The organism is Natronoarchaeum sp. GCM10025703 (genome assembly GCF_042661985.1).
GTDB lineage: Archaea > Halobacteriota > Halobacteria > Halobacteriales > Natronoarchaeaceae > Natranaeroarchaeum.
Map to the genome: position 1 here is coordinate 2,427,225 of NZ_JBHSZF010000001.1, position 223,428 is coordinate 2,650,652.

General features: G+C 63.2%; 204 protein-coding genes, 2 tRNA genes and 58 pseudogenes (2 of these 264 running past the window's edge). 122 read left to right on the forward strand and 142 right to left on the reverse strand.

Translation table 11 applies throughout. From position 1 onward, the window contains the following. From ACFQH2_RS13545 to ACFQH2_RS13565, 5 genes and pseudogenes are all read left to right on the forward strand, one after another. Window positions 1-420, forward strand: partial view of an ABC transporter substrate-binding protein gene (locus ACFQH2_RS13545; protein ID WP_377054433.1) — the final stretch only. The gene continues 468 nt to the left of window position 1, outside the view; the window shows 420 of its 888 coding nt (coding positions 469-888); the start codon falls outside the window, past its left edge; its stop codon occupies window positions 418-420. A gap of 109 nt (window positions 421-529) precedes the next feature. Next, window positions 530-1,437: pseudogene (locus ACFQH2_RS13550) on the forward strand (substrate-binding domain-containing protein). A gap of 1 nt (window position 1,438) precedes the next feature. Further along, a pseudogene (locus ACFQH2_RS13555) lies at window positions 1,439-2,160 on the forward strand (ABC transporter permease). Next, window positions 2,157-2,984, forward strand: a complete 828-nt coding sequence (locus ACFQH2_RS13560; protein WP_377054439.1) for an ABC transporter ATP-binding protein — start codon at window positions 2,157-2,159, stop codon at window positions 2,982-2,984. Before ACFQH2_RS13555 ends, ACFQH2_RS13560 begins: the two are co-directional and overlap by 4 nt. Then, window positions 2,977-3,674, forward strand: a pseudogene (locus ACFQH2_RS13565) (TOBE domain-containing protein). The gene ACFQH2_RS13560 and the pseudogene ACFQH2_RS13565 overlap by 8 nt, the downstream one beginning before the upstream one ends. Window positions 3,675-3,683: 9 nt before the next feature. Here ACFQH2_RS13565 and ACFQH2_RS13570 read toward each other — a convergent pair. From ACFQH2_RS13570 to ACFQH2_RS13600, 7 genes and pseudogenes are all read right to left on the reverse strand, one after another. Then, entirely contained in the window at window positions 3,684-4,436 is a 753-nt protein-coding gene (locus ACFQH2_RS13570; RefSeq protein ID WP_377054443.1) for an adenosylcobinamide amidohydrolase, read from the reverse strand. Next, on the reverse strand, window positions 4,429-5,436 hold the full coding sequence (cobD, locus tag ACFQH2_RS13575) for a threonine-phosphate decarboxylase CobD (RefSeq protein ID WP_377057088.1): 1,008 nt from the start codon (window positions 5,434-5,436) through the stop codon (window positions 4,429-4,431). Before cobD ends, ACFQH2_RS13570 begins: the two co-directional genes overlap by 8 nt. 67 nt (window positions 5,437-5,503) lie before the next feature. Continuing rightward, window positions 5,504-6,459, reverse strand: a pseudogene (locus tag ACFQH2_RS13580) (nicotinate-nucleotide--dimethylbenzimidazole phosphoribosyltransferase). Beyond that, on the reverse strand, window positions 6,456-7,097 hold the full coding sequence (locus ACFQH2_RS13585) for an NTP transferase domain-containing protein (protein WP_377057090.1): 642 nt from the start codon (window positions 7,095-7,097) through the stop codon (window positions 6,456-6,458). The pseudogene ACFQH2_RS13580 and the gene ACFQH2_RS13585 overlap by 4 nt, the downstream one beginning before the upstream one ends. Beyond that, the gene (gene cobS, locus ACFQH2_RS13590; RefSeq protein ID WP_377054447.1) at window positions 7,097-7,891 is read right to left on the reverse strand and encodes an adenosylcobinamide-GDP ribazoletransferase; all 795 of its coding nucleotides are present in this window, start codon (window positions 7,889-7,891) and stop codon (window positions 7,097-7,099) included. Before cobS ends, ACFQH2_RS13585 begins: the two co-directional genes overlap by 1 nt. Next, window positions 7,879-8,793 (reverse strand): CobD/CbiB family cobalamin biosynthesis protein, encoded by a 915-nt coding sequence (locus ACFQH2_RS13595; protein WP_377054449.1) that lies wholly within the window; start codon window positions 8,791-8,793, stop codon window positions 7,879-7,881. The genes cobS and ACFQH2_RS13595 overlap by 13 nt, the downstream gene beginning before the upstream one ends. Before the next feature lie 2 nt (window positions 8,794-8,795). After that, window positions 8,796-9,437, reverse strand: a complete 642-nt coding sequence (locus tag ACFQH2_RS13600; RefSeq protein ID WP_377054451.1) for an HAD family hydrolase — start codon at window positions 9,435-9,437, stop codon at window positions 8,796-8,798. Window positions 9,438-9,549: 112 nt separating this feature from the next. Between ACFQH2_RS13600 and ACFQH2_RS13605 the strand changes: the two genes are divergently transcribed. The 6 genes and pseudogenes from ACFQH2_RS13605 to ACFQH2_RS13630 all read left to right on the forward strand — a co-directional run. Continuing rightward, the gene (locus tag ACFQH2_RS13605; protein ID WP_377054453.1) at window positions 9,550-10,323 is read left to right on the forward strand and encodes an AAA family ATPase; all 774 of its coding nucleotides are present in this window, start codon (window positions 9,550-9,552) and stop codon (window positions 10,321-10,323) included. Next, window positions 10,320-10,889, forward strand: a complete 570-nt coding sequence (locus ACFQH2_RS13610; RefSeq protein WP_377054455.1) for a hypothetical protein — start codon at window positions 10,320-10,322, stop codon at window positions 10,887-10,889. Before ACFQH2_RS13605 ends, ACFQH2_RS13610 begins: the two co-directional genes overlap by 4 nt. A gap of 83 nt (window positions 10,890-10,972) precedes the next feature. After that, window positions 10,973-11,974, forward strand: a complete 1,002-nt coding sequence (gene dhaK / locus ACFQH2_RS13615; RefSeq protein WP_377054457.1) for a dihydroxyacetone kinase subunit DhaK — start codon at window positions 10,973-10,975, stop codon at window positions 11,972-11,974. A gap of 43 nt (window positions 11,975-12,017) precedes the next feature. After that, window positions 12,018-12,746, forward strand: a complete 729-nt coding sequence (gene dhaL / locus ACFQH2_RS13620; RefSeq protein ID WP_377054459.1) for a dihydroxyacetone kinase subunit DhaL — start codon at window positions 12,018-12,020, stop codon at window positions 12,744-12,746. Further along, window positions 12,743-13,123, forward strand: a complete 381-nt coding sequence (dhaM, locus tag ACFQH2_RS13625) for a dihydroxyacetone kinase phosphoryl donor subunit DhaM (RefSeq protein ID WP_377054462.1) — start codon at window positions 12,743-12,745, stop codon at window positions 13,121-13,123. The genes dhaL and dhaM overlap by 4 nt, the downstream gene beginning before the upstream one ends. A gap of 100 nt (window positions 13,124-13,223) precedes the next feature. Next, window positions 13,224-14,378, forward strand: a pseudogene (locus ACFQH2_RS13630) (GNAT family N-acetyltransferase); the annotation flags it as partial. Window positions 14,379-14,420: 42 nt separating this feature from the next. Here ACFQH2_RS13630 and ACFQH2_RS13635 read toward each other — a convergent pair. Next, window positions 14,421-15,460 (reverse strand): annotated as a pseudogene (locus tag ACFQH2_RS13635) (zinc-dependent alcohol dehydrogenase family protein). Window positions 15,461-15,536: 76 nt separating this feature from the next. Between ACFQH2_RS13635 and ACFQH2_RS13640 the strand changes: the two are divergent. The 5 genes and pseudogenes from ACFQH2_RS13640 (at window position 15,537) to ACFQH2_RS13660 (ending at window position 19,593) form a co-directional block, all read left to right on the forward strand. Then, window positions 15,537-16,133 (forward strand): class I SAM-dependent methyltransferase, encoded by a 597-nt coding sequence (locus tag ACFQH2_RS13640; protein ID WP_377054468.1) that lies wholly within the window; start codon window positions 15,537-15,539, stop codon window positions 16,131-16,133. 53 nt (window positions 16,134-16,186) lie between these two features. Continuing rightward, window positions 16,187-17,609 (forward strand): annotated as a pseudogene (locus tag ACFQH2_RS13645) (DASH family cryptochrome). Between the two features lie 100 nt (window positions 17,610-17,709). Next, a complete protein-coding gene (locus ACFQH2_RS13650; RefSeq protein ID WP_377054472.1) occupies window positions 17,710-18,165 on the forward strand; it encodes a molybdopterin-dependent oxidoreductase in 456 nt (151 codons plus the stop codon). A gap of 42 nt (window positions 18,166-18,207) precedes the next feature. Continuing rightward, window positions 18,208-18,873, forward strand: coding sequence for an NAD-dependent epimerase/dehydratase family protein (locus ACFQH2_RS13655; RefSeq protein ID WP_377054474.1), 666 nt, complete (start codon window positions 18,208-18,210; stop codon window positions 18,871-18,873). A 144-nt stretch (window positions 18,874-19,017) separates the two neighbouring features. Next, on the forward strand, window positions 19,018-19,593 hold the full coding sequence (locus ACFQH2_RS13660; protein ID WP_377054476.1) for a DUF1684 domain-containing protein: 576 nt from the start codon (window positions 19,018-19,020) through the stop codon (window positions 19,591-19,593). Between the two features lie 6 nt (window positions 19,594-19,599). Here the strand turns inward: ACFQH2_RS13660 and ACFQH2_RS13665 are convergent, their stop codons facing one another. The 7 genes from ACFQH2_RS13665 to ACFQH2_RS13695 all read right to left on the reverse strand — a co-directional run bounded on the left by ACFQH2_RS13665 (window position 19,600) and on the right by ACFQH2_RS13695 (window position 24,501). Further along, a complete protein-coding gene (locus ACFQH2_RS13665) occupies window positions 19,600-21,006 on the reverse strand; it encodes a carotenoid oxygenase family protein (RefSeq protein ID WP_377054478.1) in 1,407 nt (468 codons plus the stop codon). 65 nt (window positions 21,007-21,071) lie between these two features. Beyond that, complete coding sequence (locus ACFQH2_RS13670; protein WP_377054480.1) at window positions 21,072-21,845, reverse strand: SDR family oxidoreductase; 774 nt, start codon at window positions 21,843-21,845, stop codon at window positions 21,072-21,074. Between the two features lie 215 nt (window positions 21,846-22,060). Continuing rightward, window positions 22,061-22,600 (reverse strand): DUF7261 family protein, encoded by a 540-nt coding sequence (locus ACFQH2_RS13675; RefSeq protein WP_377076836.1) that lies wholly within the window; start codon window positions 22,598-22,600, stop codon window positions 22,061-22,063. After that, entirely contained in the window at window positions 22,588-22,998 is a 411-nt protein-coding gene (locus ACFQH2_RS13680) for a DUF7262 family protein (RefSeq protein ID WP_377076837.1), read from the reverse strand. Before ACFQH2_RS13680 ends, ACFQH2_RS13675 begins: the two co-directional genes overlap by 13 nt. Then, window positions 22,991-23,668 carry a DUF7263 family protein gene (locus ACFQH2_RS13685; RefSeq protein ID WP_377054486.1) on the reverse strand — a complete coding sequence of 226 codons (678 nt, stop codon included), beginning with the start codon at window positions 23,666-23,668 and terminating at the stop codon, window positions 22,991-22,993. The genes ACFQH2_RS13680 and ACFQH2_RS13685 overlap by 8 nt, the downstream gene beginning before the upstream one ends. A 55-nt stretch (window positions 23,669-23,723) precedes the next feature. Beyond that, entirely contained in the window at window positions 23,724-24,116 is a 393-nt protein-coding gene (locus ACFQH2_RS13690) for a DUF7266 family protein (protein ID WP_377076838.1), read from the reverse strand. Next, a complete protein-coding gene (locus tag ACFQH2_RS13695; protein WP_377076839.1) occupies window positions 24,109-24,501 on the reverse strand; it encodes a DUF7289 family protein in 393 nt (130 codons plus the stop codon). Before ACFQH2_RS13695 ends, ACFQH2_RS13690 begins: the two co-directional genes overlap by 8 nt. 4 nt (window positions 24,502-24,505) lie before the next feature. Between ACFQH2_RS13695 and ACFQH2_RS13700 the strand changes: the two genes are divergently transcribed. Further along, entirely contained in the window at window positions 24,506-24,931 is a 426-nt protein-coding gene (locus ACFQH2_RS13700; protein WP_377076840.1) for a hypothetical protein, read from the forward strand. Here the strand turns inward: ACFQH2_RS13700 and ACFQH2_RS13705 are convergent. After that, a pseudogene (locus ACFQH2_RS13705) lies at window positions 24,856-26,702 on the reverse strand (type II secretion system F family protein). The gene ACFQH2_RS13700 and the pseudogene ACFQH2_RS13705 sit on opposite strands and share 76 nt — an antisense overlap. A 45-nt stretch (window positions 26,703-26,747) precedes the next feature. Then, window positions 26,748-29,111, reverse strand: a complete 2,364-nt coding sequence (locus tag ACFQH2_RS13710; RefSeq protein WP_377054494.1) for a type II/IV secretion system ATPase subunit — start codon at window positions 29,109-29,111, stop codon at window positions 26,748-26,750. Between the two features lie 381 nt (window positions 29,112-29,492). Between ACFQH2_RS13710 and ACFQH2_RS13715 the strand changes: the two genes are divergently transcribed. From ACFQH2_RS13715 to ACFQH2_RS13725, 3 genes and pseudogenes are all read left to right on the forward strand, one after another. Beyond that, window positions 29,493-29,720 (forward strand): hypothetical protein, encoded by a 228-nt coding sequence (locus ACFQH2_RS13715; protein WP_377076841.1) that lies wholly within the window; start codon window positions 29,493-29,495, stop codon window positions 29,718-29,720. Between the two features lie 315 nt (window positions 29,721-30,035). Further along, window positions 30,036-30,215, forward strand: coding sequence for a high-potential iron-sulfur protein (locus ACFQH2_RS13720; protein WP_377076842.1), 180 nt, complete (start codon window positions 30,036-30,038; stop codon window positions 30,213-30,215). A gap of 198 nt (window positions 30,216-30,413) precedes the next feature. Beyond that, window positions 30,414-30,655: pseudogene (locus ACFQH2_RS13725) on the forward strand (hypothetical protein); the annotation flags it as partial. A 95-nt stretch (window positions 30,656-30,750) separates the two neighbouring features. On the opposite strand, the pseudogene ACFQH2_RS13730 reads toward ACFQH2_RS13725, so the two are convergent. Further along, a pseudogene (locus tag ACFQH2_RS13730) lies at window positions 30,751-30,912 on the reverse strand (RDD family protein); the annotation flags it as partial. Continuing rightward, window positions 30,912-31,073: a hypothetical protein gene (locus ACFQH2_RS13735; protein WP_377076843.1), complete on the reverse strand. Its 162-nt coding sequence runs from the start codon at window positions 31,071-31,073 to the stop codon at window positions 30,912-30,914. The gene ACFQH2_RS13735 and the pseudogene ACFQH2_RS13730, both read right to left, overlap by 1 nt. An 82-nt stretch (window positions 31,074-31,155) precedes the next feature. Here ACFQH2_RS13735 and ACFQH2_RS13740 point away from each other — a divergent pair, with 82 nt between their 5' ends. The 3 genes from ACFQH2_RS13740 (at window position 31,156) to ACFQH2_RS13750 (ending at window position 32,761) form a co-directional block, all read left to right on the forward strand. Beyond that, entirely contained in the window at window positions 31,156-31,722 is a 567-nt protein-coding gene (locus ACFQH2_RS13740) for a SprT-like domain-containing protein (protein WP_377054502.1), read from the forward strand. Between the two features lie 219 nt (window positions 31,723-31,941). Continuing rightward, window positions 31,942-32,286, forward strand: coding sequence for a thioredoxin family protein (locus ACFQH2_RS13745; protein ID WP_377054504.1), 345 nt, complete (start codon window positions 31,942-31,944; stop codon window positions 32,284-32,286). 76 nt (window positions 32,287-32,362) lie between these two features. Beyond that, window positions 32,363-32,761, forward strand: a complete 399-nt coding sequence (locus ACFQH2_RS13750) for a hypothetical protein (protein ID WP_377054506.1) — start codon at window positions 32,363-32,365, stop codon at window positions 32,759-32,761. Window positions 32,762-32,781: 20 nt separating this feature from the next. Here the strand turns inward: ACFQH2_RS13750 and ACFQH2_RS13755 are convergent, their stop codons facing one another. Next, window positions 32,782-33,051: a hypothetical protein gene (locus tag ACFQH2_RS13755; RefSeq protein ID WP_377054508.1), complete on the reverse strand. Its 270-nt coding sequence runs from the start codon at window positions 33,049-33,051 to the stop codon at window positions 32,782-32,784. Window positions 33,052-33,406: 355 nt separating this feature from the next. After that, the gene (locus ACFQH2_RS13760; protein ID WP_377076844.1) at window positions 33,407-33,664 is read right to left on the reverse strand and encodes a redoxin domain-containing protein; all 258 of its coding nucleotides are present in this window, start codon (window positions 33,662-33,664) and stop codon (window positions 33,407-33,409) included. 373 nt (window positions 33,665-34,037) lie between these two features. Between ACFQH2_RS13760 and ACFQH2_RS13765 the strand changes: the two genes are divergently transcribed. Next, window positions 34,038-34,397 carry a winged helix-turn-helix transcriptional regulator gene (locus tag ACFQH2_RS13765; RefSeq protein ID WP_377054512.1) on the forward strand — a complete coding sequence of 120 codons (360 nt, stop codon included), beginning with the start codon at window positions 34,038-34,040 and terminating at the stop codon, window positions 34,395-34,397. 25 nt (window positions 34,398-34,422) lie between these two features. Here the strand turns inward: ACFQH2_RS13765 and ACFQH2_RS13770 are convergent, their stop codons facing one another. Continuing rightward, window positions 34,423-35,382: an AAA family ATPase gene (locus tag ACFQH2_RS13770; RefSeq protein WP_377054514.1), complete on the reverse strand. Its 960-nt coding sequence runs from the start codon at window positions 35,380-35,382 to the stop codon at window positions 34,423-34,425. A 96-nt stretch (window positions 35,383-35,478) separates the two neighbouring features. Between ACFQH2_RS13770 and ACFQH2_RS13775 the strand changes: the two genes are divergently transcribed. After that, window positions 35,479-35,564: transfer RNA gene (locus tag ACFQH2_RS13775), tRNA-Ser, on the forward strand. Between the two features lie 289 nt (window positions 35,565-35,853). Continuing rightward, entirely contained in the window at window positions 35,854-36,078 is a 225-nt protein-coding gene (locus tag ACFQH2_RS13780) for a hypothetical protein (RefSeq protein ID WP_377076845.1), read from the forward strand. A 196-nt stretch (window positions 36,079-36,274) separates the two neighbouring features. Here the strand turns inward: ACFQH2_RS13780 and ACFQH2_RS13785 are convergent, their stop codons facing one another. Further along, window positions 36,275-37,171: a polysaccharide deacetylase family protein gene (locus ACFQH2_RS13785; RefSeq protein WP_377076846.1), complete on the reverse strand. Its 897-nt coding sequence runs from the start codon at window positions 37,169-37,171 to the stop codon at window positions 36,275-36,277. A 36-nt stretch (window positions 37,172-37,207) separates the two neighbouring features. Between ACFQH2_RS13785 and ACFQH2_RS13790 the strand changes: the two genes are divergently transcribed. Further along, a complete protein-coding gene (locus ACFQH2_RS13790; protein ID WP_377076847.1) occupies window positions 37,208-38,386 on the forward strand; it encodes a GNAT family N-acetyltransferase in 1,179 nt (392 codons plus the stop codon). 16 nt (window positions 38,387-38,402) lie between these two features. Here ACFQH2_RS13790 and ACFQH2_RS13795 read toward each other — a convergent pair whose 3' ends face one another. From ACFQH2_RS13795 to ACFQH2_RS13810, 4 genes are all read right to left on the reverse strand, one after another. Next, window positions 38,403-39,911 (reverse strand): (R)-citramalate synthase, encoded by a 1,509-nt coding sequence (locus tag ACFQH2_RS13795; RefSeq protein WP_377057092.1) that lies wholly within the window; start codon window positions 39,909-39,911, stop codon window positions 38,403-38,405. A gap of 308 nt (window positions 39,912-40,219) precedes the next feature. After that, a complete protein-coding gene (locus tag ACFQH2_RS13800; protein ID WP_377054522.1) occupies window positions 40,220-40,561 on the reverse strand; it encodes a DUF192 domain-containing protein in 342 nt (113 codons plus the stop codon). Window positions 40,562-40,564: 3 nt separating this feature from the next. After that, entirely contained in the window at window positions 40,565-40,900 is a 336-nt protein-coding gene (locus ACFQH2_RS13805) for a 2Fe-2S iron-sulfur cluster-binding protein (protein ID WP_377054524.1), read from the reverse strand. Window positions 40,901-40,969: 69 nt separating this feature from the next. After that, on the reverse strand, window positions 40,970-41,368 hold the full coding sequence (locus ACFQH2_RS13810) for an acyl-CoA thioesterase (protein WP_377054526.1): 399 nt from the start codon (window positions 41,366-41,368) through the stop codon (window positions 40,970-40,972). A 102-nt stretch (window positions 41,369-41,470) separates the two neighbouring features. Between ACFQH2_RS13810 and ACFQH2_RS13815 the strand changes: the two genes are divergently transcribed. Together ACFQH2_RS13815 and ACFQH2_RS13820 are read left to right on the forward strand one after the other, a co-directional pair. Further along, complete coding sequence (locus ACFQH2_RS13815) at window positions 41,471-42,841, forward strand: geranylgeranyl reductase family protein (RefSeq protein WP_377054528.1); 1,371 nt, start codon at window positions 41,471-41,473, stop codon at window positions 42,839-42,841. Between the two features lie 13 nt (window positions 42,842-42,854). After that, the gene (locus ACFQH2_RS13820; protein WP_377054530.1) at window positions 42,855-43,361 is read left to right on the forward strand and encodes a cupredoxin domain-containing protein; all 507 of its coding nucleotides are present in this window, start codon (window positions 42,855-42,857) and stop codon (window positions 43,359-43,361) included. Window positions 43,362-43,420: 59 nt separating this feature from the next. Here the strand turns inward: ACFQH2_RS13820 and ACFQH2_RS13825 are convergent, their stop codons facing one another. After that, window positions 43,421-44,722, reverse strand: a complete 1,302-nt coding sequence (locus tag ACFQH2_RS13825) for an amidohydrolase (RefSeq protein ID WP_377054532.1) — start codon at window positions 44,720-44,722, stop codon at window positions 43,421-43,423. A 51-nt stretch (window positions 44,723-44,773) separates the two neighbouring features. Next, window positions 44,774-45,102 (reverse strand): annotated as a pseudogene (locus ACFQH2_RS13830) (30S ribosomal protein S10). A 166-nt stretch (window positions 45,103-45,268) separates the two neighbouring features. On the opposite strand from ACFQH2_RS13830, the gene ACFQH2_RS13835 reads away from it, so the two are divergent. Further along, on the forward strand, window positions 45,269-45,706 hold the full coding sequence (locus ACFQH2_RS13835; RefSeq protein ID WP_377054535.1) for a bis(5'-nucleosyl)-tetraphosphatase: 438 nt from the start codon (window positions 45,269-45,271) through the stop codon (window positions 45,704-45,706). 62 nt (window positions 45,707-45,768) lie between these two features. Here the strand turns inward: ACFQH2_RS13835 and msrB are convergent, their stop codons facing one another. The 7 genes and pseudogenes from msrB to ACFQH2_RS13870 all read right to left on the reverse strand — a co-directional run bounded on the left by msrB (window position 45,769) and on the right by ACFQH2_RS13870 (window position 52,033). Then, entirely contained in the window at window positions 45,769-46,185 is a 417-nt protein-coding gene (gene msrB / locus ACFQH2_RS13840; RefSeq protein ID WP_377054537.1) for a peptide-methionine (R)-S-oxide reductase MsrB, read from the reverse strand. A gap of 4 nt (window positions 46,186-46,189) precedes the next feature. After that, window positions 46,190-46,846, reverse strand: coding sequence for a VIT1/CCC1 transporter family protein (locus tag ACFQH2_RS13845; protein ID WP_377076848.1), 657 nt, complete (start codon window positions 46,844-46,846; stop codon window positions 46,190-46,192). Window positions 46,847-46,859: 13 nt separating this feature from the next. Further along, complete coding sequence (locus ACFQH2_RS13850) at window positions 46,860-47,153, reverse strand: DUF211 domain-containing protein (RefSeq protein WP_377054541.1); 294 nt, start codon at window positions 47,151-47,153, stop codon at window positions 46,860-46,862. 107 nt (window positions 47,154-47,260) lie between these two features. After that, window positions 47,261-49,827, reverse strand: a pseudogene (locus tag ACFQH2_RS13855) (calcium-translocating P-type ATPase, PMCA-type). A 132-nt stretch (window positions 49,828-49,959) separates the two neighbouring features. Further along, window positions 49,960-50,934 (reverse strand): phosphoadenosine phosphosulfate reductase family protein, encoded by a 975-nt coding sequence (locus ACFQH2_RS13860; RefSeq protein ID WP_377054545.1) that lies wholly within the window; start codon window positions 50,932-50,934, stop codon window positions 49,960-49,962. Window positions 50,935-51,029: 95 nt separating this feature from the next. After that, the gene (locus ACFQH2_RS13865; protein ID WP_377054547.1) at window positions 51,030-51,365 is read right to left on the reverse strand and encodes a DUF7577 domain-containing protein; all 336 of its coding nucleotides are present in this window, start codon (window positions 51,363-51,365) and stop codon (window positions 51,030-51,032) included. Between the two features lie 80 nt (window positions 51,366-51,445). Then, window positions 51,446-52,033, reverse strand: coding sequence for a DUF7110 family protein (locus ACFQH2_RS13870; RefSeq protein WP_377054549.1), 588 nt, complete (start codon window positions 52,031-52,033; stop codon window positions 51,446-51,448). Window positions 52,034-52,199: 166 nt separating this feature from the next. On the opposite strand from ACFQH2_RS13870, the pseudogene ACFQH2_RS13875 reads away from it, so the two are divergent. Next, window positions 52,200-52,840: pseudogene (locus ACFQH2_RS13875) on the forward strand (bifunctional 4-hydroxy-2-oxoglutarate aldolase/2-dehydro-3-deoxy-phosphogluconate aldolase). Between the two features lie 21 nt (window positions 52,841-52,861). On the opposite strand, the pseudogene gfcR reads toward ACFQH2_RS13875, so the two are convergent. From gfcR to ACFQH2_RS13890, 3 genes and pseudogenes are all read right to left on the reverse strand, one after another. Further along, window positions 52,862-53,619, reverse strand: a pseudogene (gene gfcR, locus ACFQH2_RS13880) (transcriptional regulator GfcR). 41 nt (window positions 53,620-53,660) lie between these two features. Then, window positions 53,661-54,719 (reverse strand): glucose 1-dehydrogenase, encoded by a 1,059-nt coding sequence (locus tag ACFQH2_RS13885; RefSeq protein ID WP_377054553.1) that lies wholly within the window; start codon window positions 54,717-54,719, stop codon window positions 53,661-53,663. A gap of 171 nt (window positions 54,720-54,890) precedes the next feature. Next, entirely contained in the window at window positions 54,891-55,442 is a 552-nt protein-coding gene (locus ACFQH2_RS13890; protein ID WP_377054555.1) for a DUF6663 family protein, read from the reverse strand. A 235-nt stretch (window positions 55,443-55,677) separates the two neighbouring features. Between ACFQH2_RS13890 and ACFQH2_RS13895 the strand changes: the two are divergent. The 5 genes and pseudogenes from ACFQH2_RS13895 to ACFQH2_RS13915 all read left to right on the forward strand — a co-directional run. Continuing rightward, a pseudogene (locus tag ACFQH2_RS13895) lies at window positions 55,678-56,678 on the forward strand (BMP family lipoprotein); the annotation flags it as partial. A gap of 33 nt (window positions 56,679-56,711) precedes the next feature. Beyond that, a pseudogene (locus ACFQH2_RS13900) lies at window positions 56,712-58,291 on the forward strand (ABC transporter ATP-binding protein). Next, window positions 58,288-59,420, forward strand: a pseudogene (locus tag ACFQH2_RS13905) (ABC transporter permease). Before ACFQH2_RS13900 ends, ACFQH2_RS13905 begins: the two co-directional pseudogenes overlap by 4 nt. 82 nt (window positions 59,421-59,502) lie before the next feature. Next, on the forward strand, window positions 59,503-60,471 hold the full coding sequence (locus ACFQH2_RS13910; protein WP_377077002.1) for an ABC transporter permease: 969 nt from the start codon (window positions 59,503-59,505) through the stop codon (window positions 60,469-60,471). 44 nt (window positions 60,472-60,515) lie between these two features. Further along, complete coding sequence (locus tag ACFQH2_RS13915; protein ID WP_377076849.1) at window positions 60,516-61,733, forward strand: Gfo/Idh/MocA family protein; 1,218 nt, start codon at window positions 60,516-60,518, stop codon at window positions 61,731-61,733. A gap of 107 nt (window positions 61,734-61,840) precedes the next feature. Here the strand turns inward: ACFQH2_RS13915 and ACFQH2_RS13920 are convergent, their stop codons facing one another. Beyond that, window positions 61,841-62,875: a Gfo/Idh/MocA family protein gene (locus ACFQH2_RS13920; protein ID WP_377054567.1), complete on the reverse strand. Its 1,035-nt coding sequence runs from the start codon at window positions 62,873-62,875 to the stop codon at window positions 61,841-61,843. Window positions 62,876-63,038: 163 nt separating this feature from the next. On the opposite strand from ACFQH2_RS13920, the pseudogene ACFQH2_RS13925 reads away from it, so the two are divergent. Continuing rightward, a pseudogene (locus ACFQH2_RS13925) lies at window positions 63,039-63,559 on the forward strand (HAD family hydrolase); the annotation flags it as partial. Between the two features lie 83 nt (window positions 63,560-63,642). Next, window positions 63,643-64,608 carry a phosphotransferase family protein gene (locus ACFQH2_RS13930; RefSeq protein WP_377054571.1) on the forward strand — a complete coding sequence of 322 codons (966 nt, stop codon included), beginning with the start codon at window positions 63,643-63,645 and terminating at the stop codon, window positions 64,606-64,608. Window positions 64,609-64,845: 237 nt separating this feature from the next. On the opposite strand, the gene ACFQH2_RS13935 is transcribed toward ACFQH2_RS13930, so the two are convergent. The 4 genes from ACFQH2_RS13935 to ACFQH2_RS13950 are packed head-to-tail and all read right to left on the reverse strand — an operon-like array spanning window position 64,846 to window position 66,609. Then, window positions 64,846-65,892 (reverse strand): site-specific integrase, encoded by a 1,047-nt coding sequence (locus ACFQH2_RS13935; RefSeq protein ID WP_377054573.1) that lies wholly within the window; start codon window positions 65,890-65,892, stop codon window positions 64,846-64,848. Beyond that, a complete protein-coding gene (locus ACFQH2_RS13940) occupies window positions 65,889-66,119 on the reverse strand; it encodes a hypothetical protein (protein ID WP_377054575.1) in 231 nt (76 codons plus the stop codon). Before ACFQH2_RS13940 ends, ACFQH2_RS13935 begins: the two co-directional genes overlap by 4 nt. Continuing rightward, a complete protein-coding gene (locus ACFQH2_RS13945) occupies window positions 66,116-66,322 on the reverse strand; it encodes a hypothetical protein (protein ID WP_377054577.1) in 207 nt (68 codons plus the stop codon). Before ACFQH2_RS13945 ends, ACFQH2_RS13940 begins: the two co-directional genes overlap by 4 nt. Beyond that, window positions 66,319-66,609 carry a hypothetical protein gene (locus ACFQH2_RS13950; protein ID WP_377054579.1) on the reverse strand — a complete coding sequence of 97 codons (291 nt, stop codon included), beginning with the start codon at window positions 66,607-66,609 and terminating at the stop codon, window positions 66,319-66,321. Before ACFQH2_RS13950 ends, ACFQH2_RS13945 begins: the two co-directional genes overlap by 4 nt. A 216-nt stretch (window positions 66,610-66,825) precedes the next feature. Here ACFQH2_RS13950 and ACFQH2_RS13955 point away from each other — a divergent pair, with 216 nt between their 5' ends. Both ACFQH2_RS13955 and ACFQH2_RS13960 read left to right on the forward strand, forming a co-directional pair. Next, entirely contained in the window at window positions 66,826-67,140 is a 315-nt protein-coding gene (locus ACFQH2_RS13955) for an ArsR family transcriptional regulator (protein ID WP_377054581.1), read from the forward strand. 1 nt (window position 67,141) lies between these two features. After that, window positions 67,142-67,414: a hypothetical protein gene (locus tag ACFQH2_RS13960; protein ID WP_377054583.1), complete on the forward strand. Its 273-nt coding sequence runs from the start codon at window positions 67,142-67,144 to the stop codon at window positions 67,412-67,414. A 40-nt stretch (window positions 67,415-67,454) separates the two neighbouring features. Here the strand turns inward: ACFQH2_RS13960 and ACFQH2_RS13965 are convergent, their stop codons facing one another. From ACFQH2_RS13965 to ACFQH2_RS13975, 3 genes are read right to left on the reverse strand one after another with little or no spacing between them, the layout of a single operon-like run. After that, entirely contained in the window at window positions 67,455-67,946 is a 492-nt protein-coding gene (locus ACFQH2_RS13965; RefSeq protein WP_377054585.1) for a type IV pilin, read from the reverse strand. 30 nt (window positions 67,947-67,976) lie between these two features. Further along, entirely contained in the window at window positions 67,977-68,567 is a 591-nt protein-coding gene (locus tag ACFQH2_RS13970) for a type IV pilin (protein WP_377076850.1), read from the reverse strand. Further along, window positions 68,551-69,006, reverse strand: coding sequence for a type IV pilin (locus tag ACFQH2_RS13975; protein ID WP_377054589.1), 456 nt, complete (start codon window positions 69,004-69,006; stop codon window positions 68,551-68,553). Before ACFQH2_RS13975 ends, ACFQH2_RS13970 begins: the two co-directional genes overlap by 17 nt. 233 nt (window positions 69,007-69,239) lie before the next feature. Here ACFQH2_RS13975 and ACFQH2_RS13980 point away from each other — a divergent pair, with 233 nt between their 5' ends. The 3 genes from ACFQH2_RS13980 to ACFQH2_RS13990 all read left to right on the forward strand — a co-directional run bounded on the left by ACFQH2_RS13980 (window position 69,240) and on the right by ACFQH2_RS13990 (window position 71,732). Beyond that, entirely contained in the window at window positions 69,240-69,617 is a 378-nt protein-coding gene (locus tag ACFQH2_RS13980) for a hypothetical protein (protein WP_377076851.1), read from the forward strand. Further along, window positions 69,536-70,036, forward strand: a complete 501-nt coding sequence (locus ACFQH2_RS13985) for a hypothetical protein (protein WP_377076852.1) — start codon at window positions 69,536-69,538, stop codon at window positions 70,034-70,036. The genes ACFQH2_RS13980 and ACFQH2_RS13985 overlap by 82 nt, the downstream gene beginning before the upstream one ends. A gap of 1,108 nt (window positions 70,037-71,144) precedes the next feature. Then, window positions 71,145-71,732 carry a tyrosine-type recombinase/integrase gene (locus tag ACFQH2_RS13990; protein WP_377057096.1) on the forward strand — a complete coding sequence of 196 codons (588 nt, stop codon included), beginning with the start codon at window positions 71,145-71,147 and terminating at the stop codon, window positions 71,730-71,732. Between the two features lie 273 nt (window positions 71,733-72,005). Here ACFQH2_RS13990 and ACFQH2_RS13995 read toward each other — a convergent pair whose 3' ends face one another. The 3 genes from ACFQH2_RS13995 to ACFQH2_RS14005 form a co-directional block, all read right to left on the reverse strand. Beyond that, window positions 72,006-72,797 carry a hypothetical protein gene (locus tag ACFQH2_RS13995; protein WP_377054593.1) on the reverse strand — a complete coding sequence of 264 codons (792 nt, stop codon included), beginning with the start codon at window positions 72,795-72,797 and terminating at the stop codon, window positions 72,006-72,008. A 50-nt stretch (window positions 72,798-72,847) separates the two neighbouring features. Next, window positions 72,848-73,360: a hypothetical protein gene (locus ACFQH2_RS14000; RefSeq protein ID WP_377054595.1), complete on the reverse strand. Its 513-nt coding sequence runs from the start codon at window positions 73,358-73,360 to the stop codon at window positions 72,848-72,850. 206 nt (window positions 73,361-73,566) lie between these two features. Next, window positions 73,567-73,782: a hypothetical protein gene (locus ACFQH2_RS14005; RefSeq protein ID WP_377054597.1), complete on the reverse strand. Its 216-nt coding sequence runs from the start codon at window positions 73,780-73,782 to the stop codon at window positions 73,567-73,569. Window positions 73,783-73,895: 113 nt separating this feature from the next. Here ACFQH2_RS14005 and ACFQH2_RS14010 point away from each other — a divergent pair, with 113 nt between their 5' ends. The 6 genes from ACFQH2_RS14010 (at window position 73,896) to ACFQH2_RS14035 (ending at window position 79,379) form a co-directional block, all read left to right on the forward strand. After that, complete coding sequence (locus ACFQH2_RS14010; protein WP_377054599.1) at window positions 73,896-74,321, forward strand: hypothetical protein; 426 nt, start codon at window positions 73,896-73,898, stop codon at window positions 74,319-74,321. A gap of 11 nt (window positions 74,322-74,332) precedes the next feature. Beyond that, a complete protein-coding gene (locus ACFQH2_RS14015; protein WP_377076853.1) occupies window positions 74,333-75,712 on the forward strand; it encodes a hypothetical protein in 1,380 nt (459 codons plus the stop codon). 29 nt (window positions 75,713-75,741) lie between these two features. Further along, window positions 75,742-76,320, forward strand: a complete 579-nt coding sequence (locus tag ACFQH2_RS14020) for a hypothetical protein (RefSeq protein WP_377076854.1) — start codon at window positions 75,742-75,744, stop codon at window positions 76,318-76,320. A 20-nt stretch (window positions 76,321-76,340) separates the two neighbouring features. Beyond that, on the forward strand, window positions 76,341-76,895 hold the full coding sequence (locus ACFQH2_RS14025; RefSeq protein WP_377076855.1) for a hypothetical protein: 555 nt from the start codon (window positions 76,341-76,343) through the stop codon (window positions 76,893-76,895). Window positions 76,896-77,686: 791 nt separating this feature from the next. Next, complete coding sequence (locus tag ACFQH2_RS14030; protein WP_377054607.1) at window positions 77,687-78,853, forward strand: hypothetical protein; 1,167 nt, start codon at window positions 77,687-77,689, stop codon at window positions 78,851-78,853. A gap of 142 nt (window positions 78,854-78,995) precedes the next feature. Continuing rightward, window positions 78,996-79,379 carry a hypothetical protein gene (locus ACFQH2_RS14035; RefSeq protein ID WP_377054609.1) on the forward strand — a complete coding sequence of 128 codons (384 nt, stop codon included), beginning with the start codon at window positions 78,996-78,998 and terminating at the stop codon, window positions 79,377-79,379. Window positions 79,380-79,438: 59 nt separating this feature from the next. Here the strand turns inward: ACFQH2_RS14035 and ACFQH2_RS14040 are convergent, their stop codons facing one another. The 4 genes from ACFQH2_RS14040 to ACFQH2_RS14055 all read right to left on the reverse strand — a co-directional run bounded on the left by ACFQH2_RS14040 (window position 79,439) and on the right by ACFQH2_RS14055 (window position 82,274). Beyond that, window positions 79,439-80,230, reverse strand: a complete 792-nt coding sequence (locus ACFQH2_RS14040; RefSeq protein WP_377054611.1) for a hypothetical protein — start codon at window positions 80,228-80,230, stop codon at window positions 79,439-79,441. Further along, window positions 80,220-81,290 carry a S8 family serine peptidase gene (locus tag ACFQH2_RS14045; protein WP_377054613.1) on the reverse strand — a complete coding sequence of 357 codons (1,071 nt, stop codon included), beginning with the start codon at window positions 81,288-81,290 and terminating at the stop codon, window positions 80,220-80,222. The genes ACFQH2_RS14040 and ACFQH2_RS14045 overlap by 11 nt, the downstream gene beginning before the upstream one ends. Window positions 81,291-81,349: 59 nt before the next feature. Continuing rightward, a complete protein-coding gene (locus tag ACFQH2_RS14050) occupies window positions 81,350-81,631 on the reverse strand; it encodes a hypothetical protein (protein ID WP_377054615.1) in 282 nt (93 codons plus the stop codon). A 316-nt stretch (window positions 81,632-81,947) separates the two neighbouring features. Next, window positions 81,948-82,274, reverse strand: coding sequence for a hypothetical protein (locus tag ACFQH2_RS14055; protein WP_377054617.1), 327 nt, complete (start codon window positions 82,272-82,274; stop codon window positions 81,948-81,950). A 78-nt stretch (window positions 82,275-82,352) separates the two neighbouring features. Here ACFQH2_RS14055 and ACFQH2_RS14060 point away from each other — a divergent pair. Further along, window positions 82,353-82,988, forward strand: a pseudogene (locus ACFQH2_RS14060) (tyrosine-type recombinase/integrase). A gap of 39 nt (window positions 82,989-83,027) precedes the next feature. On the opposite strand, the gene ACFQH2_RS14065 reads toward ACFQH2_RS14060, so the two are convergent. The 8 genes from ACFQH2_RS14065 to ACFQH2_RS14100 form a co-directional block, all read right to left on the reverse strand. After that, entirely contained in the window at window positions 83,028-84,281 is a 1,254-nt protein-coding gene (locus ACFQH2_RS14065; RefSeq protein ID WP_377054619.1) for an McrC family protein, read from the reverse strand. A gap of 6 nt (window positions 84,282-84,287) precedes the next feature. Further along, window positions 84,288-86,246 (reverse strand): MrcB family domain-containing protein, encoded by a 1,959-nt coding sequence (locus ACFQH2_RS14070; protein WP_377076856.1) that lies wholly within the window; start codon window positions 86,244-86,246, stop codon window positions 84,288-84,290. A gap of 84 nt (window positions 86,247-86,330) precedes the next feature. Next, complete coding sequence (locus tag ACFQH2_RS14075) at window positions 86,331-86,612, reverse strand: hypothetical protein (protein ID WP_377076857.1); 282 nt, start codon at window positions 86,610-86,612, stop codon at window positions 86,331-86,333. Between the two features lie 879 nt (window positions 86,613-87,491). Beyond that, window positions 87,492-89,123: a hypothetical protein gene (locus ACFQH2_RS14080; protein ID WP_377076858.1), complete on the reverse strand. Its 1,632-nt coding sequence runs from the start codon at window positions 89,121-89,123 to the stop codon at window positions 87,492-87,494. After that, window positions 89,111-89,422 carry a hypothetical protein gene (locus ACFQH2_RS14085; RefSeq protein ID WP_377054627.1) on the reverse strand — a complete coding sequence of 104 codons (312 nt, stop codon included), beginning with the start codon at window positions 89,420-89,422 and terminating at the stop codon, window positions 89,111-89,113. Before ACFQH2_RS14085 ends, ACFQH2_RS14080 begins: the two co-directional genes overlap by 13 nt. Then, window positions 89,419-89,625, reverse strand: coding sequence for a sigma factor-like helix-turn-helix DNA-binding protein (locus tag ACFQH2_RS14090; protein ID WP_377054629.1), 207 nt, complete (start codon window positions 89,623-89,625; stop codon window positions 89,419-89,421). The genes ACFQH2_RS14085 and ACFQH2_RS14090 overlap by 4 nt, the downstream gene beginning before the upstream one ends. Further along, window positions 89,622-89,867 carry a DUF7563 family protein gene (locus ACFQH2_RS14095; RefSeq protein ID WP_377076859.1) on the reverse strand — a complete coding sequence of 82 codons (246 nt, stop codon included), beginning with the start codon at window positions 89,865-89,867 and terminating at the stop codon, window positions 89,622-89,624. Before ACFQH2_RS14095 ends, ACFQH2_RS14090 begins: the two co-directional genes overlap by 4 nt. Window positions 89,868-90,035: 168 nt before the next feature. Further along, window positions 90,036-90,109: transfer RNA gene (locus ACFQH2_RS14100), tRNA-Tyr, on the reverse strand. A 146-nt stretch (window positions 90,110-90,255) separates the two neighbouring features. Between ACFQH2_RS14100 and ACFQH2_RS14105 the strand changes: the two are divergent. From ACFQH2_RS14105 to ACFQH2_RS14120, 4 genes and pseudogenes are all read left to right on the forward strand, one after another. Further along, window positions 90,256-90,776 (forward strand): annotated as a pseudogene (locus tag ACFQH2_RS14105) (double zinc ribbon domain-containing protein). Between the two features lie 218 nt (window positions 90,777-90,994). Continuing rightward, entirely contained in the window at window positions 90,995-91,171 is a 177-nt protein-coding gene (locus ACFQH2_RS14110; RefSeq protein WP_377054635.1) for a ribbon-helix-helix domain-containing protein, read from the forward strand. Window positions 91,172-91,174: 3 nt separating this feature from the next. After that, window positions 91,175-92,368 (forward strand): cell division protein FtsZ, encoded by a 1,194-nt coding sequence (gene ftsZ / locus ACFQH2_RS14115; protein WP_377054637.1) that lies wholly within the window; start codon window positions 91,175-91,177, stop codon window positions 92,366-92,368. Between the two features lie 63 nt (window positions 92,369-92,431). Next, window positions 92,432-92,806, forward strand: coding sequence for a hypothetical protein (locus ACFQH2_RS14120; RefSeq protein ID WP_377054639.1), 375 nt, complete (start codon window positions 92,432-92,434; stop codon window positions 92,804-92,806). A gap of 4 nt (window positions 92,807-92,810) precedes the next feature. On the opposite strand, the gene ncsA is transcribed toward ACFQH2_RS14120, so the two are convergent. The 3 genes from ncsA to ACFQH2_RS14135 are packed head-to-tail and all read right to left on the reverse strand — an operon-like array spanning window position 92,811 to window position 94,563. Beyond that, entirely contained in the window at window positions 92,811-93,824 is a 1,014-nt protein-coding gene (gene ncsA / locus ACFQH2_RS14125; RefSeq protein ID WP_377054641.1) for a tRNA 2-thiolation protein NcsA, read from the reverse strand. A 27-nt stretch (window positions 93,825-93,851) separates the two neighbouring features. Beyond that, window positions 93,852-94,097: a hypothetical protein gene (locus ACFQH2_RS14130; RefSeq protein ID WP_377076860.1), complete on the reverse strand. Its 246-nt coding sequence runs from the start codon at window positions 94,095-94,097 to the stop codon at window positions 93,852-93,854. Beyond that, window positions 94,027-94,563, reverse strand: a complete 537-nt coding sequence (locus ACFQH2_RS14135; protein WP_377076861.1) for an alpha/beta fold hydrolase — start codon at window positions 94,561-94,563, stop codon at window positions 94,027-94,029. Before ACFQH2_RS14135 ends, ACFQH2_RS14130 begins: the two co-directional genes overlap by 71 nt. Window positions 94,564-94,993: 430 nt before the next feature. Between ACFQH2_RS14135 and ACFQH2_RS14140 the strand changes: the two genes are divergently transcribed. From ACFQH2_RS14140 to ACFQH2_RS14150, 3 genes and pseudogenes are all read left to right on the forward strand, one after another. Further along, entirely contained in the window at window positions 94,994-97,591 is a 2,598-nt protein-coding gene (locus ACFQH2_RS14140; RefSeq protein ID WP_377054645.1) for a methyl-accepting chemotaxis protein, read from the forward strand. A gap of 48 nt (window positions 97,592-97,639) precedes the next feature. After that, window positions 97,640-99,229 (forward strand): ABC transporter substrate-binding protein, encoded by a 1,590-nt coding sequence (locus ACFQH2_RS14145; RefSeq protein WP_377054647.1) that lies wholly within the window; start codon window positions 97,640-97,642, stop codon window positions 99,227-99,229. Window positions 99,230-99,299: 70 nt separating this feature from the next. After that, window positions 99,300-99,957, forward strand: a pseudogene (locus tag ACFQH2_RS14150) (hypothetical protein). A 1-nt stretch (window position 99,958) separates the two neighbouring features. Here the strand turns inward: ACFQH2_RS14150 and ACFQH2_RS14155 are convergent. The 9 genes and pseudogenes from ACFQH2_RS14155 to ACFQH2_RS14195 all read right to left on the reverse strand — a co-directional run bounded on the left by ACFQH2_RS14155 (window position 99,959) and on the right by ACFQH2_RS14195 (window position 107,888). Next, a complete protein-coding gene (locus ACFQH2_RS14155; RefSeq protein WP_377076862.1) occupies window positions 99,959-100,843 on the reverse strand; it encodes a hypothetical protein in 885 nt (294 codons plus the stop codon). Between the two features lie 271 nt (window positions 100,844-101,114). Continuing rightward, entirely contained in the window at window positions 101,115-101,723 is a 609-nt protein-coding gene (locus tag ACFQH2_RS14160) for a MinD/ParA family ATP-binding protein (RefSeq protein ID WP_377076863.1), read from the reverse strand. Next, a complete protein-coding gene (locus ACFQH2_RS14165; protein WP_377076864.1) occupies window positions 101,720-101,941 on the reverse strand; it encodes a hypothetical protein in 222 nt (73 codons plus the stop codon). Before ACFQH2_RS14165 ends, ACFQH2_RS14160 begins: the two co-directional genes overlap by 4 nt. Before the next feature lie 94 nt (window positions 101,942-102,035). Continuing rightward, a pseudogene (locus tag ACFQH2_RS14170) lies at window positions 102,036-102,841 on the reverse strand (class I SAM-dependent methyltransferase). Between the two features lie 174 nt (window positions 102,842-103,015). Continuing rightward, entirely contained in the window at window positions 103,016-103,309 is a 294-nt protein-coding gene (locus ACFQH2_RS14175; protein ID WP_377076865.1) for a hypothetical protein, read from the reverse strand. Next, the gene (locus tag ACFQH2_RS14180; RefSeq protein WP_377054657.1) at window positions 103,309-104,970 is read right to left on the reverse strand and encodes an FAD-dependent monooxygenase; all 1,662 of its coding nucleotides are present in this window, start codon (window positions 104,968-104,970) and stop codon (window positions 103,309-103,311) included. Before ACFQH2_RS14180 ends, ACFQH2_RS14175 begins: the two co-directional genes overlap by 1 nt. Then, window positions 104,963-106,632: pseudogene (locus tag ACFQH2_RS14185) on the reverse strand (electron transfer flavoprotein subunit alpha/FixB family protein). Before ACFQH2_RS14185 ends, ACFQH2_RS14180 begins: the two are co-directional and overlap by 8 nt. A gap of 2 nt (window positions 106,633-106,634) precedes the next feature. After that, window positions 106,635-107,507, reverse strand: a complete 873-nt coding sequence (locus ACFQH2_RS14190) for an electron transfer flavoprotein subunit beta/FixA family protein (RefSeq protein ID WP_377054661.1) — start codon at window positions 107,505-107,507, stop codon at window positions 106,635-106,637. 51 nt (window positions 107,508-107,558) lie between these two features. Beyond that, complete coding sequence (locus tag ACFQH2_RS14195; RefSeq protein WP_377054663.1) at window positions 107,559-107,888, reverse strand: 4Fe-4S dicluster domain-containing protein; 330 nt, start codon at window positions 107,886-107,888, stop codon at window positions 107,559-107,561. A 132-nt stretch (window positions 107,889-108,020) separates the two neighbouring features. Between ACFQH2_RS14195 and ACFQH2_RS14200 the strand changes: the two genes are divergently transcribed. Then, window positions 108,021-108,194, forward strand: a complete 174-nt coding sequence (locus ACFQH2_RS14200; RefSeq protein WP_377054665.1) for a hypothetical protein — start codon at window positions 108,021-108,023, stop codon at window positions 108,192-108,194. On the opposite strand, the pseudogene ACFQH2_RS14205 reads toward ACFQH2_RS14200, so the two are convergent. Then, a pseudogene (locus tag ACFQH2_RS14205) lies at window positions 108,195-109,048 on the reverse strand (polymer-forming cytoskeletal protein). Between the two features lie 106 nt (window positions 109,049-109,154). On the opposite strand from ACFQH2_RS14205, the gene ACFQH2_RS14210 reads away from it, so the two are divergent. Then, window positions 109,155-109,358 carry a DUF5800 family protein gene (locus ACFQH2_RS14210; protein WP_377054669.1) on the forward strand — a complete coding sequence of 68 codons (204 nt, stop codon included), beginning with the start codon at window positions 109,155-109,157 and terminating at the stop codon, window positions 109,356-109,358. A 247-nt stretch (window positions 109,359-109,605) separates the two neighbouring features. After that, window positions 109,606-110,064: a HalOD1 output domain-containing protein gene (locus ACFQH2_RS14215; protein ID WP_377054671.1), complete on the forward strand. Its 459-nt coding sequence runs from the start codon at window positions 109,606-109,608 to the stop codon at window positions 110,062-110,064. A gap of 18 nt (window positions 110,065-110,082) precedes the next feature. Here the strand turns inward: ACFQH2_RS14215 and ACFQH2_RS14220 are convergent. The 3 genes and pseudogenes from ACFQH2_RS14220 to ACFQH2_RS14230 all read right to left on the reverse strand — a co-directional run. Further along, a pseudogene (locus ACFQH2_RS14220) lies at window positions 110,083-110,598 on the reverse strand (hypothetical protein); the annotation flags it as partial. Between the two features lie 31 nt (window positions 110,599-110,629). Continuing rightward, the gene (locus ACFQH2_RS14225) at window positions 110,630-111,286 is read right to left on the reverse strand and encodes a DUF6517 family protein (protein WP_377054675.1); all 657 of its coding nucleotides are present in this window, start codon (window positions 111,284-111,286) and stop codon (window positions 110,630-110,632) included. A 141-nt stretch (window positions 111,287-111,427) separates the two neighbouring features. Then, window positions 111,428-113,017, reverse strand: a complete 1,590-nt coding sequence (locus tag ACFQH2_RS14230; RefSeq protein ID WP_377076866.1) for a hypothetical protein — start codon at window positions 113,015-113,017, stop codon at window positions 111,428-111,430. A gap of 216 nt (window positions 113,018-113,233) precedes the next feature. Here ACFQH2_RS14230 and ACFQH2_RS14235 point away from each other — a divergent pair. From ACFQH2_RS14235 to ACFQH2_RS14255, 5 genes and pseudogenes are all read left to right on the forward strand, one after another. Next, window positions 113,234-114,058 (forward strand): annotated as a pseudogene (locus ACFQH2_RS14235) (aldo/keto reductase); the annotation flags it as partial. A 49-nt stretch (window positions 114,059-114,107) separates the two neighbouring features. After that, window positions 114,108-114,847, forward strand: a pseudogene (locus ACFQH2_RS14240) (hypothetical protein). 50 nt (window positions 114,848-114,897) lie between these two features. Then, window positions 114,898-115,092, forward strand: a complete 195-nt coding sequence (locus tag ACFQH2_RS14245) for a DUF7333 family protein (protein WP_377054685.1) — start codon at window positions 114,898-114,900, stop codon at window positions 115,090-115,092. Window positions 115,093-115,167: 75 nt separating this feature from the next. Further along, window positions 115,168-115,545: pseudogene (locus ACFQH2_RS14250) on the forward strand (nascent polypeptide-associated complex protein); the annotation flags it as partial. A 1-nt stretch (window position 115,546) separates the two neighbouring features. Beyond that, window positions 115,547-116,272, forward strand: coding sequence for a methyltransferase domain-containing protein (locus ACFQH2_RS14255; RefSeq protein WP_377054689.1), 726 nt, complete (start codon window positions 115,547-115,549; stop codon window positions 116,270-116,272). Between the two features lie 10 nt (window positions 116,273-116,282). Here ACFQH2_RS14255 and ACFQH2_RS14260 read toward each other — a convergent pair whose 3' ends face one another. Both ACFQH2_RS14260 and ACFQH2_RS14265 read right to left on the reverse strand, forming a co-directional pair. Further along, window positions 116,283-116,852, reverse strand: coding sequence for a hypothetical protein (locus ACFQH2_RS14260; RefSeq protein ID WP_377054691.1), 570 nt, complete (start codon window positions 116,850-116,852; stop codon window positions 116,283-116,285). 81 nt (window positions 116,853-116,933) lie between these two features. After that, entirely contained in the window at window positions 116,934-117,245 is a 312-nt protein-coding gene (locus ACFQH2_RS14265; RefSeq protein ID WP_377054693.1) for a transcription factor S, read from the reverse strand. A 239-nt stretch (window positions 117,246-117,484) separates the two neighbouring features. On the opposite strand from ACFQH2_RS14265, the gene ACFQH2_RS14270 reads away from it, so the two are divergent. From ACFQH2_RS14270 to ACFQH2_RS14290, 5 genes and pseudogenes are all read left to right on the forward strand, one after another. Further along, window positions 117,485-118,486 (forward strand): hypothetical protein, encoded by a 1,002-nt coding sequence (locus tag ACFQH2_RS14270; RefSeq protein ID WP_377077003.1) that lies wholly within the window; start codon window positions 117,485-117,487, stop codon window positions 118,484-118,486. Between the two features lie 44 nt (window positions 118,487-118,530). Continuing rightward, entirely contained in the window at window positions 118,531-118,698 is a 168-nt protein-coding gene (locus tag ACFQH2_RS14275; protein WP_377076867.1) for a hypothetical protein, read from the forward strand. Window position 118,699: 1 nt separating this feature from the next. Continuing rightward, the gene (locus tag ACFQH2_RS14280) at window positions 118,700-119,407 is read left to right on the forward strand and encodes an ABC transporter ATP-binding protein (RefSeq protein WP_377054697.1); all 708 of its coding nucleotides are present in this window, start codon (window positions 118,700-118,702) and stop codon (window positions 119,405-119,407) included. A gap of 31 nt (window positions 119,408-119,438) precedes the next feature. Next, window positions 119,439-119,942: pseudogene (locus ACFQH2_RS14285) on the forward strand (ABC transporter permease); the annotation flags it as partial. Between the two features lie 67 nt (window positions 119,943-120,009). Beyond that, the gene (locus ACFQH2_RS14290; protein WP_377076868.1) at window positions 120,010-120,558 is read left to right on the forward strand and encodes an ABC transporter permease; all 549 of its coding nucleotides are present in this window, start codon (window positions 120,010-120,012) and stop codon (window positions 120,556-120,558) included. A gap of 1 nt (window position 120,559) precedes the next feature. Here the strand turns inward: ACFQH2_RS14290 and ACFQH2_RS14295 are convergent, their stop codons facing one another. Beyond that, the gene (locus tag ACFQH2_RS14295; protein WP_377054701.1) at window positions 120,560-120,817 is read right to left on the reverse strand and encodes a hypothetical protein; all 258 of its coding nucleotides are present in this window, start codon (window positions 120,815-120,817) and stop codon (window positions 120,560-120,562) included. A gap of 117 nt (window positions 120,818-120,934) precedes the next feature. Between ACFQH2_RS14295 and ACFQH2_RS14300 the strand changes: the two genes are divergently transcribed. Continuing rightward, the gene (locus ACFQH2_RS14300; RefSeq protein WP_377054703.1) at window positions 120,935-121,432 is read left to right on the forward strand and encodes a DUF5797 family protein; all 498 of its coding nucleotides are present in this window, start codon (window positions 120,935-120,937) and stop codon (window positions 121,430-121,432) included. Between the two features lie 6 nt (window positions 121,433-121,438). On the opposite strand, the gene ACFQH2_RS14305 is transcribed toward ACFQH2_RS14300, so the two are convergent. After that, complete coding sequence (locus ACFQH2_RS14305) at window positions 121,439-121,741, reverse strand: winged helix-turn-helix domain-containing protein (protein WP_377054705.1); 303 nt, start codon at window positions 121,739-121,741, stop codon at window positions 121,439-121,441. A 186-nt stretch (window positions 121,742-121,927) separates the two neighbouring features. On the opposite strand from ACFQH2_RS14305, the gene ACFQH2_RS14310 reads away from it, so the two are divergent. Then, window positions 121,928-122,845: a DUF4397 domain-containing protein gene (locus ACFQH2_RS14310; protein WP_377054707.1), complete on the forward strand. Its 918-nt coding sequence runs from the start codon at window positions 121,928-121,930 to the stop codon at window positions 122,843-122,845. An 82-nt stretch (window positions 122,846-122,927) separates the two neighbouring features. Here ACFQH2_RS14310 and ACFQH2_RS14315 read toward each other — a convergent pair whose 3' ends face one another. Beyond that, window positions 122,928-123,989, reverse strand: a complete 1,062-nt coding sequence (locus tag ACFQH2_RS14315; protein WP_377054709.1) for a DUF5787 family protein — start codon at window positions 123,987-123,989, stop codon at window positions 122,928-122,930. Window positions 123,990-124,075: 86 nt separating this feature from the next. Beyond that, window positions 124,076-124,570 carry a PUA domain-containing protein gene (locus tag ACFQH2_RS14320; protein ID WP_377054711.1) on the reverse strand — a complete coding sequence of 165 codons (495 nt, stop codon included), beginning with the start codon at window positions 124,568-124,570 and terminating at the stop codon, window positions 124,076-124,078. A 144-nt stretch (window positions 124,571-124,714) separates the two neighbouring features. On the opposite strand from ACFQH2_RS14320, the gene ACFQH2_RS14325 reads away from it, so the two are divergent. Continuing rightward, complete coding sequence (locus tag ACFQH2_RS14325) at window positions 124,715-124,891, forward strand: hypothetical protein (RefSeq protein ID WP_377054713.1); 177 nt, start codon at window positions 124,715-124,717, stop codon at window positions 124,889-124,891. Window positions 124,892-124,911: 20 nt separating this feature from the next. Here ACFQH2_RS14325 and ACFQH2_RS14330 read toward each other — a convergent pair whose 3' ends face one another. The 3 genes and pseudogenes from ACFQH2_RS14330 to ACFQH2_RS14340 form a co-directional block, all read right to left on the reverse strand. Next, window positions 124,912-125,409 (reverse strand): NYN domain-containing protein, encoded by a 498-nt coding sequence (locus ACFQH2_RS14330; RefSeq protein ID WP_377054715.1) that lies wholly within the window; start codon window positions 125,407-125,409, stop codon window positions 124,912-124,914. A gap of 8 nt (window positions 125,410-125,417) precedes the next feature. Continuing rightward, the gene (locus tag ACFQH2_RS14335) at window positions 125,418-125,576 is read right to left on the reverse strand and encodes a hypothetical protein (RefSeq protein WP_377076869.1); all 159 of its coding nucleotides are present in this window, start codon (window positions 125,574-125,576) and stop codon (window positions 125,418-125,420) included. Window positions 125,577-125,662: 86 nt separating this feature from the next. Continuing rightward, window positions 125,663-126,394: pseudogene (locus ACFQH2_RS14340) on the reverse strand (M48 family metalloprotease); the annotation flags it as partial. 227 nt (window positions 126,395-126,621) lie between these two features. Between ACFQH2_RS14340 and dapA the strand changes: the two are divergent. From dapA to ACFQH2_RS14370, 6 genes are all read left to right on the forward strand, one after another. After that, entirely contained in the window at window positions 126,622-127,539 is a 918-nt protein-coding gene (gene dapA, locus ACFQH2_RS14345) for a 4-hydroxy-tetrahydrodipicolinate synthase (protein WP_377054719.1), read from the forward strand. Beyond that, a complete protein-coding gene (dapB, locus tag ACFQH2_RS14350; protein ID WP_377054721.1) occupies window positions 127,536-128,309 on the forward strand; it encodes a 4-hydroxy-tetrahydrodipicolinate reductase in 774 nt (257 codons plus the stop codon). The genes dapA and dapB overlap by 4 nt, the downstream gene beginning before the upstream one ends. Beyond that, window positions 128,306-129,136, forward strand: a complete 831-nt coding sequence (locus tag ACFQH2_RS14355; protein ID WP_377054723.1) for a 2,3,4,5-tetrahydropyridine-2,6-dicarboxylate N-succinyltransferase — start codon at window positions 128,306-128,308, stop codon at window positions 129,134-129,136. The genes dapB and ACFQH2_RS14355 overlap by 4 nt, the downstream gene beginning before the upstream one ends. 52 nt (window positions 129,137-129,188) lie before the next feature. Beyond that, window positions 129,189-130,418 (forward strand): diaminopimelate decarboxylase, encoded by a 1,230-nt coding sequence (lysA, locus tag ACFQH2_RS14360; RefSeq protein WP_377054725.1) that lies wholly within the window; start codon window positions 129,189-129,191, stop codon window positions 130,416-130,418. 3 nt (window positions 130,419-130,421) lie between these two features. After that, complete coding sequence (locus tag ACFQH2_RS14365) at window positions 130,422-131,501, forward strand: M20 family metallopeptidase (protein WP_377054727.1); 1,080 nt, start codon at window positions 130,422-130,424, stop codon at window positions 131,499-131,501. Window positions 131,502-131,580: 79 nt separating this feature from the next. Beyond that, window positions 131,581-132,354, forward strand: a complete 774-nt coding sequence (locus tag ACFQH2_RS14370) for an SIMPL domain-containing protein (protein ID WP_377054729.1) — start codon at window positions 131,581-131,583, stop codon at window positions 132,352-132,354. A gap of 18 nt (window positions 132,355-132,372) precedes the next feature. Here ACFQH2_RS14370 and purB read toward each other — a convergent pair whose 3' ends face one another. After that, window positions 132,373-133,755 (reverse strand): adenylosuccinate lyase, encoded by a 1,383-nt coding sequence (purB, locus tag ACFQH2_RS14375; RefSeq protein WP_377054731.1) that lies wholly within the window; start codon window positions 133,753-133,755, stop codon window positions 132,373-132,375. Between the two features lie 168 nt (window positions 133,756-133,923). On the opposite strand from purB, the pseudogene purH reads away from it, so the two are divergent. The 3 genes and pseudogenes from purH to ACFQH2_RS14390 all read left to right on the forward strand — a co-directional run bounded on the left by purH (window position 133,924) and on the right by ACFQH2_RS14390 (window position 137,699). Then, window positions 133,924-135,538 (forward strand): annotated as a pseudogene (purH, locus tag ACFQH2_RS14380) (bifunctional phosphoribosylaminoimidazolecarboxamide formyltransferase/IMP cyclohydrolase). Between the two features lie 276 nt (window positions 135,539-135,814). Then, window positions 135,815-136,891 carry a two-component system sensor histidine kinase NtrB gene (locus ACFQH2_RS14385; RefSeq protein WP_377054735.1) on the forward strand — a complete coding sequence of 359 codons (1,077 nt, stop codon included), beginning with the start codon at window positions 135,815-135,817 and terminating at the stop codon, window positions 136,889-136,891. A 43-nt stretch (window positions 136,892-136,934) separates the two neighbouring features. Then, a complete protein-coding gene (locus ACFQH2_RS14390; RefSeq protein ID WP_377054737.1) occupies window positions 136,935-137,699 on the forward strand; it encodes a hypothetical protein in 765 nt (254 codons plus the stop codon). 6 nt (window positions 137,700-137,705) lie between these two features. Here ACFQH2_RS14390 and ACFQH2_RS14395 read toward each other — a convergent pair. From ACFQH2_RS14395 to ACFQH2_RS14405, 3 genes and pseudogenes are all read right to left on the reverse strand, one after another. Further along, window positions 137,706-138,283: pseudogene (locus tag ACFQH2_RS14395) on the reverse strand (NUDIX hydrolase). Between the two features lie 83 nt (window positions 138,284-138,366). Continuing rightward, the gene (locus tag ACFQH2_RS14400; protein WP_377054741.1) at window positions 138,367-138,843 is read right to left on the reverse strand and encodes a DUF7109 family protein; all 477 of its coding nucleotides are present in this window, start codon (window positions 138,841-138,843) and stop codon (window positions 138,367-138,369) included. Window positions 138,844-138,895: 52 nt separating this feature from the next. Then, window positions 138,896-140,022 (reverse strand): annotated as a pseudogene (locus tag ACFQH2_RS14405) (glycosyl transferase family 2). Between the two features lie 128 nt (window positions 140,023-140,150). Between ACFQH2_RS14405 and ACFQH2_RS14410 the strand changes: the two are divergent. Beyond that, window positions 140,151-140,321, forward strand: coding sequence for an HVO_0758 family zinc finger protein (locus ACFQH2_RS14410; RefSeq protein WP_377054745.1), 171 nt, complete (start codon window positions 140,151-140,153; stop codon window positions 140,319-140,321). A gap of 1 nt (window position 140,322) precedes the next feature. On the opposite strand, the pseudogene ACFQH2_RS14415 reads toward ACFQH2_RS14410, so the two are convergent. From ACFQH2_RS14415 to ACFQH2_RS14450, 8 genes and pseudogenes are all read right to left on the reverse strand, one after another. Then, window positions 140,323-141,407 (reverse strand): annotated as a pseudogene (locus ACFQH2_RS14415) (aldo/keto reductase). Window positions 141,408-141,440: 33 nt separating this feature from the next. Further along, window positions 141,441-142,585: pseudogene (locus ACFQH2_RS14420) on the reverse strand (DHH family phosphoesterase). A gap of 108 nt (window positions 142,586-142,693) precedes the next feature. After that, on the reverse strand, window positions 142,694-143,581 hold the full coding sequence (locus tag ACFQH2_RS14425; RefSeq protein ID WP_377054751.1) for an SDR family oxidoreductase: 888 nt from the start codon (window positions 143,579-143,581) through the stop codon (window positions 142,694-142,696). A 56-nt stretch (window positions 143,582-143,637) separates the two neighbouring features. Further along, window positions 143,638-144,066: a DUF5791 family protein gene (locus ACFQH2_RS14430; protein WP_377054753.1), complete on the reverse strand. Its 429-nt coding sequence runs from the start codon at window positions 144,064-144,066 to the stop codon at window positions 143,638-143,640. A 48-nt stretch (window positions 144,067-144,114) separates the two neighbouring features. Then, entirely contained in the window at window positions 144,115-144,582 is a 468-nt protein-coding gene (locus tag ACFQH2_RS14435; protein ID WP_377076870.1) for a DUF7283 family protein, read from the reverse strand. Between the two features lie 33 nt (window positions 144,583-144,615). After that, window positions 144,616-146,334, reverse strand: coding sequence for a type II secretion system protein (locus ACFQH2_RS14440; protein ID WP_377076871.1), 1,719 nt, complete (start codon window positions 146,332-146,334; stop codon window positions 144,616-144,618). Next, window positions 146,321-148,275 (reverse strand): annotated as a pseudogene (locus tag ACFQH2_RS14445) (ATPase, T2SS/T4P/T4SS family). The gene ACFQH2_RS14440 and the pseudogene ACFQH2_RS14445 overlap by 14 nt, the downstream one beginning before the upstream one ends. Before the next feature lie 2 nt (window positions 148,276-148,277). Next, complete coding sequence (locus ACFQH2_RS14450) at window positions 148,278-149,138, reverse strand: DUF7310 family coiled-coil domain-containing protein (RefSeq protein WP_377054761.1); 861 nt, start codon at window positions 149,136-149,138, stop codon at window positions 148,278-148,280. Between the two features lie 111 nt (window positions 149,139-149,249). Between ACFQH2_RS14450 and ACFQH2_RS14455 the strand changes: the two are divergent. After that, window positions 149,250-150,328 (forward strand): annotated as a pseudogene (locus ACFQH2_RS14455) (tubulin/FtsZ family protein). Window positions 150,329-150,361: 33 nt separating this feature from the next. Here the strand turns inward: ACFQH2_RS14455 and ACFQH2_RS14460 are convergent. From ACFQH2_RS14460 to ACFQH2_RS14470, 3 genes are all read right to left on the reverse strand, one after another. Next, window positions 150,362-151,705, reverse strand: coding sequence for an alkaline phosphatase family protein (locus ACFQH2_RS14460; protein ID WP_377054765.1), 1,344 nt, complete (start codon window positions 151,703-151,705; stop codon window positions 150,362-150,364). A gap of 119 nt (window positions 151,706-151,824) precedes the next feature. Continuing rightward, entirely contained in the window at window positions 151,825-151,980 is a 156-nt protein-coding gene (locus ACFQH2_RS14465) for a hypothetical protein (protein ID WP_377054767.1), read from the reverse strand. 127 nt (window positions 151,981-152,107) lie between these two features. Next, window positions 152,108-152,653: an inorganic diphosphatase gene (locus ACFQH2_RS14470; protein WP_377054769.1), complete on the reverse strand. Its 546-nt coding sequence runs from the start codon at window positions 152,651-152,653 to the stop codon at window positions 152,108-152,110. Window positions 152,654-152,863: 210 nt separating this feature from the next. Here ACFQH2_RS14470 and ACFQH2_RS14475 point away from each other — a divergent pair, with 210 nt between their 5' ends. Beyond that, entirely contained in the window at window positions 152,864-153,220 is a 357-nt protein-coding gene (locus ACFQH2_RS14475) for a PadR family transcriptional regulator (RefSeq protein ID WP_377054771.1), read from the forward strand. Here the strand turns inward: ACFQH2_RS14475 and ACFQH2_RS14480 are convergent. Next, entirely contained in the window at window positions 153,217-153,771 is a 555-nt protein-coding gene (locus ACFQH2_RS14480) for a DUF7108 family protein (RefSeq protein WP_377054775.1), read from the reverse strand. The two genes, ACFQH2_RS14475 and ACFQH2_RS14480, sit on opposite strands and share 4 nt — an antisense overlap. After that, a pseudogene (gene rnhA, locus ACFQH2_RS14485) lies at window positions 153,764-154,356 on the reverse strand (ribonuclease HI). Before rnhA ends, ACFQH2_RS14480 begins: the two are co-directional and overlap by 8 nt. 175 nt (window positions 154,357-154,531) lie before the next feature. Between rnhA and ACFQH2_RS14490 the strand changes: the two are divergent. The 3 genes and pseudogenes from ACFQH2_RS14490 (at window position 154,532) to ACFQH2_RS14500 (ending at window position 157,704) form a co-directional block, all read left to right on the forward strand. Beyond that, window positions 154,532-155,539 carry a transcription initiation factor IIB gene (locus ACFQH2_RS14490; protein WP_377076872.1) on the forward strand — a complete coding sequence of 336 codons (1,008 nt, stop codon included), beginning with the start codon at window positions 154,532-154,534 and terminating at the stop codon, window positions 155,537-155,539. Between the two features lie 121 nt (window positions 155,540-155,660). Beyond that, window positions 155,661-156,999: pseudogene (nreA, locus tag ACFQH2_RS14495) on the forward strand (DNA repair protein NreA). An 87-nt stretch (window positions 157,000-157,086) separates the two neighbouring features. Next, the gene (locus ACFQH2_RS14500; protein ID WP_377076873.1) at window positions 157,087-157,704 is read left to right on the forward strand and encodes a hypothetical protein; all 618 of its coding nucleotides are present in this window, start codon (window positions 157,087-157,089) and stop codon (window positions 157,702-157,704) included. 31 nt (window positions 157,705-157,735) lie between these two features. On the opposite strand, the gene ACFQH2_RS14505 is transcribed toward ACFQH2_RS14500, so the two are convergent. The 3 genes from ACFQH2_RS14505 to ACFQH2_RS14515 are packed head-to-tail and all read right to left on the reverse strand — an operon-like array spanning window position 157,736 to window position 159,213. Then, window positions 157,736-158,188, reverse strand: a complete 453-nt coding sequence (locus ACFQH2_RS14505; protein WP_377054785.1) for a DUF302 domain-containing protein — start codon at window positions 158,186-158,188, stop codon at window positions 157,736-157,738. Between the two features lie 50 nt (window positions 158,189-158,238). Beyond that, window positions 158,239-158,886 (reverse strand): CPBP family intramembrane glutamic endopeptidase, encoded by a 648-nt coding sequence (locus tag ACFQH2_RS14510; protein WP_377054787.1) that lies wholly within the window; start codon window positions 158,884-158,886, stop codon window positions 158,239-158,241. A gap of 42 nt (window positions 158,887-158,928) precedes the next feature. Beyond that, window positions 158,929-159,213 carry a DUF5789 family protein gene (locus ACFQH2_RS14515; RefSeq protein WP_377054789.1) on the reverse strand — a complete coding sequence of 95 codons (285 nt, stop codon included), beginning with the start codon at window positions 159,211-159,213 and terminating at the stop codon, window positions 158,929-158,931. 184 nt (window positions 159,214-159,397) lie between these two features. Between ACFQH2_RS14515 and ACFQH2_RS14520 the strand changes: the two genes are divergently transcribed. Then, on the forward strand, window positions 159,398-160,483 hold the full coding sequence (locus ACFQH2_RS14520) for a hypothetical protein (protein ID WP_417579802.1): 1,086 nt from the start codon (window positions 159,398-159,400) through the stop codon (window positions 160,481-160,483). On the opposite strand, the gene ACFQH2_RS14525 is transcribed toward ACFQH2_RS14520, so the two are convergent. The 3 genes and pseudogenes from ACFQH2_RS14525 to ACFQH2_RS14535 all read right to left on the reverse strand — a co-directional run bounded on the left by ACFQH2_RS14525 (window position 160,376) and on the right by ACFQH2_RS14535 (window position 163,045). Continuing rightward, a complete protein-coding gene (locus tag ACFQH2_RS14525) occupies window positions 160,376-160,837 on the reverse strand; it encodes a Mut7-C RNAse domain-containing protein (protein WP_377054793.1) in 462 nt (153 codons plus the stop codon). The genes ACFQH2_RS14520 and ACFQH2_RS14525 overlap by 108 nt on opposite strands. A gap of 5 nt (window positions 160,838-160,842) precedes the next feature. Continuing rightward, a pseudogene (gene polX / locus ACFQH2_RS14530) lies at window positions 160,843-162,593 on the reverse strand (DNA polymerase/3'-5' exonuclease PolX). Continuing rightward, window positions 162,590-163,045, reverse strand: a complete 456-nt coding sequence (locus ACFQH2_RS14535; RefSeq protein WP_377054797.1) for a DUF5788 family protein — start codon at window positions 163,043-163,045, stop codon at window positions 162,590-162,592. Before ACFQH2_RS14535 ends, polX begins: the two are co-directional and overlap by 4 nt. A 163-nt stretch (window positions 163,046-163,208) precedes the next feature. On the opposite strand from ACFQH2_RS14535, the gene ACFQH2_RS14540 reads away from it, so the two are divergent. From ACFQH2_RS14540 to ACFQH2_RS14550, 3 genes are all read left to right on the forward strand, one after another. Continuing rightward, window positions 163,209-164,150, forward strand: coding sequence for a rhomboid family intramembrane serine protease (locus tag ACFQH2_RS14540; RefSeq protein WP_377054799.1), 942 nt, complete (start codon window positions 163,209-163,211; stop codon window positions 164,148-164,150). A gap of 7 nt (window positions 164,151-164,157) precedes the next feature. Continuing rightward, window positions 164,158-164,940, forward strand: coding sequence for an endonuclease V (locus tag ACFQH2_RS14545; protein ID WP_377054801.1), 783 nt, complete (start codon window positions 164,158-164,160; stop codon window positions 164,938-164,940). 63 nt (window positions 164,941-165,003) lie between these two features. Next, on the forward strand, window positions 165,004-165,882 hold the full coding sequence (locus ACFQH2_RS14550; protein ID WP_377054803.1) for an SDR family oxidoreductase: 879 nt from the start codon (window positions 165,004-165,006) through the stop codon (window positions 165,880-165,882). 13 nt (window positions 165,883-165,895) lie between these two features. Here ACFQH2_RS14550 and ACFQH2_RS14555 read toward each other — a convergent pair whose 3' ends face one another. From ACFQH2_RS14555 to ACFQH2_RS14565, 3 genes and pseudogenes are all read right to left on the reverse strand, one after another. Continuing rightward, entirely contained in the window at window positions 165,896-166,540 is a 645-nt protein-coding gene (locus ACFQH2_RS14555; RefSeq protein WP_377054805.1) for an HAD family hydrolase, read from the reverse strand. Between the two features lie 86 nt (window positions 166,541-166,626). Continuing rightward, window positions 166,627-167,783: pseudogene (locus ACFQH2_RS14560) on the reverse strand (ArsA family ATPase). 105 nt (window positions 167,784-167,888) lie between these two features. Next, window positions 167,889-169,004 (reverse strand): annotated as a pseudogene (locus ACFQH2_RS14565) (pyridoxal phosphate-dependent aminotransferase). 77 nt (window positions 169,005-169,081) lie between these two features. Here ACFQH2_RS14565 and ACFQH2_RS14570 point away from each other — a divergent pair. Together ACFQH2_RS14570 and ACFQH2_RS14575 are read left to right on the forward strand one after the other, a co-directional pair. Beyond that, on the forward strand, window positions 169,082-169,615 hold the full coding sequence (locus ACFQH2_RS14570; protein ID WP_377057098.1) for a CinA family protein: 534 nt from the start codon (window positions 169,082-169,084) through the stop codon (window positions 169,613-169,615). A gap of 78 nt (window positions 169,616-169,693) precedes the next feature. Then, window positions 169,694-170,182, forward strand: coding sequence for a metal-dependent hydrolase (locus ACFQH2_RS14575; RefSeq protein WP_377054811.1), 489 nt, complete (start codon window positions 169,694-169,696; stop codon window positions 170,180-170,182). Here the strand turns inward: ACFQH2_RS14575 and ACFQH2_RS14580 are convergent. The 5 genes and pseudogenes from ACFQH2_RS14580 to ACFQH2_RS14600 all read right to left on the reverse strand — a co-directional run. Beyond that, a complete protein-coding gene (locus tag ACFQH2_RS14580; RefSeq protein ID WP_377054813.1) occupies window positions 170,179-170,943 on the reverse strand; it encodes a PHP-associated domain-containing protein in 765 nt (254 codons plus the stop codon). The two genes, ACFQH2_RS14575 and ACFQH2_RS14580, sit on opposite strands and share 4 nt — an antisense overlap. 51 nt (window positions 170,944-170,994) lie before the next feature. After that, window positions 170,995-172,062 (reverse strand): Brp/Blh family beta-carotene 15,15'-dioxygenase, encoded by a 1,068-nt coding sequence (locus ACFQH2_RS14585; RefSeq protein WP_377054815.1) that lies wholly within the window; start codon window positions 172,060-172,062, stop codon window positions 170,995-170,997. 57 nt (window positions 172,063-172,119) lie between these two features. After that, window positions 172,120-172,980 (reverse strand): bacteriorhodopsin, encoded by an 861-nt coding sequence (locus ACFQH2_RS14590; protein ID WP_377076874.1) that lies wholly within the window; start codon window positions 172,978-172,980, stop codon window positions 172,120-172,122. Between the two features lie 183 nt (window positions 172,981-173,163). Then, window positions 173,164-173,571, reverse strand: a complete 408-nt coding sequence (locus tag ACFQH2_RS14595; protein ID WP_377054818.1) for a zinc ribbon domain-containing protein — start codon at window positions 173,569-173,571, stop codon at window positions 173,164-173,166. Window positions 173,572-173,588: 17 nt separating this feature from the next. Next, window positions 173,589-174,212: pseudogene (locus ACFQH2_RS14600) on the reverse strand (IS200/IS605 family accessory protein TnpB-related protein); the annotation flags it as partial. Window positions 174,213-174,768: 556 nt separating this feature from the next. Here ACFQH2_RS14600 and ACFQH2_RS14605 point away from each other — a divergent pair. Continuing rightward, window positions 174,769-175,962, forward strand: a pseudogene (locus ACFQH2_RS14605) (PAS domain-containing protein); the annotation flags it as partial. On the opposite strand, the gene ACFQH2_RS14610 reads toward ACFQH2_RS14605, so the two are convergent. Next, window positions 175,941-176,066 (reverse strand): hypothetical protein, encoded by a 126-nt coding sequence (locus tag ACFQH2_RS14610; protein ID WP_377076875.1) that lies wholly within the window; start codon window positions 176,064-176,066, stop codon window positions 175,941-175,943. The pseudogene ACFQH2_RS14605 and the gene ACFQH2_RS14610 overlap by 22 nt on opposite strands. A 54-nt stretch (window positions 176,067-176,120) precedes the next feature. On the opposite strand from ACFQH2_RS14610, the gene ACFQH2_RS14615 reads away from it, so the two are divergent. The 3 genes from ACFQH2_RS14615 (at window position 176,121) to ACFQH2_RS14625 (ending at window position 177,993) form a co-directional block, all read left to right on the forward strand. Next, the gene (locus tag ACFQH2_RS14615; protein WP_377076876.1) at window positions 176,121-176,705 is read left to right on the forward strand and encodes a bacterio-opsin activator domain-containing protein; all 585 of its coding nucleotides are present in this window, start codon (window positions 176,121-176,123) and stop codon (window positions 176,703-176,705) included. 157 nt (window positions 176,706-176,862) lie between these two features. Next, entirely contained in the window at window positions 176,863-177,651 is a 789-nt protein-coding gene (locus tag ACFQH2_RS14620; RefSeq protein ID WP_377054822.1) for a lycopene cyclase domain-containing protein, read from the forward strand. 42 nt (window positions 177,652-177,693) lie between these two features. Further along, window positions 177,694-177,993 (forward strand): DUF7565 family protein, encoded by a 300-nt coding sequence (locus tag ACFQH2_RS14625; protein ID WP_377054824.1) that lies wholly within the window; start codon window positions 177,694-177,696, stop codon window positions 177,991-177,993. Window positions 177,994-178,168: 175 nt separating this feature from the next. Here ACFQH2_RS14625 and ACFQH2_RS14630 read toward each other — a convergent pair whose 3' ends face one another. From ACFQH2_RS14630 to ftsZ (ACFQH2_RS14650), 5 genes and pseudogenes are all read right to left on the reverse strand, one after another. Beyond that, window positions 178,169-178,606, reverse strand: a complete 438-nt coding sequence (locus tag ACFQH2_RS14630) for a transcription elongation factor Spt5 (protein WP_377054826.1) — start codon at window positions 178,604-178,606, stop codon at window positions 178,169-178,171. A 6-nt stretch (window positions 178,607-178,612) separates the two neighbouring features. Further along, window positions 178,613-178,825: a protein translocase SEC61 complex subunit gamma gene (locus tag ACFQH2_RS14635; RefSeq protein WP_377054828.1), complete on the reverse strand. Its 213-nt coding sequence runs from the start codon at window positions 178,823-178,825 to the stop codon at window positions 178,613-178,615. A 99-nt stretch (window positions 178,826-178,924) separates the two neighbouring features. Beyond that, window positions 178,925-180,492, reverse strand: a pseudogene (locus ACFQH2_RS14640) (hydantoinase B/oxoprolinase family protein). Beyond that, a pseudogene (locus tag ACFQH2_RS14645) lies at window positions 180,485-182,509 on the reverse strand (hydantoinase/oxoprolinase family protein). Before ACFQH2_RS14645 ends, ACFQH2_RS14640 begins: the two co-directional pseudogenes overlap by 8 nt. Window positions 182,510-182,569: 60 nt before the next feature. Beyond that, window positions 182,570-183,728, reverse strand: a pseudogene (gene ftsZ, locus ACFQH2_RS14650) (cell division protein FtsZ). Between the two features lie 183 nt (window positions 183,729-183,911). Here ftsZ (ACFQH2_RS14650) and ACFQH2_RS14655 point away from each other — a divergent pair. Together ACFQH2_RS14655 and ACFQH2_RS14660 are read left to right on the forward strand one after the other, a co-directional pair. Then, window positions 183,912-185,632 (forward strand): annotated as a pseudogene (locus ACFQH2_RS14655) (radical SAM protein). A gap of 146 nt (window positions 185,633-185,778) precedes the next feature. Continuing rightward, entirely contained in the window at window positions 185,779-186,180 is a 402-nt protein-coding gene (locus ACFQH2_RS14660) for a TRAM domain-containing protein (RefSeq protein ID WP_377054839.1), read from the forward strand. On the opposite strand, the pseudogene ACFQH2_RS14665 reads toward ACFQH2_RS14660, so the two are convergent. The 3 genes and pseudogenes from ACFQH2_RS14665 to ACFQH2_RS14675 all read right to left on the reverse strand — a co-directional run bounded on the left by ACFQH2_RS14665 (window position 186,177) and on the right by ACFQH2_RS14675 (window position 188,247). Continuing rightward, window positions 186,177-186,823 (reverse strand): annotated as a pseudogene (locus tag ACFQH2_RS14665) (YkgJ family cysteine cluster protein). The gene ACFQH2_RS14660 and the pseudogene ACFQH2_RS14665 overlap by 4 nt on opposite strands. A 103-nt stretch (window positions 186,824-186,926) precedes the next feature. Further along, on the reverse strand, window positions 186,927-187,718 hold the full coding sequence (locus ACFQH2_RS14670) for an MBL fold metallo-hydrolase (RefSeq protein WP_377054843.1): 792 nt from the start codon (window positions 187,716-187,718) through the stop codon (window positions 186,927-186,929). A gap of 250 nt (window positions 187,719-187,968) precedes the next feature. Next, the gene (locus ACFQH2_RS14675; protein ID WP_377054845.1) at window positions 187,969-188,247 is read right to left on the reverse strand and encodes a MarR family transcriptional regulator; all 279 of its coding nucleotides are present in this window, start codon (window positions 188,245-188,247) and stop codon (window positions 187,969-187,971) included. A 210-nt stretch (window positions 188,248-188,457) separates the two neighbouring features. On the opposite strand from ACFQH2_RS14675, the gene ACFQH2_RS14680 reads away from it, so the two are divergent. After that, window positions 188,458-189,162 (forward strand): class I SAM-dependent methyltransferase, encoded by a 705-nt coding sequence (locus tag ACFQH2_RS14680; RefSeq protein WP_377054847.1) that lies wholly within the window; start codon window positions 188,458-188,460, stop codon window positions 189,160-189,162. Window positions 189,163-189,216: 54 nt separating this feature from the next. Next, a pseudogene (locus ACFQH2_RS14685) lies at window positions 189,217-190,121 on the forward strand (glycosyltransferase family 2 protein). Between the two features lie 8 nt (window positions 190,122-190,129). Here ACFQH2_RS14685 and ACFQH2_RS14690 read toward each other — a convergent pair. Further along, complete coding sequence (locus ACFQH2_RS14690) at window positions 190,130-190,948, reverse strand: amidohydrolase family protein (RefSeq protein ID WP_377054851.1); 819 nt, start codon at window positions 190,946-190,948, stop codon at window positions 190,130-190,132. A gap of 192 nt (window positions 190,949-191,140) precedes the next feature. Between ACFQH2_RS14690 and thsA the strand changes: the two are divergent. Beyond that, window positions 191,141-192,683, forward strand: a pseudogene (thsA, locus tag ACFQH2_RS14695) (thermosome subunit alpha). Between the two features lie 195 nt (window positions 192,684-192,878). Here the strand turns inward: thsA and ACFQH2_RS14700 are convergent. Continuing rightward, the gene (locus tag ACFQH2_RS14700; protein ID WP_377054855.1) at window positions 192,879-193,349 is read right to left on the reverse strand and encodes a GNAT family N-acetyltransferase; all 471 of its coding nucleotides are present in this window, start codon (window positions 193,347-193,349) and stop codon (window positions 192,879-192,881) included. Window positions 193,350-193,459: 110 nt separating this feature from the next. Here ACFQH2_RS14700 and tenA point away from each other — a divergent pair, with 110 nt between their 5' ends. After that, window positions 193,460-194,119 (forward strand): thiaminase II, encoded by a 660-nt coding sequence (gene tenA / locus ACFQH2_RS14705; protein ID WP_377054857.1) that lies wholly within the window; start codon window positions 193,460-193,462, stop codon window positions 194,117-194,119. Next, entirely contained in the window at window positions 194,119-195,633 is a 1,515-nt protein-coding gene (locus tag ACFQH2_RS14710) for a sodium:solute symporter family transporter (protein ID WP_377054859.1), read from the forward strand. Before tenA ends, ACFQH2_RS14710 begins: the two co-directional genes overlap by 1 nt. A 132-nt stretch (window positions 195,634-195,765) precedes the next feature. Here the strand turns inward: ACFQH2_RS14710 and ACFQH2_RS14715 are convergent, their stop codons facing one another. Together ACFQH2_RS14715 and ACFQH2_RS14720 are read right to left on the reverse strand one after the other, a co-directional pair. Then, window positions 195,766-196,530 carry an SAM hydrolase/SAM-dependent halogenase family protein gene (locus ACFQH2_RS14715; protein ID WP_377054861.1) on the reverse strand — a complete coding sequence of 255 codons (765 nt, stop codon included), beginning with the start codon at window positions 196,528-196,530 and terminating at the stop codon, window positions 195,766-195,768. Next, window positions 196,531-197,048, reverse strand: a pseudogene (locus tag ACFQH2_RS14720) (nicotinamide-nucleotide adenylyltransferase). Window positions 197,049-197,250: 202 nt separating this feature from the next. Between ACFQH2_RS14720 and lonB the strand changes: the two are divergent. The 3 genes and pseudogenes from lonB (at window position 197,251) to ACFQH2_RS14735 (ending at window position 200,921) form a co-directional block, all read left to right on the forward strand. Next, window positions 197,251-199,508: pseudogene (lonB, locus tag ACFQH2_RS14725) on the forward strand (ATP-dependent protease LonB). A gap of 132 nt (window positions 199,509-199,640) precedes the next feature. Continuing rightward, the gene (locus ACFQH2_RS14730; protein WP_377076877.1) at window positions 199,641-200,462 is read left to right on the forward strand and encodes a CPBP family intramembrane glutamic endopeptidase; all 822 of its coding nucleotides are present in this window, start codon (window positions 199,641-199,643) and stop codon (window positions 200,460-200,462) included. A gap of 108 nt (window positions 200,463-200,570) precedes the next feature. Continuing rightward, a complete protein-coding gene (locus tag ACFQH2_RS14735; RefSeq protein WP_377054869.1) occupies window positions 200,571-200,921 on the forward strand; it encodes a hypothetical protein in 351 nt (116 codons plus the stop codon). On the opposite strand, the pseudogene ACFQH2_RS14740 reads toward ACFQH2_RS14735, so the two are convergent. Beyond that, window positions 200,922-201,388, reverse strand: a pseudogene (locus tag ACFQH2_RS14740) (methylated-DNA--[protein]-cysteine S-methyltransferase). Window positions 201,389-201,482: 94 nt separating this feature from the next. Here ACFQH2_RS14740 and trpC point away from each other — a divergent pair. The 5 genes from trpC to ACFQH2_RS14765 all read left to right on the forward strand — a co-directional run bounded on the left by trpC (window position 201,483) and on the right by ACFQH2_RS14765 (window position 206,607). After that, window positions 201,483-202,349 (forward strand): indole-3-glycerol phosphate synthase, encoded by an 867-nt coding sequence (trpC, locus tag ACFQH2_RS14745; RefSeq protein WP_377054873.1) that lies wholly within the window; start codon window positions 201,483-201,485, stop codon window positions 202,347-202,349. Continuing rightward, window positions 202,346-203,596 (forward strand): tryptophan synthase subunit beta, encoded by a 1,251-nt coding sequence (gene trpB / locus ACFQH2_RS14750; RefSeq protein WP_377054875.1) that lies wholly within the window; start codon window positions 202,346-202,348, stop codon window positions 203,594-203,596. The genes trpC and trpB overlap by 4 nt, the downstream gene beginning before the upstream one ends. Beyond that, a complete protein-coding gene (trpA, locus tag ACFQH2_RS14755; RefSeq protein WP_377054877.1) occupies window positions 203,589-204,425 on the forward strand; it encodes a tryptophan synthase subunit alpha in 837 nt (278 codons plus the stop codon). The genes trpB and trpA overlap by 8 nt, the downstream gene beginning before the upstream one ends. Before the next feature lie 52 nt (window positions 204,426-204,477). Continuing rightward, window positions 204,478-205,284, forward strand: coding sequence for a 2-amino-3,7-dideoxy-D-threo-hept-6-ulosonate synthase (locus ACFQH2_RS14760; protein WP_377054879.1), 807 nt, complete (start codon window positions 204,478-204,480; stop codon window positions 205,282-205,284). A 144-nt stretch (window positions 205,285-205,428) separates the two neighbouring features. Continuing rightward, complete coding sequence (locus ACFQH2_RS14765; protein ID WP_377054881.1) at window positions 205,429-206,607, forward strand: 3-dehydroquinate synthase II; 1,179 nt, start codon at window positions 205,429-205,431, stop codon at window positions 206,605-206,607. 12 nt (window positions 206,608-206,619) lie between these two features. Here ACFQH2_RS14765 and ACFQH2_RS14770 read toward each other — a convergent pair whose 3' ends face one another. From ACFQH2_RS14770 to ACFQH2_RS14790, 5 genes and pseudogenes are all read right to left on the reverse strand, one after another. Continuing rightward, the gene (locus ACFQH2_RS14770) at window positions 206,620-207,078 is read right to left on the reverse strand and encodes a DUF6677 family protein (protein ID WP_377054883.1); all 459 of its coding nucleotides are present in this window, start codon (window positions 207,076-207,078) and stop codon (window positions 206,620-206,622) included. 58 nt (window positions 207,079-207,136) lie between these two features. Continuing rightward, window positions 207,137-207,813, reverse strand: a pseudogene (locus tag ACFQH2_RS14775) (type I 3-dehydroquinate dehydratase). Window positions 207,814-207,917: 104 nt separating this feature from the next. Further along, the gene (locus ACFQH2_RS14780; protein ID WP_377054887.1) at window positions 207,918-208,889 is read right to left on the reverse strand and encodes a transcription initiation factor IIB; all 972 of its coding nucleotides are present in this window, start codon (window positions 208,887-208,889) and stop codon (window positions 207,918-207,920) included. A gap of 178 nt (window positions 208,890-209,067) precedes the next feature. After that, window positions 209,068-210,492: a small ribosomal subunit Rsm22 family protein gene (locus ACFQH2_RS14785; RefSeq protein WP_377054889.1), complete on the reverse strand. Its 1,425-nt coding sequence runs from the start codon at window positions 210,490-210,492 to the stop codon at window positions 209,068-209,070. Then, window positions 210,485-211,218, reverse strand: a pseudogene (locus tag ACFQH2_RS14790) (prephenate dehydrogenase). The gene ACFQH2_RS14785 and the pseudogene ACFQH2_RS14790 overlap by 8 nt, the downstream one beginning before the upstream one ends. Before the next feature lie 95 nt (window positions 211,219-211,313). Between ACFQH2_RS14790 and ACFQH2_RS14795 the strand changes: the two are divergent. Further along, a pseudogene (locus tag ACFQH2_RS14795) lies at window positions 211,314-212,014 on the forward strand (phosphoglycerol geranylgeranyltransferase). Window positions 212,015-212,023: 9 nt separating this feature from the next. Here ACFQH2_RS14795 and ACFQH2_RS14800 read toward each other — a convergent pair. Continuing rightward, window positions 212,024-212,419 carry a hypothetical protein gene (locus ACFQH2_RS14800; protein WP_377054895.1) on the reverse strand — a complete coding sequence of 132 codons (396 nt, stop codon included), beginning with the start codon at window positions 212,417-212,419 and terminating at the stop codon, window positions 212,024-212,026. Window positions 212,420-212,549: 130 nt separating this feature from the next. Here ACFQH2_RS14800 and ACFQH2_RS14805 point away from each other — a divergent pair, with 130 nt between their 5' ends. The 3 genes from ACFQH2_RS14805 (at window position 212,550) to mfnA (ending at window position 215,741) form a co-directional block, all read left to right on the forward strand. Beyond that, window positions 212,550-212,960, forward strand: coding sequence for a winged helix-turn-helix transcriptional regulator (locus ACFQH2_RS14805; RefSeq protein WP_377054897.1), 411 nt, complete (start codon window positions 212,550-212,552; stop codon window positions 212,958-212,960). A 246-nt stretch (window positions 212,961-213,206) separates the two neighbouring features. Further along, a complete protein-coding gene (gene aspS / locus ACFQH2_RS14810; protein ID WP_377054899.1) occupies window positions 213,207-214,508 on the forward strand; it encodes an aspartate--tRNA(Asn) ligase in 1,302 nt (433 codons plus the stop codon). Between the two features lie 159 nt (window positions 214,509-214,667). Next, window positions 214,668-215,741: a tyrosine decarboxylase MfnA gene (gene mfnA / locus ACFQH2_RS14815; RefSeq protein WP_377054901.1), complete on the forward strand. Its 1,074-nt coding sequence runs from the start codon at window positions 214,668-214,670 to the stop codon at window positions 215,739-215,741. Window positions 215,742-216,062: 321 nt separating this feature from the next. On the opposite strand, the gene ACFQH2_RS14820 is transcribed toward mfnA, so the two are convergent. Further along, the gene (locus tag ACFQH2_RS14820) at window positions 216,063-216,419 is read right to left on the reverse strand and encodes a DUF7344 domain-containing protein (RefSeq protein WP_377054903.1); all 357 of its coding nucleotides are present in this window, start codon (window positions 216,417-216,419) and stop codon (window positions 216,063-216,065) included. A gap of 298 nt (window positions 216,420-216,717) precedes the next feature. On the opposite strand from ACFQH2_RS14820, the gene metG reads away from it, so the two are divergent. Next, the gene (metG, locus tag ACFQH2_RS14825; RefSeq protein WP_377054905.1) at window positions 216,718-218,871 is read left to right on the forward strand and encodes a methionine--tRNA ligase; all 2,154 of its coding nucleotides are present in this window, start codon (window positions 216,718-216,720) and stop codon (window positions 218,869-218,871) included. A gap of 70 nt (window positions 218,872-218,941) precedes the next feature. Here the strand turns inward: metG and ACFQH2_RS14830 are convergent, their stop codons facing one another. After that, window positions 218,942-219,460, reverse strand: a complete 519-nt coding sequence (locus ACFQH2_RS14830; protein ID WP_377054907.1) for a hypothetical protein — start codon at window positions 219,458-219,460, stop codon at window positions 218,942-218,944. A 158-nt stretch (window positions 219,461-219,618) separates the two neighbouring features. Here ACFQH2_RS14830 and ACFQH2_RS14835 point away from each other — a divergent pair, with 158 nt between their 5' ends. The 3 genes and pseudogenes from ACFQH2_RS14835 to ACFQH2_RS14845 all read left to right on the forward strand — a co-directional run bounded on the left by ACFQH2_RS14835 (window position 219,619) and on the right by ACFQH2_RS14845 (window position 221,226). Beyond that, window positions 219,619-219,993 carry a winged helix-turn-helix transcriptional regulator gene (locus tag ACFQH2_RS14835; protein ID WP_377054909.1) on the forward strand — a complete coding sequence of 125 codons (375 nt, stop codon included), beginning with the start codon at window positions 219,619-219,621 and terminating at the stop codon, window positions 219,991-219,993. A 63-nt stretch (window positions 219,994-220,056) separates the two neighbouring features. Beyond that, window positions 220,057-220,969 (forward strand): annotated as a pseudogene (locus ACFQH2_RS14840) (Vms1/Ankzf1 family peptidyl-tRNA hydrolase). A gap of 101 nt (window positions 220,970-221,070) precedes the next feature. Next, window positions 221,071-221,226 (forward strand): hypothetical protein, encoded by a 156-nt coding sequence (locus ACFQH2_RS14845; RefSeq protein WP_377054913.1) that lies wholly within the window; start codon window positions 221,071-221,073, stop codon window positions 221,224-221,226. Window positions 221,227-221,234: 8 nt separating this feature from the next. Here ACFQH2_RS14845 and ACFQH2_RS14850 read toward each other — a convergent pair whose 3' ends face one another. Beyond that, complete coding sequence (locus tag ACFQH2_RS14850; protein ID WP_377054915.1) at window positions 221,235-221,963, reverse strand: hypothetical protein; 729 nt, start codon at window positions 221,961-221,963, stop codon at window positions 221,235-221,237. Window positions 221,964-222,049: 86 nt separating this feature from the next. Between ACFQH2_RS14850 and radB the strand changes: the two genes are divergently transcribed. Then, the gene (gene radB / locus ACFQH2_RS14855; protein ID WP_377076878.1) at window positions 222,050-222,841 is read left to right on the forward strand and encodes a DNA repair and recombination protein RadB; all 792 of its coding nucleotides are present in this window, start codon (window positions 222,050-222,052) and stop codon (window positions 222,839-222,841) included. Here radB and ACFQH2_RS14860 read toward each other — a convergent pair. After that, window positions 222,755-223,428, reverse strand: partial view of a CBS domain-containing protein gene (locus tag ACFQH2_RS14860; RefSeq protein ID WP_377054919.1) — the 3' portion only. Its footprint extends 484 nt past the window's final position; 674 of the gene's 1,158 nt are visible here — the last part of the coding sequence; its start codon lies off the right edge, out of view — the gene reads right to left on this strand; the stop codon is at window positions 222,755-222,757. The genes radB and ACFQH2_RS14860 overlap by 87 nt on opposite strands.

Consider the following 223,428-nt stretch of genomic DNA (forward strand, 5'->3'; position numbering starts at 1 on the left):
GTCGCCGACCGGGCGGCAACGCCCCGAGTCGCAGTCTTCGAGTGGATGGACCCGCCGCGGCTTGCGGGCAACTGGGTGCCGGAGTTGATACAGAGCGCGGGCGGGCGACCGCTGCTCGTCGACCCTGGCCAGCGGACCACGGAACTCGACTGGCAGACGCTGGTCGACGTGGCGCCCGAGGTGATCGTCGTCGCACCGTGTGGCTTCGGCGTCGAGCGGACCGAGGAACGGATCGACGAACTCGCCGACCGTGAGGGCTGGGAAGCGCTTCCGGCAGTCGAGCAGGGGCGCGTCTACGCGGTCGACGGCGCGGCGTATTTTAACCGCTGGACGCCACGGCTGATCGACTCGTTGGAGCGTCTCGAACGGCTCCTCGCACGCGATGCGTCGCTTCCCGATGACGTTCGACGGCTGGTGTGACGGCCTATCGACTCGGTGATGGCTGTCTACTTGGAATACGTAACCGCTATCAGTTACGCAACAGGGATAATCATTAACTATGTAGCCGATGACCGTTGTATCATATACGATGCATCGGCGCGAGTTCGTCGCTGCGCTAGCGAGTGGGGGAGCGGTCACAGTCGCTGGCTGTAGCGATACCGACGAGAACGCGGAGGCGGGGATAGTCGGCGAAACACTCACGCTTACGACGACGACGAGCACCTACGACACCGGCCTCGTCGACGAAGTAGACGCCGCCTTCCAGGACCGGTACGGCGTCACAGTCGAGGCGGTCAGCCAGGGGACTGGCGCGGCGCTCGAAAGCGCCCGCCGCGGCGACAGCGACGTGGTGCTGGTCCACGCCCGATCGCTCGAAGACGAGTTCCTGCGGGAGGGCTACGGGGTCAACCGGCGCGATCTGATGTTTAACGACTTCGTCATTGTCGGCCCGGAAGAAGACCCGGCCGGAATCGACGGGACGGAGTCGGCAACGGAAGCGTTTCGGGCCATCGCCGAGTCCGGATCAGTCTTCGTTTCCCGCGGCGATTCGTCGGGGACACACACGAAAGAACTCGCCATCTGGGAGGAGACAGAGAGCGACCCCGGCGGGGACTGGTACCGCGAAGCGGGGAGCGGGATGGGGCAGGTGCTCACCCAGGCCGACCAGAGCGGCGGCTACACGCTGGCCGACCGCGGGACGTTTATTTCGATGCGGTCGGAGCTTTCGATCGGTATTCGCGTCGAGGGGCCCCTCGAGGGGGTCCAGAGTTGCTTGCGAACCCGTACGGCATCCTCGCCGTCAACCCCGCCGTCCACGAGAACGTCAACTACGACCTCGCGCTTGCCTACATCGGCTTTCTCACGTCCCGAGAGGGTCAGGAACTCATCGGGTCGTACACCGTCGACGGCGAGCAACTGTTCTTCCCCGAGGCGCTCTCCGACGACCCGAACTTCCAGCAGTACGTCCCGGAGGGCTGGACGCCCGAGGAGGAGTGATATGATAGCCTCTATCGCCGCAGAGACGCTCCAGGCGCTCGATCCGGCGATGATAGAGTTCCCGTTCGAGCGCAACTACGTCGAGAGCATCGTCTACGTCTCGCTCTACGTCAGCCTCACGGCAGTAGCGTTGAGCACGATGGTGAGCCTCCCGATAGCGATGCTCGTCGGCTTCGCCGAGTTCCCCGGCAAGCGGTTCGCCATCGCCCTCGTCAACACCGGGATGGGGCTTCCGAGCGTCGTCGTCGGACTGGTCGTCCTCTTTGCCGTCTCGAACCAGGGCCCGCTGGGTTCGCTCGAACTCGTCTTCACCAAGGAGGCGATGATCATGTCCCAGTTCGTCCTCGCGACCCCGGTGATCACGGGCGTTAGCCTCGCGGCCGTCACCAGCGTCGAGGAGGGGTCCGGGACGCCGCCTACGCGATGGGCGGGACGCGGGTAGATATCGCACTCGTCACGATCAAGGAGGCCCGCTACGGCATCGTGACGGGCGTCCTGGCGGGGCTTGGACGGGCGATCAGCGAGGTCGGATCGGTGCTCATCGTCGGCGGCAACATCGCCGGGGCGGACGGCACCGCCATCACGCGGACGCTGACGACGGCGATCCAGTTGGAAGCCCGACAGGGTCGGTTCGAACTGGCACTGGTGCTGGGCGCGATACTGCTGACGCTCGTGCTGTTGGTAAACGCGGTCGTGCTCCGGTTCGGCGGTGGTCGCATATGAGCGGTCGACTTGCGAGGGCGGACCAGCGGTCTCTGGACGACGGCATCGCCGTCTCGAACCTGAGCCACGGATTCGACGGCGCGGGCGTGCTCGAGGACGTCTCGCTCTCGGTCGAGAGTGGCGAGATCCTCGCGGTGATCGGTCCCTCCGGCACGGGAAAGACGACCCTGCTCGAACTGCTCGCCGCGTTCTATCGGCCCGAGGACGGGACCGTTCGGATCGACGGGACTGACGTGTGGACCCTCTCAGAACGGGAACGGCTCGCGACCCGTCGCCGGCTTGGGATGGTCTTTCAGGAGGCGAATCTCTTCGACGCGACGGTACGTCGGAACGTGAGCTACGGCCTCCACGTCCGCCGTGGCTGGCGCGAGCGGGTGCGGGAGTGGCGCTCCAGACTCTTCGGCGGGGAGACGCGCCAATCGGTGAAAGAGGCGCTAGAGACCGTGGGGCTCGCGGATGCGGAAACGCAGACCGTGGCGGCGCTGTCGGGCGGCGAGGCCCAGCGGGTCGCGTTCGCCCGGGCGCTCGCGTACGACCCCGACTTCCTCCTGCTGGACGAACCGACCTCGGATCTCGACCCGCGGAACACCGCAGTGATCGAGGAGGCGGTCGAAACAGCCCGTTCCCGGGGCCTCGGCGTCGTCGTCGCGACCCACGACATGCACCAGGCCGAACGTCTCGCCGACCGGGTCGCGGTGCTGATCGAGGGGAGACTGATAGAGGTCGGTCCGGCCGAGCGGGTGTTCTCCGATCCCGACGACCCGCGCGCTCAGCGGTTTATCGACGGCGAACTCGTCTACTCGGCGGGTGAGAACGGTGCCTAGGACGGGCGGCTACGGCGAGGCGGCGCTCGTCGAGGAAGCGTCGAGTTCGACGTCCGGGACGCCGCGTTGCTCCGTGCCATCGACCGTACTGGATCGGTCGCACAGGCCTCCTCGGAACTCGGTCGGTCGCGGGCACGAGCGCTGAACCGGATCGAGACGCTCGAAGCCGCGTTCGGATCGCTGGTAGAGCGTCGACGTGGCGGAAGCGACGGCGGCGGGAGTCGGCTAACTGAGAACGCGACGACGCTGCTAAATCGGTACGAGCGGCTACAGGTCGCCCTCGACGCCACGGCCCAGGTGCCCGAGACCGTGCTCGGCGGGACCGTCACGGCGGTCGACGGCGCGCTGGCGAGTGTAGAAACGGCAGTCGGCCCGATCCGGGGGCTCCACGACGGCGTCGAGCAGGGCCAGCAAGTTCAGGTGCGGGTCGGTGCGGACGCGATCACGGTGCTTGACGAGGCGGTAGAGCCGGATCCCGACTCGACGAGCGCCAGAAACCGACTCTCCGGCACGGTCTCCGACGTCGAACGCGGTTCGGCGGTGGTCACTATCGACGTCGACGTGGCCGGACCGACGTTTCAGGCCCTGCTCACGGCCGACAGCGAGCAACGCCTCGAACTCCGAGAGGACTGCGAGGTGACGCTCACGTGGAAGGCAACGGCAACGCGAATCGTTCGGGAGCGGGAGTAACCGCCGTTCTCAGGGTCGAAATACGTTCGGAGAGCCGTCGGCGACCACACCGTGCTCGGCATCGGCGACGGTGTCAGGCATTGTTCCGTCCGCGTATCTCGCCGCGAGACCGGCCAGGAGCGCGTCCCGGACGCAAGCCCGGACCGCCGCACCAGTGGGTGTTCCACTGCCGGTGAACTGTAGCGGATCGGGCGTACGCTCCGAGCGCTCGGTCGCGCCGACGACCACCGCGTCGGTCGTCGTCCCCGGAAAGCCCGTCTCGCGCAACAACGTCGCCGTCTTCGTCTCCGCGACGACCGCGACCAGATTGGCGAGCGCGCCCTCAGTGGCAGGCTGGTCGACGTGAACGAGCAGGTTCACCGTCCCGGTCTCGGAGGGGCTATCCTCCAGGTCCGACGTGCGGTGCGCATCGGAGTCCGGTTCCGCGCCGGGAAACAGCACGGCTGGGTTCGAGACACCCGCAGTAGCGACCGCGAAGACGTCGATAGCGCCCGTCCCGTCCCGCTCAGCAGTCATTCGTGCACAGCGCGCGTTTCGCATCTCGACGCCCGTGAGCAGGGTCGGCCCCTCCCGCTCGAAGCCGGCACCGGAGCGGCGCTCGGCGATGTATCTGTCCAGATCGGTGCGCTCCCAGCCCTCCGGTACCGTGCAGTTATAGGCGGCGTCGGCACGGCTTCGGCCGCCGTTCCAGCCAGTCGAGAGCCACGTCGTCCCGGGGGCGGATAGCTGGAGTACGCCGTCGCGGACCCGGGGCTCAGCCACCGGCGAGCACCTCCAGTAGCCGGTCGTTGGCGGCGGCGTCCTTCACGGCGACGCGGACGTGTGAGTCGAGGCCGCGAAAGCTCCGCGCGTCCCGGAGCACGATGCCGTGCTGTTGGGCGTGTGCGAGCAGTTCGTCGACATCCTCGCCCGCGTCCAGCAGGAGGAAGGGAGCGTCGGAGGAATACACGTCGAACTCCTCGGCAAGCCCGTCACGCAGACGCTCGCGCTCGTGGTCGATCCGCTGACGTGTCTCGGCGATGAACTCCTCGCACTGGAGACAGTGGGCACCGACTGCCGCCGCCGGGGTCCCCAGGTTCCACGCTCGTCGTGCGGTTTTCAGGGCGTCGAGCGTCTCAAGTTTCGCCACCGCAAAGCCCGCCCGGATCCCGGGGAGACCGAACAGTTTCGTTAGCGACCGCGCGACGACGACGCCCTCTACCCCCGCCAGCGATGGCTTGTCGGTGAAGCCGAGAAACGCCTCGTCGACGAGCAGCGTCGTGCCACTGTCGCGACAGCGCCGGGCGAACTCGCGGAGCGCCGCCGGGTCGTAGGCGTCCCCGGTGGGGTTGTTCGGCGTGCAGACGATTGCGAGAGCGTGCTCTGTCGGATCGGTATCCAGAATCCGGTCGTGGTGAACGAACGCCGGTGTCGCGCCCTGCAACTCGACTTCGCGGGCGTACTCGCCGAAACTCGGTCTGGGGACGAGGACGCTGTCGCCGGGCGCGACGTTCGTCTCGATGGCGAGTCTGATCGCCGCGAGGCCACCGGGCGTCGGGACGACCCGCTCCGGATCGCAGTCGACGTACTCCGCGGCGGCATTGCGAAACTCCGGGTAGCCGTCGTTCGGGTACCGCCGCGAGGGCTCGAACGCCTCGCGGTAGACCGCCTCGACGCCCGGCGGGATCTCCGTGTTGGTGTTGGCACTGAAGTCGAGCAGGTCCGGATCGTCACTCCCGCCGTGGGGGACCCGATCGGTCCACTTGACTGCGTCCGGGTCCATCTCAGCGCTCACCCTCGGTATCGTCGCCGGCGACTTTACTCGGGGAGCTGCCGGTCGTGGACCGTCGCTATCTGCGCTCTGACTGCTTCCGGGGAAACGCCCCCTGCGCGGCGAGAGCAAGCGCGCCGCCCATCGCAACGCCCTCCTTGGCTTCGCCGGCGACGTAGCGCGCCATCGCAACGTGTTCGCTCCGCTCGAAGCCGGGGTCAGTCACCGTCACGTCGAGGGAGAGCGTCGCCCGGGCGGCGTCGAGGTCGACCGCGGGATCCGCCGCGACGAACGACGTCGTCGCGAGCGAGAGCGACTTCTCGATACCGAACGCCCGGACGAGCGCGGCCGTCGCAACGAGTTGGGTCCCGCCAGCGAGCGTCACCTCGGTGCCGGATTCGAGCGCCCCGACGGTCAGGCCCGCGACGGTCGCCTGGACCGGATCGCCGACCGCGTCGATTGCGGCAACTGGCGAGTCGGCCATCTCGCCCGGTGCGATGGCGCTCGCATCGAGCGCCGCCGAGACCACCTGCTCTTTCAGCGCCAGGGGTTCTCCGGGAGCGAGGAGGAGACGCCCAGAGCCGTCCCAAGCGCGCGGAGCAGGGCGGCCGCCGTCGTCGTCCCGCCGGGAATCGTCTCGCCGACGAACAGTTCGTCGTCGGGGAGCGAGCGTCCGAACGCACGCGCCCGGTCGAACGTCGCCCGGGCGGACGGGACGCCATGCTCTTTCCGGATGTCCCGACCTGGCTTTGCGCCGACCGCGACGGTCGGCGCGTCGGTTTCGGCAGCGAGTCCGGCGTCGATCACTGTCACGTCGAACCCGACCTGCTCGCGGACGGCGCGGGTGATCACCGCAGGTGTCGGACAGCCAGTCGGACTCACCGGGACCAGATCGCTCGACACTGGCTCGCCGTAGATGAGGATCTCGGCGTCCATTGCGGGCGTATGCGTCATCAGCTCCGGCGAGGCTCCGGCCGCGCTGATTCCGTCGATCGTCGCCGTCTCCGTCGTTCCGGCAGCGAGGACGACCCTCACAGCATCGCCTCCGCAACTCGGGCGTCACGCGCTCGATTCACGTTCACTGCCAGTCGGTTGTCGGCTGTCAGGTACATTCTATCAGTACTCCCTCTCGGATCCCCGACCACGTTGACGCCGGTCGGGGCGATCCGGTCCGGACGTCCTGCAGGGTCGTCTCTCGCGTCGACGAGTTCGCCCTCGATTGCTCCCCGCTCGACGACGGTGTCGCTTGAGACGCCGAGATCCGTTTTGAGCGATTCGGGGACGGCGACCGTCATCGAGCCGTGTTCCCCGTCGATGTCGCCCGCATCCGCGTAGGTTTCGAGCACGTCGTCGACCGTATCGCCGGTGAGCAACGGCAGGTCGGCCGCGACAGTCAGTACTGGCTGCTCGACGGCGTCGAGCGCCACCGAGAGATCAGCGACGTAGCCCTCTCCGGGCGTCTCGATCAGCGAGACCCGTCCGGCGAGGTGTGCGTGTGTTTCGGGACTGGCTGGCGAGACGACGGCGTGGACCTGCTTGATGCGGCTCTCCGTCAGCGCTCCCAGCACACGGTCGATCATCGGCACCCCACCGATCCGGTAGAGCGGCTTTTCCCAGGCGGAGTCCGTGGCCGGTAGCGAGTCGGCGAGTCGCGTTCCCTCGCCGCCACACATCACGAGAGCGTCCATGCGGTCACCTCCGGTACTCTACCGGTGGTGAGCGTCCACGCGAGCAGGCCCGCGTAGAGACCACCAAGCCGACCGAGTTCGGTCGCCGCGCCGAGGACGTCGCCGTTGACGCCGCCCAGCGCTTTGCTGGACCACCGTCGGAGCAAGAGTGCGACTGTGAGCGCGCCGAAGATAGCCATGGCGGCGACGTAGGGCGGGCGAGCCAACAGGACAACAGGCAGCGCGACAAGGACGGGCGCGACGAGGCTCCGCGGCCCGTTGACGCCGGTGAGTTGGCTTCCCAGCCCATCGTGTGGCGCGGTGCCGAGACAGACGAGCGCCGCCGTCCCGAGTTTCGCGCCGACCTCCGCGCTTACGACGACGCTGACCGCGACGAGGAGCGGCGCGTCCGCGAGGGGGATACCTGCGAGCACGAGACCGGCAACCAGACCGATCAGGGCGAGCGTTCCGCCGACGCCAACGCTGCTGTCCTTGAGGACGCTCAGGCGTCGGTCCGGGTCTCCGTGGACGACTGCTGCGTCCCCGATATCGGCGACGCCGTCGGCGTGGTTGATGCCGGTGATGGCGTACAGCGCGAGAACGTACAGAAACGCCGTCACGGTCGGCGGTGCGGGCACGAGAAAGGCGAGTGCGGCGAGCACGCCGACGAGATAGCCGACGAGCGGCACGGTCGCGGGCGTCGCGGCGAACGCCCGCCAGCCACTCTCGTCGTGTCCGACCGGAAACCGGGTCAGGAAGCCGACCGCCCCGCGCAGAGCGGCGACACTTAGAGGAGCCACGGGACCACCCCCAGCAGGGCGGCGAGGGCGTACGCCAGCAGGCCCGCAGTCCCGACGAGTCGCACGCCGCGGCGGGCCTGTTCGACGGTCGGCAGCGACGCGAGTTCGTTGAGGACGTAGGTGTCGGGCTTTTCGAGGCGGACCTGAAGCGCACCGGCGGCGGTCGCCATCGGCCAGCCCGAATTCGGCGACGACGTGGCGGTACGCCACCGCCGCGCGGTCAGGAGCGGGTCGGGCGAGCGGGCGGCCACAGAGAGCAAGAGGGCGCTAAGCCGGGCGGGCACCCACATGGCGAGGTCGTCGAGTCGCGCACTCGCCCAGCCATGGGGTTTCGAGGGGTAGCCCAGCATCGAGTCGAGCGTATTCACGGCCTTGATCCACGCCGCGCCAGCCACACCCGCCGCGAGCGAGACGGGTGCGAGCAAGGAGAAGGCAAGCAGGGGCGCGACCAGGCCGTCCGCGAGGTTCTCGCTCGCGCTCTCGACCGCAGCACTGCGCAGTAGTTCCGGGGAGAGATCGGTTGGATCACGACCAGCCAGCGCCGGAAGCCGCTCCCGGGCGGCCGCCGGATCGGTCGCACTGGCTTCGATGACGCCCGCGGCCTCGTCCAGCAGCATCCGCAGGCTGGTCGTCGTAAAGAGCGCGAGACCGGCGACGACGCCGCCCGCCACCGGATGGGCGAGCGACGCGAGAAACACCACTCCGCCCACTGCAAGCCCTGCGGCGACCGGGAGAACCAGCGCGACGCCGATACCGACGAATCGCGCCATTGGCCACTCCCTGTCGAACCGGCCGACGAGGCTGCCGAACAGGGCGACCGGGTGGATCGCTGATGGAGGCTCGCGGACCGTCCGGTCGAGGGCGGCGGCCAGACAGACCGCGAGCGTAATCGTCAGCGACACCGCTACTCCACCTCGTCGAGTCGTCCGTCCGAATCGAGCAGGGCCGGGATATCCGCGAGCGAGTGCTCGTCGAGCAGGAGCGCCCGGCCGCCGACTGACTCGATACCGCCGTCGGTCGCCGCATCGTCGCCGACGTGTGTCACCGTCTCGACGTCGATGTCGAGGCGGGAGGCGAACGACTCGAACGCACGGGAGTCGGGCTTTCGCCAGCCACAGCCAGTACTCGACACGACCACGTCGAAGGTCGAGCGGTCGACGTCCGAGCGAAGCAAGGATTTCGGGACGAGTTCGGGGACACTACAGTTCGAGAGGATGCCGACCGGCCCGCGTTCGGCGGCGGCCTCGACTGCTTCGACCGCGCCGGAGCGCGTCTCCACCTCCGGATCGAACGCCGCGACGACCGCCCGCCGGACGACGTTGTTCTCGGGGCGGACGCCCAGACTGGCGAGCGCGGCGGCGACGTGGGCCGGGAGCGGAACCTCTGCCCCGTCGGGAGCGTCGATATGGACCTCCCGATAGGCCGCCGGGAAGTCGGCGGGGACGTCGACGCCGCGGCTCGCGAGCGCCGACCCGACGGCGTCTGCCGGCGATTCCGGTCGGTCGACCGAGACGAGCGTTCCGAAGAGATCGAACGAAACTGCCACTATCGACGTATTACTGCAAGCTCACTTGAACACGACGGTCCGACTCCGGGGGATCATATATTCCGAAGTGAATAAACAAAATTTTTCACTGGTGCGAGAGTATGCGCAGCTAATGGTCGAGGCTTTCGCCGTCGCGAGCGGGAAGGGAGGGACCGGCAAGACGACAGCGACGCTCGCCCTCGGGATGGCGCTCGCGGAGGAACACGACGTGACTATCGTCGACGCCGACACCGGCATGGCGAATCTCCTCTTTCACGCGGGGCTTGAGGACGTCGAGACGACGCTCCACGATCTGTTGATCGAAGAACGAGAGGCGTCGGTCGACGCCGCAGTGTACGAGCGACACGGGCTCTCGGTCGTGCCGTGTGGCACGAGCCTGACCGACTTCGAGGCCGCCGAACCGGGACGGCTCCGCGACGTGGTCGCCTCGCTCGCCGCTGATACCGACATCCTCCTGCTCGATTCGCCCGCCGCGCTGGGCTCGAAAACCGCCGTCCTGCCGATTGTCCTCGCCGACCGGGTCATCACCGTACTGTCACCGACGATTCCCGCCCTGAGTGATGGGCTGAAAGTACAGGAGTACGCCAGTTCCTACGGGACTGATACTGCAGGCGTCCTGTTCAACAAGGTCCGCGACGACGCCCGGATGGACACCGTCACCGATCGGACCGAGCGCTACTTCGACGGCCCCGTCATCGGAGCGGTCCCCGAGTGCTCGGCCGCACATCGAGCGAGGGCGGCGGGCGAACCTCTGCTCTCGTACGCGCCGGAGTCGCCGGCGGCGACCGCGTTCGTCGACGCCGCCGCCGAGTTAACGCCCGAACCGCGGGACTCGGCGGCAGTCGCCAACCGATTCAGAAGCGCCGTCGTCCCCGACCGGCCATGAAACTTCCACGCGGTCGATTGCTCCGCTCACGAGTCGTCTCCGCTGCCGGAACGGCGCTCTCGACGGTGCTCGACGGAGCACTCACTGGCTACGTCGTCTTCGAGCCACAGGACGCATTGCTGCTGGACGTCGACGGACGCGGCGTCGTGACCTTCCGCGAGGGCGTCCCGATGCTCGTCTACCATACTGGCACCGACCGGGGCGGCGTCGACGGCCTCGCCGATCTGGCCGTCCCCGGCCCGTACAAGGTCGACGTTTTCTCGCTCCCTGCCGGACGGATCGAGGAACTCCACGAGACGGAGTCGCTTCGCGTTCGGCCGGGCGTCCCGGCCCAGCGGGTCGCCGGGGATTCCGGACTGGCGGACCGGACGCGGTCCCGGGCGCAAGAGCACGGCCTGATGCCTGACGAGGACGCTCTGGCCGGCGAGGAGGATGCAGTCGCCTCGTTTCTCGACGACGAAGAACGGATCGAGGCGATCAAGCGACAGGCACGCGCCGAGGCCGAGCGACAGGCCAGTGAGTGGGGACTCGAAGACGAACTGGTCGACGACGACGGGCGCAAGTAGTGGATGATCGAACAAACGGTGCCAACGCCCCGCAAACGAGCACTCATCTATATGTTCCATCCGGCTAAACACTATCATGAACCATGAAGAAACTCATCAACGAGCCAGAAGATGTCGTCGACGAGATGCTCGACGGAATGGTAGCAGCGTACCCTGACCGACTCCGGCGCCTCGACGATGCGGAGGTGCTCGTACGCGCTGACGCCCCGATAGATGGGAAAGTGGGAATCGTCTCTGGTGGTGGTAGCGGCCACGAACCGACCCACGCCGGGTACCTCGGCGAGGGGATGCTAGACGGCGCGGCGGCCGGCGAGGTGTTCACCTCCCCGACCGCAGATCAACTCGAATCGATGATCCAGGCCTGTGACAGCGGCGAGGGCGTCCTCTGTGTGGTGAAAAACTACGAGGGCGACGTGATGAACTTCGACACCGCCGCGGAGATGGCCGAGATGCAAGACACCGAGGTCTCACAGGTCGTCGTCAACGACGACGTCGCCGTCGAGGACTCGCTGTACACCTCCGGTCGCCGCGGCGTCGCAGGGACCATCCTCGTCCACAAGGCCGCCGGTGCGAAGGCGGCCGAGGGCGCGTCGCTCGACGAAGTGAGCCGCGTCGCCGAGAAGGTCGTCGACAACGTCGGGACGATGGGGATGGCGCTGACCTCCTGTATCACGCCGGACAAGGGCGAACCGACGTTCGATCTGGGCGAGGACGAGATCGAACTCGGCATCGGGATCCACGGCGAACCGGGCACGGAACGGACCGAGATCATGAGCGCCGACGAGATTACCGAACATCTCACCGAACGGGTACTCGACGACCTCGACCTCGACGAGGGACAGGAGGTCGTCACCATCGTCAACGGGATGGGCGGTAGCCCGCTGATGGAGCTGTTCGTCGTCAACAAACGCCTGCAGGAACTGATGGACGACCACGGGCTCGAAACCTGGGACGCGTGGGTCGGCGACTACATGACCTCGCTGGACATGGACGGCGCGTCGATCACCGTCTGTGCGGTCGACGACGAGCTCAAAGAGCTCCTGTCGGCACCGGCTGACACGCCAGGGCTGACAGTGAGGGAGTAAACGCCACAAACGATTTGCGCTTCCCCTGCATCCGCATTTTTACATGAGTAACACAGAGCACCAACGAGAAGCGGTCGAACAGGCACTCGAAAACGTCACCGAGCGACTCGACGAGGAGAAGACTCATCTGACCGATCTGGACTCGGCGATCGGCGACGCCGACCACGGGGCGAACATGACCCGCGGGTTCAGAAAGGCCAACGAGAAAGTCCAGGCGATGGACGAAGACGACCCCGCGGAACTGGTGAAGACCATCGGCGTCACGCTCGTCTCGGAGGTCGGCGGCGCGTCCGGACCGCTCTACGGCGGGTCGATCATGTCCGCGAGCCAGGAGTTCGCCGACGACGGGATCACAGCAGAGACGAGCATCGCCTTTGCCGAGGCATATCTGGAGAAGGTCCAGGACCGCGGCGGCGCGGAGGTCGGGTCGAAGACGATGGTCGACGCCCTGACGCCCGCAGTCCACACCTACAAGAAGTCGATCGAGACGGACGATCTGGAACCGCTGGAGGCGCTGGCGAAGGCGGTTGACGCCGCCGAGCGGGGCGTCGAGTTCACCACGCCGATCCGGGCGAAGAAGGGACGGGCGTCCTATCTCGGCTGGCGCTCGGTGGGCCATCAGGACCCCGGTGCGACGTCGACGCTGTACATCATGGAGGAACTGCTGGCGACCGCCCAGGACATCCTCAACGGCGAGGTGGAGGCGACTGCCGAGGCCGAGGAAGCACCCGAGGAGATGCCCGACGAGGTCGCAGAGGGCGAAGAGAAATGATCGGTCTCGTCGTGGTCTCACACAGCGCCCGCGCCGCCGAGGGGATCTGTGAGGTCGCGGGGGAGATGGCTGGCGACGCACGGATCGAACCTGCCGGGGGCGAGGCCGATGGCCTCGGCACCGACGCGGGTCGGATTCAGGACGCCATCGCGGCCGCCGACGACGGGGACGGCGTGGTCGTCCTCGTTGACCTCGGCAGCGCAGTGATGAACACCGAGTTAGCAATCGAGATGGCAGACGCCGACGCGCGGATCGCCGACGCACCCGTCCTGGAGGGTGCGGTCAACGCCGGTGTCGAGACGACCAACAAGAAGGCAACACTCGACTCGGTCGTCGAACGGGCCGAAGAAGCGCGCGAGTACCGGAAACTGGACTGACGGCGGTGATCCGGGACCCTTCCCGGCCCCCGCAATCGGCGAGGCTGTCGCCGGACGAGATGGCACACACTCATACTGATCCGCACGAAAACGGGGAGCAATGACGGAGTTTCGACCCCTCCCGGAGACGGATCGTCCGCAGTTCCGCTCGATGCTTCGCTACGCATTCACTCCCGAGAGCGGCCCAACCGATGACGAAGACACCGAAGACGACGAGGAACCGACGCTGTTCGACCGATACGGCCTCTACGACGGCAACGACCTCGTCAGCGGGTGCAAACTCTACGCACCCGAGGCACGCGTTCGCGATGAAATCACGACGATCGGTGGCCTGGGAGCGGTTGCGACCCGCCCCGAGTTCCGCGGGCAGGGCTACGGCAAGCAACTGTGTCAGCGGATGCTGGCCGAGTACCGTGAGCGAGAGATCGGTCTCGTCACGCTCTGGCCGTTCTCGACGCCGTTCTACCGTCGGATGGGCTGGGGGACTGCAAACGATGTGACCCGGTACGAACTGCCGCCGCGGGCGTTGCCGACTGTCGAAACCGTCGGGCAGATGCGTCGCATCGACGGCGAGGACTGGCAGGCGCTCGTCCGCGTGGAGCAGGGAGCCAACCGCGACGTTTCCCTGTCACTGCGTCGCTCCGAGGCGTGGTGGCGCGAGCGAACGTTATCGAACTGGAACGGGAACGGCGAGTCGTACTGCTACGGCTACGAACGCGACGGGGACCTGCAGGGCTATCTGGTCTACACCGTCGCCGACGACGACTCGGGGACGCTCTCGGTCAGTGGCTTCGATGCCGCCGACGAGGAGGCCTACCGCGCCCTGCTCGACTTCCTCGCGGGGCACGGCGCACAGATCGAGCGGATCGTCGTCGAGCGCGCACTCGGAACGGACCTGCTCGCCCGGGTCGACGATCCGGCGGCGGTCGACTGTCATGTAGAATCGGGGCCGATGGTACGGCTTACCGACGTCACGGCGCTCGAAGCGGTCGAGTGGCCAGCGGGCGAGGTCGAGTGTACGCTCTCGGTGTCGGATCCGCTGGTCGCTGACAACAATGGAGGGGTCCGACTCTCCGTCGCAGACGGCAGGGCGACCGTCGAACCGATCGCCGAGTCGGCTGACGCTGTCAATGCGACGGTGGGCATCGGGACGCTCTCTCAGTTAGCGGTCGGAACCTACGGAATCGACGATGCCGAGCGGTTTGGCGACCTGCGGATCGCTGACGAATCGGTTCGCGACCCGCTCGCTACGGTCTTCCGACCGCGTACCGTCGGCCTCCGGGAGTTCTTCTGCCGCTCAGGGTTTGACCAGTACCTTGATCGCATCGCGCTCGTCCATCGCGCGATAGCCCTCCGGGACGCCATCGAGGTCGACTGTTTTCGTGAATATCGGCGATGGGTCAAGCGTACCACCCAGCACGTCGGCCATCAACTCGTCAGCGTACGCCCGGACCGGCGCGACGCCGCCCCGGAGCGTGATATTGTCACTGAACAGCGACTGTAGCTCGAGGCCGGCGTCGTCGACGCCGTAGGGGACACCCACGTAGCCGATTGTACCGCCCGGGCGACAGGCTTCGATTGCGGTGTCCATCGACGACGCCGCGCCCACACACTCCATGACGTGGTTCGCGCCGCCGTAGGTCAGTTCCTGGGCGCGTTCGACGGCCCCTCGCCGCGGGCCGCGATGGTTTCGGTCGCGCCGAACTCCTCGGCGAGAGCGAGACGGTCCTCGTGGTGGCCCATCGCGATGATCCGTTCGGCACCGAGACGGCGAGCGGCGAGGACGCCACAGAGGCCGACCGCGCCGTCACCGATTACGACGCAGGTGTCGCCCTCGCCCACGCCGGCGCTTTTTGCGGCGTGGTGGCCCGTGCCCATCACGTCGGTGAGCGGAAGCAGTGATTCGAGGGTGTCCTCATCGTCGGCGTGGCGGTCGGGGACCCGGACGAGCGTCCCGTCGGCCTCGGGAACGCGGATCTGCTCGCCCTGACAGCCGCCGTTCTCGTCGCCCCAGGAGTCCCCGTTCGTACAGGAGGTGTGCAGTCCCTTCCGGCAGAACTCACAGCGACCACAGCTAATGACGAAGGGGGCGAACACGCGGTCCCCAACGTCGACCGATGTGACGTCCTCGCCGACGTCCTCAACGATTCCCATCGGCTCGTGGCCCACGCGGGACCCGTCCTCGCGGTCGCTCTCGCCGCGATAGAACCAGAGATCGGAGCCACAGACCGCGGTGTGTGTCACCCGAACGACGGCGTCGTTCGGCGAGTCGAGTTCGACGTCCGGTACCTCTTCGACCGTGATTTCGCCGGGGCCGCGGTAGATGGCTGCGCGCATAGTCTGTATTAGTGGCCGTCTCACAAAACGGTTCGCTCAGGCGAAGGGTCATGTGGGACAGGCTCTAACACGGTGTATGGACCGTACCGCGATCCGACAAGCGTGGGACGAGATCGCCGAGACGTACGCGAACCGGCGCGATCCGGCCGGTTCCGACGCCGATCTGACCGACGACTTGCTCGATGCCTGTCCGCCCGATCCGCTCGTGCTGGATGTCGGCTGTGGCGACGGGGCGCGGACGCTCGCAAACCTTCCGCCGGACGCTATCGGCCTCGATATCTCTCGTGAGGGGCTCTTGCTGGCGGCCAACAGAGTCGCCGGAGGGCGACTGGTACAGGGGGACATGGAGTCGCTCCCGCTGGCCGATGGCTCCGTGGACGCGATCACCGCCTACCATGCCGTCTTTCATGTCCCGCGAACGGCACAGCCCGCGGTGTACGAGGAGTTCTATCGCGTGCTCGACTCGGGCGGGAAACTACTGATGACCCTGCCTGGCGGGCGCTTCGAGACGGTGCGCCGCGGCTGGATGGGTGGCTCGATGTTCTTCTCAGCGCCCGGCAAAGACCGGACACTCGACCAACTCCGGAGCGCCGGGTTCGAGGACCTCCGAACCGCGACGGTCGACGACCCGCTTGGCAGTTCCAGCGAGTACGTCTTCGCGACCCGGAGCTGACTGTACGAACCTCCCCGGCAGTCGATATTTACCGCTGGGGTCGAAAGGGGAGTATGGATACCGCCGTCGTCTGGTACCGTGACGACCTGCGTGTCGAGGGCAACCCCACCCTCGCCAACGCAGTGGACGAGGCCGAGCACGTCGTCCCGGTCTACGTGTTCGACCCACGCCGTCGCGGCGAGACGAGATACGACACCGAGAAACGAGGCGCACACAGGGCCCGCTTTCGCCGCGAAAGCGTCGCCGACCTGCGGGAATCGGTACGGGAGCGCGGGGGAGAACTGTTCGTCCGCGAGGGCCACGTCGAGGACGTCGTGCCGTCGGTTGCCGACGCGGTCGACGCCGACGCCGTGTTCGCACAGACCAAGCCGGCAACCGAAGAGATCAGCCGCGAACACGCGGTACGCGACGCGCTCGGCGACGATATTCCGTTTCATCGCCGGCTCACGCATACCCTCTACCATATCAACGATCTACCGACACCGTACGATCGGATCGACGATACGTTCACGCCGTGGCGCAAGAACGTCGAGGAGACCACGCCAGTCCGAGAGCCGGTTCCGGCCCCGGAGAGCGTCTCGACGCCCGATGTCGACGCCGGCGAGATACCGACGCTCTCGTCGATGGGGATCGACGAGCCACCGACCGACGACCGGGCAGTCCTCCCCTTCGAGGGGGCGAAACCGCCGGAAAAGCGCGGGTAAACCGCTATCTCTGGGAGGAGGATCGACTCCGGGAGTACAAATCCACGCGGAACGGCCTGCTCGGGTCGGAGTACTCCTCGAAGTTCTCGCCGTGGCTCGCCGCTGGCTGTCTCTCGCCGCGCTGGATCCACGAGCAGGTGAAACAGTACGAGGACGAGCGCGTTTCCAACGAGGACACCTACTGGCTGGTCTTCGAGTTGCTCTGGCGGGATTTCTTCCAGTTCCAGTTTCTCAAACACGGCGACGACTTCTTCACTCAGTCCGGCATTCGCGACGTCGAACCGGACTGGAAGCAGGACCGACAGGCCTTCCGGCAGTGGGCCGCCGGCGAGACGGGGTTCCCTTCGTCGATGCGAACATGCGCGAGTTGAACCGGACGGGGTACATGTCGAACCGTGGCCGGCAGAACGTCGCGTCGTTTCTCGCTGACGCGCTGGGCATCGACTGGCGCTGGGGGCGGCTTACTTTGAGGAGCAACTGATCGACTACGACGTCGCCTCGAACTGGGGGAACTGGGCGTATCAGGCCGGCGTCGGCAACGACTCGCGGGACGGCTTCTTCGACGTCCTCGCACAGGCGGAGCGGTACGACGCCGACGCCGAGTACGTGCAGACGTGGCTGCCGGAACTCGACCCCTCCCCCGGAGTACGCCCATCGCCCGTGGCAGATGAACGCTGACGCCGAGTCCACGTACGACGTCGTGCTCGGTGTCGACTATCCCGAACCGATGATCGACGTGACCGAGCGGTTTTCGGAACTGCGCGATCAGTGAGCACACGGTCAAGAACGAGCAGATGCCGTCAGTCCCGGTCGTTTCTCTCAGCCTACTTTCATAGCGCTTTAACTGCCACTTCCCATTGAATAGAAGCATAGTGGCTGCAGCTGCCGACGACGAGACGAGGCGTGTGCTGGTGACTAGCACCCGCCAACTCGTCCTGCCGTCGAACCCGTCGTATCTCCAGGAGTTCGATCTGCGGACGAAACAGCACGCAGTTACCTGTGCCACCGGCGAGTACGAGGAAGGCCGTTGGCGTGGCGTTCCCATCGAGTCGCTCCTGTCACGTGTCGATGCCGACGAGCGATCGACGCACCTTCTCGTCACCGGAGAGGACGGCTACCGGACCTGCGTAGCGATCAGGAAAGCGTTCGATGCGATGCTGGCAGTCGCTCGGGAGGACGTCGAGACGGACGGTGCCCTGCCCAGATTCATCGGCGACAAGATAGACGGGCAACAGTCCGTTGCCCGCGTCAAGCAGATCGAGACGGTTCGTCTCGACCCCGAGGAGGACGCCAGCGAGTACGCCCACCGTCCCGCGTCCGAGGGCTGAGCCCGGCGACGCAGTTTTCCGCGGCGAACCCGGAATTGAGGTATGCATCTGTTTGTCACCGGCGGGAACGGCTTTATCGGCCGGCGAGTCTGCGCTGCTGCCGTTCGGGACGGCCACGACGTGACGAGCGTCGCCCGAAGCGGCCCGCCACCGGCCGACGAAACCGGTTCGTGGACCAAGCACGTCGAGTGGATCGCTGCGGACGTATTCAGTCCGCACGAATGGCGCTCGGCGCTATCGGGCGTCGACTGCGTCGTCCACTCTATCGGCACCATCTCGGACGCGCCGGACGACGGGGTCACGTTCGAGCGGATCAACGGCGACTCGGCGATTCTCGTCGCGCTGGAGGCCGAACGCGCTGGCGTCGAGCGGTTCGTCTACATCTCCTCCTCGACGAAGCCGCCGCTGGTTCGAGACGCCTATCTGACCGCCCGCCGACGGGCCGAAGACGCGATTTCCGATCTGGAGCTAGATGTCGTCGTCCCCCGCTTCGGGCCGGTGTACGGCCCAGATCAGCCACACTTCCCCACCGTTGCAAACTGGCTGTTCACGGCGGTCGGCAGCGTCGAACCGATCGCACGCCGTCTCGGCGAGGATCGGCCGTTCTCCGTCGAGGCGGCGGGCCGTGCTGTCTATCGGCTGGCAGTCACCGAGGACCTCCCGGAAACCCCGGTGACAGCGGATACCCTGATCGCGCTGTCGGGCTGAGGAGGGTCGTTACCCAGGAGATCATTGACCACGAGCGACAGTCGATTCCGGTGGGCGAGAGCGGGCCGAGCAGAACCCCCATGCCATACACCGACCCGGGATATTACTGTCCCATGCCATCAATACACTAGCGAGTAATCACCAATGACAGACACCAACGAGTGGGCCGAACAGATCGAAAAGGGACGACAGACAAAGATCGAACACTTCCGCGACTCCCCACGCTCCCCGCTTCCGCCCGAACTGCGCGGCGACGACTTCCCGGGACTGGCATACTACGATCCGGACCCCGAGTACCGGTTCGTCCTGGCGCTGCACGAGCACGAGCAGAAGACGGAGGTGACAGTGGAGACGACCGCCGGCGGCGAACAGACCTACCTCCGGTGGGGCGAGTTCCGGTTCGAACTCGACGGCGAGGAGCACACGCTACAGGCCTATCGCCCCGACCACACCACCGAACGGCTCTGGGTCCCGTTCCGGGACGAGACCAACGGCGAGGAGACCTACGGTGCCGGCCGGTATCTCGACCTCGAACACGACACCCATCAGATCGACGGGGAATGGGTGCTCGATTTCAATCAGGCGTACAACCCGACGTGTGCGTACAACGCTGCCTACGAGTGTCCGATGATCCCGACCGAGAACTGGCTCGACGTCCGGATCGAGGCCGGCGAGAAGGAGTTCCCCGGCGAAACTGCGGGCCACTCCCACGATCACTGACTGCCCCTACGTGTGGGGGAAGAACCGTCCGTGGAAGCCAAACGGCTCCGGGTGGGGGAGAAACGCCCGCGCCTCCACGGTGAGCGTCGCCGCGTCGAACACCATCAGCATCGTCTGCTCGCGCTCGACGTCGAGCGCCGTGGCCAGCACGACGCCGTCGTCCTCGCTATCGGCGTCGGGACGCTGTACGGGGAGTGGCTCCTCGACGAACACCGATCGCTCCCACCACTCCTGGGCAGTGCCCGTCTCGCAGTCGACTTTTACCAGGCCGTTCGCGCCGTCCCGATCCGTCGCCTGTCCGTAGGCGTAGCGGTGCTTTCGACCGGTCTTCGATCTGACGATCCGGGGCAGTTCCATCCCGCCGTCGTAGAGCGACGAGCGGTTCACGCTGTTTCGCTCCAGATCGATCCGGTACCGGACCAGTCGCCCATCGGGGACCTCCGGAAAGCCGACACCATCGAGTTCGTCCATCGCCATCGCGTCGACGATATCGCCGTCGGGGAACTCGACGAGATCCAGCACGACGCTCACGTCCTCGACGTAGGCGTTGATGTGGTGGAACGTAAACGTGGCGTCGAGCGTCGGTTCGGCCACGAGGTCGCCGCTCTCCCGGTCGACGACGAGCACGCGCGTCGGCCGATCAGGCTGCCAGTCCAGCATATCGGTCACGCCCTGTGAGAACGGATTGAGCGCCCGCAGCGCGGAGAGCACGAGCGGCGACTCGACGAGGATGACGTGGTCCGCCGTGACGCTGCAGTCGTGGATGTAGGCCGGGCCGTTCGCATCGAGCGAGGCGATCCGCTCCCGACTCCGGGTCCCGTCCGGAACGCGATAGACGTGGTACTGGGGCGTCCGGCCGAACTGCGTCGTGAACCCGATCAGTTCGTCACGATACGGATCGTCGACCAGATGGGCCGCGGTGAGATGTTCTGGCAGGTCGTCCTCGAACCGGAATCCGCCGAGCGTCTCCAGCGTGTCGAGATCGAACGCAACCCGTCGCGGTGCTTCGGTCAGCGCGACGTACTCGCCGTCGACCCGGACCACGTGGACGTTCGTGTTGTCGGTCGGTTCCGGCAGGCCGAGCGAGCGGACCGTATCGAGGATGCGCCGCCAGCCCCGCGTGTCCGTCCCGAACTGGCCCGTAAGCCGGCCGTCCATCGCGTCGGCGTAGGCCTCGGTCCGGAGAAACCGGTTCGAGTAGCTAAGTTCGCCGTCGTCGAACGCGTAGCGGCGCAACATCGCCAGTCCGTCGAACCAGTGGTTGACGCGGCGCTCGCCGGCCTCGAAGCGGCCGGGACCGTTCCGGACGAGCGTTCCCGAGAGCCACTCGGGAATCGATCCCTCGACAGTCGGCCGATGATCGTGGAGTTCCGTCGTCAGCGATCGAAAGCCGGGGCCATAGGAACCTGTCACGCCTTTCTATCGGGACGGACGGCTAATCAATCCAGCGAGTAAAATGCCGGCTCCGCGGTAGCCGGCTACTGAGTGTTGGTCATCCCGCCATCGAGAACGAGCGATTCGCCGCTGACGTAGCTCGCCAGATCGCTGGCAAGGTACAGCGCGGTGTCGGCGACGTCTTCTGGCTGTCCGGCCCGTCCCAGTGGGATGCCCTCGAGGAACTCGTCTTCGCCCTCTCCTCCGATGATCGGGACATCCTCGGTCGTCATCTTCGTCTCAATCAGGCCCGGATGGATCGCGTTGACGCGGATCTCCTCGGGTCCGAGCTTCGCGGCCAGCGAGTACGTCATCAGCCGTACCGCGCCCTTCGACGTACAGTAGGTAATGAAGTCTGCCGATCCCTCCAGCCCGGCGACCGACGAGAGGTTGATGATCGATCCCCCGCCGTTTTCGACCATCCGCTCTGCGGCCACCTGCGATCCGAAGAACACGCCCTTGACGTTGATGTCCATCAGCTGATCGAACGCCGCCTCGTCGACGTCGAGGAACTCCTCGCCGTGGAAGATCCCCGCGTTGTTGACCATGATATCAACGCCGCCGAACTGCTCGGCAGCCTCGACGGCAGCGTCCAGATCGTCTTTGCTCGTCACGTCACAGTCGACGAACGTCGCGCTGGAGTCGCTCTCCGATTCGATCAGTTCGTGTGTCGGCTCCCCGCCCTCCCGAGGCGTCTCCTGGATATCCGCGACGACGATATCCGCCCCCTCCGCGGCAAACGCCCGTCCGATCGCACGCCCGTTTCCGCTCGATCCCCCAGTTACGACCGCCGTCTTGTCTTCGAGCAAGAGTGTCATTGCAGTTGTATATAGAAAACTATGAATAATAAGTCTAGTAGGTGCTACACGAAAGAGGTCCCTCGTCTTCGGTTCGTCACCATCTCTCGATGTTATAGACTGCGTTCAGCAGTCAAGCGCCTCGTCCCCGGCCTCGACAGCCCCAAGATCGCCTCGGTCCCTTGCTCGGTAGGCCCGTTGATCGCCAGCACGCCAGTGTTCGTCTATATGATAGTTCACCCCCGGTCCGTCACCCGAACGGTTGTCTCTCGCTGTGTCCGATCAGTGGTCGTCCGGATCCTGATAGCGACGCCGAGTACGTGGGTCTCGCCGGCGCGCTCCTGCACGACGACGCCGCCGAGCGCCTCGCACTCGCCGAACTGCCGATCCGGGCCACCCGGGCAGTTCTCGTCCGCCCACGTCGCGGCCGCGCTCTCGTCGTAGGAGATGTCGTGGACGACCGAATGCTCGAGTTCCGATACGCGAAGCGTCTCGATGCGGGGCTCCAGACTGTCCTCGATGGCTGCTGCCGCCGCCTCGCGTTCGTCCCAGTCGTAGGCGGCGGGAATCGGACTCGCGGCGTCGTGGACGCTGCGCTCCAGCGCGTTGACGACCCGATCCGGCGAGCCATCGTCGATACGTTGCTCCACGTCGGGATGTGTGCCGACCTGCAGATACGCCAGCGCGCCGGTCGCGAGTGCGAACGCGATCACCGCCGCTGCCAGCAACACCAACTGTCCTCGCGTGCCTGTCGCATCGTCGCTCACGCGTACCACACCCTGACCGTCACGTCGCCGTATTCGGTGGGGACCGTCGCGCTGCCGTAGGAGACGCTGCTCGGGCGCTGCATCCCGACGACCCCGTGCTCGGTCTCGACCTGATACAACAGATTGTCGGGCAGTAATCGATCGAGTCGACGGTCGAGGCGCTCGTGCTCCCGGTCGAACGCCGCCTCGCTTCGAGCGAGTTCGGTGAGACGCGTCGCGTCCTGATGCTGTGGCGACTCACCGGAGAGTACCGTTGCCGTGTCTTCCGCATAGATCCCGAGTTGGGCCTGCTGAGTGTCGGGCCCTGGCACGCCTGGGGCGAACGTCGAGACGACAGCGAAGATCAGGATCACCCCGAGACCAGCCTCGACCACGGGCGTCGAAAGTTGGCCGCGTCGATCACCCATCGACCGACACCTCCAGCACCGCCGACCGCGTCCGCGTCGGGAAGTACACTATCTCGATGTCGCCGTCCGAGAGTTCACCGGACGCCTCAAAGCGTAGTGATTCGGTTTCCAGCGGCGAGACGTCGAGGGCGTGTTCGCCAGTGACTCCGGAGCCGTTCCGTAGTTCGACGCGCCCGTCGATCCGGACGGTCGTGACTGTCGTGGTGTCGTCAGGGTCGAGCGTTACCACGATCCGATCGGTACGTCGCGGGAGCGTCACGGCGTTATCGGCCGTCTCCGACATCGATGGCGTCCAGGTCACTGATTGGCGCTCTTCGACGAGCACGATCCGACGGATGGTCGCACCGGTCGTCGCGTCGCCGGTCGTGGCTACCGGTACGCCGTCGAGTCCCACTGTGGCCTCGTGATCGTCGAGCGACGCGTACTGCGAGTCGAGACTCGCTCCGTCAAATCGCGCTACTGCCGTGGCGTTCAGAACGTTCTTGCGCGTGGTGAGAGGCGAATCGGGATGGGTCAGGCTTTCGGCCAGATTCACTGCTGTCGTCCGTTCTGTCGCGTCGCGCTCGGCGTCGTCAAAGGCCGCCCCGGCGATTCCGAGGCCGACCAGCATGGCGGCCGTGAGGACGACAACGGCCGTCGCCAGTGCGATCAGGTTCGCCTGTCCTCGCATCACGGATCACCTGATTCGAGAACGACTGCGAACCCCTCGTCGGTTCGATCGACCGTCACGACCGTCCGGTCGTCGCTTCGCCACTCCCCATCGACGGACGAGACCGACGCTGGCAGTACGAGGGTACCCGTTCCCCGACGTCCGGATGGGGATGATCGAGTACGAGATCATCGTCCTGCACGCGGATCCAGTAGGTCTCCCCGCGGATCGTCGTGGGGACGTCGACCTGCCGTTCCGTTTCGCCCGTCTCCGCTGTCGACGGAACGGCCGTCCGTAGTTCGCCGCTCGCGTCGGCCAGCGTCCGATCGGCCACTTCGGTCGCCGCTCCAGTCCGATACTCCGGGAGGACGCCGGCGTACAGCGTCGTCGTCAGCAGGCCGATGTAGATGATCACGATGGAGGCCTCCAGCGCCTTTCCGACGACCGCGGAGACGGCCCTGTCAGCCATAGCCCACCTCCAGTCGCAGGTCGTGCGTGACCAGATATGCCGTCCGGTCGCCGTCGATTCGGGCGACGACGCTCGTCTCCCGGTCGCCCGGGAAGGCCCGGTCGGTCGTCTCGACGGTCGCACCGACGTCCTCGAAGTATCGCTTCCACGGCCCCGGCGTGGACGTCTCGACAGCGATGCGATAGCTGTCGGTGCCAAGCGACTGGCGCTCGTGCGTGACGTCTGTCCCTGCTGAATGGGGCGTCCCGAGTTCCCGCCGATACCGACGTGGCTGGCGTTGAGCCGCGGCGCGTTGACGAGAAGCGGGCCGCCGACGTCCCCGTCGACCGTGATCGCCGGGGAGACCTGAACCACGCGCTGCCCGCCGAGCCGCGGACCACCGCATCGCCGTGATACGCAACCCGGCTGTCCCCGGACTCGTAGACCAGTGCGTCGACCGCGACCGTCTCGATTGGTCCGGAGTCGTTCAGCAGACGGAGTCGTCGCGGCTTGATCCAGAGCTGTCCGTCGGTGAACCGGACTTCCCCAGTTCGGTGACCGGTCGTCGCGCTCGGCTGGAGCACGTCGTCGAAGCCGTCCGCGACGCTCGTCGCGTCGGCCGAGGCCGCGTTGCTCTCGATGACGGCGCCGATTCCGGCCGTCATGCCGCCGATGCCGATGACGGTGATTGCGAGCAACAGTGCGACGCCGATGACGTTCGACTGGCCGCGACTACCAGCCGAGTCGGGGGTGGACGGCATCACGCCATCCCCACCACCGAGAACACCGCATACGCGATGAGCACAAGCGCACCGGAGTGCAACAGCGCCTCGTAGCGCCCGCGGCTGGCGACACCGGCGAACCAGCCACACGCGAGCATGGTTGCCTGCGTCACGACGTAGAATCGGAAGCGCTCGCGCTGTGGGTCGACCGTTGAGGCGTCCATCGCAACGCCCGCTGTCGGCTCAGAGACGGCGGAGAGCTGTGCAAACCCGTCGATAACGTAGCCATCGACCGCGAGCATGATGCCGATGATCAACAGCGCAGTCGTCCAGCCGACAGTAACGTAGACCAGCATCGCGTTTCTGAGCGCCTGTTTCTCGTGGTGGAGTCGGCCGACCTCGGTCTGCAGGGTCTCGAAGATGTCTTCGGCGTCGCCGCCGGCCTCCAGCGCCCCGGTCACGAGTCCGATGGTCTGCTCGGCCAGCGGCGTTCCGACCCGTTCGACGAACGCATCGAGCGCGTCAGTCCGGAGGTTTCCGTCCCGCGTCGTCAGGTTTGCGTTGAACGCGAGCGTCTTGACGTCGCTGTCGAGTGCGCCGAGGTCGACATCGCCGGCAACGCGCTCGACCGCCTCCGGAAACGGCCGGCCCAGTTTGACGTGCCCGGAGACCGCATGGACGAAGTCCTTGATCTCCCGGTCTTTCGCCTGGTTGAGTCGGGCGCGGCGAACCGAAACGAGTCCGATGGGGACAGCCCACGCCGCGTAGCTCAACAGCATAACGTCGATGGGCGCGACGCCGGACAGGTGGATCGCGCCGCCGAACAGAACGGCGACGGGGGCGGCGACGACGACGGCGCTGGCGGGGTTTGATCCGGCTGTGACGGCCGTTCCGACGATGCTCGACGGCCGACTGTACTGTGGCTCGGCGTGGTCGTGTGGTCGCACCCGATCGACCAGCACTGCGGCGACGAGGCCCGTTACGAGGACGAACGCGGCGCTCCCGTAGACCAGTAGTTGCTGCGCTGTGACGGTTCCGACCGGGAGTCCGATCGGATCGGAGAGTCCCGGCGAGAGCACACTGAGGACGGTGACAACGATGACGAGCAGCGCGGGCAGCACCAGCAGGACGATGAACAGTTCGGCCAGTAGTTCGAGAAACGACTCGGCCCTGTCACGTGCTCGGGACTGCTGGTGAGAGAGCATCCGACTCTCCATCCGGAGATAGCTCGTCAGTTCGTCGCCACCCTGATCGGCGTGCTCGCGGAACTTCAGGACGAACGGCGCGAGCACGTCACGGGACGGCGTATCCCGCGCGACGATCCGTAATCCCCGATCCAGACTCCCGGTCAACGCCGCCTTGTTCAGCGCTTTTCGGAACGCGACCGAGGTCTGGCCGTACGCCTCGCGGTTTGCGGCGACCTTCCGAAGCATGCCGCGGCGATCGTCGCTCCCCGTCGAGAGGACCCGGAGATATCGCACCGCTCCAGGCAGTGTGTGGTTGATCTCCGCCCGTCGTGTACTGGCGGCCCACTGGAGATACTGCCCCCGGACCGGACAACGAGGTGTTTGGAAAGCCCACCGACGAGGACGGCGACGACGACGGCCAGATACCCTCTCGGGAGTTCCGTGACGGCGTGTGCGCCCGGAGTTAGCTCGGCGATCCGTCCCAACACGGTGCCGGGCGAGATGAATAACACGACCGTCGTCGTGAGGAGAGCTGCGACCGCGAAGACGAGCCAGGAGAGCGCGTACACCCGCGAAATGTAGATGCCGAAACTCGTCTGGACGTCCGTCCCCCGGTAATAGCGCCGGTCAGCCTCGTGTCGTCGGGCGTCCGCGTGTCTGGAGAAAAGCGCGTAGAACCCCCTGTCGAGAGTCGGCAGTGTCCCCGTAGTCGGTCAGGGCGACCATCCGACTCCGTCGACGAGCTATGCATCGTCACCGATCCTGTCGTCGGTGCTTGCCCGTTCGACTGTCGCGGCCTCGTTCGTCTGGAGGTCCGCGAGGAACTCGAACAGTTCGGTGAAGTCGTCGATACCGTCCTCGTGGAGATACCTGACGTACCGGTGTTTGCGGTGGAACTCCGCCTCGACGGCCGCGACCGGGCGGTCGGATCGGCGGGCCATGGAGTGGAAGACGCGGAAACCACACTCCCGCGTGCGTGAGGCGTCCTGATCGGACGTGGACGCCGATCCATCGGTCGATTCCTGTTCGACGTCGAAACTGGAATCGTCGAGCACCTGCTGGTGTCGCCGGCCCCGTCCTGGCCACTCCTCGGGAGTACGCTCCGGCGTCGTCTCCAGTTTCGGATGTGCGTACTCGAACGTGAACCGGCCCGTCTCGTCACGGCCGCCGATACGGTTCCAGTGGATCTGCGTGCCCTCCTTCTCGACGACGCCACAGTCCCCGTCCACGTGTTCGTACTCGGCAGGCGTGAGAAACTCGATGACGTCCCCGACGTAGCGGTCGCCGTTGACGTGTTTGGGGAAGACGACCAGATCGATCTCTCGGAGCAGATACGGGGGTAAGCCCTGCTCGACGACCCGATTAACGAGCTTTTCGACGTCTTCGGCGTGTGTCGTTCCGATGATACCGTGGCCGGTGTTCAGCGACTCGGCAAACGTCTCGAAACTGGCCGCGGTGTTGATCTCGGCGATCACTTCGACGTCCGGATTCAGATAGTTACATTCAGTCATCAGATCGGCCATCGTCACTTCCTTGTACTCGTTTTCGTGCTCGCGGGTGGTCAGCGAGACGCCGGTCTCGTGGGGGAGGCGGACCTCGCGGGAGCCCTCATCGATGCTGATCGGTCGGTCACGAAACGGGACGAACGGCATGTGAGCGTTCATCAGGGTCGTCTTCCCCACGCCCGTCGCTCCGGAGTAAAGCACCACCGAGTGTTGTTCGTACAGCATCCACAGCAGGGCAACGAGTTCGGTCGAGATGCTTCCCTGCTCCAGCAGATCGATCGGTGTCAGCGCCTCGGGTGCCTGTTTACGGATCGAGATGTGTGGACCGTCCTCGCTGATGACGCCGAGTGCAACGGCACAGCGGATCGTCACGCCGTCGGAGACGCCGTCAGGCGAGAGGTTCACCTTCGCGCTCGGGTTCGAGGCGTTCAGATCCGTCCCGTCGGCCGCCGCCAGTTGGGTAACGACGTTGACAAAACTGGTCTCATCCTCGAACTGGAGGTTCGTCGGGATCCGATCCCCGTGACCGACGTCGGCGCGGGGGACCACTTTGATCCGTTCGCCGACGCGGTTGGCCTCGATATCTTCGAGATGGCGGTCCCGGATCGGAATCGTGAGCTTCCCCTCGCCGACGTAATCCCGGAGCACGTAGTAGACGAGATCCGAGAGCCGATCGTCCGAGTAGCGACCGTCGACCGGCGGGACAGCCAGATCGTACTCGGCGAGGGCGTTCCGGGCCCGAAACCGCATGGCGTCGGCCCACGCACGGGTCCGCCGCGCAGTGAGTTGTCGCGAGAGCACTCGTTGCGCTCGGTTCCGGACGAACCGCTCGCGGTCCTCGACGAGGCCGTCGACGTTCGCCTCCCAGATGCGCTCTTTGCACTCCGCGATGAGCGCCTCGTCGTCCGGGAGGAGGTCGGGTTCCTGGACGGCGTATTTCGTCGTAAACGCGTCCCGCCCGAGGAGATGTTCCCGGTAAATCACGACCGGAATATCGAAGCCGTTGAACTCGACGTGATAGCTCGTGAGGCGCTCGCTGACGAAGCGGTCGATATACTCCGGCGTCGATGGGACCGCGGTCCGGGCGGGTGCGTAGTTTTCAGTGTGCACGATCAGCCGGTCCCCGGCCGTATCTGCCACCTCGATCCGCTCGTCTAGCGCGAACGGGGTCAGGTCGGCCAGACAGCGCAGTTCGCAGAGCACTCGATAGGTGATCCGGCGGCGGGCCGCGGTCGAACAGTCCAGTAATCTCCGGAGGACCTCGCTGTACTTCGGATCGAACCCCCGATCCATCCGTTCGATCGTTCCTTCCCGGGTCATTGGCCGCCCGAGGTTGGCGTCCTCGAAGTGTGACCGGACGGTGGCAAGGTTCTCAACGTCATCGTTCGACAGCAGCGGTTCCCGAATCTCGTACTCGAACCCGTCGTCGCGTTCGCTGATCGTAGCGACGACGCCAGGGTGGATCTCGTACTGCTCCCGGACGTCGGGCGCGTACCACGCCTCGGGGTCGTCGGGCGGCAACGGTGGAGGAACGGTTCCGTCAGCGCGTGTCCGTGGCTCGCTGGATTCCGTCGTCAGTTCAAGCGACGCCCCATCGGTCATGAACAAGAATCGCTCCCTCACTTGGTTTAAATTTTTGGTATTAGATTAGAATTAATTGCTCTATGAGCTATCTCAATATTTCATACAACTGCTGGAATTGAAGAAGACTATATCGGGCTATATGAAATTTTTAGCGGTAATAGCTCGTATACGTGTATCTCTTCCGTAATAGAGTGTGGTTTATTAATTAGTGTGTCAAATATTCCTGTTTAATAAATAACACGGTCTTTTCTTATATACTGGGAAATACCCATTCTCAATTTATTTTCGCTGTGTGAATTTCAGGACATGTCCGAAAAGAATCCACGGCGTGACCGACCGTCCACCTACGATCTGTGGAGTCGACGCCATTACGTCGTTGCAACGGCCGGGATCGTGGCATTGAGTGGGTGTACAAGCGACGAGGGTACGGACCCCGGACAGGAGAACGGGGAAGAAAACGGGGAGGAGGAGAACGGGGTGGAGGAAAACGGGGAGGAAGAAGAGGAACTACCTGAGGGGGTATCGGAGGAGGAGTTCAGAAACCGGGCCCGTACCAGACGTGTACATGTCGGCCACGTCGCTCGGGGGCGAGATGCGGAATCCCGACGAACTGCAGACGAAAGTTGACGTCCAGTTTTCCGAGTACGACGAGGCGCTGAAAACGCTGCGCACGAACCGGGGCGGTGCTGTACGAACTGTGCCGACTACATCCCGGACAAGAACGGCGACGAGTTCGGCGCCTGCGCGGAGGTCGAGGGGTACATCGACGGTGCAGACTGGTGTACGATCTACGAAGAACTGCCCGAACCCGAGGTTCCCGAAGGGCTGTCCGAAGAAGAGCTGCCGACGGCCGAAGTCCCAGAGGAGTACCGTACAGCAGCCTCACAGGCTGATGAGGAGCGCAATCCCGACGAACTGCAGACGCAGGCGGACGTCAACCTGATGGAGTCCGTCGAGGCCATCGCGGAGGGCACTGCTCAGCCGGGACAGGCCTGTGGAAACTGTGCGGAGTTCATCCCTGACAAGAACGGCGACACGTGGGGGGCCTGTGCTGCGGTCGAGGGGTACATTGCAGTCGAAGACTGGTGTGTCATCTGGGAATCCATTGGCGAAGAGGTGTAAGCTCGGCCCCTGGACAGGCTGTCGTCGCCACAGAGGCGCTCTACCCTTCTGGATCGTCTCACAGTTGTGCCGCCGGTTGTGACTCTCACTGGACCGGTCGATGCTCGACGATAGCGGACTCCTCTCCGGAGTGTTGTGAGACCCGATGCCCTACCGCTAGACAGCACGCACAAGACGCGGGCGACCATAGCCTCGGCCGTGGCACACGACCGTATTCACTCGAAGCGACCGACACACGACATCGAGCGGTGGTCGGAGGGCATCATCGAGCGGGTCGGCGAGCGGGACGGCCACTGCGTCGTCGATGTCCGTACTGAGGGGGCGAAAGCGTCGAACTCGTCGTCACGTTTGCGATCCGCGATCTGTTCATGAGCCGTCTGGAGATCGACGAGGACGAATCGCCAGTGGGCGAGCGGGTCTGGTATCGGAAACGCGGCAACTGGTCGCTCTGGACGACGAGCGTCCGGCCGACGACGTCGCCGATCCGTTTGCCGTCGCCCCGGAGGAGGATGACGAAGACTGCGACGCTCCAGTAGCCAAGGCCGTCGATCAGCCGGAGCGCGTTCCTGAGAAACGAGCCCCGGAGCCCCAGAGCGCTCCCGTCGTCCGCGAGGACCCGGAGATTGAACAGTTCCTTGCCGAGCGTCCGGCCGGTGAGCCACTCCGCAAGGAAGTGATAGGCAAAGGCGACGGCCATCAGCGCGACGAAGACCAGTTGTCGAGGTTCTCCTGGCGAGACAATGGTCCCGAACTCGACGCCAAGCCCAGCACCGGCGGGACGACGAGACAGGTGACGACGACCTGATCGAGGAGGAACGCGGGCGTCCTGATCGTGAGCGGGGCGGGAACTGGAGTCACGTTCGTACGGAGAGCCGGATTCCCTTCAGCGTACCCCTGAAACTTTTGCTCCCCGAGACCAACCGACCGCTAACGAGGACGAATGCAATCAGACGGCACACCGCCGATACAGTCGGAATCTGCCCTGCTGGACCGTGCTCGGGAGTACGCTTGCTCCGTCACCATCGACGTCGATCTGTCGGCCGTCGAGTGGGAGGTGTCCCATCGCGCAAAGCGCCGCGCCGGATCGTGTCGGTACGACGGCCGAGAACAGACAGTCACGATCCGGCTCGCGTGGAAGGCCTACCAGCGACACGGGTGGGACGAGATTATGGATGTCGTCCGCCACGAACTCGTCCACGCCTGGGAGTTCCAGCAGTTCGGCGAATCGGGTCACAGCGAGCGGTTCTACGAGAAAGCAGCGGCGCTCGACGCCCCGCGGCACTGCACTCCGTTCAGCGAACCGCGAGTGAGACTGCTCTGTACGGCGGGCGACTGCGACTGGTCGGCTGGCCGGTTTCGCGCGTCGAAAACGGTGACCGAACCGAACACACGACGCTGTGGGGTGTGTGGTGCGCGCTACGTCGCCGAGCACGTCGCTACCGGCCGACGCTGGCGGACGAAGGATGGCTACGAACGGGCGCGAGAGGAGATCGGTGAGGAGTGGTGATCCGGGCCGTTCCGTGAGTGTGATGGCGCTGTCAGATGGAGATCGGACTGCTCTCGTCGACGGTCGAGACGGATCGGACTGCTCTCGTCGACGGTCGAGACGGATCGGACTGTTCGCGGGTCGACCGTATGGCATCGTCTCCGACCAGCCTTACTCGACAGTAACCGGATTACCGGTTGGTTCGGGAAGCGCTTTTATCGGCCGTTCGGTACATTTCATATGTCGTTCGACAGAACACCGATCGCCCCCGAGAGGACTGGCGGCCTCATCGATATCGAGACCGAGGACACGTTGCGGACCACGCTGGCCGAACACGACGAAGTGATCGTCGACTTCTTCGCCGACTGGTGTGGGCCGTGCCAGCAGCAGACGCCGATCATGGAGGAACTTGCCGGCAGGGTCGACGCCCCGATCCTGAGCGTCGACACCGACGAGTTTCAGTCGCTCGCCGCACAGGCGGGTGTCCGGTCGATCCCGACGATCGTAGTCTACCGGTCCGGCGAGGAGGTAGAACGGTTCGTCGGCATCACCGCTGGCGATACCATTCGGCACGCGCTGGAATAGCCGGTCCACCTCCGGTGTTGTTTCGACGATGCACGACCGGCTTGGTTACATATGGTAACCGACCGTAGCTTGTCTCATGAGAAATAGTAACACGGACAAACGAGACGAAGACATAGATGGAAACTGTACGACGACGGCGTCGTTTGACGATCATGGCGTCGACGACGGTAGCGACCTGATACGGCAGACGTACGACCGACTCGCAGCAGACGACGATGGGACGTTCGAGCCAACCGACCGGTTCTTCGACCGACTGGCCGACGCGTTCATGCGCTCGTATCTCACGGCTACTGGAGAGTTTTCGCTCCCAGCCGACGTCGCACCGGCCATCGACGACGCCCGGACCTGGACCGCTATCGACTTCGCCGACGAGCAGGATGCCGACCTTCGAACGCAGGTCGTTCCGACGTTTTATCAGTACGCCGCTGGCTTCCACTGTACGTATCGGGAGTTGGAGTCAGTCTCGCAAAAGTAGGACAGCCTCCGATCAGTACATCACGTGGGATGATGTGCGTCGTGTCCAACCCAGAGGACCAGCAGGTGAACCCCGATGGCGACGGGAAACCAGCTCTTTGGGAGTCCTCCGGCCATCTCACCAACTGCGCCGGCGAGGTAGACGGCCGGGAACACGACCGCGGCCCATAACGCCGCGCGACGAACGATCAGTTCGAGTGTACGACGGAATACGGCCCCTGCGGCCGCCGTATACCGATGTACGGGGTGGTCGTCATCGGGATGGTTGATCAAGCGGCTATCCGTCGTCATAGCTCACACCCGTCCGGTGGTAGCGCCAGGGTCGTCGACGAACGCCGCTTGACCTGTCCGACCTGTGCAACCAGCCCGGTTATATTTTTGATTCTTATGTGTATCATTACATGTGGTTGCAATGAGAGGACACGAGGTTTCCCACAGTAACGTAGTGGCCCGCAATGCACATAATCGTAAGCGAACCGTGTATTCACCGGGTTACGAAACGGTTTGTGGAAATCGGCCTGACGGCTGTCCCAGTTCAAAATAGATCAGAGATACGATTTGTCATCTGGAACGGTACATTCGTCCCCATGACAGTGGGCCGCCTTTTCAACAGCGGCCAGATCGGGGTCGTCCTCGGAGTCGTCACTTAGCCAGGTGTACTGGATACGGCGGTCGGGGTCGACGACGAAGAGGGCGGAGCAGGCGACCCCCGATGATCGTCGAACTCGTCCGCGAGGACACCGTATGCCTCGGCGACGCTCCCGTCGCTGTCCGACAGCAGTGGAAAGTCGATCCGCTGTTCGTCGGCGAACTCTCGATGGCAGTACACGCTATCCGTCGAGATTCCCAGTACCACGGTGTTCTCGACCAGTGACAGTGCCTCGCTGTCCCTGAGCGTACACATCCGTGACGTGCAGACGGGATGAAAGTCGAACGGATAAAACACTGGACGACGGCCCATCCGTTGTCCGTGTACTCGGTGAGACGATGTCTGTCTATTCGACCGCCACCCGCGCCGGGGAGGTCGAAGGTGGGTGCGCGCTGTCCAGTTTGAAGCATATTCAGAAGTCGGTGGGGGAGACATATCAGTCGCCCTCGACCGTGTGTCGTGTTTGCACACCGCACTTGGTATGCGAAGACGAACAGGAGGGAAAGACTGGCGCGGAACCGGACAGTGTGCCCTGCAAACGGGGAGAGCCAGAAATGGAACCTACATTACTATTAGTTACTAGCTTACTATACGTAACCCTTATTTGAGAAGTGAACGTACGGTTTGTATGAGCGCTGAGGACGATCGACTGGAAGTCTGGTGTGCGGGGGCGGAATGGTGTCCGATCACGTCGACAGCGACGTTGATCGGCAAGAAGTGGCATCCAGTCGTGATTCATCGATTACTCGAACGCGGCCCGCTCGGATTCAACGCACTGAGAGAGGAAGTCGACGGGATATCCAGTAAAGTCCAGTCCGACGTGCTAGAGGATCTGGAAGAACACGGCTTCGTCGACCGAACAGTAGTTAGCCAGAAACCGTTCCGCGTGGAGTACTCCCTCACCGGTCGTGGGGAATCCCTGGAACCGGTGATCGTCGCCATGCGCGACTGGGGTCGCGAGCACCTGGCTCCACCCACCGACGAGTGAACGGGGTGCGGGAGTCAAACAGCTATCAGGGGACCGACTGGACCGTCGGCACGGCTACTGCATCGAGCACGTCGGTGACGAGCGCGGCCGTCGAGACGCCGTCCACTTTCGCTTCCGGCGTCAGTACGAGGCGATGGGCAAGCACGGGTTCGGCGACCTCGGCCACGTCGTCCGGCGTCACGTAATCGCGGCCGACCATCGCCGCCCGGGCCCGGGCGGCTTCGAGCAGGCTCTGGGTCCCGCGCGGCGAGACGCCGACCGAGACCTGCCGTAGCGAGCGGGTTCGACGGGCAATCTCGGCGAGGTAGGAGACGACGTCATCGGTGACCTGGACGGTTTCGGGGACCTGTCGGAGGTCGATCACCGATTGTTCGGAGATTGCGCGCTCGACGCTCGGAGCCTGTTCGACGCGGCCGAGTCGGCGGTGGAGCAGTTCCTCCTCGCCTGCCTCGTCCGGGTAGCCGATAGAGCTTTTCACCAGGAAGCGGTCGACCTGCGCCTCGGGGAGCGGGAACGTCCCTTCCTGATCGACGGGGTTCTGCGTCGCGATGACGAAGAAAGGATCCGGGAGTTCGTGCGTGTCGCCGTCGACAGTGACCTGTCCCTCGCCCATCGCTTCGAGCAGTGCGGCCTGGGTCTTCGGCGGCGCACGGTTGATCTCGTCGGCCAGCACCACGTTCGCAAAGATCGGCCCTTTGCTGAACTCGAAGCTCCCGTCCTCCTCGTTGAAGATGTGTGTCCCGGTCACGTCAGTCGGCAGCAGATCGGGAGTAAACTGCACACGGGAGAAGGAAAGTCCGAGTGCGGATGCAAAACTGTTCGCGGTGAGCGTCTTCCCGGTCCCCGGTACGTCCTCCAGCAGGACGTGCCCGCGGGAGACGACGCCCAGCAGTACGGTTTCGAGAAACTCTCTATCAGCGATAACGGCACCAGAAATGGAGTCGAGGACGGCTTCACACTCCTCGCTCGCTTCAGCTACGTCCATGACTTGGTACGAACAGTCGCCCCACATATGTGTACCGATGCCACTCGTGTGGTGAACCGAAACGGATAAACTGGTAGCCCCTGAATCGATTAATGAGCCGAGGTAGCCTAGCCTGGCCAAGGCGGTTGCTTCGAGAGCAACTGTCCGCTAAGGACACAGGAGTTCAAATCTCCTCCTCGGCGTTTTTCTCGCGAACAAATCCGCGAGAGACCTCCGTGTCTCTCGTACTCGTGAGCGTGAAAACCTCACGCGGAGATTTGAACGAGAGAAGACGCAGCCCGACCGGAGGGAGCGACCGTCTTCGCGTGGTTCACAATCTCCTCCTTGGCGCTTCTACGCGAGCAACGCTCCCCACTGGCCCGCGCTCTCAGAAACCGAACCACTACAGTTGACCTCCTCCCACGGCTAAAGCCGTGGGCTTTCGCCTGTACCTTCTGTAAGGGTAATTACCATAGCCGTCGAAGATGGCGTATGAACGCCTGGAAACTGTTCACTGCGGTGGGTGCGGGCGTGACGACGGCGTTGCTCGTTGCAGTGGTGATTATCGAACTGCTCCAGATCGAGTTCTCGGCGCTCGTCGGACTTCCGGTCGGAGTGATCACCGGGATCATCGTTACTGTGTGGCTGGGGGATCGTTCGACGAGCTACCGGTCGGCGTTCGTCGAGCGGCAACTGCCTACGCGGCGTTCGGAATGACGATACTCGCGGTGTTCGCAGTGCGGTACGTCAACCTCGGCAGGAACGTCCTGTCGCTCGAGGTTGCGATAGGTCTCGGCCTCGCTGCGGTCGGCGTCGTATATCTGGCACTGTTACGATCCGATCGAGCACTCCCGTGACGGGGCGACGAGTCAGGCCGTGCGACTGACCGGTACTCGCTCGGAAAGTCGCTCCATCACTGCGATATCGACGCGGCCGCGATCCCGCAACCGTTCGAGGGTGCGGAGATAGCCTGCGAGCGGCGCGAGCTGTGCGTGGTTTGCGATGTCGTACAGGTGACACCAGAGGTGGAGATGCGTGTCCCGCTCGATGGCGTGCATCGTCGCCCGCTCGAGATACTGGCGGTGGAACCGCTGTCGGATCCGCGTCGGGACTGCCCGGAACAGTGGCTCTGCTGGGCGCTTTCCGGAGGAAGCGACGCCGCAGCGAGGTTCGGGTACGTGGTGCTCAGCGTCCGACAGACGCCGTCTTCGATGGTCGGATCGCCCATCGGCGGCGGCCCGAGAAGTAGCTCTTTCGCCCGGCCGAGCCGACTGCTCGCGCGCCTGTTAGCGGCCTCCCGAACGACGTCGATCCCGTTCGACCGAAGGACGTGACTCGGTGGCGTCATATGACGCGGCGGGACGAGCGAGCAAGTGCGTTCACCCAGGATATCCTCGTGGACGCGCTGGGCGTGGTCGAGGTCGGCATCGGCCGCGGTAGTGCTCACGGTCCCGTGGGGCGTGTGTGAGAACGTGTGTGTGCAGAGTTCGTGGTCAGTGTCTCGTGTCCGCACGTTCTCGATCATATCCGGCGCGTAAAACAGCGGATCGACTGCGACGTCTGTCCCGGGGTCGGCGTCGAACCAGCCGTCGGGATACGGGCCGTCGTGTGACCCCTCGCAGGAGGCGAGAAACAGGTGGCCGACGGCGTCAAAGGAGATGGGAATCTCCGTCTCGTCACAGACGTCCAGTAACTGCCGGAGGAACTCTCGTTCGGCCCGGCCGTCCTCGCTGAGGTGGCCGTACTCGCCGATATCGTGGACGCCCCAGCCGAGTTCGATTTCGACGCTCAATGTCACGGTTCCGGTCATCGTCTATGTACTGGATCGTAGGCGGAAAGCCCGTTGTTGCCAGTTAGTATCCAGTCAATTACTATCTGGCCACGTACCGTCCCCACGAACGTATTCATACGTCGTCGTCGTAGTTCGTCAGAGGGATGGTACAGACAGCAGAGTACGCAGTCAGGCTATTCAGAATCCGGCGACCTCCAGGGGTTCTTCGATCTGTACGAGACGGTGTTCGGCGACGAGCGGAGCGACGAGTGGTTCGACTGGAAGTATCGCAACAACCCGTACGTCGAAGGGGTGCCGATCCAGGTGGCGACGGACGGGACCGGAACTATCGTCGGCGCACGGCCGGTGTTCGCTCTGCCGCTATCCATCGACGCCGAGCGGGTACTGGCACTACAGCCGTGCGATACGATGGTCCATCCGGACCACCGACGGCAGGGGTTGTTCACGCGGATGACCGAGCGGGTGATCGAGCGGTACGCCGATCACGAGGCGGCGCTGTTTTTCAATTTTCCGAACCGGTACACCAGGGCCGGTAACGAGAAACTGGGGTGGGATGTGCTCGGACAGGTCCCGACGTACTACCGGTTTCAGCACCCCTCGGCGTGGCTCTCGACGGATTCGCTCGTCCGGAACGCCGCCGGCGTGGCGGCGGATGCGATTGCACGTGGATACGCGGGGATCAGGACGTCGCTCACCGACGCGCCCGGGGGAATCACGGTGACGCGAACCGACCGAGTGCCAGCCGACGTGCTCGCGTCGTTGTATACCGAGGCAGTGCCGTCGGGAATCCACACGCCGCGGGACCGGGAGTTCTGTCACTGGCGCTACGAGAACCCGGACTGGTGGTATCGGTACTACGTCGCCCGACGGAACGGCGACCCCGTCGGCGCTGCTATCGTCGGTAGGAGGACCGGTCGGAATGGCGCGGTACGACTCACGGACATCCTGCCGGTCACTCTGCAACCGGACCCCACGGTCGCCCTGCTGCAGGCGATCATCTCGGACACTGCCGATCACAACGCGATCCTTGCCCCGTCGACGCTACCGACATCCGTTCTCTCGGCATTCGGGTTCCATGGGGACACGGCGTTCCCGCTTTCGAGGGTCAGTTCGCCGACGATGCTCGCGGTCAGACCGGCGGCACTGGATCCGGACGCATGGTCGCCCGAGGTCCGGTCGGCGGCGACGCTCTCGAACTGGGAGATCACGTTCGCCGAGCAGGACACCAGCTAAAAAATCGAACGGGCGGTCAGTCGTCGGCCAGGACGACCGGTCCGTCGCCGGACACGGACAGGAGTCGATCCATCGCGTCGACCATCGCACTGACCGACGCGGAGGTGATATCCGTGTCGCTGTTGGCGACCGTCACGGAGTGGTCGCCGCGACTCATCTCGACTTCGACCGTGACGACGGCGTCGGTACCGCCGGTGATCGCATCGACTTCGTACGATTCGAGCGTGACGTTGGCCGCTTTGCCGAGCGCCTCTCGGACCGCACTGACGGCGGCGTCGACCGGGCCACTGCCGGTTCCGGAGGCGACCCGTTCCTCGTCGTCGACGCGCAGGCGGACGCTCGCGGTCGGGATGCCGCCCCCGCTGGCCGCGGTGAGATCGAGCAGTTCGACGCGGCGCTCGCGGTCGGTGCCCTTGACGTCCTCGGCGATAGCCAGCAGATCAGCATCGGTGACTCGCTTGCCGCGGTCACCGATCTCCTTGACCCGCTTGACGACCTCGGTGAGTTCCTCGTCGTCGACCGAGACGCCGTGTTCTTCGAGGGCGGCGCGTGCGCCGGCGCGACCGGTGTGCTTGCCGAGTACGATCCGTCGTTCGCGGCCCACTTTCTCCGGCGGGTATGGCTCGTACATCCGGTCGTCCTTGAGCGTCCCGTCGGTGTGGATGCCGCTCTCGTGGGTGAAGGCGTTCTCGCCGGTCACCGCCTTGTTCGGCGGTAGCTGTACACCTGTGGCCTGTGCGACTGCCTGGCCGAGGCTGTACAGTTGGGTCGTGTCGGCAGTCTCGATTCCGTAGTTGTGATCGAGTGCGATAGCGACCTCTTCGAGTGCGACGTTGCCGGCGCGCTCACCGAGGCCGTTGATCGTCCCGTGGACGAGATCCGCGCCCGCGGCGACGCTCGCCAGCGCGTTCGTCAGCCCCATCCCGAGGTCGTCGTGGGTATGAGTGCTGACAGGGCCGTACTCCGCGAGCGCGGAGACGACCTCGTAGGATCGCTCCGGACCTGCATGGCCGACGGTGTCGGCGTAGCACGCCCGGGTGGCTCCGGCGTCAAAGGCCGTCGCCATCAGCTCCTCTAAGAACGCCAGATCGGCGCGGCTGCCGTCCTCGGCGATCACTTCGGTCCAGAGACCGTGATCGCGGGCGTACTCGACCAGTTCCGCGGTGTCGGCGATCACCTGCTCGCGGGTGGTGTCGACCTTGGTCTCGATGTGGCGGTCGCTCCCCGGCACGACGATGGTGACGCCGTCGACGTCACAGTCGAGCGCGAGGTCGATGTCGTTTTTGACGCCGCGAGCGAAACTCGTGATCGTCGCGTCGAGGTCCAGATCCGTCACTTTCCGGATCGTTCGGCGCTCGCCCTCGCCGGTACAGGCGCTGCCGGCCTCGATCACGTCGACCTGTGCCCGGTCCAGCGCGCGGGCGATGTCGGCCTTCTCGTCGGGCGTCAGCGAGATGCCCGGCGCTTGCTCGCCGTCTCGCAGCGTCGTGTCCAGAAGCGATACCTCTGTCTCGTCGTCGTACAGCGGATTCGTGGCGGGGTCGCCACCGAAGAAGCCCTGCGTGTCTCCCGGTTGCACGCGTGAGTCACTCGTCCCCGAGAATTTCTCGGCCAGCCAGGTTGCCCCGACTTCCTCTATCCTCGGAATCCGACTGAGAGGAATCCTCTCGTGTCATATCCATCGTGGTAAAAGCGCACACGGCAGATAAACTTCACGGTTCCACAGTTTCTGTCCCTGATTCCGGGAGGGGGCAGGGACAGATCCCGGCACGGCAGCCGAGTTCGAGCGGAGACGTTTCGACTCAATGAGCGGTCTCCCGAGAACATAACCGCTCACGGCGCCACGGTCACTCGATCGCCAACCGAGACCGCTTCGGCGGCCCCCGCCGGCAGTTCGATCACCAGATCGGCCTCCCCGCTGGCGAGACCGGTCCACGCCGAGAGGGTCTCGCTTAGTGTCACCTCGCCGTCGGCGATCCAGACGGCATCGAGCGAAAAGGGGACGAAGAGCATGTGGAGACTGCGAGCCCCCACGCCGTCGAACTCGAAGACGAGCGCGTAGTCGTCGGGGATCGAACGCCGGAACATGAGGCCGCGGCCGCGCGAGACGATGCCCGTCGCGCGGTCGACGGTGGCGGCCAGCGTCTCCCCGCTGTCTTCGTGGCGTACCCGCACGGCTTAGTCGTCGGCGGTCGCGTCGCCCGCACCTGCTTCGGCGGCGACATCGTCGCCGATGCTCGGCGGATACTTGCCGCGATCGAGTGTCACGTCCGACTGCGGGCGAGCCATGCATGTCAGCGCGTAGTTCTCGGCTTCTTCCTCGGTGAACCCACGGGCGGCGGGCTGAGTGACCTCCCCCTCGACGATTTCGGCGGTACAGGCCAGACACATCCCGACACGACAGGAGTACTCCTGTGCGATCCCCTCTTCGAGGCAGCGGCTGAGAATCGTCTCCGTGTCCGAAACCGTGATCTCCTCGTCACGGCCGACGAACTCGACGGTGTACTCGGTCATACTCCTCTGCTACGAACGACCTTGATAAAACTCTTTATTCCCTTGGTCCGCCGCGCGCCGGCGACCTGATCAATCCGCGCTCCCCGTCTCGACGCCCAGTCGTTCGGCCCACGCCTCGGGCACTGGCCGCGGCTTCTCGTCCTCGTCGAGGATCACTTGCGTCGTCTGCGCGCTGGCCGCGCGGTCGCCGTTAGCACGGATTTCGTAGTCCAGCGTCACGCTCGTCGTGCCGATATCGGCGACGCGGATCGCAACGGTGACCTCGTGGTCGACGAGAATCGGCGATTCGTAGTCCACCTCGACGTGGGCGATGACCGTCGAGATGTCCCGGTTGCCGATCACGTCGCGGAAGAAGTCGATCCGTGCGGACTCCAGATAGGTGACGTAGACCGCGTTGTTGACGTGCCCGTAGGTGTCGAAGTCGTTGTATCGCTTCTCTATCGTCGTCGTGTAGCCGTACTCGCTCACGTCTACCGTGAGGCTACTTCGGGACAAGTATGTTGTCGTCGCGGGGGCCAGCGGCCGAATCCGAAGTAAAACGTTTTGACCGTGGGGGTACGACCCGTCTTTATGACTACATCGGAGCACGACGTCGTCGTCGTCGGGGCAGGTACATCCGGCTGTTACGCCGCTGCAACGGCGGCAAACGCCGGCCTCGACGCCGTCATCGTCGAGCGCAAGGACGCCGAGGAAGCAGGACATATCGCCTGTGGAGACGCTTTGAAGGGTGCGTCGGAGTTCCCCGAATCCATCCCGCGATCGAAGATCGAGCCCTCCTTTACCAACACCGGGGTCGACCACGGGCGGTTCGAGATCCCGCAGGAGGACACGGTTCTCGAAATTCCCGTCCCCGGCGAACTCGCGGTGATCGACCGGCTGGAGTTCGGGCGACTGCTCATCGAGGGTGCCGAGGAAGCCGGTGCCGATATCCACTACGACACGGTCGTCAAAGACGTCACACAGACCGACGATGGCCGGGTCACGGGTATCGAGGCAGTCCGAAAAGACGAGCCCAGAACGTACGAGGCGGAAGTCGTCGTCGACGCCGCTGGCGCCCTATCGGTGCTTCAGGACTTCGCGGACCTGGGCGATGCGACGTTCGACACGAACGTCACCTACTCGCAGTTCTGTTCGGCGTACCGCGAGATCATCCACGTCGACGAGCCAGTCGAGTGGGACGACGCCCTCGTGTTCAAACCGACCGAACGCGCCGCGGGCTATCTCTGGTACTTCCCGCGGACCGAGACGGAGATCAACGCCGGGCTTGGCTTCCAGATGAACGAGGAGCCGATGAAACTCGTCGACGACCTCAAGCAGGATCTGGAGAAACGCGAGGAGTTCGACGGCGCAGAGGTCGAGGACAAACTCGGCGCGGCGCTCCCGACGCGACGGCCCTACGACTCAGCAGTCGCGCCGGGCTACGTGGCCGTCGGCGACGCCGCTGCTCACGTCAATCCGACGACCGGGGGCGGAATCGCCGGCGCGGCCTACGCCGGCCAGTACGCCGCGGAAGCGGCGGTCGACGCCCTCTCGAACGGCGGCCCGACCGAGGATGCCCTGTGGGAGTACAACGAGCGAGTGATGGACCACTTCGGCGGGCGCTACGCCGCGCTGGACGTCTACAACATCCACATCACGGGCGGCGAACTGGACGAACTGACCAGCCTGCTGGCGGCCCTGCCGGGCGAACAGATCGCCGAGGGGCTTTACTCCGGGTCGGCGTCGATCCCCCTGTCGGTGAAGCTCAAGACCGCCTACAAGAGCTTTGGCCACTGGGGCAGTATCTACACCCTGTATCAGACCAAACAACTCGCCGACGAACTGCTCGAACACTACGACGATTACCCCTCCTCGCCCGAGGGGTTCGATGCCTGGCAATCCCGTCGTGACGAGCTAATGGATCAGATCTACGAGACCACGGGCGCGGATCGCAAGTACTGATCCGCACACGCTCATGGGATCGAACACTCGTCGGCGACTGCTGCAGGGGCTTGGAGCCGGCACCATCGCGCTTGCTGGCTGTTTCGGCGGCGATGGGGACGACCCCCAAAACGGCACCGGAGCGGAAAACGGTGACGAGGGTGAAACCGGCGAACAGGACGAGGGCACCGAAGACGACCCGACGGGCGAGGAGGACGAGTCGGAGGAGTTGGAGATTCCCGCCCCCGTCGACTGGACCGACGAATCCCGCGCGACCATCGAGGTCGGTCAGGGCGGCGAGGACGCCTTCGTGCCGGATGCCGTTCGCGTCGAGACCGGAACGACGCTTCGCTGGGTCTGGATGACGGACGGCCACAGCGTCGTTCCGACCCACCAGCCCTCGGACGCCGGATTCGAGGGAAGCGAGTCGGTCGAAGACGGCGGCTTCGAGTTCGAGTTCGTTCCGGAGACGCCGGGCGAGTACCGCTACGTCCGCGAGGAACACGAGGAGATGGTGGGCTACCTCGTCGTCGAGGAGTGAGTTAGCAACGAATTCTGGGACCCCGGTAGGGGTTCTCGATCCTGTCGTTCTGTGACCAGCTAGCTGGTCGGCTCGCGGTCGCTCAGACGCGTGATCGCTCCGGACAGGACGTCGACACCGATCGGCAGGCTTGCCTCGTCGACGTCGAAGGTCGCGGTGTGGTGGCCGCCGGGGTGGTCGGTGCCGATGCCGACGTAGCAGGCGAGGCCGCCGTTGTCCTGCACTTCCTGCATCAGATACGTGGCGTCCTCGCTCCCGCCGAGAGCGGCGTGTTCGACGACCGACTCCACGCCGTCGACGCTGTCTGCGACGTCCGCGACCGTCTCGGCGATCTCCGGATCGCTGTCGGCGCTCGGTGCGCTCGCTCCTTTCTCGATCGACACCTCACAGCCGTGCATCGTGGCGGCCCCGTCGACCACGTCGTAGGCCCGGTCGAGCATGTAGTCGCGGAGCGCGGTCGTGTCGCCACGGACCTCGCCCTCGATGCGGGCCTGCTCGGCGACGATGTTCGAGGCGGAACCGCCCTCGATGACGCCGGCATTGACTCGCGTCCCACCGTTCTCGTGGCGGGGGATGGCGTAGAGGTTCTGGACGGCCGCGGCGACCGCCTGATTGGCGTTGTTGCCCAGTTGTGGCTGTGCGCCCGCGTGAGCGGAGTCGCCCGTGAACTCGATTTCGAGTTGCGTGACGGCCAGGAACTCGCCGATGCCCGCCACGACTTCACCGGTCGGATGGCTCAGTCCGACGTGGGCCGCGAGCAGGTAATCCACGTCGTCGAGATGGCCGCTCTTTGCCATCGCCCGGCCACCGCCGATGACCTCCTCGGCTGGCTGGAAGAGGAGTTTGAACGTCCCCGAGAAGTCACTGTCAGCGATGGCTTCCAGCACGCCGACGCCGAACGTCGCGTGGGCGTCGTGTCCGCAGGCGTGCATCGCGCCGGTTTCCGAGCGGAATCCTTCCGCGGCGGGGACGTGGCTCTCGTCGTCGGCTTCGGGCCGCGGTAGGCCATCAATGTCGACGCGGAGGCCGACCGTCGGCCCCTCGCCGCGTTCGAGGACTGCGACTGCGCCGGTGTGCCCGCCGGCCATCGGTTCGAGCACGTCCGGGTCGCTTCCCTCACGGTCGGAAAGTAGCTCCTGAGCGCGCTCGAACCAGCTATCGATCTCCCTGTCGTCTGGTACCGCCGCTCTGTCCTCGCTCGAAAGCGCGTCCTCGCCGACGTGTAGTTCGTCGACGCCGATCCGCTCGACTTCTTCGAGGATCCGTGCGGTGGTGTAGAACTCCCGCCACGCGGGTTCTGGCCGTCTGTGCAGGTCGCGCCGGAGTTCGACAAAGTGATCGTACCGACTGGTCTGTGACATACCGATGCCTTGGGAGAGCGGTTACTTAATGGCTCCCGCGAAAAAACTGAGCTACGATCCCGAGCCGACCTGACTGATCTGCTTGACCTCGACCTCGACGTGGAGGAGTTCGGGAACTGCTTTGCCGCGATCTTTCGGGCGATGTCGTCGTGGCCGACGATCTCGATCTCGCGGGTGTAGACGGTGTAATCCCAGGAGGTGAACTCCGCGCCGCCGGTCGTCCGCTTGGCCTGCGGGACTCGAAGCCGCTCGGGGGATTTCGAGTGGGGACCGTTCATTTCGACGCCTTTTCGTTCGGTCGTCGAGCGGATATCCTCGACGACGCTGTCGAGGACCGCCCGATCGCCGCTCTGCAGGATTAGTTTCGTGATGAAGGTCATGCTGGGGGTTGGATAATGTATGCTCGCTCCGGGGGTAAAAAGCCGTCCCTATCGATTTCACATGTGTGTGGCCCTCACGATGGGGCTCGCGAATCGGTGTCGGTGAACACCCCAAGACACCCGTCGTCCGATATTCTCTTAACGGGTGGCCGTTTACTTTAGTTCAATGACGGTTGAAGCGACGAGCGCGGGCGCGATCCTCTTTCGGGATACGCGGGGCCGCCGGGAGTATCTCCTCCTCAAAAGCCGCCCCGGGGACTGGGAGTTCCCCAAAGGCGGCGTCGAGGGGACCGAAGAGCTCCAGCAGACGGCTATCCGTGAGGTCGAAGAGGAAGCAGGTATCGCCGATTTCCGACTACTCGATGGGTTCCGCGAGGACTACGATTACGTCTTCGAGGCCGACGGCAACACGATTCACAAGACTGTCCACTTGTTCATCGCCAGGTCGTTCGAGGCCAGCGCGGAGCTCTCCCACGAGCACCGCGACCTCCAGTGGCGTGATTACGAGCAGGCGATCAACACGATCACTCAGGACGGCCCACGGGAGATTCTCGAACAGGCCCACGAGTTCCTGAACGAACGCGAAGAAGACGACGAAAAGTAACGCCCCCGCTCCACGGCGACAGTATACCCTCGGGGAGCATCCCCACAGCGGCGCGTCTCTCCTCAGTCTTCCGCGTCGGGATCGAACTCCAGTGAGGCCGAGTTGATGCAGTAGCGCTGGCCCGTCGGCTCCGGCCCGTCGTCGAACAGGTGGCCCAGATGGCCTTCACAGCGGGCACAGACGACTTCGGTTCGATTCATACCGTTGCTTCGGTCGACCCGTGTCTCGACGTTCTCCTCGTCGACGGCGTCGTAGAAGCTCGGCCACCCGCTCCCCGAATCGAACTTCGTGTCGGCCTCGAACAGGGTCAGCCCACAGCCGGCACACGCGAACTCGCCGTCCTCTTTGACGTCTAGATACTCGCCGCTGAAACGAGGCTCCGTCCCCGCTTCTCGCAGCATCTCGTACTCCTCGTCGGTGAGGCGGTCACGCCATTCGGCGTCGGTCTCCGGCAGGTCGTCGGTCTGCTGATCGCTCATGTCTCTACGCAGGGTCGCGAGGTGAAAAGGGCTGTCGACGGCGGCGACCGGCGCGGAGACTGGTGCCGCTGGATTCCCCCGACAGATCGCTCCAGCTTGGCACAAACAGGTTGAGTACCGCGACAACGATCCCGGCGAGTCCCATTCGGATGCCGGCGACGATCCAGTTCTGTTTCGAGATCGATCCGAGATAGGCGCCGAACCCGAACAGTACGGTGACGCCGATACCGATCGACACGAGCGTCGCTTCGAGCAGCGAGAAGAGGACGTCGTGTGCGAGAAACGGTAACAACGGCAGGATGATTCCGATGAGTGGCCCGATCCCGCTTGCCACCGCGTTGATCGCACGAGCGCTCCGACGTCGCTGCTCGACCATGGTCCCGTCGAGGTCGGTCAACATGGAGCGTTCGATCCGCAACTGTTCGGCCTGTTTCTCGGCGCGTTCGATCTCCCAGACGCTCCAGACGCCGGAGGTTCCCAGTCCGACGCCCGCCCCGATGCCGATCATGAACACGGTGATGCCGTCTGAGACGCCGGAGAGGTACGCGCCGACGACGACGCCGATACACGTCAGGGTACCGTCGAACCCGTTCGAGATCAGGTAGCGCCGAGAGATCGAGCGAACCTCGTCGTCCTCCAGGAGGCTACGGAGGGAATCCACGAACGACACCGACTCACCGATCCTGTGGCGTCCCGCTCTGTTCGACCAGGCGGTCGCCGCAGACGACCTGATCGATCGAGTGAACCGCGCCGCCGATCCTCTCGACGGTCGCTTCGACGGCGTCAGCGTCGAGGTCGTCGCCCTCGAGAGTCACTTTGACTGTCTGGACGTTCCGGTCGGTCTCGACCAGGACGGTGTTGGCACCAGTGACTCCCGAGCAGTCGGCGATAGTGGCAGTGAACTCCAGGATATCCGGGTCGTACGGCTTCAGGACGTCGAGGACGAGACGCCGTAATGGTGGTGTCATGCTCCAAAGTAACACCATCGGCGGCCTTATCGCTGGGGGAGCGTGATCCATCGAGATACCCGAACAGCGCGAGGAGTGCCTGGGAAAACCCCAGAGCGTCGGCCGCATCACTGCCGCTCCATCCGTTTGACGAGCGCGGCGACGGCGAAATACCCCGGGAGACAGATGCCAAGAACGACTGCGAGAAGCCCCCAGTCCGCCGTGCCAAGCGGCACCGTCCCGAAGTAGCGGTTGAGCGGCGTATACAGGACGGCAAGCTGGAGGATGATCGACGCCGCCACGGCGGTTATCAGCCACGGGTTCGATAGCGTCGGCGTCTCCCGTAGCCAGCGGATGACGTAGAGCCCCGCAAACTCGAGGAAGACGAATCCCGTAAACACCATCGTCATCGTGTACGGCGTGATTGCGGCCGCACCCTCCAGCGTGTAAAACATGAGCGCGAGCAGGGTCACGGTAGTCACGGTACCCATGCCGCCGATCAGTCCGATCATCTGGCGGCCGATGATCCCGCCACTGGGATCGCGCGGTGGCCGCTCCATCACGTCGCCGCTCTCGGGGTCGGCACCGAGGGCGAGCGCCGGGAGTCCATCGGTTAGCAGGTTGATCCATAGCAACTGGACCGCCGGCAGGATGAGGTAGCCGTACAGCGAGGCCACGAAGACGATAGCCACCTCGGCGACGTTCGCGCTAAGCAGGTAGGCGACGAACTTCCAGATGTTGTCGAAGATCGCTCGCCCGCGTTCGACCGCGCGTTCGATCGTCGCGTAGTTGTCGTCTAGCAACACGATGTCGGACGCCTGCCGTGCTACGTCGGTCCCCCGTTCCCCCATCGCGACGCCGACGTCGGCGTTTTTCAGTGCCGGGGCGTCGTTGACGCCGTCGCCCGTCATCGCGACGTCGTGGCCCTCGGCCTGGAGCGCTTGCAGGATCCGAACCTTGTGTTCCGGTGACGTTCGGGCGAAGACGTCGACGGAGTCGACTCGCTCGCGAAGCACGTCGTCGGCCATTCCCTCGATCTCTCTGCCGGCGAGGGCCTGCGTGCCGATCCCGAGGGATTCGGCGATCGCTCGCGCCGTCCTCACGTTATCACCGGTCACCATCTTCACGTCGATGCCGGCGCGCTGGGTCGCCGCGATGGCATCAGCGACCTCCTCCCGTGGCGGATCGATCATCCCTGCCAGCCCTACGAACGTCAAGCCCTCGGCGAGATCCTCGGCGTCCGCAGGCTCCTCGCGGTAGGCCATCGCGAGGACGCGAAGCGCGTCGTCGCCGAACTCCCCGACCATCGACTCGATCCGGTCGCGGGCGTCCGCGGAGAGCGCCACTGGTCCGTCGTCGGTCAGGATCCGATCGCAGTGGTCGACGACGACCTCCGGTGCGCCTTTCACGTAGCCAACGTCGTCGTGGACGGTTCCCATCCACTTCCGTTCGGACGAGAACGGCACCTCGTCGGTCCGGGGTTCTCCTCCCGGAGAGCGTCGATATCGAGGTCGTGACGGTCGGCCGCTTCGAGCAACGCCCGTTCGGTCGGGTCACCGTCGTCGTCGAGCGTCGAGTCGTTACAGAGCGCACTGATCCGTAGCAGCAGGTGCTCGCGCTCGGAGAGTGCTGCCGTCTCCTGGTCGACTTCGAGGACGCTATCGTTCGTCCACAGGGTGCTGACGGTCATCTGCCCTTTCGTGAGCGTTCCCGTCTTGTCGGTACAGACGGCGTCGACGGCACCGAGGGCCTCGACCGCTGGAAGCCGTCGCACGAGCGCGTTCTCCGCCGACATCTGGCGGACGCCCAGCGCCAGCGTCAACGTGACCACTGCCGGCAACCCCTCCGGAATCGCGGCGACCGCAAGCGAGACGGCGGTTAACCCGGCCTGAACCGCTGGCGTGCCCCGGAGTAGCAACAGCGGTGCGACCAGCACCGAGAGGACGAGGACGCCCAGACCGAGCGTCCGGCCCAGTTCGTCGAGTTCGTCCTGTAGCGGCGTTCGCGTCGCTTCGGTCGCCGCGAGTTCCTGTGCGATCTCGCCGACCTCGGTCTCCATCCCCGTTCCGGTGACGACAGCGACGCCCTTTCCGCGGGTGACGTTCGTCCCCTTGTAGACCATCGAGACGCGTTCGGCGAGAGAGGTGTCCCGCTCGACTGCGGACGCCGCTTTCGAGACCGGAACGCTCTCACCGGTCAGCGCCGCCTCGTCGACGTCCAGATCGGTTGCCTCGAGAAGCCGTCCGTCGGCGGGAACGACATCGCCGCCCTGCAGAACGACGATATCGCCGGGGACAAGCGCCGTGGCGTCGACGTCGCGCTCCTCTCCCTCGCGTCGAACGGTCGCCGTCGGCGTGGTCAGTTCACGAAGCGATTCGAGGCTGCGCTCGGCACGGTAATCCTGTACGAAACCGAAGAGCCCGTTGGCCACGACGATGATCGTAATCAGGACCGCGTCGACGGCGTGGCCCGCCCAGATCGACAGTCCGGCCGCGACGAGCAACACCCAGATCAGGACGCTATCGAACTGTGCGAGGAAGATCCCGAACGGCGAGCGGCCGCCGCCCCGAACGATCTCGTTTTCGCCGTACTCCTCGCGACGTTGCTGGACCTCGTCATCGGTCAGCCCCTCCGGTCGCGAATCGCAGTCCGCGAGGACGCGTTCCGGTGGCGTCGCGTGGATTGGATCGGACACAGTTTACACTACTGTACGCGGATCCAAAATCGTATGTGACCAGTTTGAGTTCTGATAGATAGACCCACTGGTCGGGACTGGTGTCGGCCGTCGAAAAGGGGTGGAGTCGCTACCGGAGACCGTCGACCGAATCTACATGTAGCCGAGGTCGCGCAGGCGCTCCATCAGGTCCTCTTTGTCCTGGGCGCGGCCGGCGCGTTCGGTCGTGTCTTCGAGGTCCTGCAGCCATGCAGGCTCCTCTGTCGTCTTCTCGGTCGATACTTCGCTGCCGAGCGAGCGGAACCCGGCGAAGTACTTCGGCGAGATGGGCACGTCGTCAGTCTCGATGCCTTCGGGGAGATCCTCGGCGCTCTCGGGGATGTAGCCCTCCTCGGGGAACCCTTCGACCGTGTCCGGGACGACGTAGTGCCAGAAGGCATCCCACACTGCGCGCTCCTCGAACTGGAGGATGGGCTGGATGCGGTCGTGCGGCGGGTAGATGTCCGGGTCGTGGCGCGGACTGAAGAACGTCTCGTCGGCGCGGGCTTCCTGCTCGTCCCAGCGCACGCCGGAGATGACGCCGTCGATGTCGTGCTCCTCAAGCGCGTCGTTCAGCGCGACGGTCTTGAGCAGGTGATTGCCGACGTAGGTGTCCAGCAGGAACGGGAAGGAGTCCTCCTCGTACTCGAGGATCTCTCGGACGTGGTGCTGGTTGTGCTCGGAGAGGTCGTCGATCGGGATGTCGTCCCCGGGCGAGAGGCCGTGCTCCTCGACGTACTGGCCGACGTCCTCGTTACGCGCGTAGATGACGTCCAGGTCCCACTCCTCGGCCCAGTGGTCGACGAAGTCGTGGAGACCGTCGAAATGCTGGAAGTGGTCGATGAAGACCGCCGGCGGCACCTCGAGGTCGTACCGTTCGGCGACTTCTTTGATGAAATACAGCGTGAGCGTCGAGTCCTTGCCGCCGGTCCACATCACGGCGGGGTTCTCGTACTCTTCGAGTCCGCGTCGAGTGACCTCGATCGCCTTCTCGATTTTGTCCTGCAGGGTGCCGTACTCCTCGGGCGTCTCGTCCGTACCGTCGTCGTAGTCGACGTCGGCGTACTCGGGAACGTCGTTCTGACTCATCGTGTAATTAGATATAATTAGGATCGGTAAAGTGCTTATGGGTCATTGACCGTGTGGTGGTCGTTGACGTAACACTTGGTGGTTGATGGGATCGATCAGTCGACCGGTTCCAGACATTCGCTACAGTAGGTCGCAGTCGTCCCATTCGGCGCGCCACAGTGCTGACAGCGGATGGTCTCGTCGTCTCGCAACCCGTCCATCGACGGCTCGCCGTCGCTGTCGATGGCAGTGTCCTCGGCGAGCACCTCCAGCAGTTCGTCAGTGTCCTCGACGTCGAGAGTATCGCCCTCGACGTACTTGTTGATGAGTTCGTCGTCACGAAGTATCTCCAGGCCTCGCAAAAGCCCCATGAACATGAGCGTCGGCGCGACGATAACGAACACCGTGACCGCGAGCCGCCACAGGACTGTGAGCGTCGACGGCTCCTCCATGCGAACCTGTAACGGTGCGACAAAAATACGTTTATTTTCGAGTGTGTGACAGGACATCGCGCTGTGCGGTAGCGACGCGCTTATTCCGATATGAACTTGTTGTCGCGCCAGTTGACGCCGCCGCCGCTCGAATCGCCCTCGCCCGCGCCTTCGACGACTTCGATCGAACTCGGCCGGGGGTCGCCGTCGACGATTCGGGTGGCTTCGAGATCGCCGTCGTTCTCGGTGATCGCTGTCAGTGTCCCTTTCTCGGACTGTTTTGCGATCTCGCAGAGCACGAGGAACATCTCGTACTGCAGGGTGGTGTTCTGCAGGACGGTCTCGCGGTCGCCTTTGAACGCGGCGAACTCCACGAGTTCGGACTCCGGTTCGTCCTCCTCTTCGTCGCCCCACGACGGGCCGCCCCGCTGGCGGCGGACCTCCTCGGGTTCCTCGTAGACGCGGTTCTCGGTAACGCTGGCTTTCAGTTGTGCTGTCGGTGTATATTTGCTCAGCGACTTGTCGGTCGCGACTGCTTTCAGAATCAACGTATTATTGCGACGAGTGATATCGACGTCCTCGATGCCTTCGGGTAGCGTTGGGTCGTCGAAGAAGTCGTGGACATCTTCGAGTGGCAGTTCCAGTGTCGAGTGGAGCCGATATACGTGGCTGGAATTATCTGTTGACATGGTGGTGTCGAGGGATTACGACGGCCGCTCGGTTACTACTAAGTAGGGCCCCGTCGCTTATATGGCCTTTCGTTTCATTCTTTCGCAAGGTATCCGAAAGGAACAATCCAGTGACTGCCAAAGAAAAGCAGTTATGCGGACGGATCGAGAAGCCCGAGCCATGAGTATGCACGAGGACATGCAACAACTGGTCGATAGTGGAGTAATCGCAGTGCTACGCGGCGTCGAACAGGATGATGTCGCACAGGTCGCAGAGGCCCTGATCGAGGGGGCGTCACGACGCTCGAGGTCACAGCCGACACGCCCGGCGCGATGGAGATGATCGAGGATCTCGCGACGACGTACGCGGACCGCGATGACGTCCTCGTCGGCGCAGGAACGGTGCTAGACGCCGAAACGGCCCGCGCTGCACTGCTTGCAGGTGCGGAGTTCGTCGTCTCCCCGAGCTTTCACGAGGACGTCGTCGAAACCTGTAACCGCTACGGCGCAGTCGTCGCGCCAGGTGTCGCAACACCGACCGAGGCCATCGAGGCCTATCAGACCGGCGCGGATCTCGTCAAACTGTTTCCTGCCTCGGATCTCGGCCCGAGCTATCTCGGAAGCATCAAGGGACCGCTCGGTCAGATTCCGATCGTTCCGACTGGTGGGGTCGGACCGGACAACGCGGGCGAGTTTATCGAGGCCGGTGCCTGCGCCGTCGGCGCGGGCGGGTCGCTGATCGACGACGAAGCAATCGCGGCCGGCGACTACGATGTGCTCACCGACAACGCGGAAGCGCTCGTCGCGGCTGTCGAAGACGCACGGTAACGGAGCGACGGACTGAGCAGACTACTCCTCGCCGACGCTGATGACCTTGAGTAGCGAGTAGACGGGAACGTCCTCTATCTCGTCGATCCCCTGTTTGTCCGCCAGCACGATGCAGGCGACCGGCTCGCCACCCTCTTCGCGGATCGCGGCGACGGTCTCGCGCATCGTCGTCCCGCTGGTGATGGTGTCGTCCACGACGTAGCACTGCCGGTCGCGGATCTGGGCGAAGTTCCGCGAGAAGCTACCGCCGAGGTCCTCGATGTCGCCTTCTTCCCACTGGTGCTTGCGGGGGCGTACGTCCCCAGATCGGTGTCGAGTTCGCCGGCGACCGTCGTCGCGAGCGGCGCGCCTGCTTTCTCGATGCCGATAGTGAGATCGACGTCCTCGCCGTGTTTTTCGAGCATATCGGCCATCGCGGAACCCATGTGGGCAAGCCGGGAGCTATCACGGCCGATCGCGCTCCAGTCGACGTGGATGTCGGCCGGACCGCCGGTCGCCTGTGCCGGCGCAGTGGTGTCGGTCGCCTCCGAGCCGGTACCGCTGCGTTCTACTAACCAGCTCGCGGTCTCCCGTGAGACGTTCAATTCGTCTGCGATCTCTCCTTTCGAGAGACCACGGTCCGCAAGCTCTGCCGCGCTCTCGATGAGATCGTCAACGTTTTTCATATCCGTTCTTCGTGACCGTATTTTATAAATACTGCGAGGGGGTGACCGCCAGGACGTTCTGACGACCGATCCCGACGATAGGACTCGCCGTCGTCGCTGCTGGTCCGTCGGCATCCGGAGAGAGAACCACGGAAGACAGAAAGAGGCGATCGGCCCTAGAACTCGATTGCGGTCTTGATTACGTCGTCCCCGTCCTCGAAGGCGTCTTCGAGTTCCGGGAGGCCGTAGACGCCGGTAACGAGGTCCTCGAACAGCCAGTCGGGGAGCGCTTCGAGCGTCTCGATCGCCGACCGGAACTGGTCGACGTTGGAGTTGACGCTACCGATGAGCGCCTTGTTGTGCAGGACGAACTCCTCGTGGAGCGCGCCGCCGTCGATCTCGAACTCCCACGGATCCGGGACGCCGAGCAGGGCACCGACACCGTTCGGCGCGAGGGCGTCGATCGTCTGGAACGCGTGGGGCGGGTAGCCCGTCGCCTCGCAGACGAAGTCCATTCCCTCGTAGGCGGCCGGCACCTCGTCGACAGGCGTCTCGCGCGAGTCGACGTAGGTCGCGCCCAGTTCGTCGATGATGTCGACGGTCGGGTCAGGCCGGTCGCGCCGACCGAGACAGTACGTGCGATCGAACTCCTCGGTGTGAATCGTCATCGCGAGCGTGAGCAGTCCCAGACTGCCGTTACCGAGTACTAGCGCGCTCTCGGGCGACCACTCGAACGCCGAGCGCGAGGCGTAGGCGTGCTCGAAGGCCTTCTCCGAGACACTGATCGGTTCGACGAGAAAGCCCAGTTCGGCGAGCGACTCGGGAATCTCGATCAGATACTTGCCGGGGGCGGTGAAGAACTCGGACATGAAGCCGTGTGCGCCGACGATTCCACACTCGAAGTACTCGCCGTCGGGTGCCATATCCGGCTGGTCACGCTCGAAATACTCGTTCGTCTCACCCGGCGGTCTGCGGACTGTCGGGACGACGATGTCGCCCACCTCGTGGTCGGTGTCGCCCGACTCCTCGACGACGCCGACGGCCTCGTGTCCCAGAACGAGATGGTCTTCGCCCCGTGGATGGCCGCCATGAGAGCCGCTGATCACTTCGTGGTCCGTACCGTCGACGCCGACGCGGAGAGTACGGACGAGCGCTTCGCCCTCGCCCGGATCAGGTCTGGGTTTCTCGATGATAGTGGGCTGGTCCTCACCGCGTCGGACCGCTATCGCTTGCATGTCTCTGGGGATGGTATCGAGGCGCAAATAATTTCTTTTTTGTCATTGGGGGCAGTTGACGGTGGTCGGGCCCCCGGGGCTTCCTCTTCTTCCCGTATCGCGTACCTGATCGCGGGGCCGAGCGCAACCGGATTCATCCCCACACGGGGGACTCCGCTCGTCATCACGACTCTATAGATAGGTGTCCTGCATCGTCTGTTCGAGCAGGCTGTCCGGGCCGAGAACGATATAGACGAGAACGAACGGCTCTGCCGGGTCGAGCACCCAGACCGAGAAGGGCGGATCGGCCGCCTCGGCGGCACGCGCGACCAGCGGTTCGAGCGGCTTGACGCCGTCCCGAAACTCGCCGAACAGGTCGCGCTCGCCGGACTGCTCGGCGAAGGTGTAGACCACGCCGTTTGGCTGGCTATCCATGTCCCGAGTGATCCGCGAGTTCATGGCCTCTCCTTCCGCGCGGGCGGCGTCGAAACACTCCCGCGCGGCCTCGAAGGCCGTCTCGTGTGTCCGGACGAACCGGAACGTGGTCGGTTCGACGACGCTGTACTCGGTGATCGACGGGGTGTTGTCCTCCCACTCTAAAGTCGCCTCGACGAGGTTGCCGACCGCGAGCGCATCGACCGCCGGAACGTAGCTGGGATCGGCTGATTTGACGTCGAGAAAGAGCAGTTCGTCGTCGCTACGGCCGGGGAGTACGCGAAACCGGCCCTCGGTCGTCTGTCGCATTGGGTAGTACTGGTCGCTCCGCGCTGATTAGTGTTGAGAAAGCGGGCCGGTGAGACGCCTGCCCCGGGTCGACGGACGGTAGTGAGCGATCATTCGGGGAAAGGCCGCTGTTAGGGTTATATACCAGTACGAAAATACATTAACTATGGCTCAAAGGTCAGATAGCCATCACGACTCGGGGGACGAACTACAGGAACTGTCGATCGCCGGGCGTTTCTCGCTGCGAGCGCCACCATTGGGGGCGTCGGGCAGCGGGTTGCCTGGGCGACGACAGCGGGGGGACGAGATTGCGATCATCTCCAGCGACGCAGGGTTCGACGACAAGGCGTTCAACGACATGGCGCTATCGGGCCTGGAGAACGCCCAGGACGACTACGACTTCGAGATCAACCGGATCGAGGAGACGGACACCACCGCGTTCGGGGACGTGCAGGTGGAGGCCGCGGAGACCGACCCCGAACTCATCGTACTGGTCGGATTCCAGCACACCTCGCCGCTGGAGGAGAACGCGCCGGAGTATCCGGATCAGAACTGGATGCTGATCAACGACCCGCTCGACGAGCCAAACGTCGCGTCGTACACGTGGGCAAACCACGAGATGTCGTATCTCGCCGGCGTGCTCGCGGGGACGATGACGACACGTGAACTCGAAAACGGGGGAGCTCGAACGATCCGGAGAACGCCCACGTCGGGTTCGTCGGGGGCCAGGACGGGTCGCTGATCAACGCCTTCGAGGAGTCCTACATCGCCGGTGCGGAGTGGGTCGAGGAGGGCATCGAGATCAGCACCGGCTACATCGGCAACTTCAGCGACACGAGCGTCGCTAACGACATCGCGACCTCACAGTTCCAGGACGGTGCGGACATCGTCTATCACGCCGCAGCGGCGGCGGGTGCTGGCGCGATCGAGGCCGCACAGCAAGAGAGCAGGTTCGCAATCGGTGTCGACGCCGACCAGTCACAGACGCTCCCGGAGTTCCAGGACGTCATTATCGGCTCCGCAGTGAAGTACATCGACCAGGGGACCAACGAGGCCGCTCAGGCCGCCTTCGAGGACGACTTCGACAGTATCGCGAGCGAACACAACCTCCTCGGACTCGAAGAGGAGGCGGTCGACGCCGTGATCGGGCAGGCCTTCGAGGGCAACCTTCCCGATGCGGTCGGCCAGAACCTCGACGAGGCGAAACAGGGGATCGTCGACGGCGATATCGACGTCCCGTGTGAGGCCGACGGCTGCTGGTCGCTGTACACTATCGGCTTTCACACTACAATGAGCAGAAACGATACGAGGACTGTCGTCAGTCTCGACGGCATCACGAAGCGCTTCGGTGACGTAGTCGCCAACGACGAGGTCGATTTCACGCTCGAAGCCGGCACCGTCCACGCGCTGCTGGGCGAGAACGGATCGGGGAAGACGACGCTGATGAGCGTGCTCTATGGGCTGTACGATCAGGACGCCGGACGGATCGTCGTCGAGGGCGAAGGCCGGGAGTTCACCAGCCCTCGGGACGCTATCGACGCCGGTATCGGGATGATCCACCAGCATTTCCAGCTCGTCGAGCCGATGACGGTCCTCCAGAACGTCGTCCTCGGCCACGAACCGGTAGACCGGGGGCTCGTGAACAAAGAGGGGGCCAGAGCGGAGATCAAGGCGCTCTGTGACCGGTACGAGTTCGACGTCGATCAGTATCTCGACACGCCAGTACAGGACCTCGATATCGGCGTCAAACAGCGCGTCGAGATCGTCAAGAGCCTGTATCGCGGCGCGGAGAGCCTCGTCTTCGACGAGCCGACAGCCGTGTTGACACCACAGGAGGTCGAGGGGCTCTTCGACCTGATGGCCGAACTCACCGAACAGGGTCGCTCGGTCGTCTTCATCACGCACAAACTGGACGAGGCGATGGAAATCGCCGACGAGATCACGGTGCTGCGGGACGGAGAGGCCGTCGGCACCGTCGATGCGGACGGAACCTCGAAAGAGGAACTTGCGCGGATGATGGTCGGCAGAGAGGTGCTGTTCGACCGGCAAGCACGCGACGCGACGACCGGAGAGCGCATTCTCGAAGTCGACGGGCTTCACGTCGGCGGTGATCGGGGTCTCGAACAGGTCACGGACGTGGACGCGTGGGTTCGGGAAGGCGAGATCCTGGGCATCGCCGGCGTCCAGGGGAACGGCCAGTCCGAGTTGGTGCAGGCGCTGACCGGCCTCCGTCCCGTCGACTCGGGACGGCTCCGGTTCGCGGGTGAGGATATCACCGAGACGTCCCGCCGCGACCGGATCGAGCGAGGGATCGTCTACGTCCCGGAGGACCGACAGCGCGAGGGACTCGTCCTCGAATACGATCTGGTCCGGAACGCCCTGCTGGGGAATCAGACACTCGCGCCGTTCGTCGACGGCTGGTTCGTCGACTGGACGGCGGTCCACGATCACGCACGCGACATCGTCGAGGAGTACGACGTCGAACCGCCGGAACCGACCGCGCGGTCGGCCTCGCTCTCCGGCGGCAACCAGCAGAAGTTCGTCGTCGGCCGAGAGATCAACCACGAGCCACGCGTGCTGGTCGCATCTCACCCGACCCGCGGCGTCGACATCGGCTCCGTCGAGTTCATCCACAATCGACTGCTGGAACTGCGGGCGAACGGGGTCGCAGTCGTGTTCGTCTCCTCGAAACTCGAAGAGATACAGAAGCTCTCGGATCGGATCGCAGTGCTGTACGAGGGTAGGGTGGTCGACACCGTCGACCCGGAGGATGTGACCGACCAGGAGCAGGACTGCTGATGACCGGCAACACGCTCGACGGATCGGACGAATCGCTGGAACGCCGGTCGGACGTTCGAGGTGATACATGAGCGACGCGGAGTCCGGCCGCGCCCGGGACGCGCTCGATGGGGTCGCCGCGCGGCTACTCAGCGCCACGCCCATCGAACGGGTCGCACTCGCGCTGGCCTCGACCGTCACGGCGCTGCTGATCGGTCTGGTCGTCGTCACCGCGGCGGGCTACGACCCGCTCATGTTCGTCAACGACATGCTCTACGGTGCCTTCGGGACGGAGCGACGGCTTACGATCACGCTGAGAGAGACCTCGTACTTCATCCTCGCCGGCGTGGCGGTCGCTGTCGCGTTCCGCGCCGGCGTGTTCAATATCGGCGTTCAGGGCCAGTTCATCGTCGGCATGCTGGCGACGACGATGACCATTCTCTGGCTGACGCCGTTGCTCCCGGCGAACCGCCTCGGCGGCATCGGCCTATTACTCGTCGGGACGCTTGGCGGCGTCGCCGCGGGCGGTGCCTACGGCGCCCTGCCGGGCGTGTTGAAAGCCTACGCGGACGCCAACGAGATCATCACCACGATCATGCTGAACTTCATCGCCATCGGGGTGGTGTTTTTCCTCGTCGACGGGCCGTTCCGGGGGAGGGCGAGTCGGCGACGCGCACCGCATCCATCCCGGAGTACGCCGAACTCCCGCCAGTTCTGTTGGATGGCTCGGACTTCTCGATGCTCGGCCTCGTGGCGACGCTGGGTATCGCCGTGCTCATCTACGTCCTACTCACGCGCACGAGAGCGGGCTACGACATGGTCACCAGCGGCCATCAGGAGTCTGCGGCCGTCTACTCGGGCGTCGACGCCAAGCGAACCATCGTCCGGACGATGACCATCTCGGGGATGGTCGCGGGCGTCCTCGGCGCGCTCTTCATCGTCATGCACGCGAACGCGACGCCGAACGCAAACGGCATCGACACCTACGGCTTCGACGCGATTGCGGTAAGCTTGCTTGCGGCGAACCACCCGCTCGGCGTGATCCCTGCCGGCGCGCTGTTCGGCGGCCTCGATGCCGGCGGCCAGTACATCAACGTCGCCTCGGACGTCCCACCGCAACTGATCGACGGTGTCATCGGCCTGGTGGTGCTGTTCGTCGCGGCACCCGAACTGTTCCGGATGGCCGCAAAGCGGACCGGCCTCGGAGGTGAGCGCCAGTGAGCGTCGCCGGCTACCTGACCCGCCACCCGGTCCGTATCGCTGGCCTGATCGCGGTAATAGCCGCCGCCGGGGCGGTCGTCGTCTGGCAGGATCTGGGCTGGCACGACTGCTCACGCTCGGCTATCTGGACCGCTCTTTAAGTGCGGCAACCCCGATCGCGCTCGTCGCAATCGGCGGCCTGTTCGCCGAGAAGAGCGGCGTCTTCAACATCGGCGTCGAGGGGTTCATGATCTTCGGCGCGGTCAATGGCCTGGCGGCGGCGTCGCTCGTCTCCGGGAGCGGCGCGGTGACGCAGTTCGATCTCTGGATCGGGCTGGTCGTCGCAGTGCTGATCAGCGCCCTGCTGACGACGCTGTTTGCGGTGCTGATGATCCGGTACGAGGCGGACCAGATCGTCGCCGGCCTCGCGGTCTGGTTCATCGGTCTCGGGTTCGGCCCGTTCACCGCGATCCTGATCTGGGGAAGCCGCAACAGCGGGACGGTCGGTCGGATCGGCAGTCTCGATCTCCCGGTACTCTCCGGGATTCCGGTGCTCGGTCCCGTCCTCTTCAGCGCATCGCCGTTTGTCCTGCTGACCGTCGCCATCGCGCTCGGGGCCTGGGTGTTCCTCTACAGGACCCGGTACGGCTACTGGCTCCAGGCGGCCGGAGAGAACCCCGAAGCACTCGACACGGCGGGGATCGACGTCAACCGCGTTCGCTACGCCGCGGTGATCTTCTCCGGGACGATGGCCGGCCTGGCCGGCGCGGTGTTGACTCTCGGCGTCACGGGCAACTTCATCGGGTCGGGGATGACAATCGTCGACGGACGGGGCTGGATCGGCATCGTCGCGTACCTCTTCGGGAACTACAACCCGATCGGTGCGTTTCTGGCCGCACTCCTGTTCGGGGCTATGGACATGCTACAGATCCAGTTCCAGACGATCGGCGTACCACTGCCGTCCAGTCTGGTGGATCTGTTCCCCTACGTCGTGGTGATCGTCGTGCTGACGTTCTACGGTTCGACGCGGATGCCCTCGCGCGTCGGCGAACCGTACGAGAGCGAGGAGTGACGCGCCCATCCCGGGGACACGTCGTTTCCGTCCCGGGGACACCGATGAACTATGTGTCCCGCAACGGCGTCTCACACATGGGGGAGAGTTTCGGTATTGGCTTTATCAGTTGTGGGTTCATCACCCGCGAGGCACACGTCCCGAGCGTCGAGTACCTGCCGGGCGTCCACGTCGCCGCCATCCAGAACCGGACGCGAGAGAACGCTGAGACCGTCGCAGAGCGCTGCCGGACTGAAGGGCTGGGCGATCCGACGGTCTACGGCGAGGGCGCGGTCAGCGCGCTCGTCGCGGACGAGTCGGTCGACGGGCTATGGGTCACCAGCCCGAACTTCACGCGGGAAGATGTCGTCGACGCCGCCGTTGACGCAGTCGAAGACGGTGCCGAACTGGACGGTATCGCGATGGAGAAGCCCGTCGCCAGAAATCTCCGGGAAGCGCGACGGATCGTCGACCGTATCGAGAGCGTCGGCCTGCCACACGCCTATCTGGAGAACTGGCCACACGAACCGGACATCCGAAAGCTCCGGGCGTTGCTCTGGGAACACGGCCGCGAGGCGGGCCGACCGTACGTCGCCCGGTCGCAGGCAGAACACGCCGGGCCACACTCGGCCTGGTTCTGGGACGGCACCCGACAGGGCGGCGGCGCGCTCACCGATATGCTCTGTCACGCGCTGGCCGGCAACCACGTCCTGCTGTCCGACCCGGAGCGCCCGGACGGCGGCCTCGACGCCGTCTCGGTCTCGGCCGATACGGCGACGCTGAAGTGGGACAAAGAGGAGTACGCCAGGCAACTCCGGGAAGAGCACGGCGTCGACTACGAGACCGATCCGGCGGAGGATTACGCACGGGCAACGGTTCACTACGAGAGTGCAGACGGCGAGCGGGTGCTCTCCGAAGCGACTGGGTCGTGGTGCTACGTCGGCGCGGGCGTTCGCCGGTCGATCGAACTGCTCGGCCCCGAGTACTCGGGCCAGGTCGTCACCGACGAGGAGTCATCCAGCGTCTTCGTTTCGGATGCGATCGGGGGCGAGGACGGCTGGGCCGAGAAACAGACCGCCACCAGCGGGCGGATTCCGATCGCCGCTGCGAGCGTGATCGACGGCGGATACGTCGCCGAGAACCGCGACGCCGTCGACGCGTTCGAGCAGGGGAGAACGCTGCCCTCGACCTGTACGACGGACTGGACGTCTTACGGCTCTGTATGGCGGCGTACCGGGCCGCGGAACTGGGGGAGGACCTCGACCTGCAGACGGCGGAGCTGAGGGGTATACGCCGCCGCCAGCGCGAGAGTAGTAGACTGGTACCCGCGGGCCGGCATGCCTGCGCGGGAGTGGCGGACTGGCGCTCGCGACCCAGCATTCCATCAGCACTACTCGATCAGCGAGAGGGTCTCGCCGGAAGCAGCGCTGCGACGCGCCGTCTCGACGATCCGGTGGGCGGCACGACAGAACCCGGGATCGGCGGGTCCGGCCGGTTCGTCGCCGGTCTCCAGCAGATCGACGACGTAGGTGACGAGGTTCTCGAACCGTTCCGGGAGGGGTGAGGGCTCGACCTCGTAGCCATCGGGGGCTGACTCCGTCGTAACGCGGATCGGCGCGCCACGCTCTCTGGTGCTGATCGCGCCCTCCGTGCCGACGATTTCGTAGCCTTTCGGTGGGTGGGGCTGGATCTCCCACGGATCGGTGAGCATCCGCCAGGACGTCTGGAACGTCGAGAGCCCCTCGTCGAACCGGCAGATGGTCGAGGACTGGACGTCGACGTCCAGTTCCTCGGGGACGTACGTCTCGGCCGTGACCGCACTGGGGAGGTCGCCGCCCCGGAACCACGTCGAGAACGTCGCACCGTAGCCGAGATAATCGAGCATCGAACCGCCGCCCTCCTCCGGGTCGTAGAACCAGCTATCCTCCGGCGGCGCACCCGAGTTCCCGCCGTAGTACTGGACCTCGATGACGTCGCCGATCGTCCCCTCGGCGACAAGCCGTCGAACCTCGTGCATCACGGGCCGCCACATGACCGGCCAGTTGATGACGAACAGTCGGTCCGAGTCGGCCAGCGCATCGAGCATCCGATCCGCACCGTCGAGGGTCGTCGCGATCGGTTTCTCGATCGCGAGGTGAACGTCGTACGGCGCGACGCGCTCGACGAAGGCGGCGTGTTCGGAGTTGCGCGGACAGCCGACGAGCACATCTGGATCGGTCGCCGTCAGACAGGCATCGAGGTCGTCATACACGGCATCGTCCGGGATGCCCAGATCGCCCACGGCTTCGGCCATCGACCCCGTCGACGTGCGCGGCGTATCGTCACAGACGCCGACGAGTTCGGCGTCAGGGTGGTCCGCTACCCACTCGATGTTTCTGTTCATGTGCATCTGATCGAAGTTCGCACAGACGAACGTCCACGACATACGCTACACCTCCGAGCGACGGGACAAGAACGTATCCCCCAACTGTCTCCCCCGACGCGGGGTTTTTGTGCGGCAGGACCAACTACCGAACGTGGCAGAGTTCGATGCGGTACTGTTCGATCTCGACGGCACGCTGTGCCGTCGCACGCAGGACACCCAGGCGATGTACGAGCGGGCGTTCGAACTCGTCGGGGAGACGCCTTTCGGCGAGCCAGCGGCGCTCTGGTCGGCTCTGGAGGGGCCGCCGGACCACGACGACCGGATCGGCTACTTCGGCGCGGGGTTCGCGCGAGTAGCCGCCCAGCACGGGCGAACCGACGTCGATCCGATCGCGCTCGGCCGGAGCCTGGCATCGGTGATCGAGAATCGGGCAGTGACGCTGCTCCCCGGTACGGAGGCGGCCCTGGAGAGCGCCGCGACATGCGGCCCGATGGCCGTCGTCACGAACGGCCCGAAAGACGGGCAGCGGACGAAACTCGACACGCTCGGCATCACGGATCGGTTCGATTCGTTCGTCTACGGCGCGGAACTCCCCGGGCGAAACCCCACTCGTTACCGTTCGACCGTGCCCTCGAGGAACTCGGGGTTCCCGCCGAACGAGCCCTGTACATCGGTAACTCGCTCCCCTACGATGTCGCCGGGGCACAGAACGCAGGGCTGTCCGCCGTATGGCTCCGCGAGAACAGCGGGGACTCGGCCGGGTCCTACGAACCCGAATACGTGGTCGACTCCATCGAGGAACTCCCGTCGATCCTGCGGGGTGAGCGATGAGCGAGACGCTGTTGGCGGATGCCTTCGAGAGCGGGTCGTTGCGCGCCGCAGGGGCCGTTGCGCTCTGTACGCTCGACGAGTCGCCAGTCGACGTCGAGCCGATTCGCCGCGGAAGCCGCAAGCGGACCGCAGTCGCCCGATTCGAGGAGCGCGGGCCGGTCGTGGTGCAGGTCTGTGACGAGCGGACGTGGCTCCGGACCGAGGCGGCCCTCCTGCAGGAGATCAGAGAACGAACCTTCGTGCCAGTCCCGCCCGTACTGGCCGCGGGCACCCACGACGGCGTCGCGTACATGCTCACCGCCTACGTCGCCGGCGACGACCTCCACGAGAAGTTTACGACAGTCGACGGTGAGACGCGACGCGAGATCGCCCGGTGGTTCGGCAAGTCTCTCGGACGGCTTCACGAGGCGTTCGAGTTCGATGCCTACGGGACGCTCGTGCTGACTGAGGGCTCCTTCACCGCGCAGCACGACGACTGGGAGACGTGGTTCCAGGAGTACGGACGCCGGGCCATCGACCGGCTTCCACCGGCGTTCGATCCGCTCCGGAGCGACCTGCGGGACCTGTTCGCGACCCCGCCAGAGGCCGACCCCGCGGCACGCCTGTTCCCCTGGGACTTCCGCCCCGGTAACGCGCTGATCGCCAACGGCTCGATTACCGCTGTGCTGGACTGGGAAGCGCCGCTTGCGGCCGCCCCTGCGCTCTCGGTCGCAAAATCCGAGTATCTCATCGCCGACTGGTACGTCGAGGACCCCGAACCGCTCCGGCAGGCGTTCCGGGACGGATACACCGCTGTCAACGACTACCCGTCGATCCGTCCGGTCCATCGCGCCGCCGCCATCGCCGAGAGCGCCGTCGATTCCTCGGGAAGGGTGACGAACCCGCGCTATCCGCCCGTCGGCAGGGACGAAGCCGTGGCGTTTCACCGGGGGACGCTGGAGGACGTGCTGGCGGGAGTGTGAGGGGGCGTGGCAGGTGTGAACGCGGGTCTGCTCGCTCGGTCTATTTGCAGTTCGAGTGTGAGAAAAGTTCGCCCTCCCCGATGTTGAACTCACTCGTTCCCGTTCGCTCACCTCCCACTCGCTGCTCAAATCGGCTCGGTTGGACGTTTCACTGCTCACGTTATTCGCAAGAAAAGTCCGCCCTCCCCGTATTACGGTACGTCGTCGTCGTTGCATTCGGCTTATCGTGTGTCGATTTCATAGTTCCAAGAAGTCGCGTCGCTGCTCGGCTTTCTTCCGCTCAGTTCGTCGATCGTAGTGCTTATCGAGGATATCCTCGCTCGCGTTCAACCGATCCGAAACGAGCGATCGGTCCTCATTCGCCAGTCGGTGCGCGGTCACCCGGCCACTGCGGACATCGTGGGGCGACCGGGACGACGGACACGTGCTGATCTTCGCGTAGTCCGTCGCCTCGCAGGTCTCCGGATCACGGTCGTGCGGACAGGGTTTCCCCCGATAACACGGCTGGGAAGTCCGATACCCCGCGTCTCGAATCGACGACGGACTCATTCGACCGTGTCTCGTCGTCAGGAGCGGCTGGCGCCCCTCGTCGTCGACAACGTCTTTCCGTGGACTGTCGATAAAGTCCTGTAGCGTCGTCGCGACGTACGCACTGATCGCATTCCAGCGCTCGCCTTTCTCCTTGTTCTTCAGCGGCGTCCCCGTCTCCGGCCGGTGAACGAAATGGACCGCCGGACCACTCGCGCCGGGACGGCTCCCGTCCAGGTCGAGATCTCCAAGATCCAGCCCACGCAATCCACCGGTCCGGCACCCGGTGTGCCAAAGGACCAGCATGATCACGTGCTTCTTGCTCGCGTACTCGTACTGACCAAGCCAGTCAACGATCTCGACCGCTCGGTCCGGGTCGAGCGTGGACTTGCTCACGTCATGGCCGTCCACACTCGGCAGCGGCACCTGCTCGTAGAGCTGCTTCGGGACGGCTTCGATCTCTCCACAGAACCGTAGAAACGCGCGCATCGTCGCCATGTCGCCGTGAAGCGTACTCGGGGCGAGTTCTTCGTCTACATCACTGTAGCCACCCTCTCGACGCCAGATGCGGTAGGCGTACATATCACGTCCCGTGAGGTCGTTGAGGTTCGCAACGCCCTCCTCGTCACACCACGCCAGAAACGCCTGAAGGCGGTAATACTGCGTCTCCATCGTCTTCTCGGACGTGTCATCACGGGCTTCGAGATACAGATCGACCGCCTTGTTCGGGGCAATCGGCTCCAGGTCCTCACTCACGCTGACCCACCTCCGACGCTCGCCGCCGGAAAGTCGTCCTCGGCGATCTGGTCTTTGAACTGGTCGACCAGCCACTCGGCATCAGCACGGCGAGCCGGACTCACCGAGTCGTCGACCTGCGCGACCGCGCTCGCCGGGTCCTCGGCCGCGCCACTGGCGAGCTGGTAGGCCGCCGCGCGGGCGATCGTCTGCACCCGTGTCCAGTGGCGCTTGTCGAGCGGGTTCACTTCTCGACACCTCCGCTGGCGTCGACGTGGGGCGGGATTTCCAGCCCACGCTCACGGCGCTGCTCGGCGATCCGCGCCTCCCGATCGTGACGGCAGCGAGAACAGATCGACGGGCGGGTCTGCCGATCGGCAGGGACGTCCGGCTTGTACCGGAGCTGGGCACCTTCGATACCACAGTCGTCACACTCGCCGATCAGGCTCATGCCGATCCCTCCGGCACGTCGCCACCCTCGAACGGCACCGCGTCGCCGTCACCCTCCAGCACTTCGAGTTTGATCTTCCGGCGGGCGCGTCGGAGTAGCGTCGAGATCGTCCCCGGTTTCCGGTCAGTCTGGCGTGCGAACTCGCGGACGCCGCTGGTCCCGAGTTCGACCGTCTCGTAGGCTTCGAGTTCCGCCTCCGAGAGGATCTCAAGGACAGGATACTTATCAGTCAGCGATTCCTCACTGCTCGTGCGGGCAGTATCGCCCGTGAACGTGGTTTCGCTCATCACACACAGTCGGAACCACCTTCTCCGGGGCGGCGTCCTGCGCCGTCCCGGTATCCCACCTCTTTCAGCTACGGGTGTAGCCTGGGTGGGGGTGATCCCGTGAGACACACAAAGAATGGCCATTACATAAATGCAACGACCATCCTTCGAGCACATTAATTTCTACTAAAGAAACATACCCGTGAATTACGTACGTAGACTACATCTGTATGCACAATGAGACGGTCTGGTGCGTGGATGACGATCTGGGATGATCGGATTCTCGAAATCCTCCGGGACGAGGATTCCGGTACGCCCTCGAAACTCGCCGAACGTGAACAGATTCGAGTACAACCGCCACAGGTCTCGCGACGACTGAAGAAACTAAACGAGCGTGGGCTGGTACAGCATCTCGGCAACGGCGTCTACATCATCACGGAACGGGGAGAGGGATATCTCGACGGCGAGATTTCGACCTACGAGGACGAACCCGACGAGATCAAAGAGAGCGAGGACACTGACGACGGTGTCACGTCACCAGGAGGGGTGTGAGATGAACCGACAGTCCGCCCACTGGATGAAACGCGAGGACGAGCGTATCCTCGAATTTCTCGACTCCGAAGATATGGCTACCGCGGAGCTGATCTCCCGCGAGGTGTTCCGCAAGGTCTCGCCCGATCACGTCGCCGAGCGACTGGCGAAACTGGAGTACGCCGGGTTAGTCCACCGCGTCGGGATGAGTTCGTTCGAGCTAACCGGCGAAGGCCAGCGGTATCTCGCTGGCGACCTCGACGCCGAGCATCAGCCACGTCCCCGGCGAGTATAGCTGTAGCTTGCGGATTTTGAGAGAGTAAAGAGAAGGAGCGCTATCGCTTCTCGACTTCGTACTCGAACAGCGTCGCCGACGAGTCGGTGTCGGCGCTGTTCCAGATCACCGATATCTCGGTGCCTGCGTCAAGGGCTTCCGACCCACTGATCGACGCTTTGTCGTCAGTCAGGTAGCTCCCACTGCCGTCGGCGGCGATGTACAGCGAACTCTGCGAGCGCAAGCCCTCGGCTGAGTCCGACCAGTCCGCGCCGGTGTCGCTCACCGTCTCGCCGTCGATGACGACCGAGATCGTCTCGACCTCCTCAATCGTGTTCCCAGTCATGTGGTACAGGCGGACCTGCTGGTCGCCGTTGCCGTACTGCTCGACGTCGAAGCGCACGTCGGGCGAGGGCTCGGCGTCTCCCGCACCTTGGTACAGGTCGATCGCGAAGATACCGAGTACTGAAGCGAGGATCACCACTATTCCGACGAGTAGGATCGTACCGATGACTGATGATTGGGCGTCGGCATCTGAAAGAAAGTGAGTCATTTGCGTGTGAACGGACTGTGGTGGGTCCGATTAGTTGACGGTATACTCCTGCAGGACGCTGGAGTCGCTGCCATCGTCAGCTGTCCACACTACGCGGATGGTATCCCCTGACGAGAGTCCCTCCTCAGGGTTGTTCACTTCATTAATTTCGTCTGCTGCGTCTACGTAGTTGACTGAGTCCGTATTATCGTAGTCGTTTACAGATCCAAAGACAACACGGACACTGTTCCCGGCACTAATTTCACCACTGCTTGACCACAGTTCCTCAACATCATCGTCTGAAGGACCAGTCTGTGGCGTAATACCGTATGCCGTATCACCATCTACGGTAATATCGATGTTACCTTCGTCAAGTGTACCACCGGTCTGGTGAGAAATGTCGACAACGGTCAAATTCGATGAGTGGGGAGGTGCAGTTCCATCTGTGAAATTCACCGTGCTTTGACTGAAGTCCAAGCTGGCCTGCGGAACTGTTGATTGATCGTCACCGATTCCGATCACGAATGCACCAATAACAGCGGCAAGAATGACTGTTATTGCAACCATTAGAATAACCCCTATAACTGGGGAGACTGCAGCGTCATCACTGACTAGGAATTCAGTCTCATGGCGTTTGCACATCGTAGTCGGTTAGGACACTGGAGTCTCCTCCGCTGTCGGAGGTCCAAACTATACGAATCGTTTCGCCACCGGCCAGTTGCGATCCGTCTTTGTGATCCACTGTGACAGAAGAACCAGCGGTAATCTCTCCGGTGCTGGCCCAAACGGGATTGCCGCTACCGGATTCTGCTTGATCTCCATCTACGGTGACATCTATATTTCCTTGTTGAAGGGTATCTCCCGATTGATGAGTGACATCTACCTCTACCGGAGAGCTACCAGATTGATCAAAATTAAAGCTAGCAGTCGGGACCTCTTGCTGATCATCACCGATACCAATCACGAACGCCCCAATAACGGCCGCGAGAATCACCGTTATCGCGACCATAAGGATCACGCCGATAACCGGCGAGACCGCGCGTTCGTCGTCGTCCGTTTCGAGTAGTTTCTTGAAATCCATTGTATATCCTTTGTAGCTTGTTTGCGCCGATTTCCGCCAAAGGATTAATATCGTACACTTGCGTGGGGTACGATGAGGCAAGGGGTTCATGGGATCTGACACCCCTCCTCGCCTGTCCTTTCGCGTGCTGTCGGCGTTACACAAGAGAATACATTCATCCGTAATAAAACTTAAGCCAGATATGAAATATTACATCACAGTTGTAACCCAGTTTGCATGTAAATTATAAGTAAATGATAACAACTAAATTAACTCCGAAATCGCTTGCGAGGACCTATAACGTACAGAACCGGGCGGACCCCTGGGACGCCGTCGAAGACTATCAGGAGTATCTCGACGTCGCCGCCCGGCATCCCGACAGCGGATCGAGCGCGCTCGCGTCGAAACTGGAGATGCCGCGCGGTCGAATCCGCGCGTGGGAGAACGGCGCAAAGCCCGATCCCGCCCGCGCCGTCGAAGTCGCCGAACAGCGCGGGTGGTTCGAGGGCGTTGACTCCGACGAGTTCGCGGCACTGAACCAGCTCGTCGCGTGGATCCTCTCGGGGGCTCGATCTCCACGGGGACCTACGTCCCGCATTTCGCCGTCGACGACGCGACCGAACCGCGCGTGACCGACGCGCTGGACACGCTCGGGATCGACTGGCGACGCGAGCGAGCGGATGAATCCGATAGAGCGACCGAGATCGTGCCCACGGACCACGCCAGCGTCCTCGGGCGGGCGCTCGTCGTACTCGGTGCGCCACAGGGAGACAAGAGCGACCAATCGGAGTTTTCGCTGCCGGAGTATCTCGACGACGTCTCGGACGAACTCCGGTACGAGTTCGTCGACGTCTACATTCGGAACCGACAGACACCCCAAGGCGAGCGTTTCATGATGGGCTTTCGTGAGGAACGATCTGAGGCATACCTCCAGGAGTTAGCAAATCTAATCGAAGACGTCGCAGGCGAGCCGGTCACCGTCAGCGAAAAGAACATCTACCTCTCCAGTGAGGCCGCCGACGCGCTGTACGGAAAGTTCCGGTCGTTGTGAGCAGTCCGGAAAGAGTGTGAAAGTCGGGACGTTGGCTTCGGTACGTACAGGAAATATACTGAGTACTGTCTACCACCGAAACAATCATTCGAGTATATTCTCTAACTAGAATATGAGCCGAGTCAAGTTTGCGTTTGCCGCCGGTATTTTTGCGGCTCTTGGGGTAGCAATCGCTCAAATAGTACATATAACTTCAATCGAATCTACTGTGGCGAGCGTAGCTATAGAGGGTCTCTTCGTCGGAGCAGTCGTCTATCTTGGTCTCAAAGCGCTCGAACGGTCTGTGGATTCACAGTAGTTCACACTCAGTGTGGTGGTGATGAGCTACTCGCAAACCTACTTACTGCGTATTTCAGTCCAAACGACCCGGAAATAGCGTCCGGAAATGTGGAGAAAGTCGGGAAGTTGGCTTCGATACGTACAGAGTTTGTAACTATCAGAAGGATTGCTGTGTAGAGCGTCTCTTGTCTGGAGGAGTATTGGATCCACTTCGGTCATCGTAGTATTTGCGTCCGATGAATGATTCATCCAAGTTTCCAACAATCGTCGTATAGAGCATCTCAGCTGAGATATATGTCGGTTCGTTAGCTTGTGTCAGTATCTCACTGAGAGGAACTGGATCGCCTGTAGGGGGCGTTAACTCTACTGTCCCCAATTGTTCAACCAAGTTCTCTTGCGTGATTGGAAACTCAACCGATTGGTCGATTACCTGCCTTATTTTGGAATATTCCATATTAGTCGTGGGGGTAGGTCGTGTTCCTTAGTGGTCCACCACACGTGGGACATTCGCTCGTATTCATGGGGTTCTCGAACCCATCTCCACAATCTTGACAAACATATAGTCCCGTTCCAGACGGGCAGGATTAGTCTTCATCACAACTATGTGTTCATCGGCCCTGCGGTTCAAATCTGCGCATGGTCAATCATGGTACTAAAAGGATAGTTCACACGCAAACCTACTTACTGCGTATTTCAGTCCGAATGGCCCGAAAATAGCGTCCGGAAATGAGGAGAAAGTCGGACGGATTCGGCCCCGATCACCCTTCCCACCCCCACCGAAAACCCCTTTACCTCCCGTGTGGCCGTCCGGGTTACAGGCTACTCGGACATGAACCTGAAAGCCCACGCTCACAGAGACGACATGAAGGTCTGGCTGAGTCAGACCGAAGTTGATCAACTAATCGCTCAGGCGGACGGCACCCAGCAGCGGATCGCGTTCTCGCTCGGCGCTCGCTGCGGGCTCCGCTCTCACGAGGTCCTCAACGTGGCTCCCGAGGACGTCGTCGACACTGACGCCGGAACGATGCTCCGGGTCTGGCACGGCAAAGGCGACCAGTACCGCGAGACGCCGGTCCCGCGGGATCTCGCCACGACCATCCGCACGATCGACGACGTACGCGACGCCAGCGCCAGCTCGTCGCTGCTCGACATCACCTCGACGCGCTCACTTCGGCGCTGGATTCAGACCGCCGCCGATCGCCTCCAGGACGAAACCGGAGAGGTCGGCTGGGATCACCTCGGCTTTCACGATCTCCGGCGGACTTGGGCGACCGCGCTTGCCAGTGCCGACGTCGACGCCCTGCTGGTCTGCGACTGGGGAGGGTGGAACGATCTGGAGACCTTTCTGGAGCACTATCGGGGGACGTACTCGCCCGAAGCCCAAGAGCGAGAAAGAGGAAAGGTTGACTGGCTTTAGCTGTCCGTGCTCTATCAGTAGCCTCTGTAGGCTATTCACCACGTTCTTGCCCGTGAAGGACGTTTTATGTACATGCAAGCTCTGCTTAAGACACCAAGTTTTATTATGGAGCTGCAAAGAAGTACATGTCATGAACAGTGCACCCCACAGAGGGAATGATGCCAGTAAGTCCCTCAAAGAGCTGCGTCGTGAAGACGCAAACAGGGAGTCGGATACCTCAGATGTTGATATAGAGAATCCGTTCACCAACACCACTCAGGAATCGATTCGAGATTAAATTTCTATACTGCTATTGACTTCTTGCGGATATCGATTGGCTTCTTCGTTATCATAGAACAACTTCTGTATAGCAGTTAGTGTCTGCTCAGAAACTTCGCGAGGTCCACTTCCGTCAACAATCGTCAAATCAAATTTATTTCCAACACCTGGCGCTTGTGCTGAATTCATCAATGCTGCATAAACAACATAAAGACATTCTTCTATCGTTAAGTCTCTAGAATACCTGCTAGTGAGTGTATCACGAGCTAAGTTTGATCCAGTTCCAACAGTATCAAACCCTATGTTAGCAAAAGACTCTACTAATCCATTGTACCCTCCTTTATCTGATACGCGGTATGTGTGAGAACCATTTACATCATGCCCAGTTACTATTACATCCAAACCAAGCTCAAATTCACTGTACATTTTATCCCAAGCCTCACCTCTACCGGAGTTATACATACCTGATTCGTAGAACTCATCAAAGCTAATTCCTCGCTGGGACAAGATTTCTTCCTCAAATTTGGTCTGCTTCATAGAGATATACACATTCTTGACTATTTCTACGGCTTGCTGAACGCTCTCAATATCGTCAATAGAATCCTCAACTGCACGGTTGATCGTAGCAGGTGCCAAAGCAGGACCAGCAGAAGATATTACTAGCCTAATATTTTCGGATCGGTATGGTTGGTATTTGGAATCACTTGACTCAAACTCAATAGGCAGTGTTCTATCTGTTACCATACGATCCGCGCCAACAACTGCCGCTTCCTGGTCTTCACACAGGACAGATATACAAATTGTCATGGAGCATAATCATTGTAGATTGGTTATAAAGGCTTGGTAACATCTCTTTGTTAAATCGCTGAACATAGGTTCAACTGGGCCTCAACAGTGAGTAGTGCAAGCACTGTGACTGCAAGTATAATTAGAAATAGAGAAATACGGTATTTTTTCACGCGCTCATTATTTATCGACCTATTGTTCTCCGTGCTTTCTATATAAAGTTCTATGAATTTTCTATCAAACTCTTCTTTTGAGAAGTTAATATATCTGGATATATTTCGAGCGTTCTGCATAGGTCTCTGATAGTCATAGACGCTTAAAACACGAAGGGCTTGACCTGCAGAGAGCATAGATAGGAAAATTATGATTACTGTAGAGTGGCTCGACAGACCTTCAATTATTGATGTAACAGTGATTATAATCGCATTAAGTGCAAATACTGTCCCCGCCTTATTTTCGATGACATCGCTCCTCTCTTGTTCTAAGTCAAATCTTCTTCGGGCCTCTTCCAGTCCAGATGTACTAGAAGGGAACTCTGCGTCTTGTAAAGCAGGTTCTTGATCGGAGTCTTGATCATCAGTCATCTCACGGAATGAAAAGAGTCCCACACTCATCACAGGTTTTCCAAGTCAAACCTGAGCTGTCAGTATTATTTGATTTTCTATAATTTTCTACGTCTGTTCCCGGTTTACAATCTGGACAAATTGGCATATTGGCTTGTTTGTATTACGGCATTAAACTTATTTTGGATCATTTTTACTTGCGATTATATTAGGTCAATAAGGTTTTATCACTCATTATGCGGGCTGGTTCGCAAATCGATATTGGGAATCTCGCCGTCCTCAACAGCGCGCACGAGGTACGCACCCTCACCGATGCGGTTCACGTACATCTCCTGATCGTCGGGAATCTCGCCGTCGTCGGTCACGATCCCGTCGAGTTGCAACTCATCTTTGCTGAGAGAGACGGTTGGCGTCCCGCTGTGATCTCCTAGTTTTCGGAACATGATAGCCTCGGCCACACCTTGCCACTTAGTTGTTTATACTGTGTACATAGTGTGGCCCCAGTAGTAGCAGATTCCGGACATTCAAGCGGGCGCGTGTGGCCGCCTTGATCGCAATGTCCTATGCAAACTGGATCCCTGACGGGGTCCGACGTGAGGACGGTATCGACCTGATCGACGCACTACTCGCTCCACTGTTCGTGCTGGCGACGTTCTCGACCGCGGCAGTCGGGACGGTCCAGCTCTACGATCCGATCAACTGGGGCTTCGAGGACGTGCTGTACGCCGCAGGGGGCTCGGAGATCACCCTCGGGTTCGTGATTACGATGATCACGATCGTCACCGCGTGGGTGACCAACGGCCAGACGTCGGTCGACGACTTTACCGATATGGAGACGATCGTGCTCCTGCTCGCCGTGGTGCTGAACATCAGTATGGCGCTCGTTCCGGTGGTCTCTGGAGCCGTCGTCTCCCAGTGGTTCCTCGGCTGGTTCCTGGTGATGCTCAACGGCGCCGCGTTCTACCTGATCGCCTACAAGTGAGGTCCTCGAACATGGCAACAACAACCTCTCACGATGCGACCGAGCAGGACAGTGCGACGACTGACGCCAGCCCAACGCCCAGCGCTCAGAAAGACGTCCCAGGTCCGGTTCCAAACAGGTCGCTCGATCGGCGGATGTTCCTGAGAGGGACTGCGGCGGCTGGGGCGACGGCAGTAGGTCTCGGCAGTGGTCACATGACCGGCGAGAGTGAGGCTATCGGTATCTCGCTAGCAGTCGGTGGCGCGGCGCTCTTTGCGGCTGGAGCGGCGGCAGGCGTTGGTATCCAGTCGTGGCGCGTCGACGGCGATACGGAACTCGACCCGGACGACGTTCTACAAAATCAGATCTATCAAGCGGCGTCGGCAGTGTCTCAGGGTCGAGACGAGTTCGTGAATCAGCTACAACAGGAATATCTCAACCCGACCGACCCACAAAACACGCCGTACGGGCGTGTTGCATGGCAAGAGGTGCGGGTTGCGGCGGTCAGGGAGATCACCAATGGAAACAGTGAATCGGCGGCGCTCGCGGCGGCGAAGGATGCACTCGACAAGCAGACGACCCGAAGTGTTGTGAATATCGTCGAGCGGTACAATACCGGTATGAACGCGATGATAGAGCAGATGGTCGCTCACGAGAATAACGGTCTTAGCTCTATCTCTAGCGGATCGTCGAACTACTCTCTCTCGCTCCTCGACCTCTCCGCAGAGACAAACGCGAGCATGGTCAGCGCGGGACAAACGGACGCGGCAACCACGTCCCAATCCCTTTTGTGGGAGTGGACAATACCGAACCTCCCGGTCCCGGCGTCAAATCTCGACGGGCGAGAATCTGAGCTAAAGATGCTCGTTAGTGGGATCGACATTAGCGGGACCACCTACAAGGTGAAGCCTATCGCGTGGGGTAACGGCTTCCTCAACAAATCGACCGGAGATGATTCCTCAGGAAGCTACTACGTCACTGATACGGACCTCGCAGACGTGGAATGGTTGTCTGTCGGCACGTATGAGGAGATCATCGATCGGATTCACACCGCCTACAACGAGATCACCACGGACCTGAGTACCTACGTTAGCACACTGTATGATGGGATTCAGCAGGGGGCGATTGACCCGGCTGATATTCTCGGCCCGCAAGAGATCATCGACCAGTTCAGCGATTCGGACGAGATGACGCGACTCGCAACCGAGTTGGTCGCAATCGGAGCGGATGTGCCGGACAGTGAGGCGGCAGGATACGAGGCGACGGTCTCGCATCCTGACATTCAGGCCGACGAACTCACGGGGCTGGTTTTCCCCCAGTTTTCGGTAGACCCTGCGCCCTCGATCTCTCCGGGGACCACAATCGCCGCGAGCGACTACGATCTGCGTACTTCGGCTATGAGTCTGAGCTAGACACAGACGGAGAAACTCAGTTCGAAACCATGGTCCTGAGTGGGAGTGACCCGCTGGAGATAATCGACGTTCAGGGTGTCAAAAATCAGGAGACAGTGGACAGCGAGAGCCGGGGCGCGGAGGCTGGCGCGAGCGGTCGGGTGGTCGTTTGGTCAGGTGACGGCGCACCGGACCCGCTAAAGTACCCGGCAGACCACTCGGGATACTCCGTGCAGGTGAAAGGTGACGTGACGAACGACACCCAACCCATCGGGAACGTGACCGAAGACGGAACCGAATACGTACTGAGTACCACCACGCTCGCGGAAGGTGAGACAATCGACAGCATCGACATAGTGCCGCCGGTCAACTACGAGCGAAGCCACGACTACGTTAGTGACGCGACAACGGTAGACACTCAGGCAACGCTGAGACCGGCTGGAGAAACAGACACAACTCATCAACGACCTGGAAGAGTCGCTGATGATGATGGTGGTGCGTGGCTTCCAGGTGTGCCATCCGCTCCTGATCTGAGCGGGAGTTTCGCCGGGATCGCGGTGATCGGGGTCGTAGTAGTCTCGGTGATCTGGGGCGTACTGAGTGACGCGATTCCGTTCCTCGGGAACTGACCATGCGACGTTTCTTTTTCGTGCTACTGACGGTAACGGTAGCGCTGGCTGTGGGCATGGGCGGGATGGGCGTCGCGGCACAGGAGACGCCGACGAACGAGACCGAGAACGAGACGCAGCCGCTCGACGACGACCTCGGCGACGAGGCCGAGCAGGTGATCGACACCGAGACGCGGGTAATGGACTGGTCGTATGATAGCGGAGTGTTCACGATCACGCTCGACGCCGACGCGCCGACGAAGGTAGCAGTCACCGAAGCGGGCGGCTTCCAGGAAGGGTCGGGAGCGTTCAACTACAATCGGTTCGAGATTCCAGAGGGCGAGTCAGTCGTGACGTTTGCCACACGGGATGCTCAGCAGAGAGGGACGGCGGTCACGATCTCCACCCAGCAGAGTCTCGCACAGGGTGGCGGGGCGTACCTCTCGACTGGCGGGCAAGCGCAGGATCCCTTCGAGGCGTTCGGCGGCACGAGTGGCCTGTTCACGGGCGTCACTATGAGCGTGGTACTGGCGGCACTCTCGGCGGCGTACGTGCTCAGGCAGGAAGCGAACGGCGTCGTGGAGGCAGGAGTATGACAGACACGAGTGGCACCTTCGGCGGCTGGTCGGATCGTATCACGTACATCCTTGCAGAGGGCCAGTTGATCGTGGCTGGTGTCGCGGTCTCGATCGGGCTGGCGCTGGTCTGGTTCCGTCCGAGTCTGCCGGGTATCCCCCGATCGCTGGCGGGATGTTCGCGGCACTGCTCCTGCTCGGTCCGCCGCTGTTCGCCGTGTTCATCAGCGGTGTTCGGAAGCTCCGAACCCGCAACTGGACCACCGTCTACCACATCAACGCGGCGACCGATACCCGCCAGAAGTACCTCGTCTCACCGGATATCTGGTCGGAGAAGGACGTCGACGGGCCGAGTCCGTACCGGGTCAACGAGAACGAGGACTTCGAGGTGCGCGAGTTCGAGTACGACGAGGAACTCGACCAGCTCCGGGTTCGCGGCAGCCACCTCTCGCAGATGCAGGACTCGGCACTGGTCAGTTTCCGCACGCTCGCACACGACCTGCACGAGACGTTCGTCGAGAAGTGGCTCGACCTGAACGCACTCCGGGCACGGGACAGCAAGCGTGGGCTCCAGGTCCAGGACGACGTGATCAACGCCCAGGCCGAAGCAGACGAGCGCGGGCTTATGGAGCCCCAACTCGCGGTCAAAGAGGCGTGGGAGGACTCACTCGAACAGGTCAAACAGGACGACGACCATCTCGACGTCGACGACCTCGAATCCTACTCCGAGCGACAGCATGCTGCTGGTCGCCCGACCCAGTCGGACCGGACCGCCCGCCCGAGCAGGCCGCCACTGACGGGGGTGTCGACGAGTGACCGACGAGCAGGAACTGTTCACCGCGGCGACGTTCCGCGAGTACCAGGAGGATTTCCTCGAGCGGAGCAACGACGACGTCCACGAACACACTGGGATTGTTCGCGACGAGAAGGTCTCGCGAGCGCTGGCGATCCGGGCGACAGCGTACGACCCACAGGAGACCGACCGCCCCGACCAGATGCCCGCCCAGTCGAAGGACCTCCGGAAACACCGGGCGATCCGCCGGGTTGCCGGCACCGAGACCGGTCGGGAAGCACTCGAAAACGGCGACATGGCGACGCTCAAACACCTCACCGGCGACACCAACCAGCGGGCGGACGTCAGCGGGATCAAGGCCATCGGTAAGGTCGACGACCTGATCACTGGTCCCGCGCCGATCATCGTGCTGCTCGGCGAGATGGGCGCGGGGAAGACGGATTTCGCTGGGCTGCTGGGCCAGCGCTGGGACCACCACCAGCCCGAGGACCGCCTGATCGGCACTAACATCCAGTCGCTCCAAGAGAAGACGCGCTGGGTCGACGACGATGGCGACGTCCGGGACGGCTGGATCGGCGACTACGGCACCCTCTGCGAGTGGGTCGAGCAGGACGGCGACCCGCTCGATCACGCCCAGCGCTCGAAGCTGTTCATCGGCGACGAGTTCAGTTCGGCGGCGTCGGGCCGCGGCAAGCAGGGCTACGAGACCGCCCAGAAGATGGCCCCGCTCATCTACAAGATCCGCAAATACGGCGGCGCGATGATCTACATCGCCCACGGCGAGCGCTCGATCCACCCGATGATGTGGCGCGTCGGGACGATCGTCAAGAAGACCTCGAAGAAGAAGGCCGTCGTCGCGGATGCGATCCGCGGCGGCCAGCTCGCCGACGTCGAGTTCGAGATCGACGGGATCCCGCCGACCGACTGGCGGTTCAACACGAAGGAAGCGAGCGCCTGGAGCTGGTCCGAGTACGGCGAGGAGACCGACGAGATGGACGCCGACGAGGCGGCCCGGCAGACGGCAATCTGGACCACCATCCGATGCAAAGAGGAGGGGATGGCAAACCGTGAAGTCGAGAAATTCGTCCCGTACAGCCGCGAGTGGGTGCGAACGCGCTGGAACGAGTACCACGACGAGGGGAAACACTCCGAGACCCTTGCCAAAGTCGAGGAGGTAATCGGATGACTCCGGTACGGTGGCAGGGTGGCAACCCCAACGTACACCCCTTTAGTAGAGGCCCACAGCCTGCCCCGCTCCGAGGGAGCGGGGCGACCGATGGGCGGGCGGCGCGGAGTATATATATCGGCGCGCGACGCGCGTGGTGTGCGTGAATCGCTCGAAGCGAGCGAACCACTTCGGCACCCTCTGCGAGAAGCGGATGGCGCGGAAGCGTCGGTTCTCGCTGGAGCGGGCGAGCTGGTACGATGCCCGGTTCGGGAACGGGACGCCTGTCGAGATCAAATCGACGATGCGTGAGCACTCGGACGGTCAGCCGGGGAACTTCAAAGTGTATCGGCAGTACCACGAGAAGCTTCGACGGCACGACGGCTGGTACTGTTTCGTAGTGTATCGGCCACACGGGCGATCGGGGTGTACCGTCCTCGACGACAGGATGGTTCGAGCGGGCGATCTCCCGCTGCTACGGTGGCATGGGGGCGGTGATCACCGTGATACCAAACAGGGAAAAATCTCGATTAAAGAGGTTTTTTAGCTATTTTAGAGATGTATCTCGCGTTCTCGATAGGAGTGATCTAAATCCAAGAATTGTAATCAGTGAGTCTCAGGCAAGCGACCATAATAAAGAGCACACGAATGTATTTCGCGAGGGCTCAAAGCCTCTAAATCATTATGATCACAATGATTTAACCAGTCCGCACTTTCCGTATTCCAGTAAATGGCGTTAAGCCCCATTTCAGTACAAAACCAATTCCCGTTCGTATCCATTACAAAATCAACAGCCCAAGTATACTCCGTGAACTCTTTTGCGACTCTGTGAGCGTAACGTAATGGTATCTCGTTAGTGCCGGAATTGATTATTCTTTCTAAATGATCATACTGCATGTCACAAATATCTTCAGAGCCAATTTCTCTTGGAGTAAAGCTCAGTATCTCTCCATCTTCAATAAAGAACCGGACTTCGGGATGGCAACCCCGATGCTCTGCGCGCATACAAAAGTTCAAATCAAGCCACTGGCGCAAAACAAGAGCCCCACCATGTTCCCAGTTGGAAGCAGACAGTTGTGATAGAAGTGATTCAATAGTTCTATTAATCTCACTTGGTTCACGCTTGGAGATGTGAGACCCGCTTCTTAAGCGGTGAGGGGCGGATTTATAATTAGACCGAACAAACGCCTCTTCAGCACCCCAAGTATTCAATGTAGATATTATCTCACTGGTATCCCACCATAATTGACCATCTTTTTCTTCCAAGAATATTATTTCGGTTTTTGGAATTGGGATGTCTAAGTCTTTAATTCGGTCCCAATAAAATGTAAATTTATTCTTTTCCGACAATATAGATTCAATCTTCAACCGTGAACTAGCCGAAGCCTCAGGAATCATCCCAATTACAATCTGATCCAGTTGTGGTGAAAAATAAGTCAGTAGTATCTTCAAATTCAAGATCAAGATCGTACGAATTTCCTGTTTCAGTAGCAAAATCAACTCCACATAGCATACCCGGTCCTGAAGAAAACGCTCCTTTTGTATGCTCAATAATATTCTGTTTTATTCGTTGCCGGGTGGTCGACACGCCGACAGACTGAAGACCGCTAATCACGTTCGCTATTTGAGAAGAAACAATGGGCGCGGAGAAACTAGATCCCTGAGCGAGTAACGGCCCAATTTCATCTTCAATAGGCAAATGTACTGGTGCTAGCACATCTGGACTGTTCTCAGCTGGCTCGTGATTGTGCTCCCACTGCTCATACCGTCGGTTTTCTATACAAGACGTTCCAGGGTAACATCCTCGGTTGGTACAATATGTGCCCTGAGCACCATCATTATCAGATCGCTTGATCCAAAAAGCATTAGGTGCGGGCTGATCAGTACCTGGTCCAATAGATATTGTCTTATCTTCTTGTTTGATTTCTGCAGTGCATTTAGCAGTAACACCCCCAGTAGAAAGGACTTCAGAAGACAAACCAGGACAGACCAACCCATCTGTTTGAAGTTGATCGCCACTGGCTGCAACAAATACAGTATGATCGTCAAGAAGGTCTTCTAAAACACGACACACTTTGCAACTCGGCCCGCTCCGGTCACAGTCTTTATGAGGGTTAGCAGCATGATCAAGACCGGCAGAAAAGTTTATTACGTCTATCTCACCAATAACATGTTGTATAATTCCAAAAGTTTTTAACAAGTCTCGATCCTTAAAATTTCCATTTGGATGGATTGTTTGATAAAAATGAAATTTGGTATTATCTGCATACCGTCCTATGATGTGAGCAACGCCGTGTCCGTGAGTGTTACTGTCTCCAGCATTTATTGCGTCCAGTTCTCTTCCAATTGTATTGTACTCTCTAAATTCTTCACTGGCTTCACTAATTGAGTCTAAGATAGCGATGTCAGCAGTATCTCCTTCTATAGGGCCGCCCTCTAAGAGCTCATAATGCTCCACAAGGGAGTTTAGATACTCTCCTTTAAGATCCGCGAAGGAATTGAACCTTCGGGGAATTGTCAGTTTCCCGAATTGAGCACCTTACCCGAACCTTCAATTTCAATGCGGGAGATGCATCGGAGTTCACTCAGCGCTTCGAGATCGTCCTCTCTAGCGGAGACTGCTAAGCATTGGAAGGGAAGCGTCTCCTCAACCTTGACGGATTCCCCGACAGCCTCTACATCGCCAACAACTTTTTCAGGGCTATTAACCTCGTCAAGGTCAACGATGAGTTTGACTTCCTCAGACGGGGTAGGATTCTCAATCCTATCTCTGACCCCTTTCTCAATGGAGACGCTCATCGTGTTCAATTGAATAGAAAACTGCCTCCGTAATGAAACCTATGGATGAGACAGATTGAAAACGGGGGTGATACTCAGGGGGACTCAATAACAATGGCAAATTGAAAAGATTCAGAAATAGTGCTATAGTATCTATTTTTCCCAAACGTAGTTAATGAACTATCTGGCTCTGTGGCCTATAGAGCATCTTGAATAAACAAAAGCACTCCTACGTCTACAGTCCTGCAAGTTTGTAGACTCTATAGATATTTCTGCCTTCGATGAGGGGAATGGTAACCGATGCGTGTATAATTTTTATTCTATTAGCCGTCAGTACCTAAGCGGGAATTGTAAGTAGAACTACACCTCCCACGGCGATTGAGGAGTATGTATACCAGATAACATTGTAATATCCTTCAGGAAGTCTGACCTCCATTGCGTACGACAAAATCGCTATTACACTCACGGCAATCCCGACATCGGCATATAAAATCAGCCATTCTGGCGGCATCGGAAACTCGTATACGTGGACGTTCAACGCGATCCCGTTAGCGAACATCGCTGGCCGGCTTACGTAGTGCTTTTCGACGAGAAATCCTGTAATGATCAGACCAAACACCCCCAAATGCACGATGAGAAACTCAGGAAGCGACTCAATTAACATATCACTCACAACTGTAAAAACGCAACATCATGAGCATTTCGGCGCGGTAACCACCAGCGACCCAGTAGACTGAGCAACATGTGCTCCATCTGTATTGATCACCAACCGTCAGTTTACAGTCTTACAAGTCTGTTAAACGGAAGCCGTCAAATCTCCTCGAAACCCCCAATCCCAAGCTTCTTTGTAGATCATTTTGCACACCGCTCGCGTCGAAGTACAATTACATGGAAACGCGAGCCCCTGGAGAAAGACGAACTGACCGAGCTGCTTGACGTCGTCGAGACGTTCGACCTGGCCCATGACTTCACGATCCGGACGCTGGTTCACACCGGCCTTCGAGCGGGCGAGTTCTCGCAGCTCCGAAGCGACTGGATGGACTGGCAAAACGAACAGCTACGAGTGCCTGCCGAACAGGACGACTGGACGCCCAAGACCGAGCACGTTGCTCGAACGATACCGGTTCGAGATCCCGATACGCTTCGAGTGATCCGCGAGTTCTTCAAGCTAAATGAAGCCGTGGGCGTGGGCCGATAGGCAGTCTACTACCGAGTGACGCGCGTCACTGACGAGACTGAGATCCAGAAGAAGGTGACACCGCACGTTCTTCGGCACACCTACGGGACGCTCATCGCCTCGAAGGGAGCGACGCCGCAGTACATTCGGCAGACGATGGGCCACGCCGATCTGTCGAGTGCGTACCTATATCGAGTATAGTGGTGTACAACTGAATGAGGAAGCGAGTGACGTGTGGGGTTAGGAATTGTAGGTGGCTTCCATAATTTGCTGTATCTGGTTAGAAATAGCGGCTTCGACGGATTTGGGAAAGTCTTCATAACTCTTTGCGTCGAACGGGAGTTCTATCGTATGCAGTGGGCGGTGAGGATTTGCGGCGTCGTCAGTATCGAATGAATATCGGTCAGTAGCTTTTCCACCTTGATCTGGATAGACTAGCAAGCCGGGAGCGTCGAACTTCGCCATATATGTGCTGATCTGATACAGATCACCACGAGCAGGCTGGGAATCACTCTTCCATTTCGCGTCACCCACAAGTACCACCGCTCCGCTTTTCTTATTTGTGAGCGTGAAATCCGGTTCAAGTCCCTGGATAGTTTCGCCGTTTGTGTTCGCCGCGAGGTGACCTACTTGACCAGTGTTCATAGAGTAGTTTTGTCCAAGCGTTTCGCGAACTGATCGTTGCACAACCTTCTCAAAGAGCTGCTCTATGTCGATAAGGAACGTGCGAAATTGAGTTTGCGACGTCCCAATCGCATTAATAAAGCTATGTTCAAGAATCATCTGAGCAAGCTCAAGAAGTGATTGATAATAGCTGTTCAGTCGGGATAAACTAATGTTCTCAACCTCAGACCGAGTTAGTTCACGAGGTTCTAATCGCTGGTGTAACATCCCATGATATCGGTTTAGTTCGCTCAAGAGAGACTGATCATTGACGAGACGTCGTAGCATCGTGGTCGCCCGAAGAATCACTTGATTTATTGGGAGATCATATGTGAGGTCATCGTATTCAACCTCAAATTCTGTACCGTGTGGTTCTTGATGTTGAAGTTGACGGTGAAGGTCAAGCCGTCCCCGTAGATGCTTCTCGCGGCCTGTATGTTCTCGATAGTCTCGATAGAGACCTCGTTTGAGAACACGCTTTAGCTCTCGTATATAGAGCCGAGCGATGATTTCGACGAAGGATTCTCCGATCTCGAAGCCAGCGGCATCACCGTAGACTAACTCATTATCCAGACGATCATCATATGCCAAGAGATATAGAAGATTGCACTCGACTTTAGGCCAGATTTCTAAAAGCTGACCGCTTGGGAGACCGATCGCTCCAACGTAGCCTTTTGACTCAACAATTGCTATTTCAGCGGATTCCCGGTTTACGGTTAATTGGTTGATCTCTTGAAGACGGTCAATATCGTTCTTAGGTAACCGTAGGCGCAACTCCTGTCTCTCCTGAAGGATGATCGCTTCTTCTGGATCTTTGACGGATAGACTCATGCTTTGTTACAGCCCTTGGCTTCCAATACCTGACTGAGCTAGAAGATCAGTAAGCGTCTCTTGCAGTTCTCCTGCCTCAAAACGTGTTATCTCGTACTGATCCGAATCAAAGAGGAAAGGAACAGGTGTGCCGAAAAGGTCCGATTGAAGCCGATCGAGATCCTCGAAATAGTATTCTTCTAAAAGAGGTAGAATCTGATATTTCCAGGCATTGACAATGTCGTTAATATCTTTCGTCCCCAATAGATATGAATGCCCGACTCGCTTTCCCTTTCCGAGGTCACCCGTATCTAGAATCCGTTTATTGATAATACTCAATGCTGCAATCGAGGCTGCAAGTAGTGTTCGGTGTGTAACTGACTCCGCTTGTAGGGCCTCTTGTTGTACTGCCTGCATTGAACCCCAGTTGTAATCATATTCTTCCAACAGTACCGTATAATCGGGCGGAAAAGAGTGGAAGCTAAAACGACGACGTAACGCAGCATCAACCAGCGCGATCGAACGGTCTGCGGTATTCATCGTCCCAATCAGATAGAGATTCGGTGGAATTACGAATGGCTCTCCCGAGTGGGCTAAACTCACCGAACTGTTTTGAGGATCAGCACCTCGCTTGTCTTTTTCCAGTAGCGTAATTGCCTCTCCGAAAATCTTTGCAAGGTTTCCACGGTTGATCTCATCAATGAGCAGTACGTACGGTGAAGGAGTGCGGTCTTCTGAAAGAGCCTCCTGATACTCCCGTCTTGCATCCTCACAAATCTGCTTGAATATACCGGATTCTACCTCATATACGACGTCACCACCCTGCGTGTGAGCCGCTAAGCCTTCGATAAAGTCCTCGTAGGTGAACGAAGGATGGAACGTTACCTCACGGAACTGATCTGTGGTCGGGTTTTCGTTCCGCTCATGAAGCCACCACTTAGTGAATTGACGTGCAGTGTAGGTCTTCCCGGTACCTGGCGGTCCATGCAAAACTACCTGTCCAACTGATTCAAGCTGCTCCGCAATTTCGCTCGCACGGCGCGGTGCCTCCTTGGGATTTGGAACCTGCACAGACGTGCCGTCGTTTCCACCCTCCGTAGATCCTTCAAACGGATTCAGCTGCTCTTGTTCATCTGGATCAAACGCATCGAGTAGTGTCTGATAATCATTACTCTCAATAAGATCTTGATAGGTGTCTACCAGTCGGCGGACATCCTCACGGAGAACGTCAGTTGAAGGCATATCTTCCAGATCGTATGCACGGTGACAGATAGTCGAAATACCATATAGGCTATTTCGAGAGGTTAGAAATTTATCGGGTAAATGAATACGGCTATTCTCGAATCGTTCTACGTCGACGACATCACGGAGCGCCTCAGCCCGTGCTGCGAGAACTTCACGGGCGATTTTGGTACCGAAGGAGTCTTGAAGATCGGTCATCCCCTGGTTTAGGGTGAGAAACACGGTTTCCGAATCAGTATCAAACAGGTAGACTACGTACAATCCTTCCTGTGGGCTCTGTGTGACTCTGGTATCGAAAATGCCAATCCAGGGGATATTAGCCATTGTCCCAGCACCGACTGACCCTTTGAATAGTAGATGATCATCGGCAAGTAGCTGTTTTAATTCACTAGGAATTTCGTCTTTGATGAGTTCTGCAGCATGGTGACTTTGATCACCTCTCTCTTTGGCCTCTTTATAATCACGAAGGACGGTCGAAAAAGCCTCCTTGAGATTAAGGTCGCTATCAAAGTCGAGAATGTATTCTCCGTTCCCAAGAAATTCGACATCTCCTTGATCTCGTAGCTCCTGCAAGGTGCGACGAAAAGCAGCATCCGGATTGTCATTGTCGGGGAAATCGGACTGAACCGTCGGCAACACCTGTTTCTCAAGTTCTTGTAGAGAGATCTGATCCGCTTCAATCTGTTCCTGATATCGCCTAAGTTCTTTTCTGAACGCGTGACCGCCATTTTCCCATACTGACAAAGTGAACTCTTAGACTGTAAGTATAATTGTCTCAATTGGTCGTAGACATAGTGTCCGGTTAGTGTCTACGAGATGTTTTTGTCTTCAGTTTTCGTACCCACGGAGCGCGTGAGCAACGTTCTGTATCGAGTCGTCTCGGGTGCTGAACTCGTAGCTCTTGTTTGGCGTGTGGAGTCTCAGTGTACTGCTCCTGTAGTACAATCCAGCTAAGAGGGTCAGCACACCACTACCAATAAAAAATCCACCGGCAGTCGACACTGATTCAGACGGGAAGAAGATTCCCAAGAACCCGATACAAGCGAGCGCGACGCCGAGGTAGAGTATCTTGACGGGGTACGCTGGTGCCTCGTACTCGACGGAATTCACTGCATTTAGTGAAATGTCGACGACATCTTTTCCTCGACGTAGACGACTCGGTTCGTCGTACAAGCGATATTACCTTTCCCCGATTCCTTTCCTGGGGACATTCCCTTCTTTGCTTTTGTTCCAGTTACGATGCGTTCGCTGTCAACGACATAATCTTCGATATCCATCGATAGTGGTGCCGCTAACAATGGAGACCGGCTACAAAAATGTTGCCAGAATTACGACGTGTCGTTATCCAAATTCTGTTCCCCTAAGTCAGCCGTGAGCTTTACAAGCGAATACGAGATGCAGCCGAATCGAGTGACGCGGACCGTCGACGAGACTGAGATACAGAAGAAGGTGACACTGCACGTTCTTCGGCACACGTAAACACGATTACAGAGGTGTTTCAGCATATCGTGATCGGCGAGCTTGCTGAGCCTTCGAGAGACGTGTAACTTAGTCACGCAAATTTCTTCCTACTCAGAGTGCTTTTCCCGAGATCCAGCACCTTCCTGCTGGATTATTTCGAGAAGCCGATCGTCCCAGAGGGTCATCCACTTGCGTTACAGACGGACTTTCGTGGAGTTGAACACGGGAGACTGAACTGTTTGATGGCTTCAATTAAGTCAACAATACAGAACAACCCCCGTTTCCAGTGGATCAACTGGAACTCTGCGGAGCGGGGTACTTTTTTTCGCAAGTGCCCTTAGGCACACTCCCTAAGGGGTGTGTCCCGCTCGGTGGGAACACCCCCGTCCCGGACTCTCTCCCGATCGGCCCGATCACCGCGTAGCCACTGCCTGCAAGTAAAGTAAACTATACCTAAGTACCTAAAAACTGCAACTCCAGTTGAACTGTCGGGGTCGAAGAATAGCGTTGCCACTCGACTGTCGGGCGCTACCGGGTGAGCGAACGCACCCGCCCGCGTCGACGATCACCGTCAGCGTTCAGCCACTCGACGCTCGCCTCCAGGAGGTCGGCGACGTCGCGACTGTCCTTCACCCAGGCGGTCTTCGCCTCCTGGAGGACGTCCTCGACGCGCGGGTACGACGAGGATTTGAACTCCCCGAGTCGCGTGTCGATCCGGACCGTCGTCTCGTCGCTGTCCGGGTCGAAATCGAACGTGGCGGCGTACGTCTGCATCCACTTCTGGAACGCGCTCGACGCCGACTGCCGGACATTCACGTTCATCAGCTTCGCCGCTCGGTCTGCTGCGTTCTCGATCCGGTGCTCGGCGCTCTCGACGATTCCGGCAATCTCCTGCTCGATCTTCCGGCTGGTGAACTCGACCGCGGCGTTGTCGTTCCGAACCAGGCCGTCGAGTCGGTCGAGGAACCGGTACAGCGTCGAGATACCGCGCTCGGCGTTGCTCGCCAGGTCCTCGGGATGCTGGCCGCTTCCGTCAGCGACCAGCGCCTCCATAAAATCGACATCCGCCTCGGTCATGTCTCGAAGCGTCGTGATCAGCAAGGCGTCCTGTTTCGCTTCGATCTCCGGCGTCGGATCCTCGAAGAACTCGACGTCCTCCTCGGCGGGCGCGGCGTCGAAGTGATCATCGGCGATGAAGGTCGTTCCGCCAGCACCGACCGGGATATCCGACCACCGGAGCGTGTTGATGAGCGTCTCGTCGATCTCCCGCCGGAGACCCTCGCGGTCGCTCCAGGCGAACGACCGGCTCTTGTTCAGCGACTTCTTGAGCAGAACGCCGACCTTCGGGTGGTGCATGGCGTCTTCCTCGTCACCGTGGACGTACTCGGGATGGTAGTGTTTCAGCTGCTTGCCCCGCGAGTGCATCGGGATCATCTCTCTGGCGTCCGCCTTCGGGATAATCAGCCGGTGGTTGTAGCCCACGATATCCGTGTTCGGCCCGCTGTTGTCGGCTTTGTAGACGACGCTCGACCCTTCCCGCTGGGCGAGTAGCTCGAACAGCCGCCGGAGCGATCCGGTCGATCGGACGTACTTCTCGGCCATCGACCGCTGTATTCGGACATACCGTTCGTAGGTCGTGATGTTGCTCGTCGGGTGGATCGTCGTGAAGTGGTTCAGATTGATGCCCATCCCGGCTTCGTCCGCGAGCTCCTGGAGGACCTTCCGGAGCAGCACCGGGTAGGTCTCGGGCTCCAGATTACTTCCCGAGAGCTTCACGTTCGTCGCCTCGTTCGGGAGGTCGTCGCTATCGCACGGGGACGTGATCTCATCGCCGTCCTCGTAGTGCTCCATCCCGGCAAACCGCGGTCGAACGTGGAAGTTCGCTTTTCGCTCGCCGTCGCCGTACGCTCCGATCCGGAACTCGTACAGTCGCTCCTCGACGTCGTCCTGAGGGCGCGGGGCGATCCCACTTTTCTGGTACTTGAGGTTGATCGTCCACTCCTCGCCGGCGATCTCCCTGACCATCTCCCCGGAGTAGCCGTCGAAACCGTGGAACAGCAGTTTCGAGATAGCCCAGTACGGACTCAGCCCGTTCTCGAAGAAATTCAGGTTGCCTTCGAGTTCGTGGGGAGACGTCGCGACGTGGGTCACGCCGACCACCCCGTGACTGTCACCGTGATCCAGGCGAGATTGTTCGCGACGACCAGGGCGCTCGGGAGAATACCAGCGAGCAACACGGGCGTCCGGCGGCCACGCTCGACCGCGGTGATGACGGCGCTCGCCAGCCCAACGTACAGGACTTGCGACAGCGGGACCGCGACGATGCCGAGAGAACCCATCAGCGCCTCAAAGAGCGGATTCGCTTCCGGCAGGCCCAGCGCCAGCGCCGTGATGGTCGTTGCGGCGTCACCGGCCGCCAGCCCGACGAGTGTCGCCCACAGCCCACGCTCGCGGTTCATCGGGTACCTCCGTCGAGTTTGTCCTCGGCGCGGCGGAGCAGGTTCCCCACCGTTCCGGGTGATCGACCACTGAAACGAGCCTGTTCGCGAACGCCGACGCCGTTGATCCGGCAGGCGACGTACGCCTTCCGCTCGGCTTCGGTGAGCTTGTCGAGATCGTCGCGACGGACGCCGACGAACTCGGCGAGCTGGCTTTGGCTCATGCCGACCTCCCCGTCTCAGCCTTTCCCGTGTGGTGGCCGTCTGCGCTCGGATCGGGGATATTGAGGTCGAGTCCGGCCGCGCTACCGCGAGTGAGCCGCCGCATGGTGTCACAGTCGCGACACCGATGCACGGTGTCGGACTCGTCACCGTAGACGCGCCGGAAGTCTGCCGAGACGTGGGCGCCACAGTTCCGGCAGGTGGGAGACTCGTCGCTATCGACGAGTTTCAACACGACGACCACCTCCATTTTGCACTGTGAATTTCGCAAGAACGCGCGGACCCCCGACTGGTTACCACCTGAACTCCAGATTTTCGCCGCGATTCTGAAAGTCTATATCCTCGGTTAGAGGCTCTAAAAGCAGTGTAAACAGCCGTTTGGCTGTCCACTGCAATTCGGGTAGGAAGTAGGTCCGCCCTCCCCGATTTGAACGGGGGACAAGTCGATCTACAGTCGACTGCTCTACCAGTCTGAGCTAAGGGCGGGCGTGCGATTACGAATCGTTCACTGTTGGACTTAAGGGTTATTATCGACGGGCGCCGTGCCAGTGTGCACCAGCCTGCGACAGACGAGCGTCAGACAGGTGCGAAGTTTGATATGGAAAGGCGACACAGAGCAAGACGAGCGGGCAATGAGCAAGATAACGTTCCGGGCGGATGACGACCTCGTCGAGGAGATCGAGTCGTTCGATGCCTCGAAAAGCGAGGTCCTGCGGGAGGCGCTGCGGAGCTACATCGAGGACCGACAATCAGGCTCCGCAGGGACGTCCCCCCGACAGCGGACTCGCTAGACGCGCTGGTGGCCGACCGCGTCGACGAACTGATCGACGAACGGCTTGACGAGCGACTGCGGGAGGCCCGAGCGCACCCGCAAGACGTTACAGTCAACGTCTCGATCGACGACGAGCGCACGAGCGCGGAACGTAAGACAGACGAAGAAGACGTGACGCGGGAGGACAGTGACTCCGAGGGCCGGCAGTGTGCTCAATGTGGCGATGAGGTGGGCGAGGACCACGTTTACTGTCCGAACTGTGGTGAAAAAGCCTCGAAACGAGCGTTCTGTGAGTGTGGCGACGAGATCCGGTCCGACTGGGCGTTCTGCCCGGGCTGTGGCCGCCGAACGCCCGCTGCAGACGTGCTAGATCCACGGTAGGAAGTCACACACGACCGTACGCGGCATTTACTTGTTTGTATCACGGTCGGCGTTACATTTATTATGTATGCACGAGAGGTACCAGTCGCGTAAGACGGTTGTCTTACACGATGGGGTGGATTCCCCCTTGCTCGACGTTGTCGGGCGGTGTCCAGTGTAAGACACAGGGGGAAAGAATCCGAATACGACGGCCGTCTTACACAAGGGGAATACAATATATGGAGCGTGTGACACTGCGAATTCCGAAACAGCAGATCGACGCGGTTGAACAGATGGTCGACTCCGGACAGTACCCGAACCGCAGCGAAGCGATTCGGGCTGCCGTCCGGGAGATGGTCGACGAACAACAGGAGACATCCGGGAACTCCAACAAACGAACCTGGGCCAAGGTGTAGGGCATGCAAGATATCGTTCAAGACGCACTTGAAAACGCCGAGGAGGAGAAGCGTGAGATGGACGCCGCGGCCGACGACGACGAGTTCGGTGATCCCCGGATCGTCATCGTCGGTGCTGGCGGTGCCGGTAACAACACGGTCAATCGGCTGTACAACATTGGCGTCGAGGGAGCCGAGACGATTGCGATCAACACTGACAAGCAACACCTGAAGATGATCGAAGCCGACACGAAGATCCTCGTCGGCAAATCCCTGACGAACGGACTCGGTGCAGGTGGCGATCCGTCGATGGGCGAGCGAGCCACCGAGATGGCCCAGGGGACCATCAAGGAAGTGCTCGGAAACGCCGATCTGGTCTTCGTCACCGCGGGGATGGGTGGCGGTACCGGCACGGGTGCGGCGCCTGTGGTCTCGAAGATCGCCAAAGAGCAGGGCGCAATCGTCGTCGGGATGGTCTCGACGCCGTTCAACGTCGAGCGCGCGCGGACGGTCAAGGCCGAAGAGGGTCTGGAGAAACTCCGCGACGAGGCAGACTCGATCATCGTCCTCGACAACAACCGTCTGCTGGAGTACGTCCCGAACCTCCCGATCGGTAAGGCGTTCTCGGTGATGGACCAGATCATCGCCGAGACGGTCAAAGGAATCTCGGAGACGATCACCCAGCCGAGCCTGATCAATCTCGACTACGCCGACATGACGACGATCATGAATCAGGGCGGCGTCGCGGTCATGCTCGTCGGCGAGACACAGGACAAGAACAAGACAGAAGAGGTGGTCAAAGACGCGATGAACCACCCGCTGCTCGACGTCGACTACCGCGGTGCCTCCGGTGGGCTCGTCCACATTACCGGTGGACCCGACCTCACTCTGAAGGAGGCGGAAGGAATCGCAGACAACATCACCGAGCGGCTGGATGCCAGCGCAAATGTCATCTGGGGCGCCCGGATCCAGGAAGAGTACAAGGGTAAAGTCCGCGTCATGGCGATCATGACCGGCGTCCAGAGCGCGCAGGTGCTCGGGCCGACGACCCAGAAGCAGGCCAACAAGTCCCGACAGAGTCTGGAAGGCGCGGACGAAGCGTCGTTCGACGCCAGCCAGAACCTCGAGGACTCGGGGAGCCAGCAGAACTACGGTACCCAGAGCGACGGCGGGAAAAGCACCGTCGAGAAGCAGAACGGTCTCGACGTCATCCGGTAGCCAATCCCTTTTTCGATCGGTTCGGAAACGCTGATTTGTGCGCGACGACAAGATTTGGTCACCGTGACTTTCGACCTCGATCGACGGCGGCTGTTGACCGGTGGCTGTGCGCTTGCCGCCACTGCACTGGCTGGCTGTTCTGACACCGACAACGGCCATACGACGTACGAGATCACAAACGAGCGATCGAGCGACGTCCTTGTTGACTTCAGGGTGTATACGAACAGTGAACTCGTCCTCGCACAGGAGTACGAACTCGGGGCCGGCGCGTCACGTCGGGAAGAGAACGTACTGGCTGGCGTCGAGTACGATATCGAGATGAACGTCGAGAGCGAGGCGTCGACCTACGAACTCGAACGGAACGGCTGTGAGGATCAGGAGCTACGGATACGGATCGGGGAGGACGCCGTCGAGTTCGACGCCGACAACTGCGAGTGATGTCTTACACCGATTGGACGGCGTCGACCAGTGCACATTTCCGACAGCGCTCGCGGGTCGTCGGCGAGCCACACTCGACGCACTCTTGCGTTTCGACACCGCCAGTGTCGTCGCTATAGCTGTCGGCGGCGAGTGCGGCCATCTCCTCGTAGCCCGACATGATCGAGTGGCGGGTGCCGGGGTGGCGCTCTTCGAGGTCGTAGAGTAGTTCCTGAATCTCGCCGCGGTAGGCTTCACTGGAGTGTGGACACTCCGTAATGTGTGCGGGCAGGTCGGTCAGGTGGGCGTAGAGGGCGACCTCCTTTTCGGGAATATCTCGGAGCGGCTTTGCCCGGGGGACGAAGGTGTCCTGCTCGGAGCGCGTGCCGAGTTCGCCGTCCGCTCCCGCGTCATCCGGCAGATCACGGTCCTCGAAGTCGCCGAGGCTGGCCTCGAAGTGGTTCGCCATCTGCTCGACGTCGCCTTCGAGGAAGTTCATCAGCGCGGTCTGGGCCTCGTCGTCCAGATTGTGGCCGGTCAGCAGTTTGTCCGCACCAAAATCCGCGGCGTACTGGGAGAGAAGGTCACGCCGGAAGACGCCACAGTACGCACAGGCGGCCATGTTCTGGGGATCCTTCTCGACGACATCGTCCATCTGGACGCCGAACTCCTCCTCGTAGCTGACGATTTCGTGGCGCAAGTCGAGGTCGCTCGCCAGTTTCTCACAGGCGTCGACGCTCTTGTCGCGATAGCCCTCGATGCCCTCGTGGATCGTCAGTGCGATCAGTTCGATTCGGGGGTCTTCCGCAAACGTCTCGTCGAGGATATGTGTGAGTACGACGCTGTCCTTGCCGCCGGAGAGGCCGATTACCCACGTTTCCGGGGTCTCGGGTGTAGCAGAGCGCGGGACGAGGCTGTCCTCGCGGATACGATGACGGACCCGACTCTCGACGGAGCCGCGAAAGTGTTCCTCACAGAGATGCGAACCTGAGTACGCCGCGTGCATCACGGCCTCGCGGTCGCATTTGGTGCAATCCATTGCGGAATCGTAGCCGCGTGACCGATATCACCGTTTCGGCTCGACACGTTCGAGCGCGCCCGGACCGTCCCGGACGGCGTCGAGGAGCGCGTCGAGGCGTTGCTCGCGCTCGGGCGAGGAGAACAGTTCGTGACCGCCGTCGTAGAGGTGGATTCGCTCCGGCGGGACTCGCTCCCCGATCGCTCGCGTGCTGACCAGCCGATCACGAAGCGTACAGAAAACGACAGTATCCTCCGCGATGGGGGAGCGCTCGCTGCGCGTACAGTACCTCACGGAGGAACGAGGGTGCCGCCCGGCCACCCTCCTCCGCTAGCTGGCGATCGGTCGCCAGTTCCCCGATCACGTCCCGGTCGTTCGCCTCTGTCGGGACGATGGGGACCGAGAGCGGTAGCTTTCGGAGCAGCGTCAGGGCGAGGCCTTGCTGGCGTTCGTCGTATCCCCACCACGGGCTGAGATACGTCCGCGTCTCTGCGCCCTCGATATACGGTCCGATCAGGCCGCCGGTGCTGTGACCCAGTAGCCGGAACGAGTCGAGTCCGTCGACGTACCGCTCTACCGGGACCACGTACTCCTCGACGAAATCGTCGATAGTGTCCGGGAGCTCGAAGACGCTCACACGATACTCACTGCGCAACTCGTCGATCAGCCACTGGACGTTTTCGTGGTCGATCCTGTTGCCCCAGCCGAGGACGAAGACGAGTTCGTCGTCAGATTCCCCCTCGAAAGTCTGTCGGCGCACGGGCGTAGCTTCATCGACGAACAGTATAAGCGTTAGCTGTCGGCAGGAACGGCTGGGCTGTGCGATGTGTACGATCGGTTTTCGCACCCCGGATGTAGTATAACTATAGATATATAATTAATAATTGTCTTATTTATCGTCAATAGGCAAAAAATCCGGATAGATAAGCATAGTAACTAATAACGCATCAAGTAAATAGCGGCCCGGTCCTTTATTATCGTTCATTTTAATTCTGTAATGTGCCATTTATGCCGTCTCAGAGAATTAAAACGCAGTATTAGCAGATCCACTATTCGAAAACACCGGCTACCTAAACCTATATTTACTCAAAAAGTAGTTTCACATACATTCATTATATTTACTGTTGCTACTAGTTTCAATAGTAGATACAAGCCAAAAAGTATAATAACAAACGGATAGGTTCGGGCCTATGGAAGATAGCGGCAATAGTCCAGAAAACAGACAAAAGCCCGGTCTCGCGGGGAAAATCGTCCCGGCCTTCATCCGCCGTAGTTTCGTCCGAAAGTTCGTGGCAACGCTGTTGATCGTCTTGGTCGTCGTGGGCGCAGTCAGCGCCGTGGCATACGCACAAACGTCGGCCCAACTGTCCGAAGACGTCGAGTCAGAATACACCGGCGTCGCAGATCGGTACGCCGACTCGATCGAGGATTGGCAGTCCGAACGATCGGCGAACGTCCGGAGCACGGCCGACCTGAACCGGTTTCAGGAAGGCGGGAGCGCAGACGTCTCCGAGTTTCTCAGCAGTGAAGTGGAACGATTACCGGCCGACATCAGAGCGATCCACTTCGTCGACCTCGACGAGCGAGAGATCGTAAACAGCAGCGAGAACGCCCGCGAGGGGACACAGCTCAACATCGTCGAAGCGCCGTGGGCCTGGGAGGAGTTCGACGTCGCAAACGACGAGGTGTACGTCTCGGAAGTCGAGGAGATCCAGGGTGCACCGACCGTCTCGTTCGTGAGTCCGATACCCGGCGAGGACACCAACAGGGCGCTGGTGATCACGACGAACCTCCGAACCGTGACCGAGGGCTACGATGATGACGCTGTCTTCACGCAGGTCGTCAATCGGGACGGGAACATCGTTGCTGGCGAACAGGAACAGACCCAACTCGAGGCGAATCTCGGCGAGTTCCCCGCGTACTCGCCACTCGGTGCGGACTCGGAGATCGTCCAGCGCGGCTTTGCCGGTGAAACTGGCTTCGTCGACGGAACCGAAAAAGAAGGACTCGACCGGGACTACGTCACAGCGTTCGCCCCGGTCGATGGCGGGGAGACGGTCGACCTCCTCGTCACCGTCCACGTCCCCAGCGATCAGGCCTTTGCACTGCAATCGGAGATCACGTCGAGCCTGCTCTTGCTGATGTTTACGACGTTCGTCGGTCTCGGTGCGATCGCAGTGACGTTCGGCCGAGGGACGGTCCGTTCGATCAACCAACTGAGTACGAAAGCCGAGGCACTGAAAAACGGCAATCTCGACGAGGACTTCGAGATGAACCGTGCAGACGAGATCGGTGACCTGTCTCGGGCGTTCGGGAGCATGCGCGACGCGCTCCGGGATCAGATCCGAGAGGCTCAGACCGCTCGTGAAGGAGCGGAGGAAGAGCGCGAACGGGTCGAGCGGATCAACGACGACCTGGAGACAGCGGCCGAAGAGTACTGTGCGGTGATGGGAGCGGCCGCGGACGGTGATCTGTCGGTCCGGGCAGACGTCGAGACGGAGAACGGGCAGATGCGCGGCATCGGCGAGGATTTCAACGCGATGCTCGACGAGATCGAGGGCACCATCGGCGAACTGAAACAGTTCGCGATGCAGGTCGCCACCGCCAGCGAGGAGGTGACCGCTTCCAGCGAGGAGGTCCGCGGTGCAAGCGAACAGGTCACCGAATCGATCCAGGAGATTTCCGACGGTGCCGACCGGCAGAACGACGCCCTGCAGCGGGCGAACGTACAGCTAAGCGAACTGTCGACGGCTGTCGACGATATCTCGACGACGTCGACGGACGTCGCGGAGATCGCTGAGCGGACCGCAGTTACCGGTCGTGAGGGACAGTCCGCGGCCCAGAACGCGATCGAGGGAATGAGCCAGATCGAAGCGGAGAGCGAAGACACCGTCGAGGCGATGGAGCGCCTCCAGGAAGAGATCACCCAGATCGACGAGCTACTGGAGTTCATTACGGAGATCGCTTCCCAGACGAACATGCTGGCGCTGAACGCCAACATCGAGGCCTCACGCTCGGCCGCCAACGGCAGCGGCGACGGGTTCGGCGTCGTCGCCGAGGAGGTCAAACAGCTAGCTGCCGAGACGAAAGACGCCGCCGAAGACATCGAGACGCGACTGGAGCGTGTCAAAGCCGAGACCGACCGGACCGCCGAGGAGGTCCGGACGACCAGAGAGCAGGTCTCCAGCCAGACCGAATCGGTGAAAGACGCCGCCGACGCGCTCGAAGAGATCGCCGAGTACGCCACCGAGACCAACGAGGGCGTTCAGGCCATCGATAGCGCGACGAAAGAGCAGGCAACGGCGACCCGAGAGGTCGTCTCGGTGCTCGACGAGACCGCGACGATCAGCGAGGAGACCAGCGCCGAGTCCGAAAACGTCGCGGCCGCCGCCGAACAGCAGACGACCGCACTGACCGAGATGTCCCGCTCTGCAGGCGACCTCTCGATGCGGGCGTCACAGCTGTCGGCCGCACTGGATCGGTTCGTCACGGGCGAGGACATCGAGACCACTGGACTGAGCGACGAGGGGGACCCCGCGACGCTCGACACAGAAGTGGCTCCCCGGGACGCGGCTGAATTCGACGACGACCCGGTCGGGGAACTGCCACCGGAGGACGCCGAGAGTAGCTCGGACGACCAGGAGCTGTCGGAGCAGGCTGACGAGGAGGCGGCCGTCGATGCGGACGACACGGAGACGGACACGAACGACGACAGCCTCGACACTACCGACGATACGGACGACGACATGTTCGCGTTCGTCGAGGACACGACACGGGACGAAGACTGAGACACCTTATCAATGAGACCCGAACAATCGATCTCACGACGAAACGCGATGAAACTGCTCGGCGCATCCAGCGTCACCGGCCTCGCCGGCTGTCTGGATACCGTCACAAACAGGGCCGGCGGCAACGGCGACGAGGATACTGGAAGCGGCTACCCGCCCGCCGACGAGGGTGCCGAGGTCTGGGGGAAAATACTCAACGATCACGCCGATGGCGGCGACCGATACGATCCGGACGCCGACGGCGAGGTGCTCTACGACCCGGGGAACGTACCCTACGATAACGCAGGAGCCGATATCGACTGGCAACAGTTCGCGGACGACGACATCACGCTCACCTTCGGGATGGGGCTCCACCCCTACTCGACGGTGACCCAGCCGGTGATCCCCGCGTTCGAGGAACTGACCGGAATCGACGTCGAGTACGAGATTTTCCCCGAGGATCGCTACTGGCTCGAAGCAAGAGACGACCTGCAGAACAGGCGGGAGTACGACGGCATGATGACCGGGCTCTGGCAGGCCGCTGAGTTCCACGCGAACGGCTGGGTGCGCGACCTCACCGAGTTCATCGAGAACGACGACCTGACCGACCGCGACTGGCTCGCCATGGACGACTTCCTGGACGATACCATCGAACTCATGTCGTTCCCCGACGCGGACGGCCGGCCGGAACTCACCGGCTTCCCGAACGGGATCGAGGCCTACGGCGCGGTCGGCTGTGACGTCCCGACGTTCGAGGCCGTCGACGATGTGGCCGACGACCCGGCCGACGAGATAGCCACGTTTTCGGACCTCGAACGCGCGGCCAAGCGGATCCACGAATCGGAGCAGACGAGTCAGTACGACGACGAACCGCGGGCCGGCATCACGTCCCGTACCAGCACGACGACGCTGTCGAGCGCAAACTGGGCGACGATGTTCAAAACGCATGGCGGCAACTGGATCGACCGGGAACAAAAGGAAGCGACGCTCGCGGATCCGGACAGCGGCGGCGTCGAGTCGCTCGAACTGTTCGGCCGCCTGATGCGCGACTACGGCCCCGAAAACCCGGGGCAGAAGAACTGGTACCGGGCGAACAACGCGCTCTCGGCGGGCGAGACCGCGATGGTCTACACTACGCCATCGACGTCCGGTGCAATCACCGAAGAGCAGATCGAACGGACCCACTGGATCCCGCCGCTTCCGGCTCCGGACGGCGGCGATCCGGAAGTCGCCACGTGGGTCTGGGCGACCGGGATCAGCCAGTATTCGGAGAACCCGGAGGCAGCCTGGCTGTTCATCCAGTGGGCCAACTCCCGACTGGGTAATTACATGCTCTCTGCCAGGCAGTGGCAGGGCCACGGCCCGCGTGCGGGGACCGCCCGACTCAACTACCTTAACGACACGGTCGGTCTCGACGAGACCCACCCCGGCATCACCCAGAGTTTCCTCGACGCCCATATCGAGGGAATGAGCAAGGTCCCGACCGATCCGCCAGCGATACCGGTCGACACGCCACAGAACATGCCGATCATGACCGAGGCCGCCGTGGCGATGAACAACGTCGTCCGGGGCGTCAAAGAGCCGACGGCCGCGCTCGAAGAGGCCGCACCGACGATCACCGAGTACGCAAAGCAGATCCCCGATCTGTATCTCGACTGAATCGAGCCAGCACAGCGGGACCGAGCGCTCACCGAATCCGTTTTGCGCCCGCAGCCAGTAGCCTTACTCGATGGATCGCAGTACGGCACTCGACCGGGCCGAGGAGATCGTCGACACCGTCGAGAACGAGCGCATGCCCGTCCCCGTCCGCGAGGTCTGGGTGTACGGCGACGTCGCGCTGGGACTCGATCCGATCGATCGGCTCGACGTCTACGTCACCAAGGATATCCTGCTGGACGGCACCCCCGACCGCGAGGCCGAGTTCGTCGACAGCCACGGCGTCGAGGGTGTCGGCCGAACCGTTCGGGCCGACTGGGCCGACGAGCATCGGGAGCACCTGCGAGCGAACGCGAACGGCCACGCCGCGCCCGAGCAGTGTCTGGCGGCCCACCTACTCGACGACGACGAACCGATCCACCTCGAGGTCTGTAACGCGAGTTTCGAGGACAACGTCACCCAGCGCATGCAGGGCGCGAAAGCCCGGGGGCGTGGGAACAACTGCTCGATCCGCGCGGTGCTTGCCTCTGGGTCGGTGACGGCACCGGCGAGGGCAGACGAAGCGAGGACGCCCTGAGAAACTCAGAAACGGCGAGTTACCCTTCCCGACGCTCCCCGAGGCGCTGACGATGATCGGACTGGACGAGGCCGATGCCGAGGAAGCGGCCGACGCCATCCAGGCGTGGCGCACCGAGCAGGAAGGCACGACGGTACGCGGCGACGTCGTCTAGGCTACTCGTCGTCGTCTTTCTCTTCAGTAACCTTGTCCATCGTCTCTTTGAACAGGGCGTTGATCTCGTCGTCGTCTTCAGAATCTTCGTCGTCGAGGATGTCGTCGGGGTCGGGCGAGACTCCCTCGAACATTGGGTCGTCCTCGCCGTCCGGGTCCGGCGTCGGCTCCTCCGCTTGCCCCGCTTCTTGGCCTTTCTCAGGAACAGCCTCTTCGACATCTGTAACGGCTTCCTCCGGATCGACCCCGTCGCCATCTGCAGATTCTCCAACTTCCGTGTCCTCTTCGTCACCCACCCCTGCGCTGTCTTCTTCAGCCTCGGCGTCGTCTCCGATGGCCTCCGCATCCTCATCCGTCTCGTCCGATTGATCGGTTGCTTCGGCGTCCCCCGCAGTCTCGAAACCAGCACTCTCGTCGACGGTCCGGCTTCCCGTGTCTTCCGCCCCAGTCGCAGACTCGAACCCTGGTAGCTCGAACTCGTCGCCCTCCGCATCGGCGTCCCCGTCCTGCTTCTCAGTGCTCATCGGTCCCGTCTCGCTAGCAGTGTCGTCCACGCCCATCTCGAACCCGCCGGTTTCCGATTCCGAGTCGTCCACGCCCATCTCGAACCCGCCAGTTTCCGATGCGGAATCCTCTACACCCATCTCGAACCCGCCAGTTTCCGATTCCGAGTCGTCCACGCCCATCTCGAACTCGCCGGATGCAGGATCGGCCGTCGACGTCTCCGAGTCGGTCCCGTCGAGGTCCGCTTCCTGCTCCTCAGCCGAGACGTTGTCCTGATCGGCCGACTGTGACGGCTGGTCGTCTCTCTCGTCCTGCTCGGGGTCCTCCTCCCGGACCGACTGGTCTCTGGTCGCGTCGCTATCGTCAGCGCTCTCCTCCGACACGGGGGAGCGGCTACCGCCTCCGCACTCTGCGTCCCGTCCCTGTCGCTGGTGGCGGTCGAATGCCCGTCCGCTTGCTCGGCTGACGCCTCTTCCGGAGACTCCTCGGCAGGCCCCCGAGCGACTGCATCGGTCGGTTCGGACTCCGTGGTGGCCGATTCGGGTGCTGGCTGGGCGCTCACTGCGTCGTCCCCGGCGTGGGCGGCTTTCGCACTACCGTCGTCCTGGAGTGGGTCGTCAGCCTCACCTGTTGCTGGCTCTCCCTCCTCATCTATCACTGGCTCTGTCTCCTCGTTTGCCGCCGACTCTGCTTCCCCCTGCTGTCCGACGCCTCTGACTCCTCTTCGACAGCCGCTTCGGACGTCGCGCTGGCGGGCAGTACAGGCCCGGTCAGCCCGCCAGATCCGGAGAGGCTCCCGGCGAGTTGCCAGTAGACCATGGCGGCGTCGCTGTCGGGGTCGTACCGGAGCACGGACTGGCCATCGGCCGCGGCCTCCCGGACCGCGTCGTCCTCTGGGACGACCGCGAGCGTTTCGGTCTGGAGTCGTTCGGTCACGCCGACCATGTCGACCGCCTGTACCGACGGCACGCGCGAGAGGATTGTCCCGCGGATCCGACAGCCGTGATATCGGACGACTGTCGCTGTCTTCGCCGTCTCAGCGAGGTCCTCCTCGGCCGATCCCGAGACGAGGATGGCCTCGTCGGCCAGTTCGAGCCCCATCGCAACCTCGACGCCGCCGCCGTGCCCGAGGTCGAGCAGTACGAAGTCGTAGCGCTCGCGAAGGGTGTTCGCCGCCCGAACGAGTCGGTGGGTTCGGACGTCCGTCGTCGTCGGGAGTTCCTCGGCCAGTAGATACTCGACGCCGTGTGGCCCGTCGATCATCGCCTCGTCGACGCTGGCATCGCCGCGCAGTACGTCTCTGAGGCCCGCTCCCCCTCCGGCAGGTCGAGCACGTCCTGAACGCCGCTACCGGCGAAGGTGGCGTCGACGACCGCAACGCGCGTCGCGGTTTCGGCCATCGAGCCTGCAACCGACGCGGCCGCCGTTGTCGTTCCGATCCGGTCGCGTCCCCCCAGGAGCGCGAACACTGTTCCTGTCATTGAAATGGCTATCGCCACCATCCACCGTCAATGTTGCCCTGCTGAGGAGCACGAGAGAGGGTCGCCGCGGCATCTAATATAACATTTCGGGTAGTTACTCCTCGCTGACGCGCCCGCTCGTCACGAAAAACGGGACGACCTCGCGACGAGAGTACTCGCCCGCCTGCATCTGCTCGATGACGTCACGGCCCATCGCGCGCCAGGAGTTTCGGAGTCGTTCGTAGCTCTCGGCGGTCAGTCCCCCGGCCAGCATCTCGGCGCGGTCGGCCGCCAACCCGTCCCCGGTCGCTTTGCGCTTCGCGGCGTCGAGGTCGCGCTGGGAATAGGGGGCGGCGACGGTCCGTTCGTGGTCGTAGCGCGTCGTCGTGACCCGGGCGAGGCCCTCCTGCTCGAACAGCGAACTGGTCCCGCTCCCGCCGAGCGTGACGTCGGTCCCGACGCCGTCGAGATACGCCTCGCGAGCGCGGCAAGCGAGTCGGGCCTCGGACTCGACGCTCGATTCGACCGTCACCGCACCGTTGTCCGGTTCGACCGCCGCGACGCGCTCGCTGGCGACACGGGCGAACTCCCTGACTGCGACGGCTGGCTCGGGGAGATTGATCAGGAGCGCCTGACAGACGACGAGGTCGACGGCGTCGTCGACAAAGGGAGTCGCGTCGCGTCGCCGGTAACCGGCGTGGCGTGCTCGCGTGCGGATGCAAGAAGGGAGACGTCGGCGTCGAGACCGACTATCTCCGCACCGCTCTCTTCGGCGAGGACACGCGACAGTTCGCCAGTGCCACAGCCGACGTCGAGGATCCGGTCGCAGTCCTGCAGGTCGAGGTCCGCCAGCGCCTGCCGTGAGTCGTCCCACATCCCCGCACGGGTATCCCGCAGATACGACTCGGAGAACTCGCGCACGGGGAGTACTGGGCCGGGCAGGGTAAAAAGCGGGCCGATCCGGACCGCGGGCGCACAGCGAACCTCCCGGTCCCCGTCAGACCGATTCGGTTGCCCGTTCCCGTTTCGGATCCGGCACCTTGGTCGCCATCACGACGGCGTCGTGGAGGTTGTGGGTATCGATGACTAGCTCTGTCAGCGTGCGAATCTGAAAGCCGCGTTCAGCTCTCGCCCGTAACACCGGGCGTATAGCTGTAGCCAATCGTCGAGCGCTCGGTGGAGCAGTTCCCACTCCCGCTCGGAGAACGCGGCGAATTTCCCACCACTCCGTCCGTCGATGTACAGCGAGACGAGTTCGCCGACGCCGTCCCGCAGGTACTCCTGGCCCTGCTCCGGCGCTGGTACCGTTGTCGGCGGGGCGAACGTCTCGCGCTCACGGCGCGCACGCCCGGCCAACCGCTCGATACGCTCGCGATGTTCGGACGCCATCAGCCCTCCCTGTACTCGACGCCCTTGCCGCCGCTCGGGTGTTCCCACTCCGTATCGGCGACGATGGCGCAGGTCCCACACTCGACGCAGGGCTGGGTGTCGAGGCTGACGACTTTCTCGGTGTCGCCGTTCGTTTTGATCTCCTCCTCGCGGTAACAGCCGCCACCGTAGTCCTTCGCGCTCACCGGACAGGCCGTGACGGCGGTGCCGCTGGCCTCGAAGGTGCTATCGATGAGTTCGATATGTGGGTCACCGACGTTGTAGGTCAGATCGCCGATCCGATCACCGAGTTCGGGCGGTTCGATCTCGTCTTCGGCCTCGACCGGCGTCCCGAGTTCCTCGCCGATGATCGTCGGCACCGTGACGTATGTGGTTCGGGTGTCGGGGATCATCCCGAGCACGAACGGGGAGTTGAACAGCCGTTCGGCCGTGTCGTCGAACGCGCGGATCCCGGCCCGGCCGATCGGCGAGTTCAACAGTTTGTTGCCGACCGAGGTGACGAAATCGCTCTCGGAGACCGCACTGGTCAGTCGATAGCGAGTCGGGCGAAGTTTGTCCATCACGCCCTCGCTGTTGAGTTTTTGTTCGTAGAGTGCGCCCGCCTGCGAGGCGTCGCCGCGGGTTCGCGCCTCGGCAAAGGCTTCGGCGGCCAGTCCACCCGCCGAGACGGCGTGGTTCATCCCCTTGATGATCGGCCCCTGGGCCTGCATCTGCCCGGCGGCGTCGCCGACCAGCAACAGTCGACCCCGGTGAGGCGACGGATGGGCAACCTTCTTCGAGTCGGGGACGAGTTTGGCCGAGTACTCCCGTTCCTCGTACTCGCCCTGGAGATACTGGTCCAGTACGGGATGGGTGAGCAGACTATTCAGCAGTTCGTGCGGTTCGGCCTCCTCGGCGGCGAGCGAGTCGAGGTGGAACACCGTCCCGATAGATAGCGAGTCCTCGTTCGTGTAGAGGAACCCGCCGCCCCGGACGCCCTCGAACAGGTCGCCCGAGAAGAGGTGTGCTGCGCCTTCGTCCTCGTCGATATCGAAGCGCTCGTTGATCACCTCTGGCTCCATGTCGACGACGGCTTTGACGCCCTGGAACCACTCATCTGGTTCGTCCCAGTCCATCAGTCCCGCGTCGCGAGCGAGTTCGGAATTGACGCCGTCGGCCGCGATTATGACGTCGGCCGTGATCGGATCGAGTTCGTCACAGGTCACACCGACGATCTGTCCGTTCTCGCGGAGCAGTCCGTTGACTCGCACCTCCGTGAGCACTCCACCGCCGGTCTCTCTAGTCTTCTCGTGCACCCGCTCTGCGAGCCACGAGTCCATCTCCCGTCGCAGCACCGAATCACACCACGCCGTGTCGTGCTCGTGAACGCCCCCCAGATCGAACGTCTTGACCTTGTTCCCGGCGATGTTGTGGATGTAGTTCTCGTCGACGGGACGTTCGGACGCCTGCTCGCGAAAGTCGGGGAACAGGCTGTCGATAGTGTACGGCGCGGACTCTTCGGCGTAGATCAGCCCGCCGGAGACGTTCTTCGAGCCAGCATCGACGCCGCGTTCCAGTACGAGCGTCTCGACACCCTGCTCGGCGAGGGCGGCCGCCGCCGCGGCACCGCCCGGTCCCGCGCCGACGACGATGGCCTCGTAGTGTTCGTAGTCTTCAGTCATCGGTCTCACCCCCAGTGGCCGGCACGCCTGCATCGACGATTGCCTCGGCGGCGTCGCCGGTCTCCAGTGCGTTGATCAGGTTCGGAAGCACCTCGAAGAGATCGCCGTGGATGAAGTAGTCCGACCAGTCACGGATATCCGCGTCGGGATCGGTGTTGATCGCGACGATCGTATCCGATTCGTCACAGCCGACCTTGTGCTGAATCGCCCCCGAGACGCCCGCGGCGATGTACAGATCCGGTTCGACCTCCTGACCGCTCTCACCGATCTGGCGGTCCTCGCCGGTGTAGCTCTCGACGTGACCCTCGAACTGGAACGAGGAGGTGATGATCCCCCGCGTCAGTCCGAAGGCGGCGTCCTCGAAGGCGTCGGTCAACTCCAGTCCGAGTTCGATGCCGCGCGTCGGATCCCGGCCGATCCCACGACCGACGCAGACGACGACTTCGTGATCGGTGAGGTCGACACCACTCTCAGCTGATCGTACTCCTCGACCTCGACGGGTAGCCAGTCGTCGTCGAGTTCGAGGTCGTGATCGATCAGTTCGCCCTCCCGCTCGTAATCGGGATCGGGTATCTCGAACTTGCCCGGGATCACCGACGCGCCCTGTGGGTGGAACTCGCGGCGTGGCGAGTCCAGACAGAGGATCGTCGAGTACTCGAACCCGGAGAAGTCCGGGCGGGGCATGTGCAGGACGCGCTCGAACCGTTTCTTGCCCCCCTCGCCGCCGGTCTTGGCGGGGTTGCTGATGACGACGTCGTCGATATACAGGTCCGAACAGTCACTGGCCAGCCCCGAGTCGAGTTCGGCCTGTACCAGCGCCGAGAGGTCCCGTCCGTTGTTCGTCGCCGGGAAGACGACGTACCGGGGTTCGTCGTAGTCGCGCCACTCCTCCTCGTGGCGGTCCTCGCGGACGTAGGGGTGACCCGCACGCCGGGCCATATCGCAGTAGATCTTGGTATAGGGTTGGTGACGGAACCGTTCTAGTTCGGAGTCGTCGTAGTAGATGGCGACATCCGCGCCGTAGGCGATTGCCTCCTCCGCGATCCCCTCGATATCGGAGCCGATCACGACCGCAACGACGTTTTCGTCCTCGTCGTACGTTTCGTTGTAGCCGTCCATCAGTTCGCGGGCCTTGCCCAGCAACTCCTTCGAGACGTCGACGAGTTCGCCGCCCTGCGTCTCGCAGTAGACCCACATGTCTCGATACTCGCCGTCCTCGACCGAGTGGACGTACTCCTTGTCCGCCGTCGGATGATCGAGATGGGGATGGGCCTCTTCCGGTGGCTCGATCTCGATCTCTGCTTGCTCGCTGCCCAGCACGGAGTCGAGTTGCTGTTCGATCAGACGGAGCACCGTATCGCGCTCCTCGGCGGCTTCCTCCGCGTCGCGAAGCTCTTCGAGCCGTTCGGGATCGTCGATATCGCGGATCAGGTTCGCCGCATCGGCCGTACTTAGCTCGGTGACGTCTACGTCTTCGTCGCCGTCCCCGGTGTCCTCGGTTAGCGTCTCGATTCGGCTCTCGATGAGCGTCTTGACCGGGACGCGATCCTCGCCCTCCCCTTCGAGTTCGAGCATCGCCTCCAGTTCGTCGACGTCCTCGATGTCGTTGACTTTCGGTCCGAGTTCGGAGATGTCGTGTTCGGTTGGATCTATCTCTACCATGATCAGTCACCTCCCGCCTCTGCGGTAGCGGCCGCATGGGGACGCAGTTCCTCGAGCAGTTCGTCCATCGACTCCTCCTCGGCCGGATCGATCTCTTTGGCCTCCCGTTCGGAGGGCGCTTTCGGGATCGGATCGACCCCCTGAACGATCGTCGGCGAGCCATCCAGCCCGATATAGTCCGGATCGAGGTTCAGTTCCTCGTGATCCCAGACCGTCAGGTGATCCTCGAAGGTCTCGGCACGTTCCTGTGTCTCCTCGCGGAGATCCCGGTGTTTCAGCCGATGTTCGGCCCGGCGATACACTGGCTCGAACTCGGGGTCAGTGACGATGACTGCGGGCATCGGCGCTTCGACAGTCTCGATCTCTTCGATGTCGCCTTCGACGAGGCGTTTCGCCCGGACCCGTCCCTCGTCGGGGTAGACCTCGAGCGAGATGACGTGCGTAACCAGCGGCCAGTCCAGCGCCCAGCAGGTCTGGGGGCCGGTGTGGCCCGTCTCTCCGTCGGCGGTCTTGAACCCCGCAAAGACCAGATCCGGCTGCTCGTCGAGGTTCTGTATCCCGGTCGCGACCGTAATCGCAGTCGCCCATGTGTCGGCCGCCGCCATCTCTCGGTCCGAGAGCAAGAACAGTTCGTCGGCGTACACCGACTCCATCCCCTCCCGGAGGATGTCCTTGTAGCCTGGCGGCCCCATGCTCATCAGCGCAGAGGTTCCGCCGTTTCTGACCTTCGTCTGGAGGGCGGCTTTCAGTGCGAACTCGTCGTTCGGGTTCATCACTGTCGGCGTATCTCCACGTTCGAGATGGCCGTCCTCGTCGAACGAAACCGCTCCCTCACTAAAATCCGGTACTCCCTTGGTTAGCGTTAGTGTGTACATTGGTATCTATTACCGTGTCAGATGCGTCTCTGAGTCCCCCGCGAATCGGTTCTACGACCGGCCGGCACGCCCGGCGTCGACGTCAATTGCGTCGACAGGACAGACGTCGACACAGAGCATACAGTCGATGCACTGTTCTTCCTGTGCTGGATCTGCCTTGATCTCGCTCTCCGGATGGCCCGGCGTGTCGACCCACTCGAAGACGTCTACCGGACAGTCCTCCAGACACGCACCGTCGGCGAGACAGATGTCGAAGTCGACGGCGACGTGTGTACCGTGGATTCCTAACTGGTCGGGTTCCTCTACTGGTCCCCAGACGTCGTGGTCATTGTGCTGGTCGACCACGTCCCGGTTCTGCTCGAAGTTTGAATCTATGGCCATTGCTATCTAGTATGGAGTTGTGGTGGTTACTTAAATCTTAGATTAAAGACCAACATATTCCGGGCGGGTATTAGTCCAGTGGTACACGGCCGACCCGAACGTTTGTGCGTGATGCACCCGTCGGTGTAGCCGATGAACGACCGTGAGGTCTGTAGCGAAGCGGGCTGTGACCGGCCCGCTGCCGTGTTGCTCCACATCCCGTGGGCCGAGAACAGGGCCGTCTGTACGGCTCATGCGCGAGTCCTCGCCCGACAGGACGGTGTCGTCGCAGAGCCAATAGAGGACGCCGCGGAGGACTGGCAGTAGTCACTCCTGGTCGCGCGAGACGTCCTGTTTCAACTCTACTTGCCCGCTTGCCCGCATCGATCCGTCGACAGTGGCGCCCGATTCGAGTTCGAGGTCGCCACAGGAGACGTCGCCGAGCACTCGGGCGTCGTCAGCGATGGCGACAGTGCCGTTTCGGGTGGTCACATCGCCGTGGATCCGCGTGCCCGACCCGATGAGGATATCTTCGCGCGCGCGCAAACTGCCGAAGACGTTGTTCTCCTCGCCGACGGTGATCGACTCCGCGCGAACGTTTCCGTGGAGCCGACAGTCGTCGCCGATCCGTGCCGGCGTCGAGACGCGCCAGGCGTCGTCGCTGACAGTCGCGTTCCGGGGCACGAGCAGTGGGTCTTGATCGGGGTCTTCGCTCTCGGCAAACTCGCCGAATAGCTCCTCGGCGGCTTCCTCCTCGCCGAGTCGGAGCAGTTGCGAGAGGTAGATAAACAGGAACACGATGGTCGGCATCGGATTGCGGATGACGATCCATCCGTTCGCCTCGAACCCTTCCTCGATGTCGACGTCGTCGCCGATATCGAGGTCACCACTGACCATCAACTGACCGCCGACGTGGACCCGCTCGCCGAGATAGGCGTCGCGGCCGACGAGGACGTTGCCGGCGACGTCACACCACATATCGAGTCGGCAGTCCGCTTCCGCCTCGATATCCCCGCCGAAACGAACCCCTCTCCCGCGAGGACGTTCCGGCCGCGGACACCGAACTCGACCGTACTCCGCCCCCCGACGACGACGTCCCCGCCTGTTACCAGATCATGCTCTTCGACGGTGGTACCGTCGGGGATGGATAGTTCGTCCAGCGGATTCGATCGCAGCGACACACCACCTGGTTTCCCCCACGAATATTAAACCCACGGCGGGCGTCCGACGGGCGTCAGACAGACGCCATTCTGCACACTTTTACCTTCGAGGCCCCGATTTGTTCTCATGACTACACTCGCGTTCGACGAACAGGGTGTCGACGTCGTCTACGAGGGCACCGAGTTCAGACTGGAGCGGGAACTGATCGAGAAAGCGACCGAAAAGAGCTACTTCGACGTAACCGATCACGAGGTGCTTCAGATGGTCGCCTCGAACCCGGACCTGCAGGGCGAGCCACGGCGGATCGGCGACGTCGTCGACCACCGCTGAGACCGGGCCGGACAGGAATGACTCATTATCGCCGTCCGGGGCTATCGGATCGTCGTCCGCGAGGACGGCAGCGTCGACGCGGAGCAACTGGACGCCTTTGTCGCCGACGACGGTAACGACGGAGAGTTTCGGGTGTAACCGTTCTGCGACGAGTCCTGTCGGAACGAGTGTGAATAAAGATCAGTCGAAACCACTGCCTCTTTATCTCGGGAGGTTGGATGATGTTGGAGAGACTGTACAGACATATATGAACGATTCATTTGGTGGCCGGACGGGAGACGACGATGACGTCGAATACGTCGCGGTGAGAGAGGACGGAACGGAGACCGGAACGCTGTTCGATCCGGACGAGGAGGACGCCTGGATCGAATCGGACGCACTCGTCTCGCTCGCCGGCGACGAGGCGTCGGGAACGCGCTTCGACGCCGAGACGGGCACGTATCACATCGAGTACGACTGGCGCGACGCCATGCCGATGAGCATGATCATCGTCATGGTGGTCGCCGATCTGGAGGGGACGGACCCGATGAAGCTCTCGCCGCTCTACGATTCGCTCGATCCGGAGCTACTGGACACGCTGTTTAGTCCGCGGTCGGACGGGACGCTCGCAGTCGGCGAAGTGACGTTTACGTTCGAGGGCCACCACATCCACGTCCACAAACACGGCCACATCAGCGTTCGCCCGCCCGAGGCGCTCGACGAATGAGTGTCTCCGACGCCTGAGGTCGTCGTAGCGGTCGGCGGCCGACTCGAAGGCCAGTTCGTCGCGCTCTTTACTCCGACGTCCTTCGGCTTCGACGAGCGCCTCCGGATCCGGCGAGACGTCGTCGGTGACCCGTGCCCACGAGTCGTGGACCTTCGCATGGCACCACCGACACAGATACACCGTTATTTCGTGGCGTAGCTCCTCCCCATCGCCTGCATACGAGAGGTGATGTTCTTCCAGTAGCGGGCGTTCGTCGTCGTGGGCGACCCGCCGCTCTTCGAGGCCACAGCGAAGACACTCGCGGTCGTGGTTTCTGGATCGGAACTGTGGACAATCGGCCCAGTCCCAGTCGTCGCCGTCGGCAACCGGGCAGGCGAAATCGTCCGCCCGTCGTTCCCGTGCGAACTCGGGGTCCTGTTCGGCATACTCGAAGGCGTACCGACAGCGGCCGTCGTCGGTGACGAAGTCACAGATCTCGACGTGTTCGTACGGGTCGTCGACGCCGACTGACGTCCCGGCGGGCGTCTTCTCCATATCACCGGTCGGAGGCGAACACTGTTGAACGTTACTCCCCGACGTGTTCGATCTCCTGCATCAGCGTGTAGATGTTCGACCGTTCCTGACCCAGCGCGGCGGGGTGTGCGCCGACCGCGATGATCAGGTCGTCGCCGCTCGCGACGGTGGTGACGTGGATGTAGATGTCGACCTGCTCGCCCTCGAACTCGGCCGTGGTCTCGAAGGTGCTGATGCTCACTTCCTCGCCGAGCACGACCTCTTCCCTGCTGTCGACCTGTTCGACGTCGTCCAGCCCATCGTACTCGTCACCGAGTTGGCCCTGGAACTCCGAGAGGAGTTCGTCGTGTGATAGCTGGCCGATCGGGTTGAGCGATTGGCCCGCTATCTCGGCGTTCGGCGTCGACACGACCGCGAACGTCGCCGCCTGTTGGGAGTCACCCTGAACGGTCAGATCATTCTGGTACGTGTTGATCCAGTTGCCGACGATTACCCGGCGCTCGACTCCTGCCGCTTCGACGGTCTCGTCTATCGTCAACTCCTCCGTATTTGCGTGGCTGTACTCCGTCTCCTCAAGTCCGTTATCGCTGACGGAGGCTTCCGATGCGGTGAATTCGACGGTATCGCCGGAGATCAGGTCCATACAGCCCGCCATCGAAGCCAGCCCGACCGCGGCTCCCGTCAGTACGGCGCGTCGTCCCAATTTCATAGTGGTAATAAGCCGGTCAGTATATAAATCCTTTCTGGCAACAAAACTGATGTAAAGCGCACTGATCCGCGATGTCAGTCGAGACGTGTCTGCTCGCTGTCAAGCGTTTCGACTGTCACCGTATCGGTGGTCAGATCGAACTCAACGACGCGGGCGACGTGGTCGGCTACGGGCGTACCGACCGATATCGCCGGAACGAGATGCGGAGCAACGAGGACCTTTAGTCCCAGTCGACGACGGGCGTCTCCGATCGGCTGTACTCCTGATAGGCTCGCTGCATCGCGCTGACGGCTTCCTCGAAGGAGTCCCCGCCCGCAAGTTCTGCCCGAACACGGTCGAGTTTCCACGTGCTCGGTGTCGTCCGTTGCTCCCAGCGCGCTTCTGGGGATCGATGTAGCGTTCGACGACATCTTTCGGGACGTCCTGAGCCGCTAGCCCTGCCCGAGCGAGCGAGAACAGTTCGTCGTAGATGTCGTCTTTTTGTTGGGTGCGCTCCCCATCGGCAGTGACCCACGCGAGGTCGGCATCGATTCCGTCGGCGACCGCCGCGTAGAAGCTCTCTTCGGCGGCCTCGTGATCAAGCGTCGCGAGCGGGTGGTCGGTCGCGACGATACCGCGGAGCAGGCCCGCGACGAGCACTTGCAGGCCGACGTTGCCCGCGACGGTTGGCTGGGTGGGGAGAGGACGATACTCGATCCGGATCGACCGACGGTCGCCGCCGCCGACTGGCTGGCCGCCGACGACCGAGCGGACCCAGCGCCAGTAGGTTCCGCGCTTGTGGTCGAACTCCCAGAGCCGACCGTCGATGGTCGTCCGGTCGTCGTCCGCGACCCACTCGCGGAGGAACGGAGCACAGGTCGGATCGTCGAGGAGGTACTCCAGCGTGTCGGCAGTTGTTCCGATATCGCCGGGGACCCGAACCTTGTTCCAGGCGGCGTTGATCGATTGCTCGAAGGCCGGGATCCGGAGTTCGTGGTGGGTCTCGTCGAGCAGGCGTTCGGGGTCGTCGACGTCGTACAGATCGACGGGCAGCAGCGGCGAGTTCGTCACCAGCGCCAGCACGGGCCCGAGGGTCCGGATCGCGGCATTGTAGTAGGCCGGCAGGTCGTCGGCGTCCGGTAGCTGGAGATGGGGCTGGATAGAACTCGTCAGCGACTCACAGAGGATCGACGGGAACTCCACGTCCGCGCCCGGCACGGAAATCGGCACGCTCCCGTCGGTCTGCTGGAGTATCTCGTTGTCAAGCGCGTAGTAGCGAGTCGATTCAGTCATGTTTCGGGCTATCGTCACGCCGTCCTCGGAGGCCACGTCGCCGAGGTACGAGCGGGTCCCTTCGGCGGGCGGGACGGCCCACATCGCGTCGAGCACGATTTCGGCCCCCGATTCGCGAGCCACAGCGCGTGCGGCTTCGAGACTGGAGCGGAGTTGGTCCGCCTGTGCCGCGATCCCGTCTTCGTCAAAAGGCGTCGGATCGGTATGTAGTTCGGCGTTGTGGAGGCCGAGTTCGCGGTCGCAGGGCGCGTCGAACACGTCGTCGGGAAGCCGAACAAGCCCGCCATCGTCCATCGCGTACGCCTCTATCTCGATACCGAGCGCGAAACCCGGATTGTTCAGGTCGCCGCCCTCCAGCATGTCGGCAACCGTCGACGCCTGTCGTTCGACGCGCTCGTCGAACGTCTCTGCGGTCGCCGGCAAGAGCGACCGCAGGATCAGATCGGTGTGATCAGTCATTGTGGTCGTATTGGACGCCCACGTCATAGCCCTTCGGCATCGGCGCGACGGCCGGACGTCGGACAGTCCACTCGAAGCCACAGTCTGTCGCGCCGCCAGCGCTCATCTATCCGCTCTCGAAGGCCCGCCATATAGTGAGATAACCGACCGAGGGAGGCGGGATGCCCTCACGGTGATTTCCCAACCCCTTTCCGGAGAGAGCCCCCATATACGGCCATGTTGCAACTGACTAGCGACGAGTGTCCGCGCACGAACGGTATGCCGATGCTCGGTCTCGGAACGTGGCAGAACGAGGACCCGGAGCAGTGCGCCGAGAGCGTCCGAACGGCGCTGGAGACGGGCTATCGACATATCGATACCGCGCACCTGTACGGCAACGAGGAGGCCGTCGGCGAGGGGCTTGCTCAGGCCGATGTTCCCCGAGAGGACGTGTTCCTCGCGACGAAACTCTGGTACGACGACCTCTCGTACGAGGACGCCCTCGCGTCGACCGAGGAGCGCCTCGACGTACTCGGCGTCGACTATCTCGATATGCTGTACATCCACTGGCCGGTCGATACGTACGATCCCGAGGAGACGTTCCTCGCTCTCGAGGAACTCCACGAGCGCGGCCTGATCGAACGCGTCGGAATCAGCAACTTCGAGCCAGAAGACATGGAGACGGCCGCAGAGGTCTGTGACGTGCCGATCTTCGCCAACCAGGTCGAGTGCCATCCGTTCCTCCCGCAGGAGGAGGTCCGGGCGAAAGCAAAGGAACTCGACATGGAGGTCGTCGCCTACTCGCCGCTCGCTCGCGGGGCCGTCTTCGAGTCTGAGACGCTGACCGAGATCGCCGAGGCAAACGACGCCAGCGCAGCGCAGGTCAGCCTCGCGTGGCTACTCGAAAAGGGTGTCACGCCGATCCCGAAGGCGACGAGCAGCGCGCACATTGAGGACAACTGGGGCGCGCTTGCGCTCGACCTGAGCGACGAGGAGATAGCCCGCATCGACGCCATCGAGGCGGTCGACCGGAAGGTCGATCCCGATTTCGCGCCGTGGAACTGTTCGATAGCCGGAAGCTTGAAACCGGATCGCTCGTTCTGTATTCCGTATGAGTACGCGGTTGTCAGGAGGTGGCGGGCTAGTCGGTGCGATCAGGATCGACCTCCAGCGGTTACACGAAAGCTGGATGGAACTCTTGTTCCCGCGCCAGCGGGGACCGGCCACTCCGTGCTCGGGAAGTGGACGCCGAACACGACGAGTGGCTGGATCGGCTACCGGCTCTGGTCCGCCATCGGTGTGCCGATCGTCGCGGTGCTGTACCCGCTGGCGCTGTTCGGCTTCATGCTCCGATTCTACTCGACCCGGATCGATCGGGTCGCCGCAGGGCTCGGCGTCGTCGGCGTCGTCGTCATCGCGGCGCTGGTCTGGGGCGTGCTGACAGTCCTCGCCCACCAGGCGTTCAGCACCGACGGCTTTCTGGCGGTACTGGCGGCCGGAATCGTCGCGACAGTCGCCGCAGGACTCGCCGTCGTCACCTCGCAGTCTGGCGGCCGCCCCGTCTCGGTCGTCTTCGCGTACCCCGCCGCGATGACCGCGCTCTTTCTCCCGCCGGTCGTCGCCGCGCTGTTCTCGCCGACGATCGGTGATGTCATCCTGTCGGGCAGTGACTCGCTCGCGATCTGGCTGCTCGACACCGTCCTTAGCGTCGGCGGGATCGACCAGTGGCTCTCCGAGCAGTATACGCTCGCCGGGGCGGCCTATCTCGGGATGTGGTTCGGTATCGCCGTCCCGCTCGGCTGGGTAATCGGCTCGATGGTGACGCTTGCCGAACTCGTCCGGCCGTCCTGAATCCTCCCTGTCTCGGTATGCTTAGGAGGCAGCAGTACTGACGCCCCAGTATGGAGTTCGATCTGACCAAGACCGTCGCAGCGTTCCTCCTGATCAACGCGATCGGCGTCGGCGCGCTGATCGGTGCACCGATGATGGAAACGGACACGATCCTGATGATGGTACTGCCCTCGATGCTCGCCTTCGGTGCGATCACGCTCTCCCTCGGCGTCAAGTACGGCGAGTACCGGGCGACTACGGCCTGATTCTCGCGACCGAGAGTGTCTATCAGCGGACCTGATCCCGTCAATTATTTCCCCGCGTAGAGCCACCCTCGGAGTATGTTCGGAGGAGGTGGCGGTGGCATGGACCCCCGCAAGATGAAGCAGATGATGGAACAGATGGGCGTCAACATGGAAGACCTGGACGCCGAAAAAGTGATCATTCAGACCCCCGACGCCGATCTCGTCTTCACCGACGCCGAGGTGAACAAGATCGACGCGCGCGGCCAGGAAACCTACCAGATCGTCGGTTCGCCCGACGAACAGGAACCCGGCACTGCCGGCGGCGACGCGCCAGCCGTCGAGAGCGGTGACGCAAGCGGCGTCCCCGAGGAGGACGTCGAAATCGTCGCGATGCGCACGGGTGCGAGCGAGGACGACGCTCGCGAAGCGCTCGAGGACAACGACGGTGACCTCGCTGCCGCAGTCGACCAGCTGAGTGACCGTTCTCGTCGTTCGCGGGAGCAGACAGTTCCTCGTCGAACCCGGCGAGGAGCAAGGCACCGATCTGGGCGTACTGGCGGTGCCGGAAGACGTCGAGCCAGGCGATACGATCGAGACGCATCTCGACGAGGAGTTTCAGGTCCGGCGTCTGCGCGGCCCTGACCTGTTCAACCACATGGAGCGCACCGGCGCGCCGATGATGCCCCGGGATATCGGGCTGATCATGGGCCACGTCGGCGCTGGTAGGGGCGACCGCGTGCTGGACGCCGGGACCGGAACCGGCGTACTCGCCTCGTATCTCGGCCGAGCGGGTGCGGACGTCCTGACGTTCGAGCAGGATCCCGGATTCGCCGAAGTGGCCCGCGAAAACATGGAACTGGCCGATGTGAGCGATACCGTCGAAGTGCGGGCGGGCGACGTGACCGAGTTCATGACGGATTGCGAGGAGCGATTCGACATCATCACGCTCGACACGGAGGACGCCCCAACGGTCGTCGAGCAAGCCCCGGAGCTACTCGCACAGGGAGGGTACCTCGCTGTCTACTCGCCGTTCGTCGAGAACACTCGCGAGGCCTGTCGCACTGCACGAGAGGTCGGCCTCTCCGACGTCGTCACGCAGGAGACCATCCAGCGCGAGATGGATTTCGACGACCGCGGCTCCCGGCCCTCGACCGCCGGTGTCGGTCACACCGGCTATCTGACGTTCGCGCGCAACGTCTGAGCGACCGCACTCATTCTACGGAGCGGATCAGATCCAGCAGTTCGTCGCGCCACTTCGCTGGCGTAGCCTCGACCCCGTCCAGATCGGCAGTCCGTGGGTGTGCACCGCCGGCGATCCGAAAGCCGTCACCGAGCCAGATGGCAAGCCAGCCCTCGACGCCGACCGAGTCGCTCTTGCCGTCATACCGACCCCGATAGCCCAGTAGCGTGGCACGGTCGCCGCTCTCGACGCGCATGCGCTGGCGGGTCGTCCGGTCGACATCCTCGATGCCGCGCTCGGCCAGGTCGGCGGCGAACGCCCGTTTCGCTTCTGCGATCACCGTCGGCCGGACCATCTGTCCCAACCCCGGTCCGAGCGACGGTGAGAACGAGAGTCGTGTCGCGAAGAAAAAGCGGACTGTCGCGTCGCCGAACGCGTCGCGCAGTCGTTCGCGCAGATCTGCATCCTCGTAGACGAGCGTTCGCCCGGTGACGGTCAGCGTCGGCATGCGGAACCGGGTCTCGACGGTGTCTTCGATCTGTTCCCACCCGTCGTCTTCGAGTCGGTCGGCCGGGACCGTGGGCGGCGGCGGATCTGCCATCGAGTGTAGTTTTCTCCCTACCTACTTGAGGATTGGCGCGGCTATGATCGCCGTCGCAGGAGGCGTCGAGAAGTCGATGCGTTAGTGGTCGTCTTCGCGCCACTTGTGCTCGCACTCGGTACAGACGAAAAAGCGCGTCTCGGACTCGTCGGCCGCCCGGATCTGCTGCATATACCAGTGCGCACGGTCGTTCTCACAGTTCGGACACCGGGCGTCCGTCGTCGGCAGACCGCTCTCGCCCTCGCCCGTTTCGATCACTTCGCTGACCTCCTGATCGGTGGTGACGACGTAGTTCGCATCGGGGTTCTTCGGCTGTTTGTTCCCGCAACTATCACAGATCCACAACTCCTCGTCGGCTTTCATCATCGAACCGCACTCGTCGCAGAACTCCATTGGTACACAGGACTACACCAGTGACGAGTGATAAGCCCGGCGTTTGGCCGGTTCCAGCGACGGAGACCTGTCGTCGCTCTTGTGTTCTGATAGCAAACGACAACCCTCCGACACCCCTTTACTTATTCACTCCTGAGCGTAATTATGGATAGACTTCGGACAGTAGCATCCGTCTTTATCGTTCTCGTTCTCCTCGTTGGGGGTTAGGTCTGGCCACGGCCGTCCCCGACGCGCGCCTGATCGTCGACGACGCCACGGTGACGCCGGAGACCCCCGATCCCGGCGAGACGACGACCGTCGACCTGAGCGTCTCTAACTCCGCCGGAAGCGGGGAGCCCGTAACCATCGACAGCGTCACTCTCAGCGACGAGGAACGGGTGTACGCGACCGCTGAAAACGTGAGCGCCCTCTCGCCCGGCGATAGCGTCACAGTGCCGCTATCGACCGCGTTCGATGAGGCCGGCGTCCACGAACTGACGGCCACGGTGAACGGCTCCTATGCCGACACCGACGACGACGGTGAGCAGATCACCGAAACGGTAACGATCACCTACCCGGTGACCGTCGTGGTCGGCGGCGTCGACGCCGATGGCATCAAGGACGACGTGCAGGTCGACGCGCAGGCAGTCGACGCGAGCAGCATCGAGGACGACGAGGAAGAGCCCGCAGCAGGGGTCGACCTGAACGTCGGCGACCTCGGCGGCGCGCTCGGCGGGGCGAACATTCAGCAACCGGACGACGGAGAGGAGGAAGAGGATTCGGCCGACAGGGTCGGTGACCGGCTGTTACGGATCGAAGTGACGAACTTCGGGACCGCGACTGCCCGCTCGGTCGTCGTCGAACCGGCGGCGAACGAGAGCGACCTGCCGCGACTCCCGGTCGCGGATCTCGAACCGGGCCAGCAGGAGATAGTCTACGTCGACCTCGCTCGGATCGAGAAGGCAAGCACCGTGGACGTGACCGCGCGGTACACGCTGGGAACGGAGCGTCTCACGAGTGCAACGGCCTACGAGTACGCGCCAGAGCAGGTTCCGTCCGCGGCGCTCCAGTTCACTGATCTCGATCTAGTCACCGACGGTGACGTCGTCAAAATATCTGGCAACGTCGCGAACGTCGGGACGGCAGGAGCCAGCGGCGCTGTCGTCGCGGTCGAAGAGAGCGAGGGGTCGACCCGATCTACCCCCAGCGTAGCTACTTCGTCGGTGCCGTCCCCGAGAGCGATTTCGTCGGATTCGATCTGACCGCAAGCGTCGACGCGAACGCGACCGATAGCGTCCCCATCACGGTGACGTATCTGGATGACGGCGTCGAACAGGAGCGAACTGTCGAGCTAGATTACGTGCCGCGCGAGCAGGCGTCCGGCGAGGACGGACGGACTCTCTGGCCGTTCGCTCTCGCAGGTAGTGCTGCCCTCCTGGTGTTCGGCGGCGGCGCACTCGTCTGGAGGCAGTAGAATGGACGCAACTGAGGCCCCACAGTCCGCGACTACGGATCCCGAAAGCGTGCCGGCGCTGGCGCTCGACGCGGTGACGAAACGCTACGAGAGCGGCGCAGAGACGGTCATCGCTCTCGACGACGTAGACCTGCAAGTCGAACGCGGCGAGTTCGTCACCATCATGGGCCCCAGCGGTAGCGGGAAGTCGACCATGCTCAACGTGCTCGGCTTGCTTGACGAACCCACGACCGGCACAGTCAAAATCGACGGGCAACTGACCGGGGACCTCGCGGACGACCGGCGGACGACGATGCGAAAGGAACTGCTCGGCTTCGTGTTTCAGGATTTCTATCTCCTGCCGACGCTGTCGGCGGTCGAGAACGTCACGCTTCCGACCATCTTCGGCGACGGGCCGCCCCGCCGCGAGCGAGCGATCGACCTCCTCGAACGCGTCGGACTGGCTGACCGACTCGATCATACGCCGACGGAGCTAAGCGGCGGCCAGCAACAGCGGGTCGCAATCGCCCGCGCCCTGATCAACGAGCCACGGATCCTGCTGGCCGACGAGCCAACGGGCAACCTCGACGTGGACACCAGTCGGCAGGTGCTCGACGAACTCTCGGCGATCACGAACGACGGCGTCAGCGTGATCGCGGTGACACACGACGAACTCGTCACAGACTACACCGACCGAACCGTCGAGTTGTTCGACGGACGAGTACGATGATCGAGGCTCACACCGGAGGTGAGTCCGTGTGGTGAAGTTCCCCGCAATCTTCGTCGCACGCCGGAACCTCTCGCGGAACCGGTTCCGATCGATCCTGGCCGGCCTCGGCATCCTCATCGCCGTCGTCGCTATCGCCGCCCTGGGAATCTTCGGGAACGTCCTCTCACTGGGTGCGGCCGACGCGCTCGGCGACATCGGCAACGAAGTCGTCGTGACGCCGAACGCCGACGAGGGGTACGAGGAGATCAGTCAGCGGCAGGTCCAGTCGATCGAGCGCGTCACCGACGACGTGACGGTTGCACCGATCAAGACGCAGCGAGGGTTAGTTACCCGCGGCACGGCATCGACCGCGTCGCAACTGTTCGGGATCGAGGATCCCGCCGCTATCTACGAGGCCGCGGAGGGACGGTTGCCGGACAGACACACGCAGGGAGCGATCCTCGGGAGCAGCGTCGCCGAGCAACTGGAGGCAGGCGAGGGCAACGTCGTCACTATCGAGGAGACGACCTACCGGGTGATCGCCGTGCTCGAACCGGTCGAATCGTTCGGCCCGCTCTCGGCGGATGACGCCGTCTTGCTGCCCGAGAGCGCCGTCGGCGGCAGTGGCTACGAACAGGTCGTCCTCCGCGGAGGAGGCTGGCGCAACGTCGGGCGCGGCCGAAGCCGTCAGAGGCGAACTCAACGCCCGCGAAGAGCGGATCGACGTCTTCGAGCTATCGGAAATCACCGACGAGATCGACGAGTTCTTCTCGCTGCTACAGAGCTTCCTGCTCGGGATCGGTTCGATATCGCTGGTGATCGCCGGCGTGAGCATCCTGAACGTCATGCTGATGAGCACCGTCGAGCGCCGCGAGGAGATCGGTGTCATGCGGGCAGTGGGCGTCAAGAAAGGGGAGGTGCTCCGGATGATGCTGATCGAGGCCGGGCTTTTGGGGCTGGTCGGCGCGGTCGGCGGCGTCGTCGTCTCGATACTGCTGGCCGCTGGACTGTATCTGGGAACGACCGTTGGGCTGGATATCCTGCTGGACCCGACCAACCTGTTCTATCTCGCGCTGGCGTTCACGTTCGGTATTGCGGTGAGTCTACTCAGCGGCCTCTATCCTGCCTGGAAGGCGGCGAGCGAGCGCCCGGTCGACGCCCTCCGGGATTAAGCTAGCCGTCGCCCTCCGACTGAAACGGCTCGCCGACTGCGCCCCGTGGCAGCGTGTTGTGAAGCCCGGTCGTCAGTGCATCCGGCGACTCATAGCTCTCTCCCGGCATCCCGGCAACGAGGTCACCGAGGTTCTCCTCGCCGTCTGCAAGCTGGAGCGTGACGTCGTCGAGTTCGGCCGCCGCCTCCGCCGGCGTCACCGGATAGTCGAGTTCGTCGAGCAGTTCGTCAAGATGACTGAGTCGGACCTCGCGTCCCATAGATGGTGGACGTGACCGAGTGACATACGTCTATATGCTGGGATGCATGACAGTTCCGTCGGAGCCAGGGGTGAGATTCAGAACTGGCAAGTACCACGGCATCGATAGCACGACTCGATGACGCTTTCGGAGGAAGCTCGCGACCGTCTGGCTGATATTGTAGAGCTACAGCCGACGAAGAACGGTGAGTTACAGGAGCGCTGGGGGATGGAAAGCGGCAGCGAGGTGCACAGCTATCTCGAATCGGAGCTATCAGATTACTACTACCGCGACGACAACAGCCTGATCCGCGCGACGAGCGAGGCAAACGACCTCGTCGACGTCGAACCGGGGATCGAGTCGGACGAGGACGACGTACCGAGCCTCGTTCGGGTCCCTGAACTGCAGGCGCAGATCCTCGACGTGCTGGCAGGCCCCGACGAGCGGTCACAGAGCGTCGTGTCCGTGCTCCATGCGGTCCGGGACGCCCACGATGTCGATCCGGACACCGAAGCGGTCCGCTCGGCTCTGCAGAGTCTGCGGCGTAAGGGGGTCGTCGACGTCATCTACCGGAGTGTCCCGACGTTCCGGCTGGCGCTCGACCGTGAGGAACTAGATGTCGAACAATCCGATTGAGCCCGATTATAACGTTTTCTCCGGCGGACCAACCTCGTTGCTCTCCTTGCGGATCTGCTCGATGGTCTCCCAGTGTTCTCTGGCGGGGTCGCTCGGCTCGTAGACCGCGCCGTACTCGTCGTCGGTCTTGGAGACGACATCGTGTTGCAGGAGGACGTCGAGATGATGTCTCACGGTCGTGTAATCGAGATCAAGCGCCTCCGCGAGCTGGTTCGCGTTTCTCGGCCGGTCGTCGAGTGCCTGAACGAGTCGGATTCGGTTTGGGCCACCACGACTCCTGCCGAAGACGTACCAGAGCTCGGAGTTCATCTGCCGCGAGTTAGTGGGTGATCCGACATAAGTACAAACTGAATACTCGATCCGGGGCAGAGCCGCCTGCTCCGTAGGCCAGGGTTTGTGAGGACAAGCCAATCATACCGGAGAGAATTAGGAGAGAAACGGGGCAGAGTTCGGAAATGCTTGAAACGTACGCATTTCCCACGTGTATACGTCGTTATGAAACCAGATAGAGGAAGACGTACGATTCTAAAAGCGACCGGTGGAGCGGTACTGTTCGGTACCCTCGCAGGGTGTACCGACGGTGGCGATGGGAACGGCGGAGAGAACGGCGAGGAGAACGGTGGAGAGAACGGCAACGAAACCAACGGTGGGGAGAACGGCAACGAAACCGACGGGGAGAACGGGGAAGAAAACGGCGAGGAGAACGGCGAAGAGGAGAACGGCGAAGAGGAGAACGGCGGAGAAGAAGAGACGGCGATGCTCAGGGTGGCGCACCTCTCGCCCGACGCTCCGAACGTCGACGTCTACGTCGACGACGAACTGACGCTCGAAGACGTTCCGTTCGGCGGGGTCAGTGATTATCTGGAACTATCGCCAGCCTCCTACGCGATCCAGATCACTGCGGCCGGCGACCAGGAGACAGTCGTCTTCGACGAATCCGTCGAACTTACCGCAGGCGCGTTCACCGCGGCCGCAATCGGCGAACTCGCAGAGAACGCGTCCCAGGCCTTTGCAGTACAGGTTTACGAGGACGACCTCTCCGATCCGGGCGAGAACGCACGGATCCGTGCCGTCCACGCGTCGCCTGACGCCCCGAACGTCGATATCGCGGCAGGCGGAGACGTCCTGCTCGAAGACGTCGCGTTCGGCGAGGCCGGCGCGGTCGAAGTGCCGGGCGGCGAGTACACCCTCGGAATCCGGGAGACCGGCGCGGAGGAAGCAGTCGCCGAGTTCCCGGCCACAGTCGAGGCTGGGATGGTCTACTCGGCCTTTGCCGTCGGCTATCTCGCACCAGGAGAGGCTCCTGCCGACGAGGCCTTTGACCTCCTCCTCACTGTCGACAACGAAGGCATGGATAGCGGGATGGAGAACGGTGAAGAAAACGGTGGCGGGAACGAGACTGACGATAGCTGAAGTAAACTGCATCCTTAGCGACGCTCGTCGTCAGTAACCGGCAACGAGATACGAGTCGCGCTCGGACGTGCCTGCTTCCGGGCTATTTTTTCGTCGAGCGAGTCCGTGCACGGCGAGCGGCGAGCAACTGCGTGATCCCGTTACCGGGGCCGCCCTCGATCGGCCAGCCACGCTGTCGCCACGCCGGCGGTTCCGGTTCGAACTCCGGACAGGAGCCAGAACACTCGCTACTGGTCTGGGTCCGACAGTGTGCCCCACACCAGGGGAGTAGCTGTCCCGCCTGCTCGCGCGCGCCGAACCAGCGACAGTCCGAGCGCATCACGTCGACGAACGACCGCCAGCCGCGCTCGTATGCGCGCTCCGCGATTGCCAGCCGTAGATCCGCTTTCCGCTCGCGTGGGACGTACTCGAACGTCGCGGCGGAGTGGTCAAAGGACGAGTCCGAGCCACCTCGATCGGTGATTCTCGTTCCCGGTGCTGCCGGATCGAGCCCCTGTGCGTGCCACGCGACCGAGGCCGAGAGCGTGGCCGGATCGATTTCGAGGACGCCAGCCTCGACGGGCAGGTCCTCGAACAGGGCCGGCGACACCGAGTCGTCAGTCGGCCGGGTCGCGACCCACGCCTCGTCGGCCAGACCGAGCGCGACGTCGCGTTCGATCTGTGGCTGGAGAACCCTGGCCGCACTGGCGTCGAGATCCGGCTTGTTCTCGACGGCGACGATCCGGTCGACCCAGTCGGGGTAGCGGAACCGCCGCCGGATCTCGATCCGATTTCCTGCCTTCCTGACGTCGAGGATACCCCTGTCGTCGGCCTCGTGAATCGTCTCGCGGACGTATCGCCACGGGTAGCCGGGATCGGGGAGTGCGTCGCGGTAGTAGCTCCACTCGTCCGGGGCCGAGCGAACGACGTGGAGGAGGTCGCTGTCCAGCCGATCGGTCCCGAAGTTCGCTCGCTGGGCGAGCGCCTCGCGGGAGGTCTCGATCACGATGGTGTCCCAGCGACGCCGTTTCGTCCCGAGTTGACGGGCAACCAGCACGACGGTGTCGTCGTCGAGCGACCCGGTTGGCGGCCAGTCCCGCTCGGCCCAGTAACAGACGCGAAGCTCGAAAGCGAACTCCGAGTCGTATCGGTGGCTGTCGGGCACGGCGAGAGATGCGCCCAGTCGGTCAAAAACGATGTGCACAGTCCACCGGCGTCGGGCGAGCGCCCTGCAGGCCACCAACCCACCCATCACGCCTCGTCGCCGTCAGCCCCTTCCCGGACTTTCACAGCCATCCCGGTCTCGAAGTCGCGCATCGCGTCGGCGGACAGCTCCGCCCGCCCGACCGCGAGCAGGTCGCCGTTCTCGTGGACGACGAGGGCCTCGTCGCCGGGGCGGAGTTCCTCGTCGACGTGCGTGACGAACTTGGCGAAGACGTTCTTGCCGTCGCGGACGAACGGTTCGCTCTCGTCGCCGACGACGACCCGGTTCCGTGGCTCGTCGAGCGCAGTGAGCCGTCGCCCACCCTCGATCCCGAGGGTGAACCGGCCGTCGACGTTCAGGGAGACGAGTCGACCCGCGTCGACGAGCACCTGCTGTGGACGGCCCGAACTGCTTCGCTTGATCGTAAACCGATTGCCCTCCGGGAACAGTATGTGGCCCGCATCGCCGCCGAACTGATAGTCGGCGACGGTTCGGAGGCCCGCTTCGTCTTTTTCCAGTCCAGTATCCTCGGCGTCGCTCATTGGCGGCTACTGGGTCCCAGCGGGTGAAAGCGCTTCGACATTCAGTGAGTCGCTGGTCGACGTTCGTGTGACGCTACCATGTAACAAACTGTCGACTAAAGAGAGAAACATATAAACTAGAAGCGCAAAATCTGGGATATACAGATGGATACTACGAAAGTGGCGGCAGGGGCTGTGCTGATCGCGGTCAGTAGCGTCATACTCCTCGCAACTGGATCGACCGATTCGGGCGTTCCCGTGATGCTGGCAGGCGTGGCAGCGATACTGATGGCCGCTGGCTCCCTGCTGGTTGGGACGTCGGGCGACGGGCCTGCGGTATAGGACCGACTCCGAGTTCCCGCTTAAAGCAGAAACGTCTCCGTCCGCTCGCTCAGGTCGACGAAAGAGTCTGCGGCTTCTTTTAGCTCCTCGGCAGTCGAGGACTCGAAGCCCATCACCTCGACGCGAACGCCCTCGTGGCGCATATGCGAACAAAGTCGCGAGAAGTCGCCGTCACCGGTACAGAGGACGATGGTGTCGACGTGCTCGGCGAGCGTGACGGCATCGAGGCTCATCCCGAGATCCCAGTCGGCCTTCTTGGAGCCATCGCTGAATGTCTTGATGTCCTTGATCTTCGTCTCGAAGCCGATGTCGGTTAGCGCCTCGAAGAAACTCTCTTCCTCGGGCGAATCCGCACGGATGACGTAGGCGATAGCCCGCGTCAACTCGCGGCCCTGGACGCTCTTTTCGAGCAGGGACGAGTAATCGATGTTGTTCGTGTACAGGCTCTGGGCGCTGTGATACAGGTTCTGGGCGTCGACCAGAACGGCGACGCGCTGACCCGGATGGATCTCGCTCATGCCGGGTATTATGCGGGCCAGTACATAAAGAAGGGGAGTCGGCCGTCGGTGCTATCGGTGATCCCGGAGGCGCGCGATCCGCTCCTCGGTCGAAGGGTGCGTCGAGAGTAGTTTTTGAGTCCGTCGCCGGTGCCGAAGATACAGAGTGCGGCGACCGAATCGTCCATCTCGACGTCGGTTCCCTCTGCGCTACGCTGGATTTTTCGAGCGCTCGCGCGAGCGGTTCGCCCGATCCGATGGCGTCCGCGGCATCGCTGTCGGCGACGTACTCGCGGTACCGCGAGATTGCCATGACGAAGACCATCACGAGCATCTGCGTGACGATGCCGACGACGAAGGCGAGCACGAAGTTAGCGATGCTACGCTCGCCAGTGAGCAGAACGATCCACTGGGCCGCGATGCCGACGATGGCGGCGACCGACTGGGCGACCGTCATCGTCACGACGTCGCGGTTCCGGATATGCGCGAGTTCGTGAGCGATCACGCCGTTGAGTTCCTGCCGGTCGAGGACCTGTATCAGTTCGGTGGAGACGACGACGGTTCCCTTGCCCTTCCGGCCGGTCGCGAAGGCGTTCGGCGTGCCCATGCTGGCGACCATCAGCCGTGGCTTTTTGATCCCCATGTCCCGCGAGAGGGACTCGACGGTCTGGTGGATCTGTGGGTATTTCTCTTCGGACATGTCTTCGGCACCGACGCTCCGGAGCGCCAACTTCGTCCCCAGAATATACTGGATCCCGATGAAGGCTATTGTCAGGATGCCGACCAGCCAGAGCGGCCAGCCGAACGATACGACTGCGACCAGCGCGGCCAGCGAGAAGAACGCAAACAGGATGGTGCTGACGATCGCCATCCTGATCTTGAGACCTACATGTCGCATGCCTACCGATAACTGTCGGCAACTGATAAGTCGTATGGCAGAGAATATGCGTGTTAACAGACGACATGTATTGCGTACCATGCATCTCGCCATCCACGGAGCAGCCATCGTCGGCGAGAACACAAACCCTAAGTTCGGCCGCTCGGACAGTCTCTACTGTGTACGGACTCGCTCGACGGATCGACCTGCGTGCCGGATCCCCGAGCGAGTGCTCCGTAGCCCTTTCTAAAAAACGCGGCCGATAGGGACTCCCGGCGAGTGTGGCACCCTCGTCGCGGGTCCGATCCCGGCCGCGGATGGATCGATTGATACCGACCGATCACGACATACCAGACATGACAACGAACCCCTTCAACGGCGTGTTGCCAGCGATGGTGACGCCGTTCAACGAGGACGAGAGCATCGATCACGAACGACTTCGGGCGGACGCACAGCGCCTCGAAACCGCCGGCGTCGACGGGCTTGTTCCCGTCGGCTCGACCGGCGAGAGCGCGACGCTAAGCCACGACGAACACGTCGAGGTCGTCGAGACTGTCGTCGACGCTGTCGAGGACGTGCCCGTCATCGCCGGAACCGGGAGCAACAACACCCGCGAGGCGCTGGAACTCTCCGCACGCGCTGCGGACGCCGGTGCCGATGGCCTACTGCTCATCTCGCCGTACTACAACAAGCCCGAACAGCGCGGCTTCGTCGAGCACTACACCCAGGTCGCCGACGCCGTCGACCTGCCACAACTCGTCTACAACGTCCCCTCGCGGACCGGGCAGAATATCGAACCGGACACCGTCGTCGAACTCGCATCCCACGAGAACATCGCGGGCCTGAAGGCCGCCAGCGGCGATCTGAACCAGATATCGGAGGTCATCGAGCGAACACAGGACGAGGACTTCACGGTTCTATCGGGTGACGACGGACTGACGGTGCCGATGCTCTCTATCGGCGCCAGCGGCGGGGTTAGCGTCGTCGCAAATCTCGAACCCGAACGCACCTGCGCGATGGTCGGCGCGGCGCTCTCCGGCGACTTCGAGCGAGCGCGAGCGCTACACCACGAACTCGCTCCGTTGGTTCGGGCGCTGTTCACGGAGACGAACCCGATCCCGGTCGTCGAGGCGATGAATATCCGCGGACACGCAAAGCCGGTCGTCCGCTCGCCGCTGACGCGACTGTCCGCGGAGTATCGGGACGAACTCGCCGAGATTCTGGCGGATCTCGACAGCGAGACCGTGGCCGACGTCGCGGAGGCAGACCGATGACCGAGAACGTAACACGGATCGCAGTCAACGGCGCGGCCGGTCGGATGGGCCAGACCGTCATCGAGACGGTGGCCAACCGGGCGGATCTGGAGGCCGTCGTCGGCATCGACGTCGCGGACGCGGAGGCCGTCGACGGCGTGCCAGTCGTCGCACCCGACGAGGCCACCGACGCGTTCGCCGAGTATACCCCCGACGCACTCATCGACTTCACCATCCCCGAAGCGACGCTGGGCGTCCTCGACGCCTGCACCGAGCACGAGGTCGCACTCGTCGTCGGGACGACCGGGTTCCACGAGGACGAACTGGAACGCCTCCGCGAGACGAGCGAGCACGTCCCTGTCCTGAAAGCGACCAACTTCTCGCGGGGGATTCAGGTGCTGCTCCGAACCGTGGGCGAGGCCGTCGGCGCGCTCGACGGCTACGACCTCGAACTGATGGAGACCCATCACAACGAGAAGATAGACGCGCCCTCGGGCACCGCAAACACGATTCTGGAGACCGTCCAGGAGGAGCGTGACGTCGAACCGGTGTACGGACGCGAGGGCCACGCCCCCCGTGACGAGGACGAAATCGGCGTTCTCGTGCGGCGGGCGGGCGACATCCGCGGCGAGCACGAACTCGTGCTCGCGGGCAACGACGAGGTGCTCTCGCTGTCCCATCGCGCCGAGGACCGGGGCGTCTTCGCCGCGGGCGCAATCGACGCCGCGGCGTGGGTTGCCGGGCGAAATCCGGACTGGTATACCTTCGGAGCGGTAATCGACGATTCATGAGTCTGCAGACAGACGTCGAAGCTCTCTGGCAGCGCAAACAGGACGGACTGACGGCCGACGACGCGAGCACGGAGGACCTGGCCGTCCTCGAAGAGTTCCTCGCTGCACTCGAAGCGGGCGACATCCGGGCCGCCGAGAAACACGGCGACTCCTGGGAGGCAAACGAGTGGGTCAAACAGGGTATCCTGCTCAACTTCGGCCTTCGCCACACCAGCCCCCGCGACCACGGCGGTGTCACCTACCACGACGTCCTCCCACTACGCGAGACCGACGACCTGGGCGAGCGCGGCACGCGCAACACGCCCGACGGGACGACGATCCGCCGGGGCGCATACCTCGGCGAGGACTGCATCATGATGTCCCCGAGTTTCGTCAACATCGGCGCACACGTCGGCGACGGTACCCTGATCGACTCCGCCGACACCGTCGGCTCCTGTGCCCAGATCGGCGAGAACGTCAAACTCGGCGCGAACACGCTGATCGGCGGCGTGCTCGAACCCGTCGAGGACGCCCCCGTCATCGTCGAGGACGGCGTCTCGCTGGGTGCTGGCTGTCGGGTTACGAGCGGCTTCGTCGTCGGCGAGAACAGCGTCGTCGGCGAGAACACGCTACTCACCCCGCGGATTCCGGTCTACGACCTCGTCGAAGAGGAAGTGCTCTACGGCGAACTGCCCGCGAACCGGCGTGCGTTCCAGCGCTTCGTCGAGTCCTCTGTGAGCGACCACGAGATGATCGACGGCGGCGCGTTCAAGCCGGCAGTCGTCGCGACCCACATCGAGGAGGAGACGCTCGAAGCGACCGAGCGCGAGGACGCGCTACGGGAGTAATCGGCCGCCCCGAACCAGAACATTCAGGGCCGCGACGGCCATGGACCGGGTAATGACCGACCTCGCCGATTCGCCGCCCGTCCGTCGGCTTGCCGACTGGGATATGGCCCGGTTGGAGAGCCTCGCAGCGGAGCACGGCACGCCCCAGTACGTGATCGATCTCGATCGCGTCACGGAGAACTACACACGATTTTCTGCGGCGTTTCCCGACGCCCACGTCATGTACGCCGCGAAGGCCCACACCGGCAAAGCAGTCCTCGAAGCCCTGCTTGACGCCGGCGCGGACATCGAGTGCGCCGCGTGGGGCGAACTCCAGCGCTCGGTCGAGGCGGGTGCGGACCCGAACACGCTCCAGTACACCGCGGTCAACCCACCGGACCACGACCTCGACTACGCGGTCGACCTCGCCGAGGACGCGCCGGGACTCACCATCACCATCGGCGCGACCGACACGCTCGACCGACTGGCCGAGCGCGGCTACGATGGCCGGATCGCCATCCGGATCAACCCCGGCATCGGGACGGGCCACCACGAGAAGGTCGCCACCGGCGCGGACGCGAAGTTCGGCATCCCCTACGAGCGAGTGCCCGAGGTCGCCGAGCGCGTCCGCGAGGAGTTCGAGTTGGTCGGCCTGCATGCCCACGCGGGCAGTGGCGTCCTCACGGATGGCCTCGAAGAGCACTGCAAGGCCATCGAGCGCGTCGGCGAGATGGCCCGCCGCGTCGGCGACCTGGAGTTCGTCGACGTCGGCGGCGGCTACGGCGTCCCCTATCACGAGGACGAACCGCCGCTCGACCTCGACGTCGCCAGCGAGATGGTTCGCGAGGCCGTCGGCGATATCGACGCGACGCTCAAACTCGAACCGGGCCGGTATATCGTCGCCGACGCCAGCCTGATCCTCACGACGGTGAACACGATCAAGGAAGCGCCCGATACGACGGTCGTCGGCGTCGATGCCAGCCTTGCGACGCTGATCCGGCCGGCGATGTTCGGCTCGTATCACCCGATGTACAACGTCTCCGCGCCGGAGCGCGACCCACATCCAGTCACCGTCGGCGGCCCCGTCTGCACGAGCGCGGACGTGTTCGCTCACGACCGCCCCATCGCGCGGCCCGAGCGCGACGACGTGCTCGCTATCGGCAACGCTGGCTCCTACGGCTACGAACTGGCGAGTCAGTTCCACTCCCAGCCACGGCCGCCCGAAATCGCGCTCGAAGACGGCGAGTCCCGCGTCGTTCGACGCCGTGAGACGCTGGACGACGTGACCCGCGTGGAGCAGTGAACGATGGCGTTCGACCTGACTGAATTCCACGCCGACGCGGTGAAGACGCCCTCTCACGAGTCCGTCGACGCCATGCGCGACCTGCTGATCGAGCGACTTCGGAGCGAGGGCTACGACACGGAGGTCGACGACCGCGGCAGCGTCGTCGCGACGCGTGGCGAGGACGACGGCCCACATCTCGTTCTGAACACGCATATCGACACGGTCCCGCCGCATCTCCCCTACGAACGCGACGGCGAGGTCGTCCGCGGGCGAGGGTCCTGTGACGCCAAGGGGCCGCTCGCCGCACTGCTGTCGGCCTTCCTCGGCGCGGAGATCGGTCAGGGACGGCTTACGCTGGCGATCACACCGGACGAGGAGACCACCCAGACCGGGGCGAAAGCCCTGAGCGAGCGACTCGCTGCGGACGGCTACATCGTCGGGGAGCCGACCGGGCTGGACGTCTGTATCGGCGCTCGCGGCCAGTGTGAGGGGCGGGTCGTGATCGAGGGCGAGAGCGGTCATGCCGCCGACGTCGACCGGTCCCGGAACCCGATCCACGCCGTCAGCACGGTGCTCCGGGCGATGGAGACGTACGACGAGACCGAGGGGCCGGGCGAGGATAGTGTCCTCGGGAGTCCCAAACTCACGCCGACGGCGCTCGGCGGCGGCGACGCGCCGAACCGCGTCCCCGGGAGGGCGACGATCACCTTCGACCGGCGGAGCGTCCCGCCGGAGACCAGCGAGTCGTTCGCGGCCGGTCTCCAGAGCCACCTCGACCGAAACGTCCCGGAGACGATCACCGCGAGCGTCGAACTGATCCGGCCCGACACGCCGTTTCCCGATCCGTTCGTCACCGACGAGACGGCTCCGCTTGTCGACCGACTTCGGGACGCGAGCGGCGGCGATGTCCGGCCATTCGGCGCGGCGACCGAGGCCTCGTACTTCGCGAGCGACGCGCCAACGGTCGTCTTCGGGCCCGGCGTCCTCGCCGACGAGGAGGGGGCAGTCGCCCACTCCGAGCGCGAGTACGTCCGACTCGATTCGGTCCGGGCGGCAGCCGATGCGGTGACCGAGACGGCACAGTCCGTGCTCGATACGTGACGGGATCCCGCGCCAGAAAACTACAACTGCCGTTTTAGTTTACGGTAACTTAACCGTATATCCGTTCCTCTCCCCGCGTATGCGACGACGAAACGTCCTCCTTGCGAGCGGAGCAGTTGCATCGACCGCCCTCGCCGGCTGCCTCGGCAGCGCGGACGAGGAGACCGACCCCGGCGACGACAGTGATTCCGAGCGGACAATCACGGTCTCCGAATCGGGCGAAGTGAGTGCGGAACCCGACATGGCCGTCCTCCAGGTCGGCGTCGAGGCGACCGGCGACGACCCCGGCGCGGTCCGTGACGAACTCGCCGAGCGTGGCGACGCGCTCTACGATGCGCTGGTCGAGTATGGGATCGACGAAGACGACATCACGACCAGTCGGTTCCGCATCCGCGAGCGGGTCGACCGCGAACGGATGCGGGCAGAGGGCGTGGAACCGAGTTCCGAAGAGGATCTCGAACCCTACATCTTCTATCTGGGCACCCACTCCTACCGTGTCGAAGTGCAGGCAGTCGAGAACGCTGGCGAGGTCGTCGATACCGCGGTCGACGCCGGCGCGGATACGGTCGACAGTATCCGGTTCACCCTGTCAGAGGAGAAACGCGAAGCGCTACGACAGGACGCCCTCGAAACCGCGCTGGCGGACGCCGATGCGGAGGCCGAGTTCGTCGCCGGACAGGTCGACGCCACTATCGTCGAGGCGAAACACGTCGACACGTCGGGCGGTCGGGTCAGCCCCGTTCGTGAAGAGTTCGATATGGCAGACGGAGCGGCGTCCCCACCCGAAACCTCCTTCGAACCGGGCGACGTCACGGTGAGCGCCACGGTCGAGGTCCGGTACACGATGGAATGACATCCGGCGTCGGCGCGCCTACTCGATGTCGTCGACGATTTCGCTGGCGATGCCGACGTAGGTCTCCGGCGAGAGCGCTTTCAGTTCGGCTTCGACCGAGTCGTCGACGTCGAGGTCCTCGAACAGTGCACGGAAGTCCTCGATGGTGACGCGCTCGCCGCGGGTGAGTTCTTTGACCTGCTCGTAGGCGTCCTCGTGACCCTCCCGTCGGAGAATCGTCTGGACGGCTTCGCCGATGATCTCCGGCGTGTTCCGGAGTTCATTGCGCATGACCTGCTCGTTTGGCACGACCTTCGAGAGGCCGTCCTGCAGTTTGCTGTAGCCGATCAGGCAGTGGCTGAGTGCGACCCCGATGTTGCGCTTGACCGTCGAATCCGAGAGGTCGCGCTGGAGCCGGGAGGTAGTGATGTAATCGGCGAGGAACTGTAGATCCGAGTTGGCTTTCGAGAGGTTGCCCTCGCTGTTCTCGAAGTCGATCGGATTGACCTTGTGTGGCATCGTCGACGAGCCAGTCTCCCCGTCGGTCGTCTCCTGGCCGAGATAGTGGTCGGAGATGTACAGCCACATGTCGAGGTCCAGATCGAGGATGATGTTGTTCGTCCGTCCCAGAGCGTCGAACAGGGTCGCGAGGTCGTCACAGGGGTTGACCTGCGTCGTCGGCGAGACGTACTCCAGATCCAGCCCGGTGACGAACTCCTCCGCGACCGACCGCCATTCGATCTCGGGATACGCGGCGACGTGAGCGCCGAAGGTGCCGCTCGCGCCGCCGAGTTTCCCCGCGAGGTTTTCGGTCGCCCGCTGGACCTCGGCATTCGCACGACCCAGACGCGCGGCGTAGACCGCCATCTCCTTGCCGAACGTGGTCGGCGTCGCTGGCTGGCCGTGGGTCCGAGCCAGCATCGGAAGGTCGCGGTACTCGCGGGCCAGTTTCGTCAGGTCGTTGCGGGCGCTCAGTAGCTCCGGGAGTATGACGTCCTCCATGGCGTCACGCACGAGCAGTCGGTGTGCGAGGTTGTTGACGTCCTCGCTGGTGAGTCCGAAGTGGATCCACGGCGAGAGCCCGTCGAGCCCCTCGGGCAGTTCGTGGCGGATGAAGTACTCGACGGCTTTGACGTCGTGGTTCGTCGCGTCGTAGCCGGCGTAGCCCTCGGTTTCGAGCTTCTTGATGACGTTTGCGTCCTCCTCGGTGAAGTTCTTGTACAGCGAGCGGAGCTGCTGGCGTTCCTGCATGTCGAGTTCGATGTCGATCCCGTCCGTGTCGGCCAGGGTCACGAGATACTCGATTTCGACGCGGACCCGTGCCCGCATCAGTCCCGCTTCGCTCGCGTACGGGGAGAGCGATGCGGTCCGACCGGCGTAGCGGCCGTCGAGTGGCGAGACGGCGTAGAGGGATTCTGTCATGAGAAATGCTGGCGCGGCTGAGATCAAAAGCGTGTCGGAACTATGAGCCACGGATATGGATAGATCTGAGGCAGTTACCCGACACTGACGCGGCACATATACATATTTGTGCATACTTTGCTCGATCGTATCGCAACTACTTTTGTCGATGCGCGCGGCGTCTCAGTCATGACACGGATCGCGGGCATGGCGAGCAATCGGGGCCGAAACCTCATGCATGTCGCGGACATCGCGCCCGGCGGCGCGGAGTTCGCGGTCGTCCTGACGAACGACGCCGACGCGCCGGTGCTGGAGAAAGCCGCCGAGCGGGGGTTCCCACCGAAGTCGTAGAGCGCGAAGAGGAGAGAGCCGACAGGAACACGAGGCACGGGTCAACGACGCGCTGGCCGAGTACGAGTTCGATCTGGTCTGTCTCGATGGCTACATGCGGATCCTCTCGGACGCCTTCCTCGGCGTACAGCCGACGACGCTGAACGTCCACCCCTCCCTGCTCCCCTCGTTCCCCGGAATGGACGCCTGGGGCGACGCGCTGGCAGCTGACGTCTCGGTCTCGGGCTGTACGGTCCACGTCGTCACGGACGCGACGGACGCCGAGGGCGAAATCATCGAAAGCGAGGTCGACGGCGGGCCCGTCGTCACGCAGGAGCCGGTGCCCGTCTACGAGGGCGACGACGAGGACACCCTGGCCGAGCGAATCCTCTATCAGGGCGAGTTCGCGGCGTACCCACGGGCAGTGCGCTGGTTCGCCGAAGGGAACGTCCACATCGACTACGAGGCCGGCGAGGTCACCGTCGATTCGGATACGGCCGAACAGCTTCCGGAGCGACACGTCGAAACCGCCGACCGCGACACCGAACTCCGGTACGGCGAGAACCCGCATCAGGACGCCGCGGTCTACGTCGACAACACCTGTGAGGAAGCGAGCGTCGTCGGCGCGCCACAGCGAAACGAGGGCGCGAAGGGGATGTCGTACAACAACTACAACGACACCGACGCCGCGCTGGGCATGGTCAAGGAGTTCGACGAGCCAGCCTGTGCGGTCATCAAACACACCAACCCGGCGGGCTGTGCAACTGCTGACACCCTCGCAGACGCCTACGAGCGCGCCCTGTCGACGGACGCCAAGAGCGCCTTCGGCGGCATCGTCGCTCTGAACCGCACCTGCGACGCCGCAACCGCCGACAAGGTCGTCGACTCGTTCAAGGAAGTCGTCGTCGCGCCCGGCTACACTGACGACGCACTCGACGTGCTGACCGAAAAGAAGAACCTCCGCGTGCTCGATGTCGGCGAGTTCGGCGACGAGTACGAGCCACTTACGCAAAAAGACCTCGTCGGTGGACGGCTGATCCAGGAGCGCGACGACCAGACGCTCTCCGCCGAGGACCTCGAAGTCGTCACGGAGCGGGAACCGACCGACGAGCAGATCGAGTCGATGCTCTTTGCCTGGCAGACGATCAAACACGTCAAATCGAACGCGATCCTCTTTGCCACCGGTACCGAGACCGTCGGCGTCGGCGCGGGGCAGGTCTCCCGCGTCGACGCGGTCGAGATCGCGACGATGAAAGCGGACCGAGACGCGGACGGTAAGTCCGCCGAGGGAGCGGTGATGGCCTCGGACGCGTTCTTCCCGTTCCCGGACGGCATCGAGAAGGCCGCAGAAGCGGGCATCGAGGCTGTGATCCAGCCCGGCGGTTCGGTCAACGACGAGGACGTCATCGAGGCCGCAGACGAGAACGATATTGCGATGGTGATGACCGGCCAGCGGTGCTTTAGGCACGACTGAGCGGCAGCGAAGGACTGTCTAAAGCTGGAAAGACGACCAGAGGGAGTCTTTCGGTGTTTCCGTCACGATTACTGTCGGAAACTCATCAGAGCTTCCTCCGACGGGAGTTCGCTGATCCGCGACGGAGACGGACTCCGCAAGCACGTCGAAGTCGCCGCTACCTGAGTCCAGCCCGGACCCGTAATTGCTCTTTACGATGGTGTTACGCCATGTTTACTGGCTATCGACCCCGGTCGTATCCGAACATTATTCCGGAGCCACGTCCTACGAGTTCCTGTGAAGGAGCCAGGGTCGAGTGACGAAGACGAGGCCGATCCAGCCGTGGATCCGTCGCTCGTCGCCGGGGACGACGCCGGGTTCTTCCGGACGCTCGTGTCGAACACGTCCGAGGGGCTACTTACGATCGATAGCGACAGCACCGTCGTGTTCGCGAACCCCGCCATCGAGCGGATTCTCGGGTACAGTCCGGAGGAGCTGGTCGGCAGTTCCAAAATGAAGATCATCCCGGAGCGGCTCCGATCCGATCACGCGGCAGGGTTAGAGAAGTATCTGGCGACCGGCGAGCGACATATCGACTGGGACGGCGTCGAACTCCCAGCACAGCACAAGGACGGTCACGAAGTGATCGTCTCGATCAGTTTCCGGGAACACGAGTACGACGGCGAGCAGCTGTTCACCGGCATATTCACCGATATATCCGAGCGAAGAGAGCGCGAACGGAAACTCGAAGAAAAGAACGAACGGCTCGAGAGCTTCGCGTCGGTCGTCTCGCACGACCTTCGGAACCCGCTTGGCGTCGCGACCGCGTATCTTAGCCTGGCACAGCAGAGCGATACCGAAGCCGTCGAGGAGCTTCACGAGGTCGAGCAGTCGCTGGACCGAATGGAGCGGATCATCGACGACCTGCTGTGGCTCGCACGGAGGGGTCGTCAGGTCGGTGAAGAGGAGTCGATCGAGCTATCGGCGGTCATCGAGGACGCGTGGCAGACGACCGAAACCGCCGAGGGAACGCTGGAAACGGAGTGTGACTGCGTAATCCACGCCGATTACGACCGGATCACACAGCTACTGGAGAACGTCTTCCGGAACGCGATCCAGCACGGCGGCGAGGAAGTCACCGTTCGAGTCGGGCCGCTACCGGCTGGGTTCTACGTCGAGGACTCCGGCCCGGGAATCGACGCGGAGGTACAGGGCGATATCTTCAGTCCGGGCACCTCAACCGATGAACTGGGGACCGGTCTGGGACTGTACATCGTCGAGAGCGTCGCTGACGGTCACGGATGGGAGATCAACGTCTCCGACGGAAGCGACGGCGGAGCCAGATTCGAGTTCACTGGCGTCACGTTCGAGTAGGTCGACCGGGAGTTTCTTGTCGCTCTCCCTCCACGTCACCCCTATGTCCGACTTCGACGCGTGTTACTTCTGCGGTACCGCCGTGGACGCTCCGATAGCCACTTACGACGTGGTTCCAGGCGCAGTGAGCGACGAGGCGGGGCCGACTGCGGCGCTGTGTCCCTCCTGCAAGGGAAAGCTAGAGAAGGTGTTCGAACCCGCACTCCGGAGACTCGACTGGCCGGGTGCAGAGACAGAGATAACGCTCGACGTGGCAGACGAAAGCACCAGATCACGAGGCCATACTGACGAAGTCGCCGCCGAACAGTCGACGGGGCAGCCAACCACGGTGCGGAGTAGAGACGACAGCAATCCCGACGAGACGTCTCCAAGCGCTACCGAGGCTGTCACAGCCGACGCAGAGGCCTCGACCGGAAGCCAGTCCACAGGATTCGACGAGGGGATCGAAATACCGCCGGCAGACGCCGACGAGCAATCCGAGCCAGTGGTCGATGACGAGCCCACAGGTGCGCACGACGACCCGATAGCCGCTCCGGAGAATACGGGTGAGTCTCAGAGAGCCGACGAGCCATGCGAAGACCCGACAGCGGAGAGCACCCCTGAACGTCCTGACACGGAGACGTACAACAGGGTCGTCAGACTGCTACAGAACCGTGAGTTTCCGGTCGATCGCTCGGAGTTCGAGACGCTGGCCAGTTCGGCTTACGAGGTCACGCCCGGGGAGTGTGAGCGCGTGATCGACTATGCGATTCACCGTGGCGAACTGGCCGAGAGTAGCGGAATGTTGCAGAAACCGGACGGAACGTAGCACCAGTCAGGCCAGATCGCGGTCGATCCGCTCGGGAGCGCGCCAGTTAGTCGTTCGCTCCAGGAAGTCGACGACGATCCGGCCGGTCGCCCCCAGATCGTGTAGCCGTCGACGTGGAAGTAGTGGATCACGATCTCCCCGTAATGTGGGTGATCGCGGAACTCGCTTTCGTAGTTCTCCGAGGCGAGCAGTGCGGAGACCGACACGACGATGATCTCGGCGACTTCCGACTCGTTGGGAACGTACTGGCGATCCGGGACGCGTGCGACGACGGGGGTGACCGCGTACTCAGTGATCGTCCGGATGTCGTCGAGTCGCCCGACGATACTGGCGTCGGCCGGGTCGAGTGCGATCTCTTCGTTCGCCTCCCGAAGCGCCGTCTCGCGGCTATCGGCGTCCTCTGGCTCGCGGCCGCCACCGGGAAAGCTCATCTGGCCCGGATGCTCCCCGAGGTGGTCGGCGCGTTTCGTAAACAGGAGATAGCTCTCACCGTCGCGCTCGATCACCGGCACGAGCACTGCCGCATCGTGGGGCTCGTCGGTGATCGCACACGGTTCGTACGCCGCGACGCGGTCCAGATCCAGTTGCATCGATCGGTCGCTACCGTTCGATACGGACTCCGGATGTATAGCGTTTCAGAATCCGTCCTGTCCCCGTCCGCCAGTGGCTACTCCGCAGTCGTCGTGGCGTGCTCGTCGAGTCGGTCGCGGACGCCGCCGAGATCGACTGGAGCCCACGCCTCGACGTCGTAACTGACGTCGATCAGGCTCTCGACCCGGTCGGTGTCCCCGGCGTCGATGGCCGCGTCGGCGTCCGATTGGAGACGATCGGCGACGATATCGCCCAGATCGTCACGGTCCAGTGACCGGTCGGGAACCTCCATGATGTGTGGCAGGTCCTCGGCGTGGTCGGGAAGCGTCGGGAACGCGGCCGGCCCGGTCACGAGACGCTCTTCGTCGGTTCCCTCGTACCGCACGAGATAGTACGCGTCGACGGCCTCCTGAATCGTCGCATCGATCGCCTCCTCGTCGGGTGTGTCTCCCCGCCGAGCGCCGAGCTCGACGAGCGCCTGTGCCAGTTCGGCCCGCGTCAGGCCATCGAACAGGTCGACGACGCCTGCGAGGTCGTCGAGCGTTGCAGTCATAGTCGATGGCCCGTCGCGCGGGCCATTAGTCGTTTCCCTGTCTTCTCGGATCTCATTCCTCGCCGGACGGGACGGCGGGCCGATCGAGCGCTCTTCGCCCTGCCCGTTCGACATCTGCTGGCGAGATCGGCGCGTCGTTCCAGGCGGGAAGGCGACCGTCGACATCCGGCGGCCCCACGGCTCCGGCGTAGGCTTCGATCTGTTCGCGCTCGGCCTCGGCATCGAACTCTAAGTTGTTGAGCGAGGCATCGAGGGCGTACTGGTCGACCAGCCGGTTTGCTGCCGTCCGGTACGCTGTGGGCAGGGATTCGTACGCGACGTCGATGTCGTGGTCGGCGAGGACCCGAAACAGGGCGGCTCCGACGTGTTCGGCCATGTCGGCGAGACCGGTGTTGCCGCCGACTGCTCGGTGGTCGTGTTCGTGGTAGCCGAGATCGACCTGGGCCGTCCCGTCGAAGCCGGAGTGGTCGAACGCCTCGCCGAGCGTCCCGATTTCCAGCCCCCAACTCGGCTGTGCCCGGATCGATTGGGCGAACTCCGCGGTCATCGCGAACTCGCCGGCGAGTGCGTATCTGAAGGCGTCGAGATATCGCAACACTGGCGCTTGCTGTCGATCACTGAGCGCGCGGACCAGCGGCGCGACGAACAGGCGGAACAGCCGGCCGTACAGGCGCTCATCCTCGATTCTGGCGTAGTAGCCCTTCGAGAACGAGTAGCCCTGGGCAAGCGGCGCGAGGAGGCGGGGGACGTGTGCGTCCGAGTAGGTCGTCGCATCGGCGTCGTGGACCGCCACGTACTCGTGGTTGGCGGCCGCTACGCCCAGCGCGAGCCAGACGTCCCGACCCTTCCCTCGGTCGGTCGGGATGCCGTTCCGGGCGAGTAGTGATTCGACGGGAGGACTGTTGCACCAGAGGAGTCGAACGTCGAGGTCGAACCCGTCGAGGTCGAACCCGTCGAGCCAGGATCGGAACTGCTCGACACGCTCGGGGGCGATCTGAGCGGAACGACGACACGGTCGGGGCCGACGGTTGCGAGCGTCGAGAGAATGTGTTCGGCGGCGGGTGCTCCGTACTCACGATGGGTCATGGGAACGACTACAGCACTGCTATCCGTCGGAGCCGTCGGTCTGGGACCGGTGAAGTCGTGCACCGTTGCAATCCGCTCCTGCACGTATTCCATCAAACCCTGTTGGTCTGTGGCTTCAAAACCTCGGCGTTTCCGGCCGTCGTTTCCGGACAGGCCGGTCAGGACGGTTTTGTGACACCAACCCCCGGTCTTTTTGCAGGTTGGTTACATCTGTTGGGAGTATGAAATCGGTCCGCAAAGCGTTACGTGACGGGAGTCTGGAGAAGGACACGTACGAGCGGGTCGTCTGCGGTGACTGCGAAGAGAAGTTGAAGACGGAGAACGATCCCGACGAGATCGGCTCCGTTCGCGTCTGTCCGGACTGTGATGGCCGCTGGAAGGAGATCCGCTGAGTTACTCGAAGACGGCGTCGAACGCGTCGGCACCGAGCGGATCGTAGCTTCCGGCCGCGAGGTTCTCCTCGACGTGTGCTGGCGAACTCGCGCCGACGAGCGAGCACGTCACGCCGGGAGCGCTTCGGGCGAAGTTGATCGCTCGCTGTACCGTCGTGTCGCCATCGAGACGGGCCGCGATATCCTCCGGGAGACTATCAGCAGCTCTCCCTGTGCGATGCTCGCGCTGGTGAAGACGTCCAGTCCAGCCTCCTTGGCGAACCAGAGCGCGCTCTGTCGGCCGTCCGGCGAGTCGTGCGCCTCGACGCTGAACGCGTCAGCCATCACCACGTTGAACGGCAACTGGATCGCCCGGAGATGCGTCGCCGTGTTGCCCACCGTCTCGGCCGCCGACCGGGCCCGCGAGATCACTTCCGACAGGGACAGATAGCGCTCGTGGTCCGGCGGAACCCGGAAACACTCCCACGAGGCGACGCCGTACCGACGGATATCGCCGGCCGCCGCACGCTCTTCGAGACGCTCGAAGGCGGCCTCTGCTGGTCGTACACCGCTGACTGCGAGTGCTCGGCTAGCTGTGTCTCGGGGTTGTGGACGTAGTACAGATCGATCGTATCGAGCCCCAGATTCTCCAGAGACCGGTCGAGTTGGTGGTCGAGGAAGTCGGAATGGATGGAGTGTTGCCCGCCGACGAGCGAGTCCCGCGGGACGAGTCCACTGTCGACGTACTCCTCGAGGACGTACTGGCCCGGGTCGTCGGGTCGGTCACCGTCGAACGGGACGAACCCGCCCTTTGTCGCGACGACGACCGCCTCGCGGTCCACGTCAGCGTCAGCCAGTGCGTCTCCGACGACCCGTTCGCTGCGCTGGCAGCGGTAGTTGATCGAGGTGTCGACGACGTTGATCCCCCTCCAGCGCCGTCCGGATCGCCTCGTAATAGCGCTCGTCGACGTCGTCAGTCGGGTCACCGAGATAGGTTCCGATCCCGATCGAAGAGACCAGCCCGTCGCCGAACCGCCGGAAATACGTCCGGCCGAACGACTCGTGAAACCGGTCGCGGTACGACCACGTTCCTGTGCTCGTTGCCATACCCAACGTTGGGGCCTGGGCCCGAAAAGTACACTAGATGTCGCCCGACATCGCACTGAACAGGCGATCGGTGAACTGCTCCTCCGAGATCCCTTCGGACGGCCCGATGCCTTCCATATGTGCGATCGATATCTGGCCGCCGCCCATGCGTGCGTGCCCCCGGCGCTCGCCATGGGAATGTCCGACGTGACCGCGGAGAGGACATCGCCCATGTGGACCCGGTCGTCGCGCGAACGCCCCGAAAGTGTGAGTTCTCCATCACGGTTGCCGTAGACGACGACCGCCGTCACCCCCTCCAGCGTGAGCAGTTCGTCAGCGGCCTGGGGGATGGCATCGATATTTGAGACGTTGCCCACGTCCGCGACCGCAAACGACCCCCTCACTGTCCGCTCGCGGATCGCCCGCGCTTTGATCTCGAGGGTCTCCGCGCTCACCTCCGGGTTCGCGATCCGGTCGAGCGCGTCCTCGTCGATTCCCGGGAACAGGTAGCCCGCTGCCTCGAACTCCGACGGTGTACAGCCTTTCGTAAGGTGGTCCGTATCCGATTGGATGCCGTACAGCAGTCCCGTCGAGACCTCCCAGGGGACGGGGAGGTCGACCTCGTCGTCGTCCTCATCGGGTTGGGCACCGATCCCACGTATGTACTCCGCCATAATCGTCGCACAGGCACCGTAGTTCGTCCTCGCATCAGTGAACGACTCGGCTTCACCGCCGCCGGGGTGATGATCGATCAATGCATCCGGAGAGAGCCCTTCTGCCCCGGAAAAACCCCGTGGGCGGTTGTGATCGACGAGGACGAGTCCCTCACTCTCTATCTCCTCGGCGGACTCGATCCGCGTCAGATCGACGTCGAGAACAGTGCGAAACGCCCGGTTCTCCTGATGTCTGATCTGGCCCGAAAACAGGAGTCGTGTGTCGGTATCGACGGTGTCTGCGAGAAAGGAGACCGCCAGCGCGGAGGACATCGCGTCGGGATCCGGGTTCGGGTGCATCAACACGTCGACGCTGTCGTATCCCCCGAGCATGCGCTGGAAGCGGTAGCCGGGCGAGCGTCGAAACCAGCGGATCAGCAGCCATGTCAGACCTAAAAGCGTCACTACGACGGCACCGCCGAGCAGGAGCGTCGTGTCAACGTCGACGGCACGGAGCGCGTCGTCAACGACGCCACGACGGACCATGGCGTACCGCATAGTCGTTGTGAGACCCCGACCGGGCATGAAAGTTCGCCCAAGGGTATATGTACGATCCGCTTCGAGCAAGTATCTTGGCGACGCTACCGAGGAGAGTCAGTCGGCCCGATACGCCTCGATTGCGGCCCGATACCCCTCCCGATAGGTCGGGTACGCGAACTCGTAGCCCGACGAGCGGAGTCGGTCGTTCGAGCAGCGCTTGCTCGTCAGGATGCGTCGCCGTGCGGCCTCGGAGAGCCCCGGATCGTCGAGTCGCTCCGCTTTCGTCCGTTTCGGCGGGGCGTCGACCCCGCACTCCGCCGCCAGCCAGTCCGCGAACTCCCACTTCGAGACCGGTTCGTCGTCAACCACGACGAACGTGTCCGCCGCCGGCCGGGTCTCCAGCAGGTATGCCACGGCACCCGCGGCATCGTCCCGGTGTACCATGTTCAGATACCCTTCGGTAACGGGACCGTTGAGATATCGTTGCAGTCGGTACCGGTCCGGTCCGTAGAGCCCGGCGAACCGGGCAACAGTCCCGTCGATTCCGTACTCTCGGGCGACCTCTGTCGCGATCCTTTCGGCCTCCGCAAGCACTTCGGTCTTTTCGGTCGTCGGATCGAGCGGCGTCGTCTCGTCGACCCAGTCGCCGTCGTGGTCGCCGTACACGCCGGTACTCGACGTGTAAACGAGCTGTTCCGGCGATCGGTCGCGCTCACCGAATGTCTCGATCGCAGTCCGGAGCCCATCGACGTAGATGTCGCGGGCGGCGTCGGCACCGCGTCCGCCCGAACTCGCGGCGAAGACGAGCGCATCGACGTCCGGCACGGTCGCCAGTTCATCAGGGCTGGTCACGTCCGCCCGGACCGCCTCGAAGCCTGCCGCTTCGATGGCATCGATCCCCTCGTCCGAGCGCCTGACGCCGAACGGCTCGTGGCCCGACGTCGAAAGCTGTCGACCGAGTTCGATCCCGACGTAACCACATCCGAGAATCGCAACGCGCATACGGGTGCTTCGGGCTACGACGTGTTAATCCCACGTTTTGGTGCGAGTGCTGGTTCTCAGACCTGTCGATCCGCGATGACGTACTCGATCGCGACGAACTCGTCAAGCGTCATCGGCGCGCGTCGTTCCAGTTTCTGCTGGATCTCTTTTGCGGAGAGGTCGAGCGACAGTTCACCCGCGAGCGAATCCACGTCGAGGACGGCCATCGACATCCCGAGCAACAGATGTTCACACGCCATCGTCTCGATGGTCTCCGCGTCAGGATACGCCTCGCCGAGTGCGAGTATCGCGGCGGCGTCGGGAAGTGCGATCGACGTGGACTCTCCATCAGCGAGCGCCGCCACCGTATCGGGGTCGACCTCGGTCTCCGCAACGACTGTGTCGCGTCCCACGCTCTCGATGACGGCTCGAAGTTCCTCGTCGTACTCCGCCCGAAGCCCCTCGACAGAGAGCCCCTCGACGTCTACGCGCTGGTCCTGCAACATATCGGATCGGTACGGCCGGGCGCACATAGCCGTTGTCTCTCGGGACGCTCAGGTCCCCACCAGTGTCACCTCGATACCCTGCCATCGGACCGGTCTGACGCGTACTTCGTCGACATCCATCTGCCACTCGGCTGTCCGATCCTGGGCCGCTTCGACGCTCGCCTCGAACGCCGAGGCCGTGTCGAACAGGTGGTCCGGGCGTGCACCCTGTAGTAGCTCCCAGAGCAGTGTCCCGTCACGGACGGGCGTCATCTCGGCCGAAACCTGCTCGCAGGTCACAGTCGCTGCCCGTCTGCTTGCTATCCGGTCGGGTTCGATCCGGATCGCATCCGCGGACACCGGGTACGTCCCCGTCGAGACCTGCGGACTCTCACTGATGACGTCGACTGCCGCTGCTGCCCGCTCGCGTCGTGGGTTGTGCGTCCACGCGACTGTGCTGCTAGTCCGATCAGTGCCGTCGCGGGGAGCGCTCCCGCGGTCCAGAGGTCGCCGGCCAGTTCGATCATGGCCTGCCATCGCCGCGGCTTCGTAGATAAACCCGCGGACCGCTCAGACGAACAGGCCGCCGGCGACGTACGCCGCGAGAAACACCCAGACCGAACAGAGCAGGGCGCCACCGACGCGATAGCCGACCAGAGGACGGTCGAGGCCGTTCTCCAGCCCGACAGCGAGCGCCGTCAGAATCGTCGTCAGGACGATCACGTACGTACCGACGATCGGACCCAGCACCGCGACGGGAACGGCGGCGCTCTGGCTATTCGTCGCGCCGAGTCCGCCCATCTCGCCAGCGAGCGAGACGGTGACGCCCGCGACGAGCGGGCCGAAGATGGTCGCCGTGCTTCGGAGCGTCCCGGTGATCCGGCCCAGTTGTCGTTTCGCCTCGCTCTCGACCGACTGGAGCTCCTCCAGATGTGACGCCATCGAGACGATAGCGCCGCCCGCGGGACGCCCTTCCCGCGCCGCGAGCGCGAGGAGTGTTGCCGTGCTCTGTACTCTGGGGCTCGGCACGTCGGCGACAGCGCCCTGCTCGCCGAGAAAGGCCGTCCGGACGTCGATGCGGAGCTGGCGCTGTCGGCGTACTGCGTCCGCGAGCACCGCACCGGTCTCGTCGTCCAACGTCTCTCCGGCGCGAGCGATGGCCGTCTCCACTGCGCTCCCTGTTCCGACTTCGCGCCCGACGAGGTACAGGGCGTCGACGAGGCCCGACTCCACCGCCCGAGCGTGGTTCCGGACACGAACGACCGGCCGGAACCACGCGACCAGTCCGGAGCCGATACCGGTGACGACGGCGGCGAGCGGGACCGACCACGGCGGGAGCAGGATGGAACCGACGAAGCCGACGGCGAGACCGGCTCCGAGAGCCGCCAGCACGGGTAGCCACCACTCGCCGTCGACCTCCGGATGTGACCGATCGACTACTGGGGGTGGAAACGCGACGGGTCGCCGCAACAGTAGCCAGACCGAACCGAGCAGGACGACGCCGGGCAGGACCAGCCAGTAGACGACTACGAGCATCGTCGCCGTGACGGGGACACCGGCCGTTGCCGCCGCTGGGAGGACCGCAATCAGTGCGAGTGGCAACAGGACGCCGAAGGCGTACAGTCCGGTCGCCGGGCCCTGGATCTCGTTTGCGAACGCAGCCATCCGATCACGTGTCCCGTCGAGCACCGTCCTGAGCGATCGGTCAAGCGAACGGGGCCGCTCGCCCGGCGGGGCGTCCGCCGCCGTGGCGACGAGCGTCACCGCTCGACCGAGTTCGGGAAACCAGTCGTCCCACTCGGCGGCGAACGACTCGAAGCCCGAACCGGGATGGCCTCGTGCCCGCCGGACGTGTTCCGCGAGGCTGTCGGCCAGTGGCCCCTCGCCGGTCGACGCCGCAAACGTCGCCGCGGATTCAGTGGTCGGCGTGATCCGCATCCGGAGCACCGCACGGGCGACGATGCCCGGCGCGGCACCGAGTGCGAGCGAGCGGCGGGCGGCCGCCAACAGCGTCGGCCCCTCGTGGACGAGATGTGCGACTCCGAGCGCCGCCGTCAGAGCGACCAGCACTACCACCGGTACGGGAAGCCCCGTAAGAGCCGCGCCGACCGGCGTCAGGAGACAGGCGACGAGCAGTGCACCACCGTAGCCCGCCCGGACGACGGTCTCCGGCGCGACGGGATCGCCCAGAAACGACAGCGAGCGTCGCAGTTCCTCGCCGGCGCTGACAGAGGGGGATACAGCCGTGCGAGCGCCTGCACGAGCGTGACCCACATCATCCGTCACCACGGCCGGGCGATGGCGATTGACGGGCGTATGCGTCGACGACGTCCTGCGGGCGGGTCCGGTTGCCCTCGGCGAGCGTTCGAAGGACAGTCTCCCAGTGATCGAGGAGCGTCCGGATATTCGCGTATGACTCGTCCGAGCGGGCGAGACTGTCAACCAGTCGGCTCTCGCCTCTCTGGATCCGTCCCGTCGGTTCCAGCGTTCCTGCATCGAGTTCGTACAGCGGCGCGAACGCCACGCCGTCATCGGTGACGAGCAACTCCTCGATGGAGCGAACGCGACGCGCCCGCCCATCCGGTCCCTGATACGGTTCGAGCGTGACGATGAACTCTGTGACGGCGAACGAAGACTCCGGGACGTCGAGGTCGGAGACGACCCGTTCGCGGACCGACTCGCCGTCGTCGCCGTGGATGGTTCCGAGCACCGCGCTCCCGCTTGCGCCCACTCGCATCGCCTCGTAGAGCACGCGTGCTTCCTCGCCCCGGACTTCGCCGAGGACGAGCGCTCCTTCGCCGAGCCGTAACGCGGTTCGTAACGCTTCGCTCGGCGAGATTCCGGGACCGTTCTCGACGTCGACGGCGGTTTCGAGCGCCTGGACGTCACGACCCGTCTCCTGTAACTGCTCGACCGGTAGCTCTGGCGTGTCTTCGATGACGACGGTTCGGGTCCCAGCCGGGAGTTCCCAGAGGAGTGCGCCGAGCGTGGTCGTCTTGCCAGCACCGCGGGTTCCGGCGATCAGTCCGGCCGCCGAACGACGGACGGCGACCGAGAGCAACGCGGCCGCATCGGCCGGCATCGTCCCGTTTCGGACGAGCGCTGGGAGCGTTAGCGCCTCGTCGCCATGATCCCGGAAGACGAAGCCAGTTCCGTCGCTGACTGGGTCCGTGACGCCCGCGACACGAACCGAGCCTGCGGACTCGCCGGCGGACACCGTGGCCGCAAGCGTCGGACTCGCCCGAGAGAAGGCGCGACCACTGGCTCGGCGGAAGCGCGAGGCGAAGGCGGCCGCGCCGTCCTCGGTAAGCCGAACGTTCGTCGCCAGTCGCTCTCCATCGTACAGCACCCTGATCGGCGTCGACTCGACCGGCGTCGTCACGAACACGTCCGAGACGGCCGGATCCGAGAGCAGATCGGTGACGACGCCGAACTCGCGGGTGTGTTTGGTCAGGATTTGCGAGAGGAGCGCGATATCGTCGTCGCTCTCGCTCACTGCTCGAACGGCCCGCCCGGGTGCGCGATCACCGCCCTCGATGGCACCCGCGGCCAGCCGATCGTAGGCCTCGGCGAGGCACCGCTTCCGGGCAGGCGAGAGCTCCGTCGCCGCAGGTACCAGATGATACCGACGATTACCCGTCGCCCGGTCCCGGTAGATGCGGGCCCTGCTCTCGGTCCCGAGCGAGCGCGTCTCGGCGAGGGCCATGCCCGGCGGCGGTCGCGCCTCGACGCGGGCCCGGGCAACCACGGATCGAAGGTGTGGCCTGAGTGCGTCCTCGTAGCCCTCGACCGACTCGACGACCGCCGCGAGACCGGTCTCGGCCGCGATCTGCGAGACGGGGGTGTTCTCGCCATCGCCGCCCGGCACGCCCGGATCGGATCGGACCGGCCGGTATCTGCCAGTGCGGCATCGTGGACCGCGACTCGCTCGACGAACCGACCGGCGGCGACGAGCAGTGCGGCGGCACGCCCGTCGTAGATCCGGTCGACGCCGTCCGAGCGCGCCAGCACGGTCTCGACATCACGGTCGGTGAGGGCGTCGACTGCCGTTGCCCGACACGCCTCGCTCCCGGCGAGTCGGCCCTCGTCCGGGCAATCCGCGGCATCGAGGACGAGTCGGTCGGCCTCGAACGAGGGGCAACAGCCACAGGCGGACTCCCCATCCTCGTTCCGCTTCCGACGCACTCGGTCGAGCAACGCGGAGACGGTCGTTTCGACGTCAGACCCCATCGTCAGAGCCTGTCCCGGAGTCGGTCGACGAGTCCGTCTTCGTCGACATCCTCGACCGGATCGGTCGTACTCTCCGACGCTCCGCTACCCTCGGTCCCGCTGGAAATTCGTTCCCGTTTCTGTTCCGGTCCCCGCTCCGGAGTCGACCCTGGGCCTCTCGGGCGTCGCTTCGGGGGCTGTCGTGGATGCTGGCAGTACGGACAGTGTGCTGGAGAGCCCCGCCCTGACGATGCCGGCGCTGGGCGTCGCTGGTCGATAGCCCCGCCGTCCGCCGCGGCAGGCCGGCGTGAACGGGTCGGCGCGCCGCGTGATCCGGACGGCTCCGAACGATCAGCTACGTCCCGGCGGGGCGGCGTCTCGGATCGGTCGGAGGGCGTCTCGGCGGGGGGATCAGCAGCATCGAGGCCATCGGCATCGGGAGCAGTAGCACCGCGGTCGGCAGCACCCGGCCCGTCTGCAACGCCGCGTTCGGTCTCATCCGGGCCCTCCGACAGTCGCTCTGCAGGGGCGGGGTCAGCCGACTGCGAGGGATCAGTTGGCTGCGAGGGTTCGGAAGAGTGCGAGCGGTCGCTTCCGGTGCGGTTGCCACCTTCCAGCCGGTCAACTCGGTCCCGGAGGTCGTCGACGGCGGCGAGCGCCGTGTCGGCCTCGCGCTCGACTGACTCGTCGACCGACCGGACGTGGCCGACATAGCCTCTGATGGCCTGTACGGCAGCGTCGAGGTCTGCGACCTCGGCTTCGAGTGCTTCGATTCGCTCCCCCAGTTCGCCCGTCGGGTCGGTCAGTTCGACGTCGGCGTCGCCGTCCGAAATCGCTCGCTCGACGGCGCGAAGCCGCTCGTCGACGGTGTCGATGTCGGTCACGGCGGTGTTGGCCGCCCGTTGCGGTATAAATCTGTGGCAAGCGATGTCGCGGACAGCGGCGGTATCCGGAGCGGGGGAAGGTTGATACCGGTCCAGTAACACCCTGATGTCATGAAGGTCGTACTAGTCGGGGTCGGACAGGCCGGGGGCAAAGTTACCCAGGCGCTGGCCGAGTTCGACGAACGAATGGGCTTTGGCGCAGTTCGCGGCGCGCTCGCCGTCAACAGTGCGAAAGCCGATCTACAGTCGCTCTCGATCGATACGTGTCTGGTCGGGCAGGCACGGGTAAACGGACACGGCGTCGGGGGCGACAACGAACTCGGTGCGGAGATCATGCAGGAGGACGTCGGCGAGGTGATGGGCAAACTCGACGGCCGGATTACCGCAGAGGCGGAGGGTATCTTCGTCGTCGCCGGGCTCGGTGGCGGGACCGGGAGCGGCGGTGCGCCGGTGCTCGCGCGGGAACTCAGCCGGATCTACTCGGTCCCCGTCTATGCCCTCGGCGTTCTGCCGGGGCGCGACGAAGGAGCGCTCTATCAGGCCAACGCCGGTCGGTCGCTCAAGACGCTCGTCCGGGAGGCGGAGTCGACGCTGCTGGTCGACAACGACGCATGGCACGGCTCGGGCGACAGCGTCGGCGACGCCTTCGACGCCATCAACGACGCCATCGCACAGCGCGTCGGCCTCTTGCTGGCGTCGGGCGAGGCAGTCGATGGAGTCGGCGAAAGCGTCGTCGACTCCAGCGAGGTCATCAACACGTTCCGGGAGGGCGAAATCTCGGCGCTCGGCTACGCGAGTGCGGCCGCAAGCGAGGACAGCGCCGACAACATTAACACGGCGATGAGCACCGCCCGACAGGCGCTGTTTACCGGGACGAGCCTTCCCGATGCGCGGACGGCGGACGCCGCACTCCTGGTCGTCGCCGGCAAGCCGGAGGCGCTCCCCGGAAGGGCGTCGAACGGGCGCGGCGAATGGTCGAGGACGAGACCGGGAGTTTGCAGGTCCGGGGCGGGGACTTCCCGCTGGAGTCGGACCGGCTTGCAGCGCTCGTCTTGCTGTCCGGCGTCGAGCGCTCCGAGCGAATGGAGGAGTTCATGCAGCGCGCAAAAGAGGCGAACAGCGGCGAAACGGAGCGGCCGGGAGCTCCCGGCGATCAGTTCCAGAACGACGAACTGGAAGACCTGTTCTGAGCGTCAGGCCGACCGCAAAACCGATACCTGCTCCTACACGAGGCTCGCGCCGTCGTAGTCAGGACGGTCGAAGTCGATATCGAGCAGTTCGAGGAGTGTCGGCGTGATATCGAGCAGGTCGGCGTCCTTGATCTCTGCGTCCTGGTGGTCGATGAACAGACAGGCGTTCTGGAACGTGTGCATCCCGTTTCGTGGCCCCGTTCCGAACACGTCGCCGTGTCCTTTGAACCCCGATTTCAGGTCGTAGCCGTCGTTCGGAATCACGACCAGGTCCGGCGCGATGTCGTCGTGGTCGCCCCGGAACGCGTCCTCTTTCTCGACGACGCGTTTTGCAACCGGTTCGCCGTCCGGGCCTTCGAGCCCTTCGAGCTCAGCTTTGAGTTCCTGTCGGACCTCCTCGTACTCCGCTTCGGGGACGCTCCCGCGTGGCTCCCGATCCTCCAGATTGATGTAGAACCGACCGGGGATCAGCGAGTAGGCGGTGGTGTCGTCCGCGATGTCGCCCAGTTCGTCGTGGTCGTCGTCCTCGAAGGAGAGCCAGCCCTCCTGCTGGAGCCAGGCGTTGAGGTGGACCTCGTAGTCCAGTGTCGTGAAGCCGTGATCGCTGGCGACGGCCATCGTGACGTCGTCGGCGAGCATCTCACGTAACTGGCCGAGGTAGTCGTCGAGTTTGCGGTAGAAGTCGAGGAACTCCTCTTTGTACTCGCCGTCGCGTTCGTAGTCCTCGAACAGGAAGTGATTGACCCGATCGGTCGTCATGAAGACGCCGAAAAACAGGTCCCAGTCGTCCTCTTCGATGTAGTGTGAGAACGCCTCGAACCGACGGTCGAGGGTTTCGTTGGCGTTCTCGATGAACTCCTCTTTGTCCTCGCTGTGGCCGAGTTTTGCGTTCGCGTCGATCCTATAGTCGATCCCGTCGAGATAGGTCGCGAGTTCCTCCGGATACGCGGCCTTGTCGATGCTCGGTGAGAGAAAGCCCGAGACCATCCGCTGGACGTTCCGCTGGGGAGGAAAGGTGACGGGAACGTTCATCACCGTCGCCTTCCGGTCGTTCTCCTGGGCGACGTCCCACACGCGCTCGGCCTGGACGTCACGCCCCATCGGGACGTAGGTGTCGTAACTACCGATCTCGCGGTCCTGAAAGCCGTAGACGCCGGTCTGTCCGGGGTTCTTCCCGGTCGTCAGACTCGGCCAGCAGGCGCTCGATTCGGGCGGGACGATGCTGTCGATCGGTCCACCAGCGCCTTCCTCTGCGATCGCTGCCAAGTTCTCGAACTCGTCGTAGCGGTCCGCGAGTAAACTGTACGGCACGCCGTCGATGCCGAAAAACGCGACCCGCGGCACGTCGTCACCGCGTAGCCGATCGAATAGACCCATACGATAGGTTAGATTGGACTGCTACAAGAAGGTTCTTTTCACTGTCAGTGCAACCGCTCGTCACGGATCGCGTCAATCCTTGCGGTCGTCTCGGTCGGTCCGGATGCTCCGGGAACCAATCACTGCTCGACTCGGCCGGTTTCCGGATCGAAGTTCTCCGGGACAACCGTCAGATGGTCGATTCCGAAGGACATCTCCGGGCGACTCCGCTCGGACGACGAGTCACCGTTGATCCCTTCGTCGACGTCGGCAGGAGCGGAATTACTGGTAGCCATCACCTGAGACTACCCGCTCTATCGGTAAAAAATTACTCATGCTCATAACGAATGGGTCCGGAGCGGAGAATAACTCCGGAGTATCGGCCAGCACTGTCGGGACGAAAAGAGGTGAAAAGAACCGCAGTCAGTTACGAGGGCTGTCGAAGTTCTCGTCGTACAGATCCATCGCGTGCTCGATGGCCTCTTTGGCGGCCGCTTTGTCCTCCCAGCCCAGCGTCTCGACTTCCTTGCCGGCTTCGAGGTTCTTGTAGGTGGAAAAGAACTCGTCGATCTCGTCGAGCAACTGATCGGGCAGATCCTGCAGATCCTCGATGTGGTCGTAGCGGGGGTCTTCCGTCGGCACGGCGATCACTTTGTCGTCCTGCTCGCCGTCATCGTCCATCTTCATCATGGCGACCGGTCGGGCCTCGATCACACACCCGGGGAACGTCTGGTCCTCGACGAGGACAAGCACGTCGAACGGGTCCTCGTCGTCGTAGTACGAGCGGGGCAGAAAGCCGTAATCGCTCGGGTAATGAACGTTGCTGTGAAGCACACGGTCGAGGACGACGCCCGGAACGGACTTGTCGTACTCGTACTTGTTGCGCTCGCCTTTGAGACACTCGACGACTGCGTAGATCTCGTCCGGCGCGTTCGGGCCGGTTTCGAGGTCTTCCCAGAGATTCGTCATACACCGTAGACTGCTCCGGCGGCCAAAAAGTACTTTCGGGATCCTCTCGACGCTAGTAACCGAGAACGTCGTCTCGTGATCCGCCGTCAGCTTTCCGCGTACTGAGGACGCCAGAGCCACAGCCACGTAATATTCTGAAGATATAATCTAATAATATCGCACAATGGTTAAGAAGTGTTAAATATCCAGCCTTCTTTTTCACGTCCAGCCATGTCAGAGGCACAGACAGTTGCCGATGTAGGAACAGTGCGCGATTTGACCGCGTTCCAGAGAAATATACTGATCATACTCTCCGAGGAGCCGATGTACGGGCTCGCTATCAAGCGCGAACTCGAGTCGTACTACGACGACGAGGTCAACCACGGACGACTCTACCCGAACCTCGACGAACTCGTCGAACTCGGACTGGTCGAAAAGAGCGAGCTAGACAAACGGACGAACCAGTACGAGCTTACGTCGGACGGAGAAGACGCTATCTTCGAACAGCTCGAATGGTCGCTCTCGAAACTCGGGGCGACAGACGGACGAGGAGCCAAGCTACAAACCATCGTCGACGGATCGGCCTAGTACTCCGGTACTCTCGTCTCGGTCGTCTCGAAGACGAGCGATATCGACCGATCTACGGCCCTTCTCTGTTCTTCCGACGGCCAGGCATTCCGTAGATAGTACTCCGTCCGAAACTCCGATAGCTCTGCGGCCGTCGCCGCCTCGACCCGGCGCGCGTAGTGGTTCTGCATGAAATCGGCGAGGGCCCGCGCGTTGTCCCCGTGCACGTCCCCGTGTTCCTCGCGGACGCGCTCGACGATCCGGTCGTTGTGGGCTCGCACTTCGTCCCAGTCGTCCGGATCACCGGGCCCGGAGAGGGGAATCTCGACGGCACGGTCGGTGTCCTCGATCCGGTCCGGCCGTATCATATCGTCGTCCAGCCACTCTGTCGGGTAGAGAACCAGTACGTCGCGAGTATCCTCCGACCGGACGCGGGCCTCGAACTCGTGGTTCGCGAGCGTGTCGTCCCGCCGCGACAGGTACGCCGCCTGTTCGCGCTCGACGCTGGCTTCTCTTGCCAGCCGAGTCAGCCGTTCGGCTTCTTCGACGACAGCAGCGGGTAGTTCAGGCATCGTCCAGCGCCTCGTTTGCCAGTTTGTCCGCCCGGCTATTGACTTCTCTGGGTATGTGTTCGAGCGACCAGGAGTCGAACTTCTCGAGCAGTTCGCGGGCCGTGACCCGCAGTTCGCGGAGTTCGGGGTTGTTTGCGGACCATTCGCCCTTGACCTGTTTGATGATCAGTTCCGAATCGCCGCGGACGTCGATGATGTCGAAGCCGAACTCGTCAGCGGCTTCCAGCGCCCGAATCAGCGCCTCGTACTCGGCGCGGTTGTTCGTCGTCTCTCCGATCCGCTCGCCCCCATCGGCGACGATTCCGTCGCTATTCACGAGTACCCAGCCAACCGACCCTGGGCCCGGGTTCCCCCGACAGGCCCCATCGAAGTAGACGTGCGCGCGACCGCTCTCGTCTCTGAGAATCGCTTCGATCTTTTCGGGGTCGAACCCTGAACGACGACCTTCTCGTCGTAGGCGACTGCCGTTGCGCCGTCCGTCGAGGCCCGCCACTGCTCGTGATCCGTGTTCCCATCGACGATTTCGACACCCTCCTCTCGAAGCCGTTCGCGCGCCTCGTCGACGTCACACTCGTGAACTGGCATTGACGCAAGGTCAGCCTATTCGAGTTATATGTGTTTCCGTTTCGGTCCAGTAGCTGCTATCGGTATTCACCATACGGCGTCGGGATAGCCGAATCTGCGGGGGACTACCTGGCCGATAGCCTCAAGGGCCCCACCAAGGGTTTAAGTATGTTCGTAGTACTACTATAAAAATGCGATGACACGGTCCACCCGCCAGCGGGAGCGCGAACGAGAGACGGAGAATGGGGAGGAGGAGAGCGAGGGCGTCCGGGAGTGTCCGGAGTGTAGCTCTGACAACCTCGTAAAGAGCTCTGATCGCGGAGAACTGGTCTGTAACGACTGTGGTCTCGTCGTCGAGGAGGAGAAGATCGATCCGGGTCCGGAGTGGCGGGCGTTCAATCATCAGGAGCGCCAAGAGAAGTCGCGCGTCGGCGCTCCGACAACCCAGACGATGCATGACAAGGGACTGACGACCACCATCGACTGGAAAGACAAGGACGCGTACGGTCGATCCATCTCCTCGAAGAAACGGAGCCAGATGCACCGGCTCCGGAAGTGGCAAGAACGGATCCGAACCAAGGATGCCGGCGAGCGAAACCTGCAGTTCGCACTCAGCGAGATCGACCGCATGGCCTCGGCACTCGGCGTCCCCCGCTCTGTACGCGAGGTAGCGTCGGTCATCTACAGGCGCGCGCTCAAAGAGGACCTCATCCGCGGGCGCTCCATCGAGGGCGTCGCGACGAGTGCACTCTATGCCGCCTGCCGGAAGGAAGGCATCCCCCGCAGTCTCGAAGAGATCTCGGAGGTCTCACGGGTAGAGCGCAAGGAGATCGGCCGAACATATCGATATATCTCCCAGGAACTCGGCCTGGAGATGAAACCCGTCGACCCGAAAAAATACGTTCCCCGCTTCTGTTCTGAACTCGAACTCAGTGAAGAGGTACAGACGAAAGCAAACGAAATCATCGAAACGACCGCCGAGAAAGGACTCCTCTCGGGCAAGTCGCCGACCGGCTACGCCGCCGCGGCCATCTACGCCGCCTCGTTGCTCTGTAACGAAAAGAAGACCCAGCGAGAAGTCGCCGACGTCGCGCAAGTGACCGAAGTGACGATCCGGAACCGCTATCAAGAGCAGATCGAAGCGATGGGCATCCACAGCAGGAACGGAGCGACTCCCTCGCTCTCGACCGCTGATTCCCAGTGACTACTCGGTCGGACCGGCGGGTGGCTGCCACCCAAATCAGCGAGGAGTCCCGCCGTTGACGGCGGGTGTAGGTGATCCGTGAAACGAAGATTCTTTGCGCGGACACACGAACTACGAGCGAATGCGCCTCGACGAGTTTATCGACGGGCAGAGCGCGACGAGCGTGCGGAGCGTCGCCGTCTCGCCGAGGAGAAGTCCTACGAGATCACGGAGTACCTCGACCGGGTGCAGGACCGCTTCGAGGACGTCATCCAGGACGACACGATGGTCGGCAGCACGTCTCCATCGGTGTTCGTCGGGCACTCGAACTACCCATCCGTCTCGACGGGCGTGCTCTCGCCGGTCGGCGACGAGGAACACGCGGGCGACTACGTCACTGACGATAGCTGGTACCAGAAGGGCTACTCCATCGACGACGTCTTCCAGCGCCGCACCGGCCTGATGAACTCCCAGCAGACCGTCGACGTGGACGCGCCGGGACGCCGATCCGGGCAGACGACCCCCTCGGTCGCCGACGCCTGGGACGGGATGATCGGAGCACAGCGCGAGGTCGCCATCGCGGACCGTCCGGTCGACGTCGAAATCGGCCTCGACGGTCGGCCGGACCTCGGCGTCGATGTCGACGACATCGCGGCCCCGACCGGCCCGAACGTCGCCGCCGACTCCGTCGACCTCACCGAGAACCCCTACGTCCCGCGACCGGTCAAGAAGACCCTCGAAGACGACGACTGGCAGGCCGAGGGTGCGATGACGTATCTCTACCGGCGCGGCTTCGACGTCTACGACATCCGCGAGATACTCTCGGCGGGTGCGCTCGGACAGGGCGAGAACCGACGCCTCGTCCCGACGCGCTGGTCGATCACCGCGGTCGACGATACCATCGGGAAGTATCTCCGGGGACGCTTCGCAACGCCACGAGCATCGACGAGACCCAGATCTGGTACAACGAGTTCATGGGCAATCGCTTCTGGATCGTCCTCACGCCCGGCCAGTGGGAGTACGAACTGGTCGAGATGAAAGCACCGGGCAGCGTCTGGAACCCGACTGTCGACTCCGGCTACTGGCTCGCCAGCGCCTCGGAGGGCTACGAGGGCCGGACGGGCTACGTCGACGAGACCGCCGGCGCGTACTACGCCGCCCGCCTCGGCGTCCTCGAACATCTCGCCGAGGAGGGCCGCCAGGCGAAGTGTCTCGTCCTGCGTGAGGTCACCGACGAGTACTGGGCCCCGGTCGGCGTCTGGCAGATCCGAGAGAGCGTTCGCAACGCGTTCGATCCCGACGCCGGACGGGAGGTGGCTGGTGCGGAGATACCGCCATCGCTCGCGGGCGAGCACGCCACCGCGGAGTCGTTCCGGGAGGGGATCAAGGGACTGGAGTCACAACTGCCGATCTCGATCGGGGCCCTGCGTCGGAAATCCGATATGGTGGCGGGGATCCAGTCGCAGTTGAGCGACTTCTGAGCGGGCACAGTCGAGGCGTCCGAGAGAGTGAAGCGCCTGTTTGAGCCTACGGTATCTATAATATTCCGGTCCCGGAAAGTGCCGGGTATGAGACGGCGATCTCTACTGGCCGCGCTCGGCACGACCGCCGCGCTCGCTGGCTGTCTGGGCGAGGGCGCTCGCAGTCCCGCTGCTGAAAACGGGAACGAGGAGAACGGCAACGAATCGACGCCCGACGAGGACCGGATCCGTGACCGATTCGACGGCGAACCGACCCGACCGGAGTGCGAGCAGGACTCCGAGACGATCACCGTCGAGCGCGGCGACGAGACGCAGGAGAAAGAGACAGTGGGGACGATCCCGTACCCCGATGCGCCGTCGTCGTTCAGCGACGAGGACGTCCTCGAGTACGTCGAATCGTTCGAGGCGGCGTACGTGCGACACGACGCCCTCTGCGGGAGTTCGGACGACATCATCGGCTTCGCATACAACGTCGAGGAGCGCAATACGCTCGATTGGGACGGCGAGACGACCGTTGTCTACCTGTACTACGCCGGCGGAGCGACCGGCGGGGTCGACGAGGATGGCAACGAGTGGGCCGCCGATCTGGGATTCCGTGGCATCGTATACGGCGTCGACGAGACCGGTGCCGCCAGGGTCGACGTGGACGGGCCGGAGGAGAGCCCCCGACGAGCCAGTCGCTCAGCTACCCGGGCTACTAGATGATGGTGAGTTCGTCGTGGCTTTCGAGTGAGACTCAGTCGGTCGCTTCGATCTTCGCGAACACGCCGTCGACCATCTCGCCGGTATCGTCGAGAATACTGTCCCACTCCTCGCTCTCGGGCGGCACCATGCCCGAAAGCCGGGCGATCCGCATGATCGAGACGTGGTAGACGGTCTGCGTGCCCGGTTCCTCCTCCCAGACGATCATGTTGCAGGGGAAGAGTCCGCCGATCGACTTCGTGACGCCGAGCGCGCGGTCCGCAATCGCCGGATTGCAGGCTCCGAGGACGTAGTAGGGGTCGCGGTCGGCGTCGACCTTCTCGTTGAGCATGTCGGACGGGGAGAACTCGACCGGGACGCCGAAGCCGGCGTCCACACAGATCTCGCGGACGTGATCGATCGCTTCCTCGTGGTCCATCTCGAGAGTCGCACGTTTCTCGCCGATATCGTCGGAGTCCAGTTGCTGTGGATCGTACGGGAGCGTCATACATCTCCTACTGGCTACGCGGATAAAACAGTACGTATCGCGCAAGACAGTCACAGCGGGACCGGAAGCCACCTGAGCGCCCGGAGCACGAGTTCCGGAGGCAGTAATGGCTCGCGCAGGACCAGCCAATCGAGCAACACCAGTCCAGCGCCGTGGGCGACGACCGACGGCAGGATCGACTCGCTGTAGTAATCGACGCTACCGAAGAGCACGTCGGTCGGCCCCGAGAGCAGAAACTCGACCGGCGGCTTCCCGGCGTGCAACAGGGCGTAGACGACGGGGCTGATGAACACGGCTTTGAATCCGATCTCCCGGACGCCGACACAGAGCAGTCCCCGAAAGTAGGTCTCGGTCGCCAGCGCGAGCAAGAATAGCTGGACGGCGTGGGGGACGAACTCGCCCAGCGCCAGCGTAGTGTGCCACATCGGGTAGAACGAGCGGATGCTGGGCAGGGTCGAGCCAACGATGTAAAACGGCAGGACGAACGCCGCAAGCAGAAGGGTGTTTCTGATCGCCGTCCGGTCGACCTGCCAGCCGATTCGGCGGCCGTGTGAAAGACCCACCAGCAAGGGGCCGACGATGAAGACGAGAACGTCGCGGACGACACGCTCGGAGAGGCCGCCGGTCGACCAGTACTCGTAGAGTAGAAGTAGGCCTCCGGCGGCGAGAAACGCCCGCTGTATCCAGGAGAGCGACATCACCGTTCGTCTGGCTGTGCTCGCGAGTTCGGTCACACCGTATCAGTTGGTTGCGACGGGACCGTCGCCGATGACGGCCTCGACGTCGTCGAGGAACTCCTGTCGGCTCTGGAAGTAGGTCGTCTCGACGTCGCCGAGGAGCGTTTCGAGCGTCTGTGGGCCGTCCGGAGTTCTGATCTCCGTTTCACCCTCGCGGCGAATGACCTCGCTCTGCTGGAGCGGCCAGGTAAGCCGCGACGCGGGACGGGCGAGGGGCGCACCCTTGAGGGGTGTCTCGTCGCCCAGTTCAACGGCAGGTGCTTCATCCTCCGTTTCGTCGTCTGACATACCTCGACGTTCTGGGCCCCTGCGATTATGTTTTTCGTTTCGCCGACTCCCGCACTACCACTGGATCGTTTGATGGCCTTCTTTTCACCGGCCGCGCCGAACGCCAATACTTGACGGCACCGGAACGGCCGAGAACGGAATGTCTGACGTACTGTTATGTAGCAGGGGCTACAACACCATGCACATGTCTAGCCTCGCGGACGTTTACGAAGGCCACGTCGGGGAGGTCGGGGACGTCCGGCGGCTCTACGTCGGCACCGGGCTGTTTCTCGCGGGAGCGGTGCTGACCGTCCTTGCAATGCTCGTCGCGACGACCGGCCTCGCCGCTGTGTTCGGCATCGAGGGGGAGTTCACGCCGAACCTTATCGGCGGCATACTGGCCGGCCTCGGCGTTCCGGCGATACTCCTCGGCGTTTCGACGATCCTACCAGCAAGTGATCGACTCCGCGCCGCCTCGGTGATCGGCGCGAGCATCGCCGTCCTCGGCGTCGCGCTGTTCTGGCACGCCTATCCGACCGACTGGGCGGGCTACAACCAGAACCTGACGCCGTACGTGCTGGGCGTGTACTTCCTCGGGATCATGATCACGCTCGGCTGTCTGTTCGTCGGCATCGCAAACTTCAAAGAGCGCAACGACCCCGGCGGCACCGTCTCGCTGGAGGTCCGAACCGAGAGCGGCGAGACGCGCATCGTCGAAGTCGACCGCTCGTCGGTCGATTCTGGCGGCCTCGGCGGCGTCGGCATGCTCGGCGGGACGCCGGACGGTGAGGTCGAGACGCAGACGAACCGGTCCGAAACACCACAGAAAAACGTGACGCGGGGAGCAGAACAGAGCCAGAGCGCGGACCAGTCGGGTCGTACTCCCGGGACGTACGGCTCGTCGACGAGCAGTTCGACACGGGAAACGAACGATACCAGCGGCGGCTTCGGTTCCTCGGGCACGGCCAGCGACGGGGGCAGCCGCCTCCGACATCAGTTCGCCGCTCGACGACGACGCTCCCTCCTCGGAGTCGAGTCCCTCGAAGAACGTCGGCGACACGTACTGCGGAAACTGCAGGCACTTCCGATACGTCAACTCCTCGAACGGCATGCAGCCGTACTGCGGCTACAACGAGCAGGTCATGGACGACATGGACGCCTGCGACGAGTGGCAGCCGAACCGTTAAGATTCGAGCGTTTCTACCATCCGCTCCCAGTGGCTCCCTTTCCAGAAGTACTGTCCACAGGAGCGACAGCGCCAGAGCGTCTCCTTCTCGCCCGGTTTCGGTAGCTCGTCGGGGACGTACTCCGGGAAGTCCGGCCGGAACGTTTCGACTGCCTCGAGGGGGCCGTTACACTGGCCACACCGGGTGGGCGTCTCGGCGGGCGTGAGATCGATCCCCGCATCGGCCAGTTCGGATAGCTGGCCCTCCGTGTCCCGGACCGTCAAGAGGACGGCCTCGTCGGCGCGGTCGGCAAGCGCCTGATCACGCGTCAGGATGATCCTGTCCTCCGCGTCGGCGGCCGCGAGCACTGCGTCGTCCGCTTCGAGCCCCCGGTCGGGCGCGTAGACGGCGTCGTGACCGCAGAGCCGGAGGTACGGCGGCAGGCGACCGCACATCGCGTCGACCAGAAAGCGTGCCATCTGAGTCAGTGAATGAAGTTCAGAAGCTCCTCTATCGGCCACGTGTTGAGCACGTCCGCCGCCTCGGCCCAGCCACGGCGAGCGGTGTGGACGCCGTATCTGACGTTGCCGAACTCGCCGGGGCCGTGAGCGTCGGTGTTGATAGCGATGGGTGCGCCGGCCTCTACGGCGACCTGAACGGGGCGGCCCCACAGATCCAGGCGCGCGGGGTTGCTGTTGACTTCGAGTGCGACGTCCTGCTCGGCGGCCACGGCGGCCAGATCCGTCACGTCGAGGTCGAGGCCTGCGCGCTGATTGAGCAGACGGCCGTGAGGATGGCCCAACACGTCTACCGCCGGGTGTTCCATCGCCGTCGTGAGCCGTTCGGTCGCGGGCCCCATGTCGGCGTCGAGCGCGCTGTGTGGCGAGGCGACAATCACGTCGAGCGCGTCCACTGCGTCCTCGCCTACCGAGAGCCCGCCGTCGGCGTCGATGTTCGCCTCCACGCCGGTCAGCACGTCGATATCGGCGTCCTCCGCGACCGCTCGTACCGCGTCGACCTGCTCGATCAGTTCCTCGTCGTCGAGGCCGGTGTTGCCGAAGATGCCCGGGCCGCTCGCGTGATCGGTGACCGCGAGGTAGTCGTGGCCGAACGCGGCGGCCTCCGCAACCATCTCCTCGATGGCGAACCCGCCGTCCGACCAGTCGGTGTGCGTGTGGATATCGCCGCGGATATCGGCTTCCGTCACGAGGTCGGGGAGTTCGCCCGCCGCCGCGGCCTCGATCTCGCCGCGGTCCTCGCGGAGTTCCGGCGGTATCGTCGGCAGGTCCAGCGCCTCGTACATGCTGGCCTCGGTCTCTCCGGCGATCCGCTCGCCGACGCGCTGGTCCCGGTCGGGGTCGTCGACCGCCGAAACGTCGAACGCGCCGTACTCGTTGAGCTTGATCTCCCGGTCGAGCGCGTAGTTGCGCAGGTGGACGTTGTGATCCTTGCTGCCGGTGAAGTACTGCAATGCACTGCCGAACTCGCTGTCGACGACGACCCGGAGATCGACGCGGACGCCGCCGCCCGCTCTGACACTCGCCTTGCTCTCGCCCGATTCGATGACCGAGTCGACGCGCTCCCAGTCGGTGAAGACATCGAGAACCGCCTCGCTGTCGTCGCCCCCGACGAGCACGTCCACGTCACCGACTGTCGCGCGCCAGCGCCGGATCGACCCGGCAACTCGCAGGCGGTCGACCGGCTTGCTGTCGGCGAGATACTCGACGAGCACGTCAGCAAGCGGGCGGCCGTCGCCGAGCAGTTCACGCTCGCGGGCGGTGCGAGCGAACTCGATGTTCTCCAGAATGTTCTGCTCGGTCTTCGCGCCGAAGCCGCGTACCGCCTGGATCTTGCCCTCGCGGGCGGCCCGGTCCAGGTCGGCGAGGGTCTGGACGCCGAGTTCGCGGTAGAGCGTTCCGACGGTCTTTGGACCGACGCCCTCGACCCGCGTGAGCGCGTCCATCTCGACGGGCATCTCGCCGCGAAGTTCCTCAGCTCCTCGATCTGCCCCGTCTCGGTGTACTCGACGATCTTCGCGCCGATGGCGTCGCCGACGCCGTCGATCTCTTCGAGCCCCTCGACACCCTCCCTGGCGAGGTCCGACACGGACGCAGGATGTTCGCGGATGTTCTCGGCTGCACGACGGTAGGCGCGGGGCTTGTACTCGACGTCTTTGGCCTCCAGCAGATCGGCCATGGCCTCTAGCTCGGCGGCGACCTCCTCGTCGGGGGTCATCGGCCCCTCCCGGTACTACCGAGCCGTCCCGAACTCGAATCCTCGTGGCCAAGCGCCTGCTTGAGGAAGGACATCCAGCGTTTCTTGTCTGCGGCCTCCTGAGCCATCTCCTCGCGTTCGAGGTCAGTGGGTTCGAGACTCTCCAGGGCGTTGAGAGCCCGATCGATCCCGACGATGCTCCGGGCAATTCGTTCCCCCTCCTCGAACGTTATCTCGCCCTCCTCGATCCGCTGGCGGCGCTGGAGCCGTTCGCGCCGCAGGTTCTTTTTCGCCCGGTCGACGCGCTCGCGTTCGCTCTCCGGAAACGTGTCGCGGCGCTTGATCTCGAAGACGAACTCGTGGAGGTCGATCTCTTCGCCCTGCACGGAGATCTGCTCCGGGATCTCCGCGCCGACCGTCGACCCCTCCCGGTCGACGCGCTCGATGAGCTGCTTGCGCTGGTACTCCTGCATGGTCGTAGGTGAGGCGTCGACGATCAAAAACCCACGGCGAGCCATGAACTGCGATCGGTCGGACGTTCCGAACGTTCGGCTCCGGTAACCGAATCCCTCCGGACCAACCGCGAAGCCCGTCGGACCGCAAACCCCTTTTGACGGCCGCCCGAAGGTGTATCAAATGGCGAAATGCGACGTGTGCGGGCGCGAAGAGAACATGCCGTACAACTGTAGCGAGTGCGGCGGCACGTTCTGTCCGGAGCATCGTCTACCGGAAAATCACGACTGTCCGGGCCTCACCCAGTGGAACGATCCAGACGGCGTCTTCGACAGCGGCTTCGACGACACCGTCGAGGACTCGACCAGTTCGAAGAGCCTGACCGAACGGCTCGGGATCAACACGGGACCGGGCGGCCCGCTCGGCTATTTCCGCGGCAATATGACCTTCGTGTTCCTCGTCTTGATGTGGGTCACGTTCGCCGCACAGCTAGTCGTCCAGACGTTCACCGGCATCACCGGGAACCCGGGCATCTACGATCTCGGCCTGTTTCAGGCGCTCTTTACGCTCGATCCGGCCAACCCGCTGTACGTCTGGACGTGGGTCACCTCCATCTTCGCGCACGGCGGCCTCTTCCACATCGCGGTCAACAGCATCGTGATCTACTTCTTCGGCCGGCTGGTCGAGAACTACGTCGGATCGCGCGATTTCGCCGTGCTGTTCATCGTGAGTGGCATCCTCGCCGGACTCGGACAGATCGGAATCGGGCTGCTCATGGGTAACGCCGTTCCCGTCCTCGGCGCAAGCGGCGCGGCGCTGGCGATCATGGGTGTCCTGACGATTCTGAACCCCAGCCTGAAGGTGTACGTCTACTTCATCATCCCGATGCCGATCTGGCTGCTGACGGTGCTGTTCGCCGGCTACTCCATATTCGCGGCCAGCGCGCCGGGCGTCGGCGGCGGCGTCGCACACGTTGCGCACCTGATCGGGCTTGCTGTCGGCCTGGCCTACGGCAACTACGTGAAAGGACAGATCCGGACGCCGAACCAGCTTCAACTGGGCGGCGGCGGTGGCGGCCCCGGTGGTCCGGGCGGCCCCGGCGGCCCCGGACGCGGACGCTTCTGAAAGACGGATGTCCGACTCCGCAACGCTCGCCCGTCCCGACCTCGCTCCCGATCCCGACAGTAGCCGTCAGGAGATGAAGGCCCAGCAACGCGAAATCGCCGCCGCGGCGACGTTCACGGACGACCTGGAGTTCGATCCGGCGGCGATCACCGACGGCCCGCTGTCGGTACTCGGCGAGGAACTGCCGCTCGTCGCCGGCGTCGATCAGGCGTTTCTGGACGACCGGGCGATCAGTGCGATCGTCGTTTCTCGGGGCGGTGAGGTTGTAGAGCGCGTCTACGCCGTCACTGACCTCTCGATCCCGTACGTTCCCGGCCTGCTTGCGTTCCGCGAGGGCGGGCCGATTCTCGACGCCTTCGAGCGTCTCTCCGTCGACCCCGACCTCGTCCTGTTCGACGGGAGCGGGCGCATCCACTTTCGCGAGGCCGGAATCGCCACACACATGGGCGTCGTTCTGGACCTCCCCAGCATCGGCGTCGCGAAGAACCTGCTCTGTGGGACGCCGACCGAGTCCGTCGAGGGACTGCCCGAAGGCGAGCGCGTTCCCATCGAGGCCGACGACAGCGTGACTGCCCCGGACGGGACGGTGATCGGCCACGCCCTCCAGACCCGCCAGTACGACTCGCCCGACAGACACATCAACCCGCTGTACGTCAGCCCTGGCCATCGGGTGAGCAACGACACGGTGACCGACCTCGTGCTGGCACTCACCGAGGGCTACAAGCTTCCCGAACCGACGCGTCGCGCCGATGCCTACGCCGAGGAGGCGAAGTCCCTGATCACGGAGTGAATGTCGGCCCGACCCTGCGGAGATTTCTCCTATGCTTAATTACCTGGCTGATAATTGAGGTATATGGCCGATACGCGAGACGACGAGACGAGCGAAACGCCGCCGCAGGAGGGCGGCCGACTGAAGACGGTGCTCATCACGGGCTGTTCGTCGGGGATCGGACGCGAGGCCGCGAAGGCCTTTCTCGACGACGACGGGTGGAGAGTCTACGCCACCGCACGCGACACCGACGATATCGCTGACCTCGGTGAGGCTGGCTGTGAGACGGCGACTCTGGACGTCACCGACGTCAACCAGGTACGCCAGGTCGTCGAGCGAGTTATCAGCGAGACCGGCCGGGTCGACGCGCTGGTCAACAACGCCGGCTACGGGCAGATGGGACCGATCGAGGAGGTCCCAACCGAGGTCGTCCACGAGCAGTTCGACGTCAACGTCTACGGGCCACATCGGCTGACCCGGGCCGTCCTCCCGCACATGCGCGAGCGCGAGCGCGGAACCATCGTCAACGTCTCCAGCGTCGTTGGCCGGGTCTCGCATCCCGGTGGCGGCGTCTACGCTGGCTCGAAGTTCGCGCTCGAAGCGATGAGCGACGCGCTCCGCCCCGAGGTCGAGCCGTTCGATATCGATGTCGCACTGGTCGAACCGGGACCGGTGAACACCTCGTTCAGCGACAACGTGCAGTCCAGGACGGAAGCGCTGGAGCGCTCGGGCGCGTACGACTGGTTCTACTCGGTGATCGAGGACACCCAGTTGATCGGGGGCGGCGGGTTCGGGTCCGTCGAGGCGAAACAGGTCGCGGAGACGATTCTCGAAGCGGCGAACAGCCCGGATCCCAACTCGCGCTATCCGGTCGGCTCGTTCGGGAAACTGAGTTCGCTTGCTCGACTTACTCCCGATCCGATCCGGGACGCACTGTTCGGCGTTGTGCGGCGGTTCGTGTAGTGAGCGCCTACACTCAGTCGTCGAGTAACGGACGAAGTAGTGCGGCCAGTTCCTCCATGTCGCTGGCAGCCACTGGCGCGTCCGGGCGGTCGTCATCGCCGATGTAGACCGTCTCGAACCCCGCTTCACGGGCGGGAACGATATCCTCCTCGAACGTATCGCCGATATAGACGAACGTGTCTGCGGGGAGTCGCTCTCTGGCAATCTCGAAGATGCCGTTGTCCGGCTTCCGCGTGCCGACTTCGCCCGAAACGATGACGGTATCGACGAGTTCGGCAAGACCGTGCGTTTCGATCTTCCGCCGTTGCATGCGTCCGTCGCCGTTCGTCAGGATGCCGGTCGGATGCTGTGTTGCGATAGCTTCCACGAGCCCGCGGACCGAGGGCGACAACCGCGTCGCGTCGGCTTCCGTCTCGATATACTTCTTCGCAAGCGCCGCTGGATCAACGTCGAGGTCGTACTCGACACGAACCGCATCGAACGCCTGTTCGTAGGGTCTTTCGTCACTCTGGCTGATTCCTGCGAGCACGTTTCTGGAGTAGGTTTCGATCATGTCCTCGCTGGCGTCGGTGGGAACCGTTCGTGTAAATAGCTCCGCGAATGGGCTGCTGTATTCGAGCAGCGTCCCGTCGAGGTCGAAGTAGACCGCAGTCGTCATGATTGGCCATCAGGGGCGTCGAGAAAGTAGGTTTCGATCCTTTTACACCGGCACGTCAGTGGGCACTCGTCTTCAGGTTCGTCTGATCAGGCCAGACACTGCCCGACGATCCTGAGCATCCGTTCGCCGCGTACCTCGTCGGCAAAGAGCGGGACGCGCTTGATGTCGTGCCCGCGGAACACGTCCTGGGCCGACTGCAGGGCGTCCTGCTGAACGTCCCAGCGGCGCTGGCAGAACTCGCAACTGTCGAGGTTCGGCGTGACGAACTGGTCGGCATCGACCGCGTCTGTCACGTCCGCGAGGTCCTCCATCACCTTGTTTACGACGACCGTCTCGACGGGAATCTCGAACTCCACTAGCTGGTCGATGAGACGCTGGCTCTCGAGGACGCTCATCTCCTCGGGCACCATCACGACGCGGAAGTCGGTCTGTGCGGGGTCCCGCAGCGTCGCCCGGAGACGTTCGATCCGGTCGCTGAGTTCGCGCAGTTCGTCGACGCCCTCCTCCTGCGTGGCCTCCTCGCCGCCGAACATCCCCTTGACGCCGTCGAGCATCCCGCTGAAGCGTTCGCGCAGGGCGACGATTCGGCCGACCATCGTATCCATGATCTCCGGCAGTTCCAGCAGTCGCAGGGTGTGACCCGTCGGCGCGGTGTCGACGACGACCCGGTCGAATCGCGGGTCGTCCATGTACTCGATCAGCTTCTGGATGGCAACCGCCTCGTCGGATCCGGGCATCGATCCGCCCATCAGCATGTCCATCGGCCCCTCGCCGCCGAGCATGTCACCGAGACCGCCCATGCCGCCCTCTCCGCCCGCATCTGCACCCATCTCGGGACCGCCAGCAGGGTCGCCGCCACCGAACATCGCGGCGTTGTCCTCCATCGCGTCGTCGGGGTCGATTTCGGCGGCATACAGCGGGACGTTCTCGCGTACGCGTTCCGGGCGCGGCGAGATGTCGGTCTCGAACGTATCGGAGAGCGAATGGGCCGGATCGGTCGAGACGACCAGCGTCTTCGTCCCGGACTCGGCGCTGCCAGCGCGGTCGCGGCCGCCATCGTGGTCTTCCCGACGCCGCCTTTGCCGCCGTACAGGACGTACTCGGGCGTCTCGGGTGCGATCTCCGCTCGGGATTCGACGTCTACCTGCATATCGCCGTCATCCACGGGCGCAACGTCTTCATTGGCCGGCTCTTCGGACTCCTCCTCGACCTCGTCGACCGCCTCGACGTCGATACTACTCATGGCTGGCGCTACCGCGCGGGGACTTGTGTACTCGTCGGTTTATATGTGATCGGGCGACCAGAGCACGCGGACGCGAAGGGTCAGCAGTGCCGACCCGTAGTCCGACTACCCCGAGAGGGCTGTGCAGGCGAAGTACTCTCCGAGTCGGTCGGCCGCCTCCTCGGCGCGGGGCGACAGCAGCGCGAACCGTAGCCACTCCTCGCGTGCGCCGCCAAAGGCCTCGCCGGGCATCCCCGCAACGCCGGTGTCATCGATCAACTGCTCGACGTTCGCGAGTGTCCCCGGAAAGTCGGGAAAGCGGGCGAGCACGTAGAACCCCCTCGGGCGTCGTGTACTCGGCACCTGCACGATCCAGACCGCGGGTGAACGCCTCGATCCGTGCCTGCATCCGCTCGCGGTTCTTCCGGTAGTACTCCGTCCCGGTCTCCTGTAGGGCCTGCAGGACGGCGTACTGGGCAGGGCGACTCCCGGCCACGTTGACCAGCATGTGTCGCGTTTTTACGTCGTCGACCAGCTGCTCCGGAAGGACGGTGTAGCCCACGCGAAAGCCCGTGATCGCGAGTGACTTCGAGAAGGAGTTGGTGACGATCCGATGTGCGGAGTCGATAGATAGCGCGCTCGTGAACGTCCCGGAGTAATCGAAATGGTCGTACACTTCGTCGCTGATCAACAGCGCGTCGACGTCCTCGGCTATCGCCACGAGTTCGCGCATCGTCGCCTCGTCGTAGACGGCGCCGGTGGGGTTGTTCGGCGTGGACACAACGATCATCGCAGTGTCCTCGCTGGCGGCCTCACGGACCCGTGCCGGATCGAGAGAGCCGTCTTCGGCGACGGGGACGTACCGGGGAGTGCCATCCAGCATGGTGGCTTTCTGTGGATAGTACGGGTAGACGGGATCAGTGAGCAACACCTCGTCACCGCGCTTGCGCTCCATCGCCGCCGCCATCGCGAGATAGTTCGCCTCCGCGCCGCCGTTCGTGACGACTACGCGCTCCATGTCGACCCCCGGCGCTCGGCGATTTCGGCACGAAGCTTCGTCAGCCCCTCGCTGGGTTGGTACTGAAACGTCGACGGCTCCCCGCCCGCGTACTCCCTGAGTCCATCGCGGAGCACGGCGGGTGCCTCCCAGTCCGGACTGCCGCTCACCATACTGATCACGTCCTGGTCCGACTGATCGGCGTACGCCATGACCTGAAAGAACAGCGGCCGCTCGTTCTCCATAGGGATCGGTTCGAGCCATGATAGGTGTGTCTTTCGAGACGGCGTGGATTCAAGAGGAAGCCGACCGACCCACCGACATGAACGAACCGGAAGACGAACTCCAGCCGACCGAAACCGAACTCGTCGACGAACTCGGCGACGCGCTCCGCGAGCGCAACGGCACCATCGCCGCGGCGGAATCGTGCACTGGCGGACTGATCGGAACGATGCTCACCGCAGTACCGGGCTCCAGTGATTACTTCGACCGGTCGCTCGTCACCTATGCCTACGACGCCAAACGACAGCTTCTCGGCGTCAACCGCGAGGCGCTCGACCAGCACGGCGCGGTCAGCAAACCGGTCGCCGAACAGATGGCGAGTGGCGTTCGTGATACCGCAGACACCACCTGGGGCGTCGGCGTAACCGGCGTCGCCGGCCCCGACGGGGGGACAGAGGAGACGCCGGTCGGAACCGTGTTTATCGGAGTCGCGTACGCCGCACCGTGGGGGACGAACGACTCGTACACCACCGTCTCCCGGTACGAGTTCGACGGCGACCGGGCCGCAGTCCGTGCTGCGACGGCCCGACAGGCGCTCGAGGACGTCCTCATGGAGGTCCGGACGGAGTCGTGAACGAGTGGCCAGTACGTCTCCACAAAGGGAAAGTATCATCCAGCATGAGAGCCGAGAGGAAGCAACGCCCACCCACGAATGAATAAAAAAGGACACGTCCTCAACGGTATCTTTCTGAGCATCGGTCTCGCCTACCTGCTGGAACCGTCCGGCGACGAAACGACGTTTCTCACGATGGTTGCAGTCGGCATCCCGGTCACGCTCGGCGCGCTGTTTCCGGACGTCGACACCGACTTCGGGAAACACCGGAAGACCCTGCATAACCTCCCGATACTGGGTCTGTTCGTCGCGTTTCCGTACTTTTTCGGCGGCAACCTCCAGTACGTCTGGATCGGCGTCCTGACACACTACGTGCTCGATATCGCCGGGAGCAAGCGCGGCATCGCGCTGTTCTATCCGCTCTGGAAGGAGGAGTTCGGGCTCCCGATTGGCGTCGCCGTGAGCAGCAACCGCTCGACACTGATGACCCTGATCGTCACTGTTGGGGAACTCGTCGTGGCAGCGCTCATCATCTACGACGTGCCGCTGATGGCGCTCGACGCCGCCCGACAGTCGCTCGGTATCTAATAGACGGCAACGTTGTCGAACCGACCGTCGTACACTGGCTGTGTCGGCGCTGTTGGCTCGGGCCCCGACAGCACGATCCGATCGAACTTTGTCCACGTGTTCTCCCAGCCCAGATGTGCGAACTCCGCCGCTGACTGGAGGCGGTAACGCCGACCCGTTCGCCGACAGACCTGTCGAGGTACTCCCTCCTGCAATCCCGCACACAGGTCTGTCGCGGTGTCGATATTGCGCTCGAAGGCTGTCCACGCGGCGCCTACGGATCCGGCGAGATGTGCGTAGGACGATCCAGTCACCGGCACGTCGACCGTTTCGGCGATCTCGCGGGCGCGAGCGGTGTGTCGGGACCAGTGTTTCAGGTTGTACACTTCGATCGCATCGATAGTATCTCGATAGTCGACAATGTTCCCTTCGGTCAGCCCCACAGTCAGGAACTCCGGATGCGGGACGACGACCGTAGCGTCCTGCCGTTCGAGTTCGGCCATCGCGGCGTCGAGCGGAATGAAGTCGGGGATCGGGTCGGAAAGGCCTATCGCGAGAACGTGTTTGCGGTTCGTCCAGTTGCCAGTGAACACCTCGCGGGCAGGGACGACCAGCAGTTCGTCGTCGGAGTACCGCTTCGCTCGGCGCTCGATTTCGGGGAGCGACTTGAAATGCGGTGCGTACACCAGCACGTCGATCCCACAGTCTTTCGCCCGGTCGACGATTGCATCGTCGAGCATCTTCACGTGAAGATCGACTCGCGTCCCGTCTCGTTCGTTCACGCAGGCGAGTTTCCGGCGATCTGAATTAGCGGTTGCGGTATCGGCGTGTCCTCACCGCCGCCAGAAGCCGTCGTAGTGATCGAGCAGGGAGACGAAGGCGACGTGCGGGAGCGTCAACACGGCGATGAAGACCAGATAGACACCCATCAGGCTCTCCGGGTCGGTACTCGCTTCGGGCAGAAACGCCACGAATCCGACGCCGAACACGAGCGCGAGCAGGGTCAGCGGAAGCGCGTCCCGGGTGAACCGGACAAGGGGCCTGCGCACCGCGCCGCGGGAAATCGCCGTTTCGATATCGTCGTCGAGCAGGAGATAGCGGACGATATGCCGCAGCGAGTGCCAGAAGCAAAAGTACAGACCGATCGCAAGCAGTGGCGGCACCGTTGTGAAGAACAGAACCAACAGCAGGGTCTCGGCGGCATCGATCCGCCAGCCACGGTCGTTGCTCGCGCGGATCCGCCCGATAGCGAGCGTTGCGACGACGAGAAGCCCGTAGCCCAGTCCGACTAAAAGCCGAGCCTCCGCGGTGAATACGGGATCGAGCGCGGAGACCGCACCGGGGTCGACGACACCGACGATCCAGCCAGCGACGCGCCGGTACTCGCCGGGAAACGCGACGAGGGGCACGAGCATCGGCGCGCCGCCGCGAACGAGCGCGGTCAGTGCCGTCCCGCCGAAGCCGCGAACGTGGTCGGCTCCCACGATTTCACGCAGCGGGTGGACGTCGCCCTGCCCCCAGTGGAACCAGGTGAGTAGAATAAAAAATACGAACGCAACTACGGGGGAGAGGATCCAGACTATGGCGTAGCCGCCGCCGAGGAGCGCGTAGACTACGCCGACCTCGGCCATCGAGCGGGTCGTCAGCCCGGTGCCTTTTGCGCGGGGAGCGACGAGGTGGTCGACCGCGCCATGCGGAAGCCCAAGCAGGAGTGCACTCACGAACAGCGGAAGAAGCTGTATCGACAGCGGAATATCGCTCCCGAGCACCGAGACGGCGACCGACGCGATGACGAGCGTGAGCCACCCTGGAAGGAGCGCCAGCCGAACGGGGCCGTCGAGGCGGGTTCCGGAGACGGCATCGACGACACCCCGTGCAGTCGGAATTGTCCTACCGGTCATGGGTTACTGTTGGTGTTGTCGCATAAAAAAGGACGAACTGCGGGTCGGCGACGGATGTCAGTCGTCAGTCGGGGCGGCACCGCTGGTCGACTCGCTGCTGAGCGACGGCATGTTTGCGATAACCGACTCGTTGGTTGCAACCCAGTTCAGCAGCAAGAACGCGAAGATGTACTTCGCGACGATGTCGAGGAGCGAGTACGCCCAGGACGTGAGGGCAACGCTCTCGATGACTGCGAGGCCTTCGGCACCGAGCGCCCAGACGATCGGGTAACCGAGCCACATCGCGACAGTCAGCAACTTCAGCGTGTTGAAGATGCTGGCTGTCCCGGCGGCTTCAGCGTCCTCCGGCCACTCGACGAGGATCACGTACAGCACGGCCACGAAGAACATGCAACTGATGAAGTACCAGAACCATCGCAGGCCGTGCGAGGACGTGGTCAGCGCGGCGGCGAGGCCGGTCACGCACATCCCGATGTCTGCGGTTATGGCGGTGAATATCTTCGTAATGTTAGATCCGGCCAGCAATCCGAGGGCAAGTAGGATCATCGGCGTCGACAGTGCCCACGTGAGATATCTGCCCCACAGGCTCAGTACTTCCTCGCCCGCGAGTGCATGCCCCGCCGGCATTGTCTCGAAACTCATCGTCAACCCGGATGCAAGCCCGGTGTAACTGGAGATGGAAACAAGCGGGACCATCAGCGTCGCCACGAAGATCAGCTGTGACCGTGGATCCTCGACGTTACGTCCCATATAGACGAACAGGAGGATCGACAACCCAGCCAGCGCGATATTAACCCAAAGCGACAGGTTAAGCAACTGGTCGTCGATGATTTCGTTATAAACGTCCGTCTGCGTCATTTCGAGGATCAGTTCTGAACTGTGCAGCGTCGCTATATCACCCGCTATCGCCTCTAACATGAATACATTAGTCCAGCAGTACGGTTACATAAAAAGAGTACAACCTTACTAGTATGGTGACCACCAACAAATGACCCCATGCCACCCTCTCGGCAAGCAGCAGATTCTGATTTCATTTCGACTGAGAGACATATATCGAACGACGTGAAGTACCCCGCGCACGGTGGCGCGGGGCGTCCGTGTTTAGTCCTGCACAGCTGAGGCAACGGTCTTTAATTCCTCTCGCGCTTGACTCTGAGAGTCTTGCGCCGACGTTCCGTGTCGGTGAACACCCGAAGCGTAAATTGCTCCGTGAGAGTCGGGGCCTCCACCAGCCCCCGATGCCGCCCGTCTCATCTTCTTCACGCGGGGAAGCTTGTTGAGAGACGGCACATTTCCAGTTTCTTCGTCTAACCAGTTCTGCACAACGCACACCGCCGCCTTCCTATCAGCGTGGTCTTGAAAACCACACTTCTCGCACTTGAACCGTTTCTTGTGGCGATTCCCTCGTTCAGTGTGCTGGCACTCCGTTCTCGGGCATCGCTGACTCGTGTACTCAGGGTCAACCTCGTCAGAGGGAATCCCGTCCCACGCAGCTTTGTACGACACCATGTTTTGGAGTGCAGCGAACGCAGTGAGTGGAGGCGACGGTTCATTCGCGTTCCGTAGTCGATGGAGTCTCGCATGTCTTTGAGGTCTTCAAAGACAAAAAGCGGGTTCGTGAACTGCGACACCCATTCAACTACTCGACGCGATACTTTGTGCAGACAGTCGTGAACATAGTCGCGTTCTTCAGTTTGAACGACCGTCTCGAACGCGGTCTGTCCTGCTTTCTGCATCCGCTTTCGCTTGGTGAAAAACTCGTGGCGCTGTTCTTTCACCGACGGATACTCAAACACTACTGAGTCCTTTATTGCGCCGTCACGACTCATCGCAGCGAGAGCGATGCAGTCCTCGTTCACATCCACGCCAACAATCGTATCTGCATCGACTTTGTTGGCCACTCGATGCGTCTCGTGTGTGACGGTAACGTGGAGCCGCCACTCGTCGTGTTTGTGAACAACTTCAGCCGTTCCAACCCGCCACTCATCGTCGTTGAACGCTGTCTGGAGTCGGTCGAAGTGGTCGGGGCTGCCACGGAGTTCACCTTTGACGTGGGTGCCTCTCGTGGCCGTGACTCGGAACCGAATTAACCCACCATTTTCGGGGAATAGGCGGTAGCCTTCTTCGTGGTTCATCACCATCGGGTACATCCCGTCGATGTAGGGGTATGGCCGACCCCCATCGTCGTCTTTGTTGTCGTGGTACGTTTCGATTTCCCCAGTGCCTTGTCAACGATGAGTTGACTGGTGTTTTTGACGTGGTTCGCGTTATCCACGACAGTTGATTTGATGTCACTCCAGTCACCGCCTTGTCGGTCGAGGCGGTTGGTTTCGTTGCGGATACGTCGTGATTCGAGACAGCCGGTTTGCAGGTCGTCGTCACTCCCCGTGTGGATGTCTAGTCCGAACGACAAGGTTTGGGTGAGTTTGGACGACTGCAGTGTATTCTGGTATGATTTGGAACTTGTTAAAAGTTCGTGTTGTGACGCGCTTCACCCCCGACCACGGTGGGTCGGGGTACTCGCGCTGCTATCCTTTATAGATCGCAACAAACGCAATACCTAGACGCTCTGGGACATAAACGGCTGTTTTTATACAATAATGTGTCAGAGGTGACATACCCGAAGATATTATTCGATCGGAACCAATTCATACCCATGTCAGCGCCCGGGCACTACTGGTACATCCGGATAGTGGGGCCGATAGAATCGAGGATACCCTCGATAAGGCGGGGTGTCAGGTCGTCCGCGTAGAACGCGCGACGAGCGCGCTGGCAAAACTCTCCGGCGATCAGTTCGACTGTCTGGTGAGCGAGTACGAACTGCCGGGAGACGACGGGGTCGCCCTCCTGTCGGCCGTACGAGAAGCCTACCCGGAACTTCCGGTGGTCCTCTTTACTGACTCTGACGAGCAGGGGGTAACCACCCGAGCCTTCGAGAACGGTGTCAGCCGATTCCTCCGCAAAAACGGGTCCGAGTCCTTGCGTCAGTTGCGCTCGGAGGTAGACGACGTCACGTCGTCGAGAGGACTCCCCGTACAACAGCAGGATATCTCGGATCACAGACCGACGCCCGAGGAGATCTCCCGGGTGGCCCACGAGGCACCGATCGGAATGACGATGAGCGATCCGTCCCTCTCGGGGAACCCGCTCGTGTTCGTTAACGAGGCGTGGTCCGAGTTAACCGGCTACGACGAAGAACACATGCTCGGACGGAACCCACGGATACTGCAGGGACCCGAGACCGATCCAAAGACTGTCGAAAAACTGTCAAACGCGATCGCAGAGGAGGAGCCAGTGACCGTCGAGATCCGAAACTACAGAAGCGACGGAACGCCGTTCTGGAACCAGTTGACGGTCGCGCCGATCCACGACGACGATGGAGAAGTCGTTCATTACGTCGGGTTCCAGAACGACATCACCGACCGGAAGACCGCCGAACGACTCGCGGAAGAACGTGCAGAGAAGCTAGCGACGGAGCGAACCGTGCTTCAACGTGTTATCACGCGTGTCAATGGGCTTCTCAGCGAAATCTCGCGTATCCTCGTCGAGGAGAACGAACGCGAAATCATCATGCAGGAGGTGTGCGACGAGATAGTGGATTCGGAAGGCTACGTCGCAAGCTGGATCGGAACGACGAACCCGACAGATACCACGTTTCAGCTGTCCGCTTCCTCGGGAACTGTCGGCGATATCGACTCGAAGCTAGCCGTCGAATCCATGCCGACCGTCCTACAGGACGCGCTCGAATCCGGGAAAGTCGAGTCCTGTGCTGCCGAAGCCGAACAGTGTAGTGTTCTGGATCCAGCATCGGTCGGGACCAGACGGTTCGCCGTCGTACCGCTTATCTACCAACAGAAACGGTACGGCCTCCTGGGCGTCTACGCCGACAGCGAGGATGCCCTCGATAGCCGCGAGGAACAACTGTTCGCGTCGATCGGCCAGATGATCGCGAGCGGCCTGAACGCCGTCGAAACGGCGCGGATACTGTCGACGGAGAACGTCATCGAGCTGAAGTCGAGATCTACGACCGCTCGTTCCCGCTCTCGGCGTTCTCGGAGGTGCTCGGTAGCGACGTCGAGTACGTCGGACTCACGGGCGAGGACGACTGTGAAGCGTATATCCGGACGCCGCGAGTGGAGGGCGATCGGAGCGACCTGCTCACGCTTCCGTTCGTCGAGAGCGTCCGCCAAATATCCGAGACCGAGGATGGGTACACCCTCGCAATCGAGATGTCCTCGAAAGAGCCGTTCGACAGGATCGCCGACTACGGTGTATCGGTCGTCAACATCACGGCAGAACCGACGAGAGCAACGCTCTCGCTCGAAGTCCCTCCGAAATACGACGTTCGATCAGTGCTCGAACTTCTGGAGTCGCTATACGACCGCGTCGAACTCAGATCGAAAAGCGAGCGCGACAAACGGGAGGAGACCTCCCGCGAGTTCACCTCGGAAATCGACGACCGTCTCACAAAGCGACAGCGCACGTCGCTGAAAACGGCACATATGAACGGCTACTTCGAGTGGCCGCGGGAGGTCGACGGCGAGGAGGTCGCGAGCACGCTGGGGATCACCCGCCAGACGTTCCACCAGCACTTGCGGGCGGCCGAGCGGAAACTCGTCGAAGCGTATATCGACCCTAACTAGTAAGGTAAAGTTCATTAGTACACCGGGTTGCAACCGAAGTTGTAATGAGAAATCGCACTCACCGGCACAGCCCTTGCCACGCTCTGGGAAGGTGTCGTCCGAGCACTGGTCCCCGTTCCCTGCGGGAGGGCTCGCGACATCTGGCCGGTGATCGGCGATGAGCCCTCCACTCACCTATCTGGGGTTTCACCTGGTGTTTATCCTCCCGCCGCTGCTTTTGTTGGGCTGGCTGGCAGCGCGCCGCGAGAGTGCCAGTTGGGGGAGAGCACCGCTTTCCGGGCTCATCATCATGTTGGTTCTCGCCCTCGTCTATACGACGCCTTGGACGAACCTGCTGATCCCGCGTGGGGTCTGGTGGTACGGCGACGGCGCGGTCCTCGCGACGATCTGGCACACGCCGATCGAGGAGTATCTCTTCTTTATTCTCCAGCCAGTCCTGACGGCGTTCTGGCTGTTCCAGTTCCTGACTGTCGAGGATCGGTCGCTGCTGATCCCAGTCTCGCACAGGATCCTGGGCGCACTCGGTGGGGTGGGGGTCAGCGCGCTGGGGTGGGTCCTCATGGGAACCGCGTCGACGTTCTACCTCGGTTCATTATTACTCTGGGCGGGCCCAATCCTCGCCATTCAGTGGGCGTTCGGTATCACGTACCTGCTCCGGGAAGTCCCGCGTCTCGTCGCGGTGGCGCTTGCCGTTCCGACGCTGTACCTCTGTGTTGCCGACCGGATCGCGATCGACCTCGGGATCTGGTCGATCTCGGAGATATACACGACCGGACTCACGATCGCCGGCCTGCCGATCGAGGAGGCGCTGTTTTTCCTGCTGACGAACGTCTTCCTCGTTCAGGGGATCGTCCTGTACATGTGGTTACTCGACCGCGCCTACGAGTTCGCCGGGATCGGCTGGATCAGCGAGCGCGCGAGGACTCTCGACCGTGAGCGGGCCTGAGTGCCGAAGGGTTTTACTCCCTCGCCGGAGACGAGTGTAGTAATGACCTGGGCATGCGGGATCAACGGCTGTGGCGAGGTGTTCGAGGAGGTCGAAGATACGATCATCCACCAGACGAGCGAGCACCAGCGCCGCGAGTGCAAGGTCTGTGGCGTCGTCGTGCCGGACGGCTATCTGGCGCTCCGCCACGCCTTCAACGAACACACTCGTGCCGAGTACGTCCGCGCGTACGACGCGGACTCGGACGACGTCCGCGAGCGCGAGGAAATCAAAGCGGAAGTCGAGAACACCGCGGATCTCCAGAAAGTCGTTGCGCGTCTGAACGACGGCGATTCGCTGTAGCACGCGGCCATCTGTTACTCCCCGTGCGGTTCCCTTGCTTCACTTCGTCAAAGAATCCGGGCTAACACTCCGTTCGCGCTCCGTGTTCACAGCACAGAACCGTCGGACCGGCTACTACTCGGAGTGGGAAAACCGAAAACAGTCTGCCGCTCGGAGTACAGAACCGTGGAACAGCCTACCGCTCGTCGCTATCCAGCACGCGGATCTGGTCGCCTCGAACGGTCACCGGAATCGGAACCGTCGCCTCGTAGAGTTCGACCGTCACCTGGTCCTTCCCCTCGTCGATCCGCTGGACCTGTGCTTTCTCGCCTTTGAACGGCCCGGCGATGAGTTCGACGATGTCTCCTTCGGCGATCCCTTCGACGTCCGGCGTCGGCGAGAGGAAGTGTTCGACCTCCGAGACGCCGCTCTCGCCCGGGACGATACTGCGGGCGTGTGGGATCTCGTCGAGGACGCGCGAGAGGACGGCGTCGTCGTCCGCCTCGACCATCACGTAACTGGTCAGCGAGTCAGGTGCTAGCGCGGCGTGGATGTCGTCCTCCTCGCGGGTCATGATCATGTCCGCGACGGTGCGTTCCTGGCTTGCGGTCGTTTTGACTGCATAGATTCCCATCCGGGATCACGCTCCGATGAGGGCTGCTGCAAGGAAGAAGCCGCCCTCGTACGGCGGCACCAGGTGCAGCATTATCGCGGCAATGAGGAAGCCGATGAGTCCGACGACGAGGATGCCGGCACCGGCGATCTTGGCGACCTGTGAGAACTCGTCCCACCCCGGCGTACTGGCCATCTTGAGGACCCGTACGTACGATGTGAGATCTAGAGGGACGTCCATGGTTATGTGGCATCTAGCAGAGGGGCCTTTTTCTATCTTTCTACCCGTCGATGACGTGTTCCGGAATCGAAATATCAGCTCTCGGACTCGCGCTGCTCGTCACTGGTCTCGGCGTGAGTCGTTCGAGCGGTCATCGGGAGTGCCGTAGCCGCCACCACCCGGTGTCCGGATAGTCACCGTCGTTCCGGCGGAGAGCGAGCGGGTGGTCTTGGCAGGTACCGGTTCGCCGTCGATCAGGTTCTCGCCCGTCGCCCCAGGCTTGCCGCCGGCCACTCCTGCGGGTGCGACCGACCGACGTTCGGTAAGTAGCGAGACTGTGGCGTCGGTGAGAAGTCGGATGGACCGCTCGACGCCCCAGCCACCGCGGTACTGCCCCTCGCCGCCGCTGTCCGGACGGAGGCGATACCGCTCGACGCGCAGCGGATACTCCGTCTCGATCGACTCGACCGGCGTGTTTAGCGTGTTCGTCATGCCGACCTGCCGCCCGTCGATCCCGTCGGCGTCGGGCAGTGCACCGCCGCCACCCCCGATCGTCTCGTAGTAGGTGAACTCGTCTGACCCGACGACGAGGTTGTTCATCGTCCCCTGTCCGTGGGCCGGGACCCGGTCGGGGACGGCGTCGGTGAAGGCGGCGAAGACGACGTCGGTGACGCGCTGGCTCGTCTCGACGTTCCCGCCGACCACGGCCGCGGGCGGGGTCGGATTCAGCAACGTCCCCTCCGGAACGCTGATCGAGAGCGGATCGTAACAGCCACCGTTTGCGGGGATTTCCGGATCAGTGAGACAGCGGACGACGAAGTAGACTGCGCTCTTCGCGACTGCAAGCGGGGCGTTGACGTTGCCGCCGACCTGTGGATCGGTCCCCCTGAAATCGACCGAGAGCGACTCGCCATCGACCGTGACAGCCGCCTCGATCCGGATCTCTTCGTCGGTCTGGCCATCCCCCTCAGCACGTCCGTAGCGTGGTAGGTGCCGTCAGGGAGCGACCCGATCTCTTCTGCCATCCGACGGCGAGAGTACTCCTGTACTGCGGCGAAGCCGTCCCAGAGCCGGTCGACGCCGTACTCGGAGGCCAGATCCGCGACGCGCTCGGCCGCCCGGTCGTTTGCTGCTCGCTGGGCGCGCAGGTCGGCCCGGCGCTCGTCCGGGTTTCTGACGTTCGACAACAGGAGGGCGCGAACCTCCTCGCGTGGGTCGCCACCGTCGACGAGTCGGGTCGGCGGGATCCGTAATCCTTCCTGTACGATCTCTGTTGCCCCGGCGGGCATGCTACCGGGAGACATCCCACCGACGTCGGCGTGATGGGCGCGGGAGACACCGTAGGCGATGATCGACCCCTCGACCGTGATCGGTGAGACCATCGTCACGTCCGGCAGGTGGGTGCCGCCCGCATAGGGATCGTTGAGAACGAAGACGTCTCCGGGCGCTGGATCCCGGTCGAGCACGGCCTCGACGGCCTCGGGCATCGCGCCGAGGTGGACCGGGATATGTTCGGCCTGGGCGACCAGTCGACCGGCCGCGTCGAACAGCGCCGTCGAGCAGTCCCGGCGCTCCTTGATGTTCGGCGAGTAGGCGCTCCGGATCAGCAGTTCGCCCATCTCCTCGGCGACGCCCTCTAGCTGGTTCCGGAGAATCTCCAGCGAGACGGGATCGAACGACTCAGGCATCGGTCTCACCTCGTTCCAGAACGAGCGCTCCGTCGCGTTCGACAGTTCCGGTCCACGCCGGGGGGACCACGATGGTGCTTTCCGCACCCTCAACGATTCTGGGCCCGGGGAGTTCGGTGCCCGGGGGATCGCTTCCCGGTCGTACACCGGCGTTCTGTGGAACTCGCCGCCGAAGCGGGTCTCGCGCTCGCCGGTCCGCGGCTCTCCTGCCGGTTCGTACGCCACGGTCAGCGGCGACTCGCGGATCGTCGCCGTCGCCCGGAGATTGACCAGTTCGACCGGTTCGTCCATCCGGTAGCCGTGGGCCTGCTCGTGAGCAGCGTGGAATCCACCTTCGAGCGCTGCGGGATCGACGGCATCCGCTCCGCTGCGATCTCCACGGCAAGTTCGTAGCTCTGCCCGGTGTACCGGAGATCCGCGGCGTACTCGACCGCTGCGGCGTCCGGGTCGCTCGCCGATGCCAGCACGTCCGCGCGCAGGTCATCGAGAATCGACCCCGCCGTGGACGGATCCAGCGTATCCAGCCGTTCACGATGAGTGCGGACGGCATCGTGTTTCTCGTCGGCCGCAAGCAGTCCGTACGCCGAGAGCACGCCACACGCCCGCGGGACGACCACCGTGTCGATGTCGAGTCGGTCGGCCAGCGCGGCGGCGTGCATCGGTCCCGCGCCGCCAAAGGCTACCAGCCCGAACGAGCGGGGATCGTGCCCGCGCTCGACCGTCACCGAGCGGATCGGTCGGCTCATACTGGCGTTTGCGACCTCGTAGACGCCCTCCGCCGCCGCGAGTGCGTCGTCCATCCCGGCCTCGTCCGCGAGCCGTGAGAGTGCGTCTACTGCGGCCTCACGATCGATCGATAGTTCGCCGCCGAGTTCAGTACTCGCGCCGACGTAGCCGAGCACGACGGCGGCATCTGTCACTGTCGGATCGGTGCCGCCGCGGCCGTAGCAGGCGGGTCCGGGCGACGCGCCGGCCGATCGGGGACCGACCCGGAGCGCGCCGCCCGCGTCGACCCACGCGATGCTGCCGCCGCCCGCACCGACGGTGTTGACGTCGACAACTGGGACCCGGATCGGTCGCCCGTCGATGGTCGCCTCGGTCGTCCGCTCGGCCGCTCCCGCTCGGATCAGACTCACGTCGCTGGAGGTCCCGCCCATGTCGAACGTGACGAGATCCGCGCGGTCGAGGCGGTCAGTGACTGCTCGCGCGCCGACGACGCCCGCGGCGGGCCCGGAGAGGACAGAGGTGACGGCACGGGACCGGACCGTCTCGGCGTCGGCGATGCCGCCGTTTGACTGCATCACGCGGGGCGCAGGAATGCCGGCGTCGGCCGCGCGCTCGGTCAATCTGGAAAGGTACGCCTCGATGGTGGGCCTGACGTAGGCGTCGACTGTCGTCGTCGCGGTGCGTTCGTACTCGCGGAACTCCGCAAGCACCTCGTGGCTGGCGGAGACCGGCACCGCAGCTCCTCGCGCAGGACGTCCGTGACGACGCGCTCGTTCGCCGGTTCGGCGTAGGCGTGCAAGAGCGAGACCGCGACGCTCTCGATATCGTCCGGAATCCGGGTAGCGAGGTCGCGTACCTGCTCCGGATCGACCGTCTGTTCGACGCCCTCGGGTGTGACGCGCTCATCCACCTCGAACCGGCGCTCGCGCGGGACCAGTGGCGCTGGCGGCCGATCGGAGAGATCGTACAGCGACGGCCGATCCTGGCGGCCGAGTTCGGCCACATCCCGGAACCCCTCGGTCGTCACCAGCGCGGTCGTCGCACCCGCGCCTTCGAGCAGTGCGTTGACCGAGACCGTCGTCGCGTGGCGAAACCGGTCGATCTCCGAGGGATCGAGTCCGGCCCCATCGCAGGCTTTCTCGATGCCTGCCCGGACGCCCTCACTCTGGTCATCGGTCGTGGGGACTTTCGCCGTCGTCAGCCCGCCGTTCGCATCGACCAGCGTCACGTCGGTAAAGGTGCCACCGACGTCGACGCCGACGCGGATCGCGGACGAAGCGCTGTCGCTCATAGGAGAGAGTTGTACTGGAGCGCCCTGAACCAGCTACTTCGGAAAACGGACGGAGCGGTGTCAGTCGACGTAGTCGATGTCCTCGACCTGCTCTGCAGGCTGTTGCTGGGGCTGGGTCTCGGCCTCTGCTTCCTCCTCGTCGCTCCCCCGTAGATCTGGGGCGAGTCGACGCCCGTGACGACGATCATCGTCCGCATCATGCCTTCGAGTTCCTCGTCGACGGAGGTCCCCCAGATGATCCGGGCGTCGGGGTCGATCCGGTCGTAGATCTCCTCGACGACACCTTCGGCCTCCTCGATGGACATGTCCGACCCGCCGGTGACGTTGACCAGCGCGGAGTTCGCGCCCGAGATATCGACGTCGAGCAGCGGCGATCGGAGCGCCGTCTTCACCGAGTCCTGTGCCTTCGAGTCGGAGTCGGACTCGCCGAGGCCGATCATGGCGACGCCGCCGCGTTCCATAACGGTCCGGACGTCGGCGAAGTCCAGATTGACCAGACCGGGCTTCGTGATGAGTTCGGTGATTCCCTTGACCGAGCGCATCAGCACCTCGTCGCTGACTTTGAACGCCTGCCGGACGGGAAGCTTGCCGACCGAGTCGAGCAGTCGGTCGTTCGGGACGACGATGACGGTGTCGGCGACGTCGCGAAGCCGTTCGAGCCCCGCTTCGGCGTTGGTCCGCCGCACCTCCCCTCAGCGGTGAACGGCGTCGTGACGATGGCGATGGTCAGCGCGCCGCTCTCCCGGGCCGCCTTGGCCACGACCGGTGCGCTACCGGTGCCGGTGCCGCCGCCGAGCCCTGCCGTGACGAAGACCATATCGGAGCCGTCGACGGCGTCGTAGATCTCCTCCTGGCTTTCGATGGCGGCCTCCTCGCCGACCTGCGGCAGCGAGCCAGCACCGCGGCCCTGTGTCTTCTGCTCGCCCATCAGGATCTTGGTGTCGGCATCGATTTCGACGAGATGCTGGACGTCGGTGTTCGCGGCGACCAGTTTCGCACCGTGAATCCCCTCCTCGAACATCCGGTCGACGGTGTTGCCGCCCGCGCCGCCACAGCCGACGACTGTGATGTTAGTCTGTAGGTCCTGTAGAACGTCTTCGAGTTCGTCGTCGGTCATCGTCCCCGACGGGTTAACGTCCTGGGTGGCGCTGCCTCGCTCCGTGTCCCCCTCCTCCCCCTCCTCGGCCTCGTCAATGGCATCATCCACGATTGAGTCCATTCTTGCCCACTGTTACTAAGTGGAGGTTAATTATCTTTCCCCTCGGGCGTCAGACAGTCGTCAGACGCTGTCGCCGTCTCCGAAATAGGTAAATAGAACCTTACTCGCCGCGACGGGGCCGTAGCGGTTGTGGCGCAGGGGGCTTTCGCATGGGTTTTCCCCATCGAGGCTGTATCAGGAGATATGACTGACCCCGCAACACTCGACGTGACCATCGTCGACGGCTACGTCGACGAACCGGCCCATTTCGGGGTTCCGCCGTATATCTCGACGTATCCGCGCTACACCGCCGGGGCGCTGGTCGATGCCGGCGTGCCCCGCGAGCAGATCACCTATCACACCATCGACGAACTCCGCGACGACCGCTCGAAGTGGGCAGACGTCGCCAACGCCGATCTGTTCTGTTACGTCGGCGGGATCACGGTCCCCGGCAAGTACGTCGGCGGGACACCCGCCGAACCGGACGAGGTCCGCGAACTCGCCTGGACGGCCAAGGGCACGACCCTGATGGGCGGCCCCGTCAAGTTCGGCGTCGGCGACGAGAACGAGGGGGCATCGAGACCGAGCGCGACGATCTGGATTATGATTTCGTGGCGAAAGGCGACATCGAGGCGGCGGCCTACGACCTCGTCCAGAGCGGCCTCGAGGGCTTCGGCAACCGGATGCGCTCGAACGAGGAGATCGACCGCTGGGCGGCCGACGGCACCTTCATCGTCGAACAGCACCCGAACCATCCCGAGTACCTGATCTGCGAGATGGAGACCTCCCGTGGCTGTCCGTACCGCTGTTCGTTCTGTACCGAACCGCTCTACGGCGACCCCGACTTCCGGCCGCCGCCGTCGGTCGTCACCGAGGTCGACCTGCTCGCGGACTACGGCGTGAAACACTTCCGCCTCGGCCGGCAGGCCGACATCCTCGCGTACGGCGGGGACGGCGAGAAGCCCAATCCCGACGCGCTCCGCCAACTCTACGCCGGCATCCGTGAGGTCGCCCCGGATCTGGAGACCCTCCACCTCGACAACATGAATCCGATCACGGTCGTCAAGTGGCCGGAGTTAGCCCGCGAGGGGATCCGGATCATCGCGGAGCACAACACGGCCGGCGACACCGCCGCATTCGGCCTCGAATCCGCCGATCCGAACGTGATGAGCGACAACAACCTGAACGTCACCGCCGACCAGTGTCTCGAAGCGGTACGGATCGTCAACGAGGAGGGTGGGTGGCGACCGGGTGAAGAGCCAGGCTCCGGGCCGTCGTGGGGGGCAGATGCTTCCAACCGCCTCCCCAAACTCCTTCCCGGTATCAACCTCGTCCACGGTCTCAAGGGCGAGCGCGAGGAGACGTTCGCACACAACAAGCGCTTCCTGCACCGGGTCTACGAGGAGGGCTACATGCTCCGTCGGGTCAACATCCGGCAGGTAATGGCCTTTGCCGGAACCGACATGTCCGAGACCGGCGCCGAGATCGCTCGCGACCACAAAAAGCAGTTCAAACAGTACAAGCGCGAAGTTCGCGAAGAGATCGACAACCCGATGCTCCAGCGACTCGTGTCCCCAGGGACGCGCCTGCCGGACGTCCACCTGGAGTATCATCAGGACGGCAAGACGTTCGGCCGCCAACTCGGCACCTACCCCCTGCTGGTCGGGATCCCGGGCGAACTCGAACTCGACCGGAAGATCGACATCGCGGTTGTCGATCACGGCTACCGGTCGGTGACCGGGGTTCCCTACCCGCTCGACGTCAACGCGGCCTCGATGGACGAACTGACAGCGATTCCGGGTATCGGCAAACAGCGGGCTGGCGATATCGTCGTCAATCGCCCGTACGAGACTCCGGCGGAGATAGAGGCGGAGGTGGACCTGACCGAGTTCACTCGTGCGGGGCGGCCCGAAGGCGCTGACTGATATAGCCACTGTACCCCGGCGCTGAGTGCTCCTGTAGAACCCGACTCGAAAACTCTGAGAAAGTTTTGTTGAGCGGTTTCAGCACATATTTTCGCCGACACTACTATTACGAATGGCTGCCAGGGTCTGCATGGAGGTATTTGAACTTGGAGATATCTGATAAACTGCTGTGTCTGTTCAGTGCTGAGGTACGAGCCGAGGAGGACAACTACGTCGTCGAGATCCCGCGGCGGGAAGTGGAGACCGGTGAGATCGATGCCGGCGACACCTACCGTGTTGCGCTCATTGCACGCGAGACCGAGACGGACGAGGAGAGCGAGTCGAAGGAGTCCGGAGCGCCACCGGAGCCACAACCGCCGGTCGAGATCAACGAGACGCGCTACGTCGAGATCGAGGACATCGGCAAGCAGGGCGACGGAATCGCCCGCGTCGAGCGGGGCTACGTCATCATCGTCCCGGACGCCGAGGTCGGCGAGCGCGTCAAAGTAGAGATCACGGAAGTCAAATCGAACTTTGCAGTCGGCGAAATCGTCGAAGAAGACTTCTAGTCGATCTTGTCGCCAGCCCGATCCTTCGCTCCTTCGGAGTCGTGGACGACAACGCCGTCGGCCTCGACCGGCGCGTAGTTGTCACGCACTCCGATCGCTTCTTGCAGTTCTCTGATCGCTCGCTCCTGTAACGCCGCCGCGAGTTCTTCGGCGTCTTCTCGGCTAATCTCCCGGCCCAACCCCTCACACTCGTGTGCCCGGACCATCCCGGCCTCGTCGACGGCCTCACCCATCGGCTGGCTGGTGCCCCCGAGCGCCACGCTGAACGGATACGTCTGGCAGATCAGGGGCCGGTCGTCGTGGACCGTACACGCTCCCGTACCGTCCGCGGACTCCTCGTAAAACGTACAGTTCCCACACGAGTCGGTTTCCAGGGCCCACTCGAAGGTTTCGCCCTCGGGCCCGTCCTCGCCCTCTTCGATGCCGTAGGGCATCGGCCGGGCGACGTCCCGCCAGTCGTACTCCTCGTCCTGTAGCTCTCGAACCTCGTCCGGAAACACCGTCGCAGTGTGTGGGTCCTCGTCGTCGGCTTTGCAGCAGGCACCACAGCGCGTACACTCGAAACCGATCGTCTCGATGGCGTCGGCCAGTTCGCCGACGTCAGCGCCCTCGCGCGCTCCAGTTCGGTTTCGAGGCTATCCATACCCGAGCGAGCGGCCGAGCGGGCAAAAGCCCCTCGCTCTCTGTGAGGTGAGGAAGCGTTCTACTCGACGGGCACGCCCGGCGGAATCGAGCAATCGGATCCCTCAGCGAGGCCGGGCGACCCCATCGGCCCAGTTGACACGGCCTTCCACGGCGAGCTTTTCGAGATGGGCGATCACCGTCTTGCGCGCCAGATCACGGACGCCGTCGAGCGATTTCTCGTAGGCTTCGTCGACGATTCCGTCGGGGGTACTCGCGCCCGCCCGGACTGCCCGCTCGATGCGGCGCTCGCGGTCGATCCGGTGTGCGATAAGCCGCGCGAGCGTCTCGGCTGGATCGTCGATGACGGGGCCATGACTCGGGAACAGCCGATCCGGATCGCGTGCCAGCAGTCGACGGAGAGCGCTGAGATAGCCGCGCATGTCCCCGTCCGGGCCGCCGACGAAGACGCTCCCGTCGGCGACGGCGAGGTCCCCGGTCAGGAGGACGTCTTCCGGAGCGCCGCGGACGGCGAGTGCGACGTGATCCGGTGCATGGCCCGGCGTGGCAGTCACGCGGAGTCCGTACTCCCCCGCGTCGACGTGAGCGCCGTCGCGGATCGTCCGGTCCGGGGGTATCCCGGTCGCCCGCTCGAAACGCGTCTCGTAGCCGGCCCGTGCGAGAACCGTCAGATCGTACTCGGCGGCGTACTCAGCGACGCCGCCGACGTGATCCGGGTGCGTATGCGTGACGAGCAGTCGGGAGGGTTCGCGCTCTTCGACGACCTCGTCGAGCGCTGCCGTACGGTCGGCCGGGTCGACCAGGACGCCGCCGTCGTGGCCAACGACATAGGCGTTGGTCGACCCAGTCGGGACTCGCGGGGACGCTTCGATCGGAACGCGTCGAACCGCTGTCATCGACGATGCTTCGTGCGAGCGGATGAAATCACTGTCGGCCTCCCTGTGAAACGACGACGTCGGCGAACTCGAAGGGAGGGCCCTCTGCTCGTACACGTGGTGTATCGCCTCCGGGTCGGTTCTGGTCGGCGTCGAAAGGTGGATGAGTCACCTGTATACCGGTTCGTTCGTGACTATCCGTCGAGAGTGCTAACTGTTGTGGGAGACTACTCGGGGAAACGCAGTCGGACGAACGCTCACCGAGAAGGGCCTAGTTGTGAAGGTAGTATACCTGTTTGCGGGCGTCGCGGAAACTGTAACGGGACCCGACCAGATCGACCTCTTCGAGGCGGTTCAGCGCGTAGCGAACTGTGCGGTCGGGCAGGAGCGATTCTTCGGCGAGTTGGCCCTGCGAGAGAGGCGACTCCGTTTCGAGTACCTTGGCGATCAGTTTCGCACTTGGTGGGAGTTCGCGCAGGCGGTCGCGGTATTCCGTATCCGAGAGTGGTTCTTCGATACTGTCCGAACGTTCACCCGTGATCGTGCTCATACTGGAGGAGCGGTCGTCGTTGATGGTAAAAGTTGTCTATATGTGTGTCAAAATAAATACAAGAATATAAAGTGTATATATGCCATACCTATTTTCCGCAACATCCGGCAATAGTTGCGCACCGTCGCACACAATTCGACCAGCGGCGACCGCCTTTCCCAATCCGTTTCCAGTATCGTTTTATTCCCGGGCCAGATAATCAGCGTAAGCGTGAAAGGGCAGGAGTGGTACCAGGCGACCGACGTCGCCCAAGAATACGACGATAAGCGGTTCTCCCAGGGCGGTCGACTCATCGACCGCCGAGAGAAAGAAGCAGTGCTCGACGCCATCGGGCCTGTCGAGGACAAGAAAGTCCTCGAGATAGCCTGTGGTACTGGTCGGTTCACCGCGATGCTAGCCGAACTCGGGGCCGATATCGTCGGCCTCGATATCTCGGCCGAGATGCTTAACGAGGCCCGCTCCAAGGCAAACGCCGCCGGTGTCAGAGATACCGTCGAGTTCATGCGTGGGGACGCCGGACGGCTTCCGTTCGAGGATGACGAGTTCGACGCCGTCATCGCGATGCGATTTTTCCATCTCGCTAACACTCCTGCCGAGTACCTCGCGGAGATTCGACGCGTATCGAGCGGCGACGTAATGTTCGATACGTTCAAGAGCAGTAGCACCAGGAGCATCTACAACTGGGCGCTCCCGATGGGGTCGCGCCTGTACTCCCGCTCGGAAGTCAAGTCGCTCGTCAAGGGCGCAGGCCTGGAGATGGTCGGCGACTCGCACGATTTCCTGCTTCCGTACGGCTTCTACCGGTCGATTCCGAACGGACTGGCCAGCGCGTTCCGGCGAGTCGACACGACGCTTGGGAAGACGCCGGTCGGCGAGCCGCTCGCATCGGTATCGTACTGGCACGCCACTGTTTGACGACCGACATTTTCTTTCGGGATATTTATAGCTCTGGCACAGGAACCCGATGGTATGGACCTCTCGGTAGTGATCCCGACCCTTAATAACCGGGAGGAGCTGCGCGGCTGCCTCGACTCGCTGGCAGCACACGCTGACGATATCGAACTGATCGTCGTCAACGGTCCCTCATCCGACGGAACGACCGGGATGGTTCGGGCCCGCGACGACGTCGACGTGCTGGTCGAAATCTCCGAACGGAACGGGAACGTCGCCAGGAACGCTGGAATCTCGACGGCTACCGGCGACGCCGTGGCGTTCGTCAGTACCGAACTGGCGGTCGAGCCCTCCTGGTACCGTGCCGTCATGACCTCACTCGAATCGGGGGCTGACGTCGTCACTGGCCCGACACATCGGAGTCTTCGTGCCGGAGTGACGACCGAAGAGGAGACCACTACGACGGTGGCTGGACGGACGGTGACGTTCTTCAACGGTGATAACGTCGCGTTCGACGCCGAAACGCTCCGGGCGCTCGACGGGTTCGACGAGTTCCTGAACGAAGACGGCGAACGCGACGCCTCACACCGGCTTGCCGGGATGAACTACTCGATCACCTGGAACGGCGAGATGTGCGTCCGGGGGAGTTCGAGGCCGACGGCGGCCAGATTGAACGAGCGATCGGCTCCAGCTACCGCTCACGGGCCTATCGGCTCGGCAAGAACTACGGCATTAGACCGCTGACCGCGGTCAAGACGCTCTGGCGCGCCTTTCGGGACTCGATCGATGCCGCGGGCGACGTCACCCGGGGAGACCTCCAGCCGACCGTCTGGCTCCGGAGCGGCCAGGACGTGATCGGTGGGCTCCTCAGTGGCGGCTACACCGGGCTTCGGGCAAGACGTGCCGACCCGTCGTCTCGGCGGAACCCGAACGGGGTCTCGACCCGGCACGACCGTGCAGTCCGGCGCTACGACCGGCGCTAATCGGGCCCTCAGCCGTTCTCCGGTGCGAGCGCATCGATCACTCGCGACGGGTTCGTATCGAAGACGCGATGCAGTTTGTCCTCCGAGACATCGAGCGTTAGAATCTCCATTACGGCGACGTTCGGATGCGTCTCCGGGCCGCCGCTCCCGAAGAGAATACGGCCGGGATACTCCAGCAGAGCGCGTTCCAGTTGATCCCGGTAGCGGACGTAGCTAGTGTCCAGATAGTACTCGTCGTACTCATCGAGAAGGTCGATTGCGCGGCTCATCGCGTCACGGTTCAGCGGGTGGCCGCCGAAGTGGGCGAGGATCACCGGGAACGAGTAGCCGAGGAGTTCCTCGGCAATCGTCTCCGGCGGGGTCGCTTCGGTGCCGCGAACGAGCACCGGCAGTCCGACCTCGTCGAGTGCCGTGAGGACTTCGTCGTCCGGAATTCCGTCCCGGACCGGATCGAGTTTGAAGCCGTGGAACCGGTCGTCGTAGGCGTACTGTTCGATATCCTCGGGAGCGGTGTGGTACTCCTCGCGCGAGGACGTGAGGTTTCGGAGCTGTGAGGTCGCGCTATCGCCCGGTTCGCGCGTGCCGTTGATCCGGGCGAACGCAACGAACGGCCGGTCGACACTCAGACGTGCCACCGCGTTGTTCGATCGGAGATAATCGGTCTTCGACCGCTGATCGGGGAAGACGACTGACCGGACGACACCGGCCTGATGCATCTCGCGTGCCAGGGTATCGGGCGTAATCGACCTCCCCGTACTCGCCCCGGGGTCGGGGGCCAGTCGGACGTGAACATCGACGACCCGGAAGCGGTGTTCCAGCTCCAGCATACCCCCGCCTTTCTGAGCGTGCCAGTTCTAACTGACGGTTCGAAGGGGACGACTGCGACCGGAGGAGTCGGCCGAGAGAGCAGGCCTGCCCCGTTCCGGTTCAGTAACATTTATATCGAACTGCAAGGTACATATCAAGCGTAGATTACCATGGCAAACGCAAATCGTCAGCGACGCATGGGTGGACAGCCGATGTTTATTTTGAGCGAAGACTCCGAGCGAACCTCGGGGAGGACGCTCAGCAGTCGAACATCACCGCCGGAAAGGCCATTAGCGAGGCCGTACGCACGACGCTTGGCCCCCGCGGGATGGACAAGATGCTGGTGTCGGACGCCGGCGACGTCGTCATCACGAACGACGGCGCGACGATTCTCGACGAGATGGATATCGAGCATCCGGCCGCCGATATGATCGTCGACGTCGCCCAGACACAGGAAGACGAGATCGGTGACGGTACGACGACAGCGGCGATCATCGCCGGTCAGCTACTTGCTCAGGCCGAGAACCTCTTCGAGGACGACGTCCACGCGACGACGGTCGTCGAGGGCTATCACGAGGCCGCCGAACTCGCTCACGACGCCGTCGACGAGATGACACTCGACGTCGACGTCGACGACGAACTTCTGATAAACGTCGCCGAATCGAGCATGACCGGCAAGGGAACCGGCGGCGTCACGGCGGAATCGCTCGCCCAGACGGTCGTCGGAGCCGTAAGCCACATTAGCAGCGACGAGGGCGTCGAGCGCGATAACATCACCCTGCAGACGCAGGTCGGTGGCTCCTCCAGCGAGACCGAACTTATCCAGGGGATCGCGCTGGACGAAGAAGCGGTCCACGAGACGATGCCCGACGCCGTCGAGAACGCCGATATCGGCCTGCTCGACGTCGAACTCGGCGTCCAGGCGGGCGATGTCGACGCCGAGTACAGCATCGAGAACATCGATCAACTGAACGCCGCGATGGACGCCGAGGAGTCCGAACTGAAGGAGACGGCACAGAGCATCGTCGACTCCGGCGTCGATGTCCTGTTCAACAGCGAGGAGATCGACGACCGCGTGGCCTCACTGCTCGCCAACGAGGGAGTCCTCGCGTTCGATAGCCTCTCGGATAGCGACATCCGCGGCATCGCGAGTGCGACCGGCGCACGACGTGTTGGCGCGCTCGAAGACTTCGAGAGCGAGGAGTTCGGCCACGCCGACTCGATCCGTACCGAGGCCTTCGCCGACGACGAACTCGTATTCATCGAGGGCGGTGCAGCAGCGGAATCCGTCACTGTACTCGTCCGCGGCGGCACCGAGCACGTCGTCGACGAACTCGAACGCACGCTGCGCGACGCCGTCGACGTCGTCTCCTCGGCGGCCGAAACCGGCAGCATCGTCCCCGGTGCCGGAGCAACCGAAATCGCCATCGCGGCCCACATTCGCTCGGAAGCGGCGGGCATCTCCGGCCGCAAACAGCTGCCGTCGAAGCCTTCGCCGACGCAATCGACACCGTCCCGCGCACGCTGGCGGAGAACGCCGGCCTCGACGCCATCGACTCGCTCGTCGAACTCCGCGGCGACCACGACGATAACGGCCGCGCCGGCCTGATCGTCGACGGTCAGTTCCGTGAGGTGGGCGACCCCGTCGAACACGGCGTCGTCGACCCTGCCGCGGTCAAACACGAGGCCATCGAGAGCGCCACCGAGGCCGCGACGATGATCGCTCGGATCGACGACGTGATCGCCGCCGAGTAAGCGGGCGAGCGTTTCATCGCGAGACTGTGGTCGGCGGCGAGTAGCTGCAGGGTGATCGGGTGAGGGTTCATCCCAAACCCGCGTTCGGCGGCGAGTAGCCGGATGAACAATTCGGTCCCACCACACCCCGTTCGAGGAAGCGTATTGTAGTAGCGTTGCTCGCAGAGCCGACAGTACGCCACTACCGCCGACCGGTCAATCGATCCGTTTGTCCATCTTGAGGCGTCGAGTCGCGTAGCCGCGGGACTCGTACACGCGGCGAGCGGTCTCGTTGTCGACGTTCACCGAGAGCGAGACGTACTCGCAACCGCGGTCGGCCGCCCAGCGTTCGGCCCGCTCCATCAGGCCATCCGCCAGGCCGTTTCCCCGGTACTCGGGAACGACGTAGACGTCGTTGATATTGGCTTTGGGGCCGCGTGCGAACACCGACGCCGAGTCCTCGTACTCGACGGCGGTGTAGCCAGCGAAGGTGCCGTCGTCGTCGGCGACGAACGTCGCGATATCGTCGTCATTGAACTGCTCCCGGCGAAACGCCACCTCGGCCTCTCGGATCCCGTCGGCCAGCGCGTTGTACGGATCGAGATCCGCCATCTCGCGGGAGAACGGGTGCCAGAGGTCGTCGACGAACTGCTCTACCTCGTCGTCCTGAACTCGGCGGATGTCCATACGCCCCGTTGATCCGGCGATGACGTAATGGTGGGGGACGAGGGCAGTTAGAGGGATAACTGGGTGATATTAGTAAATTATAACTGGCGAGAGCCGCGTTCTCTCACGTAATGGCATTTAGCGACGAACTGCTCGACGAGGGCCAGGAGATCTGGGCGGCACAGAAAAACCATCCCTTCGTGACGGAACTGGCCGACGGAACGCTCGATCCCGACTCTTTCGCCACGTGGGTGCGACAGGACTATCGCTACCTACTCGATTACGCGCGCACGTTCGCCATCGCGGGGACGAAAGCGCGCGACGAGGAGACGATGCGGCATCTGATGGGTGTCTCTCACACCGTCCTGGACTACGAGATGGATCTCCACCGGGAGTTCGCCGCCGATTACGGCCTCTCCGTCGACGACCTCGAATCGACGACGAAAGCGCCGACCTGCGTCGCCTACACCAACTTCCTCATCCGGACCGCACACGAGGGCTCGCTCGCCGAGATTGCGGCGGCGATCTACCCCTGCGGGCAGGGCTATCTCGACATCGCCGAGCACATGGCTGACCTCGCCGACGAGGAGCACCGCTACACCCCATTCATCGAGAAGTACACCAGCGAGGAGTTCTACGAGGCGGTCGACTGGATGCGCGAGTTCGTTGACCACTGTGGCGAGCGCTATCCCGGCGAGCACGACGCGATGCGGGACGCATTCCGCACGAGCGCGCGACTCGAACACCACTTCTGGGAGATGGCCTACACGCAGGAGGAGTGGGAGCTCTGATGGTCTCGACGACGCTCGCGCTCGGTGTCACGACGCTCACGCTCGCAACGTTCACCCTGCTGGGCCTCTGGTACTCGCGGGGACGGGTCGACTCGCTGGAACAGTTCGTCTCCGCGCGGGACAGCGCCGGCACTGGGGCGACTACGGCGACGCTGATCGCGTCGGTGATGGGCGCATGGATCCTCTTTAGCCCGGCGGAGGCCGGAGCCGCCTTCGGCGGGATTCCGGCGATCCTGGGCTACGCTATCGGGAGCGCGATCCCGCTGTTGCTGTTCATTCCGATCGGTGCGCGCATCCGCGAACTGATGCCGGCGGGCCACACGCTCACCGAGTACGTTCTCGCGCGCTACGGGCCGTGGATGTACGGCTACGTGCTGGTCATCTCGGTGTTTTACATGTTCATCTTCCTGGCCGCGGAGATGACCGGTATCGCGCTCGCGCTCTCGTTGGTTGCGGGCGTCCCGCAGTGGCAGACCGCGGCGCTCATCGGCGGGTTCGTCCTCGTCTACACTGCCTACGGCGGCCTGGTCGCTAGCATCTTCACCGACACCATCCAGACGCTGGTGATCTTGCCCCTGCTGGCCGTCGGCTTCGGCGGCGCGCTGTTCGCGCTGGGCGGGACCGGCGAGGTCCACGCCACGACGGTCGCGAGCAACCCCGACCTCCTGAACCCGGGCTACCTCGCTGGCGTCGAGTTCGGCATCTACGTGGTCTTCGCCATCATCGGCGCGAACCTGCTGAACCAGGGCATGTGGCAGCGCGTCTACGCGAGCAAGGACACCGCAACGCTCCAGCGCTCGTTCGGGGTCGCCGCCGTTGCGGTGGTGCCGATGGTGCTGCTCGCCGGACTGTTCGGCGTCGCCGCGGCCGGGATGGGGCTGATCGAGGGCGGCAACGCCAGCATCGCCTTCTTTCTCGTCGCCGGGGCGGCGTTCCCCGAGTGGGTCCTGCTCGTCGTGGTCGTCCTCGCCGTCCTGCTGGTGATGAGTTCGGCCGATACGATGTTCAACGCCATCGCGAGCATCGTCACCGCTGATCTGGCGCGACTGCTCGACGATCCGAGCGGTCGAACTCTCTCGCTCTCGGGACGGGCGCTGACAGTCGTCGTCGCGCTCGGTGCCATCCTGATCGGCGCGCAGGGCTACAGCGTGCTCGAACTGTTTCTCACGGCGGACCTGCTCGCGGCCGCTACCGTCGTTCCGTTCCTCTACGGACTCTACTCGACGCGCCTGACTCAGGGCTCCGCAGTCGTTGCGGCCCTTGCCGGCCTCGTTGTCGGCGTGTCATACTTCCCGCCGCTTCGTGGCGTTCTGGCGGCGGTTCCCGGTCTCGCCGACGTGCTTCCGGCCCCCTCGTTCCTGGTCGCGTTCGTCGGGGCGACAGTCATCTCGGCGCTGGTGACAGTCGTGGCCGACCGACTGGTCGACGCGGAGTTCGAGCACGCGACGCTCGGCGCGGCGGTCCGGTCGCTCGACGATCCGATGACTGATGGCGGTCGGGAGGAAGAACAATGAGCGCGCTAGGCGGCCTCGCTTTCGCCCTGCTCGTCTGGGCGTCGGTCGCGCTCGTACTGCTCGTCTTCGGCTATCTCGTCTACGCGCTGGCGAGTGACGCCGCTGTCTGAGGCGAACGCGTCGGTCCGGGAGTCAGAGTTCGATTCGGACGTCGTCACCGGCCTCGAGGCCGAACGCCTCGTCGCCACGCCCCTGATTGACGTCGAGTTCGACGTTGCCGTGGCTACCGACCGTCACGAGCCACTGGCCTGTCGGGACGGAGGCAAAGGTCTCGCCGACGGGGACCCTCTGGCCGTTTACATCGACTTCCTCGCAGCCCTCGACGGTGTAGCCGGGAAGATTCGTAATGACGTTGCCGAAGCCGTCGACGACCAGCACCTCGCCGACGACGGCATCGTCACGGATCGTCGGCTCTGGAAGCCGCAGTTCGACGTGTTCGTCGGTCCGCGTGAGATCGGCAAGGGCGGCGAGGGCGTCCTCGTCGCGCCACTGCTCGTGAACGATACCGGCCGCCGGAGCGAAGACGTCGCGGCCGTGAAACGTCGAGCTTTCGGCGTCCTCGTCGCTGATCTCGTAGACGGTGAACGCTTCGTCGTCGGGAGCAAGGGAGCGGGCCGCAGGAAGCAAGACACCGTTGTCCGGGCCGACCAGCACATGCTCGCCGGCCTGGATAGCGACCGCGGCGCGGTCGGTACCGACGCCCGGATCGACGACGACGAGGTGGACGGCTGGCGGAAAATACGGCAGGATCTCCCGTAGCCAGAACGCGGCGGCGCGGACGTCCTGGCGCGGGAACTCGTGGCTCACGTCGACGAGACGAGCCTCCGAGTGCTGGAGGAGAACGCCCTTCATCGCTGCCGGATACGGCGAACCGAAGTCGGAACTGAGCGTAATCATCTACACGCCGTCGGTCTTGCTGACCCGCTGAATCCGCTCGATACCGCCGATTTCGTCGATGACCTCGACGACCGGATCGGGGACGAGCGGTTGCCAGTTCTTGCCTTTGATCATCCGTTCGCGGACCTCAGATCCCTCAGCACCTCGCGGTTGAACATCGGGGACTGGCGGACCTCGACGCCGGCCTCCCCGAACAACTGGATGACGAGGGGGTTGTTCGAGTATGCCACGTCGAACTCGGGGCTCATGCTCTGCACGTGGCTCACCCAGACGGAGTTGCGCTCCAGGTCCTCGATGGGGACGGCGTAGGTAACCAGATCCAGATCGACGAGCGACTTCGTGATCATCATGATACGCTCCCCGGCGGTGAACGGGTCGTGTTTGGCGTGAGAGGCATCAGCACTCCCGATCCCGAGGACGAGTTCGTCGATGTCGTCGTCGTCGACGATCTGCTCGACCATGTTCAGATGGCCGTTGTGGAAGGGTTGAAACCGACCGATGTAGCATCCGCGGTCCATACCGGCCGTTGACCGCAATCCGGGTTAAACGTGGCCTTTTGAGCGAACAGGGTGTGTCACGCGGCTAGTACGACTGGGTGGTAACGTTCTAGTAACCAGTTCGGGTCGTCGCTGTGCTGCGGTTTTGTGATCTCAGTGAGAGATGGGGAGGGAGAAAGTATATCAGTGGAGCAGCCTTGAAAACAGGTAACAGAACGATTCTATGAGTAACGATAGGGATACCGACGAAGACCCCCGCGGAGATGGGGGAAACGATCCGCCTGTGGAGTCCCCGGCATCAGAGCACGATGCTCGGGCTGACTCGACCGACGACGCCGGTTCGTCAGGCAGTTCTGACGAGCGGTCGCCAGGAGAGGAACAGCCCTCAGCGCCGGACGACGGCGCGAGTGACACGTCCGAGGAGAGTTCCGAAGACGACGAGGGAGTCGAACCGAACGAGGTAATCGATCCGGATTCGGACTTCAGCGACTCGTCCGAGGAACGCATCGACCGCTCGGATATAGACGACGACTACGGCCTCGACGACGAACTCGGTAGCGAGGTCGAAGCCGACGTCCGCGACGACTTCGACGACGACGACCTGCTCGGCGGACTCGACATCGAGTCGACCGACGACATGTCGATCCCCGAGCAGATGGTCGATCAGGTGATCGGGCAGGACGAGGCCCGAGACATCGTCAAGAAGGCGGCCAAACAGCGCCGCCACGTGATGATGATCGGCTCGCCGGGGACCGGTAAGTCGATGCTGCGAAGGCGATGAGCCACCTCCTGCCGAAAGAGGATCTTCAGGACGTCCTGGTCTATCACAACCCCGACGACGGTAACGAACCGAAAGTCCGGACGGTACCCGCCGGCAAGGGAGACCAGATCATCGACGCCCACAAGGAAGAAGCCCGGAAGCGAAACCAGCTCCGGACCTTCCTGATGCTGATCATCGTGGTGATCATCCTCGGATACACGATCATCTCGAACGCGTCGATCCTGCTCGGGATTATCGCCGCTATCGCGGTGTACATCCTGTTCCGCTACACACAGCGTGGCAGCGATGCAGTCATCCCGAACATGATCGTCAACGCTACCGATCAGACGACCGCGCCGTTCGAGGACGCGACCGGCGCCCACGCCGGTGCACTGCTCGGTGACGTTCGGCACGACCCGTTCCAGTCCGGTGGAATGGAGACGCCGAGCCACGACCGCGTCGAACCCGGTGCGATCCACAAAGCCAACAAGGGCGTGCTGTTCGTCGACGAGATCAACACGCTCGACGTCCGCAGTCAGCAGAAACTGATGACGGCGATCCAGGAAGGCGAGTTCTCGATCACCGGTCAGTCCGAGCGCTCCTCGGGCGCGATGGTCCAGACCGAACCCGTTCCCTGTGACTTCATCATGATCGCGGCCGGGAACCGCGACGCGCTGGAGAACATGCATCCGGCCCTGCGCTCGCGTATCAAGGGGTACGGCTACGAGGTGTTCATGGACGATACCATCGAGGACACCCCCGAGATGCGACGGAAGTACGTGCGCTTCATCGCCCAGGAGGTCGAAAACGACGGCCGCCTGCCCCACTTCACGCCGGAAGCAGCGCGCGAAGTGATGCTCGAAGCGAAGCGCCGCTCCGGCCGGAAAGGCCATCTGACGCTTCACTTCCGGAGTCTCGGCGGCCTCGTCCGTGTCGCGGGCGACATCGCCCGTGCCGAGGACAAGGAACTCACCGAGCGTGAGGACGTCCTGCAGGCGAAACGCCGCTCGCGCTCGATCGAACAGCAGCTCGCGGACAACTACATCGAGCGCCGCAAGGACTACGAGCTAACGGTCGCGGACGGCGACGTCGTCGGTCGCGTCAACGGACTCGCGGTCATGGGCGAGGACTCCGGTATCATGCTCCCCGTCATGGCCGAGGTCGCCCCCGCACAGGGTGGCGGCCAGGTGATCGCCACCGGGAAGCTACAGGAGATGGCCGAGGAATCGGTCCAGAACGTCTCCGCGATCATCAAGAAGTTCTCGGACGTGGATCTCTCGGAGAAGGACATCCACATCCAGTTCGTGCAGGCAGGCCAGCAGGGAGTCGACGGCGACTCCGCATCGATTACGGTCGCGACGGCCGTCATCTCCGCGCTCGAAGACATGCCGCTCCGACAGGATCTGGCGATGACCGGATCGCTGTCGGTGCGCGGTGACGTGCTACCGGTCGGCGGTGTCACCCACAAGATCGAGGCCGCCGCCAAGTCCGGCATCGAGACGGTGATCATCCCCAAGGCCAACGAGCAGGACGTGATGATCGAGGACGAGTACGCCGAGATGGTCGAGATCATCCCGGTCAGCCACATCAGCGAGGTGCTCGACATCGCGCTGATCGGCGAGACCGAGAAGGACAGCCTCGTCGACCGCCTCAAGTCGATCACGGGCAACGCGCTCGACCGACAGGTCGGCGCTGGCAACTCGAACCCGAGCCCGCAGTAAGGCGTTCAGACGCCGGTCGATCCTTTTTTGTCGACATCACGATTCTCGGAGCGGTAGCTATCGCGGAGCGATGTTGCTCCCGAGAGCGGGGCGACGGTGCGTTTTTGTCGGTTCGGCGTCCTTTCTCTACCCGTGACACAGTGGCTCGTCTTCGCCGTGGTGACCGTGGTCGTTCTCGTCCTCGTCCTCGTCTTCGCACGGATGACGGCGTCTCTCGCGGGAGAGAGTGGCGGCGAGAGCGGTGAGGCCGGCCGCGCGCTGGAGGGCGTCGACCGGATCCCCGACCCGGGTTCGGAGTCCGCGAAGGAGCCCACGACCCCGCCAGTAGGCGGTGTCGAGGACCGGCCTGATACCGGTCCCGACGACCGAGGCGAGGGCGTGCCAGAGCAGTCCGGTCCCCGGCCGCGAGAGTCGGTCGACCTCGACGACCTCTCGAAACGCGAACTGTTCGCCAACGTCGCACTCACGCAGGGGGTGTTCGGTGCCGTCCTCGTCGGGGCGGCGTGGTGGACCGGCGTGCCAGCCTCGGCGCTCGGCGTCGAGCAAACGAGTGCAAGCATCGGCGTCGAAGCGGTCGCGCTCGGCACCGGAATCGGGCTTGCGCTGTACGTCGCCAACGCCGTCGCGGCCCTCGGCCTCGAACGGGTCGGTGTGGAGTTCGACGAGATGCTCCGGGAACTACTCGCACCGGACTCCCTTCGCGAGTGGGTCGTGCTCTTCCTGTTCGTGTTGCCGACTGTCGCGGCCTTCGAGGAACTCCTCTTTCGGGCGGCGCTGATCGGCGCATTCTCGACTGGCTTCGGCCTCTCGCCGTGGTTGCTGGCGGCCATCTCCTCGGTCGCGTTCGGCCTCGGCCACGGACTGCAGGGACCGGGGGAATCGTCGTCACGGGGGCACTGGGCTTTGTTCTCGCGGCCGCCTTCGTTCTCACGGGAAGCCTGCTCGTCGTGGTAACCGCTCACTACCTCATCAACGCCGCCGAGTTCGTCGTCCACGAGGGACTCGGCGTCGACCTGTCGGAAAACAGTAGTGCCTAAGTGCTGTGTGCGTCTGAGTCACGGTATGAGCGGACTGGCGGACCTCCCGCGGTGGATGAACCTGGCGCTGATCGGTAGCATCTTCGGATACGTCATGATGCTACTGTACGGCACCGCTACCGGGGATCCGGTCGCTGAGCTAACCGCCGACGTGTTGTTCGGGATTCTGGCAATCGCCATCGGCGCGGTGCTGTACTGGGCCGCGGAGAGTCGGACCGATCCGGTGCGTGCCGCGGGCGCGAGTTTCGTCACCGGGGGCCTGGCACAGTTCCTTGCGGTGCTGATGGACGACGTAGCGCTCGATCTGCTCGCGACGCTTGCGGTGCTGAGCGGTGTCGGCCTGTACATGTACGGAACCAGAACTTCGGGCGAGTAGCTACAGTCCTTCGATCGATCGCAACCGCTCGGCAACGTCCGGCGGCGTCGCACCCGGCGCGTTGCCGATGCGATGGTCGGGCACGAAGATCGGTGCGGGGTTCTCCCGCAGTGCGGTGCGGACCGTTTCGAGGTCGGCGTCGTCCTCGTGGGAGAGGCCCGATGTCATCCGCGTGAGCGCATCCATGTCGATCGATTTTCCGAACGGGACGTCCCGGACAGATTCCAGTACCCGCCGCTGATCGGTCGGGACCGTCAGCGCTACCTGTACGTCGTCGAACCCGTCCTCTTCTCTCGCGGTCAGATACGCCTCCAGACGGTCGAGCACTGGATGCTCGCTGAGAGCCCCTCCTCGGGCGTTTCGGGAAACGTCACCCGGAGCACCTTGCTGCTCGCGACGCCGATCTGGATGTATCGATCGATAACGTCGAACTCACGTGCGTAGATGCCGGCATCCTCCGTGGCCATGTGTTTGGATCCGGGCGTCAGGGACTTGAAGATTCCCGACGCGCCCCGACGGTGCGCAAGCCTTATGTACATATCCGTCCGTTAATGTACGATAATGAACGCTGATGATGCGGTCGCACCGGCGGTTCGATCGATCCTCGACGCGGCACGCTCACGCCCTGATCCCGACGGCGAGCGTGTCGACGTCCAACCGCGGTCGCTTCCCGACGCCCTCGCCAGCGCCGAGGCGGACGGCCGGGCCCCGGTCATCGCGGAGGTGAAGCCGACCAGTCCGACCACTGGGGAGACTCGCAGGGACGACCCGGTCGAACTGGCACAGGCGATGGTCGAGGGCGGTGCGGCGGCACTGTCGGTGCTGACAGAACCGGATCACTTCGGCGGGAGTCCGGCGTACCTCGAACGCGTCCGCGAGGCCGTCGACGTGCCGGTCCTGCGGAAAGATTTCGTGGTTCGAGAGCCCCAACTCGACGCCGTCGAGGCGGACGTGATCCTGTTGATCGTCCGCTTTGTCGACGACCTGCCCGGCCTGCTCGCCGCCGCGCGCGAGCGAGGGTTTCAGGTGCTCGTCGAGGCCCACACCGAAGCGGAACTCCGCGAAGCGGTCGAGGCGGGGGCGACGTTCGTCGGCGTGAACAACCGCGACCTGGCCAAACTCGACGTGGATCTCGGCACGTTCGAGCGGGTCGCCGCCGAGACGGAGGCTGTAACCGAGGACGTAACCCTGATCGCGGAAAGCGGCATCTCGAACCGCGCGGACGTCCACCGACTGCGGGCGGCGGGTGCAGACGCCCTGCTGATCGGGAGCGCGATCATGAACTACGGCGAGGGCGACGATCCGGCCGCGACGGTCCGGTCGAACACCGAATCACTCACGTCTACCGAGTCCGGAGACGGGGATAGCAACGCGCAGGACGGTTCGGCAAGCGACGACGCGACACCAACGGAGACACGAAACTCATGAGTACAACGAAGTTCGGAGAGTACGGCGGACAGTACGTGCCGGAAGTGCTGATGCCGGCAATCGAAGAGCTAGACGACGCCTACGAGCGCTACGTCCTGGAGAACGAGGACGGCTTCATGGACGAGTTCAGGGAGCGACTGGCCGACTTCGGCGGCCGACCGACGCCCCTCCAGCGCGCCGATCAGTTGAGCGACCGCTACGACGCGGAGGTCTACCTCAAACGCGAGGACCTGCTCCACGGCGGCGCACACAAACTCAACAACGCGCTGGGACAGGTGCTGCTCGCGAAGTATATGGGGAAAGAACGCATCGTCGCCGAGACCGGTGCGGGCCAGCACGGCACCGCGACTGCGATGGCGGCGGCGTATCTGGACATGCCCTGCGAGATCTATATGGGCAAACGCGACATCAACCGCCAGCGTCCCAACGTCTTCCGGATGCGGCTCAACGGTGCGGAACTCAACACCGTGACGGTCGGCCGGGGCACGCTCAAAGAGGCAATCAACGAGACGATGCGGGACTGGGCGACCAACGTCGAGGACACCCACTACGTCATCGGCTCTATCGTCGGCCCGCACCCGTTCCCGCGGATGGTGCGTGACTTCCAGTCGGTGATCGGCCGGGAGATCCGCGCACAGATTCAGGAGAAGGTGGGTCGCCTGCCCGACAGCGTCCTCGCCTGTGCGGGCGGCGGATCGAACACGATGGGTACTTTCCACGAGCTAGTCGGCGACGGCGACGTTTCCCTGTTCGCCGTCGAGGCGGGCGGTGACGGACTCGTCGTCGACGACGAAGAGGGCGTTGCGCCACACTCGGCGTCGCTATCGACCGGAAGCGAGGGTGTGCTCCACGGCGCGCGAACCAAGTTGCTGCAGGACGCCGACGGTCAGATCGTCGAGTCCCACAGCGTCTCCTCGGGACTCGACTACGCAGGTGTCGGCCCCGAACTCTCACATCTCGTCGACGAGGAGCGCGTAACTCCGGTGAACGTCGACGACACGGCCGCACTGGAAGGGTTCCACCGCCTCTCCCAGCTAGAGGGCGTGATTCCGGCGCTGGAGACCGCACACGCCTTTGCATTCCTCGAAGAGACGCTCGGTCCGGACGCCAGCCAGAGCCACGACCTCGGCGACCTGATCGTCGTAAACGTCTCCGGCCGCGGCGACAAGGACCTCGAAGCGGTGATCGAAGAGACCGAGAAGCGCGACCTCGATTCCGCACCGTCGATGGAGGTCCTCTATGAGTGACGAAATAGAGGACGCCTTCACGGGCGACCCGGCGCTCGTCCCGTACATCACTGCGGGTGATCCTGCACCGGAGGCGACCGCCGAGTACGTCGAAGCGCTCGCCGCGGGCGGGGCAGACGTGATCGAACTGGGGATGCCCTTCTCGGAACCGATTGCGGACGGTCCGACGATCCAGAACGCGATCCAGCGGGCACTGAAGGCCGGCACGACCCCCGAACGGTACTTCGAGATCGTCGAGTCGCTCGATATCGACGTGCCGGTCGTCTGTATGACGTATTACAACCTGCTCTACCAGTACGGGGAGAGCAGTCCGGGCGAAAGCGATTACGACCGACTCCAGCGCTTCGTCGAGCGGGCCGCCGAAGCGGGCGTCTCCGGACTCATCATCCCCGACCTGCCCGTCGACGAGAGCGACCCGCTCCGGGACGCCTGCGACGAGCACGGCCTCGACCTGATCTTCATCGTCGCGCCGACGACGACCGACGAGCGCCTGCGGAAGATGCGCGAGCAGGTCTCGGGGTTCGTCTACGTACAGGCCAGACTCGGCACGACCGGCGCGCAGGCCGACGTCAGCGACACGACACACGAGAGCCTTGCCCGACTCTCCGAGTGGGATGTCCCACGAGCAGTCGGCTTCGGCGTCAGCAAGGGCGAACACGCCACCGAAATCGTCGAAGCGGGCGCGGACGGCGTCGTCGCCGGCAGCGTCTTCGTCGACATGGTCGCAGAGGGCGAGGACGTCGCCGAACGCCTCGAAGCGAAAGCCGCCGAACTCAAGCAGGGAGCGCTCGATGGGACCACGAAGCGGACCGCCGAACCGGAACGATAACTGCCACGAATCGCAACAACCATAACCTACGGTTGCCACAGACTCACATACTATGAATACGGGAACGATCGCACGACTCCAGCGTATCGGGACAGGAGGGAAATACCTCATCGTCCCGATGGATCACGGGATCACACTGGGCGCAGTAACGGGACTCAAAGATATCGAATCGACGATCGACGGGATCACGAGCGGCGGCGCGGACGCCGTCCTCACGCAGAAAGGGCTCGCTCCACGGGTCCACGAGCACAAAAACGGTGCGGGCTACATCATCCATCTGAACGCCTCGACGGCTATCGGCCCGGACTCGAACGACAAGCGCCGCACCGGGACGGTCGAGGAAGCGGTCCGCGTCGGTGCCGACGCCGTCTCCTATCACATCAACGTCGGCAGCAAGTACGAGCGCGAACAGCTAGCCGATCTGGCGGAAGTGACCGACGAGGCCGACCGTCTCGGCGTCCCGGTCCTGGCGATGGCCTACGCCCGCGGCGAGCATCTCGAAGGCGACGATCCGGAACACAACGCCGAGTATCTGGGCCATGCGGCCCGCCTCGCCGAGGAGGCCGGTGCCGACGTCGTCAAGACCGCCTACAGCGGCGACGCAGCGAGTTTCGCCCACGTGACGAGTTCGACCAGCCTGCCGGTCGTCATCGCCGGCGGAAGCCCCGGCACCGACCGCGGGACCGTCGAGATGGTCCGCGGCGCGATGGACGCCGGCGCGGACGGCGTCTCGATGGGTCGGTCGATCTTCCAGCACGACGATCCGGAAGCGATCACGACCGCGGTCAGCGCGGTCATCCACGACGACTGCTCGACCGAAGAAGCGCTCGACCGGGCTGACCTCGCTGTCGAAGCCTGACGTTTTGTCCTCGCCGCCGCGCTCTCTCCTGCGGACACTATCCGCCGGGTCCACGTGGTCCCTCCAGCAACGAGTTCGACCGTGGCGGCGGGGGCCCTGCCCGCTTCCGCCACGTTCAAGCCGGACCGCTGCGAGCGTTGGGACATGACACGCGAAGTCTGGCTGAAGGCCGACGACTCCGTCGGCGACTGGGATCAGCGGCGCAAGCGGATCACGGCGGGCCTGGAGTCCGGCGTCGACTGGATACTCGTCGACGAGGACGACGTCGCGAAGGTACGAGAGCTCGGCGACGTCAACGTGGCGGCCTTTCGCACCGGCGGCGACGTCGACGTCATCGACGACGCTGAGTCCGAACAGGAAGCCGCCGATGCCGATGCCTACATCGTCGGCAAAGACGGCGAGGGCGACGGGACAGTAGACCTTCCGAGCGACTTCTCCGGCTCGGCCGACCTCTCGACGCTCCGGCGCGAGGACAACCGCGCTGACGGCGCGTACGTTCGTATCTTCGACGAGGACTACGAAGCGTTCGCCGAGGCCGCCGCCGACGAGGCCGACTACACGATGATCGTCAGCGAGAACTGGTCGATCATTCCGCTGGAGAACCTCATCGCGCGGATCGGCGACGAGACGACGTTGATCGCCGGCGTCACCAGCGCCGAGGAGGCACAGACGGCCTACGAGACCCTGGAGATCGGTGCGGATGCCGTCCTGCTCGACAGCGACAATCCCGACGAGATCCGCTCGACGGTCGAGGTCCGCGACGAGGCCGAACGCGAGACGCTCGATCTCACTCAGGCTGAAGTGCGGACCATCGAACGCGCCGGTAGCGCCGACCGCGTCTGCGTCGACACCGGCTCACTGCTCGAACACGACGAGGGGATGTTGATCGGGTCGATGTCACGTGGTCTCGTCTTCGTCCACGCCGAGACGGCCGAGTCGCCGTACGTCGCTTCCCGGCCGTTCCGCGTCAACGCTGGTGCGGTCCACGCCTACATCCGAACGCCCGACGGCGGCACGAAATATCTCTCTGAACTCAAAAGCGGCGACGAGGTACAGGTCGTCGACACCGACGGCAACACCCGCGAGGCAGTCGTCGGACGCGTGAAGATAGAACAGCGCCCGATGTTCCGCCTCGAAGCGGAGCTCGACAACGGCGACCGGATCGAGACGCTGATCCAGAACGCCGAGACGGTGAAAGTCGCGACGAACGAGGGCCGCAAGGCCGTCACCGACCTGGAAGCCGGTGACGAGATCATGCTCTACCACGAAGATACGGCTCGGCACTTCGGGGAAGCCGTCGACGAAAAGATTATCGAAAAGTAACGGTCGGGACTGTCAGACGTTCCCTGCGCCGTCCGCCTCGCCGGTCGGGTCCGCGTTCTTCGTTCCCTCGGTTTCGTCTAGCTGTTCGAGTTCTGTCGTACACCAGTGACAGAACGTGAGGTCCTCGTCGAGTTCCTTCCCACAGTAGGGACAGGACGCCGCGACGTCGTCCTCAGTGGCTGTCGGCCGGTCGACGTACGCCGCGAGGACGTAGGCGTCGAGGACGTTGAAAAACAGGATGGACGAGAGCGCAAGCGACTCGCCGAAACTGAGCTGTTGAGCAACGGCCTGGGCACCACCGAGCACCGTGTCGGCGGACTCGAACGCAGCGTTCGGAATAATGAACACGACTGCGGAAACGACTAGACCGAACCAGAGGAGGGCGCGGAGCCAGCGACGGAGGTACGCGTGCCCCAGACCGGGGTAGACAAACGCAAGCAGGACAGCGATCAGCGGACGTTTCCGGATCATGACCTTTGCTCAGGTTAGCTACCGTGGACTCATTAGACTGTCGACAGCGAGCCAGCGGTTACTCCTCTGCTCGGAGGTCGTCGACGAGCCGTCGGAGTGTTGACAGATCGTACTGTCCGGGCGCAGTCGCGTCCGCAGGGTCGACGGGTGCGTAGCCTATCGCAGAGCCGTAGACGGGCGCAACAGCGCGGGAGTGTCGACCCTGCTCACCCATCGCCATCGTCGCGACGGTCTCTCCCCGTGCGCTGAACGCCTCTGTCGCCCCGAGGAGGTCGAGTACGTCTCGGGTGCTCCGTGCGGTGACGGCAGCTTGCCGACGTCACCGCGATTCGTCGCCCGTCGGAGGAGTTTTCGGAGGTCGGCCGCCGAGGGCGTGCGCTCGAAGTCGTGGGTCGACGCGATGACGGACACGTCTTCGGCCCGGGCACTGGCCGCGGTCTCTTTGCCCTGCTCCGTCTCCAGGCTGTTCAGTTCCACGTCGATTGCCTCGACTGCTGGTAGCTCTGCGGCCGTCGCGAGCGTTTCGAGACGTCCGTTTTCGGGTGCCTCGCCGCCCTCCCACTCGGCGCGGTTGGTCGCGATAATCGGGAGTTCGCCGTCGTATTCGTGGAGCGCCGGCACTGGATCGGCAGCGAGATCCATCCGGAACTCGACGGCATCGGCGTGGTCGCGGGCAACTGGTTCGTCGTCGAGGCTCGCGGTCGAGGCCGCGAGCACGAACGAATCGAAGTTCATGTCTACGGACACGGAAGGGGGAACAAAAAAGGTGCGTTACACGTTGACAAGCCTGATACGGGCGCTGTCGCTCGAGAGGGAGAGAACGTAAAACCGATGACAGATCAGGCGAGACCGAGGCTCTCTTCGGCTTCGAGGAGTTCGTGGTAGCGGTTACGGATCGTGACTTCGGAGATGTCGGCGACCTCGCTGACTGCGGCCTGGGTCGTCTTCTCGTTGGTCAGCAGTGCAGCGGCGTACACTGCGGCGGCGGCGAGACCGACCGGCGACTTGCCGCTGTGGACGCCTTTCTCTTTGGCGTTCTGCAGAAGCTTGCGGGCGCGGTGCTCGGACTCGTCGGAGAGACCGAGGCCGGAGGCAAACCGCGGCACGTAGCTCTCGGGGTCCGCCGGTTGGACTTCGAGGCCGAGTTCGCGTACCACGTAGCGGTAGGTCCGGGCGACTTCGTTTTTCTCGACGCGGCTGACTTCCGCAATCTCGTCGAGACTGCGGGGGACGCCGGCCTGACGGGCGGCGGCGTAGACACAGGCCGTCGAGACGCCTTCGATGGAACGGCCGGGGAGGAGGTCCTCGTTGAGGGCGCGGCGGTAGATGACGCTGGCCGTCTCGCGGACGTTGCTGGGCAGGCCGAGCGCGCTGGCCATCCGGTCGATTTCGCCGAGTGCCTGCTTGAGGTTGCGCTCTTTGCTGTCACGAGTGCGGAAGCGCTCGTTCCATTTGCGAAGCCGCTGCATCTTCTCGCGCTGCCGCGACCCGAGGGAGTTGCCGTACGCGTCCTTGTCGCGCCAGTCGATGTTCGTCGAGAGCCCTTTGTCGTGCATCGTGTTCGTCGTCGGCGCACCAACGCGGGACTTCTGGTTTTTCTCCTGCGCGTCGAACGCGCGCCACTCGGGGCCACGGTCGACCGAGTCCTCCTCGACGACGAGTCCACAGTCAGTACAGACGGTCTCGCCGTGTTCCTCGTCGTTGATGAGCTGGCCGCTACATTCTGGACAGGCAAGCCCCTCGTCGTTGCTTTCCTGTTCTTGTTCCTGTTCTCGGTCGCGCGTTCGCGTGCGGGTGTTTGATTCAGTCATTGGTGCGAAGGCGGATGCTAACCGGGCAGGTAACCCTGGAAAAATCCCGGGTGATTCCTTTCGTATGACTTGCGAGCACTCCTATATAATAGCTTTGGTATGGAAATCCCATCGGGCAGAGCGAGCGGTTATACCTCACGAATAGCGATAATAATCAAAACCTTCATGTTGTTGAGTATCACGCAACCATCGCGTCGACAACCGTCTCGCCATCGACGACCAGATTGTATGCGCCTTCGTCGTCGTTCCAGAGCGCCAGCACCGACTCGAACGCCAGCAGGTCCCCGTACTCGGCATCGACGAGGTTCCGGTTGAGCGACGTCTCCCGCGTCAGGACGGCGTAGTGTTCGACCGACTCGCTCCCATCGCTGATCTTGAATAGCGGATTGGCGTCACCCTCGGAGAGCGAGTGACTGAGTTTGAGCGCCAGCAGATCGATCCGGTTCGAGACGTGCGCTTCCATCTCTGCCATCTTGGCCCAGCGGTCTGGGTCGGGCGTTGCCTCCAGTCGCCGTTTCCCGTCGGTTCTGAGGATCGAGTGGGAGAACTGCACGTCCACGTTGACGAACTCGCCCTGATGATGGTCGGGGTCGGTCGCGGCGTCTTCGATGCGCTGCTGGAACGACGGCACCGCGAGGTCGGGTTTGACGTCGAACGACCAGCCCCGATCGGTGGGCGATTCGTCGGGCCAGAGTCGGATCGTCGGCGAGTAGACCGTCGCACCAGGTCCCGTCGGATCGTCGGCGAGAGCGCGTTCCACTTCCCGCAGTTCCGTGCTGGTGTTCCTGTCGGCGGGCGCCAGCGCGACCATCGATCCATCCGGCGCGAGGGCGTCCAGATACCGCGTCGCAACTGCCGTCGGATCCGACAGTTCGCTGAGCACGTTGCCGAAGAGTATCAGGTCGAACTCGCCCGGCGGGTCGAACGACTCCGCCTGCTCGGAGTGAATCTCCGTGTGGACGTTCCGCCCCGTCGCGTCGAGCATCGAGGAAAGCACCGTCTCGGCCTCGCTTGGTTCGACCGCGTGATACTCGACCAGCGCGTCGTCGGGGAGTAGATCACAGAGTCCCAGCGCGGGGCCGCCAACGCCCGCTCCGACATCTAGTACTCTGAGCGTTCGGGGTAGCAATCGACGGTCGATCAGGTCCGAGAGCGCGTACTGGACGACCGCGTAGTAGTCCGGCAGGTGATAGATCGCGTACGCCAGCGCCGCCTCGTAACCGTACTCGACTGGGTTCTGGCGGTAGTAGGCGTCTTTGAGCTTCCGGATCCGGTCTCGAAGGATCTCGCCGGACTCGCCCGTGGGCCAGTCCCGGCCGTACTCTTCGGTCAGCAAGTCTTCGAGCCGTTGCCCGTACTGCTCGGGGAACCGGTCGATGCGTCGGACCTCGGTCGTCACTGGCTCCTCCTCGACCGGCACGAACGTGCCGTCGTCGGTCTCGACGAGGCCGAGGTCGACCGCCTCCTCGCGGAGGGTTTGGCGCACGACCGCGGGATGTGGCTGGCTCTCTATGTACTCGTAGATCTCCTCGGGATCGATCGGTCGCACCTGTCGGAGATACTTCGCGTTCTCGCGGATCGCCGTTCGTTCGTCGTCAGTCATCAGTAGTAGTCCTCTCTGCGGCCCGGTAGAGTCGCTCGAACGCCTCGTCGTCCGCCTCGGCGATCCGGCGGGCCGCCGCCGCGACGTCCTCTGCACCGTCGAACGTCGACTGGATTTCGGCGTAGACCGCCGGCGTGTTGCCCGTCACCTGCTCGACCAGTTCTTCTGCCCGCCCGACACCGGCGTCTGGAACCGATCGGGAACGTCGTCGGTCGCCAGCGCGTACGCGAGCACTGCTGCATGTGCGCTGGCCTGCACACTGTTCATCGCCTCGTCGTGTTCTTTCGGGGTTGTCTCGAACAGATCGTTGCCCGCCGCCGCGAGCGCCGCCCGCAGTTCGTCGGTGACCGGCCCGGCGTTGTCGGAGACGACGGCCACGTTGCCCGGGGCGTTCTCCGGCGCGAACAGCGGGTGGAAACTGATGCGTTCGAGCTCCGGGGCGTGGGTGCGCATCGCATCGACCGCCCCCGCCATTGCGCCCGTAACGTCGATGATCGCCGCAGTCGCCCGATCCGCGTACGTCGCAATCGTGGCCTCGGCGGCGGACATCGGAACGGCGATACAGACGACCTCGTACTGCTCGTCCGGCGCGGCGGTGCGGCCGCCGACAGCCTCCACTGCGGCCGCTGCGGCGGCCTCGTCGAGATCCGTGAAGACGGGCGTGGCATCGACGGTCCCGCCGATCCAGCGGCCCATCGCACCCGCGCCGACGATCAGTACCTCCATCGAGGCGAGATAGCAAGCCTCGCCTCAAAAGAGATTCGGAAGTCAGGGGCTACATTCCGAAGGGGTTTTAGTCGCTTCGTTGGATTGATTCGGGTATGACTGCTCCCTGGGCCGAGTGGGACCACATCGTGAAGATCGATCCCGACAAGACGTTACCGGAGGGGAAACCTACGAAGACGTGCTGGCGACCGGCACTGACGCGATCGAGATCGGCGGGACCACCGGGATGACGACAGACAAGATGGAACGGGTCATCGAGGCCTGTGCGACCTACGACGTACCGCTGTATCTCGAACCGAGTGCGCCGGAAGTCGCCGTCAACGACGACGCACTGGATGGCTATCTCATCCCGACGGTGTTCAACACACAGAACCCGTTCTGGCTCGCGGGCGCCCACAAGGAGTGGACGCGGATCGAGGACGACCTGCCCTGGGACCGGATCACGACCGAGGCGTATATCGTGATGAACCCCGACTCGGCCGTCGCCACGTACACCGAGGCCGACTGTGATCTGACACCCGACGACGTGGCCGCCTACGCCAGCGTCGCCGAACGGCTGTTCGGCCAGGAGATCGTTTACGTCGAATACTCGGGCACGCTCGGCGATCCTGAAGTCGTCGGTGCGGCCCACGACGCCCTCGACGAGGCCACCCTGTTCTACGGTGGCGGCGTCCACGACTACGAGTCGGCGCACGAACTCGGCCAGTATAGCGATGTCGTCGTCGTCGGCGACCTCGTCCACAACGAGGGGGCCGAGGCGGTCGCCGAGACGGTGCGTGGCGCACAGGACGCCTGACCGCTCTTTTCAGAGGTTTCTGACCCGATCGACGAGCGCGACGACACAGCCGACCGCCGCAATGACGTGAGCCAGTCCGAGCGCGATCAACCGCCCCGTCGTCGCGCCATCGAGCGTCGACGCGAACTGAAGCACGAGAGCGGAGAGCAAAAGCACGACCACAGCGATACCGAGGAACGGCCGGTCCGGGTCCTCCAGTCGCCACGCTAATACCGAGTACGTCACCGCCGCACCGATCCCGGCGGCCGTCGAGACGAGCACGACCGGAACGAGTGAGAGCGGCCCGAACCAGCCGACCGTCACGGACGCCAGCACGAGTAACAGCAGGTTGCCAGCGACGGCCAGACTGATCGCGTATGCCGCTCGGTCGGCGACCGTTCGAAGGGCAGGACGTATCGTGGTCATACACCGACTATACTCTTCGAAGTGATAAACTTACAACTTCTGAAGTATCACGGTGCTGGCCTCGAAGCCGGGATCCCTTCCATAGTTCAGAAAACAAAAGTATTAGAAACAGTACCTCGTTGCACCGCGTATGAGCGAGAACAACGGGCCGCCGATGGATCGCGAACCACCCCGTAGCAGGGGCGAGGACGTCGAGGCGCTCCGAGCGTCGCTCTCTGAGCGCGAGCGAGCGGCCGTCGAGGAGACAGTCGGCGACCTGCTCGGGCTCCTCGGAAAAGCCCATGCCATGGCGGTCCTGAGCGAGTTCGCGATTTCGGAGGAAGCGCTCCGGTTTTCCGAACTCCAGTCGACCCTCGATGTCCCGCCGAACACGCTCTCGACACGGCTCTCGGAGCTAACCGAGGCGGGGTTCCTCTCACGGACCTCATACGACGAGGTCCCGCCGCGGGTCGTCTACGAGCCGACGGAGAAAGCCGAAGCGCTGTTCCCGGCCTTCGGCCACCTCCACAAGTGGGCGATCAAACAGGTCACGGAACGCTGAACGACTCCGGGCAGCGGACTCACTCGAACTGGTCTCTTACTGAAGCACGAGGATCCGTTCGGCGTCCTCTGCGCTCGCTACGCGTATCTGCGTCATACGGGATGATACGGTCCGGACTCGTCAAAAACCACCGGCGAGCGCTGATTGCGTATAGCGATAAAAGCTATATAACCGCCGATGCGGGACCGCTCGTCGCCTCCGAAACGAACCGACGCAGTTTAAGGCTCGGCGGCGAAAATCGAGGGTATGGAAGACCGAACGTACACAGCGGACGCCGAACCGGGCGATACCGTCACCGTCGCCGGGTGGGCACACGAGCTCCGCGACCTCGGTGGCATCGCATTCCTCATCGTGCGCGACACGAGCGGAAAGATCCAGGTCAAATTCGAGAAAGACGAGATGGACGACGACCTCGTCGAGACCGGATTGGACGTCTCCCGCGAGAGCGTCGTAAGCGTGACCGGGAGTGTCGAGGAGGAGCCGCGTGCACCGACAGACGTCGAGATCGTCCCCGAGTCGATCGAAATTATCTCCGAGGCCGACCCCGAACTACCGCTCGATCCCTCCGGGAAAGTCGATGCAGATCTCTCGACGCGGCTGGACAACCGAACCCTCGACGTCCGCAAGCCCGAGGTGAAAGCCATCTTCGAGATCCGCGCCGAGATCCTTCGCGCGGTCCGCGAGTACTTCCGCTCGGTCGGCGGCACCGAGATCAACACGCCGAAGATCGTCGCCACAGGGACTGAGGGCGGCACCGAGCTGTTCCCGGTCACCTACTTCGGTCAGGAGGCATTCATGAACCAGTCGCCACAGCTGTTCAAGCAGCTGATGGTCGGTTCCGGCCTCGAACGCGTCTTCGAGATCGGCCCGATCTTCCGTGCCGAGGAGCACAACACGCCGCGACACCTCAACGAGGCGACGATGATCGACTTCGAGTCGGCCTTCATCGACCACAACGAGGCAATGGACGTCTGTGAGGGCACGCTGCACGCCGCCTATCAGGCCGTCGAGGAGAACTGCCAGAAGCAGCTCGAACTGCTCGGCTACGACGAGTTCGGGGCTCCCGAAGAGGACTTCCCCCGACTCACCTACGAGGAGGCGCTCGAACGCATCAACGCGACGGGCGAACTCGACGAACAGCTCGTCTGGGGCGACGACCTCTCGACAGAGGCCGAGAAGACGCTTGGCGAGGAGATGGGCGGCCACTACTTCATCACCGACTGGCCCAGCGAGATCAAGCCGTTCTACATCCAGGACTACGACGACGACCCCGAACTCTCGAAGGGCTTCGACCTGATGCACCCGCGCATGGAACTGGTCTCCGGCGGTCAGCGTGAACACCGCTTCGAGCCGCTCGAAGAAGGCTTCGAGCAGCAGGGTCTCGATCCCAGCCAGTTCGAGTACTACACGAAGATGTTCCGCTACGGGATGCCGCCCCACGCCGGGTGGGCCTACGGCGTCGAGCGCGTCGTCATGACGATGCTCGATCTCAATAACATTCGGGAAGCGGTACTGTTCCCGCGAGATCGGCAGCGTCTGTCGCCGTAGGCGACGACGCTACTGTCGAGCGGGAGCCAGAGGGGCGAACGCAGTGAGTCCCTCGTGTTCCCGCGAGATCGGTACGAAACGACCCGCGAGCGACGACGATACGCCGGCCCCCTTCTGCAAACACAATCACTAAACGGGTGACGCCCGTCATTGGTGTCAATGCGAGCAGAGCCGCAGGATTTCAGTCGGGTCCTCTCTTCGATGTGTACGACGCCGCACCCGGCCGCACGCGAGGCGGCAGAGCGGTTTCTCGCCACGAACCCCGGCGATCCGGACACCTACCAGTCAGTGGCCGACCTGGAAGAGCGAGCGATAGCGATACTCGGTGAGATAACCGGGCTCAGCGAGCCACGGGGATACATCGCGAGTGGCGGCACGGAAGCCAACATCCAGGCCGTGCGGGCGGCCCGGAACCTGGCCGTGACTGCCGAGCCAAACGTCGTCGTCCCCGAGAGCGGGCACTTCAGTTTCAAGAAGGCCGCGGGCGTCCTCAACGTCGAACTCCGGACCGCGCCGGTAGGCGACGAGTTCCGGGCTGATCTCGACGGCGTCCGATCGCTGGTCGACGAGGACACGGCGCTGGTCGTCGGCGTCGCCGGAACGACCGAATACGGACGGATCGATCCGCTCGCGGGACTGAGTGAGATCGCCCGAGAGGTCGGTGCATTGTTCCACGTCGACGCGGCGTGGGGCGGGTTCGCCCTTCCGTTTACCGACTACGACTGGCGCTTCGATCAGGTACCGATCGATACGATGACCATCGACCCACACAAGATGGGTCAGGCCGCGGTTCCCGCGGGTGGATTTCTCACGTCGTCGACGGACGTCCTCGACGCGCTGGCAATCGACACGCCGTATCTGGAGTCGACCGATCAGGCCACGCTGACGGGGACGCGAAGCGGTGCAGGCGTCGCCAGTGCCGTTGCCGTGATGGACGAACTCTGGCCGGACGGCTACCGCGAGCAGTACGACCGCGCCATGGCGAACGCGGAGTGGCTGGCCGCCGCCTTCGAGGAGCGGGGGTTCGACGCCATCTCGCCGACGCTCCCGCTGATCGCGGTCGACCTCCCAGAGGGGCTCTTCGCCGGACTGCGCGACAGGGGGTGGCGGATCTCCCGGACGAGCACCGGAGAGCTACGGGTGGTCTGTATGCCCCACGTCACTCGTGAGATGTTGAGCGAGTTCATCAGCGACGTGGACGCACTGCGAGCGCCAGCCCGGACGAACTCCTGAGGGCTACGCAGAGGGCGGAGTTTCTACGCGATACTGCCGAAAAAGCCCGTATTAGTGTCTGAAAAGCGCATATACGATAACAACAGGTATGCTTTCCGGCAGCGTATTTAGCTCGAAGGAGCGGTGGCATCCAGACAAAGTATAAACATCATACTGCGATACGAAACCACATTCTACGATACATGACCAGCGTAGCGGCGCACATCGTCGATAGCGAGTCCTTGCTGGCGTGTCGGTAACCCGATACTACCGGTAGACGGTTTGTAGTCAGCGACAGTACCGATCGGAGAAAAACGCCGACCGCAAGAAACGGCGGCAACGTCAGACCGCTTGAGCATCGCCATCACGGTCGAGATAGGGCGTTAGTCTGTCGGCGGCCGGCAACAGTTCGATGCGATCCGCCGAGGCGTCGTAGCGAACGACGCCCGCAGCAGCGAGTTTCGGAAGATGGCTGTGATAGAGGCCGATAACGATCCGTCGTCGATGCGTCTCGTCGACGTTTCCCTCCGCAGTCGCCAGCGCATCGGAGAGGTCGTTGAGAGTGGTCGTCCCGACAGTCTCGGCGAGGTAGCTCAGGGCGTGTCGACGCCTGGTAACGCTCAACAGGTCGAAGATGTCCTCCGTAGAGAGTTCGGTTCGGCCGGATCGGTAGTCGTCATCTCTGGTTTCGGTATTCATGGCATCTCAGCGTACCCAGTCGCGAGTACGATGATCCTACTTCCGACCGAGCGGACATAGCGGTATGGACACCTTGCGTCCGTTTACACTCGGGTATCAGTTCGATACGTACCGAACGCTACTCCTCGTGGGTAACGTCGACCGGGGGCCGGCGAACTCCCTGTTGCGGTCCGGTCGATTGGACGACTCCCACCGCCATCGTAGTATGGCCGCAACAAGAGGCCAACGGTGTCGTGAGAGGGGGCAGGGCCGGAGAGAAACCAGCGGGTTTTACTCCCGCAAGCCGAGATGGGGTAGTATGAGCAAGGAGGAGTTCCCGACGGACCGACCTGCGGTGGTGACCTGTGGGCTACCGTACGCCAACGGCGACCTGCATATCGGTCACCTGCGCGGGTACATCGGCGCGGACGCGTTCAACCGAAGCCTACAAACGCTGGGCCAGCAGTCGGCCTACGTCTGCGGATCGGACATGCACGGCACGCCGGTCGCGGTCAACGCCGAGAAGGAAGGCGTCGACCCCGAGGAGTTCGCGCTGGAGTGGCACGAACAGTACGAGGAGACGTTCCCCAAGTTCAACGTCGACTTCGACAACTACGGCCACACCCACGACGAGACGAACACCGAGTTGACGCAGGAGATCGTCCGGACGCTCGACGAGGAGGGCTACGTCTACGAGAAGGAGATCCAGGTCGCCTACGACCCCGACGCCGACCAGTACCTGCCGGACCGCTATGTCGTCGGCACCTGCCCGTACTGCGGGGAGAAAGCGCGCGGCGACGAGTGTGACGAGGGCTGTCAGCGCCACCTCGAACCGGGTGAGGTCGAGGACCCGCAGAGTTCGATCACCGGTAACCCCGCCGAGTACCGCGAGCGCACCCACAAGTTCTTCGAGGTCTCGGAGTTCGCCGATTACCTCACCGACTTCCTCGACGGCCTCGAAGGGACCTCGAACGCACGGAACCAGCCGCGTCAGTGGATCGAGGACGGCCTCCAGGACTGGTGTATCACCCGGGATATGGACTGGGGGATCGACTACCCGGACACCGATGCTCCGGAACGAAACGGAGACGGTGGCACCGTCGAAGGGGGCGACGACGACCTCGTCCTCTACGTCTGGGTGGACGCGCCGATCGAGTATATCTCCTCGACCAAGCAGTACACCGAGCGCGTGGGTGCGGACGAGTACGACTGGGAAGAGGTATGGACAGAAGAGATCTCCGCGAGCGAAGCGAGCGGAGGCTCGGAAGAGCTGCGCTCTTCCGGCGGAGAGATCGTCCACGTGATCGGTCGCGACATCATCCAGCACCACGCCATCTTCTGGCCCGCGATGCTCGAAGGGGCGGGCTACACCGCACCGCGGGGCATCGCCGCGACGGGCTTCATCACGATCAACGGGAAGGGGCTCTCAACGAGTCGGAACCGTGCCGTCTGGGCGAAAGAGTATCTCGACGAGGGGTTCCACCCCGACCTCCTGCGATACTACCTGATGACGACCGGTGGCCTCCAGCAGGACGTCGACTTCTCGTGGGACGCGTTCCAGGAGAAAGTGAACGGCGAACTCGTCGGCAACGTCGGGAACTTCCTCTATCGGAGCCTCCTCTTTGCGTACCGGAACTACGAGGGGACGCCCGAGACGGAGGTCTCGTCGGAGGTCGAGGAACGCATCGGCGACGCCATCGAGGCGTTCCGCACTGGCGTCAACGACTACTCGCTACGGGGCGTCGCCTCCGCAACGCTCGAACTGACGAAGTTCGGCAACGAGTACATCCAGCGCAACGAGCCGTGGAACCTCGTCGACGACGACCCCGCCGAGGCGGCACAGGTCATCCGCGACTGCGTCCAGATCGCCAAAGCGAGCGCCGTCCTGTTCGATCCCATCGCACCCGGCAAGGCCGCGGAGGTCTGGGAGCAACTGGGCGAGGAGGGCGAGGTTGCTGATACGGAACTCGAAGCCGCGCTTGCCGCTCCGCCGCGAACGTTCGAGGAACCCTCCGAACTGTTCGGCAAGATCGAAGACGAACGCGTCGAGGAACTCAACAAAAAGCTCGAAGCACGCGTCGAAGCGGCAGGAGACGACGCCGAGGACGAGGAGAGCGACGACGCCGCGGCTCCCGACCTCGATCCCGTTCTGGACGACCGGATCGGTTTCGACGAGTTCCAGAACCTCGACATGCGCGTCGGGCGGATCGAGAGCGCCGAGGCGATCGAGGGTGCGGACGAACTGGTCCGTCTCGAGGTCGACATCGGTGTGGAGACACGTCAGATCGTTGCCGGCCTCAAACAGCTACACGACATCGACGAGCTACCGGGCACGAAAGTGATCGTGATGGCGAACCTGGAACAGGCCGAGTTGTTCGGCGTCGAGAGCGATGGGATGGTGCTCGCGGCAGGCGATCAGGCCGATCTGTTGACCACGCACGAGGACGCCGCCCCCGGAACGCAAGTCCAGTGACGCGGATTCACGCGTAACCGTCGACGGTATTTTCCGGTCGCAACGATCTGGAAAGCATCGGGCTGAGTCGCTACGTATCGATCCAGGCGACGAACATGCCGATCAGGGCGATGCTCAGACCGGTGTAGAGGATATCGCCCGTGAGGAACTGGCCGAACGAGCCCCATTCGTCCCAGAACAGGAGAAGCAGCCAGTAGGTCACCAGATTCCCACCGAAAAACACGGTCGCATCCCGGGCGACACCGTCCGACAGGCGGGCGTGTGTGACCACGCCGAGACCGACGAGACCGATCGCGTACGCCCAGACGAACGCGCGGGATGTCTCCCAGGTCCACAGCCCAGCCCACACGCCCAGGTCAGCGAACGGTCTGACGGTGAGGATCCAGGTGAACTCGAAGGTGGTTGCGATGGAATCGTACAGGCTGGGCGTGTACTCCGGGACCAGGTGAAAGAGTCCAAGAGCGATACAGAGACCGGCCAGTATCGTTCGTGGCGTGCTGTTCTCCTCACTGGATCGAGCCGTACCTGACGTGCCTTCGGAGGCGTCCTCGGATTCGAGCGACAGCTCGTCCGCTCCAAAATCGGACATACCGCTACGTGAAACTGATCGCACTTGAATGTAATGGCGTTGATATTTGTTGCCCACAGTCCGGGTTCCAAGGCTCGCAATGCCGAAGACGCCGAATCTGTGTCGGATCCAGCGACCTCACTCGCCATGTTTTAGAGTGAACGGCCATAACTGCGAGTATGAGCCAACCGAGTTCCGTTCTTCCTACCCGGTGTGACGGGGAAGAATGGTGCCCCATGGAGTCGACGGCCGCCATTATCGGCAAGAAGTGGCATCCCGTAATCGTCCACAGTCTACTGGAGAACGGGCCGCTCGGTTTCAACGCCCTCCAGCGAAACGTAGACGGTATCTCCTCGAAAGTCCTTTCGGAGAGTCTAGAAGACATGGAAGACAAGCGACTCCTGAACCGACGAGTGATCAATGAGACACCGTTCCGCGTCGAGTACGAACTGACAGAGCACGGGGCATCACTGGAACCGGTAATCGAATCAATGATCGAATGGGGAGAGAGCTATCTACAGGAAGCCGAGGATCCGGCCGAATCGATCGTGTAGTGGTTCCGAGGTCCGTGGCCGTCCGTCGGAACGTAAAAGTGTGCGCCGTGCACTGTCCCTTCTATGATCGACACCCTGCTCGGGCGTGCCGGACTGAAAGCGCGCATCGAGGAGCTGAGGCGAGCCTCGCGGAGACCGAAGAGGAGCGTGATCGGCTTCGGGAACAGCTCGAAGCGGCCGAAAACCGCCGTGCTGACGCCGTTAGCGACCGGCAGGATGCTCAGGAGCGAGTCAATCAGCTCGAAGACAAGGTGACACAGCTCGAAGATACGGTCGAGCGACTGCGGGACGACGAGCAGGAACTTTCCTTTCGCGCGGTCGATGACGTTCGCGGCCGACGGCTCGACGGCGTCCTCGACAGGCTGGAGAGCTTCGAGACTGGCGAGGAGGGCGTCTTCACCGCGATGGTCGAGGGTCACGCCTCGTCGGCAACGCGTGACGCGTTCGGCGACCGGACCGCGCTCGTCGAACGAGCTGCCCCTGTCTGGCGGTCACGGACGACGAGGGCCTGTTGAGCGTCGCGCTTCGGCCGCCGATCCAGCCGGCCCCGTTCGAGAGGTGGGACGACAGCGTCGACCTGAATCGCGAGTGGTTCCGCCCGACCGGACGGTATGCGGTGGCACTCGTCCGTGCAGACCTGTTCGCGATTGCGGAGTACACGGGCGACGAGCAGGTTTCGCTGTCGGGCTTCCGGACCGACGTGAAGGGCGACCACTCGAAGGGCGGCTACTCGCAGGCCCGATTCGAGCGATTACGGGACGAGCAGGTGCGCCGGCATCTGGACAAATGTCGTTCGAAGATCGAGGACCGATCGGCGTCGGAACTGTTCCTGCTCGGCGACGCGGAGGCTATCGACCGACTCGAAGCGGACGTCGACGCCGCTGCGACCGCCGCCGTCGACGCATCCGGAGATCCCGAACCGGCCCTGGAGAACGCGGTACGGGAGTTCTTCAGCGTTCGGCTGTATTCGCTCTGAGATGGGGATGGCCGGCTCACGTATCGGTTCTCGGTCGGAGGTCACACGAAGAACTGACCATCGACGCAAAGTATAAGGTTCATCAAAGAATATTAGGTATTATGATGCCCGACTGCCCGCGGTGTGGAACGCGGATGAGTCTGGACGACGAGACGACGAAACTCGTCGAATACCGCTGTACTGTCTGTCATACGCGCGAGGTAGAGCACAGAACGGGCAGTGAATCGCTCCGGCAGGGCAGTCCCGACGTCGCCTGACCGACCGGTCATTCGGTTTCTCGATGTTCGTTGAGCGCTTCGTCGAGCGTTAGCTCTCCGGCAGCCACGCGTCGCGCCAGCGTCTCGTCGATACTCCGGTTCTTTTCGGAGCGCTCGCGCGAACGGTTCTTGATCACCTGTAGTTCGCCGTCGGTCGGTTCGAACTCCCGGCTCTCGACGAGTTCGCCCTCGATTCGGGCGATGTTCACCGCGGCGAGCACGTCGCCCATCCCCCGGGCACCCGTCCCGACGTATGGCGTCGTCCCGGTCTCGTCGACGAGTTCGACCGGGACGTCGAGTTCGTCCACGATTCGCGCGCCTTCCAGCCGCGCACCGTCACCGATCCGGACAAGCGGGTCCGTCGCACACTCGATCTCTCCACGGACGGTCTCGACGGCATCGTTCAGCGGGACGTGATACGCACTGACGATGAGTTCGCCGACGAGTACAGCGACACCCGGCTTCGTGCCGGGATCGATACCGACGACGAGCCGACCACCTGCCTCGCGCAACAGTGCCAGGGCCTCCTCGACTGCGCGACGTGGCTCGCCCGGCGTCGCGACCACCGTCTCGAACTCCTCGATGGACTCGGCGGTCTCGGCGTCGGTGATGACCGCGTCCGCAGTCTCGGGCAGTTCGTCGTCCGGTTCGATCGTCGTAAAATCGACACTCCGGTCGCGAAGCTCGTTGACGACGCCGTGGTACACCTCGAAATCGCTAGTTGCGACGACGATCACTGCCGGAGGCTTCGCTCCGGGTCGTGTTAACTCTCCCGGGCCCGTCGACCGGGAACTTTTTGCGGGAAACGGCGAAAGAGTCGGGCGTGAACGCAGGTACGCCGATCCCGACGGGCTGTGAGTCGGTGGACGAGCTCCTTAGCGGTGGCTTCGAGCGCGGCACCGTCACCCAGCTATACGGCCAGCCCGCGGCCGGCAAGACGAATCTCGCGCTGTCCGCGGCGGTCGAGGTCGCCGCAAACGACGCACTGGCGGTCTATATCGACACCGAAGGGCTGTCGCTGGACCGGTTCCAGCAGGTGCTGTCGGGGCGCGTCGACGAGGACCGGATCGAAGACGTCGCCTCGAACGTGGTGATCGAGAGCGCCTACGACTTCGAGGAACAACAGACGGCCGTCCGGGACGCCGCGGAGTTCGCCGAGCGAGCGGACCTGATCGTCCTCGACAGTGCAACCGGCTTTTACCGGCTCGAACGGAGCGAGGACGATCAGGGCGATACGCTCCGGCAGGTCGCAAAGCAGGTGACGCACCTGCTCTCGCTGGCGCGGAAACACGACCTCGCGGTCGTCCTCACCAATCAGGTGTTCTCGGATCCCGACAGCGACCGGACGCGGGGGCTCGGGGGGAACACGCTCGAACACTGGACTGGGACGGTGCTCAGACTGGATCGGTATCGTGGCGGGAACAGACGAGTGACCCTCGAAAAGCATCGCGCAAAGGCCGCGGGCGAGACGGCCCAGTTCCGGATTACTGAGGACGGTCTGGAGGCGGCGGAAGGGCGAACGCCCTGCCTACATCTCGCCGAGTTTCCGGAGCACCTGCCCCTTGTACTCTTCGTCGCTGATGACGCCTTTCAGTTCCAGAACGTTGCGCTCTAGCTTGTCTGCGGCGACGCGGAACGCGTTGTCCGCACCGTAGCCCTCGCCGGTGCCGGCGACCTGCCCCTTGTTCGTCCGGAGGCGGATCTGAGACTGGATCAACGGCGTGCCACGCAGTTTCTCCTTGTGTTTGTGAAAGCGGACGTGAGCATGCTGCACCTGCATCTTCCGGTATTTGTCGGCGACGTTCTGGATCTGCTCGCGGATGTCGTCACGGCTGATCGTCTCCAGGAGCCGGATGTTGGTGATCTGGACGTCCAGTCGGTCCTTCTCGGTGTAGGACAGCGCCCGCAGCACGTCAGTTTTCGTCAGGATACCGCGGACGAGTCGGTCGTCGTCCTCGGGAGTGACGATCAGGCCGCCGTAGTCGTTGTCCAGCATCATCTGGACAGCCTCCTTGACACTCTCGTTTTCGGTCGTCGTCGTCACCGGGTTCGACATCGCGTCGGAGACTGGCATGTCGAGCACGCGCTCGACGTCGCCTTTCCGGTCGCCGGTGGTCTGTTTGTCCATCCGGCGGATCGCGATGTTACTGATGTCGTGGGTCGTGATCACCCCCGAGAGGTGGCCGTTCTCGTTGACCACCG

Bases quoted from the DNA above. Each gene is read 5' to 3' on its own strand.
- ACFQH2_RS13605 (WP_377054453.1), top strand. From the start codon at position 9,550: ATGGTCGAGGCTTTCGCCGTCGCGAGCGGGAAGGGAGGGACCGGCAAG.
- ACFQH2_RS14175 (WP_377076865.1), bottom strand. From the start codon at position 103,309: ATGGCGTCCGAACATCGCGAGCGTATCGAGCGGTTGGCCGGGCGTGCG.
- ACFQH2_RS14835 (WP_377054909.1), top strand. From the start codon at position 219,619: ATGAGCCAACCGAGTTCCGTTCTTCCTACCCGGTGTGACGGGGAAGAA.
- ACFQH2_RS14595 (WP_377054818.1), bottom strand. From the start codon at position 173,571: ATGGTGTCGTACAAAGCTGCGTGGGACGGGATTCCCTCTGACGAGGTT.
- ACFQH2_RS13930 (WP_377054571.1), top strand. From the start codon at position 63,643: ATGAGCGAGACGCTGTTGGCGGATGCCTTCGAGAGCGGGTCGTTGCGC.
- ACFQH2_RS13945 (WP_377054577.1), bottom strand. From the start codon at position 66,322: ATGAGCCTGATCGGCGAGTGTGACGACTGTGGTATCGAAGGTGCCCAG.
- mfnA (WP_377054901.1), top strand. From the start codon at position 214,668: ATGCGAGCAGAGCCGCAGGATTTCAGTCGGGTCCTCTCTTCGATGTGT.
- ACFQH2_RS14460 (WP_377054765.1), bottom strand. From the start codon at position 151,705: ATGGGTCTATTCGATCGGCTACGCGGTGACGACGTGCCGCGGGTCGCG.
- ACFQH2_RS14785 (WP_377054889.1), bottom strand. From the start codon at position 210,492: ATGACTGACGACGAACGAACGGCGATCCGCGAGAACGCGAAGTATCTC.
- ACFQH2_RS14230 (WP_377076866.1), bottom strand. From the start codon at position 113,017: ATGACTGATCACACCGATCTGATCCTGCGGTCGCTCTTGCCGGCGACC.
- ACFQH2_RS14435 (WP_377076870.1), bottom strand. From the start codon at position 144,582: ATGGCAGGCCATGATCGAACTGGCCGGCGACCTCTGGACCGCGGGAGC.
- ACFQH2_RS14670 (WP_377054843.1), bottom strand. From the start codon at position 187,718: ATGACAGCGGTTCGACGCGTTCCGATCGAAGCGTCCCCGCGAGTCCCG.
- ncsA (WP_377054641.1), bottom strand. From the start codon at position 93,824: ATGGATTGCACCAAATGCGACCGCGAGGCCGTGATGCACGCGGCGTAC.
- ACFQH2_RS14765 (WP_377054881.1), top strand. From the start codon at position 205,429: ATGACACGCGAAGTCTGGCTGAAGGCCGACGACTCCGTCGGCGACTGG.
- ACFQH2_RS13740 (WP_377054502.1), top strand. From the start codon at position 31,156: ATGCAATCAGACGGCACACCGCCGATACAGTCGGAATCTGCCCTGCTG.
- ACFQH2_RS14000 (WP_377054595.1), bottom strand. From the start codon at position 73,360: ATGACTGATGATCAAGACTCCGATCAAGAACCTGCTTTACAAGACGCA.
- ACFQH2_RS14195 (WP_377054663.1), bottom strand. From the start codon at position 107,888: ATGGCCATAGATTCAAACTTCGAGCAGAACCGGGACGTGGTCGACCAG.
- ACFQH2_RS13920 (WP_377054567.1), bottom strand. From the start codon at position 62,875: ATGTCGTGGACGTTCGTCTGTGCGAACTTCGATCAGATGCACATGAAC.
- ACFQH2_RS13770 (WP_377054514.1), bottom strand. From the start codon at position 35,382: ATGGACGTAGCTGAAGCGAGCGAGGAGTGTGAAGCCGTCCTCGACTCC.
- msrB (WP_377054537.1), bottom strand. From the start codon at position 46,185: ATGAGCGATCAGCAGACCGACGACCTGCCGGAGACCGACGCCGAATGG.
- ACFQH2_RS13660 (WP_377054476.1), top strand. From the start codon at position 19,018: ATGACAGACACCAACGAGTGGGCCGAACAGATCGAAAAGGGACGACAG.
- ACFQH2_RS13745 (WP_377054504.1), top strand. From the start codon at position 31,942: ATGTCGTTCGACAGAACACCGATCGCCCCCGAGAGGACTGGCGGCCTC.
- trpC (WP_377054873.1), top strand. From the start codon at position 201,483: ATGAACGCTGATGATGCGGTCGCACCGGCGGTTCGATCGATCCTCGAC.
- dapA (WP_377054719.1), top strand. From the start codon at position 126,622: ATGACAACGAACCCCTTCAACGGCGTGTTGCCAGCGATGGTGACGCCG.
- ACFQH2_RS13815 (WP_377054528.1), top strand. From the start codon at position 41,471: ATGACTACATCGGAGCACGACGTCGTCGTCGTCGGGGCAGGTACATCC.
- ACFQH2_RS14140 (WP_377054645.1), top strand. From the start codon at position 94,994: ATGGAAGATAGCGGCAATAGTCCAGAAAACAGACAAAAGCCCGGTCTC.
- ACFQH2_RS14830 (WP_377054907.1), bottom strand. From the start codon at position 219,460: ATGTCCGATTTTGGAGCGGACGAGCTGTCGCTCGAATCCGAGGACGCC.
- ACFQH2_RS13865 (WP_377054547.1), bottom strand. From the start codon at position 51,365: ATGGAGGAGCCGTCGACGCTCACAGTCCTGTGGCGGCTCGCGGTCACG.
- ACFQH2_RS14610 (WP_377076875.1), bottom strand. From the start codon at position 176,066: ATGACGTTCTCCGTCGACAGTATCCGCGCCGTTTCGACGGCGTTCAGG.
- ACFQH2_RS14575 (WP_377054811.1), top strand. From the start codon at position 169,694: ATGAATAAAAAAGGACACGTCCTCAACGGTATCTTTCTGAGCATCGGT.
- ACFQH2_RS14370 (WP_377054729.1), top strand. From the start codon at position 131,581: ATGCGACGACGAAACGTCCTCCTTGCGAGCGGAGCAGTTGCATCGACC.
- ACFQH2_RS14515 (WP_377054789.1), bottom strand. From the start codon at position 159,213: ATGTCAGACGACGAAACGGAGGATGAAGCACCTGCCGTTGAACTGGGC.
- ACFQH2_RS14590 (WP_377076874.1), bottom strand. From the start codon at position 172,980: ATGTTAGAGGCGATAGCGGGTGATATAGCGACGCTGCACAGTTCAGAA.
- ACFQH2_RS14320 (WP_377054711.1), bottom strand. From the start codon at position 124,570: ATGAGCGACGCCGAGGATACTGGACTGGAAAAAGACGAAGCGGGCCTC.
- ACFQH2_RS14770 (WP_377054883.1), bottom strand. From the start codon at position 207,078: ATGATCCGGAAACGTCCGCTGATCGCTGTCCTGCTTGCGTTTGTCTAC.
- ACFQH2_RS13950 (WP_377054579.1), bottom strand. From the start codon at position 66,609: ATGAGCGAAACCACGTTCACGGGCGATACTGCCCGCACGAGCAGTGAG.
- ACFQH2_RS14545 (WP_377054801.1), top strand. From the start codon at position 164,158: ATGTCCGACTCCGCAACGCTCGCCCGTCCCGACCTCGCTCCCGATCCC.
- ACFQH2_RS13825 (WP_377054532.1), bottom strand. From the start codon at position 44,722: ATGTCACAGACCAGTCGGTACGATCACTTTGTCGAACTCCGGCGCGAC.
- ACFQH2_RS13655 (WP_377054474.1), top strand. From the start codon at position 18,208: ATGCATCTGTTTGTCACCGGCGGGAACGGCTTTATCGGCCGGCGAGTC.
- ACFQH2_RS14225 (WP_377054675.1), bottom strand. From the start codon at position 111,286: ATGAAATTGGGACGACGCGCCGTACTGACGGGAGCCGCGGTCGGGCTG.
- ACFQH2_RS13710 (WP_377054494.1), bottom strand. From the start codon at position 29,111: ATGACCGATGGGGCGTCGCTTGAACTGACGACGGAATCCAGCGAGCCA.
- purB (WP_377054731.1), bottom strand. From the start codon at position 133,755: ATGACAGAATCCCTCTACGCCGTCTCGCCACTCGACGGCCGCTACGCC.
- ACFQH2_RS13780 (WP_377076845.1), top strand. From the start codon at position 35,854: ATGAACGCCTGGAAACTGTTCACTGCGGTGGGTGCGGGCGTGACGACG.
- ACFQH2_RS14310 (WP_377054707.1), top strand. From the start codon at position 121,928: ATGAAACCAGATAGAGGAAGACGTACGATTCTAAAAGCGACCGGTGGA.
- ACFQH2_RS13785 (WP_377076846.1), bottom strand. From the start codon at position 37,171: ATGACCGGAACCGTGACATTGAGCGTCGAAATCGAACTCGGCTGGGGC.
- ACFQH2_RS14300 (WP_377054703.1), top strand. From the start codon at position 120,935: ATGACGCTTTCGGAGGAAGCTCGCGACCGTCTGGCTGATATTGTAGAG.
- lysA (WP_377054725.1), top strand. From the start codon at position 129,189: ATGACCGACCTCGCCGATTCGCCGCCCGTCCGTCGGCTTGCCGACTGG.
- ACFQH2_RS14280 (WP_377054697.1), top strand. From the start codon at position 118,700: ATGGACGCAACTGAGGCCCCACAGTCCGCGACTACGGATCCCGAAAGC.
- ACFQH2_RS14210 (WP_377054669.1), top strand. From the start codon at position 109,155: ATGACTACACTCGCGTTCGACGAACAGGGTGTCGACGTCGTCTACGAG.
- ACFQH2_RS14465 (WP_377054767.1), bottom strand. From the start codon at position 151,980: ATGGCTACCAGTAATTCCGCTCCTGCCGACGTCGACGAAGGGATCAAC.
- ACFQH2_RS13585 (WP_377057090.1), bottom strand. From the start codon at position 7,097: ATGTGTGGCGGCGAGGGAACGCGACTCGCCGACTCGCTACCGGCCACG.
- ACFQH2_RS13720 (WP_377076842.1), top strand. From the start codon at position 30,036: ATGGAGTCCGTCGAGGCCATCGCGGAGGGCACTGCTCAGCCGGGACAG.
- ACFQH2_RS14265 (WP_377054693.1), bottom strand. From the start codon at position 117,245: ATGGAGTTCTGCGACGAGTGCGGTTCGATGATGAAAGCCGACGAGGAG.
- ACFQH2_RS14620 (WP_377054822.1), top strand. From the start codon at position 176,863: ATGAGCCCTCCACTCACCTATCTGGGGTTTCACCTGGTGTTTATCCTC.
- ACFQH2_RS14585 (WP_377054815.1), bottom strand. From the start codon at position 172,062: ATGACCGGTAGGACAATTCCGACTGCACGGGGTGTCGTCGATGCCGTC.
- ACFQH2_RS13750 (WP_377054506.1), top strand. From the start codon at position 32,363: ATGAGAAATAGTAACACGGACAAACGAGACGAAGACATAGATGGAAAC.
- ACFQH2_RS13820 (WP_377054530.1), top strand. From the start codon at position 42,855: ATGGGATCGAACACTCGTCGGCGACTGCTGCAGGGGCTTGGAGCCGGC.
- ACFQH2_RS14520 (WP_417579802.1), top strand. From the start codon at position 159,398: ATGTCTAGCCTCGCGGACGTTTACGAAGGCCACGTCGGGGAGGTCGGG.
- ACFQH2_RS14090 (WP_377054629.1), bottom strand. From the start codon at position 89,625: ATGAGCCAAAGCCAGCTCGCCGAGTTCGTCGGCGTCCGTCGCGACGAT.
- ACFQH2_RS13970 (WP_377076850.1), bottom strand. From the start codon at position 68,567: ATGTGCAAACGCCATGAGACTGAATTCCTAGTCAGTGATGACGCTGCA.
- ACFQH2_RS13835 (WP_377054535.1), top strand. From the start codon at position 45,269: ATGACGGTTGAAGCGACGAGCGCGGGCGCGATCCTCTTTCGGGATACG.
- ACFQH2_RS14505 (WP_377054785.1), bottom strand. From the start codon at position 158,188: ATGACGCTCCCGTACGATCCACAGCAACTGGACTCCGACGATATCGGC.
- dhaL (WP_377054459.1), top strand. From the start codon at position 12,018: ATGAGTAACACAGAGCACCAACGAGAAGCGGTCGAACAGGCACTCGAA.
- ACFQH2_RS14760 (WP_377054879.1), top strand. From the start codon at position 204,478: ATGAATACGGGAACGATCGCACGACTCCAGCGTATCGGGACAGGAGGG.
- ACFQH2_RS14780 (WP_377054887.1), bottom strand. From the start codon at position 208,889: ATGACTGAATCAAACACCCGCACGCGAACGCGCGACCGAGAACAGGAA.
- ACFQH2_RS14160 (WP_377076863.1), bottom strand. From the start codon at position 101,723: ATGATCGACGGGCCACACGGCGTCGAGTATCTACTGGCCGAGGAACTC.
- ACFQH2_RS13640 (WP_377054468.1), top strand. From the start codon at position 15,537: ATGGACCGTACCGCGATCCGACAAGCGTGGGACGAGATCGCCGAGACG.
- ACFQH2_RS13805 (WP_377054524.1), bottom strand. From the start codon at position 40,900: ATGACCGAGTACACCGTCGAGTTCGTCGGCCGTGACGAGGAGATCACG.
- ACFQH2_RS14630 (WP_377054826.1), bottom strand. From the start codon at position 178,606: ATGGGAATCTATGCAGTCAAAACGACCGCAAGCCAGGAACGCACCGTC.
- ACFQH2_RS13995 (WP_377054593.1), bottom strand. From the start codon at position 72,797: ATGACAATTTGTATATCTGTCCTGTGTGAAGACCAGGAAGCGGCAGTT.
- ACFQH2_RS13960 (WP_377054583.1), top strand. From the start codon at position 67,142: ATGAACCGACAGTCCGCCCACTGGATGAAACGCGAGGACGAGCGTATC.
- ACFQH2_RS14635 (WP_377054828.1), bottom strand. From the start codon at position 178,825: ATGGACGTCCCTCTAGATCTCACATCGTACGTACGGGTCCTCAAGATG.
- ACFQH2_RS13765 (WP_377054512.1), top strand. From the start codon at position 34,038: ATGAGCGCTGAGGACGATCGACTGGAAGTCTGGTGTGCGGGGGCGGAA.
- ACFQH2_RS13690 (WP_377076838.1), bottom strand. From the start codon at position 24,116: ATGGCTGACAGGGCCGTCTCCGCGGTCGTCGGAAAGGCGCTGGAGGCC.
- ACFQH2_RS14260 (WP_377054691.1), bottom strand. From the start codon at position 116,852: ATGGCAGATCCGCCGCCGCCCACGGTCCCGGCCGACCGACTCGAAGAC.
- ACFQH2_RS14180 (WP_377054657.1), bottom strand. From the start codon at position 104,970: ATGACTGAAGACTACGAACACTACGAGGCCATCGTCGTCGGCGCGGGA.
- ACFQH2_RS13975 (WP_377054589.1), bottom strand. From the start codon at position 69,006: ATGGATTTCAAGAAACTACTCGAAACGGACGACGACGAACGCGCGGTC.
- ACFQH2_RS14570 (WP_377057098.1), top strand. From the start codon at position 169,082: ATGAACGAACCGGAAGACGAACTCCAGCCGACCGAAACCGAACTCGTC.
- ACFQH2_RS14700 (WP_377054855.1), bottom strand. From the start codon at position 193,349: ATGGACATCCGCCGAGTTCAGGACGACGAGGTAGAGCAGTTCGTCGAC.
- ACFQH2_RS14145 (WP_377054647.1), top strand. From the start codon at position 97,640: ATGAAACTGCTCGGCGCATCCAGCGTCACCGGCCTCGCCGGCTGTCTG.
- ACFQH2_RS14245 (WP_377054685.1), top strand. From the start codon at position 114,898: ATGGAGTTCGATCTGACCAAGACCGTCGCAGCGTTCCTCCTGATCAAC.
- ACFQH2_RS14110 (WP_377054635.1), top strand. From the start codon at position 90,995: ATGGAGCGTGTGACACTGCGAATTCCGAAACAGCAGATCGACGCGGTT.
- metG (WP_377054905.1), top strand. From the start codon at position 216,718: ATGAGCAAGGAGGAGTTCCCGACGGACCGACCTGCGGTGGTGACCTGT.
- ACFQH2_RS13885 (WP_377054553.1), bottom strand. From the start codon at position 54,719: ATGCAAGCGATAGCGGTCCGACGCGGTGAGGACCAGCCCACTATCATC.
- ACFQH2_RS14330 (WP_377054715.1), bottom strand. From the start codon at position 125,409: ATGAGCGAGATCCATCCGGGTCAGCGCGTCGCCGTTCTGGTCGACGCC.
- ACFQH2_RS14325 (WP_377054713.1), top strand. From the start codon at position 124,715: ATGGATACTACGAAAGTGGCGGCAGGGGCTGTGCTGATCGCGGTCAGT.
- ACFQH2_RS13610 (WP_377054455.1), top strand. From the start codon at position 10,320: ATGAAACTTCCACGCGGTCGATTGCTCCGCTCACGAGTCGTCTCCGCT.
- ACFQH2_RS13760 (WP_377076844.1), bottom strand. From the start codon at position 33,664: ATGTGTACGCTCAGGGACAGCGAGGCACTGTCACTGGTCGAGAACACC.
- ACFQH2_RS14005 (WP_377054597.1), bottom strand. From the start codon at position 73,782: ATGTTCCGAAAACTAGGAGATCACAGCGGGACGCCAACCGTCTCTCTC.
- ACFQH2_RS13850 (WP_377054541.1), bottom strand. From the start codon at position 47,153: ATGACACCACCATTACGGCGTCTCGTCCTCGACGTCCTGAAGCCGTAC.
- dhaM (WP_377054462.1), top strand. From the start codon at position 12,743: ATGATCGGTCTCGTCGTGGTCTCACACAGCGCCCGCGCCGCCGAGGGG.
- ACFQH2_RS14295 (WP_377054701.1), bottom strand. From the start codon at position 120,817: ATGGGACGCGAGGTCCGACTCAGTCATCTTGACGAACTGCTCGACGAA.
- tenA (WP_377054857.1), top strand. From the start codon at position 193,460: ATGGCATTTAGCGACGAACTGCTCGACGAGGGCCAGGAGATCTGGGCG.
- ACFQH2_RS14425 (WP_377054751.1), bottom strand. From the start codon at position 143,581: ATGCGCGTTGCGATTCTCGGATGTGGTTACGTCGGGATCGAACTCGGT.
- ACFQH2_RS14715 (WP_377054861.1), bottom strand. From the start codon at position 196,530: ATGATTACGCTCAGTTCCGACTTCGGTTCGCCGTATCCGGCAGCGATG.
- ACFQH2_RS14040 (WP_377054611.1), bottom strand. From the start codon at position 80,230: ATGATTCCTGAGGCTTCGGCTAGTTCACGGTTGAAGATTGAATCTATA.
- ACFQH2_RS14355 (WP_377054723.1), top strand. From the start codon at position 128,306: ATGAGTCTGCAGACAGACGTCGAAGCTCTCTGGCAGCGCAAACAGGAC.
- ACFQH2_RS13695 (WP_377076839.1), bottom strand. From the start codon at position 24,501: ATGCGGTGGTCCGCGGCTCGGCGGGCAGCGCGTGGTTCAGGTCTCCCC.
- ACFQH2_RS13685 (WP_377054486.1), bottom strand. From the start codon at position 23,668: ATGCGAGGACAGGCGAACCTGATCGCACTGGCGACGGCCGTTGTCGTC.
- ACFQH2_RS14305 (WP_377054705.1), bottom strand. From the start codon at position 121,741: ATGAACTCCGAGCTCTGGTACGTCTTCGGCAGGAGTCGTGGTGGCCCA.
- ACFQH2_RS14845 (WP_377054913.1), top strand. From the start codon at position 221,071: ATGATGCCCGACTGCCCGCGGTGTGGAACGCGGATGAGTCTGGACGAC.
- ACFQH2_RS14085 (WP_377054627.1), bottom strand. From the start codon at position 89,422: ATGAACCGCGAGCGTGGGCTGTGGGCGACACTCGTCGGGCTGGCGGCC.
- ACFQH2_RS13980 (WP_377076851.1), top strand. From the start codon at position 69,240: ATGATAACAACTAAATTAACTCCGAAATCGCTTGCGAGGACCTATAAC.
- ACFQH2_RS14550 (WP_377054803.1), top strand. From the start codon at position 165,004: ATGGCCGATACGCGAGACGACGAGACGAGCGAAACGCCGCCGCAGGAG.
- aspS (WP_377054899.1), top strand. From the start codon at position 213,207: ATGGAAGACCGAACGTACACAGCGGACGCCGAACCGGGCGATACCGTC.
- dhaK (WP_377054457.1), top strand. From the start codon at position 10,973: ATGAAGAAACTCATCAACGAGCCAGAAGATGTCGTCGACGAGATGCTC.
- ACFQH2_RS14215 (WP_377054671.1), top strand. From the start codon at position 109,606: ATGAACGATTCATTTGGTGGCCGGACGGGAGACGACGATGACGTCGAA.
- ACFQH2_RS14675 (WP_377054845.1), bottom strand. From the start codon at position 188,247: ATGAGCACGATCACGGGTGAACGTTCGGACAGTATCGAAGAACCACTC.
- ftsZ (WP_377054637.1), top strand. From the start codon at position 91,175: ATGCAAGATATCGTTCAAGACGCACTTGAAAACGCCGAGGAGGAGAAG.
- ACFQH2_RS14535 (WP_377054797.1), bottom strand. From the start codon at position 163,045: ATGCAGGAGTACCAGCGCAAGCAGCTCATCGAGCGCGTCGACCGGGAG.
- dapB (WP_377054721.1), top strand. From the start codon at position 127,536: ATGACCGAGAACGTAACACGGATCGCAGTCAACGGCGCGGCCGGTCGG.
- ACFQH2_RS14010 (WP_377054599.1), top strand. From the start codon at position 73,896: ATGTCCTATGCAAACTGGATCCCTGACGGGGTCCGACGTGAGGACGGT.
- ACFQH2_RS13965 (WP_377054585.1), bottom strand. From the start codon at position 67,946: ATGACTCACTTTCTTTCAGATGCCGACGCCCAATCATCAGTCATCGGT.
- ACFQH2_RS13870 (WP_377054549.1), bottom strand. From the start codon at position 52,033: ATGTCAACAGATAATTCCAGCCACGTATATCGGCTCCACTCGACACTG.
- ACFQH2_RS14470 (WP_377054769.1), bottom strand. From the start codon at position 152,653: ATGACGAATCTCTGGGAAGACCTCGAAACCGGCCCGAACGCGCCGGAC.
- ACFQH2_RS14490 (WP_377076872.1), top strand. From the start codon at position 154,532: ATGACACGGTCCACCCGCCAGCGGGAGCGCGAACGAGAGACGGAGAAT.
- ACFQH2_RS14410 (WP_377054745.1), top strand. From the start codon at position 140,151: ATGAAATCGGTCCGCAAAGCGTTACGTGACGGGAGTCTGGAGAAGGAC.
- ACFQH2_RS14190 (WP_377054661.1), bottom strand. From the start codon at position 107,507: ATGTACACACTAACGCTAACCAAGGGAGTACCGGATTTTAGTGAGGGA.
- ACFQH2_RS13560 (WP_377054439.1), top strand. From the start codon at position 2,157: ATGAGCGGTCGACTTGCGAGGGCGGACCAGCGGTCTCTGGACGACGGC.
- ACFQH2_RS14540 (WP_377054799.1), top strand. From the start codon at position 163,209: ATGGCGAAATGCGACGTGTGCGGGCGCGAAGAGAACATGCCGTACAAC.
- ACFQH2_RS13990 (WP_377057096.1), top strand. From the start codon at position 71,145: ATGAACCTGAAAGCCCACGCTCACAGAGACGACATGAAGGTCTGGCTG.
- ACFQH2_RS14065 (WP_377054619.1), bottom strand. From the start codon at position 84,281: ATGAGTCTATCCGTCAAAGATCCAGAAGAAGCGATCATCCTTCAGGAG.
- ACFQH2_RS13915 (WP_377076849.1), top strand. From the start codon at position 60,516: ATGAACTATGTGTCCCGCAACGGCGTCTCACACATGGGGGAGAGTTTC.
- ACFQH2_RS14050 (WP_377054615.1), bottom strand. From the start codon at position 81,631: ATGAGCGTCTCCATTGAGAAAGGGGTCAGAGATAGGATTGAGAATCCT.
- ACFQH2_RS14475 (WP_377054771.1), top strand. From the start codon at position 152,864: ATGTCAGAGGCACAGACAGTTGCCGATGTAGGAACAGTGCGCGATTTG.
- ACFQH2_RS14400 (WP_377054741.1), bottom strand. From the start codon at position 138,843: ATGACTGCAACGCTCGACGACCTCGCAGGCGTCGTCGACCTGTTCGAT.
- ACFQH2_RS14805 (WP_377054897.1), top strand. From the start codon at position 212,550: ATGAGCGAGAACAACGGGCCGCCGATGGATCGCGAACCACCCCGTAGC.
- ACFQH2_RS14800 (WP_377054895.1), bottom strand. From the start codon at position 212,419: ATGACCACGATACGTCCTGCCCTTCGAACGGTCGCCGACCGAGCGGCA.
- ACFQH2_RS14165 (WP_377076864.1), bottom strand. From the start codon at position 101,941: ATGACAGGAACAGTGTTCGCGCTCCTGGGGGGACGCGACCGGATCGGA.
- ACFQH2_RS14480 (WP_377054775.1), bottom strand. From the start codon at position 153,771: ATGCCTGAACTACCCGCTGCTGTCGTCGAAGAAGCCGAACGGCTGACT.
- ACFQH2_RS14555 (WP_377054805.1), bottom strand. From the start codon at position 166,540: ATGACGACTGCGGTCTACTTCGACCTCGACGGGACGCTGCTCGAATAC.
- ACFQH2_RS14625 (WP_377054824.1), top strand. From the start codon at position 177,694: ATGACCTGGGCATGCGGGATCAACGGCTGTGGCGAGGTGTTCGAGGAG.
- ACFQH2_RS13755 (WP_377054508.1), bottom strand. From the start codon at position 33,051: ATGACGACGGATAGCCGCTTGATCAACCATCCCGATGACGACCACCCC.
- ACFQH2_RS14500 (WP_377076873.1), top strand. From the start codon at position 157,087: ATGAGACGGCGATCTCTACTGGCCGCGCTCGGCACGACCGCCGCGCTC.
- ACFQH2_RS14430 (WP_377054753.1), bottom strand. From the start codon at position 144,066: ATGTTGCAGGACCAGCGCGTAGACGTCGAGGGGCTCTCTGTCGAGGGG.
- cobD (WP_377057088.1), bottom strand. From the start codon at position 5,436: ATGGACCCGGACGCAGTCAAGTGGACCGATCGGGTCCCCCACGGCGGG.
- ACFQH2_RS14015 (WP_377076853.1), top strand. From the start codon at position 74,333: ATGGCAACAACAACCTCTCACGATGCGACCGAGCAGGACAGTGCGACG.
- ACFQH2_RS14055 (WP_377054617.1), bottom strand. From the start codon at position 82,274: ATGTTAATTGAGTCGCTTCCTGAGTTTCTCATCGTGCATTTGGGGGTG.
- ACFQH2_RS14525 (WP_377054793.1), bottom strand. From the start codon at position 160,837: ATGGCACGCTTTCTGGTCGACGCGATGTGCGGTCGCCTGCCGCCGTAC.
- ACFQH2_RS14020 (WP_377076854.1), top strand. From the start codon at position 75,742: ATGGTCCTGAGTGGGAGTGACCCGCTGGAGATAATCGACGTTCAGGGT.
- ACFQH2_RS14510 (WP_377054787.1), bottom strand. From the start codon at position 158,886: ATGTCGCTCTCCTGGATACAGCGGGCGTTTCTCGCCGCCGGAGGCCTA.
- ACFQH2_RS14365 (WP_377054727.1), top strand. From the start codon at position 130,422: ATGGCGTTCGACCTGACTGAATTCCACGCCGACGCGGTGAAGACGCCC.
- trpA (WP_377054877.1), top strand. From the start codon at position 203,589: ATGAGTGACGAAATAGAGGACGCCTTCACGGGCGACCCGGCGCTCGTC.
- ACFQH2_RS13955 (WP_377054581.1), top strand. From the start codon at position 66,826: ATGAGACGGTCTGGTGCGTGGATGACGATCTGGGATGATCGGATTCTC.
- ACFQH2_RS14735 (WP_377054869.1), top strand. From the start codon at position 200,571: ATGAGCGGACTGGCGGACCTCCCGCGGTGGATGAACCTGGCGCTGATC.
- ACFQH2_RS14335 (WP_377076869.1), bottom strand. From the start codon at position 125,576: ATGGACGATTCGGTCGCCGCACTCTGTATCTTCGGCACCGGCGACGGA.
- ACFQH2_RS14820 (WP_377054903.1), bottom strand. From the start codon at position 216,419: ATGAATACCGAAACCAGAGATGACGACTACCGATCCGGCCGAACCGAA.
- ACFQH2_RS13670 (WP_377054480.1), bottom strand. From the start codon at position 21,845: ATGACACTCTTGCTCGAAGACAAGACGGCGGTCGTAACTGGGGGATCG.
- ACFQH2_RS14710 (WP_377054859.1), top strand. From the start codon at position 194,119: ATGGTCTCGACGACGCTCGCGCTCGGTGTCACGACGCTCACGCTCGCA.
- ACFQH2_RS14200 (WP_377054665.1), top strand. From the start codon at position 108,021: ATGAACGACCGTGAGGTCTGTAGCGAAGCGGGCTGTGACCGGCCCGCT.
- trpB (WP_377054875.1), top strand. From the start codon at position 202,346: ATGAGTACAACGAAGTTCGGAGAGTACGGCGGACAGTACGTGCCGGAA.
- ACFQH2_RS13860 (WP_377054545.1), bottom strand. From the start codon at position 50,934: ATGAGTCAGAACGACGTTCCCGAGTACGCCGACGTCGACTACGACGAC.
- ACFQH2_RS13890 (WP_377054555.1), bottom strand. From the start codon at position 55,442: ATGCGACAGACGACCGAGGGCCGGTTTCGCGTACTCCCCGGCCGTAGC.
- ACFQH2_RS13680 (WP_377076837.1), bottom strand. From the start codon at position 22,998: ATGGGTGATCGACGCGGCCAACTTTCGACGCCCGTGGTCGAGGCTGGT.
- ACFQH2_RS14390 (WP_377054737.1), top strand. From the start codon at position 136,935: ATGTCCGACTTCGACGCGTGTTACTTCTGCGGTACCGCCGTGGACGCT.
- ACFQH2_RS14690 (WP_377054851.1), bottom strand. From the start codon at position 190,948: ATGCTGGAGCTGGAACACCGCTTCCGGGTCGTCGATGTTCACGTCCGA.